The sequence below is a fragment of the Ramlibacter sp. genome (assembly GCF_035655895.1).
Classification (GTDB): Bacteria; Pseudomonadota; Gammaproteobacteria; order Burkholderiales; family Burkholderiaceae_C; genus Ramlibacter.
Genome location: NZ_DASRTN010000006.1, coordinates 837229 through 1061465, shown reverse-complemented (window position 1 = coordinate 1061465; position 224237 = coordinate 837229). Strand labels below are relative to the sequence as shown.

At 70.2% G+C, this 224237-nt stretch carries 205 protein-coding genes, 2 tRNA genes and 1 other RNA gene (2 of these 208 only partly in view); 97 read left to right on the top strand and 111 right to left on the bottom strand.

Annotation, left to right across the window (positions count from 1 at the left end):
• The 5 genes from cysW to VFE82_RS08045 form a co-directional block, all read right to left on the bottom strand.
• Window positions 1-536 carry the 5' portion of a sulfate ABC transporter permease subunit CysW gene (gene cysW, locus VFE82_RS08065; RefSeq protein WP_324999741.1) on the bottom strand. Its footprint begins 346 nt before the window's first position, so 536 of the gene's 882 nt are visible here — the first part of the coding sequence; its start codon is at window positions 534-536; its stop codon lies beyond the left edge, outside the window.
• Window positions 533-1414 (bottom strand): sulfate ABC transporter permease subunit CysT, encoded by an 882-nt coding sequence (gene cysT / locus VFE82_RS08060; protein ID WP_324999740.1) that lies wholly within the window; start codon window positions 1412-1414, stop codon window positions 533-535. The genes cysW and cysT overlap by 4 nt, the downstream gene beginning before the upstream one ends.
• A complete protein-coding gene (locus VFE82_RS08055; protein WP_324999739.1) occupies window positions 1414-2403 on the bottom strand; it encodes a sulfate ABC transporter substrate-binding protein in 990 nt (329 codons plus the stop codon). The genes cysT and VFE82_RS08055 overlap by 1 nt, the downstream gene beginning before the upstream one ends.
• A gap of 61 nt (window positions 2404-2464) precedes the next feature.
• A complete protein-coding gene (locus VFE82_RS08050; RefSeq protein ID WP_324999738.1) occupies window positions 2465-3106 on the bottom strand; it encodes a peroxiredoxin in 642 nt (213 codons plus the stop codon).
• A 166-nt stretch (window positions 3107-3272) separates the two neighbouring features.
• Window positions 3273-4031: an IclR family transcriptional regulator domain-containing protein gene (locus VFE82_RS08045; protein WP_324999737.1), complete on the bottom strand. Its 759-nt coding sequence runs from the start codon at window positions 4029-4031 to the stop codon at window positions 3273-3275.
• Window positions 4032-4171: 140 nt separating this feature from the next.
• Between VFE82_RS08045 and pobA the strand changes: the two genes are divergently transcribed.
• Window positions 4172-5347, top strand: a complete 1176-nt coding sequence (gene pobA, locus VFE82_RS08040; protein ID WP_324999736.1) for a 4-hydroxybenzoate 3-monooxygenase — start codon at window positions 4172-4174, stop codon at window positions 5345-5347.
• Window positions 5348-5428: 81 nt separating this feature from the next.
• On the opposite strand, the gene VFE82_RS08035 is transcribed toward pobA, so the two are convergent.
• Window positions 5429-5806, bottom strand: coding sequence for an HNH endonuclease signature motif containing protein (locus VFE82_RS08035; RefSeq protein WP_324999735.1), 378 nt, complete (start codon window positions 5804-5806; stop codon window positions 5429-5431).
• Window positions 5807-5925: 119 nt separating this feature from the next.
• Here VFE82_RS08035 and VFE82_RS08030 point away from each other — a divergent pair, with 119 nt between their 5' ends.
• Window positions 5926-6816, top strand: a complete 891-nt coding sequence (locus VFE82_RS08030; RefSeq protein ID WP_324999734.1) for a CoA transferase — start codon at window positions 5926-5928, stop codon at window positions 6814-6816.
• 67 nt (window positions 6817-6883) lie between these two features.
• Here the strand turns inward: VFE82_RS08030 and VFE82_RS08025 are convergent, their stop codons facing one another.
• Window positions 6884-7303, bottom strand: a complete 420-nt coding sequence (locus VFE82_RS08025) for a hypothetical protein (RefSeq protein WP_324999733.1) — start codon at window positions 7301-7303, stop codon at window positions 6884-6886.
• Between the two features lie 452 nt (window positions 7304-7755).
• Between VFE82_RS08025 and VFE82_RS08020 the strand changes: the two genes are divergently transcribed.
• Window positions 7756-9138, top strand: a complete 1383-nt coding sequence (locus VFE82_RS08020) for a glycosyltransferase family 87 protein (protein ID WP_324999732.1) — start codon at window positions 7756-7758, stop codon at window positions 9136-9138.
• A 66-nt stretch (window positions 9139-9204) separates the two neighbouring features.
• On the opposite strand, the gene VFE82_RS08015 is transcribed toward VFE82_RS08020, so the two are convergent.
• From VFE82_RS08015 to VFE82_RS08005, 3 genes are read right to left on the bottom strand one after another with little or no spacing between them, the layout of a single operon-like run.
• Window positions 9205-10344: a glycosyltransferase gene (locus VFE82_RS08015; RefSeq protein WP_324999731.1), complete on the bottom strand. Its 1140-nt coding sequence runs from the start codon at window positions 10342-10344 to the stop codon at window positions 9205-9207.
• 48 nt (window positions 10345-10392) lie between these two features.
• Window positions 10393-11679 (bottom strand): lipid II flippase MurJ, encoded by a 1287-nt coding sequence (locus VFE82_RS08010; RefSeq protein WP_324999730.1) that lies wholly within the window; start codon window positions 11677-11679, stop codon window positions 10393-10395.
• Window positions 11676-15143 carry a hypothetical protein gene (locus tag VFE82_RS08005; protein ID WP_324999729.1) on the bottom strand — a complete coding sequence of 1156 codons (3468 nt, stop codon included), beginning with the start codon at window positions 15141-15143 and terminating at the stop codon, window positions 11676-11678. The genes VFE82_RS08010 and VFE82_RS08005 overlap by 4 nt, the downstream gene beginning before the upstream one ends.
• Window positions 15144-15494: 351 nt before the next feature.
• Here VFE82_RS08005 and VFE82_RS08000 point away from each other — a divergent pair, with 351 nt between their 5' ends.
• The gene (locus tag VFE82_RS08000) at window positions 15495-16940 is read left to right on the top strand and encodes an Ig-like domain-containing protein (RefSeq protein WP_324999728.1); all 1446 of its coding nucleotides are present in this window, start codon (window positions 15495-15497) and stop codon (window positions 16938-16940) included.
• A gap of 39 nt (window positions 16941-16979) precedes the next feature.
• Here the strand turns inward: VFE82_RS08000 and VFE82_RS07995 are convergent, their stop codons facing one another.
• Both VFE82_RS07995 and VFE82_RS07990 read right to left on the bottom strand, forming a co-directional pair.
• Window positions 16980-17378 carry a GtrA family protein gene (locus VFE82_RS07995; RefSeq protein WP_324999727.1) on the bottom strand — a complete coding sequence of 133 codons (399 nt, stop codon included), beginning with the start codon at window positions 17376-17378 and terminating at the stop codon, window positions 16980-16982.
• A complete protein-coding gene (locus VFE82_RS07990) occupies window positions 17378-18799 on the bottom strand; it encodes a UbiA family prenyltransferase (RefSeq protein WP_324999726.1) in 1422 nt (473 codons plus the stop codon). Before VFE82_RS07990 ends, VFE82_RS07995 begins: the two co-directional genes overlap by 1 nt.
• Window positions 18800-19106: 307 nt before the next feature.
• Here VFE82_RS07990 and VFE82_RS07985 point away from each other — a divergent pair, with 307 nt between their 5' ends.
• A complete protein-coding gene (locus VFE82_RS07985; RefSeq protein ID WP_324999725.1) occupies window positions 19107-20486 on the top strand; it encodes a glycosyltransferase family 4 protein in 1380 nt (459 codons plus the stop codon).
• A gap of 1479 nt (window positions 20487-21965) precedes the next feature.
• Complete coding sequence (locus VFE82_RS07980) at window positions 21966-23333, top strand: exopolysaccharide biosynthesis polyprenyl glycosylphosphotransferase (protein WP_324999724.1); 1368 nt, start codon at window positions 21966-21968, stop codon at window positions 23331-23333.
• Here the strand turns inward: VFE82_RS07980 and VFE82_RS07975 are convergent.
• The gene (locus VFE82_RS07975) at window positions 23281-24423 is read right to left on the bottom strand and encodes a hypothetical protein (RefSeq protein ID WP_324999723.1); all 1143 of its coding nucleotides are present in this window, start codon (window positions 24421-24423) and stop codon (window positions 23281-23283) included. The genes VFE82_RS07980 and VFE82_RS07975 overlap by 53 nt on opposite strands.
• A gap of 197 nt (window positions 24424-24620) precedes the next feature.
• Between VFE82_RS07975 and VFE82_RS07970 the strand changes: the two genes are divergently transcribed.
• Together VFE82_RS07970 and VFE82_RS07965 are read left to right on the top strand one after the other, a co-directional pair.
• The gene (locus VFE82_RS07970) at window positions 24621-26003 is read left to right on the top strand and encodes a GNVR domain-containing protein (protein ID WP_324999722.1); all 1383 of its coding nucleotides are present in this window, start codon (window positions 24621-24623) and stop codon (window positions 26001-26003) included.
• A 5-nt stretch (window positions 26004-26008) separates the two neighbouring features.
• Window positions 26009-26908, top strand: a complete 900-nt coding sequence (locus tag VFE82_RS07965; protein ID WP_324999721.1) for a CpsD/CapB family tyrosine-protein kinase — start codon at window positions 26009-26011, stop codon at window positions 26906-26908.
• A 96-nt stretch (window positions 26909-27004) separates the two neighbouring features.
• Here VFE82_RS07965 and VFE82_RS07960 read toward each other — a convergent pair whose 3' ends face one another.
• Complete coding sequence (locus tag VFE82_RS07960; protein WP_324999720.1) at window positions 27005-27679, bottom strand: response regulator transcription factor; 675 nt, start codon at window positions 27677-27679, stop codon at window positions 27005-27007.
• Between the two features lie 210 nt (window positions 27680-27889).
• Between VFE82_RS07960 and VFE82_RS07955 the strand changes: the two genes are divergently transcribed.
• Complete coding sequence (locus VFE82_RS07955) at window positions 27890-28174, top strand: hypothetical protein (RefSeq protein WP_324999719.1); 285 nt, start codon at window positions 27890-27892, stop codon at window positions 28172-28174.
• Window positions 28175-28219: 45 nt separating this feature from the next.
• Here the strand turns inward: VFE82_RS07955 and VFE82_RS07950 are convergent, their stop codons facing one another.
• The 5 genes from VFE82_RS07950 to VFE82_RS07930 form a co-directional block, all read right to left on the bottom strand.
• Window positions 28220-28633, bottom strand: coding sequence for a GFA family protein (locus VFE82_RS07950; protein WP_324999718.1), 414 nt, complete (start codon window positions 28631-28633; stop codon window positions 28220-28222).
• Window positions 28634-28739: 106 nt separating this feature from the next.
• Complete coding sequence (locus tag VFE82_RS07945; RefSeq protein WP_324999717.1) at window positions 28740-29159, bottom strand: VOC family protein; 420 nt, start codon at window positions 29157-29159, stop codon at window positions 28740-28742.
• A gap of 61 nt (window positions 29160-29220) precedes the next feature.
• Window positions 29221-29862, bottom strand: a complete 642-nt coding sequence (locus VFE82_RS07940; protein ID WP_324999716.1) for a hypothetical protein — start codon at window positions 29860-29862, stop codon at window positions 29221-29223.
• A 269-nt stretch (window positions 29863-30131) separates the two neighbouring features.
• Window positions 30132-32432 carry a YgiQ family radical SAM protein gene (locus VFE82_RS07935; protein ID WP_324999715.1) on the bottom strand — a complete coding sequence of 767 codons (2301 nt, stop codon included), beginning with the start codon at window positions 32430-32432 and terminating at the stop codon, window positions 30132-30134.
• 149 nt (window positions 32433-32581) lie between these two features.
• Complete coding sequence (locus VFE82_RS07930) at window positions 32582-32872, bottom strand: hypothetical protein (protein ID WP_324999714.1); 291 nt, start codon at window positions 32870-32872, stop codon at window positions 32582-32584.
• 83 nt (window positions 32873-32955) lie between these two features.
• Here VFE82_RS07930 and VFE82_RS07925 point away from each other — a divergent pair, with 83 nt between their 5' ends.
• Both VFE82_RS07925 and VFE82_RS07920 read left to right on the top strand, forming a co-directional pair.
• Window positions 32956-33522 carry a DUF924 family protein gene (locus tag VFE82_RS07925; protein ID WP_324999713.1) on the top strand — a complete coding sequence of 189 codons (567 nt, stop codon included), beginning with the start codon at window positions 32956-32958 and terminating at the stop codon, window positions 33520-33522.
• A 216-nt stretch (window positions 33523-33738) separates the two neighbouring features.
• Window positions 33739-34629, top strand: a complete 891-nt coding sequence (locus tag VFE82_RS07920; RefSeq protein WP_324999712.1) for an MBL fold metallo-hydrolase — start codon at window positions 33739-33741, stop codon at window positions 34627-34629.
• Window positions 34630-34653: 24 nt separating this feature from the next.
• Here VFE82_RS07920 and VFE82_RS07915 read toward each other — a convergent pair whose 3' ends face one another.
• Window positions 34654-35478 (bottom strand): exodeoxyribonuclease III, encoded by an 825-nt coding sequence (locus tag VFE82_RS07915; protein WP_324999711.1) that lies wholly within the window; start codon window positions 35476-35478, stop codon window positions 34654-34656.
• 120 nt (window positions 35479-35598) lie between these two features.
• On the opposite strand from VFE82_RS07915, the gene VFE82_RS07910 reads away from it, so the two are divergent.
• Window positions 35599-35829: a hypothetical protein gene (locus VFE82_RS07910; protein ID WP_324999710.1), complete on the top strand. Its 231-nt coding sequence runs from the start codon at window positions 35599-35601 to the stop codon at window positions 35827-35829.
• Window positions 35830-35850: 21 nt separating this feature from the next.
• On the opposite strand, the gene VFE82_RS07905 is transcribed toward VFE82_RS07910, so the two are convergent.
• Window positions 35851-36063, bottom strand: coding sequence for a hypothetical protein (locus VFE82_RS07905; protein WP_324999709.1), 213 nt, complete (start codon window positions 36061-36063; stop codon window positions 35851-35853).
• Between the two features lie 129 nt (window positions 36064-36192).
• On the opposite strand from VFE82_RS07905, the gene VFE82_RS07900 reads away from it, so the two are divergent.
• From VFE82_RS07900 to VFE82_RS07885, 4 genes are all read left to right on the top strand, one after another.
• Window positions 36193-36627, top strand: coding sequence for a hypothetical protein (locus VFE82_RS07900; RefSeq protein WP_324999708.1), 435 nt, complete (start codon window positions 36193-36195; stop codon window positions 36625-36627).
• Window positions 36628-36737: 110 nt separating this feature from the next.
• A complete protein-coding gene (locus tag VFE82_RS07895; RefSeq protein ID WP_324999707.1) occupies window positions 36738-36908 on the top strand; it encodes a hypothetical protein in 171 nt (56 codons plus the stop codon).
• A 20-nt stretch (window positions 36909-36928) separates the two neighbouring features.
• A complete protein-coding gene (locus VFE82_RS07890; RefSeq protein WP_324999706.1) occupies window positions 36929-37171 on the top strand; it encodes a DUF6139 family protein in 243 nt (80 codons plus the stop codon).
• 128 nt (window positions 37172-37299) lie between these two features.
• Window positions 37300-39582: an ATP-dependent DNA helicase gene (locus VFE82_RS07885; RefSeq protein ID WP_324999705.1), complete on the top strand. Its 2283-nt coding sequence runs from the start codon at window positions 37300-37302 to the stop codon at window positions 39580-39582.
• A 98-nt stretch (window positions 39583-39680) separates the two neighbouring features.
• Here VFE82_RS07885 and VFE82_RS07880 read toward each other — a convergent pair whose 3' ends face one another.
• Window positions 39681-40004, bottom strand: coding sequence for a hypothetical protein (locus VFE82_RS07880; RefSeq protein WP_324999704.1), 324 nt, complete (start codon window positions 40002-40004; stop codon window positions 39681-39683).
• 90 nt (window positions 40005-40094) lie between these two features.
• Between VFE82_RS07880 and VFE82_RS07875 the strand changes: the two genes are divergently transcribed.
• Window positions 40095-40913 (top strand): esterase/lipase family protein, encoded by an 819-nt coding sequence (locus VFE82_RS07875; protein WP_324999703.1) that lies wholly within the window; start codon window positions 40095-40097, stop codon window positions 40911-40913.
• A gap of 109 nt (window positions 40914-41022) precedes the next feature.
• The gene (locus tag VFE82_RS07870) at window positions 41023-41208 is read left to right on the top strand and encodes a CsbD family protein (protein ID WP_324999702.1); all 186 of its coding nucleotides are present in this window, start codon (window positions 41023-41025) and stop codon (window positions 41206-41208) included.
• A 23-nt stretch (window positions 41209-41231) separates the two neighbouring features.
• On the opposite strand, the gene VFE82_RS07865 is transcribed toward VFE82_RS07870, so the two are convergent.
• From VFE82_RS07865 to VFE82_RS07825, 9 genes are all read right to left on the bottom strand, one after another.
• Window positions 41232-43550 (bottom strand): DUF3482 domain-containing protein, encoded by a 2319-nt coding sequence (locus VFE82_RS07865; protein ID WP_324999701.1) that lies wholly within the window; start codon window positions 43548-43550, stop codon window positions 41232-41234.
• A gap of 39 nt (window positions 43551-43589) precedes the next feature.
• Window positions 43590-43874 carry a hypothetical protein gene (locus tag VFE82_RS07860; protein WP_324999700.1) on the bottom strand — a complete coding sequence of 95 codons (285 nt, stop codon included), beginning with the start codon at window positions 43872-43874 and terminating at the stop codon, window positions 43590-43592.
• Window positions 43875-43975: 101 nt separating this feature from the next.
• Window positions 43976-44158 carry a DUF3606 domain-containing protein gene (locus tag VFE82_RS07855; protein WP_324999699.1) on the bottom strand — a complete coding sequence of 61 codons (183 nt, stop codon included), beginning with the start codon at window positions 44156-44158 and terminating at the stop codon, window positions 43976-43978.
• A gap of 496 nt (window positions 44159-44654) precedes the next feature.
• A complete protein-coding gene (locus VFE82_RS07850) occupies window positions 44655-46694 on the bottom strand; it encodes a hybrid sensor histidine kinase/response regulator (protein WP_324999698.1) in 2040 nt (679 codons plus the stop codon).
• 373 nt (window positions 46695-47067) lie between these two features.
• Window positions 47068-47457, bottom strand: a complete 390-nt coding sequence (locus tag VFE82_RS07845; protein ID WP_324999697.1) for a thiol-disulfide oxidoreductase DCC family protein — start codon at window positions 47455-47457, stop codon at window positions 47068-47070.
• Window positions 47454-47990: a DUF4166 domain-containing protein gene (locus VFE82_RS07840; protein WP_324999929.1), complete on the bottom strand. Its 537-nt coding sequence runs from the start codon at window positions 47988-47990 to the stop codon at window positions 47454-47456. Before VFE82_RS07840 ends, VFE82_RS07845 begins: the two co-directional genes overlap by 4 nt.
• A 5-nt stretch (window positions 47991-47995) precedes the next feature.
• A complete protein-coding gene (locus VFE82_RS07835; RefSeq protein ID WP_324999696.1) occupies window positions 47996-49105 on the bottom strand; it encodes a saccharopine dehydrogenase family protein in 1110 nt (369 codons plus the stop codon).
• A 179-nt stretch (window positions 49106-49284) separates the two neighbouring features.
• Window positions 49285-51417 carry an AAA family ATPase gene (locus VFE82_RS07830; RefSeq protein ID WP_324999695.1) on the bottom strand — a complete coding sequence of 711 codons (2133 nt, stop codon included), beginning with the start codon at window positions 51415-51417 and terminating at the stop codon, window positions 49285-49287.
• 135 nt (window positions 51418-51552) lie between these two features.
• The gene (locus VFE82_RS07825; protein WP_324999694.1) at window positions 51553-51813 is read right to left on the bottom strand and encodes a hypothetical protein; all 261 of its coding nucleotides are present in this window, start codon (window positions 51811-51813) and stop codon (window positions 51553-51555) included.
• 339 nt (window positions 51814-52152) lie between these two features.
• On the opposite strand from VFE82_RS07825, the gene VFE82_RS07820 reads away from it, so the two are divergent.
• Window positions 52153-52920, top strand: a complete 768-nt coding sequence (locus VFE82_RS07820) for a hypothetical protein (RefSeq protein WP_324999693.1) — start codon at window positions 52153-52155, stop codon at window positions 52918-52920.
• Between the two features lie 79 nt (window positions 52921-52999).
• On the opposite strand, the gene fghA is transcribed toward VFE82_RS07820, so the two are convergent.
• Window positions 53000-53851 carry an S-formylglutathione hydrolase gene (gene fghA / locus VFE82_RS07815; RefSeq protein WP_324999692.1) on the bottom strand — a complete coding sequence of 284 codons (852 nt, stop codon included), beginning with the start codon at window positions 53849-53851 and terminating at the stop codon, window positions 53000-53002.
• A gap of 6 nt (window positions 53852-53857) precedes the next feature.
• Window positions 53858-54964, bottom strand: a complete 1107-nt coding sequence (locus VFE82_RS07810; RefSeq protein WP_324999691.1) for an S-(hydroxymethyl)glutathione dehydrogenase/class III alcohol dehydrogenase — start codon at window positions 54962-54964, stop codon at window positions 53858-53860.
• 199 nt (window positions 54965-55163) lie between these two features.
• Here VFE82_RS07810 and VFE82_RS07805 point away from each other — a divergent pair, with 199 nt between their 5' ends.
• The 4 genes from VFE82_RS07805 to VFE82_RS07790 all read left to right on the top strand — a co-directional run bounded on the left by VFE82_RS07805 (window position 55164) and on the right by VFE82_RS07790 (window position 57261).
• On the top strand, window positions 55164-55688 hold the full coding sequence (locus VFE82_RS07805) for a response regulator (RefSeq protein ID WP_324999690.1): 525 nt from the start codon (window positions 55164-55166) through the stop codon (window positions 55686-55688).
• A 121-nt stretch (window positions 55689-55809) separates the two neighbouring features.
• The gene (locus VFE82_RS07800; RefSeq protein ID WP_324999689.1) at window positions 55810-56187 is read left to right on the top strand and encodes a hypothetical protein; all 378 of its coding nucleotides are present in this window, start codon (window positions 55810-55812) and stop codon (window positions 56185-56187) included.
• Between the two features lie 197 nt (window positions 56188-56384).
• Window positions 56385-56930: a GAF domain-containing protein gene (locus tag VFE82_RS07795; RefSeq protein WP_324999688.1), complete on the top strand. Its 546-nt coding sequence runs from the start codon at window positions 56385-56387 to the stop codon at window positions 56928-56930.
• 67 nt (window positions 56931-56997) lie between these two features.
• Window positions 56998-57261 (top strand): hypothetical protein, encoded by a 264-nt coding sequence (locus tag VFE82_RS07790; RefSeq protein WP_324999687.1) that lies wholly within the window; start codon window positions 56998-57000, stop codon window positions 57259-57261.
• Between the two features lie 171 nt (window positions 57262-57432).
• Here the strand turns inward: VFE82_RS07790 and VFE82_RS07785 are convergent.
• Window positions 57433-57509: transfer RNA gene (locus VFE82_RS07785), tRNA-Pro, on the bottom strand.
• A 39-nt stretch (window positions 57510-57548) separates the two neighbouring features.
• Here VFE82_RS07785 and VFE82_RS07780 point away from each other — a divergent pair.
• The gene (locus tag VFE82_RS07780; RefSeq protein WP_324999686.1) at window positions 57549-57935 is read left to right on the top strand and encodes a DUF488 domain-containing protein; all 387 of its coding nucleotides are present in this window, start codon (window positions 57549-57551) and stop codon (window positions 57933-57935) included.
• A gap of 32 nt (window positions 57936-57967) precedes the next feature.
• On the opposite strand, the gene VFE82_RS07775 is transcribed toward VFE82_RS07780, so the two are convergent.
• From VFE82_RS07775 to VFE82_RS07760, 4 genes are all read right to left on the bottom strand, one after another.
• Window positions 57968-58579, bottom strand: a complete 612-nt coding sequence (locus tag VFE82_RS07775) for a hypothetical protein (RefSeq protein WP_324999685.1) — start codon at window positions 58577-58579, stop codon at window positions 57968-57970.
• A 207-nt stretch (window positions 58580-58786) separates the two neighbouring features.
• Complete coding sequence (gene boxB / locus VFE82_RS07770) at window positions 58787-60211, bottom strand: benzoyl-CoA 2,3-epoxidase subunit BoxB (protein WP_324999684.1); 1425 nt, start codon at window positions 60209-60211, stop codon at window positions 58787-58789.
• A 52-nt stretch (window positions 60212-60263) separates the two neighbouring features.
• Entirely contained in the window at window positions 60264-61955 is a 1692-nt protein-coding gene (gene boxC / locus VFE82_RS07765) for a 2,3-epoxybenzoyl-CoA dihydrolase (protein WP_324999683.1), read from the bottom strand.
• A gap of 1 nt (window position 61956) precedes the next feature.
• Window positions 61957-62847, bottom strand: coding sequence for a helix-turn-helix transcriptional regulator (locus tag VFE82_RS07760; protein WP_324999682.1), 891 nt, complete (start codon window positions 62845-62847; stop codon window positions 61957-61959).
• Between the two features lie 122 nt (window positions 62848-62969).
• On the opposite strand from VFE82_RS07760, the gene VFE82_RS07755 reads away from it, so the two are divergent.
• The 13 genes from VFE82_RS07755 (at window position 62970) to glgA (ending at window position 84079) form a co-directional block, all read left to right on the top strand.
• Window positions 62970-63440, top strand: coding sequence for a flavodoxin domain-containing protein (locus tag VFE82_RS07755; RefSeq protein ID WP_324999681.1), 471 nt, complete (start codon window positions 62970-62972; stop codon window positions 63438-63440).
• Between the two features lie 124 nt (window positions 63441-63564).
• Window positions 63565-65139: a benzoate-CoA ligase family protein gene (locus VFE82_RS07750; protein WP_324999680.1), complete on the top strand. Its 1575-nt coding sequence runs from the start codon at window positions 63565-63567 to the stop codon at window positions 65137-65139.
• Window positions 65140-65234: 95 nt separating this feature from the next.
• The gene (locus tag VFE82_RS07745) at window positions 65235-66422 is read left to right on the top strand and encodes an ABC transporter substrate-binding protein (protein ID WP_324999679.1); all 1188 of its coding nucleotides are present in this window, start codon (window positions 65235-65237) and stop codon (window positions 66420-66422) included.
• 207 nt (window positions 66423-66629) lie between these two features.
• Window positions 66630-67493, top strand: coding sequence for a branched-chain amino acid ABC transporter permease (locus tag VFE82_RS07740; protein ID WP_324999678.1), 864 nt, complete (start codon window positions 66630-66632; stop codon window positions 67491-67493).
• A gap of 67 nt (window positions 67494-67560) precedes the next feature.
• Window positions 67561-68586, top strand: a complete 1026-nt coding sequence (locus tag VFE82_RS07735; protein ID WP_324999677.1) for a branched-chain amino acid ABC transporter permease — start codon at window positions 67561-67563, stop codon at window positions 68584-68586.
• On the top strand, window positions 68579-69331 hold the full coding sequence (locus tag VFE82_RS07730) for an ABC transporter ATP-binding protein (protein ID WP_324999676.1): 753 nt from the start codon (window positions 68579-68581) through the stop codon (window positions 69329-69331). Before VFE82_RS07735 ends, VFE82_RS07730 begins: the two co-directional genes overlap by 8 nt.
• A complete protein-coding gene (locus VFE82_RS07725; RefSeq protein WP_324999675.1) occupies window positions 69331-70047 on the top strand; it encodes an ABC transporter ATP-binding protein in 717 nt (238 codons plus the stop codon). Before VFE82_RS07730 ends, VFE82_RS07725 begins: the two co-directional genes overlap by 1 nt.
• A gap of 273 nt (window positions 70048-70320) precedes the next feature.
• A complete protein-coding gene (gene glgB, locus VFE82_RS07720) occupies window positions 70321-72210 on the top strand; it encodes a 1,4-alpha-glucan branching protein GlgB (RefSeq protein ID WP_414708732.1) in 1890 nt (629 codons plus the stop codon).
• A gap of 28 nt (window positions 72211-72238) precedes the next feature.
• Window positions 72239-73528 carry a glucose-1-phosphate adenylyltransferase gene (locus VFE82_RS07715; protein ID WP_324999673.1) on the top strand — a complete coding sequence of 430 codons (1290 nt, stop codon included), beginning with the start codon at window positions 72239-72241 and terminating at the stop codon, window positions 73526-73528.
• Window positions 73525-75687 carry a glycogen debranching protein GlgX gene (gene glgX / locus VFE82_RS07710; RefSeq protein ID WP_324999672.1) on the top strand — a complete coding sequence of 721 codons (2163 nt, stop codon included), beginning with the start codon at window positions 73525-73527 and terminating at the stop codon, window positions 75685-75687. The genes VFE82_RS07715 and glgX overlap by 4 nt, the downstream gene beginning before the upstream one ends.
• Window positions 75684-77537: a malto-oligosyltrehalose trehalohydrolase gene (treZ, locus tag VFE82_RS07705; protein ID WP_324999671.1), complete on the top strand. Its 1854-nt coding sequence runs from the start codon at window positions 75684-75686 to the stop codon at window positions 77535-77537. The genes glgX and treZ overlap by 4 nt, the downstream gene beginning before the upstream one ends.
• A gap of 36 nt (window positions 77538-77573) precedes the next feature.
• Complete coding sequence (locus VFE82_RS07700) at window positions 77574-82613, top strand: malto-oligosyltrehalose synthase (RefSeq protein WP_324999670.1); 5040 nt, start codon at window positions 77574-77576, stop codon at window positions 82611-82613.
• Window positions 82610-84079 (top strand): glycogen synthase GlgA, encoded by a 1470-nt coding sequence (gene glgA / locus VFE82_RS07695; RefSeq protein ID WP_324999669.1) that lies wholly within the window; start codon window positions 82610-82612, stop codon window positions 84077-84079. The genes VFE82_RS07700 and glgA overlap by 4 nt, the downstream gene beginning before the upstream one ends.
• Window positions 84080-84109: 30 nt before the next feature.
• Here the strand turns inward: glgA and VFE82_RS07690 are convergent, their stop codons facing one another.
• Both VFE82_RS07690 and VFE82_RS07685 read right to left on the bottom strand, forming a co-directional pair.
• Window positions 84110-84667 carry an NAD(P)H-dependent oxidoreductase gene (locus tag VFE82_RS07690; protein WP_324999668.1) on the bottom strand — a complete coding sequence of 186 codons (558 nt, stop codon included), beginning with the start codon at window positions 84665-84667 and terminating at the stop codon, window positions 84110-84112.
• Window positions 84668-84981: 314 nt separating this feature from the next.
• Window positions 84982-86010: a sulfate ABC transporter substrate-binding protein gene (locus VFE82_RS07685; protein ID WP_324999667.1), complete on the bottom strand. Its 1029-nt coding sequence runs from the start codon at window positions 86008-86010 to the stop codon at window positions 84982-84984.
• 108 nt (window positions 86011-86118) lie between these two features.
• Here VFE82_RS07685 and VFE82_RS07680 point away from each other — a divergent pair, with 108 nt between their 5' ends.
• The 12 genes from VFE82_RS07680 to VFE82_RS07625 all read left to right on the top strand — a co-directional run bounded on the left by VFE82_RS07680 (window position 86119) and on the right by VFE82_RS07625 (window position 97164).
• On the top strand, window positions 86119-86391 hold the full coding sequence (locus VFE82_RS07680; RefSeq protein ID WP_324999666.1) for an oxidative damage protection protein: 273 nt from the start codon (window positions 86119-86121) through the stop codon (window positions 86389-86391).
• Window positions 86392-86415: 24 nt separating this feature from the next.
• Entirely contained in the window at window positions 86416-88227 is a 1812-nt protein-coding gene (gene mnmC, locus VFE82_RS07675) for an FAD-dependent 5-carboxymethylaminomethyl-2-thiouridine(34) oxidoreductase MnmC (protein ID WP_324999665.1), read from the top strand.
• A 113-nt stretch (window positions 88228-88340) separates the two neighbouring features.
• On the top strand, window positions 88341-90152 hold the full coding sequence (locus VFE82_RS07670; RefSeq protein WP_324999664.1) for a nitrite/sulfite reductase: 1812 nt from the start codon (window positions 88341-88343) through the stop codon (window positions 90150-90152).
• Window positions 90153-90207: 55 nt separating this feature from the next.
• On the top strand, window positions 90208-90600 hold the full coding sequence (locus VFE82_RS07665) for a DUF934 domain-containing protein (RefSeq protein ID WP_324999663.1): 393 nt from the start codon (window positions 90208-90210) through the stop codon (window positions 90598-90600).
• A gap of 2 nt (window positions 90601-90602) precedes the next feature.
• Window positions 90603-91397 (top strand): phosphoadenylyl-sulfate reductase, encoded by a 795-nt coding sequence (locus VFE82_RS07660; protein WP_324999662.1) that lies wholly within the window; start codon window positions 90603-90605, stop codon window positions 91395-91397.
• The gene (gene cysD, locus VFE82_RS07655; protein WP_324999661.1) at window positions 91394-92326 is read left to right on the top strand and encodes a sulfate adenylyltransferase subunit CysD; all 933 of its coding nucleotides are present in this window, start codon (window positions 91394-91396) and stop codon (window positions 92324-92326) included. Before VFE82_RS07660 ends, cysD begins: the two co-directional genes overlap by 4 nt.
• Window positions 92326-93633 carry a sulfate adenylyltransferase subunit 1 gene (locus tag VFE82_RS07650; RefSeq protein WP_324999660.1) on the top strand — a complete coding sequence of 436 codons (1308 nt, stop codon included), beginning with the start codon at window positions 92326-92328 and terminating at the stop codon, window positions 93631-93633. The genes cysD and VFE82_RS07650 overlap by 1 nt, the downstream gene beginning before the upstream one ends.
• Window positions 93634-93753: 120 nt before the next feature.
• Window positions 93754-94083 (top strand): ferredoxin FdxA, encoded by a 330-nt coding sequence (gene fdxA, locus VFE82_RS07645; protein ID WP_324999659.1) that lies wholly within the window; start codon window positions 93754-93756, stop codon window positions 94081-94083.
• Window positions 94084-94092: 9 nt separating this feature from the next.
• On the top strand, window positions 94093-95196 hold the full coding sequence (locus tag VFE82_RS07640; RefSeq protein WP_324999658.1) for an NAD(P)/FAD-dependent oxidoreductase: 1104 nt from the start codon (window positions 94093-94095) through the stop codon (window positions 95194-95196).
• A 233-nt stretch (window positions 95197-95429) separates the two neighbouring features.
• Window positions 95430-96113 (top strand): CsgG/HfaB family protein, encoded by a 684-nt coding sequence (locus VFE82_RS07635; protein WP_414708731.1) that lies wholly within the window; start codon window positions 95430-95432, stop codon window positions 96111-96113.
• Window positions 96110-96499 (top strand): DUF4810 domain-containing protein, encoded by a 390-nt coding sequence (locus VFE82_RS07630; RefSeq protein ID WP_324999656.1) that lies wholly within the window; start codon window positions 96110-96112, stop codon window positions 96497-96499. Before VFE82_RS07635 ends, VFE82_RS07630 begins: the two co-directional genes overlap by 4 nt.
• Entirely contained in the window at window positions 96496-97164 is a 669-nt protein-coding gene (locus VFE82_RS07625; RefSeq protein ID WP_324999655.1) for a DUF799 domain-containing protein, read from the top strand. The genes VFE82_RS07630 and VFE82_RS07625 overlap by 4 nt, the downstream gene beginning before the upstream one ends.
• 67 nt (window positions 97165-97231) lie before the next feature.
• On the opposite strand, the gene VFE82_RS07620 is transcribed toward VFE82_RS07625, so the two are convergent.
• The 17 genes from VFE82_RS07620 to VFE82_RS07540 all read right to left on the bottom strand — a co-directional run bounded on the left by VFE82_RS07620 (window position 97232) and on the right by VFE82_RS07540 (window position 113171).
• Window positions 97232-98011, bottom strand: coding sequence for a thiazole synthase (locus VFE82_RS07620; protein ID WP_324999654.1), 780 nt, complete (start codon window positions 98009-98011; stop codon window positions 97232-97234).
• A gap of 4 nt (window positions 98012-98015) precedes the next feature.
• The gene (gene thiS / locus VFE82_RS07615) at window positions 98016-98219 is read right to left on the bottom strand and encodes a sulfur carrier protein ThiS (protein ID WP_324999653.1); all 204 of its coding nucleotides are present in this window, start codon (window positions 98217-98219) and stop codon (window positions 98016-98018) included.
• Window positions 98216-99244: an FAD-dependent oxidoreductase gene (locus tag VFE82_RS07610; protein ID WP_324999652.1), complete on the bottom strand. Its 1029-nt coding sequence runs from the start codon at window positions 99242-99244 to the stop codon at window positions 98216-98218. Before VFE82_RS07610 ends, thiS begins: the two co-directional genes overlap by 4 nt.
• The gene (locus VFE82_RS07605; protein ID WP_324999651.1) at window positions 99241-100365 is read right to left on the bottom strand and encodes a thiamine phosphate synthase; all 1125 of its coding nucleotides are present in this window, start codon (window positions 100363-100365) and stop codon (window positions 99241-99243) included. The genes VFE82_RS07610 and VFE82_RS07605 overlap by 4 nt, the downstream gene beginning before the upstream one ends.
• Window positions 100362-101129 carry an SDR family oxidoreductase gene (locus tag VFE82_RS07600; RefSeq protein WP_324999650.1) on the bottom strand — a complete coding sequence of 256 codons (768 nt, stop codon included), beginning with the start codon at window positions 101127-101129 and terminating at the stop codon, window positions 100362-100364. The genes VFE82_RS07605 and VFE82_RS07600 overlap by 4 nt, the downstream gene beginning before the upstream one ends.
• Window positions 101130-101138: 9 nt before the next feature.
• Window positions 101139-102131, bottom strand: coding sequence for an ABC transporter substrate-binding protein (locus VFE82_RS07595; protein WP_324999649.1), 993 nt, complete (start codon window positions 102129-102131; stop codon window positions 101139-101141).
• A gap of 8 nt (window positions 102132-102139) precedes the next feature.
• Complete coding sequence (locus VFE82_RS07590) at window positions 102140-102904, bottom strand: ABC transporter permease (protein ID WP_324999648.1); 765 nt, start codon at window positions 102902-102904, stop codon at window positions 102140-102142.
• Window positions 102905-103025: 121 nt separating this feature from the next.
• Window positions 103026-103763 (bottom strand): ABC transporter ATP-binding protein, encoded by a 738-nt coding sequence (locus VFE82_RS07585; RefSeq protein ID WP_324999647.1) that lies wholly within the window; start codon window positions 103761-103763, stop codon window positions 103026-103028.
• A 97-nt stretch (window positions 103764-103860) separates the two neighbouring features.
• Complete coding sequence (locus VFE82_RS07580; protein WP_324999646.1) at window positions 103861-105330, bottom strand: acyl-CoA reductase; 1470 nt, start codon at window positions 105328-105330, stop codon at window positions 103861-103863.
• The gene (locus VFE82_RS07575) at window positions 105327-106424 is read right to left on the bottom strand and encodes a long-chain fatty acid--CoA ligase (protein ID WP_324999645.1); all 1098 of its coding nucleotides are present in this window, start codon (window positions 106422-106424) and stop codon (window positions 105327-105329) included. The genes VFE82_RS07580 and VFE82_RS07575 overlap by 4 nt, the downstream gene beginning before the upstream one ends.
• Window positions 106421-107266, bottom strand: a complete 846-nt coding sequence (gene thiD, locus VFE82_RS07570; protein ID WP_324999644.1) for a bifunctional hydroxymethylpyrimidine kinase/phosphomethylpyrimidine kinase — start codon at window positions 107264-107266, stop codon at window positions 106421-106423. Before thiD ends, VFE82_RS07575 begins: the two co-directional genes overlap by 4 nt.
• Window positions 107267-107593: 327 nt before the next feature.
• Complete coding sequence (locus tag VFE82_RS07565) at window positions 107594-108181, bottom strand: 2OG-Fe(II) oxygenase (RefSeq protein WP_324999643.1); 588 nt, start codon at window positions 108179-108181, stop codon at window positions 107594-107596.
• A gap of 2 nt (window positions 108182-108183) precedes the next feature.
• A complete protein-coding gene (locus tag VFE82_RS07560; protein WP_324999642.1) occupies window positions 108184-108369 on the bottom strand; it encodes a hypothetical protein in 186 nt (61 codons plus the stop codon).
• 12 nt (window positions 108370-108381) lie between these two features.
• Complete coding sequence (locus VFE82_RS07555; RefSeq protein ID WP_324999641.1) at window positions 108382-110691, bottom strand: YcaO-like family protein; 2310 nt, start codon at window positions 110689-110691, stop codon at window positions 108382-108384.
• Window positions 110688-111680, bottom strand: a complete 993-nt coding sequence (locus VFE82_RS07550; RefSeq protein WP_324999640.1) for a hypothetical protein — start codon at window positions 111678-111680, stop codon at window positions 110688-110690. Before VFE82_RS07550 ends, VFE82_RS07555 begins: the two co-directional genes overlap by 4 nt.
• A 342-nt stretch (window positions 111681-112022) precedes the next feature.
• Window positions 112023-112520: a hypothetical protein gene (locus VFE82_RS07545; protein ID WP_324999639.1), complete on the bottom strand. Its 498-nt coding sequence runs from the start codon at window positions 112518-112520 to the stop codon at window positions 112023-112025.
• A 171-nt stretch (window positions 112521-112691) separates the two neighbouring features.
• Window positions 112692-113171 (bottom strand): MarR family winged helix-turn-helix transcriptional regulator, encoded by a 480-nt coding sequence (locus VFE82_RS07540; protein WP_324999638.1) that lies wholly within the window; start codon window positions 113169-113171, stop codon window positions 112692-112694.
• A gap of 36 nt (window positions 113172-113207) precedes the next feature.
• Between VFE82_RS07540 and VFE82_RS07535 the strand changes: the two genes are divergently transcribed.
• Entirely contained in the window at window positions 113208-113945 is a 738-nt protein-coding gene (locus VFE82_RS07535; RefSeq protein ID WP_324999637.1) for a siderophore-interacting protein, read from the top strand.
• Window positions 113946-114235: 290 nt separating this feature from the next.
• Here VFE82_RS07535 and VFE82_RS07530 read toward each other — a convergent pair whose 3' ends face one another.
• The 4 genes from VFE82_RS07530 to VFE82_RS07515 form a co-directional block, all read right to left on the bottom strand.
• Window positions 114236-114787, bottom strand: coding sequence for a hypothetical protein (locus VFE82_RS07530; RefSeq protein WP_324999636.1), 552 nt, complete (start codon window positions 114785-114787; stop codon window positions 114236-114238).
• Between the two features lie 474 nt (window positions 114788-115261).
• Window positions 115262-117349, bottom strand: a complete 2088-nt coding sequence (locus VFE82_RS07525) for a hypothetical protein (RefSeq protein WP_324999635.1) — start codon at window positions 117347-117349, stop codon at window positions 115262-115264.
• A 560-nt stretch (window positions 117350-117909) separates the two neighbouring features.
• Window positions 117910-117985: transfer RNA gene (locus tag VFE82_RS07520), tRNA-Asn, on the bottom strand.
• A 59-nt stretch (window positions 117986-118044) separates the two neighbouring features.
• Window positions 118045-119280 (bottom strand): ABC transporter substrate-binding protein, encoded by a 1236-nt coding sequence (locus VFE82_RS07515; protein ID WP_324999634.1) that lies wholly within the window; start codon window positions 119278-119280, stop codon window positions 118045-118047.
• A 146-nt stretch (window positions 119281-119426) separates the two neighbouring features.
• Here VFE82_RS07515 and aat point away from each other — a divergent pair, with 146 nt between their 5' ends.
• From aat to VFE82_RS07500, 3 genes are read left to right on the top strand one after another with little or no spacing between them, the layout of a single operon-like run.
• Window positions 119427-120188: a leucyl/phenylalanyl-tRNA--protein transferase gene (aat, locus tag VFE82_RS07510; RefSeq protein ID WP_324999633.1), complete on the top strand. Its 762-nt coding sequence runs from the start codon at window positions 119427-119429 to the stop codon at window positions 120186-120188.
• Window positions 120185-120934 carry an arginyltransferase gene (locus VFE82_RS07505; protein ID WP_324999632.1) on the top strand — a complete coding sequence of 250 codons (750 nt, stop codon included), beginning with the start codon at window positions 120185-120187 and terminating at the stop codon, window positions 120932-120934. Before aat ends, VFE82_RS07505 begins: the two co-directional genes overlap by 4 nt.
• A 44-nt stretch (window positions 120935-120978) precedes the next feature.
• Window positions 120979-121776: an IclR family transcriptional regulator gene (locus VFE82_RS07500; protein ID WP_324999631.1), complete on the top strand. Its 798-nt coding sequence runs from the start codon at window positions 120979-120981 to the stop codon at window positions 121774-121776.
• A gap of 76 nt (window positions 121777-121852) precedes the next feature.
• Here the strand turns inward: VFE82_RS07500 and pbpG are convergent, their stop codons facing one another.
• The 7 genes from pbpG to VFE82_RS07465 form a co-directional block, all read right to left on the bottom strand.
• Window positions 121853-122872, bottom strand: a complete 1020-nt coding sequence (gene pbpG, locus VFE82_RS07495) for a D-alanyl-D-alanine endopeptidase (protein ID WP_324999630.1) — start codon at window positions 122870-122872, stop codon at window positions 121853-121855.
• Window positions 122873-122988: 116 nt separating this feature from the next.
• Window positions 122989-124527, bottom strand: a complete 1539-nt coding sequence (locus VFE82_RS07490) for a 2-isopropylmalate synthase (protein ID WP_324999629.1) — start codon at window positions 124525-124527, stop codon at window positions 122989-122991.
• On the bottom strand, window positions 124512-126209 hold the full coding sequence (gene leuA, locus VFE82_RS07485) for a 2-isopropylmalate synthase (RefSeq protein WP_324999928.1): 1698 nt from the start codon (window positions 126207-126209) through the stop codon (window positions 124512-124514). The genes VFE82_RS07490 and leuA overlap by 16 nt, the downstream gene beginning before the upstream one ends.
• Before the next feature lie 219 nt (window positions 126210-126428).
• Window positions 126429-127247 carry a CDP-diacylglycerol--serine O-phosphatidyltransferase gene (gene pssA, locus VFE82_RS07480; protein ID WP_324999628.1) on the bottom strand — a complete coding sequence of 273 codons (819 nt, stop codon included), beginning with the start codon at window positions 127245-127247 and terminating at the stop codon, window positions 126429-126431.
• Window positions 127248-127370: 123 nt separating this feature from the next.
• On the bottom strand, window positions 127371-128387 hold the full coding sequence (gene ilvC / locus VFE82_RS07475; protein ID WP_324999627.1) for a ketol-acid reductoisomerase: 1017 nt from the start codon (window positions 128385-128387) through the stop codon (window positions 127371-127373).
• A 130-nt stretch (window positions 128388-128517) separates the two neighbouring features.
• Entirely contained in the window at window positions 128518-129009 is a 492-nt protein-coding gene (gene ilvN / locus VFE82_RS07470) for an acetolactate synthase small subunit (protein ID WP_324999626.1), read from the bottom strand.
• Between the two features lie 110 nt (window positions 129010-129119).
• Complete coding sequence (locus VFE82_RS07465) at window positions 129120-130916, bottom strand: acetolactate synthase 3 catalytic subunit (protein WP_324999625.1); 1797 nt, start codon at window positions 130914-130916, stop codon at window positions 129120-129122.
• 275 nt (window positions 130917-131191) lie between these two features.
• On the opposite strand from VFE82_RS07465, the gene VFE82_RS07460 reads away from it, so the two are divergent.
• From VFE82_RS07460 to VFE82_RS07435, 6 genes are all read left to right on the top strand, one after another.
• The gene (locus tag VFE82_RS07460; RefSeq protein WP_324999624.1) at window positions 131192-131758 is read left to right on the top strand and encodes an RNA polymerase sigma factor; all 567 of its coding nucleotides are present in this window, start codon (window positions 131192-131194) and stop codon (window positions 131756-131758) included.
• Window positions 131755-132189, top strand: a complete 435-nt coding sequence (locus VFE82_RS07455) for a DUF3619 family protein (RefSeq protein ID WP_324999623.1) — start codon at window positions 131755-131757, stop codon at window positions 132187-132189. The genes VFE82_RS07460 and VFE82_RS07455 overlap by 4 nt, the downstream gene beginning before the upstream one ends.
• Window positions 132190-132202: 13 nt before the next feature.
• Window positions 132203-132889, top strand: a complete 687-nt coding sequence (locus VFE82_RS07450; protein ID WP_324999622.1) for a DUF3106 domain-containing protein — start codon at window positions 132203-132205, stop codon at window positions 132887-132889.
• 9 nt (window positions 132890-132898) lie between these two features.
• A complete protein-coding gene (locus tag VFE82_RS07445) occupies window positions 132899-133444 on the top strand; it encodes an RDD family protein (RefSeq protein WP_324999621.1) in 546 nt (181 codons plus the stop codon).
• Between the two features lie 24 nt (window positions 133445-133468).
• A complete protein-coding gene (locus VFE82_RS07440) occupies window positions 133469-133876 on the top strand; it encodes a diacylglycerol kinase (protein WP_324999620.1) in 408 nt (135 codons plus the stop codon).
• Between the two features lie 127 nt (window positions 133877-134003).
• The gene (locus VFE82_RS07435; RefSeq protein WP_324999619.1) at window positions 134004-134591 is read left to right on the top strand and encodes a TIGR00730 family Rossman fold protein; all 588 of its coding nucleotides are present in this window, start codon (window positions 134004-134006) and stop codon (window positions 134589-134591) included.
• Between the two features lie 19 nt (window positions 134592-134610).
• Here VFE82_RS07435 and VFE82_RS07430 read toward each other — a convergent pair whose 3' ends face one another.
• Both VFE82_RS07430 and VFE82_RS07425 read right to left on the bottom strand, forming a co-directional pair.
• Window positions 134611-134949 (bottom strand): P-II family nitrogen regulator, encoded by a 339-nt coding sequence (locus tag VFE82_RS07430; RefSeq protein WP_324999618.1) that lies wholly within the window; start codon window positions 134947-134949, stop codon window positions 134611-134613.
• A 15-nt stretch (window positions 134950-134964) separates the two neighbouring features.
• The gene (locus VFE82_RS07425) at window positions 134965-136629 is read right to left on the bottom strand and encodes an NAD+ synthase (RefSeq protein ID WP_324999617.1); all 1665 of its coding nucleotides are present in this window, start codon (window positions 136627-136629) and stop codon (window positions 134965-134967) included.
• Between VFE82_RS07425 and VFE82_RS07420 the strand changes: the two genes are divergently transcribed.
• Window positions 136628-137812, top strand: coding sequence for a GNAT family N-acetyltransferase (locus VFE82_RS07420; protein ID WP_324999616.1), 1185 nt, complete (start codon window positions 136628-136630; stop codon window positions 137810-137812). The genes VFE82_RS07425 and VFE82_RS07420 overlap by 2 nt on opposite strands.
• 99 nt (window positions 137813-137911) lie before the next feature.
• Here VFE82_RS07420 and ppa read toward each other — a convergent pair whose 3' ends face one another.
• Window positions 137912-138454 carry an inorganic diphosphatase gene (gene ppa / locus VFE82_RS07415; protein WP_324999615.1) on the bottom strand — a complete coding sequence of 181 codons (543 nt, stop codon included), beginning with the start codon at window positions 138452-138454 and terminating at the stop codon, window positions 137912-137914.
• A gap of 277 nt (window positions 138455-138731) precedes the next feature.
• On the opposite strand from ppa, the gene VFE82_RS07410 reads away from it, so the two are divergent.
• Both VFE82_RS07410 and VFE82_RS07405 read left to right on the top strand, forming a co-directional pair.
• The gene (locus tag VFE82_RS07410) at window positions 138732-138944 is read left to right on the top strand and encodes a YodC family protein (RefSeq protein WP_324999614.1); all 213 of its coding nucleotides are present in this window, start codon (window positions 138732-138734) and stop codon (window positions 138942-138944) included.
• A gap of 329 nt (window positions 138945-139273) precedes the next feature.
• Entirely contained in the window at window positions 139274-141400 is a 2127-nt protein-coding gene (locus VFE82_RS07405; RefSeq protein ID WP_324999613.1) for a sodium-translocating pyrophosphatase, read from the top strand.
• A 75-nt stretch (window positions 141401-141475) separates the two neighbouring features.
• Here VFE82_RS07405 and VFE82_RS07400 read toward each other — a convergent pair whose 3' ends face one another.
• The gene (locus tag VFE82_RS07400) at window positions 141476-142090 is read right to left on the bottom strand and encodes a TetR/AcrR family transcriptional regulator (RefSeq protein ID WP_324999612.1); all 615 of its coding nucleotides are present in this window, start codon (window positions 142088-142090) and stop codon (window positions 141476-141478) included.
• Window positions 142091-142228: 138 nt separating this feature from the next.
• Here VFE82_RS07400 and VFE82_RS07395 point away from each other — a divergent pair, with 138 nt between their 5' ends.
• Both VFE82_RS07395 and VFE82_RS07390 read left to right on the top strand, forming a co-directional pair.
• Window positions 142229-143047 carry a metal-dependent hydrolase gene (locus VFE82_RS07395; RefSeq protein WP_324999611.1) on the top strand — a complete coding sequence of 273 codons (819 nt, stop codon included), beginning with the start codon at window positions 142229-142231 and terminating at the stop codon, window positions 143045-143047.
• Between the two features lie 82 nt (window positions 143048-143129).
• The gene (locus VFE82_RS07390) at window positions 143130-144563 is read left to right on the top strand and encodes an aldehyde dehydrogenase family protein (protein WP_324999610.1); all 1434 of its coding nucleotides are present in this window, start codon (window positions 143130-143132) and stop codon (window positions 144561-144563) included.
• Window positions 144564-144648: 85 nt separating this feature from the next.
• Here the strand turns inward: VFE82_RS07390 and VFE82_RS07385 are convergent, their stop codons facing one another.
• Window positions 144649-145242: a DUF2937 family protein gene (locus tag VFE82_RS07385; protein WP_324999609.1), complete on the bottom strand. Its 594-nt coding sequence runs from the start codon at window positions 145240-145242 to the stop codon at window positions 144649-144651.
• 205 nt (window positions 145243-145447) lie between these two features.
• On the opposite strand from VFE82_RS07385, the gene VFE82_RS07380 reads away from it, so the two are divergent.
• The 5 genes from VFE82_RS07380 (at window position 145448) to glp (ending at window position 149851) form a co-directional block, all read left to right on the top strand.
• Window positions 145448-146209 (top strand): SDR family oxidoreductase, encoded by a 762-nt coding sequence (locus tag VFE82_RS07380; RefSeq protein WP_324999608.1) that lies wholly within the window; start codon window positions 145448-145450, stop codon window positions 146207-146209.
• A 4-nt stretch (window positions 146210-146213) separates the two neighbouring features.
• A complete protein-coding gene (locus tag VFE82_RS07375; protein WP_324999607.1) occupies window positions 146214-146759 on the top strand; it encodes a hemerythrin domain-containing protein in 546 nt (181 codons plus the stop codon).
• Window positions 146760-146834: 75 nt separating this feature from the next.
• On the top strand, window positions 146835-147950 hold the full coding sequence (gene moaA, locus VFE82_RS07370) for a GTP 3',8-cyclase MoaA (RefSeq protein WP_324999606.1): 1116 nt from the start codon (window positions 146835-146837) through the stop codon (window positions 147948-147950).
• A gap of 3 nt (window positions 147951-147953) precedes the next feature.
• Complete coding sequence (mobA, locus tag VFE82_RS07365; protein WP_324999605.1) at window positions 147954-148562, top strand: molybdenum cofactor guanylyltransferase MobA; 609 nt, start codon at window positions 147954-147956, stop codon at window positions 148560-148562.
• Window positions 148559-149851 carry a gephyrin-like molybdotransferase Glp gene (gene glp / locus VFE82_RS07360; RefSeq protein ID WP_324999604.1) on the top strand — a complete coding sequence of 431 codons (1293 nt, stop codon included), beginning with the start codon at window positions 148559-148561 and terminating at the stop codon, window positions 149849-149851. Before mobA ends, glp begins: the two co-directional genes overlap by 4 nt.
• 78 nt (window positions 149852-149929) lie before the next feature.
• Here glp and VFE82_RS07355 read toward each other — a convergent pair whose 3' ends face one another.
• From VFE82_RS07355 to VFE82_RS07285, 15 genes are all read right to left on the bottom strand, one after another.
• Complete coding sequence (locus VFE82_RS07355; protein WP_324999603.1) at window positions 149930-150937, bottom strand: c-type cytochrome; 1008 nt, start codon at window positions 150935-150937, stop codon at window positions 149930-149932.
• Window positions 150934-152697 (bottom strand): GMC family oxidoreductase, encoded by a 1764-nt coding sequence (locus tag VFE82_RS07350; RefSeq protein ID WP_324999602.1) that lies wholly within the window; start codon window positions 152695-152697, stop codon window positions 150934-150936. The genes VFE82_RS07355 and VFE82_RS07350 overlap by 4 nt, the downstream gene beginning before the upstream one ends.
• The gene (locus VFE82_RS07345; protein WP_324999601.1) at window positions 152697-153455 is read right to left on the bottom strand and encodes a gluconate 2-dehydrogenase subunit 3 family protein; all 759 of its coding nucleotides are present in this window, start codon (window positions 153453-153455) and stop codon (window positions 152697-152699) included. The genes VFE82_RS07350 and VFE82_RS07345 overlap by 1 nt, the downstream gene beginning before the upstream one ends.
• Before the next feature lie 72 nt (window positions 153456-153527).
• Complete coding sequence (locus VFE82_RS07340; protein ID WP_324999600.1) at window positions 153528-153929, bottom strand: hypothetical protein; 402 nt, start codon at window positions 153927-153929, stop codon at window positions 153528-153530.
• The gene (locus VFE82_RS07335; protein ID WP_324999599.1) at window positions 153926-154918 is read right to left on the bottom strand and encodes a formate dehydrogenase subunit gamma; all 993 of its coding nucleotides are present in this window, start codon (window positions 154916-154918) and stop codon (window positions 153926-153928) included. The genes VFE82_RS07340 and VFE82_RS07335 overlap by 4 nt, the downstream gene beginning before the upstream one ends.
• Complete coding sequence (locus VFE82_RS07330) at window positions 154915-155148, bottom strand: hypothetical protein (RefSeq protein WP_324999598.1); 234 nt, start codon at window positions 155146-155148, stop codon at window positions 154915-154917. Before VFE82_RS07330 ends, VFE82_RS07335 begins: the two co-directional genes overlap by 4 nt.
• Complete coding sequence (gene fdh3B, locus VFE82_RS07325) at window positions 155145-155825, bottom strand: formate dehydrogenase FDH3 subunit beta (protein WP_324999597.1); 681 nt, start codon at window positions 155823-155825, stop codon at window positions 155145-155147. Before fdh3B ends, VFE82_RS07330 begins: the two co-directional genes overlap by 4 nt.
• A 13-nt stretch (window positions 155826-155838) precedes the next feature.
• Window positions 155839-158721 (bottom strand): molybdopterin-dependent oxidoreductase, encoded by a 2883-nt coding sequence (locus VFE82_RS07320; protein ID WP_414708730.1) that lies wholly within the window; start codon window positions 158719-158721, stop codon window positions 155839-155841.
• A gap of 11 nt (window positions 158722-158732) precedes the next feature.
• A complete protein-coding gene (locus VFE82_RS07315; protein WP_324999596.1) occupies window positions 158733-158945 on the bottom strand; it encodes a twin-arginine translocation signal domain-containing protein in 213 nt (70 codons plus the stop codon).
• Entirely contained in the window at window positions 158942-159550 is a 609-nt protein-coding gene (locus VFE82_RS07310) for a TorD/DmsD family molecular chaperone (RefSeq protein ID WP_324999595.1), read from the bottom strand. Before VFE82_RS07310 ends, VFE82_RS07315 begins: the two co-directional genes overlap by 4 nt.
• Window positions 159551-159753: 203 nt before the next feature.
• The gene (locus VFE82_RS07305; protein ID WP_324999594.1) at window positions 159754-159903 is read right to left on the bottom strand and encodes a hypothetical protein; all 150 of its coding nucleotides are present in this window, start codon (window positions 159901-159903) and stop codon (window positions 159754-159756) included.
• Window positions 159904-160045: 142 nt separating this feature from the next.
• A complete protein-coding gene (locus tag VFE82_RS07300) occupies window positions 160046-163189 on the bottom strand; it encodes an efflux RND transporter permease subunit (RefSeq protein WP_324999593.1) in 3144 nt (1047 codons plus the stop codon).
• Window positions 163190-163212: 23 nt separating this feature from the next.
• Window positions 163213-164592: an efflux RND transporter periplasmic adaptor subunit gene (locus VFE82_RS07295; RefSeq protein ID WP_324999592.1), complete on the bottom strand. Its 1380-nt coding sequence runs from the start codon at window positions 164590-164592 to the stop codon at window positions 163213-163215.
• Between the two features lie 143 nt (window positions 164593-164735).
• On the bottom strand, window positions 164736-165197 hold the full coding sequence (gene rnhA, locus VFE82_RS07290; RefSeq protein ID WP_324999591.1) for a ribonuclease HI: 462 nt from the start codon (window positions 165195-165197) through the stop codon (window positions 164736-164738).
• A complete protein-coding gene (locus tag VFE82_RS07285) occupies window positions 165194-165964 on the bottom strand; it encodes a class I SAM-dependent methyltransferase (RefSeq protein WP_324999590.1) in 771 nt (256 codons plus the stop codon). The genes rnhA and VFE82_RS07285 overlap by 4 nt, the downstream gene beginning before the upstream one ends.
• A 19-nt stretch (window positions 165965-165983) precedes the next feature.
• On the opposite strand from VFE82_RS07285, the gene gloB reads away from it, so the two are divergent.
• From gloB to VFE82_RS07225, 12 genes are all read left to right on the top strand, one after another.
• Window positions 165984-166784, top strand: a complete 801-nt coding sequence (gloB, locus tag VFE82_RS07280) for a hydroxyacylglutathione hydrolase (protein WP_324999589.1) — start codon at window positions 165984-165986, stop codon at window positions 166782-166784.
• On the top strand, window positions 166781-168307 hold the full coding sequence (locus VFE82_RS07275) for a transglycosylase SLT domain-containing protein (RefSeq protein WP_324999588.1): 1527 nt from the start codon (window positions 166781-166783) through the stop codon (window positions 168305-168307). Before gloB ends, VFE82_RS07275 begins: the two co-directional genes overlap by 4 nt.
• A gap of 315 nt (window positions 168308-168622) precedes the next feature.
• Window positions 168623-169210, top strand: a complete 588-nt coding sequence (locus VFE82_RS07270) for an NAD(P)H-dependent oxidoreductase (RefSeq protein WP_324999587.1) — start codon at window positions 168623-168625, stop codon at window positions 169208-169210.
• Window positions 169211-169235: 25 nt separating this feature from the next.
• Window positions 169236-170099, top strand: coding sequence for a creatininase family protein (locus tag VFE82_RS07265; RefSeq protein WP_324999586.1), 864 nt, complete (start codon window positions 169236-169238; stop codon window positions 170097-170099).
• A gap of 66 nt (window positions 170100-170165) precedes the next feature.
• On the top strand, window positions 170166-171146 hold the full coding sequence (locus VFE82_RS07260; protein WP_324999585.1) for an ABC transporter substrate-binding protein: 981 nt from the start codon (window positions 170166-170168) through the stop codon (window positions 171144-171146).
• Complete coding sequence (locus tag VFE82_RS07255; RefSeq protein WP_324999584.1) at window positions 171146-171982, top strand: ABC transporter ATP-binding protein; 837 nt, start codon at window positions 171146-171148, stop codon at window positions 171980-171982. The genes VFE82_RS07260 and VFE82_RS07255 overlap by 1 nt, the downstream gene beginning before the upstream one ends.
• Entirely contained in the window at window positions 171982-172773 is a 792-nt protein-coding gene (locus tag VFE82_RS07250) for an ABC transporter permease (RefSeq protein WP_324999583.1), read from the top strand. Before VFE82_RS07255 ends, VFE82_RS07250 begins: the two co-directional genes overlap by 1 nt.
• Before the next feature lie 23 nt (window positions 172774-172796).
• Complete coding sequence (locus VFE82_RS07245) at window positions 172797-174161, top strand: FAD-binding oxidoreductase (RefSeq protein ID WP_324999582.1); 1365 nt, start codon at window positions 172797-172799, stop codon at window positions 174159-174161.
• A 179-nt stretch (window positions 174162-174340) separates the two neighbouring features.
• Entirely contained in the window at window positions 174341-175309 is a 969-nt protein-coding gene (locus VFE82_RS07240; protein ID WP_324999581.1) for an ABC transporter substrate-binding protein, read from the top strand.
• Between the two features lie 19 nt (window positions 175310-175328).
• Window positions 175329-176381, top strand: coding sequence for an aromatic ring-hydroxylating dioxygenase subunit alpha (locus VFE82_RS07235; protein WP_324999580.1), 1053 nt, complete (start codon window positions 175329-175331; stop codon window positions 176379-176381).
• Entirely contained in the window at window positions 176375-177433 is a 1059-nt protein-coding gene (locus VFE82_RS07230; RefSeq protein ID WP_324999579.1) for an aromatic ring-hydroxylating dioxygenase subunit alpha, read from the top strand. The genes VFE82_RS07235 and VFE82_RS07230 overlap by 7 nt, the downstream gene beginning before the upstream one ends.
• Window positions 177430-178851 (top strand): amidohydrolase family protein, encoded by a 1422-nt coding sequence (locus tag VFE82_RS07225; protein WP_324999578.1) that lies wholly within the window; start codon window positions 177430-177432, stop codon window positions 178849-178851. The genes VFE82_RS07230 and VFE82_RS07225 overlap by 4 nt, the downstream gene beginning before the upstream one ends.
• Window positions 178852-178870: 19 nt before the next feature.
• Here the strand turns inward: VFE82_RS07225 and VFE82_RS07220 are convergent, their stop codons facing one another.
• The 9 genes from VFE82_RS07220 to dnaX form a co-directional block, all read right to left on the bottom strand.
• Complete coding sequence (locus VFE82_RS07220; protein WP_324999577.1) at window positions 178871-180343, bottom strand: MFS transporter; 1473 nt, start codon at window positions 180341-180343, stop codon at window positions 178871-178873.
• 74 nt (window positions 180344-180417) lie between these two features.
• Window positions 180418-182244, bottom strand: a complete 1827-nt coding sequence (locus VFE82_RS07215) for a M48 family metallopeptidase (RefSeq protein WP_324999576.1) — start codon at window positions 182242-182244, stop codon at window positions 180418-180420.
• Window positions 182245-182332: 88 nt separating this feature from the next.
• The gene (locus tag VFE82_RS07210) at window positions 182333-183172 is read right to left on the bottom strand and encodes an ABC transporter permease (RefSeq protein WP_324999575.1); all 840 of its coding nucleotides are present in this window, start codon (window positions 183170-183172) and stop codon (window positions 182333-182335) included.
• Window positions 183172-183987, bottom strand: coding sequence for an ABC transporter ATP-binding protein (locus VFE82_RS07205; protein WP_324999574.1), 816 nt, complete (start codon window positions 183985-183987; stop codon window positions 183172-183174). Before VFE82_RS07205 ends, VFE82_RS07210 begins: the two co-directional genes overlap by 1 nt.
• Window positions 183988-184003: 16 nt before the next feature.
• Entirely contained in the window at window positions 184004-185050 is a 1047-nt protein-coding gene (locus VFE82_RS07200) for an ABC transporter substrate-binding protein (protein WP_324999573.1), read from the bottom strand.
• 141 nt (window positions 185051-185191) lie between these two features.
• Window positions 185192-185605 (bottom strand): MAPEG family protein, encoded by a 414-nt coding sequence (locus VFE82_RS07195; RefSeq protein WP_324999572.1) that lies wholly within the window; start codon window positions 185603-185605, stop codon window positions 185192-185194.
• A 35-nt stretch (window positions 185606-185640) separates the two neighbouring features.
• Complete coding sequence (gene recR / locus VFE82_RS07190; RefSeq protein ID WP_324999571.1) at window positions 185641-186228, bottom strand: recombination mediator RecR; 588 nt, start codon at window positions 186226-186228, stop codon at window positions 185641-185643.
• A gap of 94 nt (window positions 186229-186322) precedes the next feature.
• The gene (locus VFE82_RS07185; RefSeq protein ID WP_324999570.1) at window positions 186323-186655 is read right to left on the bottom strand and encodes a YbaB/EbfC family nucleoid-associated protein; all 333 of its coding nucleotides are present in this window, start codon (window positions 186653-186655) and stop codon (window positions 186323-186325) included.
• 37 nt (window positions 186656-186692) lie between these two features.
• Complete coding sequence (gene dnaX, locus VFE82_RS07180) at window positions 186693-188636, bottom strand: DNA polymerase III subunit gamma/tau (protein WP_324999569.1); 1944 nt, start codon at window positions 188634-188636, stop codon at window positions 186693-186695.
• 63 nt (window positions 188637-188699) lie between these two features.
• Here dnaX and ffs point away from each other — a divergent pair.
• Together ffs and VFE82_RS07170 are read left to right on the top strand one after the other, a co-directional pair.
• Window positions 188700-188796, top strand: an RNA gene (gene ffs / locus VFE82_RS07175) — signal recognition particle sRNA small type.
• A gap of 274 nt (window positions 188797-189070) precedes the next feature.
• A complete protein-coding gene (locus VFE82_RS07170; protein ID WP_324999568.1) occupies window positions 189071-189412 on the top strand; it encodes a hypothetical protein in 342 nt (113 codons plus the stop codon).
• Here VFE82_RS07170 and VFE82_RS07165 read toward each other — a convergent pair.
• Window positions 189392-190930 (bottom strand): hypothetical protein, encoded by a 1539-nt coding sequence (locus VFE82_RS07165; protein ID WP_324999567.1) that lies wholly within the window; start codon window positions 190928-190930, stop codon window positions 189392-189394. The genes VFE82_RS07170 and VFE82_RS07165 overlap by 21 nt on opposite strands.
• 573 nt (window positions 190931-191503) lie before the next feature.
• Window positions 191504-191836 (bottom strand): hypothetical protein, encoded by a 333-nt coding sequence (locus VFE82_RS07160; protein WP_324999566.1) that lies wholly within the window; start codon window positions 191834-191836, stop codon window positions 191504-191506.
• Window positions 191837-191864: 28 nt separating this feature from the next.
• On the opposite strand from VFE82_RS07160, the gene VFE82_RS07155 reads away from it, so the two are divergent.
• From VFE82_RS07155 to VFE82_RS07140, 4 genes are all read left to right on the top strand, one after another.
• Window positions 191865-192164, top strand: a complete 300-nt coding sequence (locus VFE82_RS07155; RefSeq protein ID WP_324999937.1) for a hypothetical protein — start codon at window positions 191865-191867, stop codon at window positions 192162-192164.
• Complete coding sequence (locus tag VFE82_RS07150; protein WP_324999565.1) at window positions 192071-193225, top strand: DUF1837 domain-containing protein; 1155 nt, start codon at window positions 192071-192073, stop codon at window positions 193223-193225. Before VFE82_RS07155 ends, VFE82_RS07150 begins: the two co-directional genes overlap by 94 nt.
• The gene (locus tag VFE82_RS07145; protein WP_324999564.1) at window positions 193222-195330 is read left to right on the top strand and encodes a DEAD/DEAH box helicase; all 2109 of its coding nucleotides are present in this window, start codon (window positions 193222-193224) and stop codon (window positions 195328-195330) included. The genes VFE82_RS07150 and VFE82_RS07145 overlap by 4 nt, the downstream gene beginning before the upstream one ends.
• A gap of 1084 nt (window positions 195331-196414) precedes the next feature.
• Window positions 196415-197032, top strand: a complete 618-nt coding sequence (locus VFE82_RS07140) for a hypothetical protein (protein WP_324999563.1) — start codon at window positions 196415-196417, stop codon at window positions 197030-197032.
• A 15-nt stretch (window positions 197033-197047) separates the two neighbouring features.
• Here the strand turns inward: VFE82_RS07140 and VFE82_RS07135 are convergent, their stop codons facing one another.
• The gene (locus tag VFE82_RS07135) at window positions 197048-199360 is read right to left on the bottom strand and encodes a sensor histidine kinase (RefSeq protein WP_324999562.1); all 2313 of its coding nucleotides are present in this window, start codon (window positions 199358-199360) and stop codon (window positions 197048-197050) included.
• A 234-nt stretch (window positions 199361-199594) separates the two neighbouring features.
• On the opposite strand from VFE82_RS07135, the gene VFE82_RS07130 reads away from it, so the two are divergent.
• Window positions 199595-199966, top strand: a complete 372-nt coding sequence (locus tag VFE82_RS07130; protein WP_324999561.1) for a hypothetical protein — start codon at window positions 199595-199597, stop codon at window positions 199964-199966.
• 24 nt (window positions 199967-199990) lie between these two features.
• Here the strand turns inward: VFE82_RS07130 and VFE82_RS07125 are convergent, their stop codons facing one another.
• A complete protein-coding gene (locus VFE82_RS07125) occupies window positions 199991-203293 on the bottom strand; it encodes a UvrD-helicase domain-containing protein (RefSeq protein WP_324999560.1) in 3303 nt (1100 codons plus the stop codon).
• Entirely contained in the window at window positions 203286-205793 is a 2508-nt protein-coding gene (locus VFE82_RS07120; RefSeq protein WP_324999559.1) for a PD-(D/E)XK nuclease family protein, read from the bottom strand. The genes VFE82_RS07125 and VFE82_RS07120 overlap by 8 nt, the downstream gene beginning before the upstream one ends.
• 101 nt (window positions 205794-205894) lie before the next feature.
• Between VFE82_RS07120 and trxA the strand changes: the two genes are divergently transcribed.
• The 5 genes from trxA (at window position 205895) to VFE82_RS07095 (ending at window position 211200) form a co-directional block, all read left to right on the top strand.
• A complete protein-coding gene (trxA, locus tag VFE82_RS07115) occupies window positions 205895-206227 on the top strand; it encodes a thioredoxin TrxA (protein WP_324999558.1) in 333 nt (110 codons plus the stop codon).
• A gap of 206 nt (window positions 206228-206433) precedes the next feature.
• Complete coding sequence (gene rho / locus VFE82_RS07110; RefSeq protein WP_324999557.1) at window positions 206434-207699, top strand: transcription termination factor Rho; 1266 nt, start codon at window positions 206434-206436, stop codon at window positions 207697-207699.
• A 119-nt stretch (window positions 207700-207818) separates the two neighbouring features.
• Window positions 207819-208079, top strand: coding sequence for a type B 50S ribosomal protein L31 (locus tag VFE82_RS07105; protein WP_324999556.1), 261 nt, complete (start codon window positions 207819-207821; stop codon window positions 208077-208079).
• A gap of 80 nt (window positions 208080-208159) precedes the next feature.
• Entirely contained in the window at window positions 208160-209848 is a 1689-nt protein-coding gene (locus VFE82_RS07100) for a hypothetical protein (protein ID WP_324999555.1), read from the top strand.
• Window positions 209848-211200 carry an MATE family efflux transporter gene (locus VFE82_RS07095; RefSeq protein WP_324999554.1) on the top strand — a complete coding sequence of 451 codons (1353 nt, stop codon included), beginning with the start codon at window positions 209848-209850 and terminating at the stop codon, window positions 211198-211200. The genes VFE82_RS07100 and VFE82_RS07095 overlap by 1 nt, the downstream gene beginning before the upstream one ends.
• Here the strand turns inward: VFE82_RS07095 and phoR are convergent.
• The 7 genes from phoR to pstS form a co-directional block, all read right to left on the bottom strand.
• The gene (gene phoR / locus VFE82_RS07090; RefSeq protein WP_324999553.1) at window positions 211148-212503 is read right to left on the bottom strand and encodes a phosphate regulon sensor histidine kinase PhoR; all 1356 of its coding nucleotides are present in this window, start codon (window positions 212501-212503) and stop codon (window positions 211148-211150) included. The two genes, VFE82_RS07095 and phoR, sit on opposite strands and share 53 nt — an antisense overlap.
• Before the next feature lie 34 nt (window positions 212504-212537).
• Window positions 212538-213248, bottom strand: a complete 711-nt coding sequence (phoB, locus tag VFE82_RS07085; RefSeq protein ID WP_324999552.1) for a phosphate regulon transcriptional regulator PhoB — start codon at window positions 213246-213248, stop codon at window positions 212538-212540.
• A 4-nt stretch (window positions 213249-213252) separates the two neighbouring features.
• Entirely contained in the window at window positions 213253-213954 is a 702-nt protein-coding gene (gene phoU, locus VFE82_RS07080) for a phosphate signaling complex protein PhoU (protein WP_324999551.1), read from the bottom strand.
• A gap of 22 nt (window positions 213955-213976) precedes the next feature.
• Window positions 213977-214750, bottom strand: a complete 774-nt coding sequence (pstB, locus tag VFE82_RS07075; RefSeq protein ID WP_324999550.1) for a phosphate ABC transporter ATP-binding protein PstB — start codon at window positions 214748-214750, stop codon at window positions 213977-213979.
• A gap of 14 nt (window positions 214751-214764) precedes the next feature.
• On the bottom strand, window positions 214765-215586 hold the full coding sequence (gene pstA / locus VFE82_RS07070; protein ID WP_324999926.1) for a phosphate ABC transporter permease PstA: 822 nt from the start codon (window positions 215584-215586) through the stop codon (window positions 214765-214767).
• Between the two features lie 74 nt (window positions 215587-215660).
• Complete coding sequence (pstC, locus tag VFE82_RS07065) at window positions 215661-216626, bottom strand: phosphate ABC transporter permease subunit PstC (RefSeq protein WP_324999925.1); 966 nt, start codon at window positions 216624-216626, stop codon at window positions 215661-215663.
• 134 nt (window positions 216627-216760) lie between these two features.
• Window positions 216761-217798, bottom strand: coding sequence for a phosphate ABC transporter substrate-binding protein PstS (pstS, locus tag VFE82_RS07060; protein WP_324999549.1), 1038 nt, complete (start codon window positions 217796-217798; stop codon window positions 216761-216763).
• A 172-nt stretch (window positions 217799-217970) separates the two neighbouring features.
• Here pstS and VFE82_RS07055 point away from each other — a divergent pair, with 172 nt between their 5' ends.
• The 4 genes from VFE82_RS07055 to VFE82_RS07040 all read left to right on the top strand — a co-directional run bounded on the left by VFE82_RS07055 (window position 217971) and on the right by VFE82_RS07040 (window position 221915).
• Window positions 217971-218456: a fasciclin domain-containing protein gene (locus VFE82_RS07055; protein WP_324999548.1), complete on the top strand. Its 486-nt coding sequence runs from the start codon at window positions 217971-217973 to the stop codon at window positions 218454-218456.
• A 57-nt stretch (window positions 218457-218513) separates the two neighbouring features.
• Entirely contained in the window at window positions 218514-219653 is a 1140-nt protein-coding gene (locus tag VFE82_RS07050) for an ABC transporter substrate-binding protein (protein WP_324999547.1), read from the top strand.
• 49 nt (window positions 219654-219702) lie between these two features.
• A complete protein-coding gene (locus VFE82_RS07045) occupies window positions 219703-221190 on the top strand; it encodes a Ppx/GppA phosphatase family protein (RefSeq protein ID WP_324999546.1) in 1488 nt (495 codons plus the stop codon).
• Between the two features lie 176 nt (window positions 221191-221366).
• Complete coding sequence (locus VFE82_RS07040) at window positions 221367-221915, top strand: hypothetical protein (RefSeq protein WP_324999545.1); 549 nt, start codon at window positions 221367-221369, stop codon at window positions 221913-221915.
• 24 nt (window positions 221916-221939) lie between these two features.
• Here the strand turns inward: VFE82_RS07040 and VFE82_RS07035 are convergent, their stop codons facing one another.
• Together VFE82_RS07035 and ppk1 are read right to left on the bottom strand one after the other, a co-directional pair.
• Entirely contained in the window at window positions 221940-222401 is a 462-nt protein-coding gene (locus VFE82_RS07035) for a SixA phosphatase family protein (RefSeq protein ID WP_324999544.1), read from the bottom strand.
• Window positions 222392-224237, bottom strand: partial view of a polyphosphate kinase 1 gene (gene ppk1 / locus VFE82_RS07030; protein ID WP_324999543.1) — the 3' portion only. 260 nt of this gene lie beyond the right edge of the window; 1846 of the gene's 2106 nt are visible here — the last part of the coding sequence; its start codon lies off the right edge, out of view; its stop codon occupies window positions 222392-222394. Before ppk1 ends, VFE82_RS07035 begins: the two co-directional genes overlap by 10 nt.

Sequence of the window (224237 nt, the reverse complement as noted above, 5' to 3'; positions counted from 1 at the left end):
GCGGCCTGCTCCTCCTCGTTGCCCTGCGCCTGCATCAGCGGGATCAGCTCGCGCGCGATGAACGGGAAGGTCACGAAGATGGTGGCCAGCACGATCCCCGGCACCGCGAAGATGATCTTGACGTCGTGCGCGGCCAGCCAGGGGCCCAGCCAGCCCTGCGCGCCGAACACCAGCACGTAGATCAGGCCCGAGACCACCGGCGACACCGAGAACGGCAGGTCGACCAGCGTGGTGAGGAAGGCCTTGCCGCGGAACTCGTACTTGGCGATGCACCAGGCGGCGGCGACGCCGAACACCAGGTTCAGCGGCACCGCGAGCGCCGTCGTGATGAGCGTCAGGCGGATGGCCGACCAGGCGTCCGGCTCCCTGAGCGCCTCGAGGTAGGCGCCCGCCCCCTTGCGCAGTGCCTCGGTGAACACGGCGGCCAGCGGCAGCACCAGGAACAGGAACAGGAACACGAGCGCGATGCCGATCAGCGTGCGGCGCACCCAGCGGGCCTCGGTGGTGGCCACGCGCTTCTTGCGAAGGTCGCTCATGTGCCCGCCCTGCGCCGCTGCCACGCCTGCAGGCCGTTGATGACCATCAGCAGCACGAACGACATGAGCAGCATCACCGTCGCCACGGCGGTGGCACCGGCGTAGTCGTACTGCTCCAGCTTGCCGATGATGATCAGCGGCGTGATCTCCGAGACCATGGGCATGTTGCCGGCGATGAAGATCACCGAGCCGTACTCGCCGATGGCGCGGGCGAATGCCATCGCGAAGCCGGTCAGCAGCGCCGGCGCAATCGAGGGCAGGATCACCCGGCTGAAGGTCTGCCAGCGCGTGGCGCCCAGCGACATGGCGGCCTCCTCGAGCTCGCGCTCGGTGTCCTCCAGCACCGGCTGCACCGTGCGCACGACGAACGGCAGGCCGATGAAGATCAGCGCGATGACCACGCCATTCGGGCTGAAGGCCAGCTTGATCCCCAGCGGCTCGAGGTACTGGCCGATCCACCCGTTGCCGGCCAGCAGGGCCGTCAGCGAGATGCCGGCGACGGCGGTGGGCAGCGCGAACGGCAGGTCGACCAGGGCGTCGACGATCTTCTTGCCCGGGAAGGTGTAGCGCACCAGCACCCAGGCGACCAGCAGGCCGAACACCACGTTCACCAGCGCCGCGAGGAAGGACGCGCCGAACGTGAGCCGGTAGGAGGCCAGCACGCGCGGCGAGCTGACGGCCGCCCAGAACTGGTCCCAGCTCAGGGTGAAGGTCTTGAGGACGAGCGCCGACAGCGGGATCAGGACCACCAGGCTCAGGTACAGCAGGGTGTACCCGAGCGTGAGGTTGAACCCCGGCAGCACCTTGCGGCTGCCGCTGCGCCCGCGCGATGCGGCCGCCGGCAGCGGCGCGGCGATCGCCGCGGTGGAAGCCGCCATCACTTCACCGTGTAGATCTTGTCGAACTGCCCGCCGTCGTTGAAGTGCACCTTCTGCGCTTCCGACAGCGAACCGAACTGCTCCTGCACGGTGAACAGCTTGATCGGGCGGAAGGTCTTCTCGTACTTGGCCAGGATCTTGGGGTTGCGCGGGCGGATCGAGTGCTTGGCGGCGATCTCCTGCCCTTCGTCGGAGTACAGGAAGTTCAGGTAGGCCTTGGCCAGGTCGGCCGTGCCCTTCTTGGCCACCGTGCGCTCGACCACCGCGACCGGGTTCTCGGCCACGATGCTGGTGGACGGGTAGACCACGTCGACCTTGCCGTTGCCGAACTCGCGGTTGACCGACTCGACCTCGGATTCGAAGGTGATCAGCACGTCACCGGTGTTGCGCTGCAGGAAGGCCGTGGTCGCATCGCGGCCGCCGCGGGCCAGCACCGGCACGTTCTTGTACAGCCTGGTCAGGAACTCGCGGGCCTGGTCGTCGGTGCCGCCCTTCTTCTTCACCGCGCCCCAGGCGGCCAGGTAGGCGTAGCGGCCGTTGCCGCCGGTCTTGGGGTTGACCACCACCACCTGCACGCCGGGCTTGACCAGGTCGTCCCAGTCCTTGATCCCCTTGGGATTGCCGTCGCGCACCAGGAACAGCATGGTCGAGGTGGTCGGCGCGGCGTTGTCCGGGAAGCGCTTGGCCCAGTCCTTGGCGACCACGCCCTTGTCCGCGAGGAACTCCACGTCGGTGGTGGTGTTCATCGTCACCACGTCGGCGTCGAGGCCGTCGGCCACGGCGCGCGCCTGGGCGCTGGAGCCGGCGTGCGACTGCTCGATCTTCACGTCCTTGCCGGCGGTCTTCTTGTAGTACGGCACGAAGGCAGCGTTGATGTCCTTGTAGAACTCGCGGGCGACGTCGTACGAGACGTTCAGCAGGGTCTGCTGTGCGGAGGCCAGGCCGCTGGCGGCCAGGGCCAGGGCGGCGACGAAGAGCTTGGCATGCATGGGAAGGTCCTTCGGAGGTTGCCCGGGTCTCGAGCCCGGGTCGGGGCGGGATTGTCGCCGCTTATCGATTCGGCTGCGGCGTCAGGCGCAGGTACGGCCGAACGGCGCGGAAGCCCTTGGGGAAGCGCTGGGCCAGCTCGGCCGGATCCTGCAGGCTGGGCAGGATCACGACGTCGTCGCCGTCCTTCCAGTTGGCCGGCGTCGCGACCTTGTGGCTGTCGGTCAGCTGCAGCGAGTCGATCACGCGCAGGATCTCGTCGAAGTTGCGGCCGGTGCCCGCCGGGTAGGTCAGCGTCGCGCGGATCACCTTCTTGGGATCGATGATGAACACGCTGCGCACCGTGGCGTTGGCCAGGGCGTTGGGGTGGATCATGTCGTACAGCGTGGCCACCTGGCGGTCGGCATCGGCCAGGATCGGGAAGTCGACGGTGGTGGACTGGGTGTCGTTGATGTCGGCCACCCACTGCAGGTGCGACGCGACCGGATCGACGCTGACGGCGATCGGCTTGACGCCGCGGCGCGCGAACTCCCCCGACAGGGCCGCGGTCTTGCCCAGCTCGGTGGTGCACACCGGGGTGAAGTCGGCGGGATGCGAGAACAGCACGACCCAGGCGTCGCCCGCCCACTGGTGGAAGGAGATCAGGCCCTGGGTGGAGTCCTGCCGGAAATCGGGAGCGATGTCGCCCAGACGCAGAGTCGCCATGTCTTGTCCACGTATAAAGAGAGCAACAATTCTGCAGTTCCGGTTATAAAAAGCCAACGAAGCTTTCGTTGTTTGTTTATCCGCGGGCTCGCATATGCGGGCAGGCGGCCGAGCAGCCGAGCAGCCCTGGAGCCTTGCGGCGCGACGCCTGGCGCGCCGGCAGGCCTCACAGCAGCGGACGGGCTTCGCGGGCGGCCTCCTGCAGCACGGGCAGCAGGTCGCGCTGCAGCACCGGCGGCTGCAGCCGCTCGCGCGCGGTGACCACGTTGAGCGCCGCCAGCACCTGGCCGGCCATGTTGCGCAGCGGGACGGCCACCGCATGCACACCCACCTCGTGCTCCTCGCTGGCGGCGCACCAGTCCTGCTCGCGCACCTGCTGCACCAGCAGCTTCAGCTTCTTCGGCTCGACCGTGGTGAGCGCCGTCAGGCGGGGCAGCGCACGGCCGCGCAGCCAGGCATTGAATTCGGCACGCGGCCGCGACGCGAGCAGGACGCGCCCCGTCGAGGTGGCGTGGGCCGGCAGGCGGGCGCCCAGGTGCAGGCCGTAGGCCAGCAGGCGCGTGGGCCCGCTGCGCGCCACGATCACCACCTGGTCGCCGTCGAGCACCACGACCGAGAACGCCTCGCCGGTGCGCGCCGCCAGCCGGTCGAGCATCGGCTGCACGATGCGCGGCAGCCGCGCCGACGCGAGGTAGCTGCCGGAAAAGCGCAGCACCTTGGGCGAGAGCCAGAACCAGCTGCCATCCGTCTCCAGGTAGCCCAGGTGCGCCAGCGTCAGCAGGTGGCGCCGCGCAGCGGCGCGCGTGATGCCGGCGCGCTGCGAGGCCAGCGTGGCATTGAGCCGCTGGCGTTCGGTGTCGAAGCTCTCCAGCACGGCCATGCCCTTGGCCATGCCCTCGATGAAGTCGGCGCGTGCGATGTCCATGCGGCGGTCCGTGCAGGCGCTGCGCGATCACCGCACAGCTGCGCGATGATCGCACAACGGTTGCGGTCCCGGCCGGCTGGCGGCGGTTCTGCGCGCCTAAGCTGGGCGACACGACTTCCCAGCACTTCCCAGGAGACTCCATGCGCAAGACCCAGGTGGCGATCATCGGCGCCGGCCCCGCCGGGCTGCTGCTCGGCCAGTTGCTGCACAAGGCCGGCATCGACACCGTGATCCTCGAGCGCCAGACCGCAGATTACGTCCTCGGGCGCATCCGTGCCGGCATCCTGGAGCAGGTCACCGTCGACCTCATGGACGAAGCCGGCATCGGCGAGCGGTTGCACGCGGAAGGCACGGTGCACCACGCGATCGAGCTGGTGTTCCAGGGCGAGCGGCATCCCATCGACGTCGCCGGTCTGACCGGCGGCAAGGTTGTCACGGCGTACGGCCAGACCGAGTTGACGCGCGACCTGATGGCGGCACGGCAGGCCGCCGGGCTGCCCACGGTCTACGAGGCGCGCGACGTCAGCCTGCACGGCTTCGACGGCGAGCGGCCGCTGGTGCGCTACCTGCACGACGGCCGCACCGAGGAGCTCGCCTGCGACTTCATCGCCGGCTGCGACGGCTTCCACGGCGTCTCGCGCGCCGCCGTCAAGGACCACGTCACCGAGTACGAGAAGGTCTACCCGTTCGGCTGGCTCGGCGTGCTGGCCGACGTGCCGCCGGTGTCGCCCCACGCCATCGTCTACGGCAACAGCGAGCGGGGCTTCTCGCTGTGCTCGATGCGCAGCCTGACGCGCAGCCGGTACTACGTGCAGTGCCCGCTGGACGACAAGGTCGAGGACTGGAGCGACCAGCGCTTCTGGGACGAGCTGCGCCGCCGCCTCGACCCCGACCTGGCCGAGCGCATCGTCACCGGGCCGTCGATCGAGAAGAGCATCGCGCCGCTGCGCAGCTTCGTGGCCGAGCCGATGCGCTTCGGCCGGCTGTTCCTGGCCGGCGATGCCGCCCACATCGTGCCCCCGACCGGCGCCAAGGGCCTGAACCTGGCGGCCAGCGACGTGAAGTACCTGTCGTCGGCGCTGATCGAGCACTACCGCGAGAAGAGCGCCACCGGACTGGACCACTACTCGGCGCGCGCCCTGCAGCGCGTGTGGAAGGCCGAGCGCTTCTCCTGGTGGCTCACCTCGCTGATGCACCGCTTCCCGGACACCGGCGCCTTCGGCCAGCGCCTGCAGGATGCCGAGCTGGACTACCTGGTGCATTCGCGGGCGGCGTCCACCGCGCTGGCGGAGAACTACGTCGGGCTGCCGCTGTAAGCCGTGCCACGTGCCGGCCTGCGCGACCGGCCGCGCGGACGCCTGGGCCACGCGGACGCCCCTGCCCTGCCGCGAGGCCGCTCAGCTGCCGCGCCGCCGGCTGCTCCGGCGCGTCCGTTCCATGAAGTCCGGCGGCTTGGTTCGCACCCAGTCGACGAACTTCGCCACGTCCGGATGCGCCAGCAGCGCCTCGGCGCTGGCGTAGTCGCGCGCCAGCTCCGCCTCGCTCAGCAGCGCATGGACCTGCCGGTGGCAGATGCGGTGCAGCAGCGCCGTCTCGCGACCGCCTTGCGATTTCGGCACCAGGTGATGCGCATCGCGCTGGGAGGGTGGAATCGGCCGGCCGCACAACGGGCAGGTCGGATCACCCGCGGCAGCTGGCGGCAAGGCGTCGAGGATCTGGTCGCGCCGGCGGCGCTTGATGCGGCCCGTGGCCATCGCGCGAGTTTGCTTGACCATGGGGCGCCTCGGTGCGTCCCCATCCCCCAGTCCGCGCCGGACCGCTGCCCTCGGCGACGTCGGAGGCGCCTGCGGCAACTCCCCGGCGACGTGCCCGACCGCTCTGCTAGCCTTCTTCCATGCCCGCCGCTCTCCGCCCGCTGCACCAGGTCCGCATCCTCAGCCTGGCCCTCAACCTGCCCGGCCCGGCCGCGTTGATGCGCTGCCGGCGCATGGGCGCGACCTGCGTGAAGCTGGAGCCCCCCACCGGCGACCCGATGGCCCGCTACGAGCCGGCGGCGTATGCCGAGCTGCACGAGGGCATCAAGGTGGTCCAGGCCGACCTGAAGACGCCGGACGGCGAGGCCGTCGTGCACCGCGAGCTGGCCCGCACCGACGTGCTGCTCACCTCGTTCCGGCCGTCGGCGCTGAAGAAGCTGGGTCTGGACTGGGTGACCCTGCACACGCGGTTCCCCGCCCTGTGCCAGGTGGCGATCGTCGGTGGCTCCGGCGACCAGGCCGAGCTGCCGGGACACGATCTCACCTACCTGGCCGAGCACGACCTGGTGTCGGGAACGGCCCTGCCGGCCACGCTGTTCGCCGACATGGCCGGCTCGCTGATGGCCAGCGAGGCCGTGCTGCAGGCTGCGCTGCTGCAGGCCGAGCGGTACACCGGCACCGGCGACAACCACCCGGTCGGCCGCTACATCGAGGTGGCGCTGTCCGATGCCGCGGCGTACCTGGCTCTGCCCCGGCACTGGGGCCTGACGCGCCCCGCCGGGGCGGTTGGCGGCGCCCATGCCGGCTACCGCGTGTACCCGTGCCAGGACGGCCGGGTGGCGGTGGCCGCGCTCGAGCCGCATTTCGCCGCGGCGCTGTGCGCGGCGGCGGGTCGGCCCGGCGCCGATGCAGCGACGATGCGCGAGCCGGCCACCCACGCGGCACTCGCTGCGTTCTTTGCCGGCAAGCGTCGCGCCGAACTCGACCGGCTCGCGACCGAGCAGGACATTCCACTGCACACGCTGGATTGAGGGCCGCGCGGCGCCTTCCCCGGCTGGAGCGGTGACCGGGACGTGCGGTCGGGCCCGGGCCGACGCGTCAGGCCGGGGGCGCCGGTCGCCGACCTGCCATGAACGCCAGCGCGCAGCCGGCCGCCACGAGTGCGGCAAAGGTCACCAGATAGCACCACTCCGCGGGGCCGTGGTGGCCGTACGACTGGATCGCCGTCGCAGCTTCGAACCATTCCCAAAACGGCGCGCACAGGATGGTGGTCACCACCGCCAGCGGCGCGCAGACGACCGGCACGAGCAGCAGCGTCACGGCGACCCGTCGCAGGCTAGGCATCGCCGCCCCCCAGGGCACCGCGCCGCGCCTGTCCATCTCCATCGTTGGCGGCGCGTCCCCGTCGAGTGCTCGCGTCGAACGACAGGTCGGGGCCCATGCTTCCTCCAACCGGCCGAGGCCATGCAGCACGGCCACGCGCCAAGCCGGCCGGCCGCCATGCAGCCAGGTGGCCATGACGTTCAACCCACGGCCCCAGGCCGGTGGTCATGACACGCAGACCCCTTGCGAACGGCGTGCGTGCGGATGGCGGTGCAGTGATGTCTCCTGGCATGCGTGGACGGTGGGAGTCGACAGCGGGCAGCGAACAACGGACCCGCCACCGGAGGAACGCCACCAGCGTGTTCCGCGCTCCAGGAGGACGGCACCCTGCCTCGCCAGACCAGCTGCCACGACCCTGCCCCCCGGAGTTGTTGGCGCAAGGATAACGGCGCAGCCCCGGGGAAGGAAGACATCGAGGCCCTCTCCCGCGCCACGGCGCACAAACACGACGGACATGGTGCCGGCTGGTCGCAGCGCGGCTCGCGCGGGCCTGGCCGGTGCGCCCACCACAGCTTTGTCCCATGCGTTCTGGGAGGTGCCGGCGATTGACGCCCCGGCGACGGGCGGCTGGAATGCGAAGGACGGACATGGCCTTCCTCGCACACCTGCTCGCCACGGCACTCGGGCTGCTGGTCATCCACCGGCTGGCCTCGACACCCACCTTGGACGGATGGAAGAGGTTCGTCATGACCGGCAGCATTGCCGTGGTGGCCGTGCTGGCGGTCCGCGCCAGCGACCCACCGGACGGCTTCCTGTTCAACGATTTCCGCATTGCCTACTACCCCGCCGGCCGCGCCGTCCTGGAGGACCCGCAGCGGTTGCAGGAACTGCTGGACAAGGGCGTCAGCGGATTCGTCAACCTGCCGGCCGTGGCCTGGCTCCTCGCCCCTCTCGCGGCGCTGGCGGAAGAGCGGGCCGTTCTCGTCTTCACCGCACTCGGCGTGGCGGCGGCGGTGGGCGCCTGGTGGCTGCTGTGCCGCGTGGCCCGGCTCGGCCTGCGGGAGCGCTACGTGCTCGCCCTGCTCTTCGCCGGCAACGGCCCGCTCCTGTACAGCCTCAAGGAAGGCAACACCAGCCACATGGTGCTGTTCGGGCTGGTCGCGGGCCTGGCCCTGCTGCGCGGCGGCCGGCCCCTCGCCGCGGGCGCCGTGCTCGCCGTCTGCGCTGTCGTCAAGCCGCCGCTGGCGCTGTTCGGCCTGTTCTTCCTGCTGCGCCGCGACCTCGCGGGCCTCACCGGTTTTGCCGTGGTCGGTGCCGGGTTCGCGCTGGCGTCGGTCCTGCTGGCCGGCTGGACGCTGAACCAGCACTGGTTCGAGCTCAGCGTCCTGAAGTTCAGCAGGGAGTGGCTGGCGGCCTTCAACGTCCAGTCCCTGCCGGCCTTCGTGCTGCGCCTGGACCCCGGCGCGCAGCAGCACCTGCACGTCTGGGCGACGCTCACGGGCGTCGGCGACGGGGAGCGCATGGCAGGCGAACTGCTGCGCGCGGCGGTCTTCCTGGCCGCGGCGTTCGCCTGGCGGCGGGCGGCCACCGGTGCGGCCGACGCTCCCGCCCAGGTGGAGCAGCGGCGCGACCTGCAGTTCCTGCTGGTGCTGTGCCTGGCCCTGGTGACCAGCCCGCTCGCCTGGTCGCACTACTACGCGTGGCTGCTGGTGCCGATCGCCTTCCTTCTCGGCCCGACCGGGCTGGGCCAGGGCCGGGCCGCGCGGGTGCTGGGCTGGGTCGCCATCGTCCTGGCAATGCCGCTCGTGCGGCCGCTGTTCTTCACCGATCCGGCCCTGGCGGCGGCGTACCGGTCGATCGGCGTCTCGCACCTGCTGTTCGGCGGCCTGCTGACGTTCGGCCTGGTGGCCGCCCACCTGGCGGCTTCCGGCCCCACCATGCGGGGGCGGGCCATGGAACCAGGCAGGAGGCCACGGCCCTGGGGCGCCGCGGGCCTGCAAGGGGCAGGACGGGCGGCGTCGAAACAGTGACCCACGGCAAGCGCGCGGGGAGCAGCCGGACGTGCGCCCGCCGGGCGGCAGGTGACCGGCCGGCGGTCACGCGACCCGCACGTCGCATTCCCGGTACAGCGCCAGGTGCGATCGCAGGAAGTCGTCGTACGAGAAGGACCGCAGGAGCCGCTGGCGCCCGTTGGCCCCCAGCTGCCGGCGCAGGTCGGCGCGGGCGGCCAGGGTCTGCATGTTGGCGGCCAGCTGGACGGCGTCCTCGCTGGGCGACAGCAGGCCGCACACGCCGTCCTCCACCACCTCCGGCACGGCCTGGGTGCGCGTCGACAGGATCGGCAGCCCGTAGTTCATGGCTTCCAGGAACACCAGACCGAAGGTCTCCCACCGGCTGGGCATGACGAACACGTCGGCGGCCGCGTAGTACGGGCGCACGTCGGCCTGCCAGCCGGCCCACACCACCCGGTCGGCAATGCCCAGCGACCGCGCCTGCTGCTCCAGCCGGGCCTGGAGCTCCCCGGTGCCGCACAGCACGAGCACGAAACGGGCCGGCGGCACGAGCCGGGCGGCGGCCTGCAGCAGCACGTCGACGCCCTTCTGCCGTTCGAAGCGGCCGCAGAACAGGAACAGGGTGTCACCCTCGGCAAGCCCGAGCGAGGCCCGCAGCCGCTGCCGCTGCCCCGCGCGCGATGCCTGGGGCGGCTGCAGCGGCAGCGAGTTGTGGATCACGCGGGCCTTGGCGGCATCGATCAGGTGGATGCGCCGCCCGTACTCGCGGGTGTAGCGCGAGGGCGAGACGTAGCGGTGCGTCATGCGGTCCAGCAGCTTCTCGATGCTCCAGTAGACCCACTTCTGCGGCACGGGCGTGAACTCGTCGGCGCCGTAGGCATGCAGGGTGTGGATCACCTTCACCGGGACGCGGCACACGCGCGCGGCCAGCCGGCCGATCAGGCCACCCAGGCTGGTGTGGGTGTGCACCGCCTCGTAGCGGCCGGTGGCCAGCAGCGCCAGGACGAAGCGGATGTCGGCGGCGATCGCGGCCGGGTCGAAGCCGGGCTTGCGCGGGAAGTGGTGGACGCGCGAGAACGGCGCCTCGAGCTCGGCGTCCTGCGACACGCCCGAGGGGTAGTAGACCAGCTCGCACTGCACCCGCGGGCGGATGCCCGAGGCGAGCGCAGTGATGTACTTGCCGGAGCCTCCCAGGCTCTTGGAGGTGACGAACAGCACGCTCATGTCAGGCCTTTCCTGGTCCTTCGCACCGGTTGCCGGCGCAGGTTGTCTTCATCCCGCGTCGGCCAGCGTGCGCTTCCTGGCCAGGGTCGCCTCCAGCAGCAGGAAGAGCGCCGCGGGGTAGGACAGGAAGTACGCGCTGGTGGCGAGCGCGAGGCCCTCCACGCCGAACAGGGAGAACCCGGCCGCCTTCATCCCGATGCCGACGGTGAAGCAGCCAGCCGTCACGAGCGAGGGGGTGCGGGTGTCGCCCAAGGTGAAGAACGCCTCCGACAGGATCAGCCCGGCGCCGCCGCCGACGATCACGCCCGACATCAGCATGAACAGACCGAGGGCACCGGCCAGGTCCTGGCCCCGCAGCAGCTTCAGCTGGCCGATGCCGCCGAACGGCCATCCGAGCGCCAGGCCGGCGCCGGCTGCCAGGCAGCACAGGAGCGACGCGCCCGTCAGCAGTAGCAGCCGCCGCCGGTACAGGCGATGGAACTGCGGCCAGTCGCCCTGCCGCACCAGCACCGCCAGCCGCGGCACGGCCGGGGCCGAGATCGCCTTGCCCAGCACCGAGTTGACGGCGAGCGCGGCCTGCTGCGCGAAATAGAACAGCGACAGTGCGCCGGCCTGCCCCATGGAGGTGAAGAACCGGTCGAACAGCTGGTCCGACTTGTAGTAGGTGGCCGACAGCAGCAGCGGACGCAGCCGGGCCCAGACGCCGGCCGCCGCGCCCCACGGCGCACGCGCCGCCCCCACCAGCAGCGGCGCCAGCACCAGCATGCCGACGAGCGCGCGCGCCACGTTGACCCATGCCGCGCCTGCCACCCCGTGCGTGGGCAGCACCACCACCATGGCGGCGAAGGCGGCCAGCGTTCCGAGGAGCGGCGCCGACTCGGCCAGCGCGAAACGCCCCTGCGCATGGCAGGCTGCCAGCAGCACCGCGGACACGGCCGAGAACGCCATGCCGACCACCTGCACCCGGGCCAGCGACACGGCCAGCGTCCTGGCGGCCGCATCGAAGCCCGGCACCACCAGCGGCACCCACGCCGGCGCGGCCAGCCACAGCAGGCCGGCGACCGCGGCGAAGCTGCCGCCGACCACCAGCACCAGGGCCATCGCCTCGCCCTGCACCTGCGCCCGCGCCTTGCCGGAGAAGAACGGGATCAGCACGTGCGCGAAGCTGCTGTTGGCCACCAGCAGGACCAGCTGCGGCACGGCCAGCGATGCGAAGAAGGCGTCGGCCTGCACGCCGGCCCCCGTCGTCGCCAGCACGTAGCCCTGGAGCAGGAACCACGCCAGCATGTTCGCCGCGGTGATGGCCCCGAGCGTGAGTCCCAGTCGCGCGCTCATCGGCCCTGCCCCGCCGGCCCTGCCCTGGCGTCGGTGGGCGCGCCGGTCCCGCCCGAGACCACCTGGGCCACGACCAGGCCGCTGGACGCTTCGGACCGCACCACCATCTCGGCGCCGCCGAAGACGGGTGCGGCCCGCAGCGGCACCGCGGCATCGGCGACGTCGACCACCAGCCGGCCGGCATCCCACACCCAGCGCACCGGGCCGTGCTGGGTGCGGATGGTGCCGCTGTCGATCCGCTGCCCGAGCCAGGCCGCCGGCACGCCCGCGCCGATGACGACCGGCGCCTCGGGGTCGGCGCGGTCCACGTGCACCAGCATGGCCATCTGCAGCATCAGCGCCTCGGCCGCGCTCCAGTAATGGGGCGTGATCCGCCGCGCGTCCGTCCAGCCGCGCATGCTGGTCCAGCGGTGGCTCGCGTTCTCCTCGGCCCCCTCCTCCCACCAGGTGTAGAGGCCGGGCGAGGCCGACGCTCCCATGAAGTAGTCCAGCGTCTGCCAGGCGCGCTCGGGGCGGCCCAGCGCCAGCCACTGGTGCGCCTCGGCGAAACTGAAGTACGTCCATTTCGGCGCCTGCCGGTAGGCGCCGTCGCCGTCGCGCTGCTGCCGCCAGCGCTCGCCCAGCCGCGCCTCGAAGGCGCTGGCCAGCGCGGGGGCCTTGCCGAGAACGCCGCTGGGCCACAAGGCCGAGACATAGGTGCGGTCGTTGTCGGCCGCGCGGATCCAGTCCGTCAGGCGCCGCTTGAACCCCACCTGCTGCCGCAGGAACTCGCCGGCCAGCTGCGGCGCGCGCGGCAGCAGCCCCGTCGCCGCGTCGCGCGGCGACTGCAGGAACTTGGCACGCCAGGCCTGCGCCAGCGCCTCGGCCCTGGCCTCCAGGGCGGCCGCCTCGCCGTCCTCGCCCACCCGGCGGGCCAGGCCGGCGGCCTCGCGCAGCCCGAGGTAGTTGACGGCGTTGACGAACAGCACCGGATAGTGGTGGTCCATGTGCCCCATCGCCAGCCCGCCGATGGCCGGTTCGCAGGGGCGGCGCGTGAGCGGGTCGTCGCGGTAGGCCTGGAGCACGGGCCCGGCCGGCCGGGCGACGATGGTCGTGGTGGCGGCCAGGCAGGCGGTGACCAGGCCGGCCTTGCGCCGCACGTGGGGCCAGGCCCAGCTGTCGAAACGCGCCGATCCCACCGCGCGCGCCGCCTCGGCGATCGCCCAGATGCCCAGCCCCGGCGCGTCGGCCTCGGCCCCGAAGCCGCCGAAGTGGTCGCGTTCGGCGACCGAGGGGGCCAGCCGTTCAACCGTGGCCACCTGTCCCGCGCGGGCCAGGGCGGCGATGACATAGGCGCCATCGCGCAGCCAGTCGAAGTCGTAGCTGACCGGCTCTCCGGGACGGGTGCCCAGGTCGGTCAGTCCCATCAGCAGGTGGGCCTGCTGAGCATGCGCCATGGCCGCAAACCGTGCATCGGGCACGGCCGGCGTCCAGTAGGCCGCGCTGGCGGGCAGCGCCTCGCCGCGTGGCGCCCCGAGGTCGGTCACGCGCAGCAGCAGGCCGTCGCCCTCGACGGGCACGGCCGCGTACAGCCAGCCGCCGGCGGCCGTGCGCTCGTCGCGCGGTGGCGGTCCGGCAACTGGCTGGCGCGCCGCTGGCGCGGCGGCCGCCCGCAGGTCGATGCCGGCTGGCGCCTCGTCGCCCAGCACGGCGAGCGCGGCGGCCGGCGTGTCCACCGCCCAGCGCTCGTTGAGCAGCAGCCGGGCGCCCTCCCGCCGGATCGATCGCACCGGCGCGCCGCTCGGCCCGGCGGAGCGCAGCAGCACCCAGGTGCGCTGTCCCGCATCGGCGCGGGCGGGTCGCAGATCCATCTCGAAATGGTCGTCGCGCCACGACCAGCTCACCTGGTAGCCGGGGGTGTCGGTCACCAGGGCCGGCACCGCGCGGCCGGCCTCGGCCACCAGCGACTGCCGCACCTGGGACAGCGCGAGGGTGTCGCTCGTCGCCAGGCGCACGCCCGCGGCGTCGGTGATCCAGACCGACACCCCGAAGCTGCCGGGTGCCGGGCTGAAGCCGCCGCCGGGCTCGTGGAATCCCTTGCGGCCCAGCGGCGTGCCGGGTTCACCGAGCACCACGTGGCCCTCGTTGCGGGGCCAGGCCCCGTCCGGGCGCGCGGCGACGGCGCGCTGGAGGCGCTCGCGCTCGGTGAGCGCCCCCTCGAGGCGGGCCACCGCTTCGGTGAACCCCGCCAGGTTGTTGGCCAGCGCCAGCGCCGCCAGCACGAGCGCCGCGGGGACGACCAGCGGCCGCGCCCGCGTGAACCACGACAGCGCCGCAAGCGTCAGCAGGAACGGCAGGAAGTGGAGTCCGTAGAGGAACGTTTCCTCGCCGTACACGAGGTGCAGCCCGACCTGCCCGGCCAGGGTGCCGAACAGCACGAACAGGAAGCGCCGATGCGGCGCACCCAGCGCGCGGGCGCCCGCCAGGCCGGCGGCCAGCAGGGCGATCCAGATCGCCAGCGCGGGCGCCCCGGTGCCGCGGCTTCCGCCCGGCGCCGACTGCTGCACCGTCAGCAGGGGCCAGAGGAAGTCCTTGGCCGGCGGCAGGCGGCCCAGGTCGGGCAGCACCAGCGGATGCAGCAGCATGCCGGACAACCGGTGCCAGACCGTGCCGGCCTCCTCCCGCCCGACGTACAGGGTCTCGCCCGACGGCGCGAGGAAGAACAGGCCCGACGTCGGGAACACCAGCTTCTGCACCACGGCCAGCACCATCGTGATGGCCAGCACCAGGGCGCTGACCCGGACGGCGCGGCGCCAGGGAAGATGGGAGACCGCCAGCGCCAGGCCCGCCATCCAGTTGGTGGTGGTGATGGCCAGGCTGCCCAGGCCCAGCGCCAGCACCGCGCGCTCGCCGATGCCGCGCCGCACCGCGATGGCGGCGCCCAGCAGCACCGCCATCATCGACAGCGAGCCGAGGTGGTACAGCTCGGGCACCGAGAAGAACATCACGAACGATGCCGACGCGAGGGCCAGCAGCACGAAGGCCACCGCCGCGACCGAGGCCAGCCCCAGCGCGACGAGCAGGGCGTACAGCACGGCGACCCAGGCCCCCGCCCAGAGCGCGGACGCCACGCGCGCGGCCACCAGGTCGGGCATCGGATGGATCGCTTGCAGCAGGTGGGTGAACGGGTAGACGACCAGGGACGCGATCGGGTGGACCTTGTTCCGGTAGTGGCTGCTGTCGGCATCCGTCATGTTCTGCAGCACCCGCTGCAGGTCGGCCTGGAACCACACGTCGGTGGCGTAGGACTGGAACAGTTCGGCGTTGATCCGCCCGGACAGGTGCCACGACGCGAGGAACGCGGCGGCGGCCAGCGCCAGCGCGACCAGGGCATGCAGCCGCGAGGGCAAGGCAGCCGCGGCGGCAGCGGCATGGCCGGACGGTGCGGACGAAGCGAACGCGGGCGAGGTGGTGGTAGCAGGCATGCGTGTCGGGCCACTATCGCGGTCCGCGACGCATGCGGTCCATAGGACAAAGCTCCGGCGGGACCGGGCGTGCTCGCCCAGGCTTCCCGGGAGCCCCCTGCCCTTGCGCGCCGCATGCGCTCGCCCCGGCGCCCGGGGGGCAGGCAGCCCCTGCCCACCGGCACGGGCTTCGCCCTTGGTGTGCCCGTAACCCGTCGTAAGGTCGGCATGCGGAAGCATCGCTGGCTCAACAATTGAGCAGCCTCGGTTTCTTCTCGTGACAGCTCGTCCGGAACGAGCTCATCCGTCAAATACGATCCGCGCCCCGGCTGAGCCACCAGGACAGCCGGTTGACCCACCACCCGCGGATCCATGCACATCACACCTCGTCTCGCCCTCCTGTCGGCACTCATGGCGGCTGCGGCAGCCCCTTCCTTCGCGCTCGACCACGGCGTCAACATCCACGGCGGCGGCGGCAGCACCACGGCCAACACCCAGATCGCGTCCCTCATGAAGGACCGCAACTTCAGGACCGCGCGGCTGGACTACATCCCCGGCGCCGGCCTGACCCTGCTGCGCGACCAGATCCAGAAGATCCGCGCCAACGGCGGGCATGTCGAGCTGGTGACGCAGATCACCTACCAGTGGGATTCCTCCTGCAAGCAGAGCCTGGCGGCCGTGGAGCAGGACGCCTACAACCAGATGGCCGCCGCGGTGAACGCGATGAAGGACCTGGTCCACGACTACGAGCTGCTCAACGAAGTCCAGCTGCGCGACGAGATCGACGGCGAAGTCCCCTGGAACCAGACCGGCAACACCGCCGCCAGCTACGAAGGCAAGCCGTGCGTGGCCACCATCACCGCCGTGCTGCGGGGCATGTCGCGCGCGGTCAACGACATCCGGGCCAGCTCGGGCCTGCCGCTGCGCACCATCCTCGGCGCGGTCGGCCGCGACTTCGGCTTCCTCGAGTTCATGCAGAACAAGGGCGTGCTGTTCGACGTCGTGGGCTACCACATCTATCCGGAATTCGGCCACGCGAGCCTGAGCAGCGACACCTGGTACGGCACCGGCGGGCCGCTCGGACAGCTGGCCAGGTTCAAGCGGCCGATCCGCATCAACGAGTTCAACTGCGGCGAGGTCTATGACGGCGCCTACGAGAACCAGATGTGGGCCTCCATGACGGAGACCTGCCTGAAGTCGCTCGACAAGCACCTGACGCAGCTGCGCACGCAGACCAGCGCCAACATCGAATCGATCACCTTCTACGAGCTCGAGGACGAGCCCACGAAGGCGGCTGCGGAAGGTCGCTTCGGCCTGACCTTCGGGCTGGCGAATCCCAAGGTCCACCTCTATCTCGCGACCGCGTTCGCGGGGGGCAACCTGAGCGCCGCCGAGCGTCTGGAGATCACCCGGCGCGGGCTGCTGACCGACGCCGAGATCACCGCGATGAAGGCGAGCTCGTCGCCGGCACCTGCCCCGGCCCCGGCACCGGCACCGGCTCCCGCTCCCGCGCCGGCGCCCGCCCCGGCGCCGGTCCGCGACAGGACGGCGCCGGTGGTGGTCATCACGAGTCCGGCCAACGGCGAGTCGCTGGATCGCCGGGCGCGCTTCACCGCCGCCGCCAAGGCCACCGACAACGTGGCCGTCCGCGAGGTCCGCATGCGCTTCAACGGGACCACGTGCGTGACGAACGCGGCGCCTTACCAGTGCACGTTCACCATGCCGTCGCAGCGCAACACCCGCCTGTCGCTGACGGTGGACGCCACCGACACCTCGGGCAACGTCGGCAGCGCGTCCATCAGCCTGCGCACCCGGTAAGCCACTGCCGCCGCATTGCGCGGCGGCACCGCCCGGCCCTCACCTGAAGACGAAGCGCTTGTCGATCAGGTACTTCGCCTGGAAGCTCAGGGCCAGGCCCAGTGCCGCGCCCAGGTACTGGGCAGCAGGCGTCCTGAACAGGCGCCAGGCGCCGAACTCCACGATCCAGAAGATGGCCACGGTGAAAACGCTGGCCGTCGTGTAGTGCAGCAGCTTGTGCAGGTCGTGCAGGCCGGACACCGTCCTGTAGCCGAAGATCCAGCGCTTGTCCGCCACGTACTTGAACGGCAGCACGAGGCCGGTCGCCAGCAGCGCGGCCACCTCCACGGCGAACGGTCCGGCATCCACCGCCATCCAGGCCCGCTGCAGCGCCAGGTTGGCCAGGCTCGCGACCACCGCGATGGCGGTGTAGCGCGCGGCCACGGTGCCGCCGTTCATCAGGCCAGCTTCGCCGCCACGAAACAGGCGACGATGCCCAGGCCCACCAGCAGGCTGGTCAGGTCCTTGGCGGCGAACACCACCGGATCGTCGTCCACTTCGCCGCGGCTGGCCTTCATCCAGACCCAGCTGATCCAGAACAGCATCAGCAGCACCGCGCCCCACATCGCCTCGGGGCGGCGGTACAGGGCCCGGACCGTGTCGCCCTGCAGGTACAGCGACAGGATCACGACGGCGGCGTAGCCCGAGGCGATGCCGATCGCCTGGACGATGGCGACGTCCTGCGCGATGTAGCCGCGGCCGCGGATCGTCGCTTCCCGCCGGTCGCAGAGGGTGCGCAATTCCACGTAGCGCTTGACGAAGGCGAGCGAGAAGAACAGGAACACGGCGAACGCGAGCAGCCAGAACGACAGCTCGATCCCCGTGGCGGCGGCACCGGCGACGACGCGCAGGGTGTAGAGCAGGGCCAGCACGACGCAGTCGACCAGCAGCAGGCGCTTGAGGCGGGCCGAGTACGCCGCCGTCAGCGCCAGGTAGGCGGCCAGCCAGGCGGCGAAGTCGGCGCCCAGCCAGACCGCAAGCGAGAAGCCCGCCAGCATGAGCGCGGGCGCCAGGACCATCCCCGACGCGATCGGCAGCGCGCCGCTGGCGAACGGGCGATGGCGCTTGCGCGGATGGGCCCGGTCGCTCTCCAGGTCCATCAGGTCGTTGGCGACGTACACCCCCGAGGCGCACAGGCTGAAACTGACGAACGCGACCAGGGCGGCCGCGAGCAGCGCGGGATCGCCCAGCTGGTGCGCGGCAATGAGCGGAACGAACAGCAGGAGGTTCTTGATCCACTGGTGCACGCGCAGGGCCTTGCCGACCGTGCGCAGGCGCAGCGGCTCCCGGAACACGGCCAGCACTTCCGAGACCTGCGAGGCCCGTGCCGCGAGCGATGCGGACGGGCTGACCACCACGGCCGCATGCGCCGCGCCCCACACGTCGAGGTCGATGTCGGCGTTGCCCACGTAGTCGAACCCGCGCGGGCCGAATTCGCGCTCCAGGGCCCTGCGCTTGTTCGACCCGGCGAGGTTGATGCCATCGGCCGACACCAGCACCTGGTCGAAGATCCCGAGATGGTGCGCCACCGCGTGCGCGACCAGGCCGTCGGCTCCGGTGCAGAGCACCAGGCGGCGACCGGCGCTCTTCTGCTGCTTCAGCCACGCCAGCAGCGGCTCGTTGTAGGGGAGCGTCGCGGCATCGAAGCCGACCCGCGACGCGATCGCGTGCTTCAGGTGGGCCTTTCCCCGGGCCAGCCAGAACGGCAGCAGCAGCACGTCCAGCGGACGGGTGCGCAACAACGCGAGGGCCAGCTCGTGCAAGGTGTCGGTCCTGACGAGCGATCCGTCCAGATCGACGGCGATGGGCAACTGGGACATGGCGGGCCTGGTGGGTGGGTGGATCCGTCATCCGGCCGGCTGGCTGGAGGACGCCTGCCGGGACCGGAGCGCCGTCACGGCCGGCGTTGCAGCATTGGATGCGCGGCCCCCGTCGCCTGGAATAGCCATCTTGTCCCGCGCTCGCCTGGTCGGTCTGCACCGGCCGCAGCCAGGACCGCTCGACGCCGCGCCGGCAGGCCGCCCCCGCGCACCCCATGCCTGGCCGGTTTGTCCTAGTGACAGGACGAAAGGCTCTGGCCACCATGGCCGGCAGCGGTTCACGGGAGCCGTGACTGGAGTCGACCGCATGAAGCTGATGGTCCTGAGCACGCTCTACGCCCCCCACCAGGTGGGCGGCGCCGAGAAGATCGCGCAGATCCTGTCGGAAGAGCTGTCCACGCGCGGCCACGAGTGCGTGGTGGTCACCACCCGGCGCGATCCCGGCACCCGCAGCACCGTGCGCAACGGCGTGCGCATCCACCGCATCGGGCTGCGCAACGTGTACTGGCCGTACGGGGGCGAGCGGATCTCGCCCTGGCTCAAGCCCGCATGGCACCTGGTCAACCGGTACAACCCCGCCATGGGAGAGGAAGTGGGACGGCTGCTGGACCGGGAACGTCCGGACCTGGTGCACACGCATGCGCTCACCGGGTTCTCGCCGTCCGCGTGGGCGTCTGCCCACGCGCGCGGCATCCCGGTGGTGCACACCCTGCACGACTACTCGCTCGCCTGTCCGAAGGCCTCCATGTTCCGCGCCGGTGCCAACTGCGAGCGGCAGTGCGGGGGTTGCCGGGTCCTCACCCAGCCGGCCCGGGACCATTCGCAATCGGTGCAGGCGGTCGTCGGCGTGAGCCGCTTCACCCTGCAACGCCACCTGGACCTGGGCTACTTCACCGGCGCATCGATCCGGCAGGTCATCCACAACGGGCTCCCTGGCGAGGTCCGCCCGCCTCCGCGCGAACGGGCGCCGGGGCCCAGGCTGCGCCTCGGCTACGTGGGACGGCTGGTGCAACCCAAGGGGGTGGAAAGCCTGCTGCGCGTGATGCAGGCCCTGGATCCCCAGGCCTGCGAGCTGGTGGTCGCGGGCCGGGCAGGCCCCGGGGACGAACGCCGGCTGCGCCAGCTCGCGCCCGCGCACGTGACCTTCGCCGGCTTCATCGATCCGGACGAGCTCTACCGGCGCATCGACCTGCTGGTCGTGCCATCGCTCTGGGAGGATCCGCTGCCCACCACCGCCATCGAAGCGATGCGGCGCGGCGTGCCCGCGATCGTCTCCGACCGGGGCGGCCTGCCGGACATCGTGCTGGACGGCCAGACCGGCCGCGTGTACCGCGCCGGGGATCCGTCGGGCCTGCGCCGCGCGATCCAGGAGTTCGTCGACCGCCCCGCCCTCGCGGCCGCGATGGCGCCGCAGGCGCTGGCGCGCGCGCCCTACTTCGGGGTCGAGCGCATGGCACGCGAATACGAGGACGTCCTCGCCACGATCGCGGCGGCCGCGCCACCCAGCGCCGCCCGCAACGCCCTGCTACGCGCGCAGCCGGGGCCCTTGCAGCGCGCTGAAGGCAGCGCCGATCGCCAGCCCGAGCGCGGTGGCGAAGAAGGTCTCCTCCAGCATGGAGATGGAATGGCCGTACCCGTAGCCGATCACCAGGAGCGCGACCGACACCCGCGCCACGCCCGGCGGTGAACCGGCCACGACGGCGCGCAGCGCCAGTGCCGGCAGCGCGTAGTACACGATGCCTGCGATCCCAAAATCGACCAGGAGGAACACCGCGAGGCTGTCGCCCGGATTGAACCGGTGCGGGTGGAATCCGAACAACTGCGGCGTTCCGATACCGCCGAGCCCTGCGCCGAACACCCCCGCCATTCCCGGCGGCAGCAGCTCGAACGCCTCGGGCCACACCTGGCTGAAGCGCTCCCACGCCGAGTGGACCAGGTCCGGCCATTCCTGCGGGCGCACCCCGGCACCGACATCGAGGAGCAGGACCGTCGCGGGCAGCGCGAGGCCCAGCGCGCACAGCCCCTGGACCATCCACCGGCCCGCGCGGGCGTGGCCCGGGCCATCCGACGGGTAGGCGAGCCAGGCCGCGGCCAGCGGGAAGGCCAGCAGCATGCCCTTGCTGGTGGTGGCCAGGATGCCGGCGAAGACCAGGCACGCCAGGGCCAGGCGCAGCCACGGACGACGCAGCCACGCCATCGCGAGCAAGCCCGAGATGCCCGCGATCATCGCGGCGTTGAACGACGAACGCGCGAACCCCGGCAGCCGCTCGATGCCCCCCTCGAGCCACCATCGCCAGGTGGTGGCGACGGCGCCGAAGGCGGTGTCGTACTCCAGCCCCTCCCATGGCATGGGCCCGATGGCGAAGCACACGGCCAGGCCCGACAGCGTCACCGCGCACACCACCACCGCCCCGCGCAGCACGGAAGGCCAGCGGCGCTGCAGCAGCGGCCACATCGCCATGCCGTACAGCAGGTAGAGGAAGGTCTTGAACCCGAAGGCCACCTGGAATGGCGCCAGCCCGAGCAGGATCCCGGCCAGCGCATGGAGGACCAGCACCGAGCCGGCCACCAGGATCGGCAGGTCGAGCCACCGGTGCAGGACGAACGGCCGCAGGAGCAGCACGAGCACCGACCCGGCGGGGATCGCGTCCCGCAGGTACAGCAGGTTGGGCCAGCCCGAGAGCGCGGCCGCCCAGCGCAGCGGCCCCTCGACGACCAGCGTGGCGATGAACACGCACAGCAGCACCCGCAGGAGATGGTCGACGCCGGCGCTGGCCCCCGAGGCGCCCTGCGGCCAGGCCGGGCCGGCCGCCACCGGGTTGGCGAGCACGTCGGTGCTCAAGGTGCGCTCCATCGAGGCACCGGCCGACCCGGCGCGACGCGCCCGGTCATCGTCGGGGCCGGCCCGCGAAGGGACATCGGCATCGGGCAGGAGCAAGCCATGCCGCCAGTCTGGCGTGGCAGGAGCGGCGCAGGAACGGCCGTTTGGTCCCATGCAGGGGCAGGACAGTTGCCCGGGGTCCCGCCACCCGTGGGGTGCGTCCCGGGACAAAGCGACGATTGCGAGCGGCTGGCCCGCGACCGAAGAATCTGCACCCCGTCCACGAGCCGAGCACCGTCACCCATGCAGACGCCACTTCCCGCCCTTCCCAGCACGTCTGCCGGCATGCCCTGGCGCCTGCTGTCGACCGTCACGGCGCTGGATGCCGCGGCGGTGGTGCTGGCGTACCTGCTGGCGCTCCAGATCTGGTCGCGCCCCTCGCGGGCCGAGGATGCGATCTGCGTGGCGATCATGGTCCTGTTGTCGCTCCCGGGATCGGCCCCGTTCCGGCAGGCGTCGCCTGCACCCCTGGTGCGGCTCGTCCTGCGGTGGACGTTCCTGCTGCTCACGGCGATGGCCGTCGGGGCGGTCGCGGGCGAGCGACTGCAGGTGCCCAGGGCGCTCCTCGAGCCGCCATTCCTGCTGTCGTGGGGAGCGGTCGGGCTGTGCGCCGTCCTGCTGTCGCGCATCGCCGCGCCCCGCGTGCTGGGTTTCGTCGAGCGGCGCCGCAAGAACCGCAAGGTGGTCATCGTCGGCATCAACGAGGGCGCGGTGCAGCTGGGGCGGGCCATCCAGCTGGGCCTGGCGAGGGGACAGGAGCTGGCGGGCTACCTCGACGACCGCGTCCACGCCCGGGCGCCGCTGCCGGACGGCAGTGCCCGCGTGGGCCGGCTCTCCGAGCTGGGCGAATACGTCCGGCGGCACCACATCGACCGGATCTACGTGGCGCTGCCCATGTCCTCGTCGCCGCGGATGAAGGACCTCCTGCAGCAGACCCACGACACGACCGCGTCGGTCTACCTGATGCCGAACCTGTCGATGCTGGAGCCGATCCGCTGCGGCGTGTCGGTGCTGGCCGGGGTGCCGATGGTGGCGGTCTGCGAGTCGCCCTTCCACGGCGGGTTCGGCATCCTCAAGCGCGCCCTCGACCTGGGCCTGACCCTCGCGGCCATGCCCCTGCTCCTGCCCCTGCTGGGCGGAATCGCCCTGCTGGTGTGGGCCACGTCGGACGGCCCCGTCTTCTTCAAGCAGCGCCGCTTCGGCCTGGATGGCGAGGAGATCCTGGTGTGGAAGTTCCGCACCATGACCACCCTGGAAGACGGCTGCACGACCTACCGCCAGGCCACCACCGACGACGACCGCATCACGCCGGTGGGGCGGCTGCTGCGGCGGACGTCGCTGGACGAACTGCCGCAGTTCCTGAACGTCCTGATGGGGACGATGAGCATCGTCGGGCCGCGGCCGCACGCGCTCGCCGTGAACGACCAGTGCCGCAAGCTCATTCCGCGCTACATGCTGCGGCACAAGGTCAAGCCCGGCATCACCGGTTGGGCCCAGGTGAACGGGCTGCGCGGCGGCGACGACATCGTGGCGCTGCGGCGCCGCACCGAATGCGACCTCCAGTACCTGAACGCCTGGAGCGTGGGCCTGGACCTGCTGATCATCTGGAAGACGGCGGTGCTGCTGGTGCGGGGCGACAGCAACGCGTACTGAGACGGGGCGCAGCGGTGGCCCGCGAGCGTGCGGCGTCGATCTGCGCATCGGTGAGCAGCCCCCGCTGCGTGACCTCGGCACGCTCCTCGTGCGACAGCTCGCCACCCGCGACTGCCGCGGCAAGGTACAGGTGGGGCTTGGGCCGGCCGAGGCGGTGCACCAGGCCGAACCGGTTCTCGGGCGCGGGCTTGCGGGGTTCGTCCAGCAACTGGTAGAAGTGCACGGCCTCCACCACGGCCGCATCCTGCTGCTGCAGCTCCCCCAGGTGGCGCGAGAGGCTCTGGAGGCACGACTCCGTCCGGCTGCGCCCCGCCCGGTTCTCGTAGCGCCAGTCGTAGATCTCGCCGCAGTTGAATTCGTTGATGTGGACCGGCTTGCCGAAGGCGGCGAGCTGGGCCAGGGGGCCGCCCGGCCCGTACCAGTGGTCGTCCAGCAGGCTGCGCCCGCGCAGCCGGGGGTACACGTGGAAGCCGGTCACGTCCCACTGCACGCCCTGCCCGCGCATGAAGGAGAGGAATCCGAAGTCCCGCCCCACGGTGCCGAGGATGGTGCGCAGCGGAAGGCCCGAATCGGCGCGGATGTCGGCGACGGCGCGTGACATGCCGCGCAGGGCGGCCGCGAGCGAGGCGACACAGGCCTTGCCCTCGTAGGGCGCGGTCGCCAGGCCCGCCGAGTTCCACGGGACTTCCCGCTCGATCTCGGGGCGGCGCTGGGCTTCGTTCAGCAGCTCGAAGTCATGGACCAGGTCCTTGACCTGGTGGACGGCCGCCGCCGCCTCCCGGTAGGCGCCCTGCTCCACCCGTTCCAGGTCCGGGTCGCAGCCGTGGTCCCACTGGTGCGAGGTCTGCAGCACGACCTGGACCTCGCCGCCGTTGCCCCTCACCCGGCGCGCGAAGTCGCGAAGCCCGGCCAGGTCGTCGCCGGTGATCAGGTCGACGCGCGCGCTGCGGAAATTGCGCTGCTCCATCAGGGCCGCCACGGCTTCGTTGAGTTCCGGCTCGTGGCGGCTGTTGATGCCGAACTCGACGGCGTCGGCACCGGACGCCAGCGTGGCCAGCGTGAGCGCCAGGAAAGAGGCAGGGATCGTCATCGCGGTGTCCATGGGGAGGTCGGCGCATCATGACCGCCGCGCGCCTTGCGGTGCGCGCCGGCGCATGCGCCGGGAGGCCCGGATCGGCCTGGCCGGGCGCTCCCACGAGGGCCGGGCCATCTGTCCTAGAGACATCGGCCGGCCGCAGCCCGATGATGACCAGCAGTGGCGCCGCTGTCGGCGCGCAGGAGGTCCGGATGTCCTTCGAGCGATTCGTCGAGGTGCTGCGCGCACGGTGGAAGCTGGCGCTGGCGATCTGGCTTGCCGTGGTGAGTGCGGCGGCGCTCGTCTCCGTCGTGGCTGCGCCGCAATACACGGCCACCGCGGCGATGATGGTCGAGCCCCGCACGCCGGACCCGCTGCTCGGCGGCCCCATCCCGACCGGCATGCCCAACCATCTGCCGACCGAGATCGAGGTGGTGCGCAGCGAGCGCGTGGCGCTGTCGGTCGTCGGGATGCTGAAGCTGCAGGACGATCCCCGATGGCGCGCGCGCTGGATCGCCAGGACCGAGGGCCAGGGCTCGTTCGAGCACTGGCTGGCCGGGGAACTGGTGCGCAAGCTGGACGTGCGGCCCACGCGCGAATCGAACGTGATGACCGTCTCCTTCACCGCGCCGCGCGGCGACACCGCCGCGCAGGTCGCCAACGCGGTCACCCAGGCCTACATTCGCAACGCGGCCTCGATGCAGCAGGAGCCCGCGCGGCAATACAACGCGCGCTTCGACGAGCTGTCCACGCGCCTGCGCGGCGAGCTGGAGCAGGCGCAGGCGAAGCTGGCGGCCTACCAGCGCGCGCACGGGATCGTCAGCACGGACGACCGGCTGGACGTCGAGAACACCCGGCTGGCGGAGCTGAGCTCGCACGTGGCGATCCTCCAGGCCGCAGCCGCCGACGCGCAGGAACGCCGGCGCCAGTCGACTACCAATCCGGACGGCTTCGGCGACGTGCAGCGCAGCCCGACCGTCTTCGCCCTGACCAACGAAGTGGCCCGCCAGGAGCAATGGCTCACGGAGCAGTTGTCCCGGCGGGGTGAGCAGCATCCGGACGTGCAGGAGGCCCGGCAGGCGCTGGCCGGCCTGCGCACGCGGCTGGAGGCCGCCACCCGGCGCGCCACCGAAGGAATCGGGATCGAGAGCCGCATGGCGAGCGACCGGCTCGCCCAGGCCCGGCAGGCGCTGGAGCAGCAGCGTGCGACGCTGCTGGCGCTGCGGGCCGAGCGCAACGGCGCGCAGGTGCTGCAGCGCGAAGTCGACAACGCGCAGCGGGCGTACGACGCCGTCCTCCTGCGGGCGAGCCAGACCACGGTCGAAGCGGGGGCCGTGCGCGCGACGGTCTCGATCCTGAAATCGGCGACCGCGCCGCTCGCCCCGAGCTGGCCGCGCGCCGGGTTGAACATCGCCGCGGCCGCGGTCGCGGGTCTCCTGCTCGCGCTGTTCGCGGCGCTCTGGCGCGAATCGTGGAACCGCCGGCTGCGCGTGGCGGCCGACGTGACCCACCAGCTGGGCCAGTCCCTGCTGGTGGTCCTGCCCGACTCGGGTGCGCGGCAACACCAGCTCGCGCTGGGCTTCCAGGGAAGGTGACCGACATGAGAGCGTTCAATGCCGAACCGGCCGGCGGGCTGACCGCTGGCGGCGACAAACCCTTCGATGGAGGCGCCGACCCGCTGGACGACCCCTCGCGGCGGCGCGGCGATGGGGGCCAGGTCGACATGGAGCGCGTGCTGCGCCGGCAGCGCCGGCTCAGCCTGAGCTACGCGGACGCACCGGGCGAGCTGGCCCTCGAGAGGACCCGCGTCCCGGATGCACTGGCCCGGCATTTGCGCACACCGGTGCCGTCGCCCTGCCCGTACCAGGGCGACCCCGAGCTGGTGGTGGCGGCCGATCCCTTCGGCGAGGCAGCCGAGGTGTTCCGCGAGCTGCGCATCCAGCTGGCGGCCAAGGCGCTGGAGCGCAAGACGAAGGTGGCGCTGGCCGTGGTCGGTCCGGGCCGCCGGGACGGCAAGAGCTACCTGGCCGCCAACCTCGCGGCCAGCTTCGGCCAACTCGGAGGCCGCACGCTCCTGGTCGATGCCGACCTGCGCAGCCCGCGGCTGCACCGGCTGCTCGGCATGGAGGACCTGGAGGGTCTGAGCAGCATCCTGCGGGGCGACGGTGGCCACTCGCTGGTGCAGCCGGTGCCGCAGGTGCCCGGCCTGTTCTTCCTGCCGGCCGGAACGGTGCCGCCCAATCCGGTCGAACTGCTCCAGAGCCCGCGCCTCAGCCTGCTGGTGTTCGAGATGCTGCTCGCGTTCGACCACGTGGTGGTGGACACGCCGGCCGACGCCTGCGGTCCCGACGCCCGCCTGGTGGCGGCGACGGCCGGCGCGGCGCTGGTCGTCGGTCGCAAGGATTGCAGCACCATGGACGATCTGCGCACGCTGCTGGCCAAGCTGGGGCAGCAGCAGGTGGAAGTGGCCGGGATGGTGATGAACCAGCATCGCTCCTGAGCACCGGGCAACGGGTTGCCAGCGCGCCTCGGCCCTGCGGGTCGAGGGGGCGGTCGAGGCGGCCAGGGCCGCTTCGAACCGCCGGCACAGTCACCGTCAATGCGCCTCGGTCTGCCGGCCCAGATCGTTCCGGGCCGCGTAGGCGTACAGGTCGAGCCGGTTGTTCACCTGTAGCTTCCGGTAAATCGAGGTGAGATGGTTTCGCAAAGTGTGCGAGCTGATGGACAGCCGGCTGGCGATCACCTTGGCCGGAACCGATGTGTCGGCGACGAGGGCTGCGATCGCCTCGCGCTCGCGCCCGGTGAGCGTTGCGATCCGGATGCCTTCGGGGTTCTCGCGCTGTGCGGCCTTGTGGCGCACGATGTGCATGAACATCCGGCTCGTGGCGCCGCGGTCCAGCCACAGCTCGCCCTGGTGGACCCGCTCGATGGCCGTCAGCAGGGTCGCCGGCGGATCGCTCTTGCGGACGATGCCGTGGAGCCCTGCCAGCAGCGCCGGGTCGAGCGCGCCGGTGTCACGCAGGTTGGTGACGACCAGCACGCGCAGGATGCGGCCCGACACGAACTGCACCAGGTCCGGGACCTCGGTCCGATCCTCCAGGTCCACCACCAGGACGTCCGCCTGGTGCACCAGTTCGTCCTGGGCGTCCTTGAACCCGGCGGCGGTGCCGACCCAGCGCAGGTGCGGGGATGCGCTGACCAGCTGCTGCAAGGCCCAGCCCATCATGGTGGAAGCGATCAGGGCAACGCGGATGCTTTTCTGGTCAACCATTTCCATGGTGCAGCTCTCTGTGTGTTGATCGTCTTCTCATGTTAGGCGCCCGCTGGCCTAGCAAGGAACTCTTTCATCCGATTACGCGTTTGCACCGGAACTTGCAATGGCCGGACAGCAAGAGCAACGGGACAGCACAGGAGAAAGCACCCGGAGGAAGGCACCGCAACCGCCGATGCCCCGGGACGCGAAACGCGCGCAGACTTGCCCATGGCTTTGCATGACCGGCGCGCCAGCGTGCGCGAACCGCTGCGGCTGCCCGTGCGGTGGCAGGACGGGCGTCGGGGCTGGACGCGGGACGTGTCGCCCGACGGCCTCTACGTGTACCTCGCGGGCAGCCACATCCTCCACCGGTGGTGCGCGCTGGAGATCGGCTTCCGGCAGGCACGGCTGCGGTTCCGTGCCCTCGCGAAGGTGCTGCGCGTCGAGTACGGCCGCGGCGTCACCGGGGTCGCGTTGCAGCTGCACGCGAGGCGCTTCGACGCCGCGCGTTGACCCCGCTGGCGGCCCTCACCGACAGGATGGCCCCCGGTCGGACGCTCAGCCCGGCCCGGGCGCGCGGTCGAAGACCTGGCTCGCCGGGTTCGGCACGATCCAGTCGAGCCTGCTCTCGCAGAAGATGTCCATCGTCGGGGCGTGGGGCCGCGGATCGTCGGCGGTCCCGGCATAGACCATCGCCAGGCCCCGGTAGGTCACCGGGTTGGCGTTGTAGACGGGCGTGCCGCAGCTCCCGCAGAAGTGACGCGTCGTCCGCTCGGTGGCCTGGAAGGTGCGCAGCTGCGGCTCGCCCGTGACGATGCGCAAGTCCTTCGCGCGCGCGACGAGGTAGACCGAGAACGGCGATCCGGTCATGCGGCGACAGAGGTTGCAGTGGCAGGCGACCACCTGCAAGGGTGCCGCTGCGACCTCGTAGCGCACCTGGCCACAGGCGCAGCCGCCGTGAAATGCTCGCATCAGGCCCTGCCGCTTGCTCGATGATTCCGTCGTGGCCCTGGCGCCATCCGCATCCGCATCCAGGTCCCGGTCCCGATCCCGATCCCGATCCCGATCCCGATCCCGATCACAGGGACGAGAAGCCCGGATTGAAGACGACCTCCCACAGGTGGCCGTCCGGGTCCTGGAAATAGCCGGCGTAGCCGCCATAGAAGGTGGCCTGCCCCGGCTTCACGACGGTCGCCCCGGCACGTCCGGCCTGCCGCAGGATCTCGTCGACTTCCTGGGCCGAGGCGACGTTGTGCCCCAGCGAGCACCCCGGTGGATGCGCGGGGCCGATCGCGAGGCCGCTGTCGGCGGCCAGGCTCCTGCGCGGCCAGAGCGCCAGCTTCAGCCCCGGTTGCAGGTCGAAGAAGGCAACCGCGCCGTTCTCGAGCTCCGCGCCGACGATTCCACGGGTCGGAAAGCCGAGGCCGTCGCGGTAGAAGGCGATCGAACGTTCCAGGTCGTCGACACCCAGGGTCAGGACGCTGATGCTTGGATGCATGGATGCTCCTTGGACAAGCTGCGGCCGGCCGCTCCCGGTCGCATGGGTCGCCGGTGGGCCTTCATTCCACGACCAGCGAATAGGTCACGGCCTGCAGCATGCTGGGCAGTGCGCCGCCGAAGTTGAGCGTGTGCCGGCCGGGCGGCAGCGGCTGGAGCATCACGTAGTAGCCATTGGCCGCGGCCGGGTAGACCCGGATCCGCTCGGGCGTGCGCGCGCCGATGTCGAAGCAGCCCCGGGTCGCCAGGCGATGCCGGTGCAGGTCGCCGTGGCGCACGCCGTCGATCTCCAGGACCAGCGCCGACACGCCCTCGGTGATGCTCGCCGCGCTGCTGGCGACGGCCTCGCAACTGGTCGCCCTGTCCGGACGGCGCACGACCACGTAGTTGATCAGAGGGAAGAACAGGTACTTGCCCCGGGGCACCCGGCAGGTCCGCACCGTCCGCTGCGTCCCGTAGGTGCCGGCCAGGAACCACACGTCGCCGGACTGCCCGCTGCCGCACAGCGCGCCGGTGCGATCGGCGACCGGGCTTTCCTCCCGGTCGAAGGAGCCGGCCCATTCCCACCAGCGCTGGGACCAGTCCGCCTGCGAAACCCCGGCCACGGAGGCGTCGGGTGGCACGACGACCGGCGCGTCGGCCATGGCGTTGGTCGCGCCGACCAGCACGACGAAGAGGGACAGGAACCGGGAGAGGATGCGCATCGGGGCTGCGGCAGTCGCAAGAGGAAGCGACCTTATCCACCCGCGGCGCCAGAGGCAAGGCGGGCCGGCGGAACTGTTGCGTCGATGACGACGTGCCCGCCGCACCCGGCGCACCCGGCCAGGGCGGTCCTGGCCACCAGGGCGGATTCAGGGAAGCCAGGGGGGCAGCCGGACGACGGGATCCGCCGCGGGCATCGGTCGCCGGCCGTCCGCCTGCGGCCACTGCGACCGACCGGCGCAACCGCCGCCGGGAGGCGGCGGCCCTCGTCTCAGCGCGGCTTGCGGGGCGCCACCTTGGCGCCGCCGGCCTTCAGGCCCGGCGCCTTGGCGCTGCCCGTCACCCGGGGCGGCAATCCCGTGTGCTGGGTCAGCAGCTTGCCGCGTGGCGGCTGGCCGCCAGGCGTCGAGTTCTTGCGGCGTGCGCTCGTGTAGCCGCCGTCCGTCACCGGCTGGAAGGTCGGGATCAGGTGGTGCTTGCCGTTGCCGATCAGGTCGGCGCGGCCCATGGCCTTGAGCGCGTCGCGCAGCAGGGGCCAGTTGTTCGGGTCGTGGTAGCGCAGGAACGCCTTGTGCAGGCGCCGGCGCTTCTCGCCGCGCACGATGTCGACCACGTCTTCGGGCGTGCCCTCGCGGCGCACCTTGCGCAGCGTGTTGCGGCCCGAGTGGTACATCGCCGTGGCCGTGGCCATGGGGCTGGGGTAGAAGGTCTGCACCTGGTCGGCGCGGAACCCGTTGCGCTTGAGCCAGAGCGCCAGGTTCATCATGTCCTCGTCGCTGGTGCCGGGATGCGCCGCGATGAAGTACGGGATGAGGTACTGCTTCTTGCCCGCTTCGGCCGAGTACTTCTCGAACATCGTCTTGAAGCGGTCGTAGGTGCCGATGCCGGGCTTCATCATCTTCGACAGCGGCCCGCCCTCGGTGTGCTCGGGCGCGATCTTCAGATAGCCGCCGACGTGGTGCTGCACCAGCTCCTTCACGTACTCGGGCGACTGCACCGCCAGGTCGTAGCGCAGCCCGGAACCGATCAGGATCTTCTTGATCCCCTTGAGGGCCCGCGCCCGCCGGTACATGTTGATCAGGTGCCGGTGGTCGGTGTTCAGGTTCTGGCAGATGCCGGGGTACACGCAGCTGGGCTTGCGGCAGGCGGCCTCGATCTCGGGCGTCTTGCAGCCGATGCGGTACATGTTGGCGGTCGGTCCGCCCAGATCCGAGATGACGCCCGTGAAGCCGGGCACCTTGTCGCGGATCTCCTCGATCTCGCGGATCACCGAGTCTTCGCTGCGGCTCTGGATGATGCGGCCCTCGTGCTCGGTGATCGAGCAGAAGGTGCACCCGCCGAAGCAGCCCCGCATGATGTTCACGCTGAAGCGGATCATCTCCCAGGCCGGGATCTTGGTCGCGCCGTCATGGCTGCCGTTCTCGTCCGCGTAGGCCGGGTGCGGGCTGCGCGCATACGGCAGGCCGAACACGTGGTCCATCTCGGCGGTCGTCAGCGGAATCGGCGGCGGGTTGATCCAGACGTCGCGGTCGCCGTGCGCCTGCACCAGCGCCCGCGCGTTGCCGGGGTTGGTCTCCAGGTGCAGCACGCGGTTGGCATGCGCGTACAGCACCGGATCGGACTTGACCTGGTCGTACGAGGGCAGCCGGATCACCGTGCGGTCGCGGTTGAGGCGGATGCGCGGGTTCGGCACGAATGCCAGGGGCTGGACCGCCGGGGCGGGCTCCACGGTCCCCGTGCCCTCCTCCTTGGCGCAGGTCTCGCCCTGGGCCTTGGCCTGGTCGGACACCGTCAGGTAGGGGTTGATGTGCTCCTCGACGCGGCCGGGCTGGTCGACCTCGGTCGAGTCGATCTGCAGCCAGCCCTCGGGCGTCTCGCGGCGGATGAACGCGGTGCCGCGCACGTCGGTGATCTGCGCGACCGGCTCCTTGGCCGCCAGCCGGTGCGCGATCTCCACGATCGCCCGCTCGGCATTGCCGTAGAGCAGCAGGTCGCACTTGGCATCCACCAGGATCGAGCGGCGCACCTTGTCCGACCAGTAGTCGTAGTGCGCGATGCGGCGCAGGCTGCCCTCGATGCCGCCCATCACGATGGGGACATCGTTGAACGCCTCGCGGCAGCGCTGCGAATAGACCAGCGAAGCGCGGTCGGGGCGCTTGCCGCCGACATCGCCGGGCGTGTAGGCGTCGTCGCTGCGGATCTTCCGGTCGGCGGTGTACCGGTTGATCATCGAGTCCATGTTGCCGGCAGTGACGCCGAAGAACAGGTTGGGCTTGCCGAGTGCCTTGAACGGCTCGGCCGACTGCCAGTCGGGCTGGGCGATGATGCCCACGCGGAAGCCCTGGGCCTCCAGCACGCGGCCGATCACCGCCATGCCGAAGCTCGGGTGGTCGACGTAGGCGTCACCGGTGACGACGATGATGTCGCAGCTGTCCCAGCCGAGCTTGTCCATCTCCTCGCGCGACATCGGCAGGAACGGCGCCGTGCCGAAACGCGCAGCCCAGTGCCGCCGATAGCTGGTGATCGGCTTGGCAGCGCGCGCGAACAGGGAAACGTCGACGGGGGCGTTCACAGGGAGGGGGACTGGGGGGAACCCGGCATTCTACGGGGCAGCCCCTGGCGGCGCCTCCAGCGCATCCGGTGCCCCTGCGCGCGCAAGGGCACTGTGCGCCGCAGCAGCGGCTCTTGCGCCGAAGGCGCGCCACCTCCGGCGCGTGCCGCCTACTTGTCCTTGGGCAGCTTGCCCCGGGCGGCTTCCAGCTCCCAGGGGCTGTCCTCGACGTTGGGCCCGTCCGGGTAGCTCTGCGGCCCTTTCGCGATGCCGGGGCGTGCCTGGCCGCCCTGGACGCCGGCGGGCATGTCGGGGGCGGCCTGCTCGAGGATGTCGTTGCCGGCGGGCGGATCGTCCTGCGAGGCGTCTTCGCCCATCGTCTTGTTGGTCGGGTCGCCGTTGTGGTTCTCGTTGCTGCCGTGGGCCGGACCCCGGCCGATGCTGGTGCTGGTGCTGCTCATGCGGTGGTCTCCGATGCGGGGATGCCAGCGACTCTAGGAGCGGCGCCACGGCGTGGCTGTAGGCCCACGGCTACGATGCGCCGATGGATGCGACCTGTTCCACCCCCCTGCCCAGTGCGGCGACCGACGTGCTGGCCTTCTGGGCCGAGGCCGGGCGCGCGCGCTGGTTCCGCAAGGACGAGGCGTTCGACCGCGCCTTCCGCGAGCGCTTCCTCGCGGCACACGAGGAAGCGGCCCGCGGCGCGCTGGATGGCTGGGCCGGCACGCCGGACGGCGCGCTCGCGCTGCTGATCCTGCTCGACCAGTTCCCGCGCAATGCCTTCCGCGGCAGCGCCCGCATGTTTGCCACCGACGCGCTGGCGCGCGTGGTGGCCGAGCGCGCGATCGCCGCCGGCCACGACGCGGCGCTGCCCGACCACGACCTGCGCAACTTCGTCTACCTCCCGCTCATGCATTCCGAGTGGCTGCCCGACCAGGACCGCGCCCTGCAGCTGTGCAGCGCCCTGGCCAACGACGCGTCGCGCCATGCCGGCATCCACCGCGACATCGTGGCGCGCTTCGGCCGCTTCCCGCACCGCAACGCCCTGCTCGGGCGGCGGACGACCGCGCAGGAACAGGCCTTCCTCGACGGCGGCGGCTTCGCGGGCTGACCGTCCCGTCCGGGACCGCGGCGGAGGATCCCTTCCGCGTTGAACGCGATGCGGCGTTCGCCGGCAAGCTCGGCCACCACCCTGGAGCCACTGGCGCCACGCCCGCAGCTGCCGGTCGCGACCTCAGCGCCGGACGGGCTGCGCGCGGCGACGGGAAGCAAGCCGACAGCGGCGCACCCGCCGGCTGCGCACACTGGATCGGGAAGGACCCTCTCCATGCGCATCCACCACCTCAACTGCATTTCCACCTGCCCGGCCGGCGGCCACCTGATGGACGGCCGCACGCCCGGCGTGCTCACCCGCGGGCAACTCTGCTGCCACTGCCTGCTGCTGGAGACCGACGACGGCCTGGTGCTGGTGGACACCGGCCTCGGCCTGCGCGACGTGGCCTCGCCGCGGACCCGCCTGTCTGCCTTCTTCCTCGCGCTGGTCAAGCCGGACCTCCGCGAGGAGATGACCGCGGCCCGCCAGATCGAGCAGCTGGGCTACCGGCGCAGCGACGTGCGGCACATCGTGATGACCCATCTGGATTTCGACCATGCCGGCGGGCTCGACGATTTCCCGGACGCGTCGGTCCACATGCTCGCGGTCGAGCGTGACTACGCGGTGATGCAGAAGACGTGGATGGACCGCCAGCGCTTCCGGCCGCAGCAATGGGGCACCCGGCCGCAGTGGCGTGTCTACGGAACCGAGCGCGGCGAGCGCTGGTTCGGCTTCGACGCGGTGAGCAGCCTGGCGGGCCTGCCGCCCGACGTGCTGCTGGTGCCGCTGCCGGGCCACACGCACGGGCATGCGGGCGTGGCCGTGCGCGGGCCCGACGGCCGCTGGCTGCTGCAGGCCGGCGATGCCTACTTCCACTACCGCGAGATGGACCTGGAGCGGCCCTGGTGCACCCCGGGGCTGCGGCTGTACCAGACCATGCTGGAGAAGGACCGCAAGGCGCGGCTGGCCAACCAGCAGCGCCTGCGCGAGCTGCGGCGCGACCATGGCCACGAGGTGACGATCTGCTGCGGGCACGATCCGGTGGAGTTCGAGCTGCTCACCGGCCACGCCATGAACGCGCCGGTGGCGGCGCACCTGCCGCGCGGCTGGGCCGCGGCGCACTGAAGCGGGCGGCCAGCGCCCACCGCGTCAGCGCGATCTGCGGGCGCGCGCGGCCTTCGGCCCCGGGCTGCTGGCGCGCTGCAGCTCCAGCCGCACCCAGGTCGGGGCGTGGTCGCTCGCATGCGGCTGGCCGCGCACCCAGGCGTCCACGCCGGCGTCGGCCAGGCAGGGCGCGAGCACGCGGTTGAGCAGCAGGTGGTCGATGCGCAGCCCCGCGTTGCGGTCCCAGTGCTGGCGGAAGTAGTCCCAGAAGGTGTAGACGGCAGCGTCCGGATGCAGGTGCCGCAGCGAATCGGTCCAGCCCTGCGCGAGCAGCCGCTGGTAGCAGGCACGGCTCTCCGGCTGCAGCAGCGCGTCCTTCTTCCAGGACCGCGGGTTGTAGATGTCGGCGTCGGTGGGCACCACGTTGAAGTCGCCGGCCAGGATCACCGGGTGCCCGTTGTCCACCAGGCTGGCCGCGTGCGTGATCAGCCGTTCGAACCAGGCGAGCTTGTAGTCGAACTTGGGCCCGGGCTGCGGATTGCCGTTGGGCAGATAGAGGCAGGCGACCACCACGCCCCCGACCGCCGCCTCGAGGTAGCGGCTGTGCTCGTCCTCCGGGTCGCCAGGCAGCTCACGGCGGATCTCCAGCGGCTCGCCGTCGCGGCTGAGGATCGCCACGCCGTTCCAGGAGCGCTGCCCCTTCCAGAGCGACTGGTAACCTGCCTCGCGCAGCTCGCGCGCGGGAAAGGCGGTGTCCAGGGCCTTGAGCTCCTGCAGGCAGACGACGTCGGGCCGCTCGCGGTCAAGCCACTCCAGCAGGTTGGGCAGGCGGGTCTTGATGCCGTTGACGTTGAAGGTGGCGATCTTCATGCCCGGCCGATCTTGGCGCGCGGACCCGAGCGGGGCCGTAGGACCGCGTCCCGGGGAGGTGGCGTCCTACGGCGGTCGCGTGGGCCCGCTGCGTACAGTGGACGCTCGCCAGGAGATGCGATGAACGATCCCGAGGAACACAGCGCCCCCGCGGCGCAGCCCGACGTGCTGGGCGAGGAAGCGCGCAACACCGGCACCCTGGAGGGCCTCACCGGGGAAGGCGGCAGCGACGCCCAGTCCCGTCCCGGCACGCCGCGCCCGCGCGGCCAGTCCGACGACGAGGCCAGGCCCGGCCGGGACGAGAACCAGGCCGGCTTCCTCAAGGACGAGGACAAGCGCGAGTCGCCCTGAAGCGGGCGCGCTGCCCTGGCATCACTTCACCCGGCTGCGGCGGAAGGCTTCGGCGCCGCCGCTGCCACCGCCGTCGGGGAAATCATGCGGATCGAGCTTGCCGCGCCGCTTCTGCGGCGCCTCCACGATGGTGCTGGCGCTGTTCTCGCCATGGTCCGGCTTGGCCGGGGCCGACGTGGTCTGGTCGGGCGCGCGCCGGGCGCGCGTCGGGCTGGTGTCCTGCTTGGAAGGCATGCCGGGATGGTCGCGCCGCCGCCCGGGTCGCGGAGTAGTCCCGGCCTGCGCATCGGCGTAGGAGCGCATGGCACAACCGCGGCGCCGCGACGCCCCCCGGAACGCCTGCGCTGCAGGGTGCCGTTCGCCGTGGTTCTCGCCTTCGCCTGGTTCGTCGGCGGCGCAGCCGCGCAGCAGGACCCGCTCAAGTCCGCCGACTGCGGGCGCGCGCTCGCCGCGCTGGAGTCCGCCCGCGCCGATCCCGCGGCCGGCACTGCCGCCGTCGAGGCCCGGCGTGCCGCCGCCACCCGCGCGTGCCTCGGCGGCACCGGCGCCGCCGAGCGGCCGCCGCCCACCGCCCGCGCGCCGGTGGTGGTGCCGCCGCCCGTGATCGCCATGCCCGAAGCGGCGCGGCCCCGGCCGCCGGTGGTGCCGCGACCGCCCGCGCCGCCGCCCTTCATCACGGCCTGCGATGCCGGCGGCTGCTGGGACAGCAACGGCACCCGCCTGAACCGGGCCGGACCCCAGCTGATCGGCCCAACGGGCGCCTGCACCGTCGTCGGCCAGGCGGTGCGCTGCCCTTGAGCCAGCCGCCGGCGTGCAGGCCCTGCTGACACCGATTGCAAGAGCAGGCCTACGCCAGCCGGGCGGCGGCCGTGGCGCAATGGCCCCATCCACACAGGAGCAGTCAACGCATGGGCAACAAGATCGTCACCGAGGCGGACCGCCGCCGCAGTCCCGCACCCAAGGCCAGCGCCGGCTACACGCCCCCGCGCAGTTCGACCGGACAGAAGATCAGCCAGGAACGCGGCACGTCCACCCGCAACAAGAAGAACCCGGGCAAGCGGCCGCACCAGGGCGGCTGAACCACACCACAGGAGCCACCATGCAACTCGACATCTATCGCCGTCCCGAGCCCGAACACAAGCTGTCCTACCTGGCGGTGCCCGCCGGCCAGCCGATCCCGCAGGAAGCCGACAACGTCGACTGGCGGCTGGTCGCCACCGCGACGGAGCTGGACGTGCACCAGCCGCTGACCGAGTACGGCATCGACGATGCCAGCCACCAGATCGAGGAGAAGGGCTACGCCATCACCAGCGTGACCCACCAGGTCGAAGCGGGCGACTGAGCCCGGCCGCCGGCCCGGCGTGCACGTGCACGTGGCGCCGGTCCGCGCGCCATGTGGCGCAGGCGGCCCTGATCAGCCGCCGGCTGCGCGCCGGCGGACAAGCGCCGTGCAGCGCTACCATGGCGGCCATGCAGTACACCGTGGCCGTGCGCGCCCTGTGCGAGTTCACCGCCAAGGCCGGCGACCTCGACCTGCGGTTCACGCCCTCCCCCACCGCCCAGGAAGGCATCGCGGGCCACGCGACGGTCACGGCATCGCGCGGCGCCGGCTACGAACGTGAACTGTCGCTCGAAGGCCGCTTCGAGGACCTGCGCGTGCGCGGCCGCGCCGACGGCTACGACGCCCTGCGCAACCGGCTGGAGGAAATCAAGACCCACCGAGGCGATCTCGCCCGCCAGCCGGCCAACCACCGCCACCTGCACTGGGCGCAGGCCCGGGTCTACGGCTGGCTCCTGTGCGAAGCGCGGGACCTGCCGCAGATCACGCTGGCACTGGTGTACTTCGACATCGCGACCCAGAAGGAGACGGTGCTCGAGGAAGTCCAGGACCGCGCGTCGCTGCGCGCCTTCTTCGAGACACAGTGCGGGCTGTTCCTGGCGTGGGCGCGGCAGGAAATGGCGCACCGGCGCGACCGCGACGCCGCGCTCTCGGCGCTGGGTTTTCCACATCCGCAGTTCCGCGAGGGCCAGCGCGAACTGGCCGAGTCGGCCTACAAGGCCGCCGCCCAGGGCCGCTGCCTGCTGGCCCAGGCACCCACCGGCATCGGCAAGACGGTCGGCACGCTGTTCCCGGTGCTCAAGGCCTGCCCGGGCCGCGAGATCGACAAGCTGTTCTTCCTGGCGGCCAAGACCCCCGGGCGGCAGCTCGCGCTGGACGCGCTGGAGGTCATCGTTGCGGCCGATCCGCGGCTTCGCCTGCGCACCCTGGAGCTGACCGCGCGCGACAAAGCCTGCGAGCACCCCGACAAGGCCTGCCATGGCGAGTCGTGCCCGCTGGCGCGCGGCTTCTACGACCGGCTGCCCGCCGCCCGCGCCGAGGCCCTCGCGGCCGGCGGCATGGAGGGCACCGCACTGCGGGCGGTGGCCCTGCGGCACCAGGTCTGTCCCTACTACCTGTCGCAGGAACTGGCGCGCTGGGCCGACGTGGTGGTGGGCGACTACAACTACTTCTTCGACGGCAACGCGATGCTGCAGGCCTTCGTCGCGGACAACGGCTGGCGCGTGGCCGTGCTGGTGGACGAAGCGCACAACCTGGTGGACCGCGGGCGCCAGATGTACACCGCCGAACTCGCGCTGCCCGCGCTGCGCGCCGCGCGCACGGCCGCGCCGGCGCCGGTGCGGCGCGCGCTGGACCGGCTGCGCCGGGCCTGGGGCGAGTTGCCCACCGATGCTGGCGCCGGGTATGCCGTGCTGGAGGAGATTCCCGGCGGCTGGCTGAACGCACTGCAGAAGGCGTCCGCCGCGATGGCCGACCACCTGAACCAGTCGCCGCACGAGCCGCCCGGTGCGCTGCAGCAGTTCCACTTCGAGGTGCTGGCCATGCTGCGCCTGGCGGAGGCGTTCGGCGACCACTCGGTGTTCGACGTCACGGTGCGGCCCGGCCTGCGCGGCCCGGAGGCGGTGCCGTGCATCCGCAACCTGATCCCGGCGCCGTTCCTGCGGCCGCGCTTCGAAGCGGCGCATGCCGCAGTGCTGTTCTCCGCGACGCTCAGCCCCGCCGGCTTCTACCGCGACACGCTCGGCCTGCCGGACGACGCCGTCTGGGTGGACGTGGCCTCGCCGTTCCGCGCCGAGCAGCTCTCGGTGCAGGTCGTGCGCAACATCTCGACCCGCTGGGCCGATCGCGACCGCTCGCTCGCGCCCATCGCGCAGCTGATCGCCCGCCACTACGACCGGCAGCCGGGCAACTACCTCGCCTTCTTCAGCAGCTTCGACTACCTGCAGCGGGTGGCGGCGCTGCTGCGCGAAGGGCATCCGGCACTGCCGGTGTTCGAGCAGTCGCCGGCGATGCCGGAGGCGCAGCGGCGCGAGTTCATCGGCCGGTTCGTGCCGGGAGGCCGCGCGATCGGCTTTGCGGTGCTGGGCGGCAGCTTCGGCGAAGGCATCGACCTGCCGGGCGATCGCCTGGTGGGCGCCTTCATCGCCACGCTGGGGCTGCCCCAGGTGAATCCGGTGAACGAGGAGATGCGCCGACGGATGGGACGCGCATTCGGCGCCGGGTACGACTACACGTACCTGTATCCCGGCATCCGCAAGGTGGTGCAGGCGGCCGGTCGCGTGATCCGCACGCGCGAGGACCGGGGGACCGTGGTGCTGATCGACGACCGTTTCGACCGGCCGGAAGTCCGGGCCCTGCTGCCCGGGTGGTGGCGGGTGCAGCTGGCGCCACCCGCGCGCGCCTCGGGCGCCTGACCGCGGCCGGCGCCTGGCCCGGCCGGGCCGGGAACCCGGGGCGGCGTCCTACAGGAGGCGCCCGCGACCGGGCCAAAGATGGCCCGGCGGGAACAGCCTCACTGCGACGCGCCGCTGCTGCCCGAGGCGCCGCCGGCACTGCCCGGGCCGCTGCCGCCGGAGCCGCTGGGCGAGCCGCTCATGCTGCCGGGCGTGCTGCCCGACGTGGCGCCGCCACCCGAGGCGCTCCCCGACGTGCCGCTGGTGGACCGGTTGGCCGACGAGCCCATGGAGCTCGTCGATCCCGTCGAGCTGCTGGCGCCCGAGGAGTTGCCCATGCCGGACGACATGCGGGAATCGGCGGCGCAGCCGGCGACCATGGCGGCCGCGAGCCCCAGGCCCAGCAGCGTGGAAAGACGTGCAACTTTCGATTGGATGACCATGAGAACTCCTGGATGGATGGGAACGACAGCGCGAGGATCGGCGCTGTCCGAGCGTGGCAATCCCCGTGCCCGACCGCAGCGGGAGGCCGCATGACGCCGGTGGACCTTGGCCGCCGTGCCCTCGGCGCGGTCCTGCTGGCCGCGGGCTGGCCTCGCGCGGCGACCAGCCAGCCCGCCGGCGCCGGCGCCCGCGTGGGCATCGTGCTGATGCACGGCATCGGCGGCTCGGCCGCCGCCATGGCGTCGCTGGCCGACCGCTTGCGGCAGCCCGGCTGGTCGGTCGCGAACCTGGACATGCCGTGGTCGCAGGCCGGCGCCTTCGCCCAGCCGGTCGAGGCGGCGGAGCGGCAGGTGCTGGCGGCGCTCGACAAGCTGCGCCGCGAGGGCGCCGAGCGGCTCGTGCTCGCCGGCTTCAGCCTGGGCGGCCTGTTCGCGGCCCACATGGCCGGCCGCGCCAGGGTCGACGGCCTGGTGGCGATCGCACCCAACGGCGGCAGCGACATGAAGAAGCTGGACGACCAGCTGGCCCGCGCCCGCGAACTGATCGCGCAGGGGCGGGGGAACGAACGCACGACCCTGGACGACGCCGACGTGGTGAGCCCGGCCCGCTGGCCGATCCAGGGCACGGTGCCCGCCGCGTACGTCACCTGGTACGACCCCCAGGGCACGATGAACTGGGGGGGCATCTGGAGCCGGCTGCGGCCCGGCACGCCCGTGCTGCTGGTGGTGCCGACGCGGGACCTCGCGAACCTGCGCGAGCGCAAGCAGCAGCTCTGGCAGGGGCTCCCGCCCCATCCCGGCAACCGGCTCTACGAGCCGCGCACCGACCATCTCGGCGCGCCCCGGGCGTCGGCCGAGGAAGCCGTGGAGTGGATCCGCGACGTGGTGGCCGCCCCGGCCGCGCGCTGACAGCCGGACTGTAGGCCCTGCCCCACGGCTGCCCGCGACCTCGGCTTGCTTGCCTGGCGCGCCGCGGCGCCTACCTTGGCTGGACATGTTCACCAACCAAGGAGCAGACATGAACACCGACCAGGTCAAGGGCAAGCTGAAGGAAGCCGCCGGCGAGGCGCAGGAGCAAGTGGGCAAGGCGACCGGCAACACGGACCAGGAAGTCCGCGGTCACGCGCACGAGCAGGAAGGCAAGGTCCAGAAGAAGGTGGGCGACCTGAAGGACGGCGTCGACAAGATCGTGCGCAAGCCGTAACGGCTTGCGCCACCGCGCGCGGGTCAGCCCCGCGGGCTGCCGTGCAGCTGCGCCAGCAGGTCGAGCGCCCGCTGCCGCAGCTGCTCCGCGAGCAGCGCGCGCACCTCGCCCGCACCCGCAACCGCGCCCGGACGGGCCAGGCGCAGCAGGTCGCGCAGTGCCGCGCGATGCGGCTCCACGACGTCGTGCACGGCGCCTTCCCACCCCCCCGCCCCCAGGACATCGGAACGCCCGGCATGGGCCGCCGCGAGATAGCGCACGAGCGCCAGCTCCACCAGGGCCAGCCACTGCGCTTCGTCGACCATCACCAGCGAGCTGCCCGCTTCCGCCGCCCTGTTCTTCCATGCGGCGGCTGCCAGGGCGGCACCGCCGCCCACCAGGGCGCCCAGCGCGCTGGCCGCACCCAGCGTCAGGCCGCCGGTGAGCAGATCCACGGTCGCCCCCATGGCCGCACCGCTGGCGGCCCCGGCGAGGCCGGCCTGTGGTTCGTGGACCGCCTGGTGCACACGGAAGCGATCCGGCCACGCGTCCCCCACCAGTCCGCCACCACGGCGCACCGCTGCGTGCAGCGCCAGCAGGCGTGCATCCACGGCCTGCTGGCGCTCGCGCAGGCGCGCCAGCAGCGCCGCCATGGCTTCGCGACGGGCTTCCTGGCCGGCTTCGCGTTCCCCCCGCACCACCAGTTGGCGCACCCCCAGCGGCAGCAGCGCAAGCGGTTGCGACTCGCGGGCGGCGTCGACGAGTTCATCGGCCAGCAGCCGTGCGGCCTGCTCCAGCCGGTGGTCCGCGTGGCGCTGCCAGGCGCTCACCAGGCGCTCGACGCCGGGCGCCAGGTACGGCGGCAGCAACCGGGCCATCGCGGCACGCAGGCGCGCGTCGCCGTGCCAGGTGGCCAGGCTGGCCTGCGCCAGCACGTCGCCGCGCACGCCGTTGGCACGCAGCGCCCGCTCCAGGCCCGCCTCGCTGCCCATCGCCGGCAGGAGCAGCACCGGGCGGCCGAGCGTTTGCAGCGCGGGCAAGGCACTCTCGAGATCGGCGGCGCGGTCGCCCGACACGAGCAGCAGGTCCGCCTCTTCGCCTTGCGCCGCCTCGCTGCGCCGCCCGAACCGGGGCAGCCAGCGCGGGCCGGACGGGCCCGCCGTCCAGTCCGCCAGCAGCGCATCGAGCGTGGCTTCGCGGCACACCAGGGCATCGCCGCGCAGCGTGGTCAGCACCGTGCGGGCCAGGCCTTGCGCCGACGGCTCCCCTCCAGCTTGCCGCAGGACCTGCCGCAGCACCCGTGCATCGGCATCGCCGACGGTCACCAGGACGAGCCGCACCCGCGCCGGACTGACGCGACCGAGCACCGCGCTGAAATAGGATGAGTCGAGTGCGATGCGCACGCGCCGCGCGAGCTGGCGCTGCCGCCAGGCCGCCCACGCCGCCAAGAGCGCGCGCGGCGCGATCACCACCACGGCCAGCAGCCCGAGGTACAGGCCGACCCAGCGGCGGGCCTCGAGCCGGTCGACCGGCAGCCCAGAGCCGAAGTGCAGCCGCGCCAGTTCCTGCTGCGTGAACGGCTCCAGCGGCAGCAGGGCGACCACCGGCGCGAACAGCACGCGCAGGAAGGCGTGCACCTGCGGCAGGTCCAGCAGCGTGCTCTCCCAGCCGACCCGGTATTCGCGCACCAGGCCGCCGACCACGATCGACAGCGCGACGCCGATGGCCCAGGCGGCGGCGCTGGTGTGCAGGATCCGGCGCCAGCGCTGCCCTTCGAGCGCGCCGGCCACCTGCCACCAGCGCACGCCGAACGCGCGCACCACGTCGGCCCGGAGCGCGCCGGTGCGCCCTGCCCCGATGCGCTGCAGCCAGGGCAGCCAGGCGGGCGGCGGTGCGTCGCTCGGGCGGCGCGGACGCAGGGCGACCGCCAGCAGCCCGAGGTAGACCACCATGTTCCACAGCAGGAAAGCCAGCAGTGGCGGCGACAGCAGGTTCACCTGGCGCGGGTTGTCGATGCGGTCGATGAAGCCCCCGAGCACCAGCGCCGCCAACGGCAGCAGCCAGCCCACCCAGGGCTGCCATGCGGGCGGGGTGGCCAGCGCCGCCAGGCGGGGTTGCCGGTGCGCCAGCAGGTCCAGGAAGCGATCAGCCCGCGCGAGCAGCCACGCCTTCGGATCCAGCCGCTGGCCGACGGCAGGATCGCCGGTGACCGTCAACGCGTCCTGGTCGATCCGTTCGCGTTCGACCAGGCCCACCAGGCGGCCTTCGCGGTCGACGCTGTCGACGGCCTCCACCAGCAGCAGGCGGCGCGCTGCTGCTTCATCCAGCAGCAGGTGGTCGGGGATGGGGTCGTCGGTGGGCAAGCGGCCATTCTAGGAACGGCCGGCCGGGCCCGGGACGCGCTAGTGCTTCTCGCGCTTTTCCTCGGCGAGCCGCCGCGCCTCGCGCATGACGACCACGCTCGGCTGCTTCTCGAACGGCGTGGGCGGCAGCCCGATGAGCGCCTGCAGGTAGGCATGCGCGCGGTTCATGTCGGCGCCGATCATCGCGAGGGCGACCTCGTGGTCCGGCTCGTTCTGCGCGATCTCCAGGTAGGCGGCGCGGAAGCGCGCGTAGTCCGCTTCGGCCCGCGCCACCCGGCGCTGGACGGCCTGCATGTTCGCGTACTCTTCACGGGTGTATCGCATGGACCCATGCTAGGACGACGCCAAGGGCGAGGTGAAACAGGCGTGCAAAAGTCGCACGTGCCTGCAACAGCGTGACCGGCATCACGCGTGCAAGCCTTCGCTCAGCGCGCCTGCCGCAAAAAGCGGCGGACGTTGTCGGGGTCCGCGCCGATCGATTCGACGGCGTGCTGCAGTTCCTTTTCGCTGCAACCGAGCCAGTTCGACCAGTTGCGGCGCTCCCATTCGTGTTCGAGGCTGATCAGGATATCCTGCGAACTGCCGTGGCGGACCTTGTCTTCGGACATCTGCGACTCCTGTGCGGTGTGCAGTCAGCGTAGGCGTCCAGCGCGGCAATCCGCATCGGCGCGGCGGCCGAGGCGGGTGCGCAAACCGCAGCCATTGCTGTAGGAGCGAAAGCCGGGCCGCTGTCCCCACGCCGACCCGGCACCCGCCGATGGCACACCGCGCATCCCAACGCCGTCCTACACCCCGGGGGGCGGCGCCTGACGATGCTGACGGCAAGGAAGCATCCGAGATGCCGAGGCAGAAAGCTCCCGCCGCACAGGGCCACGCCAAGCCGGACAGCCCGGGGGGTGGCGCCGGCCCGACCAGCGGCCAGGGTTCCGGCAGCGCGCTGCGCGAGATGCTGCGCCGGCAGCGGCAGAACCCGCGTCCGGGCGCGGGCCAGCCGGTGCCGGAACAGGAGTGCGGACCACCCGACCCGAAGCCGACCGCGGGGCGCCGGACGCCTCGCTGACGGCGGCTGGCGGCCCGCTGGTGACCCCCTGGTGACCCGCAGGGTCAGGGCGTGCGCGTGCCGGCGCTGCGGGCCAGCGCCTCCTCGAGCGCATCCAGTTCGACCGGCTTGGTCAGGTGCGCATCGAACCCGGCCTCCGCCGTGCGCCGGCGGTCGGCCTCCGCGCCCCAGCCCGTGAGGGCAGCGATGAACACGTGCCGGTGCTGGGGGTCCTGCCGCAGGGCCCGCGCGACCTCGAAGCCGTCCATGATCGGCAGGCCCAGGTCGAGCAGCACCACGTCCGGGCGGAAGCGCCGCGCCTGCTCCAGCGCCTCGCGGCCGTCGCCGGCGCCCGCCACTTCATAGCCCAGCATGTCGAGCAGCGCGAGCAGCGTCTCCAGGCCGTCGCGGTTGTCCTCCACCACCAGCACGCGCCGCGTGCCGGCCGCGGATTCCGTCGCGCCGCCCGGCTGCGGCTGCCGCGCCGGCTGCGCCGCCAGCGGCAACTCGACAGTGAAACGGGTGCCTTCGTCGAGGCCGTCGCTGGCGACACGGACGGAGCCGCCGTGCATCTGGACCAGGGTGCGCACGAGCGCGAGACCGATGCCGAGGCCGCCCTTTGCCCGGGCGGAAGTGTGGTGCAACTGGGTGAACATCTGGAACAGCTTGCCCTGTTCTTCGGGGGGGATGCCAATGCCGTTGTCGGTGACTTCAAGGACCGCGTTCATGCCGGCGCGCCAGGCCGCCAGCCGCAGTTCGCCGCCGTCCGGCGTGTACTTCGCCGCGTTGTTCAGCAGGTTGCCCACGATCTGGATCACCCGCGCCGGATCGGCGTCGAGCATCAGGTCCTCTTCCGGCAACTGCAGTTCGAGGCGGTGGCGGGCCGTCTCGATCGCCGGCCGCGCGATCTCCACCGCCCGCTCGAGCAGGGTGCGCAGCCGCACCGATTCGCGCTGCAGCTGGATCATGCCGCGGTTGATGCGCGACAGGTCGAGCAGGTCGTCGATCAGCCGTGCCATCTGGCTCACCTGGCGGTCGATCACCTCCTGGGCGCGCGCCTGCGCCGAAGGCTCGGGAGCGAGCCGCATCATCGCCACCGCGTACTTCATGGGCGCGAGCGGATTGCGCAGCTCGTGCGCGAGCGTCGCCAGGAACTCGTCCTTGCGGCGGTCCTGCTCGCGCAGCATCGCGCTGTCGCGCACCCGCTCGATGTGGGCCCAGCAGCGGTCCACGACGTCGTGCACCAGTGCCACCTCGCGCCCGGTCCAGCGGCGCGGCACCGCCTGGTGCACCGCCATCATCGCGACCAGCCGGCCTTCCTTGACCAGCCCTGCGCAGATGATCGCCTTGATGCCGATCGCGTTGAACATCCGGCCGCCGCCCTCGTCGCCGAGTTCGGCATCGACGTCGTGGACGACCAGCGGTTCGCCACGGCGCAGCCGGGAGGTCGCCTGCGAGCCGAACAGGTCGAGCGAATACACGCCGGCGCTGCTGGGGACGCCCTGCAGCGACCAGTCGCTGCGGATGGTGAAACGATTACCGTCCGGCTCGACGTCCGCGTAGGCACAGCGCGTTGCGCCCAGGTACTCGCCCAGCAGCCGGGCGGTGATCTCCATCACGCGGTTGGCATCGTTGTGCACACGCGTCTGCTGGCCCAGGCGATCGAGGAAGCGGAACCGTTCCTCGCTGTCGCGCAACGATGCCGCCGCCTCTCGGCTGGCGGTCACGTCGACGCACACGCCGACCCATTCGCGCAGCTGGTCGCCATCGAGCATGGGCGCGCCATGCACGGTCACCTGGCGGTAGGCGCCGTCACGGCGGCGCAGCCGGTACCCCATCTCGACGACGCGGCGCGTCGACACGCCGTGCCGCCACAGCCGCAGGACATCGGTGCGATCGTCGGGGTGGACCGCATCCAGCCATCCTTGGCCGCGATAATGCTCCCAGGGCTGGCCTGTGAATGTTTCCCAGGAGGGCAGTGGGCGGCGGATCTCGCCGTCGGCGTCGGTGGACCAGACAATCGTGGTCCCGGTGCCGTCGAGCTCCTCGTGTGAAGGAGTTCCGGCCCGCAGCCCCCGCCCGGGCTGTGTGTCGGGTTCGAACATGGGGCGCGATGATGCCATGCGGGCTGGCTCATCAAGGGCTTCCGACACAGTAAAGCACGCACCAGTCACGGGCCTTCCATCCGCGGGCGGCCAGCGTGCAAACAAGTTCACGAGAGGGGCCGTGGTGGCATGCAGCGGATGACCAGGCTGCGGCTGCATCCGTGGAAACCCGCCGCTCGACTCAGCGGGGCCACTTCTTGCCTTCGCGGATCAGTCCTTGATGGATGCGTTGCGCCTGGGCGCGCGGGGGTCTCGGCACGCGACAGGAGAGCTGGATCGCTTTTGCGTGGTTCGACACCGCGCGGCAGCCCTTTTCTGCTGAGCGTTGGACCGGTGCGGGGGCCGGCCAAGCTCCGGGTCGAGCTGCCACGCATCAGTCCAGGAACCGTTTGGAATGGTCCGCCGGGGGCAGCAGGCACGTCTCGGACTTGCCAAACAGCGCGTAGCGGTTCCGCGCCACCAGGCGATAAGCGGCGTCCCGCAGCGGCCCTGGAACAAGCCACCCCAGCCATGCAGCACGCCACGGCCAGCCCAGCACGTGCAAGACCCGCAGGACGGCCGCCGTGTGCTGCCAACTGCGTTCGCCGTCGACGAGCAGCAGGGTCTGCAGCCCGTCGGGGCGCAGACCCGCCGCGGCAAGCAGGGCTTGGCCAGCTGCGCCCTGGATTGACGCGAAGCGAAGCACGCCGCGGCGGTCGAACCTGAGAAGGAATTTCACCCAGCGGCTGCAAAGCAGGCATCGGGCGTCGAACACGACGATCATCCCGCTTTCTCGTCAGGCAGGTCCAGGTGTCCACGATAGCTGGCGACCGTGCCGATCAGGGGCAGCGACGCCTGCACGCGGAAGTGCAGCCGGCCGGGCATCGCGGTTTCTTCCGCCACGATGGCCGGCAGCAGCCAGCGCGGGCACGCCACTCCCAGAAAGCGCAGCCGCACCAGCTTCATCTCCAGCATGTCCGGGCCGCCCTTCAGGGTGAACCAGAGTCGCGCGAAGCCAAGGCGCTCCACGACATGCCCGCCAGCATGGGTCAGCCGCGACCGCATCATCTGGCCCGGGAAACGGCGAATCCAGACTTCCTCCGCCGGGCCGGCCTCGAGTTCGAACTGAAGGGCTCCTTCCCGTGCATCCAGTGGCGCGCCCAGGCACCGTGCAAGCATCCGGGCCACCGCCGACTCAGGTGCCCCGACCACCACCCAGCCACGCAGGACGTGCGCGCCCTCGAGGGCATGGAAGCGCTGGAGCGGCGAAGGCAGCCGGGTGAAATCCGCTCCCATGATCTGCTGGTACAAGGACATCGTCTTCACGCGCACACCTCCGTGCGGATGGCCAGGCCTTCCATTTCGCGCGTGACATCCTCCAGGTCCAGCAGGCCGACACAGGGGTACGCGCCAGCGGGCAGAGCTCCCGCCTGCACCTTGCGGACGAAGGCTGCGGCCGCAAGCGTCGGAACGAACGGGCCGTGCCCTTGCGTTGCGACGAGCTGCCACGTTCGAGTCACCGACGACCCGGCGCGGTCAAGGCCCTGCACCGTGACATGCATTGCGCCGGCATCGCTTCCCCAGGTTCTGAACAGGTCCGCGGCCTGCTTCAGCAGCTTCGCGTGGCGCGACCAGTCGCGCACGAGCCCCCGCCGTGCCATCCAGGCCAGAACGTTCATGCCGCGGTGCAGAAACTCCAGTTCCAGGCCGGCACCGAAACGCACCTCCGGGGCTCCGGCGTAGCGCAGAGGAAACAGCGTGAGGTCCGGCACGTCGCAAGGCGACAGCAGCCTTGTCCCGACCGGGGAGGGATACGCATGCCGGCGAACGCCGGACCAGCCGCAAACCTTGCGAGCGCCCGTGCCGGGCAGCGGCTTGCCGCAGTAGGTCAGGATGCCGCGCACGGTGGACAGCCCGCGCTCGGTGCGGTTGCCGGGGCTGATGCCGATGTCGATGGACTCGATCCTGGACAGGCCCTTCGCCAAGGCATCGGCAGCTGCGCCCGACAACGCCGGGACGGAACTTGCGCCGCTCGCGATGGTGATGCCGGCTGCGAGCGCTGATTGGTGGAGGCGGCTGATGCCGGCGACATGGTCGCGCCCATCGGCCAGGTCGGCGTAGTGGACGCCAGCCCGGGCGCAAGCGGCCGGCACGCGGTAATCCGAGCCTTGGAACGGGCCGGAGGCGTTCACCATCACGGTCGGCGCGAGCCTGCGCAACGTGTTCTCGAGCGCAGGGTCCTGCGAGTCGAGCGCGACGGCTTCAAGCCGGGCGGGTGAACCCTTCTGCAACTCGTGAACGACCGCCTGCGCCGCAGCCAGCGACCGTCCGGCGACCTGGATGTGGCCGCCGGGACGATGCGACAGTCGCTCGACAAGCCTTCGGCCGAAAAAACCGTAGCCTCCCAGAACCAGAACGCGCAGATCGGACATGCGCCAGTCTAGCGAGCGCAGGCCTCCAACCCGCAGGGGAGCTTGGCGGCAGGCACCCCGGCGAAGCGTTCGCCGGCAGGGGACACACGGCCCTCGGGGGTCATCCGCGGCATCACGCCCCCACCAGAAAAAAGGCCGGGGATGCCCCGGCCTTTCCTTGCATGCGCTCGGCGCGGCGTTCAAGTCGCCGGCTGCAGACCCACCTTGGAGTTGAACGTGTAGCAGGCCGCCTCGAAGCTGCGGATCTCGTGCAGCGCCTCGCGCAGGCTCATCTCGCCCCGCTCCATGAGTTTGCCGGCCAGGTGCTCGGTCAGGGGCTTCAGGCGCGACAGCAGGGCCTTGGTCTCGCCGTACAGCCGCTCGCTCTGCGCTTCCATGATGCTGCGCGTTTCCTCGTCCACCGCCTTGCTGCCGCCTTCCTGCGCCAGGGCGCCGAAGTTCAGACGGGTCTTGCGGTACATGCCCATCTCGCCGACGGCATGGTGCAGCAGCTTGGTCACACGCGTGATGTCGTTGTGCGCGCCGTTGGTCGTGCCTTCCTCGCCGAAGAACAGCTCCTCGTTGGCCATGCCGCCCAGCAGCACCCGCACGTCGTGCTCGATGTCACCCTTGGTCTTGAGCAGGTTGGCCCCCTGCTTGTGGAAGACGAAGCCGAGCGCGTTGTTGCGCGGATTGGCCTTGAGCGAGATCTTGAGCGTCTTCATCTCCGAGAGGATCGCCTCCCAGTTGCCGCCCGCCTTCTTGCGCTCCTGCTCGAAGTCGACCAGGAAGTGGCCCCACTCGTGGATCGCGATGATGCGACGGTCGCGCTCGCGCTCCTTGGTGGTGTTGGTGTTGACATTGCCCACCAGCACGCGCTCGGCGGCCTGCATCAGCGTGTCGGCGCCGATCATCAACCCGGCCTGGACGGCAGTGATGCCAGCCTGGTTGACGATGGTCTCCAGGTCCGCCGGGCTGCGACCTTCGGTGATCTCCACCAGGTGGCGCAGGTCCAGGTCGGGCAGCACCTTCTCCGAGCGCTGGCTCAGGTAGTGGCGGATGATCGACTGGCGCTCTTCACGGTTGGGCAGGCGGAAATCGACCTTCATCTGGAAGCGCCGCAGCATGGCTTCGTCCATCTGCATCTGCTCGGCGTTGAAGTTGGACGCGACGATCCAGATGATCTCGGCGTCGTTCTTCGTGCGCACGCCGTCCAGCACGGCCAGCAGCATGTTCTGCGTGTCGTCGTCGAACTTGCGGTGGCCGCCGCGCTTCATGAACAGGTCCTGCGCTTCGTCCAGGAAGACGATGCAGCGCTTGCGCCGCTTGGCCATGGCCACGATGCGCGACAGGGTGTTGGCGCCGCCACCAACGTAGCCCGTTTCCAGGTTCACGGCCGAGTGGAACAGGATCGGCAGGTTCAGCTCCTTGGCCAGGTAGCTGGCCAGCTTGGTCTTGCCGGTGCCCGCCGGGCCGCTGAACATCACGTTGAACGGCTTGTTGATGCCGTACTCCGCGTACTCGGCGCGCCGCATGTACTGGTCCTTGATCTGCGCGACCTCGGCCTTGATGTCGTCCATGCCGACCAGGTCGCCCAGGGAGCCGCTCACCTGCGACGGCTCGATGAACTTGAGGGACTTGAACTGGCCCTTGAGCTGGAAGGCCAGGAAGCCCAGCAGGCCCAGGGTGAGCGCGGCCGACAGCACGCCGGACACGCCAGCCTTCCAGGCGTCCTTCTCGGACTGCGGGCGGGCGCCGGCGAAACCGGAATCGAGCTTGTCCAGCAGCTGCAGGCTGGAGGCGCTGAGGTCCGAGCGCGGCACGAAGCTGAGCTTGGCGCTCCAGGCGGCGGAGACCGCCTTGTCCGCGAAGATCTTGGTCTCCATGTCCGACGGGTAGTAGGCGTACTGCTTGCCGGCCGACTGGACCAGGATGAAGCGCTCCGAGATGTTCCACATCAGCGGACGGTAGATCACCGTGATGCGGTCGACCGGGTTGTTCTGCAGGAAGCTCAGCACCGAGCCGGTGCCGAACACGACCGGCAGCTTCTCGTCAAATGCCGAGATGCCATCGGCAACGGCCATGCTGCGCACCTGCTCGGCCACCGCCGCTTCGCGCTGCATGAGCACGACGGAGTAGATGCCGGTGGCCGGGATGAGCAGGGCCATGGTGATGACGAGCAGCTTGACGGCGGTGCTCTGGATCACGAACCAGTCCGACAGGCGGGCGGCCGCTTTCTTGATCGACAGCCACAGGCCGCCGCCGGACGGTTGCTCGTCCTTGCCGAATTCAGGGTTGGGGGTGGTGGGGGAACTGACCGATAAATCAGACATGCAAGTCCTCTCTTGTCGGTGCAATCCTACAGACCCACCCCTTCCGTGCAAGCGAAAAAGGGCGATCCGCTCAATGCGAAGCCTGCCGCGTGACGTTGTTCACGCGACCTGCCTGGAGGCAGCTCAGCCGTTGTGCTAGGCGAGTGCCGCTTCGTCCACTTCGGCGATGCGGCGCAGCTGCTCGACCGCGCAGCGCTCGGCCTCTGCCACTGCGAGCATGGGGTCGTGGTGCAGCCCTTCGCCGCACAGCTTGACCAGGCAGTTGGCGTCCCAGTAGCTCTCCGGGCGACGCCGGCAGATCTTGGCGTAGCCCAGGTAGCGCTCGCCGGCCGCTCCTGTCTCGCAGGCGTAGCTGGCGATGTAGAAGCCGAAGTGGGGACCGGAGATGCGTTCCATGGTGGGGCCTGACACAGCTGAGGCAGTGGGGTCATTCTGGGAGGCGCCGCGGCGCTCGGGTGTAGGACAACTCCTCGCGATCGATCGCGACTCAGCAACAGGAACCCCGTGCGCTGCTCGGTGTCCAAGCGATTGGCCGGGTTTTTTTTCAAGTTTCTTCCCCCGGCTGCTTGCCCCTTGGCTCCCCGTGAGCCCGGGGGCCCTTTTTTTTGGCGCCGGATTCTGTCGTAGGCACCGTCCTACCGCTTCACAGCGCGAACTCCCAGCGCTTGCACATGAGCCTGCCCCTAGCATGCCTGCTCGCCGAGCCAGCCCGCGGCGATGCACCTGGGAGGACCCATGCCAAACACCGGATTCGCCTTGCCTGGCGTCCCGACGCCCACGCCCGAGGCGTTTCGCCAGCCCCTGCGGCAACTGCTGGAACGCACCCTCGGCACGCGCCGCACCGCCCAGCGCCGCCTGCACCAGGGCCAGGGCCAGCCGGTGATCGTCTTCCCGCGCCAGCACACCGGCCCCGAGAGCACGGCCGCCCTTCGCACCGTCCTGGAGGAATCCGGCTTTCGCGCCCACGACTGGGGTCAGGGCATGGACCAGGGTCCGGGCACCATGGGCCTGAACCGCTGGCTGCGCAAGCTCGAGGAATGCGTCATCGACGTGTTCGAGGCCACGCAGGCGCCGGTCACGCTGCTGGGCTGGGGCCTGTCGGGCATCTACGCCCGTGAACTCGCCAAGCGCGCCAACCCGCTGGTGCGACAGGTCATCACGCTCGGCACCCCGTTCAACACCACGGCCGACCCGCAGCGCAGCTGCAAGGTCCTGGCGCTCCTGGACAGCGCCGCCGAGCGGCTGCCGCTCGCGGTGCGCCATCGCCTGCGGCAGACGCCGCCGGTGCCGTGCACCTCGATCTACAGCCGCGACGACGGACTGGTGCGGCCGGAGCAGTGCTGCGAGCGCGATTCGGCGGAGACCGAGAACATCGAACTGTCCGGGGTCCGCCACGAGGAGCTCGCGACCCATCCGCGCGCGCTGGAGGTCATCACGCACCGCCTTGCCCAGCCGGAGGACCGCTGGGAGCCCTTCGAACAGGCCGTCCGGCTGCACGCCTGATCACCGCCGACGGGCGGCGCGGCGCCGCCCGGGCCCAGATGCTGCGGCCGCCCGGATGGCCGCCTTTCCGCAACTCCCCTCATCCGGCGCCGAGTGCGGCGGCGTGGTGCGCGAAATGGTCGGCCACGAAGCTGGCGACGAAGAAGTAGCCGTGGTCGTAGCCCTCGTGCCGCCGCAGCGTGAGCGGCTGGCCGGTCGACTCGCAAGCCTGGATCAGCCGATCGGGCCGCAGCTGGGTCGCCAGGAACGAGTCGGCAAGCCCCTGGTCGACCAGCAGCGGCGGCGCCCGGCGCCCGCTCTCGATCAGGGCGCACGCATCGTGCTCGGCCCAGGCCTGCCGGTCGGCCCCCAGGTAGCCGGAAAAAGCCTTGTGCCCCCACGGCACCTCGGAAGGCGCGCAGATCGGCGCAAAGGCGGATGCGCTTCGGAACAGGCCGGGGTGGCGCAGGGCGAGCGTGAGCGCGCCATGTCCACCCATCGAATGGCCGAAGATGCCGGTGCGCTCGGGCAGTCCGCCGAACCCGGCCATCACCAGCTCGCGCAGCTCGCCCGTGATCCAGCTTTCCATCCGCCAGCGGGTGCTCCAGGGCGGCTGCGTCGCATCGAGGTAGAAGCCCGCGCCGGTGCCGAAATCCCAGTCGGCCTCGGCGCCTTCGACCCCGGTGGCGCGCGGACTGGTGTCGGGCGTCACCAGGAGCCAGCCGCGTTCAGCGGCCAGCCGCTGCGCGCCCGCCTTGATCGCGAAGGTCTGCTCGTTGCACGTCAGGCCGGCAAGGTAGAACAGCACGGGCACCCGGCGCCCCGCCAGGGCCTGGGCCGGCCGGTACACGCCGAAGCGCATCGGCAGGCCCACGGTGGCCGAAGGATGCTCGTGGAAGCTCTGCACGCCGCCGAAGCAGCGGTGCTCCTCCAGGGTGGTGAACGCGGCCATGTCCGTTCAGTACACGACGACGGAGCGGATCGACTCGCCCGACTTCATCAGCTCGAAGCCGCGGTTGATCTCCTCGAGCTTCAGCGTGTGGGTGATCAGGTCGTCGATGTTCAGCCGGCCGTCCATGTACCAGTCGACGATCTTCGGCACGTCGGTGCGGCCGCGCGCGCCGCCGAACGCCGACCCCTTCCACTGCCGGCCGGTGACCAGCTGGAACGGGCGGGTGGAGATCTCGGCACCGGCCTCGGCCACGCCGATGATGATGCTCTGGCCCCAGCCCTTGTGGCAGCACTCCAGGGCCTGGCGCATCGTGGTCGTGTTGCCGATGCACTCGAAGCTGTAGTCGGCGCCGCCGTCGGTCAGCTGCACGATGGCGTCCACGATGTTCGGGTGCTCCTTCGGATTCAGGAAGTGCGTCATGCCGAAGCGGCGCGCCATCGCTTCGCGCCCCGGGTTGAGGTCGATGCCGATGATCTTGTCGGCGCCCACCATCTTCGCGCCCTGGATCACGTTCAGGCCGATGCCGCCGAGCCCGAACACCACCACGTTGGCGCCGGCCTCGACGCCGGCGGTGAAGATCACCGCTCCCACGCCGGTGGTCACCCCGCAGCCGATGTAGCAGACCTTGTCGAACGGCGCGTCGGGCCGGATCTTGGCCAGCGCGATCTCGGGCACGACGATGTAGTTGCTGAACGTCGAGGTGCCCATGTAGTGCAGCACCGGCTTGCCGCCCAGCGAGAACCGGCTGGTGCCGTCGGGCATCAGCCCCCTGCCCTGCGTGCCGCGGATCTGCTGGCACAGGTTGGTCTTGCGGGAGAGGCAGAACTTGCACTGCCGGCACTCGGGCGTGTACAGCGGGATGACATGGTCGTCCCGCTGGAGCGACCGCACGCCCGGCCCGACCTCGACCACCACGCCGGCACCTTCGTGCCCCAGCACCGCCGGGAACAGCCCTTCCGGGTCCGCGCCCGACAGGGTGTACCAGTCCGTGTGGCAGATGCCGGTGGCCTTCACTTCCACCAGAACCTCGCCCTCGCGCGGGCCCTGCAGGTCCAGTTCCTCGATGGTGAGCGGCGCCTTGGCCTGCCACGCGACGGCAGCACGGGTCTTCATGGGGGAATCCTTCCTGTCGAGATGGTGAGTCCCCGGACCGCCACGTCGATCGGCGCGCGGGGAAGGCGAAGGATGCTACCGGCTCCCACGCCCGAATGGGTCGGGCGCGCGGCCGACCTGCCCGCATGGCGCGCGTTTCCGCCGGCGACCGGCCGGGCTCGTAAGATCGCCCCATGCCGAACCCACGTTCCACCGACTGATGCCAGGCACTCCCGGTCAGCGTTCAGGCCAGGGCCTCGACAGCGTGCTGGCCCACATCACGCAGGATGCGCGCAGTGCGACCGCACCGGCGCCCGTGCCGGAGCCCGCGGCCGAGCCTGCTCCGCCACCCGTCGAGCCGGACCGCTCGTCCACCACCATCCTGGTCGTGGACGACCATGAGGCCGGCCGCTACGCGATGGCGAAGCTGCTGCAACGCGCCGGGTTCCGGACGCTGGAGGCCGACAGCGGGACCGAAGCGTTCGCCCTGGCCGAATCCGCCGCCGCCGTGCTGCTCGACGTCAACCTGCCCGACGTGAACGGCGTCGAGGTGTGCCGCGTCCTGAAGTCGCGCCGGCCCACGGCCCACCTGCCCGTCCTGCTGGTGTCGGCCGTCTACATCGACGAGCTGCATCGCGGCGCCGGATTGTCCTCGGGTGCCGACGCCTACCTGGTGTCGCCGCTGGAAAGCGGCGAGCTGGTGCCGCTGCTGGACAGGCTGCTGGCGGCAAGCCGGGCCCGCTGACGCTGCCGCCCTGCGACCGCGTCGGTGCGCAGCACCGGCTGCACGGAGCATGGGCGCCGGTGGCGGGGTCGGGAACGGCGATTGCCGGCGCCGGCCATCACCACCACGAGGAAAGCCACAGTTGCGCCCATCGCATGCCGACGAGCTTCAAGCTCTCGCTGCCCGGCTGCTCACGGAGCTGGACGACTACGAAACCCGGCTGAACGCCCTGCTCGGCCAACCCCAGGACGAGGTGCTGTATGCGCGCAATGCCGCGCAGTTCGACTGCATCCGTGCCTGCGCGACCACGCTGCCCGGCCTGCAGGTCTGCTGGGTGGAGGTGCTCATCAGCCGGTTCGAGCTGCTCGACGAACTGTGGCGCAAGCCGGAGCAGAGCGCGCCCGGCACCAAGCTGCCTGCCGTGCGCACCAAGCATGGCGAGACGCTCGGCACCCTGCGCAGGCTCTGCCTCAGACGCTATCCGGACGCCTGCCCGGGCGCCGCGGCACCGGACCGGTAACGCGTCGGCACCTGGGTGCCTGAGGCGAAGGCCGCCGCTTGCTCTGACCATCACTGGACGGTGCCGTGGTCGGCCGTGTGCCAGGCCCAGCCGCGCCAGTGGGGCGACCGATCGCCGGCATGGGACCTGCTCAAGCTTTGCGCAGCGTCGCCGAAAGGCAGGGAACCGCCACTGCCAGTGCCTCTGCGGCCGCTCCCATGCATCTCGACGACAACCCCGACGCCATCGATGTCCAGATCGCCGACCTCCTGGTGGCCACCAGCGACGAAGCCGATCCGATCCTGGATCCCAACGTGCAGCAGGTGCTGGCGCTGCTGCGGGAGCGGATGCAGATGGATGTGGTGTTCGTCTCCCAGTTCACCCATGGCCAGCGCGTCTTCCGCCGTGTGGACCAGCGCACGCCGCTCCTGCAGGTCGGTGCGTCGGATCCGCTCGAGGAAAGCTGGTGCCAGCGGGTGGTCGACGGGCGCCTGCCGGAGTTCATCCGCAAGGCGCAGCCGTTCGTGGACGACGGCCGCGCGCCGCGGCCCGGCCTGGAGATCGGCACCCATCTGAGCACGCCGGTGATCCTGCCGGACGGCCAGATCTACGGCACCCTGTGCTGCTTCAGCCACGCCGTCCAGCCGTTCGCCGGCGAACGGGACCTGCGCCGCCTGAAGTCCACCGCCAACCTGCTGGCCGCCAAGCTGCAGCCTCGACGCGAGGCCCCGGTCGTCGCCCGACGCGCGCCGTTGTCGACTTGAGGTGCCTCGGCCGCACAGAGGCCGTGACGTGGTTCTGCGGATGTTAGACGCCGCAAACCATGGCCTGATGGAATCGCAACAGGAGGCCCCGATGAAGAAGGCGTTCTTGCTCATCTCGCTCTGCACCACGGCAGCGATTGCGGCGCAGGTCGGAGAGAAGCCCGGCGATCAGGCAGCGGCGGCCCAGCGCGGGACGCCCCCAACTGCAGAGGCGAAAGCGGCGTTCATCAAGAAGTGCTGGCGCACCACGAATTGCGACGCGCCACCCGAAGCGCGCAATCCGAACCCGGTCGGCGGCACCGTGAGGAACGAAGGCGCGTCCCGCAAGTAGGTCGAGGGCTCGCCGGGTTGGTCAACGGGCGCCCTGTTGACCTACATTTGCCCGATCGGTGGTCCTCTTCGGCCGGCACTTGCGCGATGCTCTTCGTCGACCGCGCTTGTCCGCCTGTCCTGTCACGGTCATCCTGTGGAGGCGTGACTTCGTTTGAAGTGACGGCTCGAATGGTCGGAGCGATAGGATTCGAACCTACGACCCTCTGGTCCCAAACCAGATGCGCTACCAGACTGCGCTACGCTCCGACTGCGCGCATTCTACGGTGCGGCGGCGAGGAGGCGGCAATGGCGGTTCACATCGTGCGGCTGGGCACCCCGCGCAGCCCGGGAGAAGGCCTGCGAATCGGCACGGTGCGCCGGCCGCCGCGCGGGGTCCCCAAGGAGCGCTTCGCGTCCGACGACTGGTATGACGTCTGGTACCCGAACCTCGCGCCGGAAGCAGACACCGTGAAGCAGGCACTCGCCGCGACGGACGACAAGGCCTTGGCCGCGTTCCGCCGCCAGTACCGCGCCGAGATGGCCCGGCCGGATCCGGCACGCACGCTGGACCTGCTGGCGGCGCTGTCGCACCAGGCCAGCTTCTCGGTGGGCTGCTATTGCGAGGACGAGGCGCGCTGCCACCGCTCGCTGCTGCGCGAGCTGCTGGCCGAACGGGGCGCACGCATCGCCTGAGCCTGGCCGTCAGCAGCGCAGGCCCTGTCCGATCACCGGGTCGGGGTCGACGACGACCCGGTGCCGGTGGTCGGGCCCGCAGCGCCTGCCCCGCCGATGGACCCCGAGGTCCCCGAGGTCCCGCCGAGGCCGCCCACGGACCCCGTGCTGCCGCCGGCGCCGCCCATGGAGCCCGTGGTTCCGCCCGAACTCCCCAGGGAGCCGGCGCTGCCGCTGCTCCCCATGGAGCCCGTCGCGCCGCTGCTTCCCATGGAGCCCGTGCTGCCCATCGAGCCGGTCATGCCGCCGGTGCCGCCGGGGCCGGTGAGCGTGGTGCCACTACCGGTCGTGCTGCCGGTGGTGCCGGTGCCGCTGACCGTGCCTGGCGAGCCGCCCGGCTGCGTCGTGCTCATGCCGGGCGTGGCAGCCCGTGTGGCCGGCGTCGAGCCCGGCTGCACGATGGCGCCGCCGCTCGCGCCCAGCGTCCCGGTGCTGGTCGCGCCCTGGCCGTTGTTGACGCCGGTGGTCGCCGAGCCGCCCGTCGTGTCGCCGGCGGACCCGCCCGACGAAGCCCCGGTCCCGGCCGAGCCGGATGCGCCGGCGGTCTGCGCGGCCGCGCCCCCGGCAAGCACCGAGGCGACGAGGACGGCGAGAAGTCTGTTCATGGAGGTCTCCTTGGATTGGAATGGCCGCGCGACTGCCCGCGCCACTGGTGCCACAGTGGGCCGGTCGGCGCCTGCTGTCGGTCGGACACCGCGGCCGATGCCGGTCGGCAGGCACCGAGCCCGCCGTAGGACCGGGCTGTCAACGACAGTCCCCATGCAAAACGCCGGCTGAGCCGGCGTTTTTGAGGTCGGTGCGTGGCGCGCCGGTCAGAGCTTCACGTACTCGTACTCCACCGGCTGCGCGTTGATGCCGCGGTCCGGCGGCGCGATCCACGCGGCCATCTTGCCCGGCTCGGTCACGCGCTGCATCAGGCTCTTGACGAAGGCCTTGTCGGCCTCGCTGGGCAGCCAGTCGTCCTTCTTCGCGTCGAATTCCGCCTGCGTGATCGGCTTGCCTTCGGGCGTGGTCGGCACGCCGGCCCACACGCCAACTTCGCGGCGGAAGCGGGTGGACGGCAGCTTCAGGTCGAAGTCGACACCGGCGCGCTTGATCGCCATGTTCCAGCGGGTCACGCCGATGTTGCAGTCCTTGACGTACTCCAGGCGGGTGATCTCGTTGATGCCGTTGCGCACGCCCACGGTTTCGCCACGCACCCCACCCTTGCCGTCCGGCACCTGGATCTGCATCTCGGTGTCGGCCTCCACGTGGTCCGGGAACTTGGCCTCGTCGGGGCGGCCCTTGATCCCGTTGGCGAAGTAGTTCGCGGCATTGGACGACGACTCGGAGCCGAACAGGTCGAGCGAACTGGTGAACCAGAAGTTGAGGTAGCGCTGGATCGTGGGCAGGTCCACCACCCCGGCCTTGCGCAGCGTGGCCGCATCGTCGGTGTCCAACTCCTTCATCACCTCCAGCGTGCGCCTGATGACGCGGCCCACGCCGGTCTCGCCCACGAACATGTGGTGCGCCTCCTCGGTGAGCATGAAGCGCGTGGTGCGGGCCAGCGGGTCGAACGCGCTCTCGGCGAAGCTCTTGAGCTGGAACTTGCCGTCGCGGTCGGTGAAGTAGGTGAACATGAAGAACGACAGCCAGTTGTCCATCGGCTCGTTGAACGTGCCCAGGATGCGCGGCTTGTTGACGTCGCCCGAATGGCGCTCGAGCAGTTCCTCGGCCTCCTCGCGGCCGTCGCGGCCGAAGTGCGCATGCAGCAGGTACACCATCGCCCACAGGTGGCGGCCCTCCTCCACGTTCACCTGGAACAGGTTGCGCAGGTCGTAGAGCGAGGGCGCGGTGTGACCCAGCAGGCGCTGCTGCTCGACCGAGGCAGGTTCGGTGTCGCCCTGGGTCACGATGAGCCGCCGGAAGGTCGAGCGGTACTCGCCGGGCACGTCCTGCCAGACGTCCTGGCCCATGTGGTCGCCGAAGCCGATCTTGCGGTTCTCGTCCTTGTCGGCCAGGAAGATGCCCCAGCGGTACTCGGGCATCGGCGTGTAGCCGTAAGTGGCCCAGCCCTGCGCGTCCACGCCGACGGCCGTGCGCAGGTAGACCTCCTTGGCCTTGAAATCGCTCGGGCCCATCTCCTCCCACCAGTTCAGGAAGGCGGGCTGCCAGTGCTCCAGGGCGCGCTGCAGCTGCCGGTTGTCCGACAGGTTCACGTTGTTGGGAATGAGGGCTTGCAGGTCGATCGTGCTCATGGCGGGTTCCTGTCTTGTGAGGCCATCCCCGCCGTCGCGGGGGCTGGCGGGATCAGATGCGTTTCCAGTCGAAGCGGGCCTTCTTGCCCGTGCCGAACAGCTTCAGCGCGCCGTCCTCGCCCACCGCGTTGGGACGGATGAAGATCCAGTTCTGCCAGGCGGAGAGGCGGCCGAAGACGCGCGTCTCCATGGTTTCGCGAACCGGGAAGCGCAGCGATGCCTCCATGCCGGTCAGCGCGTCCGGCGAGAGCGAGGCGCGCTCCTCGAGCATCAGGCGGATCTCGTCGTCCCAGTCGATGTCGTCCGGGGTCAGCGTCACCAGCCCGAGGCCCAGCGCCTGGTCGGCGCGCAGCGGGCTGCCCTGCAGCCCCTGCAGCTGCGCGATGGTGCCGCCGTCCTCGTGGAACCGGGTCTGCAGGCGCGTCAGCCCGTTGACTTCGGGGTAGCGGCCGAAGTTGGCCGGCGACAGCTGCAGCGCCGGCGCCGCATCGGGCGAGTCCGGCAGGTCCAGCATGTAGATGCGGTCGCAGGCCAGCGCCAGTTCGTAGAAGGTGCCGGCAAAGCACGCGCCCTCGTCGACCAGTGCGATCAGCGAGCGGCTGGTCACGTCCAGGCGGGCCAGCGTGCGGCGCAGCAGGCCGATCGTCTCGCGCACCAGCCAGTGGCCGGCGTGCTGCTCCAGCACCGCGTCGGCCTGCAGCACCCGTTGCGCATCGCCCCGGGTCTTGATCACCCAGGTGCCGACTTCCAGCTCGTTGGTGCGCAGGTTGAGGATCGCGTCATCCAGCTCGCGCGCCAGCTTCAGCGGCCACCAGCCGGCACCGGCGGCGACGATGGCGCCGGGCGTCGACTCGATCGCCGCGGCGGGCGCCTGCACGGTCAGCGTGGCGATGCGCGCCGCGCGATCGACCTGCACGTCCACCAGCGAGTAGTGGTAGCCCTGTTCGTCGATGGTGGCGCCCAGCGGGACCAGCTCCACGCCCTGCGACGGCCCCTGCCGCGTGGACTGCTTGCGCAGCGTCTCGACCTCCGCCGCCACCAGCTGCGGGAACTGCTGCGGCTTGGCATGGCCGTCGATCAGCTTCCAGTCCTTGGCGCGGTCGGCACGCACGCCTTCGCTGGTCGTGCAGAAGATGTCGGCCAGGTCGCGGCGCACCTTGCGCTTGTCGGTCACGCGGGTCAGGCCGCCGGTGCCGGGCAGCACGCCCAGCAGCGGCACCTCGGGCAGGCTCACGGTGGACGAGCGGTCGTCCACCATCACGATGCGGTCGCACGCCAGGGCCAGCTCGTAGCCGCCGCCAGCGCACGCGCCGGTCACCGCCGCCAGCGATTTCAGTCCGTCCTGGCGTGACGAGTCCTCCAGGCCGTTGCGGGTCTCGTTGGTGAACTTGCAGAAGTTCACCTTCCAGGCGTGGGTCGACACGCCCAGCATGTAGATGTTCGCGCCGGAGCACCAGATGCGCTCCTTGCCGGATTCGAACACCACCACCTTCACCGCGGGATGCTCGAAGCGGATGCGGTTGATGGCGTCGTGCAGCTCGATGTCGACGCCCAGGTCGTAGCTGTTCAGCTTGAGCTTGTAGCCGGGCTTGATGCCGCCGTCCTCGTTGATGTCGAGCTTCAGTCGGGCGACGTCGCCTTCCACGCTCAGGGTCCAGTGCTGGTACTTGGCGGGATGCGTCGCGAAGCTGACCAGTTCACGGTCGCCCTGCTTGAACAGCAGGGGTTCGGTCATGGCGTTCATGTCAGGCGGTCTCCTTGGGTCGGGTGGGGGCCGGAACGGCGCGCTCCAGGTCCTTGAGCGATTGCTTGACGCTGCGCGCCGCGGTATCGACCACGGCGTCGGCACGCGCGTACAGCGTTTCGCGGCTGGCCAGGATGCGGCGGATGTCCTCCATCGCCTCCCCGGTGGCACCGCGGGTGGTGTCGAAGGGCCGCATGTCGCCCTGGGCGACGACGCGGCTCATGTGCTCCTCCGGGCTGGCCTTGAGCCAGACGCAGTAGAAGCGGCTTTGCAGCAGGTCGAAGGTCTCGCGCTCGCTCACGATGCTGCCCCCGGTGGTCATGACGACGCCGTCGGCGTGGTCTTCGGCGATGCGGAACAGCGCGCGCCGCTCGTAGCGGCGGTAACCGGCCTGGCCGTGCAGCAGCAGGATCTCGTTCATGCTGGTGCCGGCCTCGCGCTCGATCTCGCGGTCGAGTTCGACGAAGGGCACGCCGCGGTCGGCGGCGAGCTGGGCGCCCAGCGTCGACTTGCCAGCCCCACGCAGCCCGATCAGCGCGATGCGCTTCTCGCGGCCCAGCGCATCGCCCAGGCCGAAGGCGCCGGACAGCAGCGCATACGCCTGGTCGAGCTGCGCCTCGTCGAGCCGGCCCAGCAGGTTGTGCAGGCGGGCCAGCGCCGGACGGGGCGCGTCCTGCAGCAGTTCCAGGATGGAGATGTTCAGGGCGCGCGCGGCCGCTTCCAGCGAGTTGATCGAGACATTGCCCTTGCCGCTTTCGACGTCGGCCAGGAAGCGCTCGGACAGCCCGGAGTCGTTTGCCAGCTGCTTGCGGGTCATGCCGCGGCGCGCGCGCCAGGCGCGCACCCGCGCACCCAGCTCGGCGAGCGTGGCCCTGGCGTCGGAATCGGTCATGAGCTGCATGGGTGGCGGGCGAGCGGTTTGGCGGGGCGTGGCGGGCGTTTGACCCGGATCAGGATTGCAGTATACTTCCGACCATCGACATGTCAAGCAGTTTACTGCATGTGAGGCAAGCCATGAAGCTCAAGATCCTCGTCGGCACCATGACCAGCACCGCCGACTACGTGGCCCAGGCAATCCAGATGGATTGCGCCGACCTGGTGGACGAGATCGAAGTCCAGCTGATGGATGGCCTGGACATCTCTGTCTTCGACGAAGATGCGCTATATCTCATCTGCAGCTCGACCTACGGCTCTGGTGACATTCCGGACAACGCCCGCACGCTCTACGACTCGCTGGACGCCACGCCCAGGTTCCTCGGCCACGTGAAGTACGGCGTCATCGCCCTGGGCGATCGCACCTACCTGCAGACGTTCTGCTTCGGTGGCAAGAAGTTCGACGAGCGCCTGCAAGGCCTGGGCGCACAGCGCATCGGCGAGGTCTGGTGCCACGACGCGAGCGCCGGCACCATGCCCGAGGAAGAAGGCACGGCCTGGTGTCGCCAGTGGCTCACGCAGGCCCTGGCGCCGGAGCGGGCTGCGGCCTGACGGCGCGGCCCTCACGCCGCCGCGCAGGTGCCGGCGGCGTGAGGGGGCGGGCCGAAGCAGCCGATTGTCGAGGCCGCTGCCGGAGCGCCGGCAGGCGAGCGAACGGAGAAGAACGAGGAGACCCATGCACCTGAGCCATGCCGACCACAGCACCAGCCCGCCCCGCGTGGACATTCCGCGCGACTACAACGCGGCCTACGACCTGCTGCAGCGCAACGCGGCCCGCACCGACAAGGCCGCCTTCATCGATGCGACCAGCGGCGCGCGACTGACGTACGGGCAGCTGCGCGAGCAGGCGCAGCGCCTGGCCAATGCGCTGCGCGCGCGCGGCATCGCGCCCGAGAGCCGCGTGCTGCTCGCCATGCTCGACACGCCGGAGTGGCCGGTGGTGTTCCTGGGCTGCATCCTGGCCGGGGTGGTACCGGTGGCGGCCAACACGCTGCTGACCACGCCCGACTTCGAGTTCATGCTGCGCGACTCGCGCGCCCAGGCCCTGTTCGTGTCCAAGCCACTGCTGCCGGCCTTCGAGACGCTGGTCGGGGAGATCGGCACGCTGCGGCACGTGTTCGTCGCCGGTGCGGACGGCGAGCGATCCGTCGCGGGCCTGGTGGCTGCGGGCAGCGACCGGCACGACGTGCACCCCACCTGCGCCGACGACGCGTGCTTCTGGCTCTATTCCAGCGGGTCGACCGGCACGCCCAAGGGCACGGTCCACCTGCACAGCCACCTGGTCCAGACCGCGGAGCTGTACGGCCGCGCCGTCCTGGGCATCCGCGAGGACGACATCGTCTACTCGGCCGCCAAGCTGTTCTTCGCCTACGGCCTGGGCAATGCCCTGACCTTCCCCATGAGCGTGGGCGCGACCACGGTGCTGCTGCCCTCGCGCCCCACGCCGGCCGACGTGTTCGGCGTGCTGCGGACCTTCCAGCCGACCATCTTCTACGGCGTGCCCACGCTCTACGCGGCGCTGCTGGCCGATGGCGGGCGGCCGCGGCGCTCCGAGCTGCGCCTGCGCGTGTGCACCAGCGCTGGCGAGGCGCTGCCGGCCGACATCGGCAGGCGCTGGACCGCCGAGTACGGCTGCGAGATCCTGGACGGGATCGGCTCGACCGAGATGCTGCACATCTTCCTGTCCAACCGCCCCGGCGCGGTGCGCTATGGCACCACCGGCCAGGCGGTGCCGGGTTACCAGCTGCGCATCGTGGGCGACGACGGGCGCGAATGTGGCGTCGGCGAGATCGGCGAGCTGCAGATCAGCGGACCGAGCGCCGCGCTGATGTACTGGAACAACCGGACCAAGACCAAGGCCACCTTCGCCGGCGAATGGACGCGCAGCGGCGACAAGTACACCCGCGACGCCGATGGCTACTACACCTACGGCGGCCGCAGCGACGACATGCTCAAGGTGGGCGGCATCTACGTCTCGCCGTTCGAGGTCGAGGCCTCGCTGATGACCCACGCGGCGGTGCTGGAAGCGGCGGTGATCGGCGTGGCCGACAGCGACCAGCTGGTCAAGCCCAAGGCCTTCGTGGTGCTCAAGGCCGGCCTGCAGGCGTCGGCCGCCGACCTGCAGCAGCACGTGAAGAACCAGCTCGCGCCGTACAAGTACCCGCGCTGGATCGAGTTCGTGCCCGAGCTGCCGAAGACGGCGACCGGCAAGATCCAGCGCTTCAAGCTGCGCGCGGCGGCAGCGCGCTGACGCGCGCAGCGCGCCCCATCCGGGTAACCCATGGTGCGCTGCAACGCGTGCTTTGGTACAACCTCGCGAGCCTCAACAGAACACGGAGAACACGCATGACCTCTCGCCGCCTCGTCCTCACCCGCAGCGCCGCCGTGGTCGGCGCCGCATCCGCAGGCCTGCTGCTGCCCCAGATCGTGCGTGCACAGTCCAACAAGGTGCGCGTGGGCTTCATGCTGCCCTACACCGGCACCTTCGCGCAGCTGGGCGTGGCCATCGAGAACGGCGTGCGCATGGCGATCGCCGAGAAGGGCGGCAAGCTGGGGGGCCGCGAGATCGAGTGGTTCAAGGTCGACGACGAGTCCGAGCCGTCCAAGGGCGTCGAGAACGCCAACCGCCTGGTGCAGCGCGACAAGGTCGACGTGCTGATCGGCACGGTGCACTCGGGCGTGCAGATGGGCATCCAGCGCGTCGCGCGCGAGTCCGGCGTCCTGAGCCTCATTCCCAACGCCGGCGTGCACGCGGCCACCCGGGCGCTGTGCGCGCCCAACGTGTTCCGCACCTCGTTCACCAACAGCCAGCCGACCCTGGCGCTGGGCAAGGCGATGGTCGACAAGGGCCTGAAGAAGGCCGTGTGGATCACCTGGAAGTACGCCGCGGGCGATGAGGCCTACGAGGGCTTCAAGGACAGCTACACCAAGGCCGGCGGCACCATCGTCAAGGAACTGGGCCTGCCGTTCCCGAACGTGGAGTTCCAGGCCCTGCTCACCGAGATCGCGTCGCTGCGCCCCGACGCGGTGGCCTGCTTCTTCGCGGGCGGCGGCGCGGCCAAGTTCATCCGCGACTACGCGGCGGCCGGCCTGAAGGACAAGATCCCGCTGTGGGGCTCGGGCTTCCTCACCGAGGGCGTGCTCGACGCCGCCGGGCCCGCCGCCGAGGGCATCATGACGACGATGCACTACAGCGACTCGCTGGACACGCCGCGCAACAACCAGTTCCGCCTGGAATACGCCAAGGCGTTCCGCATGCAGCCCGACGTCTACGCGGTGCAGGGCTACGACACCGGCCTGCTGCTCTCGCAGGGCATGGCCGCCGTCAAGGGCGACATCGGCAACAAGCAGGCGCTGTACAAGGCCCTCGAGACGCAGACCATCGACAGCCCGCGCGGCAAGTGGACCATGAGCAAGTCGCACAACCCGGTGCAGGACATCTACCTGCGCCGCGTCGAGAAGGGCGAGAACAAGGTCGTGGGCGTCGCCGCCAAGGCACTGGCCGATTCCGGCGCGGGCTGCAAGCTCGGCTGACGGCACGGATCTCGCTCTGCTGGGAGGCCCCTGCCTCCCATTTTTTTGCCCTCGCCCCGTTCGGATGACCCGTCTCCCGGCTTTCGGCGCCTCCCGCGCGCCCACCCCGCTCCGGCGGGACTCCCGCACCCTGCCCCGCGCAGCGCGTCGCGCCCGCGTCCGCTTCCTCGGCCTTGCCGCCGCGGACGCGGCCACCGGAGAGCGCTGATGGACTTCGCCAACTTCCTCATCCAGCTGCTCAACAGCGTCCAGTACGGGCTGCTGCTGTTCATGCTTGCCGCCGGCCTGACCCTCATCTTCGGGATCATGGGCGTCGTCAACCTCGCCCATGGCAGCTTCTACATGCTGGGGGCCTACCTGGCCTGGTCGCTCTCCAGCCGCTTCGGCAGCCTCACGCTGGCGATCGTGGGCGGCGCCGTGCTCGCCGTGGCATTCGGGCTGCTGCTCGAGCGGTTGCTGTTCCGGCACTTCTACCGGCGCGACCACCTCGACCAGGTGCTGCTCACCTTCGGGCTGATCTACGTGTTCGAGGAGCTGCGCTCCATCCTGTGGGGCGACGACGTGCACGGCATCGACATCCCGGCGGCCCTCGCAGCCTCGCTCCCGCTGACCGAGAACCTCTCCTATCCGGTCTACCGGCTGTTCATCTCCGGCGTCTGCATCGCGCTGGCGCTCGGGTTGTACGTGCTGATCTCCAGGACCCGCCTGGGCATGAAGATCCGCGCCGGCGCCTTCAACCACGACATGGCCGAGGCCCTGGGCATCAACATCAAGCGCATCCACGCGGTCGTGTTCGCGCTGGGCGTGGCCCTGGCGGCCATCGCCGGCATGGTGGCCGCGCCGATCTCCAGCGTGTACCCGAACATGGGGTCGCAGGTGCTGATCATGTGTTTCGTGGTGGTCGTCATCGGCGGGATCGGCTCGGTCCGCGGCGCCCTGATCGCCGCCCTGCTGGTGGGCGCCGTCGACACCTTCGGCAAGGTGCTGCTGCCCCAGCTGGCCGGCATGCTGGTCTACATGCTGATGGCGGCGGTGCTGCTGTGGAAACCCGAAGGGCTGTTCAAGCAATGAAGGCGATCGTCCTGTCCGCGGCGGCCTGCCCGCCCGCCACCGCACCGGCCCGCCGGGAGGTGACGCCATGAGCGCCGCCAAGGCCCACCTGGAAGTCCTGCCGCGCAGCCTGCAGCTGCTGCTGGCGCTGGGGCTGGTCGCGCTGCTGGCCTGTCCGTTCGTCGCGACCGAGTTCTATTCGCAGATGGTGGCGCGCATGATGATCCTGGCGATCTTCGCGATGAGCCTGGACCTGCTGCAGGGCGTCACCGGGCTGGTCTCGCTGGGCCATGCGGCCTTCTTCGGCGTCGGCGGCTACGTGCTGTCGCTGGTCTCGTCGGATGCCGGTCCGGTGAGCCTGTGGTGGACGTTGCCAGCCGCCGTGGCCGTCGCGGCGCTGTTCGCGCTGGTGATCGGCTTCTTCGTGGTCCGCACGCACGGCATCTACTTCATCATGGTGACGATGGCATTCGCGCAGATGCTGTTCTACCTGGTGTTCGACAACAAGGACCTGCAGGTCGCCGGGCTGTCCCTGCGGCTGGGCGGCTCGGACGGCCTGTACATCAACTTCAAGCCGGACGCCAGGCTGGTCGACCTGGAGGACAAGCGGGTTTTCTACTTCTTCACCCTCGCCTGCCTGGTGGGCGTGTACGCCTTCCTGCGGCGCCTGCTGTGGAGCCCGTTCGGCCGCGTGCTTGCGGGCATCCGGGTCAACGAGCACCGCATGCGCGCCCTGGGCTACGGCACCTTCGGCTACAAGCTGGCGGCGTTCACGCTGGCCGGCGGGCTGGCCGGCCTGGCAGGCTACCTGTGGGGGGCGCAGACCGGCTTCGTGAATCCCGAGCTGATGGGGTTCCACATGAGCGCGCACGCCATCATGATGGTCATCCTGGGGGGCATGGGCAATTTCGCAGGCGCCATCGTCGGCGCGTTCGCCTTCGAGTGGCTGCTGCACGAGTTCAAGGACCTGCCCTCGATCGGCAGCTTCAACGCCGGCAAGCACTGGCAGCTGTGGATGGGCCTGTTCATCGTGGCCATCGTCGCCTTCGCGCCGCGCGGACTGCTCGGCCTGGCGGCGCGTGCCGGTCGCCGCAGGGGGGACGCCGATGCCTGACGTGCTCCTGTCCGCGCAGCACCTCACCAAGCGGTTCGGCGGACTGGCCGCCGTGAATGACGTCTCGCTCGATCTCTGGCGGGGCGGCATCCACGCCGTCATCGGCCCCAACGGCGCCGGCAAGTCCACCCTCACGAACCTGCTGTCGGGCGACCTGGTGCCGACGGCGGGCACGGTGACCCTGGGCGGCGTCGACGTCACCGGCCGCAGCCCCGAGGCGATCTCGCGCGCAGGACTCGGCCGCAGCTACCAGAAGACCAACATCTTCCTGCCGTTCACCGTGCGGGAGAACGTGCGCCTGGCCGCACAGTCGCGCGCGCAGCACCCGGCGCGCTGGCTGCGCCGCGCCACCACGTTCGCGCCGACCAACGAGCAGGCCGAGCGCGCGATGGAGCTGGCCGGCCTGGTCGCCCGGCGAGATGCCATCGCCGGGACCATCAGCCATGGCGAGCAGCGCCAGCTCGAGATCGCGATGACGCTGGCGACGGCGCCGCAGGTGCTGCTGCTCGACGAGCCGCTGGCCGGCATGGGCACGGCCGAGGCGGAGCGCATGGTGGCGCTGCTGCAGCGCCTGAAGGACGGCCACGCCATCATGCTGGTCGAACACGACATGGACGCGGTGTTCGCACTGGCCGACCGCCTGACCGTGATGGTCAACGGCCAGGTGATCGCGAGCGGCACACCCGCGCAGATCCGGGCGGACGCGGGCGTGCGGGCTGCCTACCTCGGCGAGGAGCAAGCGTGATGGCCGACGAGCTCCTGATCGACGCGCGCGGGTTGCACACGTACTACGGCCAGAGCCACATCCTGCGTGGCGTCGATTTCCACGTGGCCCGCGGCGAGACCATCGGGCTGATGGGGCGCAACGGCATGGGCAAGAGCACCCTGCTCAAGACCCTGATGGGGCTGGTCAAGCCACGCGGCGGCACGGTGCGTGTGGCGGGCCGCGACATGACCGGGGCCGCACCCTATGACATCGCCCAGCGCGGCATCGCCTATGTGCCGGAAGGTCGCGGGATCTTCGGCAACCTGTCGGTGGTCGAGAACCTGAAGATGGCGGCGCGGCCCGGCGTGCGCGGCCAGCGCGACTGGACGTACGACCGCGTGCTCGACACCTTCCCTCGGCTGGCCGAGCGGCTGTCACACGGCGGCCAGCAGCTGTCCGGCGGCGAGCAGCAGATGCTCACCATCGGGCGCGCCCTGATGACTAACCCGGACGTGCTCATCCTGGACGAAGCGACCGAAGGACTCGCTCCCCTCATCGCGCGGGAGATCTGGCGCATCTGCGGCCTCATCCGCGAGACGGGCATCTCCACCGTGATCGTCGACAAGAACTGGAAGCACGTCACCCAGCTGAGCAACCGCAACCTCATCCTGGTCAAGGGCGAGGTGGTGTTCAGCGGCACGTCGGATGCGCTGCGTGCGCAACCCGACCTCCTGACCCAGCACCTGGGCGTCTGACCAGCGCGGCCTGGCCCGGGCCGCCTGTTCCTCTCCTCCACGCACCGGCGCCACGACGCGCCGGCCGGCTGCGACCGTGTCAGCCGAGGCGCCGCGCATCCCGGCGCTTCTTCTTCCTGCAGAGTGGACATGGCACCCGCGACGGCGTCGGCGGTTTCGACGCGCGACTGTAGGTGCCGGACTACGGCAACTCGCCCGGGCCTCCTTCATGCTGATGGGTCCCGCCAGGGAAGAATCTTTCTTCACGCAAGTTACGAGATGACGCCTGTTCCGTTGACCCCCGACTCCGCCGCCCAGGCCTCCCGCGGGCACGCCACCGGCACCCGGCCGAGCCACCATTTCCGGCAGTACGACGTGATGGGGGCGCATGGCGACGGCACGGGCACGCGCTTCACGGTGTGGGCACCCAACGCGCGCAGCGTGGGCGTCGCGGGGTCGTTCAACGGCTGGCACTGCGAGCCTCTGCAGCGGCTGGAGGACGGCAGCGGCCTCTGGCACGGACGCGTGGAAGGCGCCCGGGCCGGCGACACCTACAAGTACCGCATCCAGGGCGCGCACGGCGGCTGGATGGACAAGGCCGACCCTTACGCGTTCCGCTGCGAGCACCCGCCCGGCACCGCCTCGCAGATCTGGGAGCTCGACCATGAATGGGGCGACCGCGAGTGGATGGCGGCGCGCGGTCAGCGGCAGTCGCACCGCCAGCCGATGTCGATCTACGAGGTGCACCTCGGGTCCTGGCAGCGGCAGGAGGACGGCCGGGTCCTGAACTACCGCGACCTGGCCGTGCGCCTGGCCTCGCACTGCCGCACCATGGGCTTCACCCACGTGGAGCTGATGCCCGTGGCCGAGCATCCGTTCTACGGTTCCTGGGGCTACCAGACCACCGGCTACTTCGCACCGACCGCCCGCTACGGCACGCCGCAGGATCTGATGGTGCTGGTCGACACGCTGCACCAGCACGGCATCGGCGTGCTGCTCGACTGGGTGGGGTCGCACTTTCCCTCCGACCCGCACGCGCTGGCGCAGTTCGACGGCACCGAGCTGTACGAGCACGCCGATCCGCGCCTGGGGTTCCATCCCCAGTGGAACAGCCTGATCTTCAATTACGGCCGCTACGAGGTGCGCGACTTCCTGATCAGCAACGCGCTGTTCTGGCTGGAGAAGTACCACTTCGACGGCCTGCGCGTGGACGCGGTGGCCTCCATGCTGTACCTGGACTTCGCGCGCGAGCCCGGCCAGTGGGTGCCGAACCGGCACGGGGGCAACCAGAACCTGGAGGCCGTGCACTTCCTGCAGGACCTCAACAGCGCGGTCTACGCCGCCTTCCCGGACGTGCACGTGATCGCCGAGGAGTCCACCGCCTGGGCGGGCGTGTCCCGCCCCGTTCACGACGGCGGCCTGGGATTCGGGATGAAGTGGAACATGGGCTGGATGAACGACACGCTGCGCTACATGGCGCGGCCGCACTTCTACCGGCGCTGGCACGCGGACGACATCCGCTTTTCCTCCGTCTACGCCTTCAACGAGAACTTCATGCTGCCGCTCTCGCACGACGAGGTGGTCTATGGCAAGGGCAGCCTGCTGTGCAAGCAGCCGGGCGACGAGTGGCAGCGGTTCGCGGGCCTGCGCGCCCTCTACGGCTACATGTGGACGCACCCGGGCAAGAAGCTGCTGTTCATGGGCGGCGAGTTCGGCCAGCTACGCGAGTGGCACCACGAGCGCACGCTCGACTGGCACCTGTGGGCGCGGCCGGCGCACGCCGGCGTGGCACGCTGGGTGGCCGACCTGAATGCCGCGTACCGGCGCGTGCCGGCGCTGCACGCCAACGATTTCCACGCCGAAGGTTTCGGCTGGCTGCCGGTGGAGACCGGCGAGCCGCAGACCGTGCTGGCCTTCGTGCGCCGCGCCGGCCCCGACGACGCGCTGGCGGTCGCCCTGGTCAACATGACCCCGGAGCCGCGCCTGGGCCTGCGGCTCGGGCTGCCGCACGCGGGCACCTGGCACGAACTTCTCAACAGCGACGCCACCTCCTACGGTGGCAGCGGCATGGGCAACCTCGGCCGCGTGGTCGCCGACGACCAGCCGCTGGGCGGACAGCCCGCCAGCGCCGCGATCACCCTGCCACCCCTGGCCACCCTGGTGCTGGTCGACCAGCCCCTCTGACATGCACTCTCTTCAGGAGGAGAACCCCATGCCCGCACACCGCAACGTCCTGGCCTTCGTGATGGCCGGCGGCGAAGGCTCGCGCCTGCACCCGCTGACCGCCGACCGCTGCAAGCCCGCCGTGCCCTTCAACGGCAAGCACCGCATCGTCGACTTCGTGCTGTCCAACCTGGTGAACTCGGAGATCTATTCGGTCTACATGCTGGTCCAGTACAAGTCGCAGTCGCTGATCGAGCACGTGCGCCAGACCTGGACGATGGCCCGCTTCATGCCCCAGCACTTCATCACCTGCGTGCCGCCCCAGATGCGCAACGGGCCGGAGTGGTTCCAGGGCACGGCCGATGCCGTGTACCAGAACATCCACCTGATCGAGACCATGAAGCCGGACATCGTGGCCGTCTTCGGTGCCGACCACATCTACCGCATGGACGTGCGCCAGATGATCGACTTCCACGTCCAGAGCAACGCCCACGCCAGCGTCGCCACCCTGCCCGTGCGCCTGGCGCAGAGCAACCAGTTCGGCATCGTCGAGATCGACGACTCGAACCGGATCGTCGATTTCATGGAGAAGCCGGCGCGCTGCAAGCCCATGCCGGGCAGCACCACGCACGCGCTCGGCTCGATGGGCAACTACATCTTCAACGCCGACGTGCTGCTCGAGCAGCTGCGCAAGATGAAGGAGAACGGCACCAGCGACTTCGGCAAGCACATCCTGCCGTCGATGGTGAAGAGCCACAAGCTGGTGGCGTACGACTTCGACACCAACCACATTCCCGGCACCGAGCCTTACGAGGAACACGCCTACTGGCGCGACGTCGGCACCATCGACTCGTACTTCGACGCGCACTTCGACACCCTGGGCGCGGCGCCGAAGTTCCGCATGACCAACGCGAACTGGCCGATCTACGCCAGCCCCGACCAGGCCGAGTCGGCCCAGATCGAGAACGGCATGATCCACCGCTCGGTGGTGGGCTCGGGCAGCATCATCGACGGCGCCGAGCTCGACCACGCGATGCTGCGCCGCTCGGTCATCGTCGAGCGGGGCGCGCGGCTGGAGCACTGCATCGTGATGGAACGCTCGCGCATCGGCCGCGGCGCGCAGGTGCACCGCGCCATCGTCGACCAGGACAACGAGGTGCCCCCCGGCGAGCGCATCGGCCTGGACCTGGAGCACGACCGCCGCCGCTTCCACGTCACCGACAGCGGCATCGTCGTGGTGCCGGCCGGCTACTTCAAGCCGGGCGCGCGGCACCATGCCCAGCCTGCGCCGCGTGCGGCGGTGCACACCGGCAAGCCCCGCCTGGAGGTGGTTGCATGACGGCGCTGGCCGTCGCCGCCGTCCCGCCCCCGCTCCCGACCGACGCGCAGCTGCCGGACCACTGCAAGCCCGGCAAGCCCTGGCCACTCGGCGCCACCCTCGCCGAGGGCGGCGTCAATTTCGCGGTGTTCTCGAGCGTGGCGGAGAAGGTCGAGATCTGCCTGTTCGACCGCACGGGCACACGCGAGGTGCGCCGGCTCGCGCTGCCCTGCCGCACCGACGACGTCTGGCACGGCTTCGTGCCGGGCCTGCCGGCCGGCACGCGCTACGGGCTGCGGGTCCATGGCCCCTACAACCCGGCCGAGGGCCTGCGGTGCAACCCGCACAAGCTGCTGCTCGATCCGTATGCCAAGGCGCTCGACCGGCCCCTGCGCGGCGGGGCCTGGCAGTACGCCTACACGCTCGGCGGACCGGCGCGCGACCTGGCCATGGACACCGTCGACAACGCGGCCGGTGCGGCCAAGTGCATCGTGCCGGATCCGGAATTCGACTGGGGCGACGACCGCCGGCCCGAGATCCCGCTGGAGGACACGGTCTTCTACGAAGTCCACGTGCGCGGCTTCACCAAGCTGATGGACGAGGTCCCGCACGGGCTGCGCGGCACCTTCGCCGGGCTGGCCAGCGAGCCGGCCATCGCCCACTTCAAGCGGCTGGGCGTCACCTCGATCGAGCTGCTGCCGGTGCACGCCTTCAACGACGAGCGCCGCCTGATCGACCTCGGGCTGGCGAACTACTGGGGCTACAACACCGTCGCGTTCTTCGCGCCCGAGCCGCGCTACTGCGCCGGCAACGACCCGGACGACTTCAAGCGCATGGTCAAGGCGCTGCACGCTGCCGGGCTCGAAGTGATCCTGGACGTGGTCTACAACCACAGCTGCGAGGGCAACCACCTGGGCCCCACGCTGTTCCTCAAGGGCATCGACAACCCGGCGTACTACCGGCTGGCCGAGGACCGCCGCTACTACGCCGACGTCACGGGCACCGGCAACACGCTGGACATCAGCCATCCGGCCACGCTGCGGCTGATGATGGACAGCCTGCGCTACTGGGTCGAGGAGATGCACGTCGACGGTTTCCGGTTCGACCTCGCGCCGGCCGTGGCGCGCAACGGGCAGTATGAGTTCGACCACCGCTCGCCGTTCCTGGCCGCCGTCGCCCAGGACCCGGTGCTGCGGCGCGTCAAGCTGGTGGCCGAACCCTGGGACATCGGCGACAACGGCTACCAGGTCGGCGGCTTCCCGCCGGGCTGGTCGGAGTGGAATGGCCGCTACCGCGACTCGGTGCGCGACTTCTGGCGCGGCACCGACGGCGCCGTGCAGGAGTTCGCCGCCCGCCTGGCGGGCTCGGCCGACATCTTCGGCCCCTCGCGCCGCCAGCCGTCGGCCAGCGTCAACCTGGTGACGGTGCACGACGGCTTCACGCTGAACGACCTGGTCAGCTACAACGACAAGCACAACGAGGCCAACGCCGAGGACAACCGCGACGGCGAGAGCCACAACCGCAGCTGGAACTGCGGCGTCGAGGGCGAGACCGACGACCCCGACGTGCTCGCGCTGCGCGAGCGCCAGAAGCGCAACTTCCTCACCACCCTGTTCGTCTCGCGCGGCGTGCCCCTGCTGCTCGGCGGCGACGAGATGGGCCGCACCCAGGGCGGCAACAACAACGCCTACTGCCAGGACAACCCGGTCAGCTGGTACGACTGGAGCGAGGAGCGCCGCGGCGATCCGCTGATCGCGTTCACCCGCGAGCTGATCGCCCTGCGGCGCGAACTGCCGGTGCTGCGCGACAACCGCTGGCCGACCGGCCAGCCCGACGAGGACGAGCGCCGCGACCTGGCCTGGTACAGCGTCTGGGGCCTGCCGATGACCGAGGAGGAGTGGACCAATCCCTCCGTGCGCTGCATCGCGGCCCTGTTCGACGGCCGCTTCACCCCGGTCGAGGGCCAGCCCAGCCCCGGCGTGCTGCTGCTGTTCAATGCCTCCGACGAGGCGGTCGTCTTCACGCTGCCGGAGGCGGCGGGCGTCGAGGAGTGGCGGGTGCGCGTGGACACCGGCGAAGGCACGTTCAGCCACGAGGAGGCCGAGCGCGTGCAGCCACAGGCCAAGATCGAGCTCGATGCGCACGCGATGGCCGTGCTGGTGGAGGGCCGATCGACGTGAAGGCCGCCCACCCCATGCGTTTCGGCGCGACGGTCCGCGCCAGCGGCGGCGTCGACTTCCGGCTCTGGGGGCCGGCCGCCCAGCAGGCCGAACTGGCGCTGTCGGCCGGGCCGGGCCAGGCGCCCCGCTTCGTCCCGGCCAGCCGCGACGCCGAGGGCTGGTGGGAATGCCACGTGCCCGAGGCCGCCGCAGGCACGCTCTACCAGTGGCGCATCGACGGCGACCTGCTGGTGCCCGATCCGGCCTCGCGCCACAACCCGCACGGCGTCCACCAGCCCAGCTGCGTGGTGGATCCTTCGTCGTTCGAATGGGACGACGGCTGGTCCGGCCGGCCCTGGCACGAGGTGGTGCTGTACGAACTGCACGTGGGCGCGTTCACGCCCGAAGGCACCTTCGCGGCGGCCGCGGCACGCCTGCAGGAACTCCGGGACGTCGGCATCACGGCCATCGAGCTGATGCCGCTGGCCGACTTCCCCGGCCGGTTCGGCTGGGGCTACGACGGCGTGCTGCCGTTCGCCCCGCACGCGGCCTACGGCACGCCGCAGGACCTGAAGGCCTTCATCCAGCAGGCGCACCGGCTGGGGCTGATGGTGTTCCTCGACGTGGTCTACAACCACTTCGGCCCGGAAGGCAACTACCTGCACCGGTACGCGCCGCAGTTCTTCTCGGCGACGCGCAACAGCCCGTGGGGGGCCGCCATCAACTACGACGGCGAAGGCAGCCGCTGGGTGCGCGAGTTCTTCATCGAGAACGCGGTCTACTGGACCACCGAGTACCGCTTCGACGGATTGCGGCTCGACGCGGTGCACGCCATCGCGGACGACAGCCGTCCCCACGTGCTGGAGGATCTGTCGACGCGCGTGCGGCAGGCCTGCGCCGGGCGCCACGTGCACCTGGTGCTGGAGAACGAGAACAACAACCACGAACGCCTGGCGACCACGCCGCAGCCGGGCCGCTACGACGGCCAGTGGAACGACGACTTCCACCACGCGCTGCACGTCGCGCTGACCGGCGAGCGCAGCGGCTACTACCACGACTACGGCGCCGGCCCCGAATCGCCGGTCGAGCTGCTGGGCCGCTCGCTCACGCACGGCATGCTGTTCGAGGACAGCCGCCGCAAGCCCGGCGGTGCCCGCGAGACGCCGCGCGCCACCCCGCCGCAGCCGCTGCCGACGCTGGTGAACTTCGCGCACAACCACGACCAGATCGGCAACCGCGCCTTCGGCGAGCGGCTGGCCGTGCTGGCCGGCCCCGACGCCGCCCCGCTGGCCACCCTGCTGGCCCTGCTCACGCCGGCGGTGCCCATGCTGTTTCTCGGAGAGGAGTTCGGCAGCACGCATCCGTGGCTCTACTTCGCGGACTGGGAAGGCGACCTGAAGAAGGCGGTGCAGGAAGGCCGCAAACGCGAGTTCGGGCATGTGACCAAGCTGGTGGACGGCCAACCGCTGCCCCTGCCGGATCCCTGCAGCGCGGACACGTTCGATGCCAGCCGCCCCGCCGCGCACGAGCGCGAGAGCGAACATGGCCGGCACTGGCTGGCCATGGTGGGTGCCGCGCTGGCCGCGCGCCGCCAGTGGATCATCCCGCGCCAGGGGCAGCTGCTCGCCGGCCAGCACACGGCGCAACGCGTCGGCGACCGGGGCCTGAGCGTCCAGTGGCGCTATGCCGACGGCCAGGTGCTGGCCCTGGACATCAACCTGGGCGGGCAGCCGCTGCCCGCGCCCGCCGAACGGCCAGGCCCGGTGGAGGCGCAGGACGTGTTCCGGCACCGCTGGCCGGCCAGCGCCGACGCCGGCGCATGGCCCGCCTGGGCCGCGCGCTGGCGGCTCGGACCCGAAATCACCCTATGAGGCGCCACCTCCCAATACCCCGCCCGGTGGCCTGACATGAGCCTGGACATGAACGAGGACGACCTGACCCGCCAGGCCGAACGCCACGGCGTGGCATTGCGCTACCACTCCTTCTGGGGCGAGGACAAGGAGGTGCCCCCCGCGGTGCTCGACCAGGCGCTGACCAGCATGGGACTGCGGCACCGCTCGCCGGCCGAGGACGGCCTGCCGCCGGTGCAGGTGGTCTGCGAAGGCGAGCCGGTCCGCATCGCCTGGACCGGCGAGTGCCCGGCCGCCGGCTGGCAGCTCGCGCCGGAACAGGCGGCCGCCTCGGGCTACAGCGGGCGCGTCGAGCGCGATGGCCAGCACTGGCGCATCGACCTGCCCTCCTCGCTGGCCGTGGGCTACTGGCAGCTCACGCTGGACGGCGGCGCCGGCCGCTGCCTGGTCGTGGTCGCGCCGCGGCGCTGCTGGGCGCCGCCCGCGCTGCTGGACGGCCAGCGCTGGTGGGGCTGCACGATCCAGCTGTATGCGCTGCGCTCCTCGCGCAACTGGGGCATCGGCGACTTCGGCGACCTGCGCCGCCTCGTCGACACCGCCACCCGCCAGGGCGCGTCCTTCATCGGCCTGTCGCCGCTGCACGCGCTCTTTCCGCACCGGCCGGAGGTCGCCAGCCCCTACAGCCCGTCCAGCCGCCTGGCCCTGAACCCGATCTACCTGGACGTGCAGGCGCTGGCCGAGCTGTCCGGCTGCGAGGAAGCCCGGCGGCGCTTCCACTCCGAGGAGTTCCAGGACCGGCTGCGCCGCCTGCGGGAGGCCGAACTGGTCGACTACCCGGCCGTCGCCGCCATCAAGGACGAGATGCTGGGCGTGCTGTGGCGGCATTTCCAGCAGCACGAACTGGACCCGAACCGCTCGCGCGGCGCGCATTTCGCGCGCTACATGCAGGACCGCGAGGAGACGCTCGGCCTGCATGCCGTGTTCGAGGCGCTGCAGGCCCACCTGCATGCCCAGGATCCCAACGTGTGGGGCTGGCCGGCCTGGCCCGAGGCCTACAAGGACCCGAACGGCCAGGCGGTGCGCGAATTCCGCCGTACCCACGCGAGCGAGATCCAGTTCCGCTTCTGGCTGCAATGGCAGGCCGAGGTGCAGCTGGAATCGGTGCAGCGCTATGCGCGCTCGCGCGGCATGGGCCTGGGGCTGTATTGCGACCTGGCCGTCGGGGTGAACGAAGGCGGCGCCGAGACCTGGGTGCAGCCGTCGCTGTATGCGCTGGGCATGCACGTGGGTGCGCCGCCCGATCCGCTCAACGCGCTCGGCCAGGACTGGGGCCTGCCGCCGCTCAACCCGGTGCAGCTGAAGGCGGCCCGCTACCAGCCGTTCATCGAAACGCTGCGCGCCAACATGCGCCACAGCGGCGCGCTGCGCATGGACCACGTGATGGCGCTCATGCGCCTGTTCTGGACCGGCGAACACGGCGGCACCTACGTCACCTACCCGCTGCAGGACCTGCTGGGCATCCTCGCGCTGGAGAGCCACCGCCACCAGTGCATGGTGATCGGCGAGGACCTGGGCAACGTCGCGCCCGCCATGCGCGAAGCCATGCGCGAGCGTTGCCTGCTGTCGTACCGGCCGCTGCTGTTCGAGCGCAGCGAGGACGGCGGCTTCCGCCCGCCGGCGGACTGGCAGCCGCAGGCGCTGGCCGTGGTCAGCACCCACGACCTGCCGACGCTGCGCGGCTTCTGGTCGGGGGAGGACCTGGAACTGCTGGCCCAGCTGGGGCTGTACCCGGACGACGCGGCGCGCGAGCAGGCCGTGATCAACCGCTCGCAGGACCGGGCCCGGTTGCTGATCGCGTTGCAGCACCAGGGGCTGCTGCCGCCGGACGTCACCACCCACCCGACCTCGCTGCACGACGCGACGCCGGCATTCGTGGCCTCGGTCTACGGCTACCTCGCGCGCACCCCCTGCTGGCTGGTGGGCGTGCAGCTGGAGGACGTGACCGCACAGCTGCTGCAGGTGAACGTCCCCGGCACGACCGAGGAGCGCTTCCCGAACTGGCGGCGCAAGCTGTCGGTCGCGGTGGAGGATCTGGCGGCGGACGAGCGATTCGCCAACGTGGCCGCCGTGCTGCGCGCCGAGCGCAGCGGTCCGGCGCCCGAGACCGCCCCCAGCGAACTGCCCGGGCTGGAGACCGCCCGCGTGCCGGTCGCCACGTACCGCGTGCAGTTCCACGAGGGCTGCCGCTTCGCCGACATCACCCAGGCCGTTCCCTACCTGCACGCGCTCGGGATCAGCCATCTCTACAGCAGTCCCTACCTGCGGGCGCGGCCCGGCAGCACGCACGGCTACGACATCATCGACCACACCGCGCTCAACCCCGAGGTCGGCGACGACCGGGACTTCGAGCGCATGTGCGGCGCGCTGCGCCGGCACGGCATGGGCCAGATGCTGGACCTGGTGCCCAACCACATGGGCGTGCTCGAAGCCGACAACGCCTGGTGGCTCGAAGTGCTGGAGCACGGCCAGGCCTCGACCCACGCGCACACCTTCGACATCGAGTGGTCGCCGGCCGCACCCGAGATGCACGGCCGCGTGCTGCTGCCCGTGCTGGGCGACCACTACGGCCGGGTGCTCGAATCGGGCGAGCTGCAGCTGCACTTCTCGGCCGAGACCGGCGAGTTCGGCCTGCGCTACTGGGACCACCGGTTCCCCATCGACCCGGCCACCTACCCCGACATCCTGGCCGTGCTGCCGGCCCCCCCGGCCCACGACGAGAGCGAAAGCGACAGCCATGCGGTGGTGTCGTCGGTGCTCAATTCGTTCGAGCGGCTTCCCTCGCGCGACAGCCACGACGACGAGCAGCGGCGCGCACGGGTGCGCGATGCCGGCATCTACAAGCGCAGCCTGGCGCGGCTGGTGTCCCGCCACGAATGGCTGGCGCACTGGATCGACAGCTGCGTCCAGCGGTTCAACGGCACGCCGGGCGAACCGGCCAGCTTCGACCTGCTCGACCGGCTGATCGCGCGGCAGGCCTACCGTCTGGCCGACTGGCACGTGGCCAGCGACGACGTGAACTACCGGCGTTTCTTCGACGTGAACACCCTGGCCGCGCTGCGCATGGAACGCCAGGAGGTGTTCGAGGCGACGCACGCGCGCGTGCTGCAGTGGCTGCAGGACGGGCACCTGGACGCGCTGCGCATCGACCATCCGGACGGCCTGTCGGACCCCCAGCAGTATTTCCAGCGGCTGCAGGCGCGCTTCGCCCGCCAGGCCGAGGTGGCCGGGCGCGAACCGCGCGCGCTCTACCTGGTCGTCGAGAAGATCCTGGCCGAGCACGAGCCGCTGTCGCACCTGTGGCCGGTGCACGGCGACACCGGCTACCGCTTCACCAACCTGGTCAACAGCCTGTTCGTCGACACCCGCCAGGTCGGCGCGCTGGACCGCAGCTACCGGCAGTTCACCGGCGAGCACGAGGACTTCGCCGAGATCGCCTACCGCTGCAAGCGGCTGATCATCGGCAGCTCGCTGTTCTCCGAGCTGAACTGGCTGGTCGAGGCGATGCACCGCATCACCCGCGCCAACCGGCGCCGCTGCGACTTCACGCGCAACCGGCTGCGGCTCGCGCTGGCCGAGATCGCCGCCGGCTTCCCGGTCTACCGCACCTACCTGCGGGTGGGCGAGCAGCCCAGCGCCGCCGACCGCCGCCACATCGACTGGGCGGTGGCCTCGGCCAAGCGGCGCCTCGGCGGCTCGGAAGCCGGCGTGCTGGACCACATCCGCGAAGTGCTGCTCGGCGAAGGCGAAGCGGCCGACGTCCCCGACGAGCAGCGCGCGCGCCTGCTGGCGCGCTGGCAGCAGTTCACCGCGCCGGTGATGGCCAAGGCCGTGGAGGACACGGCCTTCTACCGCTACCTGCGGCTGACCTCGCTCAACGAGGTCGGCGGCGAGCCGGCCAGCTACGGGATCTCGGTCGCGGCATTCCACGGCTCCAACCAGGCGCGGGCGCGCCACCGGCCCCACTGCCTGCTGGCCACGTCGACCCACGACAGCAAGCGCGGCGAGGACACCCGTGCGCGCATCGACGTGCTGTCCGAGATGCCGCAGGCCTGGACCGAGGCGCTGCAGCGCTGGGCCGGCTGGGCCGAGCTGTACCTGGGCGAGACCGAGACCGGGCCGGCGCCCTCGCGCAACGACATCTGGCTGCTGTTCCAGACGCTGGTGGGCATCTGGCCGGCGCAGATGCCGCACGCCCAGGAACGCGAGGACCTGCGCAAGCGGGTGCAGGAGTACATGCGCAAGGCAGTGCGCGAGGCCAAGCAGAACACCAGCTGGGTCTGCCCCGAGCAGGCCTACGAGGACGCCCTCGCCCGCTACGTCGATGCGGTCCTGCGCCCCGGCCATCCCAACCCCTTCGTCGACGAGCTGCAGCGGTTCACCGCCCGCATCGCCTCCTGGGGGTTCCGCAACAGCCTGGTGCAGGTGGCGCTGAAGTTCACCGTGCCGGGCGTGCCCGACGTCTACCAGGGCTGCGAACAGTGGAACTTCAGCCTGGTCGACCCGGACAACCGCCGCCCGGTGGACTTCGGGCGCCTCGCACGCACGCTGCGCGAGATGCAGGCGCAGTGCCGCGATGGCATCCCGACACCGGCACTGTGGGACACGCTGCTGGTGCACGCGGCCGACGGCCGCATCAAGCAGCTGGTGACCTGGCGCCTGCTGCAGCTGCGCCAGCACTGGCCCGACCTGTTCCGCGACGGCGGCTACCAGCAGCTGCCGCTGGAGGGGCCGGCTGCCGACCACGCGCTCGCGTTCGTGCGCACCCACGAAGGCCGCGCGGTGCTGGTCGTCGCCGGCCGCCTGATGTGGACGCTGTGCGGCGGCGACGACAACCGCTGGACACCGGCCCTGTGGGCCGGCACCCAGGTGCGTGGGGGCGAAGCCGCGGTGCTGCGCCGCTGGCCACGCTGGCGCCACTGGCTCACGGGCCAGGAAGTCAGGTGCGCGCCGGAGGGCGAGCCACTGGGGCTGGAGGCGTTCTTCGCCGGCGCCGGCCGGCTGCCGTTCGCCGTGCTGGTCGCCGAGGAGACGCCATGAAGATCCTGTTCGCCACGCCCGAATGCACGCCCTGGGTCAAGACCGGCGGCCTGGGCGACGTGAGCGGTGCGCTGCCGCCAGCGCTGGCCGCCCTGGGCCATGACGTGCGCGTGCTGATGCCGGCGTACCGCGGGTTGAAGGTCAGCGGCGAAGTCGGGGACGTGGTCGACCTGCCGGCCTGGGGACCGTGGCCGGCCGCCCAGCTGCTGCCGGTGCGCCTGGACAGCGGGGTGACGCTGCTGCTCCTGGCTGCGCCTTCGCTGTACCAGCGGCCCGGCGGGCCCTACGTGGACAGCACCGGGCACGACTACGACGACAACGTCCTGCGCTTCGGCTTCCTCAGCCGGGTGGCCGCGATGCTGGGCACCGGCCCCAGCCCCACCGACGGCTGGCAGGCCGACGTGGTGCACGCGAACGACTGGCCCTGCGCCCTGGCGCCGCTGTACCTGGCCAGCGCGCGCGGGCTGACCCCCGCGCCGACCGTGGCCGCCAGCGTGATGACCATCCACAACCTGGCGTTCCAGGGCGTGTTCCCGATGCACCATGCCGACGTGCTCGGCATCCCGCACCACTGGCGCGGCATGGAGGGCGTCGAGTTCTGGGGCCAGCTGTCGATGCTCAAGGCGGGCCTGCAGTTCGCCGACGCGATCACCACGGTGAGCCCGACCTACGCGCGCGAGATCCAGACGCCCGAGTTCGGCGTCGGCCTGGACGGCGTGCTGCGCGCACGCGCCGACCGGCTGAGCGGCATCCTCAACGGCATCGACACGCGGGTCTGGAATCCTGCGGCCGACCCGCTGCTGCTCCATCCGTTCGGCCCCGGCGACCTCGCCGGCAAGGCCCGGAACAAGGCCGCGCTGCAGGCGCAGCTGGGGCTGGCGCAGGATCCGGCGGCGCTGCTGTTCGGGGTGGTGAGCCGCCTGACCGAGCAAAAGGGCATCGACCTGGTCCTGCAGAACCTGGAGGCGGTGCTCGCCGGCGGCGCCCAGCTGGTCGTGCTGGGCCAGGGCGACCCGGGGCTGCAGCAGGCGCTCGGCGAGGCGGCCGCGCGCGCGCCACGGCAGGTGCACGTGACCGTGGGCTTCAACGAGGCGCTGGCGCACCGCATCGAGGCCGGTAGCGACTGCTTCCTCATGCCCTCGCGCTTCGAGCCATGCGGGCTGAACCAGATGTACAGCCAGGCGTACGGGACGCCGCCACTGGTCAACGCGACCGGCGGGCTGGTGGATTCGGTGATCGACGCGGACGCCGATCCCCGCGGCGGCACCGGCTTCGTGATGCGCACGGCCGATGCCGCGGGGTTCGCCGACGCCGTCGGGCGCGTGCGCGCCGCGTTCGGCCGGCCTGCCGTGTGGAAACGGCTGCAGGCCAACGGCATGCGCCGCTCGTTCGGGTGGGAAGCCAGCGCGGGCCGCTACCTCGAGGTGTACGCGGCCGCACTCGAGGCGGCCGGCCGATCGGCCTGACGCCACGGAACGCCGCGCACGGGCGCGGCCTCACATCTTCGCGTGGTCGCGCACCCAGGCGGTGTAGCGGTCCATCCAGGTCTGCAGGAACCTGCGGCTGTCGTCGAGGCCGACGTGGCCCTTGTCGTCGAACAGCCCCTCACGGTTGGCGATGAAGGCCTCGGGCTGCCCGAGCGTCGGCATGTCCAGGTAGGCCAGGATGTTGCGCAGGTGCTGCTGCGCCATGGCGGTGCCGATCGAGCCGACCGAGACACCGATCACGCCGGCCGGCTTGCCCGCCCAGGCGCTCTGCCCGTAGGGGCGCGACGCATGGTCGATGGCGTTCTTCAGCACCCCGGGGATCGAGCGGTTGTACTCCGGCGTCACGAACAGCACGCCCTGCGCATCGGCGATCTCGGTCTTGAGCCGGCGCACAGGCTCGGGCGGCCGGCCATCGTCGTCCTGGTTGTAGGGCGGCAGGTCGTCGATGCGGCAGTGGTGGAACTTGAACTCCGGGGGCGCCATGCCGGCCAGGGCCAGGGCGAGCTTGCGGTTCAGGGAGTCCTGTCGGAGGCTGCCGATCATCACGGCGATGCGGAAGGTGTCCATGGGGGCGTTCGGGTGGTGGATGGCGCCGATTCTGGGAGGCGGCTGCCCGGCCGTGCAGGGGCGGATACGGATCGACGCAGATGTCGCACTGACGATGGGGTCGTCTGCCTCAGGCTGAAGCGCCCGCCCTGCCGCGCCCGCCGTCGATGCTGGCTACGGTGGCTGGTGGCCGGCGGCCGGACGGCTGGCGGCCCGCGCCGCCTTGCCCCGCCTTGCCCCGCCTTGCCCCGCCTTTGCCCCGATGCCGCCGGGCCGCTCGGGCGCAGGCACGCAAACAAGCCGCCCGCAGGCGGCTCGTTCCCGGCGGGATCCACTCACTTGCGCGTGTAGATCTGGTCGAAGCTGCCGCCGTCGGCGAAGTGCTCCTTGTCGGCCTTGCTCCAGCCGCCGAACGCCTGGTCGATGGTGAACAGGTTCAGCTTGGGGAACTGCTTGGCGTACTTGGCCTGCGCCTTCTGCGAGACCGCCGGCCGGTAGAAGTTCTTGCCGATGATGTCCTGGCCTTCCTCGGTGTACAGGTACTTCAGGTACTCCTCGGCCACGGCGCGCGTCCCCTTGCGGTCGACGTTCCGGTCGACCACCGCGACGGCCGGCTCGGCCAGGATCGAGATCGACGGCGCGACGATGTCGAACTTGGTGCCGAACTCCTTTTCCAGCAGGAAGGCCTCGTTCTCCCAGGCGATCAGCACGTCGCCCTGCCCGCGCTGCGCGAAGGTGATGGTCGAGCCGCGCGCCCCGGTGTCGAGCACCGGCACGTTGCCGAACAGGCGGGCGATGAACTCCCTGGCCTTGGCATCGCCGCCGTACTTGCGCTTGGCGAACTCCCAGGCGGCCAGGTAGTTCCAGCGGGCGCCGCCCGAGGTCTTGGGATTGGGCGTGATCACGCTGATGCCGGGCTTGACCAGGTCATCCCAGTCCTTGATGCCCTTCGGATTGCCCTGGCGCACCACCAGCACGATGGTCGACGTGTACGGCGACGCGTTGTGCGGCAGCCGCTTCTGCCAGTCGGCCGACAGCCAGCCGCCGTTCTTCACCAGCGCGTCGGTGTCACCGGCCAGCGCGAGCGTGGCCACGTCCGCATCGAGCCCGTCGATGATCGAGCGGGCCTGCTTGCCCGAGCCGCCATGCGACTGCTTGATCGTAACGTCCTGGCCGGTCTTGCCCTTCCAGTACTTCGCGAATGCCTGGTTGAACTCGACGTACAGCTCCCGCGTCGGGTCGTACGACACGTTCAGCAGCGTGAGCGCCGGCTGCTGCGCATGCAGCGCGGTGGCACCGAGGCCCAATGCGCCGCCGAGGACGGCGGCCAGGGGAATCTTGATAAAGTCGCGGCGAAGGCTCATGGGGGTCATCCGTTCTGTGACAGCGCGGATTCTTCAGCTCCCCGCCCGGAACTGGAACGAACAAGTTCTCAGTTGTTTATCCGAATAAGCTAATCAGGAGGCGCTGACGTGGCGCGCACCGTTCAATGCATCAAGCTCGGCCGCGAAGCCGAGGGCCTGGATTTCCCGCCGTACCCCGGCGAACTGGGCAAGCGCATCTACGAGAACGTGAGCAAGGAGGCCTGGGCCGCCTGGCTCAAGCAGCAGACGATGCTGGTCAACGAGAACCGCCTGAACCTGGCCGACCAGCGTGCCCGCGAGTACCTCAAGCGCCAGATGGAAAACCACTTCTTCGGCAGCGGCGCGGACACGGCGGCCGGCTACGTTCCGCCCAGCGCCTAGCGCCGGCGTCTGCGCTCCGCTTCCGTGCCCGAGCCGGTCGACTGGTCCGCCGATGGCGTGCCGCGAAGCCTGCGCTTCGGCGATGTCTACCGCAGCACCAGCGGCGCGCTCGCGCAGGCCCGCCACGTCTTCCTGCAGGGCAGCGGGCTGCCGGCCGCCTGGTCGGATCGACCGCGCTGGACCGTGCTGGAGACCGGTTTCGGCCTCGGGCTGAACTTCCTGGCAACCTGGCGCGCCTGGAAGGACGATCCGCACCGGCCGCGCCTGCTGCACTTCGTGTCGTGCGAGGCGTTCCCGGTGGCGGCGCAGGACCTCCTGCGCAGCGCCTCGGCGCATCCCGAACTGGCCGAACTGGCCGCCGCGCTGGCACGCGCCTGGTGGGGCCTGGTGCCGGGCCTGCACCGGCTGTCGTTCGAGCAGGGCCAGGTGCTGCTGACCATCGGCATTGGCGACGCCAGGGCGGTGCTGGCCGAGCTGGCGTTCGCCGCCGACACCGTGTTCCTCGATGGCTTCGATCCACAGCGCAATCCCCAGCTGTGGGCGCCGGCCACGCTGAGGGCGGTGGCGCGGCTGTGCCGGCGCGGCACCTGCGTCGCCACCTGGACCGTTGCCGGCCAGGTGCGCCGCGATCTGCAGCAGTGCGGCTTCCAGGTCGAGCGCGTGCCGGGGCTGCCGCCCAAGCGCGAATGCCTGCGCGGCCGCTACGACCCACCCTGGGTGCTGCGGCAGGCACCCTGGCCCGAGGGCGCGCGAGCCGGCACGGCACTCGTGGTCGGCGGCGGCCTGGCCGGCGCGTCGGCGGCCGCGAGCCTGGCGCGGCGCGGCTGGCAGGTGCAGGTGCTGGACCGCTCGACCCGACCAGCGGCAGGTGCGTCCGGCCTTCCTGCCGGACTGCTGGCGCCGCACACCTCGCCCGATGACGGCCTGCTCTCGCGCCTGTCGCGCGCCGGCGTGCGCATGACGCTGCAGCAGGTGGCGCAACGACTGCGCGAAGGCGAGGATTGGGCGCCCACCGGTGTGCTGGAGCGCCGCAGTCCGCAGGCCCGCGCAGCGGCCGACCTCGGGCCCGAGGCAGTGCCCTGGCAGGAAGCCCGGCCCGAGGGCCTGCACCACCAGGCCGGCGCCTGGATCAAGCCGGCCCGGCTGGTCGAGGCGTGGCTGCGCCAGCCGGGCGTGCAGTGGAACGGCGGGCAACAGGTGGCACGGTTGCAGCGCCTGGCCGAGGGCTGGGCCGCACTGGACGCCGACGGCGCGGCGCTCGCGCAGGCGCAGCTGGCGGTGGTGGCCGGCGCACTGGACAGCGCGCCGCTGCTGGGCGGCCGCATCGTCGTGCAGCCGGTGCGTGGCCAGGTGAGCTGGGCGCCGCTGGACCGCAACGCGCCGCTGGCGCCCTCCCCGGTCAACGGCAATGGCCATTTCCTGCCGTGCGTGCCGCTCGACGGCGAGCCTGCCTGGCTCAGCGGCTCAAGCTACGTGCGCGGAGACCGGGCCCTGGACGAACGCCCGGCCGAGCACCAGGCCAACCTGGAGCGGCTGCAGCAACTGGTGCCCGAGGTCGGCTCGGCGCTGGCGCCCGCGTTCGCGCACGGGCGGGTGCGCGCCTGGACCGGCGTGCGCTGCGCCTCGACCGATCGCCGCCCGTTGCTGGGGGAGCTCGAGCCGGGCCTCTGGGTGAGCACCGCCATGGGATCGCGCGGCCTGACCTTCGCCTGGCTGTGCGCCGAGCTGCTCACGGCGCGGCTGCACGGCGAGCCCCTGCCACTTCCGGTGCGGATGGCCGCGGCGCTGGACGTCGCCCGCCAGCAGCCGAGCCGGGAATCTCCTTATCCGGCATGAGCAAAGAACGCCGCACAGGCCCGCGCCATGTCTGGGGCATATGCTTATCCGGATAAGGCGAGAAGAAAAAGTTCGTTTGCTCCCATAAGGGCCCCCGGCACAATCGCGGCCCTATGTATCAGTACACCGAGTTCGACAAGCAGTTCGTGCGCGCGCGCGCCGCCCAGTACCGCGACCAACTCGAGCGCAACCTGGCCGGGCAGCTCACCGACGAGGATTTCCGTCCCCTGCGGCTGCAGAACGGCTGGTACCTCCAGCGCTACGCCCCGATGCTGCGGGTGGCGGTGCCCTACGGCGAGATCTCCAGCGCGCAGCTGCGGGCGCTGTCGACCATTGCCCGCGACTACGACCGCCCGGACGCCGCCCTCCTGCAGGAAGCGCAGGACAAGCAGCTGGCGCTGGGCGAGGTTCCGGTGCCCGGCGGCACCCCGGTCGTGACCCGGCTCAAGACCGGCTACGGCCACTTCACCACGCGCACCAACGTGCAGTTCAACTGGATCCCGCTGGTCAAGAGCGCGGACGTCATGGACCTGCTGGCCAGCGTCAACATGCACGGCATCCAGACCAGCGGCAACTGCATCCGCAACATCTGCACCGACGAACTGGCCGGCATCGCACCCGACGAGATCGCCGACCCGCGCCCGTTCGCCGAGATCCTGCGGCAGTGGAGCACGCTGCATCCCGAGTTCGCCTTCCTGCCGCGCAAGTTCAAGATCTCGCTCAACGGCGCCGAGGAAGACCGCGCGGCCACCGGCTGGTACGACATCGGCCTGCAGCTGCTGAAGAACGAGGCCGGCGAGCTGGGCTTCCGCGTCAACGTGGGCGGCGGCATGGGCCGCACGCCCATCATCAGCAGCGTGGTGCGCCCGTTCCTGCCCTGGAACCAGATGCTGAACTACGTCGAGGCCTGCATCCGCGTCTACAACCGCTATGGCCGCCGCGACAACCTCTGGAAGGCCCGCATCAAGATCCTGGTGAAGGCCGAGGGCCAGCGCTACATCGACCAGGTCGAGGAAGAATTCCGCGCCATCCAGGCCGCCGGCGCCCCGCACACGATCACCCAGGCCGAGTACGACCGCGTGGCCGCCAACTTCGTGGCGCCTGCCGTGCAGCCGGCCCGCAAGGACGCGCGCCTGCACGAGATCGTGCGTGCGGACGCCGAAGCCGACCCGTCCTACGACCGCTGGCTGCAGCGCAACGTGCACGCGCACCGCAACCCGCAGCTGCGGGCCGTCACGCTGTCGTTCAAGCGGCTGGGCCAGGCCCCCGGCGATGCCGATGCCGACCAGCTGGCCGCCGCGGCCGAACTGGCCGATCGGTTCTCCTCCGGCGAGGCCCGCGTGACGCACAGCCAGAACCTGCTGCTGCCCTGGGTGCACCAGGACGACCTGCCCGAGCTGTATGCCGCCGCGCGCAAGCTGGGCCTGGCCCGTCCGAACATCGGCCTGCTGACCGACATGATCTCGTGCCCGGGCGGCGACTTCTGCTCGCTGGCCAACGCGCGCTCGATCCCGATCGCCGAGGCCATCACCCAGCGCTACCAGGACCTGGACGAGCTGTACGACATCGGCGAGATCGACCTGAACATCTCCGGCTGCATCAACAGCTGCGGCCACCACCACGCCGGCCACATCGGCATCCTGGGCGTCGACAAGGACGGCAAGGAGTGGTACCAGGTCACGCTGGGCGGCGCCGACGGTTCGCACCTGTCGGGTCCCGCCACCCCCGGCAAGGTGGTCGGCCCCTCGTTCTCGGCCGCTGAGGTCCCCGAGGTGATCGAAGCCGTGCTGGACACCTACCGCCGCGAGCGCATCAGCATCGACGGCCGCTTCGAGACCTTCATCGCCACGTTGCGCCGCGTCGGGCTGGACTCCTTCAAGGCCGCCGCCAACGGCGCGCGCTTCACCGAGCGGGAGGCTGCATGACGCCGCAGGCCACGCTCCATCCGATCGACGCCCCCTGCCGGGCGGAGGCTCTCCAATGACGGTCCGCACCCTGAACATCCTCACCGCGTCCCAGTACGCCGCCCTGGGCGCACAGCCCGGCGTCGTGCGTGTCACGAACGACGCCGACGTCGACACCCTGGAGCTGGATGCGGCCCGCGTGATCGAACTGGAATTTCCCAAGTTCACCGACGGCCGCGCGTACAGCCAGGCGGTGACGCTGCGCCGGCGCGGCTTCACGGGCGAGATCCGCGCCGTCGGCGCGGTGCTGATCGACCAGCTGGTGCACATGCAGCGCACGGGGTTCTCCAGCGCGGTGCTGCGCGAGGACCAGGACATCGCCCACGCCCAGCGGCAGTTCGACCGCTTCGCCGCCTTCTACCAGGGCGACGTGCAGGTGCGCGAGCCGCATTTCGCGAGGGCCGCGTGACGATGGCCGGGACGCTCCAGGAAGCGGGGGCATCCGGTGCGGTGCAGGCGCTGCGGGGTGCACCGGCCACGGTGCGGGCCACCGAGCTGCACGCCCGTCCGTCCAGGGACTACGAGCGCAAGCTGGCCGAGACGCAGCAGCTGCTGATCCGGGCGGCCGCCGAGTTCTCGCCCCTGAAGCAGGCCAACAGCCTGGGCGCCGAGGACATCGTGATCACCCACCTGATCAACGCGCTCGAGCTGGACATCCCCGTGTTCGTGCTGGAGACCGGCATGCTGCACGGCGAGACGCTGGCGGTGCTGGAGCGCCTGAAGGCCACCTCGCGCGCGCCCGTCGAGGTGTACCGGCCGGTCCAGGAAGCCGTCGTGCAGTTCGTGCGGCGCGAGGGCGCTGAGCCGATGTACCGCAGCATCGAGCTGCGAAAGGCCTGCTGCCACCTGCGCAAGGTCGAGCCGCTGCAGCGCGCCCTGCAGGACCAGCGGGCCTGGATCACCGGCCTGCGCCGCGAACAGTCGGCCGCGCGTGCCGACGTGCCGCTGGTGGACACCAGCGAGCCACGCACCAAGTTCAACCCGCTGGCCGACTGGACCTGGGGCGACGTGTGGCACTACATCGCGCACAACGGCGTCGACTACCACCCGCTGCACGACCAGTTCTATCCCAGCATCGGCTGCGCGCCGTGCACGCGCGCCATCAGCCTGGGCGAGGATTTCCGCGCCGGCCGCTGGTGGTGGGAAGACGAGGCCGCCAAGGAATGCGGCCTGCACGTGAAGTCCAAAGAGGGAGTCGCCGCATGAACGCGCGCGTGGAACCGCAGCTGCTGACGCAGCTCTCGAACCGCCACCTCGACGCGCTCGAGGAAGAGGCCATCTTCGTGCTGCGCGAAGTGGCAGGCGCCTTCGAGCGCCCCACCCTGCTGTTCTCGGGCGGCAAGGATTCGCTGGTGCTGCTCAAGTGCGCCGAGAAGGCGTTCGGCAGCGGCCGGCTGCCGTATCCGCTGCTGATGATCGACACGGGACACAACTTCCCCGAGGTCACGGCGTTTCGCGACCACCGTGCCCGGGAGCTCGGCGCCGAGCTGATCGTGCGCAGCGTCGAGGATTCCATGAAGCGCGGGACGGTGCGGCTGGCGCATCCCGGCGAGTCGCGCAACGTGCACCAGTCGGTGACGCTGCTGGAGGCGATCGAGGAATTCCGCTTCGACGCGCTGATCGGCGGCGCCCGCCGCGACGAGGAGAAGGCCCGCGCCAAGGAGCGCATCTTCTCGCACCGCGACAGCTTCGGGCAGTGGCAGCCGAAGGCCCAGCGTCCCGAGCTGTGGACCCTGTTCAACACGCGGCTGCAGCCAGGCGAGCACTTCCGGGTGTTCCCGATCTCCAACTGGACCGAGCTGGACGTCTGGCAGTACATCGCGCGCGAACGCATCGAGCTGCCCTCGATCTACTACGCGCACCAGCGTCAGGTGGTCGAGCGCAAGGGACTGCTGGTCCCGGTGACCGAGCTCACGCCGCCACGCGAGGGCGAGACGGTGGTCACGCGCACGGTGCGCTTCCGCACCGTGGGCGACATCACCTGCACCTGTCCGGTGGCCAGCCCTGCCGCCAATGCCGCAGAGGTCGTGGCCGAGACCGTGACGGCCGAGGTGAGCGAACGGGGTGCGACGCGGATGGACGACAAGACCTCGGATGCGTCGATGGAAAAGCGCAAGAAGGACGGGTATTTCTGATGGACGCGAGCACATCCGACGAGCTGCGCCAGGCCGTGGCGCAGGCCGGCGACGACCACGCCGCGGCGCTGCGCTTCATCACCTGTGGCTCGGTCGACGACGGCAAGAGCACCCTGATCGGCCGCCTGCTGGTCGACAGCCAGGCCGTGCTGCAGGACCAGCTGGCCGGTGTCCAGCGCGCCGGCGCCACCGACCTGGCCCTGCTGACGGACGGCCTGACCGCCGAGCGCGAGCAGGGCATCACCATCGACGTGGCCTACCGCTACTTCGCCACGCCGGGACGCAAGTTCATCATCGGTGACGCGCCCGGCCACGAGCAGTACACCCGCAACATGGTGACGGCCGCTTCCAGCGCCGACGCGGCGGTCGTGCTCGTGGACGCGACCAAGCTGCGCTGGGCCGACGCCGGGCTGGCGCTGCTGTCCCAGACCCGCCGCCACTCGCTGCTGGCGCACCTGCTGCGGGTGCCGTCGATCGTGTTCGCGGTCAACAAGCTGGACGCGGTGGACGACCCGGCCCTGGCGTTCCGCCACATCGCCGGCGCGCTGGCGGCCTTCGCAGAGGCCGCGGGCATCCAGCCGCGCGCCGTCGTGCCGATCTCGGCCCTGCAGGGCTACAACGTGGTCCGCCCGGCCGCCGGCTGGGCCGGCTACGGCGGGCCCTCGCTGCTGCAGGTGCTGGAAAGCCTGCCGGTCACCGCCGCCGAGACGGACGAGGCGTTCGCCTTCCCCGTGCAGTGGGTCGAGAAGTTCTCCGGCTCGGCCGACACCTCGCAGGGCCGGCGCGTGTTCTGGGGCCGCGTGGCCACCGGCAGCGTCGCGCCGGGGCAGCAGGTGCGCGTGATGCCGTCCGGCCAGACCGCCGTCGTGGCCCAGGTGATCGATGCGGTGCGCCGTCCCCGCGCGATCGCCGCGGGGCACAGCGCCGGCATCGTGCTCGACCGGGAGGTCGACGTCTCGCGCGGCGACTGGCTGCTTGCGCCCGAAGCGCCGGAGGCCGTGCGCGAGGTGGCCGGCACCATCGCCTGGCTCGACGACGAGCCGCTGGTGGCGGGCCGCGCCTACTGGGCGCTGCACGGCCACCGCTGGGTCAAGGCCAAGGTGCGCCGGGTGGTGCACCAGCTGGACATCCACACGCTGGCCGAGCAGGAAGCCACGCAACTGGAGCCGAACGCCATCGGCCGGGTCGAACTGGTGCTGCAGGAGCCGCTGGCCACGCGCCCGTTCGCCCGGGCCCGGCTGCCGGGCTCCCTTGTCCTGGTGGACACCGCCAGCCATCGCACCTCGGGAGCACTGCTCGTCCGCTAGCCACGAGGTCCGCCGCCAGCCATGGGCGACCGCGCGCGCAGGCCGCCTTCTCCTTCCTGGCCGGCGGGCCGGTGTCCACCGCTAAAATTCGGGGTTTTCCCCAGCCGAACGTCCTTCCACATGACCCACGTCGTCACCGAACAATGTATCCGCTGCAAGTACACCGACTGCGTGGACGTCTGCCCCGTCGATTGCTTCCGGGAAGGGCCGAACATGCTGGTGATCGACCCGGACGAGTGCATCGACTGCGCGGTGTGCATCCCTGAGTGCCCCGTCAACGCGATCTACGCCGAGGAGGACGTCCCGGCCGACCAGGTCGCGTTCGTGAAGATCAACGCCGAACTCTCGCAGGCGCCCGGCTGGAAGAGCATCACCAAGCGCAAGCCCGCCCTGGACGACGCCGAAGAGTGGAAGGACAAGCCCGGCAAGCTGGCCGAGCTGGTCCGCTGAAGAAGAACCATGGAACCGCAACTCAGCCAAGAAGTGATCAAGACCGCTGCCGCGCACGACGGCCCGATCGAAACCGATGCCGTGATCGTCGGCGCAGGCCCCGTCGGCCTGTTCCAGGTGTTCGAGCTCGGCCTGCTGGAGATCAAGGCCCACGTCATTGACTCGCTCGCCTACCCCGGCGGCCAGCCGATCGAGCTGTACCCCGACAAGCCGATCTACGACATCCCGGCCATCCCGGTGTGCACCGGCAAGGAGCTGACCGACGCGCTGCTCAAGCAGATCGAGCCGTTCGGCGCCACCTTCCACCTGGGCCAGACCGTGACCGTGGTCCAGAAGCAGGAGGATGGCCGCTTCTACGTCGAGACTTCCCGCGGCACCCAGTTCATCACCAAGACCATCTTCATCGCCGCCGGCGTCGGGGCCTTCGAGCCGCGCACGCTGAAGGTCGATGGCCTGGACAAGTTCACTGGCACCCAGCTGCACTACCGGGTGAAGAACCCGGCCGACTTCGCCGGCAAGAACCTGGTGATCGTGGGCGGCGGCGATTCGGCCCTCGACTGGACGCTGAACTTCACGGCCGAGGGTCCGAACAGGGCCGAGAGCGTGATCCTGGTGCACCGCCGCGACGGCTTCAAGGCCGCGCCGGCGTCGGTGGCCAAGATGCACGAGCTGTGCGAGCAGTACGAGATGCAGTTCATCGTCGGCCAGGTCACCGGCTACGAGGAGAAGGACGGCAGGCTCACCGGGGCCAAGGTCACCGGCTCCGATGGCGTCACCCGCGTGGTGCCGCTGGACGTGCTGCTGGTCTTCTTCGGCCTGTCGCCCAAGCTGGGGCCGATCGCCGAATGGGGCCTGGACATCGAACGCAAGCAGCTCGTGGTGGACACCGAGAAGTTCTCCACCAGCGTCCCGGGCATCTTCGCCGTGGGCGACATCAACACCTACCCGGGCAAGAAGAAGCTGATCCTCTCCGGCTTCCACGAGTGCGCCCTCGCCGCCTTCGCGGCGGCGCCGATCATCTTCCCCGAGAAGGGCAAGATCCACCTGCAGTACACCACCACGTCGCCGAAGCTGCACAAGGTGCTGGGGGTGGAGACGCCGGTGTTCGACTGAGCGGCACTGCACCGTCGCGAGAAGGGGCCCCACGGGGCCCCTTTGCGTTGGGCCGCAGGGGCGGCCGGAATCGAGACCGGGCGAGGGCCGGGGTGGCGTCGCGGCAAGCCGCAAGCCACGCAGCACGGGGTTCCCCCCAGCCTGCAGCGTCCTTCGAGTGCGATACATTCGGCAACATCGAGCTCAGCGGTAGCCGGCACACGCCCGCTCGCCTGCCGATCCAACGTGGAGAGATGATGGTCCGAGCGAGTTTGCGAATGGTGGCGGCCGCCGCCGCCCTGGGCCTGAGTGCCTGTGCGATCAACGAGAGTTCCCGCACCGTGCAGGTCGAGAAGGTGCAGGCCGCCGCCGCACCGTACGCCGGTGCGAAGCTGCCCGTCTCCGTGGGCAAGTTCGACAACCGCTCCAGCTTTCTGCGCGGCGTGTTCTCGGACGGCGTCGACCGGCTGGGCAGCCAGGCCAAGACCACCCTCATCGCCCACCTGCAGCAGTCGCAGCGGTTCTCGGTCCTGGACCGGGACAACCTGAGCGAGACCAGCCAGGAGGCCCGGCTGCAGGGCGTCAACCAGACGCTGCGCGGCGCGTCCTTCGTCGTGACCGGCGACATCTCCGAATTCGGCCGCAAGGATGTCGGCGACCACCAGCTGTTCGGCATCCTGGGCCGCGGCAAGACGCAGGTTGCGTACGCCAAGATCACGCTGAACATCGTCAACGCGCTCACCTCGGAAGTGGTCTTCACGGCACGCGGCGCCGGCGAGTACGAGCTGTCGAACCGGGAGGTGTTCGGCTTCGGCAGCACGGCCGGCTACGACGCCACGCTCAACGGCAAGGTGCTCGACCTGGCGATGCGCGAGGCGGTCAACACCCTGGTCGCCGCGCGGGACGCCGGCCAGTGGGGTTCGGAGGCCCGTCGATGAGGCGCCTGGCCACGGCGCTCGGCGCCGCCATGCTCCTGGCGGGGTGCGCCACCGCACCGAAGCCCCTGTACATGTGGGAGACGTTCCCGCGCCAGCAGTACGAGACGCTGCTGGCCTCCGGCGGCAGCCCCGACAGCCAGATCCAGGCCATGGAGGCGCATGCGGTCAAGGCCCGCGGGACCGGGGCCGCCCTGCCGCCCGGGTTCCGCGCGCATCTGGGCATGCTGTACCTGAGCACGGGCAATGCCGCACAGGCCCGCCAGCTCTGGCTGGCCGAGAAGGAAGCGTTCCCCGAATCGTCCCCCTACCTCGACCAGCTGCTCAAGCGCATGGACGGCAAGGACCGGACCGACAAGACCACCGCCAAGAACGAGAACCCGGCATGACGACCCATCGCATTGCGCTCGCCCTGCTGGCGGCAAGCCTCACCTTCCTGGCAGGCTGCGCCACCCGGCCCGCCGGCTGGGACTACACCGCGTACCAGCGTGCCAAGCCGCGATCGCTGCTGGTGCTGCCCCCCGTCAGCGAAGCACCGGACATCAAGGCCACGCCCGGCGTGTGGTCGCAGGTGACCCGGCCCCTGGCCGAAGCCGGCTACTACGTGCTGCCGGTGACGCTGGTGGACGCGACGTTCCGCGAGAACGGCGTGACCACCGCACACGACGCGCAGGAGATCCCGGTGGCGAAGCTGCGCGACTTCTTCGGCGCCGACGCCGCCGTCTACATGAAGATCAAGAAGTACGGCACGACCTACCAGGTGCTGGCGAGCGAGACCCGTGTGGAGGTGGAGGCCCGCATCCTCGACCTGCGTTCGGGCGAGTTGCTGTGGCAGGGAAGCGCCTTTGCCAGTTCCGCCGAACAGCAGCAGTCGCAAGGTGGCCTCGCGGGTCTTCTCGTCGCGGCGCTGGTCAACCAGATCGTCGGGACGACCACCGACGCAGCCTACAACTACGCCGGCATCGCCAGTGCGCGCCTCATGGCCGCGCCCCGCCACAACGGCGTTCTGCCGGGACCGCGCTCGCCGCTGTACGGCCAGCCGCCCGCGCCTTGATCCCGCTCCGCCGACCCGCCTGACAAGCCCGCCCCGCGCGGGCTTGTCGCTTCGAGAGGCCTCCAGTTCACAGCACGAACGGCCGTCCCGTCACGGGCGTCGTCGCCACCGCCATTTCCTGCTTGGCCATGATCCCGGCCTCGTACGCGAGCCGGCCACCCTCGATCGCCAGCCTGAAGGCGCGGGCCATGGTCACCGGGTCGTGCGCCAGCGCCACGGCCGAATTCACCAGCACCGCGTCGAAACCCAGCTCCATCGCCTGCACCGCGTCGCGCGGCGAGCCGATGCCGGCGTCCACTACCAGCGGCACCTCGGGCAGGCGGGCGCGCAACGTGCGCAAGGCGGTGGGGTTCAGCAGGCCCTGCCCCGAGCCGATCGGCGCGCCCCAGGGCATCAGGATGCGGCAGCCTGCGTCGAGCAGGCGGTTGCAGGTGACCAGGTCGTCGGTGCAGTAGGGGAACACCTCGAAGCCGTCCTTCGCCAGCTCGCGGGCGGCTTCGACCAGCTCCCAGGGATCGGGCTGCAGCGTGTACTCGTCGCCCACGACCTCCAGCTTGATCCAGTGGGTGCCGAACATCTCGCGCGCCATGCGCGCCAGCGTGACGGCCTCGCGGGCGGTGGTGCAGCCGGCGGTGTTGGGCAGCAGGTGGGCACCGCTCTCGCGGATGTAGCGGTAGAACTCGTTGCCCTCGCCGCCGCCGCCCGAAAGCTGGCGGCGCAAGCCCACGGTGACGACCTGGGTGCCGGCCGTGCCGATGGCCTCGCGCAGCACGTCGGGCGACGGATAGCTGGCGGTGCCGAGGAAGAAGCGGCTCTCGAGTTGGACGCCGCCGATGGAAAAGGCCATGGGTTCAACCTCCCGTGATGGGTTCAAAGGTCATGACGGCATCGCCGTCCTGCAGCAGGCGCTGCGCGCGCAGGTCGCGCGGGACGAAGTCGCCGTTGACGGCGGTGGCCAGTGCCGCCGGCGGCTTGCCCAGCGAGGCGACCAGTGCGGCCAAGGTGGCGCCGTCGGGCAGTTCGACGCGTTCGTTGTTCAACTGGATGGCGATCATGCGAGGGACTCCAGGGCGGTCTCGACCAGGCCCGGCGCGATCAGCCAGCCGTGCCGGAACAGGCCGTTGATGCGGGTCAGGCCCGGCGTGGTCTCCAGCAGGGGCTGGTTGTCCGGCAGGGCCGGACGCAGGTTGGTTTCGCAATGGACGATGCGCGCCTCGGCCAGCGCGGGCACGATGCTGTGCGCCGCCGCCAGCAGCTCCACCGTCGTGCGCAGCGACACCGGTGAGCGGTCCTCGCTCTCGATCTCGCTCGCGCCCACGACCACGGTGTCGGGCGCGCGGGGCACCAGGTAGACGCGGTGCCGCGCGTGCAGCAGGCGCACCGGCCGGCGCAGGTCGACGCCGGGCGCCTGCAGCCAGAAGATCTCGCCGCGCACGCCGCGCACCGGCAACTGCGGCCGCGCCCCGAGGCCACGCACGTCGAACACCCAGTCGAAGACTTGCGTGCCGCCGGCCAGCTGCAGGCGGCCGGGCTCGACCGCCTCCACCGTCGAGCCCCAGTGCCAGGTCGCGCCGGGCGTTCCGGTCACCAGGGCCTGCATGGCCTGCACGGTGTGGATGCGTCCTTCGCCCGGCAGCAGCCAGGCCTGCGGGCCGGTGCGGATCGACGGCTCCAGCGCAGCGAGACCGGCGGCGGTCAGGGCTTCGGCCTGGTGGCCGGCCGGCGCCTTGCGGGCCAGCAGGTCCAGCACGCGGCGCGCCGCGCCCGAGTCCTCGCGGTGGGCAACCAGCAGGCTGCCTTCACGGCTGAATTCGACCGGCTGCGGCAGCCCGCGCAGGATGGCGGGCCACAGCTCGATCGAGCGCAGGCCCCAGCGGAACACGCGCTCGTCGGCGGTCTCCAGCTCGGCGAGCGGGCTGAGCATGCCGGCCGCAGTCCACCCCGTGGCGCCGCGGGCGTCGGGTCCGGGCGCCGGATCGTGCACCTCCACCCCATGGCCCGCCCGCACGAGCTGGTGCGCCAGCAGCCGGCCCAGCAGGCCGGCGCCGGCAATGCCGATGCGCAGGGACCGGGTGCTCATGCGCCGGCGTCCAGGGTCGGATGCGGCAGGGCCGGCACGATGGCATCGCCGCGTTGGCGGCGGCCCTGCTCGAACGCCTCCTGCAGGGCCGGCACCACGCGCGCCGGATCGGGGCCCAGCCCGCGCAGCACGCACACGCCCTGCGCGCCTGCCCGCGCGGTCTCGCGCACCTGCTCCGCGGTCAGGATGCCGCCGATGGCCACGACCGGGCAGTGCGCCGTCCGGCACCACCACGCCAGGTTGTCCAGGCCCTGCGGGCGCCACGGCATGTCCTTGGTCGTGGTGGGCCAGACCGGCCCGCAGGCCACATAGCCGGGAGCCAGCGCGAGTGCCCGGCACAGTTCCCATGCCGCGTGCGAGCTGATGCCCAGCGCCAGGCCGGTGGCCCGCAGCTGCGCACGGCCGGTGTCCCCCAGCGCGAGCAGGTCCTCCTGGCCCAGATGGAGCGCCGGCGCGCCCAGTTCGGCGGCCAGCCGCCAATGGTCGTTGACCACCAGCCAGGCGCCGTGGTCGCGCGCCGCCTTCACGCTGTCGCCGATGGCGGTGCGCAGCCCCCCGTGCCACGCCGCATCGGCATCGGCCGGCTGCTTGATGCGCAGTTGCACGGCGCGCACGCCGGCCGCGAGCACCTGCCGCAGCTGCTGCGCGCTGTCGACGATGGCATAGATGCCCATGTCGAGCGGCACGCCCCGCGGCGACGGCGGGGGCACGGGCGCCGGCACGTCCTCGCCCCAGGACAGCGATGGCAGCGGCCCGAAGGCCAGGAGCGCGGCGTCGGCGGGCACGTGGCCCCGGGACAGCATTTCGCTCCAGCGCGAGGCAAAGCCGTCCCCGGCGGCCTCGCCTGCTTCGGCGATCCAGCCGCGGGCATGCGCGCTGTCCAGCCAGTGCAGCCGCCGCCCGCCGAGTTCGCGTGCCCCACGCACGAGCACCGCGTCAGCGCCCGCTGCCCGCAGCCGGGCCGCCAGCCGCGGCGCCGCGGCAGCAGCTTCCGGCCCCATGGCGGCACGGGCCTGGGCCTGGGCCTGGGCCAGGGTCAGCCGCTCGACGCCCGGCGCAGCCGCGCCTCCAGGCCCGACGGCCTCGACGAGCAGAACCGGTTTCCGTTCAGGTCCATTCATCGCATCACCCTCCCGCCGTCCACGAACAGCACCTGCCCCGTCATGAAACTGCTGGCCGCCGAGGCCAGGAACACCACCGGCCCGGCGACGTCCTCCGGCCGGGCCAGGCGCCGCAGTGGCGTGGCCGCCATCAACGCCTCGCGAAACGAGGCGCGCGTGGCTGCGCTCCCTTCGGTGGGATGCACCAGACCGGGTGCGACGCAGTTCACCCGCACGCCCTGCGGACCGAGTTCGGCCGCCAGCTGGCGGCTGAAGCCCACCAGCGCCGCCTTGCCGGTGCCGTAGTCGTGGTACGGCACGACGGGGTCCTCGACCAGGTCGGTCACGATGTTCACGATGGCGCCGCGCGCGTGCGTACGCAGGTGCGGCAGCGCGGCGCGGCACATCTGGAACGCGGCGCCGACGGCCCCCTCGAACTGCCGCAGGTAGTCGGGCCAGCCGACGTCGCCGAAGGTGGCGCGTCGCTCCGGATCGAAGCTGTAGGGCGCGAACGCGTTGTTCACCAGCACGTCGAGCCGGCCGAACGCGTCGAGCGTGCGCGCCACCAGCGCCTGCGCCTGCGCCGGCACCGTGACGTCGGCCTGCAGGGCCACGCCGTCGCCGCCGGCCTGGCGGCAGGCCAGCGCCACCTGCCCTGCCGCCTCGTGGCGGCTCAGGTAGTTGACCGCGACACCGGCCCCCTGCGCGGCGAATGCCCGTGCGATGGCGGCGCCGATCCCGCGCGATGCGCCGGTGACGAGCACCACCTTGCCGTCGAATTCCATGCGTGCTCCTCAGCGTCCCGGCAGCAGGTCGGTCGCGACCACCTGTGCCATGTCGATCGGCTGGCGCACCAGCCCGAGCTGGCGGTAGACGTCGGCTGCCTTCTGGAGCGACGCCACGTCGAGCGCTCCCAATCCCTGCCGGCGCGTCAGCTCGGACACGCTGGCGGCGTTGCGCAGGCGGACCACCTCCAGGTTGAGGTCGGGATCGGTGCCGTCGATCGCGCGCCTGGCGGCCAGCGTGGCCGCCTCGGCCGGGTCGGCCATCATCCAGGCCGCCGCATCCCGGTAGGCGCGCAGGAAGCGGCGCAGCGCCTCCTTGCGGCGCTGGTAGACCTCCTCGCGCACGACGAACAGGTCGCTGGAGACATGCAGCGACTTGCCGACCTCGAGCACGTCGACGTCGCCCAGGCCGCGGCGCCGCCCGACCAGCAGGCCGGTGTCGGTGGCGGCCGTCGCGTCCACCTGCCCCTGCAGCAGCGGGGCGAAGTTCAGCAGGCCCGTCACCACCACGGTGACGTCGGCCTCCGACAGCCCGGCCCGGTGCAGCAGCACCTGCAGGTTCTGCCGGGTGCCGCTGGCCAGGCTGTACACGCCGATGCGCTTGCCCTTGAGGTCGGCCGGCGTGCGGATGCCCGTCTTGCGCAGCGACACCACGTTGAAGACGTTCTGCGGGTAGATGTCGTAGATGGCCCGCAGCTTCTCGCCCTTGTCGAGCGCCGCGAACAGCGACCCCGGATCGGTGAAGGCCACGTCGGCCTGCCCGCTGAGGATGTTGCGGATCGCGTCGCCGCCACCGGCGCCGGGTACGTACTCCAGCGCGATGCCCTGCGCGCGGTAGAACCCCTTGTCGGCATCGACCAGCAGCGGCGTCACTTCGGTGATGGGCTTGCTCCAGCCGGCGACGACGATCCGTTCGGCGGCTGGTGCGGGCTGGGCCTGCGCGAGCGCCGGGAAGGTGGCGGCGCCGGCGATGGCGAGGAGGAGACGGCGGCGTGTGGACATGGTCGGCCTCATGGAGCGGGAAGATAGGGGCGCAGCAGGCGCCGCTCGAGCAGCAGCGTGGCCTGGTACAGCAGCAGGCCGAGCGCGCAGATCAGCACCAGCACGGCGAACATCAGGGGCGTGTCCATGCTGCCTTGCGCGGCGATGATGAGCGCGCCCAGGCCCTGGCTCGCGCCGATGAATTCGCCGACGACGGCGCCCACCAGTGCCAGCACCGCGGCGATGCGCACGCCGGCCAGCACCGAGGGCAGCCCCGTCGGCAGCTTGAGCCGCCAGAACGTCTGGGCCCGGCTGGCGCCCAGCATGCGGAACAGCTCCAGCCGCTCGGGTGGCACCTGCGCCAGCCCGGTCATGGTGTTCTCCATCAGCGGGAAGAAGCAGATCAGGGCCGTGATGACGACGGTGGGCAGCCAGCCGAAGCCGAACCAGACGATGAACAGCGGCATCAGCGCCAGCTTGGGCACGACCTGGCTGACGACGACGTACGGCATGAGCAGGCGCCGCAGCGACGGGGCCTCCGCCAGCAGCACGCCCACCACGAAGCCGACGGCGCAGCCCGCGGCCAGGCCGACGAGCAGCTGCAGGCCGGTGGCGCGCAGGTGCGGCCAGAAATAGCCGCTCGCCAGGCCCTTCCACAGCGCCTGGCCCACGGCCGTGGGCGGGGGCAGCACCAGCGCGGACAGCCCGAAGGCCCTCGCACCGGTTTCCCAGGTGGCGAGCAGCACCGCCAGCAGCAGCCAGCCACCCAGGACGGGGTGCAGGCGGGCGCTCATCGGAGCACCTCCGTGCGTCGCACTGCGGTACGAGCCGCTTCGGGCGGCCGGGCGCGGCAGATCCGGAGCACCTCCGTGCTTCGCACTGCGGTGCGAGCCGCTTCGGGCGGCCGGGCGCGGCTCATGCCCACGCCTCCTCGGCCGTCAGTGCCTCGCGGAGGGTGGCGCAGGCCGCGCCGAACGCCGGGGTGTCGCGAACCGAGGCGGCCGCGTCGACGGCCAGGGTGCGGACCAGCCGCCCGGCGGCCATCACGGAGACGCGGTCGCCCAGGAACACCGCTTCGGCGATGTCGTGGGTGACGAACAGCACGGTGGTGCCCCGCTCGCGGCAGACGCGCAGCAGATCCTGCTGGACTTCCTCGCGGGTGATCGCGTCGAGCGCCGCGAACGGCTCGTCCAGCAGCAGCAGCGAGGGCTGCAACAGCAACGCCCGGGCCAGCGCGACCCGGCTCTGCTGGCCGCCGGAGAGCTGCCGCGGGTGCCTGCCCACCCAGGCGCCCAGGCCGAGCTGCGCCAGCAGGGCGTCGGCGGCGGCGGTGTCGGCGGCGGTGGGCCGGCGCTGCAGGGACACCGGCAGCAGCACGTTGTCGCGCACCCGCAGCCAGTCGAGCAGCGTCGGGGCCTGGAAGACGAACCCGAGGTCGCGCCGGTCGCGCACGGCCTCGCCGCGCAGCAGCACCTGCCCACGCGTGGGATGCAGCAGGTCGGCGGCCAGCTTCAGCAACGTGGTCTTGCCGCAGCCGCTGCGGCCCACCAGGCAATGGAACTCGCCGGCGGCGAGGTCGAGCGACACGCCGTCGACGACCGGCACCGAGTCCGGGTAGCCGAACGACACGTCTTGCAGCTGCAGGAAGGTCATGCGGGCCGCTCCGTCAGGCACGGCGCGACCGCCGGCCGCGCCGAGCTCGCCGGGCCCGGTGCGCGGCGGGCGACGCCATGGAGCCGCCCCGGCGCGCTCACGGCCGGCCCTCCTGCGCATACGGCGCGAGCCGGTCGGCAGCCAGTTCGGCGCTGGGCTCGATGTCGACCATGCGGACCAGGTCCGCCAGGTTGAAGCGGCCGTCGTGGTGCCAGCCCGCCTCGGGCTGGGTCATCGCGCCGAGGGCGGCAACGCGGGTGACACCGGCGGCACCCAGCAACCCGGCCAGCCGGTACAGCTCGGCCGGGGTGGTGGCCAAGCCCACGGTCTGCAAGAAGGGTTCGTGTCCGCGCAGCAGCGGCAGGACGTCGTCCAGCGCGTCCACCGCGCAGACCTGCACGCAGCGGTGCCCGGCCGATGGCGCGAGCGGCCGTGCCTGCCCGCTGAAGGCGACCGCCCAGGTCGACTGCCCGTCGCCCAGCAACTCGTCCCCTGCGCCGGACAGCGCCCGCCACTCCGCCGCCTGCCGCCAGGCGGCGACCGACGCCGCGTCTTCCAGCGACAGCTCGCGGCGCGGGTGGCGGTGCGCCAGGCCCGCCAGTTCGGTCGCCAGGTGCTGGGCGAAGCCGCGCGGGTCCAGTGCGCCGCCGCGCTCGACATAGAGCACGTGCGGGGAATAGCAGCCCTGCTGCTCGTAACGCACCAGGTCGAGGGCGGCAGCACGGGCGGCCGCCGGGCCGCGCAGCGGGTCGAGCGCCGCGCGGCCCACCAGGGCCAGGCCAAGCTTGTGGCCGTAGCCCAGGAAACGGGTGGTCACGGGCAACTGGTCGCGGATGCCGCGCAGCGCGGCGTTGCCGCCGTAGGCCAGCACCGTGTCCGCTTCGCGCCAGAGCCCCGCCGCTGGCTCCGGCTGCTCACCCGGCCACCAGACGATGGCCAGGCAGTCGGCCAGCGGCGGATGGATCTGCGCGAGCAGACGCGCCAGCAGGCTGGCGAAAACGGGCTCGGCACTGGGCAGCTTGCCGACGCTGCCTGCCTTCACCAGCAGGCCGCAGGCCAGGCTCCAGAGCGGCAGCCCGGGCACGTTGCCGGCCCAGCTGTGCCCGAGCAACCGCGGACCGAACGCGCGCACCGCGCCGCCCTTCACCGCCGGCTGGAAGCCATCGAGCACCTTGGGATTGGCGAAATCCTGGGCCACGAAGCGGTGCAGCTGGGGGGCCCGGAACGTCTGCAGGTAGGCGGTCAGGCCCAGCGCCACCATTTCAGCGTCGAGCCCGGTGACCACCGGCAGCAATTCGTCGGCCTCGCGCCGCAGCGGATCGGCCGGGTCGAGCAGACGGGCGACGGCGCGATCCAGCACCCCGACGATCGCATCCACCGGCATGGCTGCCAGGACGGTCTGCGCGGACCCGCGCACGTGCCGCGCCAGCGCCTGCATCTGCGGCTCCGACAGCACCGGCACCTCGATCTCGACCTCGCGTCCATGGGCCGCGAAGCGCAGCCCGTGCCAGCGCACGTCGGCGGTGTCCACACCGGGCAGGTGCCCTGCCCTCCAGCGACGGTTCATGCGCGGGCGGCCTCCAGGAACTCCTGCACGGCCAGCGAGCAGCCCTTGGCCTCGGCGCCTTCGGCGCGGCCCAGGAGCAGGAAGCCGCGCTCGACGGCGATGCCCACGTCCTCGGTGAGGATGGCGGTGGCCGAGTTGAAGTTCGCCAGATCGCAATGGGCGAGCACGCCCCGCTCGCGCGGCGGCATGTCGCGCCCGGTGAGCGGATCCAGCACGCGCGTGCGCACCCAGTGCGGGCCGGACTTGACCGAGGGGACGCGGGCGTTGCCGTCGTCGTAGAACTGCGAGCTCAGCTCGGTCATGCCGTACATGTTGATGCAGCGCTCGCGCGGCACGCCGAAGCCGCGGACCAGATCGTCGTAGAACACGTCGAGCGGCACCTCGCGGGCCTGCCGCTTGTAGCCGCCGGTGTCCAGGATGCGGCTGCCGGGCGGCAGCACGAACTCCCGCCCCTGCGCCTGCAGCGCATCGAGCAGGTGCACGAAGCTGTAGCTGGCGCCGAGCAGCGCGACCGCCTGCCCGCGCGCCACCGCCGCCTCGAGCGCTCGGCACACGCCGTCGACATCGAGCCCCCGGGCATCCACGTAGGAGCGGCTGCCCTCGCCGCCCCAGGTGCGCGCCGCCAGCGAGAGATAGCGGGCCAGGGAGGAATTGGGCAGCTCACGCTCGTCGGGAAAGAGCAGCAGCATGGGCAGCCGGGCCGCGCCGTGCATGAAGCGCCGGGCGAAGTGCTGCTGCATCGAGCGGTCCCAGACCGCGATGGTGGGGTGGTGGTTGCGCCCCTTCACGTCGCCACGGGTGGTGCCGCTGGTCATGAAGACGCGCTCGCAGTCGGCCGGTGGCACGCAGCTGAGCGTCGCGTCCTTGAAGGCGCTGATCGGCACCGGCGGGATGTCGCGCCAGCCCGTCACCCGGCGCGGCGTCATGCCGCGGCGCTGGCAGAACCGCCGGTATGGCTCGTCGTGCGTGTACTGCAGCTCGAACAACTGGCACGCGAGGGCGTCGAACTCGGCGTCCGTGCAGCCGTCCTGGGCCAGGAAGGCCAGCAGGCGCTCGACGGCCTGCTGCAGCGCCGGCGGCAGGGCCGCGGTCATGGCAGCCGGTGCAGCCGCATCGGCTGCGGCGCGTGGCCGTGGTTGAGCGGGCCGCTGCCGACGCCGGTGCGCACGGCCGCCCCGGCTTCGAGCGCGCCGCGCACGAACTCGCGCGCCCGCTGCACCGCCTGGTCGAGCGGGGCGCCGAGCGCCAGCCATGCGGCGGTCGCGCTGGACAGGGTGCAACCCGTGCCATGGGTGTTGGGAGTGGCAATGCGCGGTGCGCGCATCCACACGCGCATGCCGTCCTGCGCCAGCAGCAGGTCGCTCACGGTGTCGCCCGCCAGGTGGCCGCCCTTGAGCAGCACCGCCCGCGCGCCCATGGCGAGCATGCTGCGGGCCGCCGCTTCCATGTCGGCTTCGGTGCGCAATGGCCGCTCGACCAGCAGCGCGGCCTCGTCGAGGTTGGGGGTGACCAGCACCGCCCGCGGGAACAGCTCGCGCACCAGGGCGGCGACGGCTCCGGGATCGATCAGCCTTGCACCGCTGGTGGCGACCATGACGGGATCGAGCACCACCGGCGCCAGCGCATGCCGATCGATCGCCGCGGCCACCGCCTCCACGGTGGGCGCCGAGTGCAGCATGCCGATCTTCACCGCATCGATGCCGATGTCTTCGGCGACGGCGTCGATCTGGTCGGCCAGCATCTGCAGGGGCACCGCATGGATCGCGCGCACGCCCGTTGTGTTCTGCGCCGTCAACGCCGTGATGGCGGTCATGCCGTAGCAGCCGAGGGCGGCGATGGTCTTGAGGTCGGCCTGCACGCCGGCGCCCCCGCCGGAGTCGGATCCGGCGATGGACAGCACGCGCGGGTAGCGCGCCGCGGGCGCGGCGCCGCTCACGGACGGCTCCGGTCAGGATGGGCGGGTGGATTCATCGGACCTCTCCTTCGGCAGATGCACGGGTGCTCCGAAGGGACGGTCCACCCCGGCCGGAAGGCCGAAGGTGAGTGCTCTTCTTACGCCGGTCTGAGCCGGTTCAAGTTCACGGGTCTGGATCTCAGCACGCTGGCGCGTACACCCCGGAGCGCATTCATTGTGACACAGGGGCCGCGACCGGCCACCTGGCATGGCCGCCACGGTCACGGCCTGCCGAGGCTCAGCCGCGCGCGGGGACCGGCAGTGGCGCCGGCCTGGGCGCCACGCCGCGGCGCGCCCGCCACGACGGCCTCAGTTTCGCCAGAGCTTGAACACCAGCACGCGACGATCGGTCGGGCAGATGCGCGAGACCGACCGGCCGACGTGCGGCGGATCGCCGTCGATGATGGCCACGCGGCCGGGTCGTGGCAGCACCGCGCCGGTGATCTCGCTGCGATCGTCGAAGAAGATGGTCTCGCCGGCCCAGGAGACGTTCCATTCCCGGTTGCAGTAGACCAGGACGGTCGTGTGGTTCGCGCGGGAGCCGGCTTCGGCGATGTCCTGGTGCACCCGTCCCTCGGTGCCGAAGGTGTTGGCGCTGAGCATGCACTCGTACAGCCGGGCCGTGCCGGGCAGCGCCGTCTTCACGGCCTCCCAGCATTCGGCGATCGACTGCAGTTCGCCGTCCAGCGCCCGCAGGTCCGGCTCGACGTTGGCCTCGTAGGGTTGGTCCGAGAAAGCGATCGGGTAATACCAGTGCATGTCCAGCTCGTGCGAGCGGAACCGATCCCACCGGTTCAGGAAGTGCAGCGGCATCCAGGCGACCGCCTGGGCCAGCCGCTCCTGCAGATCGGGCGACAGCAGGCCGTCGTCGACCCGGACGTTGGGCCCGAGGAACATGGCTAGCGCTCGATCGCGTCGCCGCAACCGCTGGAGCTGAGCGGCAGGCCAGCCTTGTGCGGCAACCGCGCGCGCCGGACCGCGGTCCAGCGGATGGCCGTCTCCTTCGACTGCTGGGCCGTCGGGGCCTCGCCGCCGGGCGGCGAGGCGGGAATGGCAGGGGAAGTACGCGGGGTCTGCATGGTCATGGTGGCTCCTGGTCAGGGGAAGGGATGGGGAAAGCGGGCGGCGCGGTGGCTGCGTGCCACCAGGCCCAGCGGTTCGGTGCCGGCGCCGAAGGACACCGGCAGCAGGCCTGGCACCAGCGCCTTGACCACCACCAGCGATGTTCGGCCCTGGTCGATGGATGCTTGTGCCGGCGTGATGTCCACGGCGAGCGGCGCCAGGCCGCCAGTCGCGAAGCGTTGCAGGAGTTCGCCAAGGCCGGATGGTCCGTGCGTTCCGGCCAGGCCTGCCTCTGATGCGCGCGACGAGCGCCGGCGGGGAGGAACGGCCACGCCGGGAGAAGGAAACAGCACGGCGTCGGCACGACGGTGATAGCGCCGCAGGCCGTACAGCTCGAAGTGGTGGTCGGGCGTGGCCACCTGATCGGGGCGGGCGAGCGTCGGCTCGTGCCCGTGCACCCACGCGTAGACGCGGGACTCGAGCTCCTGCAGCGCGCCATGCAGCGCCTCCTCGAGCGTGCCGGCGGCAGCGGTGCCCATGGTGGTGAAGTGCAGTGAGCCATGCTGGGCAGAGGCCAGGGCCACGGGCGCCCAGGGTGACGGCAACTGCTGCAGGCAGACCCGGCAGCCGGCGGCTTCCAGGACCTGCACGCGCGAGCGCAGCTCCGCGGGGACGGCACGCTGCTGGACTGGCACGCCGGGCTGCTGGGCCAGCCAGTGCCGCATGAAGGCATCGCGTTCGATGACTTCGAGAAGGGCCCGCCAGCAGGCCTCCTCACGATCGCTGCCGGCAGCGCAACCGGAGGACGTGACATGCGTCACCAGCGGACCGCCACCATGGCCTGCCTGCTCCAGGCTCGCGCGCGAGAACACCAGCCCGGCCAGCACATGCACCGCGGCGCCCGTGAGCAGCTCGGTGGCGACGGTCCAGCAATGCGCGCTGGCCGGATCGAAGCGCGCAAACGGAAAGCCCGGTTGCGCGTGCTGCCGGGCGGAGTAGCGCACCAGCGTTCCCGGATCGATGGCGCCGGGGACGTCGGCCAAACGGCCGGAGCACAGGTGCCGGGGTTGCCGGAACCCTTCGCGCTCGACGGACTCCGCGGCCGCCTTGCGATAGGCGATCCACGGATCGGCGTCGCGGCCCCAGGTGAGCGGACGGTCGTCGTCGGGTGTCCTCACCCTGGCGCACGCGAGGTGGAACGGCATGGCATACCGGTCGGAAGGCCGGTCGACCCACCGGAACTCGAGGTCGGGCGCCGACTGGCCGCCGGCGACCTGGTCCGCCGTGGGACGCGGCCCGAAGATGCCGGCGCCGAGCACGAGTTCGCGCCGCAGCCCGCACAGCTGCGACACCGCGGCCTCGTAGTAGCCTCCGATCGTTGAAAAGCCCAGGTCGAGCGGCGAGGCGGCCAGCCCGGCGTTGTGCAGCGCGGCACCGGCCTCCATGAACAGGTACTGGAGCGCACGGTTGCGGTAGCGCAGCGCGGCCGCCTCCGCGTCGGCGGCCAGGAACACGGCGCCCGTCGCGAAGGACAGTTCCCAGGGCTTGCCGAACGCGCGGGGCAGCGAACGCTGGTCCTGGCCGACCGGAAGCAGCGCCACCGACTTCTCGGCCGGATAGAGCACACGGTAGATGCCCGGAGCATGGCGCCCCACCGGCCGCTGCAGGGCCACGAACACCTGCAGCAGGTGCATGCCGCCCGCGGAAGCGATGGTCCGGCGCGGCGTGACGTGACCGACGCGTTCGTGGCGCGTGCGCACCACGCCGGCAATGGCCCACAGGAACTGCAGGAGCGGCGCCTCGCCGACCGGCCTGTCGTCGAACGTGTAGGTCGAGAGACGGCCGTCGAACAGGTCCGCGAGCGGATGGGATCGCAGGCGCCGTGTGCCGGCGGGAAGCTTGCCGCTGGCTCCGACCTGGTTCCACAGGAAGCGGCGGCAGACCTGGTTGCTGACGCGCGAGGGCGCGACGACGCCGGCCGGGCTGTCCTGGAAGGCGTGGGCAGCGCTGCGCAGCGTGAGCAGGCTCGCGTCGATCAGCGCGCCCTGGGCCAGCAGGAAATCAAGGAACGCCCGGATCTCGCCGGCCGACCCGCCCCCGCAGCGCCGAACCACCTCCTCGAGGGTGCGGCTGCCATCGCACAGCACCTGCACCTGGGCGAGCAGCGCGCGGGGCGCATGCACCTCGACATCCGCCTCGGGCGTGCGCACCGTGAGCCGGCCGCGCTCGATGCAAGTGGTGCCGGCAAATGCCGGGCACAGGCGCGCGGGGTCGCGCAGGCTCGCCACCACGGCCGGCGGCATGGCGTCGTTGAGCACGACGTTGCGACGCGCCCGGACACTCATGTCGGCCGGCCTCCGAAGAGCGACTGGAACACCGGGCCGTAGCCGTCGGGCGGCAGGATGGGGTTGGAGTTCATCTCCAGCCACCAGACCTGGCCCTGTGGATCGCAGACACCGTCGACGGCGAACAGCACCGGCGCCGCGAAGCGTCGGTGCAGCTCGGCACCGAGCACCGAGGCCGCCGCATGGACCTGCTCGCGCACCGTGGCCTCCAGGGACTCCAGGACGTTGTCGGAATCGGCCGTGGGCTGCTCGGGCAGGTAGTCATGGCCATACCGGAAATCGAACCAGGCCGTGGCGTCCGCGGGCAGCACCGACGCGAGGGTGAGCCCCTGGTGCGCCAGGCAGGCATCGAGGACGCCCGTGTCCTGCAGCCTGGCTGGCGTCGCCCCGACCGGGGCGAGTCGCGGCTGCAGCAGGTCACCCACCGTGCTGCTGCCCTCCCCCGTGACGCAGGGCGAGGCACGGCAATGCGCGAAGAAGGCCTGCTCGCCCCAGCACCAGACCTTCAGGCTGCTTCCCTCGACGAACTGTTCCGCGAACAACTCGCCCTGCGCGCTGGTGGACGCCGGCTCGCGCGCCGATGTGCTGCCGGGCGGCCAAGGGCCCGTGATCTGGCTGCCGAACGAGCCCGCAGAGCGCTTGAGCAGGTACGGCTGGCTGGCCTCGCCGGGGGCCCATCTCGCGGGCACGCGCAGGCCGGCAGCCTGCGCGAAGCGCTTGAAGGCGAGCTTGTCGTCGGACAGGTCCCAGCGCAACAGCCCATAGGGCAGCCAGCCGATGAAACCGGTGGCCTCGGGCACCAGGACGTCGCTGTGGAAGAGGCCTCCTTCGCGGCGGCCGAGGAACCGGGGCTTGAGCCGGTAGTAGCGGTTGCGTGCGCGGATCTCCAGCTGGAAGCTGCGCAGGTCCAGGCTGGTTTCAGCACCCATGGCGTCGGCCCAGGCCTTGACCGAACGCATGTGGTTGAGGGTGATGGCGAGATAGGCCATGCGATGCGACGAACCGCCGTGCCGCAACGTTCAAGCCTGCTGCCGGTGCAGCGCAGGCAGGCACCGGGTGCTGTTGTCCTTCGGCGTCGGTTCCATGCGCGTCCCTCTCTTGTTGTCGCCGCCCGTGCGGCGCTGGCGTAGAGGCAGTATGGAACCGGTGGGGCCGGGCGTGACCCGGCGCTGTCCTCCATCCTCGGGAGGACACGCGCAGCTTCCTCGGACCCGCCCAAGCGGCCGTCGCGACACTGGACCGTGGAGCGGGACCCTCGTCGCCCCGGCCACGAACCGCTGGATGCAGCCTCTCGGCGCACCGACGGACCGCGCCCGGGGCCTAGGCGCGGCTCAGCGCGAAGGCGTCGCCGGCGCGGGGTTGGCGCCCATGGCCGAGGTCGGCGGCGCGCCCACGTCCGTCGGCACGGTCGGCTCGCCGCGGCGGGCGAGGCCATTGGACATGGTCTGGCCAGCCACTGCGGGATCGGCCGAGCCCGCACCGGAGGTCCCGACGGCGGCAGCACCGATGCCGACGCCGCCATCGCCGGTGCCCGACCCGCCGCTGCTTCCGCCGGCGCCGCCTGCACCTGCACCTGCACCTGCACCTGCACCTGCACCTGCACCCGAGCCTGAACCGGCGCCGCTACCGGCACCAGCGCCCGACGCGCCACCAGCACCAGCGCCCGACGCTCCCGCTCCGCCGGCGCCTCCTGCGCCAGCGGCGCCGCTGCCGGCGCCCGCGCCGGTGCCATTCGCATGGCTGGCCACGGGCCAGGTGAGACCGAGAACGCCGCTGGCGGCGAGGGAGAACAGCGCGAGGCCGAGCTTGCGGTGGAGATGGGTGGTCATGATCTGCCTTGATTGAAGATGGGCGCGAGGGCGCCGAAGCCGGCAAGCTTGTGCCCAGCGCCGGTCGCGCCCGGTAGGACCCAGGCGAAGGGGACTGTCGGCGTCTGCTTGCGAAGACCTCTGCGGCCGGAGCACGCGAGCAGCTCTGCGTTTGCCGCTGGGGTGGGCCTGTCAGTCAGAGGACGGCAGTGATGCGAGGTTGGCCTGCACGCGGGCCAGCAGAGCCACCAGCTGGGTGCGTTCGTCCACGGTGAGCCCCTTCACGGCCACCGTGGCGAGCTGGCGGCCCTGCCGCCGCACGGCCTGGAGCGCCGCGTCGCCCTGCGAGGTCAGTTGCAGCCGGAGGATGCGCCGATCCTGGGTGTCGGCACGTGCCTCGAGCAGCCCGCGCTCCCGCAGGCCCTGGATCAGCCTGGCCAGCTGGCCCTTGTCGCGACCGGAATGCGCGACCAGCTCGCTGGGCGTCGCGCCAGGATGGCGGGCAAAGAAGCCGAGGACCTTGCTTTCCATGTGGGTGACGCCGTGCTCGGCCTCGCGCAGGGCCCGGAACTGCTGGGCTCGCGACAGGTGCATGACCGAATGGACGAGGTCCAGCACGGTGCCCGCCGGGTCCGAGTCCCGTTTGTTGACATGGTCAACCGATTTGCGCATGATGGATGACATTATCAACCAATCGACTTCCCGACAATGAATGCTGAAACACCCGCCCGCCGGGTGGTGCGCGTGCGCCACGAGCTGCGCCGGCGAGACGTCGAAGTGGCCGACGTCTCGCAGCCGAGCCCCGGATTCGTCGCCGTCACCTTCGCCGGCGATGCACTTGCCGACTTCGTCTCCGAGTCCTTCGACGACCACGTCAAGTTCCTGATCGACGACGGCAGCGGCGGGGTGGTCGGCCGTGACTACACCCCCCGCCGGTTCAGCCGCGAGCAGCGCCGGCTGACGATCGAGTTCGCCATGCACGGCGACGGCCCGGCCGACCGCTGGGCCCGCCAGGCGCGCGTGGGCCAGCGCGTCACCATCGGCGGGCCGCGTGGCTCCATGATCATCCCGAGCGACTACGACTGGCACCTGCTCGTCGGCGACACGTCGGCGCTCCCGGCGATCGCCCGGCGGCTGGAGGAACTGCCCGCCGGCGCACGGGCCCACGTCCTCGTGCAGGCCGACGAGGCAGACCGCCGGATGTTCGCAAGCCGCGCGGACGTCACGCTTGGTTGGGTGAACACGGGCGACGACCTCCTGGCCGCCCTGGCGACACTGCCGCTCCCCGCCGGCGAAGGCTTCGCCTGGGCTGCCGGCGAGGCGTCGATCATGGGCCGGCTGCGCCAGCTCCTGCTCGAGGAGAAACGGCACCCGAAGCAGGCCATGCGCGTGGCCGCCTATTGGAAGCGGGGCGCGGTCGCGCACCACCAGAACCTCGACGACTGAAAGGTGCGCCGCCCTCCTCTCTTCCAAAGACCAACAAGACCCTCGCCCTCGAGGACGCGGTGGACCGCTCCGTGCTGGACCACTCGTCTCGCGAGCACCCTGAGATGGCTGCGCGTCGAATGGCCGCACGTGCGCATCCGCACGCCGGAATGCGGATCTCGCGCGAGCAGGGGAGCTGATCGCCTGCGCGCGAGACTCACCGGCGGGCGGCGGGCCATCCGATCAGCGATGGCGTGACACTGGGGCGCAAGCGGTGAAGGCATGCGGCCGCCGGCCGCGCGCTACCCGACTCACCGGCCAGGCGCCGGGCCGATCTGCCGGACACCCAGCAGGTCGTCGTCGCCAATGCCCAGCATCAACTCGAGCCGGCGCAGGTGGGACTGCCCGAGCGCCCACTCCCCGGGCATCTCGCTGCGGTAACGGCCGTCCAGCCGCGCAGCTTCGGCCTTGGTCATCACCACGATTTCGTTGGCAGCCATCACCCGCTCGGCTGCGTGCCGCGACACGGCACCCTCGGCCTGCCGGATGCGACGGAGCTCATGCACCAGCCGCCGGACGGGCACCGCGTGCTCGCGATGCAGCTGGCGGGCAGTGCCGCTGGCCAGCGCCTGCGGCGTGAGGCGGAAGTACCCCAGCAGGGGTCGGTCGTAGGGGCAGATGCCGTGCGGCGGGTGCTCGGCGGCCCAGTAGTGGTATGCCCGGACAGCCTTCTCGAACACCCGCGAGCCACCGCGCTCGAGCGCCTGGAAGGCAGGCGGCGGCAGGCTGAAGAGGGACGCGATCGCCTCCACGACACCGGATTGGTGGATCAGCGCGCGTGGCACATTCGGGACGGACTGCACGGGAAACCTCCTTGCGCGGCGGGTCGACCCTTCGCAGCCGGCAGCGCGGCGGCCGCATTCCGCCTCACAGAAGAACGGCTCCATGGCCACTGGGGCGCGAAGCGGTGGTCAGTCTCACTGGGTCACCTGCCGAACGGCAGCGTCGCAACGTAACCGCGTCCACAAACTGTGGCTGACGGCCGCCTGGAGGCAGGCAGGGCGGAAGCGGGACCGGACCCAGTCTCGATCGTGAAACGTGCGAAGGCTTGGGCGTGAACAGGCTCGCGTCCGCAAAAGACAAAGGCCCCGCACTTGCGTGCGGGGCCTTGCTGTTCTTGGCTCCCCGACCTGGGTTCGAACCAAGGATCTGGGGAATCAACAGGCAGATCGGCATATTGCCCAGCTGCCCCCTCAATCCTCAATTGAAGTGCTCATATGTCAGGATGTGAATGGATCCCACGCAGAATCAACACGATTCATCGCACCCGCCCCTGTTCAGTTCCAAGTGTACGTCGCGCTCTTGCCGCTCCAGTCAAGCATTCGATAGTTCATCTGAATGGTGCGCTGGGTGCCGGCATCGAAGGCTGGAACAGTGGTGTGCAGGTTCAACGAGGTGGCACCGCGCGCCGCGGGAGTTGCGGCACCAAAGCTGCCGGTGACGGGATCAACCACCGCCTGGACACCGGAAACCTGGGGAGCGGCAGGGTCTTGGATCCAGTCAACGAAAAGCTGTGATTGTGCTCCAGCGAAGCTTCCTCCAGGATCCATCGCTGCGAGCCAGTTTGCGCCTGGAGTATTCCAGGGCAGCTTCGCACCTGCAGTCGCGGAGATCAGATCCGTGAAAAGGCTCCTGTGCACAGTCATCCCCGGTGTCGTGGTGTTGGCGCCGTAAAAGAACTCCACCCGGTAGGACGCGCCCCGCAGGAACTTTCGTTCGTCGAAGCCTTCTCCTGGCTGTGCCCAGATGTGGGCTGTCTGCGGAGTGTCGTTCGGATTGGGTACGAGCGTGGTGGCGTCCGCACCAGTCAGTCCGCGGGTGCGTGACAGCCAGATGTTCGGACAGTTGAACGCGACACCATTGCCGCACTGACTTCCAACCGTCAAGCTACCGGTCTTGTTGAACAGGTCCATGCCGACTTGGCTTGGCTGTGAAGAGACCCTGTAGACGACCCCGCTGCCCGCGGCACCATCACCGGGCAGACCTGGTCCAGCAACGCGGACGAATGCAAGCGGCTGCCCACCCACTATGCTGCCGGGCCCCTTTGTGTTGAAGCTAAATTGAACTCCGCTCTGGAAGGTGCTGAACTTCGCAGTGTTGGCAGGATTCAGCTGCTCGATGCGACGGAGTTGAGCCTTCGGCACGACCTCTGTCGGCAGCTGGTCACCCACCAGCCACCACTCGCTCGGCCTCTCGAGCGATGCACTCCCTGGGAGACGGGCAACCATGGAGATCATGTTGCCTGGGTTCCCTCGGCTGTCGACGAACTTCATGTTCACCATTGCTCGGTCGTAGGCATCGATCGAAGGCGGAATGGCAGTCGATACGGCCGGGTAGAAGGCCAACAGCTCAGGGACGCTGTACTTCGAGCCTGTCGTGCTGTCCGACGTGAGTGATGCATAGATGAACTGGCCCGCGTCGAAACCTGCCTGCAAAAACTCGACCTGGCCGGGGTTGCTCGCCCGCGAAACCAAGTTGGCGCATGCCGAGCCAAACATGGTTACGCGGGGACCGCCCTGAGAGTACGGAACACTGGTATCGACGGCGAGCACTCGTTGTGCAGCCGGAACCGAGAAGCACGTTTCGAAGCCTCTGGCGACCAGCTGCAGTCCGCGGATGAGCGGCTGCAATTTCGCGTCAGGCACGGGCAGTGCCGCTCCTGCGCTTGAGGCCGTCGCCATCAGAACGGGTGACGTACTGTCCACGGTGACTAGGGCAGCCTTCCCGGTGACCGGGTCAAGGCCGACCTTGACAACGTCCAGCACCATGTCCGCTGCGTTACCTGTGTTGGCGGTTGTCGCTGCCACGATATTGCTCGTGAACGGATCGTAGTCCGCAGGAGCGCCGAGGGAGGTCAAGACCGGCTTGAGCTGCGCCACAACATTGCTTGTGAGAACTCGCAGCGCGTTCGAATCCAACGAGCCACCTGCGGCTAGTGTATGCGCCGGTCCGATTGGCGCGAGCTGACCCAGGATGGAAGTCGTGAGCGGGGTTGCGTTGACGATGACGCTCTGCCCAGCCGCCGGGACATCGGTCGCCACGCTCACCAGCGCAGTGCTGTTGCCTGCCGGATCAGACACGACGACGAAGTATGGGGCGAGGCGTCCTGCCTTCAGCGTGCAACTGTACTTGCCTTCGACAGTTGTGGTGACGTCGCTTTCCTCACATGCAGAGGCACCGCTTGCATCGGTGATGACGACTGATGCACGTGCCAGCGCCGCTCCGGTCGCAGCTGTGCCGATCAGCTGGCGTGACCCCGATGTGAGTGCGCCACCGCCGCCACCGCCGTCACCGCCGCCGCCGCAACCCCAAACGAGCATCGCCGCACTGGCGAGGACAACAAGCGATCTCACCTTCAATCCCATCCCGAACTCCCCGTTCAGCCACGCGACTCCCGCGCGGGCCGGATGATGTCACGGCTGAGTTTCAAGTCAACTGCTGGAACGCCCCACAGCTGCCGATCTACCCTCTGGAGGCTTGGCGACTACCACGGATGCACTGGCTGGCATCGTCCGTGATAGCTAGAACCCGAACTTTTTCATCTCGCGCTGAGCGTTCCCCTGTCAAACGCAGTCGGGGACTCGCAACGCTCCGAGGAGGAAGTGCTAGCCATGGACCGGGAAATATCAGTCCGTAATGCGAGCGGGACCGCTGCCATCGTTGCAGTTGAAGCAGACGCCGACGCCCCAGACTCCTGTGTCTTCTACGTCCCAGAGCAGCCTTTGCTGACGCTCAGGGCTCTCCCAGGGACGGGTTGCGGGCCCCAGAAGGGATACTGAGAGTCAACTGGCGCAAAGCGAGACATCGTCTGGTTCATTAATCTCGGTGCAACAGCATTGAATATAAGTCCCATACCAAGCACATGCCCAGCAAAGAAAAAAGCCACAAAGCCTTGCGACCAAGTGGCTGATTTCATTCGAGTCTTTGGCTCCCCGACCTGGGCTCGAACCAGGGACCTACGGATTAACAGTCCGGCGCTCTACCGACTGAGCTATCGGGGAACAGCCCGCGAGTATAGCGCGGTTTTTGCCGGTTCCTGATCGGGAGCGCGATTCGCGCGTTATTTCGCCGTCTGGCTCTCGGCCCTGGCCGCAGGAAGGTCCTGCTTGCGGCGGATGACGGTGGCGCGCCGCTCGTCCTCCTTGTAGTAGTAGGCGCGCTCCTGGTTGCGCCACGTGCCGAGCCAGAGCATGTTGGCCGAGATCGCATCGTGATCGTCCGGCGAGAACGCGCGTTCGTAGGTCGAGACCACGCCGCGGTACGGCGCCGACGGGTTCTCCAGCGCCTTCTTCAGGCCCGGGCCGGAGAGATCGCCCTTGGAGTCGAACATGGCGCGCAACAGGAGGTGCACGCTGTCATACGTCTGCGCGGCCGACATCATGGAGCCGATGGGCGTCTCCTTGCCGAGCTTGGTGTAGGCCCGCAGGAAGGTGCTGTTGCGCTCCAGGAACGGATTGGGCAGGACGGTCTGCACCATCAGGGCCCCCTCGACCTTGCCGCCCGACTTCTGGTAGGCGGAGGCGTGCGACAGGCCCCAGGGCCCGAACTGCGGCACGTTCCACTTGACGGCTGCGCGGGCGGCCGAGATCACGCCGGATTCCGGGCCGACCGTCCAGCCGATCAGGGCATCCGCGCCCGTCGCCTTCAGCTGCTTCATCTCCTCCTCGAGCGATTCGACGCCGACCTTGAAGCGGACCACGGCGTGCGGCTTGAGCTGAGCCCGGCCGAGCGCAGCTTCCAAGTCCTTGAGGCCCGCTTCGCCATAGCCGCTGGTGTCCACGAGCAGCGCCACCTTGCCGAGGCCGCGCTTGACGATCTCGTCGACCAGGAACTGAGTCTGCAACTGGTCGCGCGCCGAGGTGCGGAAGATGTAGCTCGTGGCCGGCGGGTACTTGGCCGTGACTGCCGTACCGGTGGCGCAGGGCACGAAGAGAATGGACTTGTGGGTCTGGAAGACCTCCAGTGCCTTCATGGCGACGCCGGTGTTGCAAAAACCGATGGTCGCGGCGACCTTCTCGGTCACGACCAGTTCCTCCGCGTGCTTCAGGCCCGTGTCGTTGTCCGCCTTGTCGTCGCGCACCACCAGCTCCAGCGGGCGGCCGAGATATCCGCCGACCTGATTGATCTCGTTGACGGCCACCTGGGCCCCAAGACGGGCGCTGTTGCCCATGTCCGAGGAGCCGCCCGTCAGCGGGAAGATCACGCCGATGCGCACCGGGGTAGCACCCTGCCCGATGGCCCCGCCTGCGGTGAGGCTGCACGCCGCCACCAGGCACCGGATTGCAAGCTTGAACATCGAGATACTTTTACTGACTTTTGGTTACATGATGATGTTCCTGCGGCTCCAGGTCCGGCAATGCGGGTTTTCCCATCCGCCGGGCCAGGATTGCGGTCAGCCGAGGAACGAGCCGCGACAATGGCGGCAGACGAATCCCCGTGCCCGTGTCGCCCTCCCTCCGACTGCCCTGGCTGGACCCGGGCGATCCATTTCCTCCCGCGTTCCAGGCCTGGGATGCTTCCCAGCCGGCTCCCGGTCTGCTGGCCGCCGGCGGTGCGCTCGACGTGCCGACGCTCGAGCGGGCCTACCAGGGCGGCATCTTTCCGTGGTTCAGCGAGGGACAGCCCATCCTCTGGTGGAGCACCGACCCGCGCATGGTGCTGTTCACCGCCGAGTTCAAGCTGCACCGTTCGCTGCGCAAGACGCTGCAGCGGTTCGTTGCCGACCCGCGTTGCGAGATCCGCTTCGACCATGACTTCGCGGGTGTGATCCGCGCCTGCGCCGGCACCCCGCGCGAGGGACAGTCGGGCACCTGGATCGTGCCCGACATGGTGCGGGCCTACGAAGCGTTCTACGCAGCCGGACGGGCCCACAGTGTCGAGACCTGGATCGACGGCCGGCTCGCGGGGGGGCTGTACTGCGTCAACCTGGGACAGGCGGTCTTCGGCGAGTCGATGTTCACCCACGCGCCCGACGCCTCCAAGATCGCACTCGCGGCACTGGTCGCCTTCTGTCGCGCGCACCGGATCGAGTGCATCGACTGCCAGCAGAACACGCGCCATCTCGCCTCGCTCGGGGCGCGCGAAATCCCGCGCCAGGCCTTCGTCGCAGCCGTCGCCGAACGGGCGCGGCGTCCGGCCCCGCGCTGGGAATTCCTGCCCGTATACTGGCGCGAACTCTCCCTGTTGCCGAAGCCTGCCGCGTGACGCACCTCAAGGACCTTCCGCTCCAGACTCTGCAGTTCTATGCGACGGCGCCCTACCCGTGCAGCTATCTGCCCGGCAAGCAGGCCCGCTCGCAGGTGGCCACGCCCAGCCACCTGATCCACAACGACGCCTACTCGGACCTGGTCACCAGCGGCTTTCGCCGCAGCGGCATGTTCACCTACCGCCCGTACTGCGACGGTTGCCGTGCCTGCGTGCCGCTGCGCGTGCTGGCGCAGCAGTTCACGCCAGACCGCAGCCAGCGTCGCGCGTGGGCCCGGCACCAGCACCTGCAGGCACGCGTGCTCAAGCTGTGCTTCGTGCCCGAGCACTACCAGCTGTACCTGCGCTACCAGAGCGGGCGCCATGCCGGCGGCGGCATGGACCACGACAGCATCGACCAGTACACGCAGTTCCTGCTGCAAAGCCGGGTGAACTCGCGCCTGGTGGAGTTCCGTGAGCCGCTGCCCGACGGGTCGCCCGGGGCACTGCGGATGGTCTCCATCCTCGACGTGCTCGGCGACGGGCTGTCGGCCGTGTACACGTTCTACGAACCGGACACGTCCGCCAGCTACGGCACCTACAGCGTGCTGTGGCAGATCGACCAGGCCAAGCGGCTCAATCTCCCGCATGTCTATCTGGGCTACTGGATCTCGCAGAGCTCGAAGATGAACTACAAGGCCAGGTTCCGGCCGCACCAGGTGTTGCTGGACGGCACGTGGACCGACAACGCCTTGCCGCCCGGCTGATTTCACAAGATAAAATCCATGGGAGCTTGCAACCACTGGTTCCCATGAAGAAGCAAGACAGCGGTCAACCCGCCACCCCCACCATCCAGGTCATCGAGCGCATGTTCGCGCTCATCGATGTGCTCGCCTCGCGCGAGGAAGCCGTGTCGCTCAAGGAGATCAGCGAGAAGACCGGCCTGCATCCGTCGACCACGCACCGCATCCTGAACGACCTGGCCGTCGGCCGGTTCGTCGACCGTCCCGAGGCCGGCAGCTACCGGCTCGGCATGCGCCTGCTGGAACTCGGCAACCTCGTGAAGGGGCGGCTCAATGTCCGCGATGCGGCACTGGCGCCGATGCGCGAGCTGCACAAGCTGATCCAGCAGCCGGTTAACCTGTCGGTGCGTCAGGGCGACGAGATCGTCTACGTCGAGCGCGCCTACAGCGAGCGCTCGGGGATGCAGGTGGTTCGTGCCATCGGCGGGCGCGCGCCGCTGCACCTCACCTCGACCGGCAAGCTGTTCCTGGCGGCGGACGACGCACCGCGGGTGCGCGCCTACGCCACCCGCACCGGCCTGCCGGGGCACACGCGCAACAGCATCACCCAGCTGCAGGTTCTGGAGCGCGAGCTTGCCAAGGCCAGGCAGTACGGCATTGCGCGCGACAACGAGGAACTCGAACTCGGCGTGCGCTGCATGGCCGCAGGCATCTACGACGACCAGGCCAAGCTGGTGGCGGGGCTGTCCATCTCCGCTCCCGCCGACCGCCTCGACGAAGGCTGGCTGACCAAGCTGCAGGCCACGGCCAACGCGATCTCCGAAGCCCTGGGGCACACCCCGGCCGCAGCCGCCAAGGTCGCCTGACGCTGGCCGCGCTGGCCGGCGCGCCCAAAAGAAAAGCGGCCCCGTGGGGCCGCTTCTCTTCTGGATGTCGACGATCTCAGCCGTTGACCTGCCGGACGGCCGCAGCCGCCGGAGTGGCTGCCGGTGCGTTGGTTTCGACCCAGCGGCGCACCCGCTCGGCATCGGCGATGCGACTGAGCTTGCCGGCGGAATCCAGGAACACCATGATCAGCTTGCGGCCGGCCACCCTGGCCTGCATCACCAGGCACTGCCCGGCCTCGGAGATGTAGCCGGTCTTCTGCAGACCGATCTCCCACTCCGGGTGCTTCACCAGGCGATTGGTGTTGTTGTATTGCAGCGTCCGCTTGCCGACGGCGACCTGGTAGCTCGGCGACGTGGAGTACTCGCGCAGCTGCGGATCCTGGTAGGCGGTGTTCACCAGCATGGCGAGGTCGTGCGCACTCGACTGGTTCCGGCTGGACAGGCCGGTCGGCTCGACATACTGCGTGTCCTTCATGCCCAGGGTCTGCGCCTTGGCGTTCATGAGGGCCACGAAGGCCTGGAGTCCGCCGGGGTAGGTCCGGCCCAGCGCGTGCGCCGCGCGGTTCTCGCTGGACATCAGCGCCAGGTGCAGGGCCTCGGCGCGGGTCAGCGTCGTGCCCACGCGCAGGCGCGAGCTGCTGCCCTTCTCGGTGTCGACATCGTCCTGGGTGATGGTGATCACCTCGTCCATCGGCAGCTTGGCTTCGCTGACGATCAGGCCCGTCATGAGCTTGGTGAGCGAGGCGATGGGCAGCACGGCCTGGTCGTTCTTGGACAGCAGGACCTCCCGGGTGTCCTGGTCGATGACCAGGGCGACGCTGGAACGCAGGTCCAGCTGGTCCTGCGTGCCGTGCAGGCCCGCGAGCTGGCCGAACGACGGCCGGGCGACGGCGGCGATGACGGGGCGGCGCTTGGTCGCAACGACCGTCTTGGAGACGCGTTGCTTCTTGACCACCGCCTTGCGGCCGGCGGCCTCAGCGGGCGCCGGTGCGAGCGTGGCGACGACTGCGATCGCCGCCACGGTATGAAGTAGTCGAGTGAGTGTCTTGTTCACGGCATTCGGCGCTGGCTGCATCAAAGACTCCCTGCTGGCCCTTGATCGACTCGACTTTACCGAGTCGGTAAAAACTACGCAACATCAACAACTTAGGTAACTTTCCTAAGCCTTCGCCGAATTATATGGACACACCCCTAACCTTGTGCGGCAAGCCGCTCAGCTTTACTTTGTAACTTGTTCAGGGCGCTCAGGTAGGCCTTGGCCGACGCGACGACGATGTCGGGATCGGCGCCCACGCCATTGACCACCCGGCCCGAGTTCTGCAAACGGACCGTCACCTCGCCCTGGCTCTCGGTGGAGCCGCTGATGGCGTTGACGGAATACAACACCATCTCCGCCCCGCTCTTCACGTGGGCTTCGATGGCCTTGAGCGAGGCGTCGACCGGACCGTTGCCCTCGGCCTCGCCGCGGACTTCCTTGCCGTCGACTGCGAACACCACCGTGGCGTGCGGCCGCTCCCCGGTCTCGCTGTGCTGGCGAAGCGAGATCAGCCGGAAGGTCTCCTGTTCCTGGGTGACGGCCTCATCGCCCACCAGGGCCAGGATGTCCTCGTCGAAGATCTCGCTTTTGCGGTCAGCCAGCTCCTTGAACTTGGCGAACGCCGCGTTGACCTCCGCTTCGCTGTCGAGCTGCACGCCGAGCTCCTGCAGCCGCTGCTTGAATGCGTTGCGCCCCGACAGCTTGCCCAGCACGATCTTGTTGGCGCTCCAGCCCACGTCCTCGGCGCGCATGATCTCGTAGGTGTCGCGGGCCTTGAGCACGCCGTCCTGGTGGATGCCGCTGGCATGGGCGAACGCGTTGGCGCCCACCACCGCCTTGTTGGGCTGGACCACGAACCCGGTGGTCTGGCTGACCATCCTGCTGGCTGCCAGGATGTGCCTGGTGTCGATGTTCAGTTCGAGCCCGAAATAGTCCTTGCGGGTCTTCACCGCCATCACGATCTCTTCCAGGGAGCAGTTGCCCGCCCGCTCACCGAGTCCGTTGATGGTGCACTCCACCTGGCGCGCGCCGCCGATCTTCACGCCGGCCAGCGAATTCGCGACGGCCATGCCCAAGTCGTTGTGGCAGTGCACGGCCCAGATGGCCTTGTCCGAGTTCGGGATCCGCTCGCGCAGCATGCGGATGAAGTTGCCGTAGAGCTCGGGCACGGCATAGCCGACCGTATCGGGCACGTTGATGGTGGTGGCGCCTTCCGCGATCACCGCCTCCAGCACGCGGCAGAGGAAGTCGGGCTCGCTGCGGTAGCCGTCTTCCGGGGAGAACTCGATGTCGGCGCACAGGTTGCGGGCGAAGCGCACCGACTGCCTGGCCTGCTCGAGCACCTGCTCGGGCGACATCCGCAGCTTCTTCTCCATGTGCAGCGGCGACGTCGCGATGAAGGTGTGGATGCGGGCGCGATTGGCGCCGCGCAACGCCTCGGCCGCGCGCGAGATGTCGCGGTCATTGGCACGCGACAGCGAACAGACCGTCGAATCCTTGATCGCGTTCGCGATGGTCTGCACCGCTTCGAAGTCGCCGTTGGAGCTGGCGGCGAAGCCGGCTTCGATGACGTCCACCCGCAGGCGCTCGAGCTGACGCGCGATGCGCAGCTTCTCGTCCTTGGTCATGGACGCGCCCGGCGATTGCTCGCCGTCACGCAGGGTGGTGTCGAAGATGATCAGTTGCTCTGCCATGCCGCTTCCTCCGCGATCGGATTGCCCTTGGCGCGCTGCAGGCCGGACACGATGGCCTTGAGCGACGCCGACACGATGTTCGCATCCATGCCCACGCCGAACAACGTGCGTTGTCCGATGCGCAGTTCCAAGTAGGCGACGGCCTGGGCGTTGGCGCCGGAGCCGATCGCATGCTCGTGGTAGTCCAGCACCCGCACCTCCTCGCCAGTGGCCGCCGCGAGCCCCTCGACGAAGGCATCGATCGGCCCGTTGCCGGCGCCCTGGATGGTGAGCTGGCGCCCCGACACGCCGACGTCGGCCACGAGCTTGACGAGCTTGCCGCTGGCCCCGGAGGCCTCGTCCAGCACCTGGTGGCGCGGCGCCGGAATGCTGCGGACGCCGTACTCGCGCTCGAAGAGCTCGAAGATCTCGCGTGCCGTCAGTTCCTTGCCGCTCGCATCCATCACGCCTTGCACCACCTGGCTGAACTCGATCTGCAGCCGCCGCGGCAGCTCCAGCCCGTACTCGCTTTCCAGCAGATAGGAGATGCCGCCCTTGCCGGACTGGCTGTTGACGCGGATCACCGCCTCGTAGCTGCGGCCCAGGTCCTTGGGGTCGACCGGCAGATAGGGCATGTCCCAGAGGTCACCTTCGCGGCGGGCACCGAACGCCTTCTTGATCGCGTCCTGGTGCGATCCCGAGAACGAGGTGTAGACCAGCTCGCCGACATACGGATGGCGGGGATGCACGGGAAGCTGGTTGCAGTGCTCGACCGTGCGGCGGATGTCGTCGATGTCGGAGAAGTCCAGGCCGGGGTGCACCCCCTGCGTGTACAGGTTCAGGGCCACGTTGACGAGGTCGAGGTTGCCGGTGCGCTCGCCATTGCCGAACAGGCAGCCTTCCAGGCGGTCTGCGCCGGCCATCACGGCGAACTCGCCGGCCGCCGTGCCCGTTCCGCGGTCGTTGTGGGGATGGACCGAGAGCACGATCGCGTCACGGCGCGCGAGGTGCCGGTGCATCCACTCGATCATGTCGGCGAAGATGTTCGGCGTGGAATGCTCCACGGTCGACGGCAGGTTGACGATGCACTTGCGCTGCGGCGTCGGCTCCCAAACCTCGGTGACGGCGTCCACCACGCGCTTGGCAAAGGCCAGCTCCGTGCCGGAGAACATCTCGGGCGAATACTGGAAGGTCCACTCGGTGCCGGGCTGCTGCGCCGCCAGCTCCTTGAACAGGCGGGCCTGGCTGGTCGCCAGCTGCACGATGCCGTCCTCGTCCAGGCCCAGCACCACCTCGCGCATCACGGGCGCAGTCGCGTTGTACAGGTGGACGATGGCGCGACGTGCACCCTGCAAGGCTTCGAACGTCCGGCGGATCAGCGGCTCACGCGCTTGCGTGAGGACCTGGATGGTGACGTCCTCGGGGATGAGGTTCTCGTCGATCAGCTTGCGCAGGAAATCGAACTCCACTTGCGACGCGGACGGGAACCCGACCTCGATCTCCTTGAATCCGATCCGGACCAGCGCCTGGAACATCCGCAGCTTGCGCGGGATGTCCATGGGCTCGATCAGCGCCTGGTTGCCGTCCCGCAGGTCCACGCTGCACCACACGGGTGGGCGGGTCAGCACCGCGTCGGGCCAGGTGCGGTCCTTCAGCCCGACGGGGGCGAAGGGGCGGTACTTGCTGGCGGGGTTCTTCAACATGGACATGAATGGCTTTCGTCGTCGTGGAAGGTGGACCAGCAGCCCCAAAGAAAGACGGCCCGCTGCTGGTGCAAACGGGCCGTCGAGATTCTGGTGGTCGCGTGCGCTACCGTCTCCGCCCGTGGGTGGATAGCAGTAGAGCCAGCGAGATCAGGTGCATGGCGGGCACTCTAGCACAAACGGCCGATGCCGCCGCGTCAGCAGGGCCGCGAAGTCGGTTCACTTGTGCAGGCCGCTCTCTTCGGGTTCGTCGGTGGACGTGCTGATCACGCTGGCGCGCTGGCCCTTAGCGCGGCGCCACCCATAGAGCACGTAACCCGAGATGCCGTACAGGCAGAACAGCACGAACAGCACCACCGGCGGATCGATGTTGATGACGGCGATGCCCAGCGCGATCAGCACGATCACGGCGAACGGCACGCTCTTTTTCATCGAGATGTCCTTGAAGCTGTAGAACGGCACGTTGGTCACCATCGTCAGCCCGGCGAACAGCGCGAACGCGAACATCACCCATGCGGCCTCATAGCCCTTGACGGCGTAATCGTTCATCAGCCAGATGAAGCCGGTGACCAGTGCGGCCGCAGCAGGTGACGGCAAGCCCTGGAAGTAGCGCTTGTCGACCACGCCGGTGTTGACGTTGAAGCGCGCCAGCCGCAACGCCGCGCAGGCGCAGTAGACGAAGGCAGCGATCCAGCCCCAGCGACCCAGTCCCTTGAGCGCCCATTCGTAGGCGATCAAGGCCGGCGCGGCGCCAAACGAGACCATGTCGGACAGCGAGTCCATCTGCTCGCCGAAGGCGCTTTGCGTGTTGGTCATGCGCGCAACGCGCCCGTCGAGGCTGTCCAGCACCATGGCCACGAAGACCCCGGCGGCGGCCATGTCGAAGCGCTGGTTCATCGCCATCACCACGGCATAGAAGCCGCCGAACAGCGCCGCCAGCGTGAACAGGTTCGGGAGGATGTAGATGCCCTTGCGGCGCTTGCGCACCACGATGCCCTCCTGGGGCGTGGTGTCGGAATGGGTGGTGCCGTCGTGCATGGGGGCAAGTGTAATTGGCCGCCACGCACGACTCTTCCGTGCGCAACAAAAAGGCCGCCTGGCGGCGGCCTGCGGCATCCCTGGCCGGGACATCCGTGCCGGCGGGCAGGCCCGCCGTGCGAATCAGTTGCGGGTCTGGTCGACCAGCTTGTTCTTCTTGATCCAGGGCATCATCGCGCGCAGCTGCTCGCCCACCACTTCGATCGAGTGCTCGGCGTTCAGGCGGCGGCGCGACTGGAGCGTCGGAGCGCCGGCGCGGTTTTCCAGGATGAAGCTCTTGGCGTACTCGCCGGTCTGGATGTCCTTGAGCACCTGCTTCATGACCTTCTTGGTCTCCTCGGTGACGACACGCGGGCCGGTCACGTACTCGCCGTACTCGGCGTTGTTGGAGATCGAGTAGTTCATGTTCGCGATGCCGCCCTCGTAGATCAGGTCGACGATCAGCTTCAGCTCGTGCAGGCACTCGAAGTACGCCATCTCGGGGGCGTAGCCGGCTTCCACCAGCGTCTCGTAGCCGGCCTTGATCAGCTCCACCGTGCCGCCACACAGCACGGCCTGTTCGCCGAACAGGTCAGTCTCGGTCTCCTCGCGGAAGTTGGTCTCGATGATGCCGGCCTTGCCGCCGCCATTGGCCATGGCGTACGACAGCGCGAGATCGCGGGCCTTGCCGCTCTTGTCGGCATGCACGGCCACCAGGTGGGGCACGCCGCCACCCTGGGTGTAGGTGCTGCGCACGGTGTGGCCCGGCGCCTTGGGGGCGACCATCCACACGTCGAGGTCGGCGCGCGGCACGACCTGGCCGTAGTGCACGTTGAAGCCGTGCGCGAAGGCGAGCGAGGCGCCCTGCTTGATGTTCGGCTCGACGTCGTTCTTGTAGACGGAGGCGATCTGCTCGTCGGGCAGCAGGATCATGACCACGTCGGCCGACTTCACCGCGTCGGCCACCTCGGCGACCTTCAGGCCGGCCTTCTCGACCTTGGGCCAGGAAGCGCCGCCCTTGCGCAGGCCGACGATCACCTTCACGCCGCTGTCGTTCAGGTTCTGGGCGTGGGCGTGGCCTTGCGAGCCGTAGCCGATGATGGCAACCGTCTTGCCCTTGATCAGGCTCAGGTCGCAGTCCTTGTCGTAGTACACCTTCATGGTCTTCTCTCTCCGGTAAGTTCAGTTTCGCCGTTCGCCCTGAGCCTGTCGAAGGGCTCAAGCACACCCCGCGGACGGGGCTTCGACAGGCTCGGCCCGAACGGACGGGCGGCCGAGCCTCGTGTTCGGTTCAGACGCGCAGCACGCGCTCGCCGCGGCCGATGCCGCTGGCGCCGGTCCGCACCGTCTCCAGGATGGCGGTGCGGTCGATCGCCTCCAGGAAGGCGTCGTTCTTGCCCTGGTCGCCGGTCAGCTCGATGGTGTAGCTCTTCTCGGTGACGTCGATGATGCGGCCGCGGAAGATGTCGGCCATGCGCTTCATCTCCTCGCGCTCCTTGCCCACCGCGCGCACCTTCACCATCATGAGCTCACGCTCGGTGTAGGCGCCCTCGGTGAGGTCGACCACCTTGACCACCTCGATCAGGCGGTTCAGATGCTTGGTGATCTGCTCGATCACGTCGTCGGAGCCGGTGGTCTGGATCGTCATGCGCGACAGCGACGGGTCCTCCGTCGGCGCCACGGTGAGCGACTCGATGTTGTAGCCGCGGGCCGAGAACAGGCCGACCACGCGGGAGAGTGCGCCGGGTTCGTTTTCCAGCAGCACGGCAATGATGTGCTTCATGCGATTCCTCTTTTCGGTGCCCTCCCCCGCAGCCGGTAAGCGGCGGGCTTGGCAGCCAATAGATTCGTCTTCGGGGATCCGGCGCCCTTGCGCGGGCGCCGGGGTTCAGCTCACAGGTCTTCCGATCCCAGCAGCATCTCGGTGATGCCCTTGCCGGCCTGCACCATCGGGAACACGTTCTCGGTGGGGTCGGTGCGGAAGTCCATGAACACGGTGCGGTCCTTGAGCTTGCGCGCCTCGCGCAGCGCGGGCTCGACGTCGCGCGGGTGCTCGATCAGCATGCCGACGTGGCCGTAGGCCTCGGCCAGCTTCACGAAGTCGGGCAGCGCATCCATGTAGCTGTGGCTGTAGCGGCCCTCGTAGTCGAGCTGCTGCCACTGGCGCACCATGCCCAGGTAGCGGTTGTTCAGCGAGATCACCTTGATCGGCGTCTTGTACTGCAGGCAGGTCGACAGCTCCTGGATGCACATCTGCACCGAACCCTCGCCGGTGATGCAGTACACCTCGCTGTCCGGCCTGGCCAGCTTGATCCCCATGGCGTACGGGATGCCCACGCCCATGGTGCCCAGGCCCCCCGAGTTGATCCAGCGGCGCGGCTCGTCGAACTTGTAGAACTGCGCGGCCCACATCTGGTGCTGGCCCACGTCGGAGGTGATGTAGGTGTCCACCCCGCGGGTCATGGCCGAGAGCGTCTCGATCACATGCTGCGGCTTGATCACTTCCTGGTTCTTGCGGTCGTAGCGCAGGCAGTCCTTCTTGCGCCAGGCCTCGATCTGGTTCCACCAGGCGGCCAGCGCGCCTGCATCGGGCCGGACGCTCGACTCCTTGATCATGGCGATGAGTTCGGTGAGCACCTCGCGCACGTCGCCCACGATCGGAATGTCGACCTTCACCCGCTTGGAGATGCTCGAGGGGTCGATGTCGACATGGATGATCTTGCGCTCGTTCTGGGCGAAGTGCTTCGGGTTGCCGATCACGCGGTCGTCGAAGCGCGCCCCCACGGCCAGCAGCACGTCGCAGTTCTGCATGGCGTTGTTGGCCTCGATGGTGCCGTGCATGCCCAGCATGCCCAGGAACTTCGGGTCGTGGCCGGAGATGGACCCCAGGCCCATCAGCGTGTTGGTGCACGGGCAGCCGAGCATGTCGACCAGCTGGCGCAGCTCCTGGGTGGCATTGCCCAGGACGACGCCGCCGCCGGTGTAGATGTACGGCCGCTTGGCCGCCAGCAGCAGCTGCAGCGCCTTGCGGATCTGCCCGCCATGGCCCTTGCGCACCGGGTTGTACGAGCGCATCTCGACCTTGTCCGGATAGCCGGTCCAGGCCGTCTTGTTGAACGAGACGTCTTTCGGGATGTCCACCACGACCGGGCCCGGGCGGCCGCTGCGGGCGATGTGGAAGGCCTTCTTCATCACGTCGGCCAGCTGGCGCACGTCCTTGACCAGGAAGTTGTGCTTGACGATGGGGCGGGTGATGCCGACCGTGTCGCATTCCTGGAAGGCATCCAGGCCGATCGCGTGCGTCGGCACCTGGCCGGTGACGATCACCATCGGAATGCTGTCCATGTAGGCGGTCGCGATGCCGGTGACCGCGTTGGTGACGCCCGGGCCCGAGGTGACCAGGGCGACGCCGATGTCGCCGGTGGCGCGGGCATAGCCGTCGGCCGCGTGCACGGCGGCCTGCTCGTGGCGCACCAGCACGTGCTGGATGGTGTCCTGCTTGTAGAACGCGTCGTAGATGTGCAGGACGGCGCCGCCGGGGTAGCCCCAGACGTACTTCACGCCTTCGGCCTGCAGCGACTTGACGAGGATCTCGGCACCTCGCAACTCGAGCGGGGCCTGGGAAGCTTGGGGGGGTGAGCCGGCCGTGACGGCCGCCGCGGAGGTGATCTCCGCCTTGCTGATTTCCATGATCAACCTTTCGGGTTTCGGGAACGAAGAACCTTGGGGTGCCCCTTCGCCGTCCCTTGTGGGGACGCGTCGGGACTTAGAGCCCCGGACCATGGGCGTGCCGATCGGGCCGCCGGATCCGGACTCGTTTGCCTTTTGACTTGCGGGGCACATTATGGCACCTCAACGGCAGCCGGCCGAACACGACCGCAGCGGTGCATAATCCCGGCCGCGAACGCCTGCCCCGACGAGACGGCGTCCCGAGCCACCAGCCCTGAAGAAGGCGTCCCGCCCCCTTGGCCACCGAACGAGAACTCTCCGACTTCCTCAAGAGCGTCGAGAAACGGGCCTTCAAGCGCTCCGTCTACCACGTCCGCGACGACGAGGCGGCACTCGACATCGTGCAGGAAAGCATGATGAAGCTGGCGGAGCACTACGGCGACAAGCCGGCATCGGAGTTCCCGATGCTGTTCCAGCGCATCCTGTCGAACTGCACGCTGGACTGGTTCCGCCGCCAGAAGACGCGCAGGGCCCTGTTCTCCAACATGAGCGACTTCGAGTCCGCGTCCGACGACGGGGATTTCGACCTGCTGGAAACTTACGAGGTCCTGGAGAACTCACAGCAGACGGAGAGCGCCGAGGACGCCACCCGCCGGGCGCAGATCTTGCGAGAGATCGAAAGCGAGATCCAGGCCCTCCCCGGCCGTCAACGTGAAGCATTCCTGATGCGTTACTGGGAGGACATGGACGTTGCCGAGACGGCGGCGGCCATGGGCTGTTCCGAGGGAAGCGTCAAAACACATTGCTCCCGGGCAGTCCAGGCCCTCAGCAAAGCACTGAAGGCAAAGGGATTACAACTATGAACGTCGCCAACCCTTCACTGGCACTCGCCCGCCAGGACCAGTTTGGCCGCCGCTTGGCGGCCCGGCTGGATGCCGGCTCCTCGGAGCTGCCCCGAGACATCACCGAGCGTCTGCGTGCCGCGCGGGCGCAAGCGGTCGCCCGCCGCAAGGTCGCGGACCTGCAGACGGCACCCACCCGCCAGGTCAACGTCGGCGCCGACGGCCAGGCCAGCCTGGGCACCGGCGGCGAGCATCTGAACCTCTGGCAGCGCATCGCTTCGGCCCTGCCCCTGATCGTGCTGGCCGCCGGCCTGGTCACCATTCACGTCGTGCAGAACGACCGTCGCGCCAAGGAAGTCGCCGAAGTCGACGCCGCGCTGCTCACCGACGACCTGCCGCCCTCGGCGTACGCCGACCCCGGCTTCGTCCAGTTCCTCCGGTCCGATCGCTGAGCACGAGGGGCGCATGCAGGCAGACCCCTCCTCCCACGCAGATCCGGATCGCCCGGCCCTGCGCTGCACGGGCGTCGGCCTGGCAGCGTTGGCGACGGCCGGGCTGCTGACCTGGTGGCCACTGCACGCCGCTGCCGCCGGCCCTGGCGGCAGCCCGGGTGCCGCCCCGGCCGCCGTGGCCCAGCGGCCCGCCGCGTCCCGGCCCGCCCCGGCGCGTAGCGACACCCGCCCCACCTGGGCAGAGCTCAACGGCGACCAGCAGCAGGCCCTGCGGCCCCTCGCCTCGACCTGGGGCAGCCTGAGCGAGGCGCAGAAGCGCAAGTGGCTGGCGCTGTCCGCCAACTTCCGGACGCTGCCGCCGGCCGAGCAGGCCAAGCTGCACAGCCGGATGAACGAATGGGCGGCGCTCAGCCCCCAGCAACGGACCCAGGCGCGTCTGAACTTCGCCGAAACCAAGAGCCTGTCGCCCGACGACAAGAAGGCCAAATGGGAGGCCTACCAGGCACTCTCGCCCGACGAGAAGCGCAAGCTGGCCGCTGACGCCACGCCACGGACGCCGCCCACCGCGGCCGCTGTCCGCCCGGTGCCACCCCAGAAGCTCGCCACCGTGCCGCCCGCCAAGACCGACGGCAAACCGCCCCGCATCGCCGCCGGACAGGGGACCCCACCGGCCGGTGCGCCGTCGCCCAACGCCAACTGATCCGGCCCCATGACTGACGCGCCGACCTCGTCCGGCAGCCTGGGAGCGTCCGTGCCGTCCGCCTCGCTGGAGGCCCCGCCGCTGTTGCGGCGCATGGCTTGCTGGATCTACGAAGGCATGCTCATGTTCGCGGTCGTGTTCGTGGCTGGCTGGCTGTTCAGCTCGCTCGGCCAGGTCCGCAGCGGCATGGATGCCCGGCGCCCCCTGCTGCAGGCTTTCCTCTTCGTCGTGTTCGGCATCTACTTCACCTGGTTCTGGAGCCGGGGACAGACACTGGCGATGAAGACCTGGAACATCCGGGTGGTCGATCGGGCCGGCCTTCCGCTCACCCAAGCGCGTGCGCTGTTGCGTTACGTGCTGTCCTGGCTGTGGTTCCTGCCCCCGCTCGTCGCCCTCTCGCCGTTCCGACTCACCGCTGGCGAGGACGCCGTGGTGATCTTCGGCTGGGTCGCGGTGTGGGCCGTGGCCAGCCGCTTCCACCCGCAGCGGCAGTTCTGGCACGACGCGTGGGCCGGCACCCGGCTGGTGACGAGCGCGACCGCGCGCAAGGGCTGAACGCCGCTCGTGGACAATGGCCGCATGTCCCGCCCCCCCGACGCCCTCCAACCCGTCAATCCGCAGAAGCTGCGCTCCGGCCTCGATCGCATCTGGCATGCCACAGGCTATTCGCTCGACGGCCTGCGGGCCGGCTGGCGCGAGACCGCGTTCCGGCAGGAGGCGACCGCCGCCATCGTGCTGCTGCCGCTCGCATTCTGGCTGGGCCAGGGATGGGTGCAGGTGGCCCTGCTCGCCGGGTCGGTGCTGCTCGTGATGATCGTCGAGCTGCTCAACACCGGCATCGAGACCGTGGTCGACCGCATCGGGCCGGAATGGCACGACCTCTCTAAGCGCGCAAAGGACATGGGCAGTGCCGCCGTCCTGCTGAGCCTCGTCCTGGCGCTGGGCATCTGGACGGCCGCCACCGTGCAGCGGCTGGGCATTTCATGACGAACGAATTCGCATCCGGATCCGCCGGCGGCCGCAGCGCGACGGCCAGGTGCCGCGCGGCGACACGACCGGGCACCGCCGGCTGTGCCCCTGGAGCCGGCTCCCCGCCGGCCGCCGAGGTGGTCCGATGACAGCACCCTTCTCGATCTGCGTCTACTGCGGCTCGCGCAGCGGCGTCGCCGAGCACTTCGTGCAGGCGGCCGTGCAAGTGGGTCGCTGGATTGGCGAGCGCGGCGGCCAGCTGGTCTATGGGGGCGGCAACAAGGGCCTGATGGGCACGGTGGCAGACGCCACGCTGGCGGCCGGCGGCACGGTCGTGGGCATCATCCCGCAGGCGCTGGTCGACAAGGAGTTCGCCAAGCGCGACTGCACCGAGCTGCACATCGTCGGCAACATGCACGACCGCAAGCGGCTGATGTCCGAGCGCGCGGGCGCCTTCCTGGCGCTGCCCGGCGGCATCGGCACATTCGAGGAATTGTTCGAGGTCTGGACCTGGCGGCAGCTGGGCTACCACGACAAGCCGGTCGGGATCCTCGACACCGCCGGCTACTACCAGCCCCTGCTGCACTTCCTGCAGACCAGCGTGCGGGCCGGCTTCATGAACGAGTGGCAGATGGACCTGGTGCGCGTGGGCACCGATCCCGGGGCCCTGCTGCAGCAGCTGGTGGCGTCGTCGCCGGGCGCCGACGCGCCGCACGACCTGTCGCAGATCTAGCGGCCGAAGCCGCTCGCGTTCAGACCGCCGATTCGTCGGTTTCCCCGGTGCGAATGCGCACGACGCGCTCGACGCTGGTGACGAAGATCTTGCCGTCGCCGATCTTGCCGGTGCGCGCCGCCTTGACGATGGCGTCGACGCAGCGGTCGACGTCGTCGTCCTTGACCACCACTTCCACCTTCACCTTGGGCAGGAAGTCCACCACGTACTCGGCACCGCGGTACAGCTCCGTGTGGCCCTTCTGGCGCCCGAAGCCCTTGACCTCGGTGACCGTCAGTCCCGTCACCCCGCATTCGGCCAGGGCCTCGCGCACTTCCTCGAGCTTGAACGGTTTGACGATGGCGGTGATCTGTTTCATGTCCTCTGTTTCCCTCTAGGCCCGGAACTTGCCGGTAATAGGATAGCGCCAATCCTTGCCGAAGCCCCGGTGCGTGACACGGATGCCCACCGGCGCCTGGCGACGCTTGTATTCGTTGATGCGGACCAGCCGCGCGACCCGTTCGACGACGGCCCGCTCGAAACCGGCGGCCACGACCTGCTCCACGCCTTCGTCGTTCTCCATGTACCGCGACAGGATGGCATCCAGCACCTCGTAGGGCGGCAGGCTGTCCTGGTCGACCTGGTCGGCGCGCAGCTCGGCACTGGGTGGCCGCGTGATGATGCGCTCGGGAATCGGCGCGGCGCCGGTGCCGTACGGGTCGTTCAGGTTGCGCCATCGCGCCAGCCGGAACACGGCCGTCTTGAGCACGTCCTTGATCACCGCGAACCCGCCGGCCATGTCGCCGTACAGGGTGCAGTAGCCGGTGGCCATCTCGCTCTTGTTGCCGGTGGTCAGCACGATGCTGCCGAACTTGTTGGACAGGGCCATCAGCAGAACGCCGCGGATGCGCGCCTGGATGTTCTCCTCGGCGGTGTCTTCGGGCAGCCCCTTGAACTCGTCCGCCAGCGCTGCCTTGAAAGCCTCGAACTGCGGAACGATCGAGATCTCGTCGTAGCGCACGCCCAGCCGCGCGGCCATGTCGCGCGCGTCGATCCAGGAGATGTCGGCCGTGTAGGGCGAGGGCATCATCACCGCACGCACCTTGTCCTTGCCCAGCGCGTCGACGGCGATGGCCAGCACCAGCGCCGAGTCGATGCCGCCCGACAGGCCGAGCAGCACGCCCGGAAAGCCGTTCTTGCCGATGTAGTCGCGCACGCCCAGCACCAGCGCGTCCCAGAGGTCGGCCTCGGGCTCGCGCACCGGAGCCATGGGCGCCGTCAGCGCAAGCCCGTCGCCCGCCACGTCTGCCGTGACCTGGAACAGGTCTTCCTGGAAGGCGGGCGCGCGGCCCACCAGCGTGCCGTCGGCCCCGACGGCGAACGATGCGCCGTCGAACACGACCTCGTCCTGCCCGCCGACCAGGTGGGCGTAGACCACGGGCAGGTTCACCGCGCGTGCACGGTCGGCCATCCGGGCGACCCGCTCGCCCCCCTTGCCCACGTGGAAGGGCGATGCGTTGATGACCGCCAGCAGTTCGGCACCCGACTCTTGGGCCAGCATCGCAGGCTCGTCGAACCAGGCGTCCTCGCAGATGAGCAGGCCGACGTTGATGCCCTCGACCTGGAAGACGCAGCTGCCACGCCCCGGCGTGAAATAGCGGCGCTCGTCGAACACCTGGTAGTTGGGCAGCTCGCGCTTGGCATAGGTCTCGAGCACCCGGCCTTCCTTGAGGACGCTGGCGGCATTCAGCCGCCGCTGCACCTGGACCGACTTGCTGCGCACGTCGCCGCCGACCGGGTGGCCGACCACCACGTGCAGGCCCTTCAACCCCGCGAGCTCGCGGGCCACCGTTTTGACGGCATCATCGCAGGCAGCAATGAAGGCGGGCCGCAGGAAGAGGTCTTCGGCGGCATAGCCGCAGATCGACAGTTCCGGCGTGAGGACCAGTCGGGCGCCCTGCTCGTAGGCCTGGCGCGCGGCATCGATGATCTTTTGAGCGTTGCCCGGCATGTCGCCCACCACGAAGTTGAGCTGGGCGATGCAGATGTGAAGGGCCATGTCAGCAGTGAAAAAAGACCCGGACGATTATGTCATCCGACTCTGTGCCGCGCCGGCCGATGTGCCCGCTTCCGATTGGAACGAGTTGCTGTCCGCGCAGGACCAGCCGACGCCCTTCATGCGCCACGAGTACCTGGAGGCGCTGCATGCCAGCGGCAGCGCGACGCCCAGGACCGGCTGGACACCCAGGTTCCTGACCCTCTGGCGCGGCGCCTCGCTGCAGGCGGCCTGCGCGCTGTACGCCAAGGACCATTCCTACGGCGAGTACGTGTTCGACTGGGCCTGGGCCAGCGCGTACGAACAGCACGGGCTTGCGTACTACCCGAAGGGGCTGGTCGCGGTGCCTTTCACGCCGGTCCCCGGCTCCCGGCTGCTCGCGCGCGACGATGCGGCCCGGCGCGCCCTCGTGCGCCACCTCGTCGGGCTCAGCCGTCAGGACGAGCTCTCGTCGCTCCACCTGCTCTTCCTGTCCGACGCGGACGTGCGCGCCTGCGAGGCGGCAGGGCTGATGGCCCGGCACACGGTCCAGTTCCACTGGCTCAGCCAGGGCTGGCCCACGTTCGACGCATTCCTGGCCAGCCTGTCGCAGGACAAGCGCAAGAAGATCCGGCAGGAACGCCGCAAGGTGGCAGACGCCGGCGTCACCTTCCGGGCCCTGCGCGGCGAGGCCATCGGCGAAGCGGACTGGGACTTCTTCTACCGCTGCTACGAGCGCACCTACCGCGAGCACGGCAACGCCCCGTACCTGCGACGCGAGTTCTTCCGGCGCATGGGCAGCCAGCTCGCGTCGAACTGGCTGCTGTTCATCGCCGAACGGGGCGGCCGCGACATCGCATCGAGCTTGATCGGGTTGTCCCATGCGGCGGATGGCTCGCCCGAGGTGGCGTACGGCCGCTACTGGGGCGCCCTCGAACGGGTGGACTGCCTGCACTTCGAGGCGTGCTACTACCAGCCGCTGCAGTGGTGCATCGAACACGGCGTCGGCCGCTTCGAAGGCGGGGCGCAGGGCGAGCACAAGATGGCCCGAGCCCTGATGCCGGTGCGCACGCACAGCGCCCACTGGCTGGCCCATCCTGCATTCGCCGACGCGGTGGAACGCTTCCTCGAACGCGAAGGGCAAGGCATCGAGCACTACATGGACCACCTCCAGGAGCGCTCGCCGTTCCGGCAGTCCGCCACCTGACGTGAGCGGGCAGTTCCACGCCCGCGGCGCGCACGGCGCCGCCCCATCAAAAAAAGGCCGGGCGAACCCGGCCTTGCTGCTGGCGCAGGCGTGCGGCGATCAGGCTTCGCCGTGCAGCTTCTTGTACGCGGCGATGCCCTGCAGCACCTCCTGGCGGGCGGACTCGGGTCCTTCCCAGCCCAGCACCTTGACCCACTTGTTGGGCTCCAGGTCCTTGTAGTGCTCGAAGAAGTGGGCGATGGTCTTGAGCCGCAGCGGGTTCAGGTCCTCGGGCTTTTGCCACTGGGTGTAGATGGCGAGCACCTTGTCGACCGGCACCGCCAGCACCTTGGCGTCGTCGCCGGCTTCATCCTGCATCTTCAGGATGCCGATCGGCCGGCAGCTCACCACGACGCCCGGGATCAGCGGCACGGGCGTGATCACCAGCACGTCGACCGGATCACCGTCGCCGCTGATGGTCTTGGGCACGTAGCCGTAGTTCGTCGGGTAGTGCATGGACGTGCTCATGAAGCGGTCCACGAAGATGGCGCCGGTCTCCTTGTCCACTTCGTACTTCACGGGGTCCGCGTTCATCGGGATCTCGATGATCACGTTGAAGGCGTCGGGAATGTTCTTGCCGGGGGTGACGTTGTCGAGGGACATGGTCTGGATGGGTTCTGGAGGAAACGAGAGAGCTCGGGAAAACCCCGCATTATTCCTCAGGCACCTCGAGCAGGGTCGTCCCGCGCATCGGCCCGCATCCGGTCGACGCACCGTCGCGCAGGCGGGCCGGCTCTTCAGCACGCTGGCGCCGCCAGCTCTCTGCGCACGCGCCACGTCCGACGTGCTGCCGCCACGAGACTCCCGCAAGAGCCGGGGCCGACGGGGGTGAGCACGCCCGCGGCGCGCGTTTTTTTCGTCGCTCGGTAAACTGGCGCGCATGGAATTCCAGCCCGGCGACGTCGTCCAGTTGCTCAGCGGAGGCGCCGCCATGAACGTCCGGTCTGTCAGCACCAGCGCGGCGTTCTGTACCTGGCTGGACAACACCGGTGCTCGGCAGGTGGACGTCTTTCCGTTCTCGCAGCTGAAGCTCCTGCACCGGCTGCCGCCTCCGCCCAACTGGAACCCGGAGACGCCGCGTCCCGAGGAATGAGGCCCGCCGGCCTTCGCACGTCGGATCCGCAAGTGGCCTGACCGTGCGGCTTGCGGGCGCCTGGAACACCCCCGGGATGGCAGTCCTTCCAGCGCCTGTCGCAGCGGATGCGCAAACGCGACGTGCGGCTCCGGACAAACCCTCGTTTGCCTTCACAGCTGCGGGCATCGGTGGAGCGCGGCCCACCACCCCGCAGTTTTCGCCCGTATAGTCCGCCCGTTGGCCAATCGGGTCTCCTGCACGCTGGAGGCGACGAGGAAGCAACGCAGCGGAGGCACCGCCTGCGTGGCGCCTCCTCCAAGCGAAAACGACGCGAAGGAGATGAAGACATGACTGGCAACTCGGCGCTGATCTTGGCGCTCATCTGCGGCCTGGCCGCGGTGGCTTACGGGTTCTGGGCCCGCGGCTGGATCCTCTCGCAGGAGGCCGGCAATCCCCGGATGCAGGAGATCGCAGCGGCCATCCAGACCGGCGCCGCCGCCTATCTGGCCAGGCAGTACAAGACCATCGGCATCGTGGGCGTCGTCCTGGCCATCCTCATCGGGGTGTTCCTGGACGGCCAGACCGCGATCGGCTTCGTCATCGGCGCGGTGCTCTCGGGAGCCTGCGGCTTCATCGGCATGAACGTGTCCGTGCGCGCGAACGTGCGCACCGCGCAGGCCGCCACCCGCGGCATCGGGCCGGCGCTGGACGTGGCGTTCCGCGGCGGGGCGATCACCGGCATGCTGGTGGTCGGCCTGGGCCTGCTGGGCGTGACCGGCTTCTACTGGTTCCTGGTCGGCAACGGGCGGCTGACGCCGGACGCCAAGCTGGCCAACCTGCTCAACCCGCTGATCGGATTCGCGTTCGGCTCCTCGCTGATCTCGATCTTCGCGCGCCTGGGTGGCGGCATCTTCACCAAGGGGGCCGACGTCGGCGCCGACCTGGTCGGCAAGGTCGAGGCCGGCATCCCCGAGGACGACCCGCGCAACCCGGCCGTGATCGCCGACAACGTGGGCGACAACGTCGGCGACTGCGCGGGCATGGCAGCCGACCTGTTCGAGACCTACGCCGTCACGCTGATCGCCACCATGGTGCTCGGTGCGCTGCTGGTCGGCAATGCCGGCACCTCGGCGGTGCTGTACCCGCTGGCGCTGGGCGCGGTGTCGATCATCGCGTCCATCATCGGCTGCTTCTTCGTCAAGGCATCGCCCGGCATGCGCAACGTGATGCCGGCGCTGTACAAGGGCCTGGCCATCGCCGGCGCGCTGTCGCTGATCGCCTTCTACGGCGTGACGGTCTGGCTCATGCCCGACAACGCGATCACGGCCACCGGCTCGCAGCTGCGGCTGTTCGGCGCCTGCGCGGTCGGCCTGGTGCTCACCGGCCTGCTGGTCTGGATCACCGAGTTCTACACCGGCACGCAGTACTCGCCGGTGCGCCACATCGCGCAGGCCTCGACCACCGGCCACGGCACCAACATCATCGCGGGCCTGGGCGTGTCGATGCGCTCCACGGCATGGCCGGTGCTGTTCGTCTGCCTGGCGATCATCGCGGCCTACCAGCTGGCCGGCCTGTATGGCATCGCCGTGGCGGCCACCTCCATGCTGAGCATGGCTGGCATCGTGGTGGCGCTGGATGCCTATGGACCGATCACCGACAACGCTGGTGGCATCGCCGAGATGAGCGACCTGCCCTCCTCGGTGCGCGACATCACCGACCCCCTCGATGCCGTGGGCAACACCACCAAGGCCGTCACCAAGGGCTACGCCATCGGCTCGGCCGGCCTGGCAGCGCTGGTGCTGTTCGCCGACTACACGCACAAGCTGGAAGGCTACGGCCGTGCGATCAGCTTCGACCTGTCGGACCCGATGGTGATCGTGGGCCTGTTCATCGGCGGCCTGATCCCCTACCTGTTCGGTGCGATGGCCATGGAAGCGGTCGGCCGCGCGGCCGGTGCCGTGGTGGTCGAGGTGCGCCGGCAGTTCAGCACCATCAAGGGCATCATGGAAGGCACCGCCAAGCCCGAGTACGGCAGGGCGGTGGACATGCTCACCACGGCGGCCATCAAGGAAATGATCATCCCGTCGCTGCTGCCCGTGGTGGTGCCGATCCTGGTCGGCCTGATCCTCGGGCCCAAGGCGCTGGGCGGCCTGCTGATGGGCACCATCGTCACCGGCCTGTTCGTCGCCATCTCCATGTGCACCGGTGGCGGCGCGTGGGACAACGCCAAGAAGTACATCGAGGACGGCAACCACGGCGGCAAGGGCTCCGACGCGCACAAGGCCGCCGTCACCGGCGACACGGTCGGCGACCCCTACAAGGACACTGCCGGTCCGGCCGTCAACCCGCTGATCAAGATCATCAACATCGTCGCGCTGCTGATCGTGCCGCTGGTGGTGCGCTTCCACGGCGGCGATGCCCCGCAGGCGCCGTCCACCCCCGCGGCCGTCACCGCGCCGGCCGCCGCGAAGTGAGCGGCGCCAGCTGAACCGTTGGCCTGCCCTGACAGGCCCTGTCGCGATCGAAGGCCCGCCTCGCGCGGGCCTTTCTCATCGGGGTTTCGCCACGGTGGGCCCCCCGGCACCACCCGTCACGGACCGCACCAGCTGTGCCGCCGGTGCGACCAGCGACGCCAGGCGGTCGACCCGGTCCTGCTCGATGCACTCGAGCACCAGTTCGTTGATCCCGCCCACCACGGCCATCGCCATCTGCGCCGAGAGCGCTCCGCTGCCCCGCGGCCGGCCGTTGACCACCTCGAGCATGAAGGCGGCCAGCTCGCCGTTCACCCGGCGCCGCGCCGCCAGCCCGTCCGGCCCGAGGCCAAGGATCTCGACGTAGAGGGTGCGCATCAGCACGGGGTTGGCGGCCAGGGCGCTGAAGTACGCGGCCAGCGCTTGCTCGACCTGCGTCTGCCACGGATGGGCCGGGTCGAGCGCCCCACGCAGCACTTTCAGGCCGTTGTGGCTGGCGGCTTCGTAGAGCGCCACCAGGCATTCGGACTTGCCGTTGAAATGCTCGTAGAAGGTGCGTCGCGAGACCTTGGCTTCGCGCACGATGTCGGCGATCGTCGTGGCCGCGTAGCCCTTTTCGGCCACGGCATGCGCCATGCCCTGCAGCAGGCGGCCGCGGTGCTCGGACATCGGGAATTCATCGGACTCGACCATGACCGGATTCTCGTCGCCCGCTTCGCCGCCCGCTCCGGCGGGCGCGCCAACCACATTGGTACTTGACAGTACCAATGGCCGCCTCCATCATCCACGCACCCGGTACCGATGCGTACCGTTGCTGCCGGAGACCCCGCCATGACCGATCTCGTCGTCCGCCGCCTGCTCGTCGACATGGAGGCGCCCATCGAGCGCCACTGGTGCGCAGGCGACCCGTTCCGCACCGCGCTGTTCAACGCCCTGTCCATGAGCTTCCCGGTGGGTGAGCAGTTCTTCATCGACTCGGTGCGCGGCGGCTTCGCCCAGCTCGCGCCGGACCAGCAGGAGCGATTCCGGGCGGAGGTGCAGGGCTTCGTTGGCCAGGAGGCCACGCATCGTCGCCTGCACGCGCTGTACAACGGCCACCTGGCCAAGCTCGGGCTGGTGAACCACTGGGAGCAGCGCGCGCGCGACCGGCTCAAGCTGATGGAAGGGGTGGACTTCCGCCACTGGCTCGCCATCACCGCGGCCAACGAGCACTTCACCGCGATCTTCGCCGACTGGATGCTCCACAACGCCGACCTGCTGGGCGACCGCGACCCGCGCCTGGCCACCCTGTGGCTGTGGCACAGCGCCGAAGAGTCGGAGCACAAGAGCACCGCGTTCGACCTGTACCAGGCGCTTGGCGGCAGCCACGCGTGGCGGATCACCTGGTTCCGCCGCGTGACGATGATCTTCCTGACCGACACCCTGCGGCAGACGGTCAGCAACCTGCGCCAGGACGGCACGCTGTGGCGCTGGCGCACCTGGAAGAGCGCAGGCTCGTACCTGTTCGGCCGCCGTGGCCTGATCCGCCAGACCTTCCGCCCGTGGAAGGAGTACCTGCGACGCGACTTCCATCCGGCGCAGCAGGACAGCTCGGCCTCCGAGCGCTGGCTGCACGAACACCAGCACCAGTTCTCGCTGGTCGGACGCTGAGCTCGCGGCCGCGGCGCGCGGCGCCGTTCCCACCGCCCGCGTACTTTCTGCCACACGGCCACGCTTGCAGCAGAATCGCTGCATGCAACTCCACTACATCGGGAACGCCGGCCAGCGCTCCGCGACCGGCCGCACCATCCCCGTCATCGATCCTTCCGACGGCCAGGCCTTCGACGACCTGCAGCGCGGCAACGCCGACGACGTCGACCTGGCGGTGCGGGCCGCACGCCAGTGCTTCGATGGCGTCTGGAGCAAGCTCAGCGGCGCAGAACGCGGCCGCCTGCTGATGCGGCTGGCCGCCAAGGTGGCCGAGCACGGCGAGGAGCTCGCGGCCATCGAGCAGCGCGATTGCGGCAAGCCCACCAAGCAGGCGCGCGCCGATGCGGTGGCCCTGGTGCGCTACTTCGAGTTCTACGCCGGCGCCTGCGACAAGCTGCACGGCGACACCATCCCCTACCTGGACGGCTACAGCGTGCTCACCTGGCGCGAGCCGCACGGCGTCACGGGCCACGTGATCCCGTGGAACTATCCGATGCAGATCTTCGGGCGCAGCGTCGGTGGCGCGCTCGCGGCCGGCAACGTGTGCGTGGTGAAACCGTCCGAAGACGCGTGCCTCTCGCTGATCCGGGTCGCGCAACTGGCGGCCGAATGCGGCTTTCCGGCCGGTGCGATCAACATCGTGACCGGGTACGGCCACGAAGTGGGCGACGCCCTGGCCCGGCATCCCGGCATCGACCACATCAGCTTCACCGGCAGCCCGCGCGTCGGCACCCTGATCCAGCAGGCCGCGGCCGAACGGCACTGTCCGGTCACGCTCGAGCTGGGCGGCAAGAGCCCGCAGATCGTGTTCGACGATGCCGACCTCGACGCCGCGCTGCCGGCGGTGATCAACGCGATCGTGCAGAACGCCGGCCAGACCTGCTCGGCAGGCTCGCGTCTGCTGGTCCAGCAATCGCTCTACGAGCCGCTGCTCGACCGCCTCGGCCAGGCCTTCAGCAACCTGCGCGTGGGGCCGGCGCCGATGGACCTCGATGTGGGTCCGCTGATCCGCGCCAGCCAGCAGCAGCGCGTCTGGGATTTCCTGTCCGATGCGCAGCACGCCGACATCCCGATGGTGGCCCAGGGGCAGATCGTCGACGAGGCGCCGGACACCGGCTTCTACCAGGCGCCCACCCTGCTGCGCGACGTGCCCGCGACGCACCGGCTGGCGCAAGAGGAGGTGTTCGGCCCGGTGCTGGCCGCCATGGCCTTCCAGGACGAGGACCACGCGGTGCAGCTGGCGAACGCCACCCAGTTCGGGCTGGTGGCGGGCATCTGGACCCGCGACGGCGCCCGCCAGTTGCGCATGGCCCGCCGGGTGCGCAGCGGCCAGGTGTTCATCAACAACTACGGCGCGGGCGGCGGCGTCGAGCTGCCATTCGGCGGGGTGAAGTCGTCCGGCTACGGACGCGAGAAGGGCTTCGAGGCGTTGTACGGCTTCACGACCGTGAAGACGGTCGCCATCCGGCACGGGTGAGCTGGCCGGGGCAACGGTCCCGGGGACATGCGCGGCCGACGCGCTCTGCGGCTTGCGGCTCGGCGGCTCGGCGCCCGGCCGGCGGCTACCGGATCCCGCGTGCCGGGCGGCTGGCCCGGCCGTATGCGCGGTCCGGCGTGGCGGCCCTGGCCGGTGGCGACGGCGAGAACTTCAGCGGCGGCAGCCTGCGTTGCGTGAGGGCCAGCACCAGGTGCATGAGCGCGACGAACACCAGCCACACCAGCGAACCGATGGCTGCGCCCGCCAGCAGCGACTGCGGCGTGAACGACACCGCCGGCGCGAACTGGTCCCAGGTCGCGCGCAGCATCCGCGGATCGCCCGCCGTCACGAGGTAGAGCAGCTGGTGGTACAGATCGCCCCGCAGGGCGTCGGACGCCCGCGTGAGCCGGTCGACCGACTCGACCAGCTGGCTGATCGCCTGCGACTCGCCGCGGAACACGGGATCGGTGCTGCGCCAGTGGTGGTCGATCAGCGCCCGCAGGTCGCCGTTGAACATGCGGTCGGCCAGCTCGCGGAAGGGCTGCAGGTCCTTGCGTGCCTGCTCCAGCGCCCCGCCCACGCGCTGGCGGTACTGCGCCACGAAACTGGGGACGGTCGCGCCCCCGACGAAGGCGGCCACCAGGACCACCCGGTCCACCAAGCCCGTCACGATGCCCATGTCAGCCCCTCCCAGGGATTCACCCGGCTCGGGGGATCATAGGCGGGGCCACCGCGATGGCGAACCTTCCGCCCGCGCGCGTGTTGCGCCGGAACCGCAGCCGCGCCGCAACAGGCCCCGTGCCGCGCGCCGGAGGCCGTCCGTCGGATCGCTCTGCCGACGGCCGGTAGACTGGCTGCTTCCCATCGAACGAAGGAGACACCCCATGCGCGTCCAGGACAAGTCCGTCATCGTCACCGGCGCCGGCCAGGGCATCGGCGAAGGCATCGCCAGGCGCCTCGCGCAGGAAGGCGCCCAGGTCATCGTCAACGACATTGATGCCACGCTCGGCGAGAAGGTCACGGCCGCGATCCGCGATGCCGGCGGCCGCGCCTCCTTCTTCCGTGCCGACGTGACCCGCTCGGCCGACATGCAGGCGCTGGTGCAGGCGGCCGTCGACCGCCACGGCCGGCTGGACGTCATGGTCAACAACGCCGGCTGGACGCACCGCAACCGCCCGGCGCTCGAGGTGAGCGAGGAGGAGTTCGATCGCGTCTACGCCATCAACGTCAAGAGCATCTACCTCGCGACCATCCACGCGGTCCCGGCGTTCCGCGCGGGTGGCGGCGGCAGCTTCATCAACATCGCGTCCACCGCCGGGGTGCGGCCGCGCCCGGGCCTGACCTGGTACAACGGCTCGAAAGGCGCGGTCATCACCACCAGCAAGTCGCTGGCGGCCGAGCTCGGGCCCGACAACATCCGGGTCAACTGCATCAACCCGGTGTTCAATCCGGCGACGGGACTGTCGGCCGAGTTCGCGGGCGGCCCGCTGGACGACGCACGCAAGGCGAAGTTCCTGGCGACCATCCCGCTGGGTCGCTTCTCGACCGCGCTCGACGTCGCCAACGCCGCCCTCTACCTGGCCAGCGACGAGGCCGCCTTCGTCTCGGGCGTGTGCATCGAGGTCGACGGCGCGCGCTGCGTCTGAGGCCATGCCCGCGTCGTCGCCGAACCAGCTCACTGCCGCGCCTGCCGCCGGCTTCGAGCAGCCGTTCGAGATGCTGGGCGCCTGCCACGAGCGCGTCGCCCGGATGCTCGACCTGCTGGCCCGGCTGCAGGCGCACGTGGCCCGGCACGGCGCGGACGAGCAGGCCCGGCAGGCGGCGCGGGACGTGATGCGGTACTTCGACCTGGCCGCCCCGCAGCACCACCTGGACGAGGAGCGCCACGTGCTCCCCGCCCTCGAAGCCGCCGGTGACCCGGCGCTGGCCCTGCTGGCGGCGCGGCTGCGGTCCGACCATCGGCGCATGGAGGACGGCTGGATGCGGGTGCGACAGGTGCTGTCCGGCCTGGCCGAGGGCACCACGGCTGCGCTGGACCCAGCGCAGCAGGCGGCGCTGGAAGCGTTCGCGGCATTGCACGCCGACCACCTGGCAGCCGAGGACGGCACGGCCTTCCCCGCCGCCGCGCGGCGCCTGGATGCCGCCGCGCACCAGGCCATGTCGGCCGACATGCGACAGCGGCGCGGCGTGCGCTGAGCCGATGGCCCTGCCGCGGCGCGGCCAAACGGCCGTCCGGATCGGGCCGCCGGCCATGCAGGCAAAATCACGTCCATGGCCGAGCGTGTCATTCCCCTCGTCGACCAGCGCCTCGCCGCGCTGTCGGCACGCCTGCCCGCGGTGCCGGTGCCTGCCACGGGCCGGCTGCAGGATGCGCTCGCCCGCCCCCTGCGCGATCTGCGCATCAGCGTCACCGATCGCTGCAACTTCCGCTGCAGCTACTGCATGCCCAAGGAAGTCTTCACCAAGGACTATCCCTACCTGCCGCACGCGGAACTGCTCTCGTTCGAGGAGATCACCCGGCTGGCGCGCCAGTTCGTGGCGCACGGCGTGCGCAAGATCCGCCTGACCGGCGGCGAGCCGCTGCTGCGCAAGAACATCGAGGTGCTGGTCGAGCAGCTCGCGCAGCTGCGCACGGTCGACGGCGACCCGGTGGAACTCGCCCTGACCACCAACGGGTCGCTGCTGGCCCGTAAGGCCCGCGCGCTGAAGGCCGCCGGGTTGCGGCGCGTGACGGTCAGCCTGGACGGGCTGGACGACGCGGTCTTCCGCCGCATGAACGACGTCGATTTCCCGGTGGCCGAGGTGCTGGCCGGCATCGACGCCGCCCGCGAAGCCGGCCTCGGGCCGGTCAAGGTCAACATGGTGGTCAAGCGCGGCACCAACGAACACGAGATCGTGCCGATGGCGCGCCACTTCCGCGGCACCGGCATCGTGCTGCGCTTCATCGAGTACATGGACGTGGGCGCCACCAACGGCTGGCGCATGGACGAAGTCGTGCCGTCGGCCGAAGTGGTGCAGCGCCTGCACGGGCAGTTCCCGCTCACCGCCCTGGAGCCGGCCGCCCCCGGCGAGACCGCGGAGCGCTGGGCCTACGACGACGGGGCTGGCGAGATCGGCGCGATCAGCAGCGTGACGCAGGCGTTCTGCGGTACCTGCAACCGCGCGCGCCTGTCCACCGAGGGCCGGCTGTACCTGTGCCTGTTCGCGAGCAATGGCCATGACCTGCGTTCGCTGCTGCGCGGTGGCGCCAGCGATGCGGACCTGGCCTCGGCCATCGGGCACATCTGGCAGGGCCGCGCCGACCGCTATTCCGAACTGCGCGGCCGGCTCGCGCCCGACCAGGGCGCCGGGCCACGCCGCGTCGAGATGAGCTACATCGGAGGCTGAGCCATGGGGCAAGACGACATCACCGGCGTGATCCTCGCCGGCGGCCGGGGCAGCCGCATGGGCGGGGTCGACAAGGGCCTGCAGAACTTCAATGGCGTGCCGCTCGCCGTCCACGCGCTGCTGCGGCTGCAGCCGCAGGTGGGTGACGTGATGGTCAATGCCAATCGCAACCTCGCCGCCTACGAGTCGTTCGGCGTGCCCGTGTGGCCCGATGCGCTGGCCGACTACGCGGGCCCGCTCGCCGGCTTCCTCACCGGGTTGGAGCGCTGCGAGACGACCTGGCTCGTCACGGTGCCGTGCGACACCCCGCTGTTCCCGACCGATCTGGTGGAACGCCTGCTCGCGGCGGCCCAGGCCCAGGACGCCGAGATCGCGATGGCCAGCGCGCCCGAACAGGACGGCCAGTTGCGCCCGCAGCCGGTGTTCTGCCTGCTGCGCCGGGACCTGCTCGAGAGCCTGGTGCGCTTCACGCATGGCGGTGGCCGCAAGATCGACGCCTGGACGGCGCAGCACCGCACGGTCGACGTCCCGTTCGACGCACCGGGCGACGATCCCCGCGCCTTCTTCAACGCCAACACGCTGGCCGAGCTGCGTGCACTGGAGCAGCGGTGAAGTCGCTCGACCAGATCGCCGCCGAGTTGCAGGGCTACGACCCGCAGGCGCTTGCGGCCACCTCAGTCCAGGCGTTCCTGGAGCGGCTGGTCGCGCCGGTCACCGGGACCGAGCAGGTGCCGGTGGCGGCCGCGCTCGGCCGGGTGCTGGCGCAGGACATCGTCTCGCCCTTCAGCGTTCCGCCGCACGACAACTCGGCCATGGACGGCTACGCCTTCGACGGCGAGCAGCTTGCCACCGGCACGCCGCTGCGCCTCGCGGTGGTCGGCACGGCTTTGGCGGGGCGGGCCTGGCAGGGCCGGGTCGGCCCCGGCGAATGCGTGAAGATCATGACCGGCGCCATCATGCCGGCCGGCCTCGACACGGTGGTGCCGCAGGAGTTCACCCGCTCGGTGGACGGCTCGGCCATCGAGGTTCCGGCGGGCCTGCTGCGGGCCGGCGACAACCGCCGGCTGGCCGGCGAGGACCTGATGGCCGGGCGCCCTGCCCTGCTGCAGGGCGAACGGCTCGGTCCCGCCGCCTGCGGCCTGCTGGCCAGCCTGGGGCTGCCCACCGTGCCGGTGCTGCGCCGCGTGCGGGTGGCCTACTTCTCCACCGGCGACGAGATCCTCAGCGTCGGCGAGCCGCCGCGCGAAGGCGCAGTCTACGACAGCAACCGCTACACCGTGGCGGGCCTGCTGGCCCGGCTCGGCTGCGAGCTGGTCGACCTCGGCGTGGTGCGCGACCAGCCCGAACTGCTGGAGCAGGCGTTCCGGTCCGCCGCAGGGCAGGCCGACGCCATCATCACCAGCGGCGGCGTGAGCGTGGGCGAGGCCGACTTCACCAAGGCCATGATGAAGCAGCTGGGCGACGTGGCCTTCTGGAAGATCGCGATGCGGCCGGGACGCCCGATGGCCGTGGGCCGCATCGCCGAAGCCGCGCCGGGCCGCGCGCCCGCGGTGCTGTTCGGATTGCCCGGCAACCCGGTCGCCGTGATGGTGACCTTCCTGGCCTTCGTGCGCCCCGCGCTGCTGCGCATGATGGGCTGCCGCGACACCGCGCCGCCCCCGCTGCTGCGCGCGCGCAGCCAGGAGGCGATGCGCAAGAAGCCTGGCCGCACCGAATACCAGCGCGGCATCGTCAGCGCCGCGCCGGACGGCGGCCTGCAGGTGCGCACCACCGGCAACCAGGGCTCGGGCGTGCTCAGCTCGATGGTGCAGGCCAACGGACTGATCGTGCTGCACCACGCGCAGGCCAACGTGGCCCCCGGCGACGAGGTGGACGTGATGATGTTCGACGGCGCGATCTGATCGCGCGGGCTCGCCGCGCCGCCGCGCGCCGGCCGCCTTCCCTCTTCCGCTCCTCGTCCTCGTTCCTCGCTTCCCACCCTAGCGCGCCGACGCAGGTGCCTGCGGGGCACCCGCGCCTTGCGGCGTCTGCTGCGGATTGGTGGCGCCGCCGCCCGCACCCTGCGCCTGGGCGCCACCCGTGAGTGCACCCTGTTCGGTGCCGACCCCCTGCGTCGGCGCGGTGGCGCCCGCCGGCCCCGACTGCACCGCCTGGCGCCCGGCGGGCAGCGGCCCGGCCGCCGCTTGCGCGTTGCGGGGCGACGGCGGCGGCAGGCTGCTGTAGTAGGCGACCAGCGTGCGCACCTCCTCGTCGGTGAGCGCCTTGGCGATCAGCGGCATCTGCCCGCTGGGATCGTTGTTGCGGTCGCCGCCCTTCCACTCCGCGAGGGCCGCGGTGAGGTAGCCGGCATGCTGGCCGGCCAGGTAGGGATTGAAGGCCGCGTCGCCGACACCCTGCGGCCCGTGGCAGTTGGCGCAGGCCTGCAGCTGCCGCCCGTCGTCGCCGCGCGCCGCGAGCACCGGCTCGCGCGGTGGCGCGGCGGGCCCCGTGGCCGCGGGCTGGGTGCTCCGGCTGGCATAGAACGCCGCCGACTGCTGGCGCTGCACGTCGCTCATGGCAGCGGCGATCGGCTGCATGACGGGATTCTTGCGGCTCCCGTTGGCATAGCTCTCCAGCTGGTGCACCAGGTACAGCTTGCCCTGCCCGGCCAGCCGCGGGAAGTTCGCCTGCGCGTTGCCTTCGCCGCTCGGCCCGTGGCAGCTGACGCAGGCGGTGACGGCACCGCCACCGCCCTGCGCGGCGATCTGTCCGCCGGCCTGCACCTCCTGCTCGGTCCAGCCCGACGCGAGGGCCACGCGCTCGGGCACCAGCGGCGGCACGGCGGCCGCGGAGGCCGCCGAAGCCGGGGCGGAGGCTGCGCTGGCCGGCGCGGCGGCGCCGGCCGGCGGTGCAGTTCCTCCCGGCGCATCGCCGCCGCGGTTGCAGCCGGTCAGCGCGAGCAACAGGCCTGCCGCTGCGGCCAGGCAGGTGGTGCCCGCGGCGCTCATGCCAGCAACCCGGGTTGCTTGAGGTAGCGCCCGACGATCGCGTCGGCAGCCCAGTAGGCCAGCGCACCCACGGTGCCCGTCGGGTTGTACGACGCGTTCTGCGGGAAGTTGGACGCGCCGATCACGAACACGTTGGGCACGTCCCAGCTTTGCAGGTAGCGGTTGACGACGCTCGTGGACGGGTCGGTCCCCATGATGGTGCCGCCCGTGTTGTGGGTGCTCTGGTACTGGGTGATCGTGTAGGGTCCCTTGCGCGGTCCGCCGGCCACCTGGCGCCCGCCCATCGCGCGCGCGATCTCGGCGGCACGGTCGGTCACGTAGGCCGACATCTTCAGGTCGTTCTCCGGGAAGTCGAACGTCATGCGCAGCAGCGGCAGTCCCCAGGCGTCCTTGTAGGTGGGATCCAGGTCAAGGTAGTTCTGCGGCACCGCCACCGAACTGCCATGCACGTTGACGCTGCTGGTGTGGTTGTAGTGCCGCGCCACCGCCTTCTTCCAGGCAGAGCCCCACGACGGTGTGCCGGGCGGGGTCGGATGGAACTCGATCGGGCGGCCGTGCGTCATCACCTCGCCGATGTAGCCGCCGCCGAGGAAGCCGAGCGGTCCGTGGTCGAAGTTGTCGCTGACGAAGTCGGCCATCACCGTGCCGCAGGCACCCGATCGCATGAAGGGATTGATGTTGACCTTCTCGTCGAAGAACACCTGCACGCCGCTGGTGGTCTGGTAGGCGTAGTTGCGCCCGACCACGCCCTTGCCGCTGGCCGGGTCGTACGGCTGCCCGATGCCCGACAGTAGCAGCAGCCGCACGTTGTTGAGGGCGAACATGCCGACGATGAACAGGCTCGCCGGTTGCTCGAACTCGCGGCCCTGGGCGTCGGCATAGGTCACGCTCACCGCGCGCTTCCTGTCCTTGTCCAGGTTCACCCGCAGCACCTGGCACTGCGTGCGCAACTGGAACCTGGGGTCCTTCAGCAGCACCGGCAGCAAGGTGGTCTGGGGCGACGACTTGGCGTAGTGCTCGCAGCCGTAGCGCTCGCAGAAGCCGCAGAACATGCAGCTGCGCAACTGCACGCCTTCGGGGTTGGTGTAGTTGCGGCTGAGGTTGGACGACGGCTGGGTGAACGGGTGGTAGCCCAGGTTGGCAGCCGCCTTGCGGAACAGCGCCGAGCCGTACGGCTCCTTCTGCGGCGGCGTGGGGTACTCGCGCGAGCGCGAATCCTCGAACGGGTTGCCGCCTTCGATCTTGCGGCCCTGCAGGTGCCCGGCCTTGCCGCTGGTGCCCAGCAGGTACTCGAAGCGGTCGAACGAGGGCTCCAGGTCCGCCGCGGTGACGCCCCAGTCCTGGATCGACAGGCCGGCCAGCATCTTCTCGCCGTAACGCTGCACGGTCTGGCTGCGCATGCGCAGGTCGCTGTCCTGGAACCGGTAGGTCTGGCCGTTCCAGTGCACCATCGCGCCGCCCAGCCCGGTGCCGGGCAGGAAGCTTTCCCAGCGGCGGATCGGCAGCGCCGTCTCGCTGCCCTTGTTGCGGAAGGTCACCGTCTCGCGCGCGGTGTCCTGCATCAGGCCCTTGCGGATCGAGTAGCGCAGCTCGTCGTGCATCTGCGGCCCCTGGAAGTCGGGCACCGTCGAGCGCGGCTGCCCGCGCTCCAGGCCGACCACCTTGAGGCCGGCCTTGGTCAGCTCGCGGCCCAGCATGCTGCCCACCAGGCCCACGCCGAGCACGACCGCGTCGACGGGAGGAAGTCGGGTCGCGGCCATCAGCGCGTCCCCTGCCGGCGCGGCGCGGCCGCGGGTGCCATCGCGGGCATCTCGTGCACGTGGCCGGCGCCGTCCTGGGCCAGGCTGCGCGGCGGCACGTCGAACGCGATGCCGTGCTGGTCGACCAGGTCGTAGTAATTGCCGTAAGCCCCGGGGAAGCCGATCATGGCCCAGGAGCGCCCGTCCCGGTTCCCGCCATACGCAGGGTCGCTGAAGTAGCCCTCGACGGTCAGGGCCAGCAGCGACTCGAAGAACGACTTGGACGGCACGCCTTCCAGGTCCTGGCCGCCGTTCTGCAGCCGCGTGAGCCAGGCGTCCTGCTGCTCGCCGGGCAGCTTCTCGAACGGCGTGGCGCCCTGCCCCTGCTGCGAGAGGGCGCGCAGCGCATTGCGGAACAGCTCGGCCGGCGTGAACGGCAGCTGGTAGCCCTGGCTCGGCGATCCCGCCTGCCAGGGCCCGCTGCGGTACAGGCGCTCGCCCGCGCCCCAGGCTCCTGCCAGCTGCCGGTCGATGTAGTTCACCACCCCGGCCTCGCGCGCACCCGGCCCGAGCTCGTCCGGCGGGATCAGCCGGTCCACCGCGGCCTCCATGAAGGCAGCCTCCGGCGCCGAGAAGAACAGGTAGGGCGCGCTGGCGGCCTGGCCACCCCCGTGCGGCTGCTGTGGCGCCTGGCCGCTGCCTGGCGTTCCGACGGCAGGCAGGGCGGCGGCGGCCGCCGTGCCGGCCTTGAGAAAGATTCGGCGCGAGAGAGGTTGCATGTGGACCCTTGGAGCGAAGGCTGCGAAGCGGCAATCCGCGTGCCGGCGCGGCCGTCCGGGCCCTGGGCCGCGCTACTGCTGCGGTGCCTTCGTCGGCGAGTCCGCGCGCACGCCGGGCGGCTGCACGTTGCGGCCGGTCTTCACGTCCTCGCTGGGCGCCGCCGTGCCGGCCTTCTCGCTGCGCACCGGCATCGGGGGCGCCGCCGGCGGGTTGTTGCCGGCTTGCGGCGGCATGCCCCCGATCGACGTGCCGCCGGTGTTGCCCTCCGCACCCTGCGGGATGCCGGGCGTGCCGGCCGGTGCCCCATCGGCGGCCTTCGGCGCGGGGCTCGCCGCCATCACCTCGCCACTGGTGCGCCCGCCCGCCGCGACATGGCCCGGCGCTCTGGTCTGCCGGACGTCGCCCAGGGCTCCGCCCTGCTGGTTGCAGCCGACCAGCAAGGCAAGCACGGTGGTGAAGGCGGCGGCCTTCATTCGCGCACCTTCTCGTACCAGAGGCTGTGGTGGGTGCGCGCCCAGTTCTCGTCCACCGTGCCGTGGCGCATCGCGTGGTAGGCGCCCGGCGTCCCCACCGTGCCGAGGTAGATGTGCCCCATCGCGGCGGCGATGTAGAGGGTGGCGCCGGCGATGTGCAGGTAGTTGGCCAGCTGCAGCAGGTAGCGCGTCTGGCCGAACACGACGAAGTCCAGCACCAGGCCGGTGGCCGACATCAGCAGTCCCAGCAGCACCACGCCGCCCCAGAACCAGGCCTTCTCGCCAGCGTTGAAGTAGCCGGCGGGCGGATGCCCCTGGCCGAACAGCCCGCCGCCCGAGCGCAGCCAGGCCCAGTCGGAGCGGTCGAAGAAGTTGTCCCGCAGGAAGGTGAGGAACATCACCACCGAGCTGGCGATGAAGAAGGGCCCGACCACGTTGTGCACGTACTTGGAGACGATGGCCAGCCACGAGAATGCGTCGTGGCCGATCAGCGGCAGCAGTGTCTTCTTGCCGAACAGGATCAGCACGCCCGTCAGGGCGAGCAGCAGGAAGCTGATGGCGGTCGTCCAGTGGACGATGCGCTGCGTGCGGTTGAACCGCAGCATCGGCCGGCCGCTGGGCGGTGGCGCCTCGGCGGGGCCCACCAGCCGCCACAGCAGCAGGATCGCCAGCATGGCGGCCAGCAGGATCGCGCCGGAGGCCAGGCCCAGCGGTCCGTTGCGGATGTTGCGCCACGTGTTCCCGCCGCGCTGCAGGATCAGGTCGGACTCCGATTCGCGGCCGATCGGCACGATCCAGTGGCGGTCGCGGTGATTGCGGCCCGACTGCATCGACGTCCAGCCCGGCTCGGGGGAGTCCTTCTCGATCTGCAGGATGGTCTGTTCCTCGGCATACGCCGGCGAGGCATCCTCGTTCGGCACGGCGGCCGTGGCGGCCAGGGTGGCGGCCCCCAGCAGCAGCAGCATCGACAGGCGGCGCAAGGCGCTCATGGCGGACCTCCCTTCTCGGGCGTGCGGCGGTATTCGTCCTGGCGGCGGTTGCGGTCGGCGATCGCCGCGTACCAGGCCAGCCGGTCGCCAGCGAACCGGGCCTGCTGGGGCAGGTTGTCGCGCTTGCCGTCGTACTGGCCCTGGTGCCAGCCCGGGTGCTGCTCGACCTCCAGGCAGCCGCCCAGCGCGAACGACGCGCACAGCAGGGACACGGCGACGGCGGCCCTCATGTCGGCAGCTTCCCCGGCTGGTTCTGCGAGGCGCCCGGCACCTGGTTGGGCCGCGGACCGTCGCCGGGCGTGGCGATCTGCCCGCGCTTGCCCGGGTTGTAGGCGATGTCCCAGCCCCAGAGCTTCGGCCCGTAGCCACGGGTCTCGACGCGGTGCCGGTAGATGTCCGCGATGATGTTGGCGTCGCCGCCCAGCAGCGCCTTGGTGCCGCACTGCTCGGCGCAGGCGGGCAGCTTGCCCTCGGCGAGCCGGTTGCGCCCGTACTTGCGGAACTCCTGCGGCGAGGTGTCCGGCTCGGGCCCGCCCGCGCAGAAGGTGCACTTGTCCATCTTGCCGCGGTGGCTGAACAGGCCAGTCTCGGGGAACTGCGGCGCGCCGAACGGGCACGCATAGAAGCAGTAGCCGCAGCCGATGCACTGGTCCTTGGAATGCAGCACCACGCCGTCGGCCGTGTGATAGAAGCAGTCGACCGGGCACACCGCCATGCAGGGCGCGTCGGTGCAGTGCATGCAGGCCACCGAGATCGACGCCTCGCCCGGCTCGCCGTCGCGCACGGTCACCACACGGCGCCGGTTCACGCCCCAGGGCGTCTCGTGCTCGTTCTTGCACGCGGTGACGCAGCCCATGCAGTCGATGCAGCGCTCGGTGTCGCAGATGAATTTCATGCGCGCGGGCATGGCGATCTCCCTTTCAACCCATTCCGGTGAAACGCACGAGCCTGCACAGGGAGACCTTGGTCTCCTGCATCATGGTCACCACGTCGTAGCCGTAGGTCCAGCCGGTGTTCACGGCCTCGCCCAGCACGATCGGCGCGGCTCCCTTGGGGTAGTTCGCGCGCAGGTCCTCGCCCATCCACCAGCCACCGAAGTGGTAGGGCATCCAGACCAGGCCCTGCGGCACGCGCGGCGTGACGAAGGCCTTGATCCGCAGCCTGGCGCCGGCTGGCGTCTCGACCCAGACCTCCTGGCCGGTCTGGACGGGCAACTGGCTCGCGTCGAACGGGTTGATCTCCACGAACATGGCCTGCTGCAGCTCGGCCAGCCATGGGTTGGAGCGGGTCTCGTCGCCGCCGCCCTCGTACTCGACCAGCCGGCCCGAGGTCATGATCAGCGGGAAGTCGCGCGAGAAATCGACCTGCTGCACCGATTTGTAGAGCGTGGGCAGGCGCCAGAAGTTCTTCTTGTCGTCGTACGTCGGGAAGCGCGCCACCAGGTCGCGCCGCGGCGACGCCAGCGGCTCCCGGTGCACCGGCACCGGGTCCGGGAAGTTCCAGACGTGGGCCCGCGCCCGGGCGTTGCCGTAGGGGGCGCAGCCGTGCGCGATCACCACGCGGATGATCCCGCCGGACAGGTCGGTCTTCCAGTTCTTGCCTTCGGCCTGCGCCTGCTCCTGCGGGGTGAGCTCGCCCCACCAGCCGAGCTTCTTGAGCAGCACGTGGTCGAACTCGGGATAGCCGATGTCCAGGTCGCTGTCCCGCGTGGTGCTGCCGTCGGCCGCCAGCAGGCTCACGCCGTCGTGCTCGACACCCCAGTTGGCGCGGAACGGCATCCCGCCGCGCGCCACCGGCTTGGACAGGTCGTACAGGATCGGGGTGCCCGGATGCTTCAGCTCGGGGGCTCCCCAGCAGGGCCAGGGCAAGCCGTAGTAGTCGCCCTTGCACGGCCCCGACTCGGCCAGCAGCGTCGTGGGATTGAACGTGCCCTTGTGCTGCATGTGCAGCTTGAGCCGCTCGGGCGAGCAGCCCGTGTAGCCGATGGTCCAGCACGACCGGTTGATCTCGCGCAGGATGTCCTCGATCACCGGCTCGTCGCGCACCACCTTGATGTTCTTGCACAGCTGCTCGGCGAAGCCGAACTTGCGCGCGAACTGGTACATGATCTCGTGGTCGGTCTTGCACTCGAACAGCGGCTGGATCACCCGCTCGCGCCACTGGATGCTGCGGTTGGACGCGGTGCAGCTGCCCTGCGTCTCGAACTGCGTGGTGGACGGCAGCAGGTAGACGCCGTCCTTGCGCCCGTGCATCGCGGCCGTCATGGTCGGATACGGGTCAATCACCACCAGCAGGTCCAGCTTCTGCATGGCCAGCTTCATGTCCGGCAGCCGCGTCTGGCTGTTCGGGGCGTGGCCCCAGTAGACCACCGCGCGCAGGTTGTTCGGCTGGTCGACATACTCGGGCCGCTCCAGCACGGCATCGAACCAGCGCGAGACCGTGGTGCCGGGCTTCTCCATCAGCTCCTTGGAGCCGAAGCGCGAGGCCAGCCAGTCGTACTCGACGCCCCACACCGCCGCGAAATGCTTCCAGGCGCCCTCGGCGATGCCGTAGTAGCCGGGCAGCGAATCGGGGTTGGGCCCGACGTCGGTGGCGCCCTGCACGTTGTCGTGTCCGCGGTAGATGTTGGCCCCGCCGCCCGCGATGCCGATGTTGCCCAGCACCAGCTGCAGGATGGACAGCGCGCGCACGTTGGCCGTGCCCACGTGGTGCTGGGTGATGCCCATGCACCAGACCACCGATGACGGCTTGTTCTTCGCCAGCATCTCGGCGGCCAGGCGCACCGACTCCTCGGGCACGCCGGTCACCTCGCTGACCACCGGTGGCGGCCACTTGGCCACTTCGGCGCGCACCTGGTCCATGCCGTAGGTGCGCGCCGCGATGAACTCGCGGTCCTCCCAGCCGTTCTCGAAGATGTGCCACAACACGCCCCAGGTGAAGGCGATGTCGGTGCCGGGGCGGATCCGCACGTAGTGGTGCGCGAAGCGGGCCGTGCGGGTGAAGCGCGGGTCGACCACGATCATCTTGGCCCCGAGCTCCTTGGCGTGCAGGAAGTGCAGCATGGAGATCGGGTGCGCCTCGGCCGGGTTGGACCCGATGAACAGCACGGCCTTGCTGAAATGCAGGTCGTTGAACGAGTTCGTCATCGCGCCGTAGCCGAACGTCTGCGCGACGCCGGCCACGGTGGTCGAGTGGCAGATGCGGGCCTGGTGGTCGCAGTTGTTCGAGCCCCACATCGAGACGAACTTGCGCAGCAGGTAAGCCTGCTCGTTGTTGTGCTTGCTCGAGCCGATCCAGAAGATCGAATCGGGCCCGGCCTTCTGCCGCAGCTCGAGCAGGCGGTCGCCCACCTCGTTGATCGCCTGCTGCCAGGTGATGCGGCGGTACTCGCCATCCACCAGCTTCATCGGATAGCGCAGACGGTGCTCGCCGTGCCCATGCTCGCGCACCGAGGCGCCCTTGGCGCAGTGCGCCCCCATGTTGATGGGCGAGTCGAAGGCGGCGTCCTGTCGCACCCACACGCCGTTCTCCACGACCGCCTCCACCGAGCAGCCGACCGAACAATGGCTGCAGACGGTGTGCCGGACCTCCCGCTCGGGGGCCGCGGCAGCGGGCTGCTGCGCCTGGGCGCGCTGGATCACGGGACCGGCGCCCGCGCCGAGCAGCGCGGCGGCGCCGGCCAGCCCGCTCTGGCGGAAGAACGCCCGCCGGCTGCTGCCCGGCTGCGCGGCCCGTCCGCGCCGCAGGCTGCTGCGCTGCGCCGGCAGGTCGGCTGCCGGGGCGATCTTGCGAAGCAAGGTCACGGCCGGTTCCTTCAGTAGCGGGCGAGCTTGTAGTAGCGGCGCACGTGGTCCGTGACGTGGTAGCCGTCCGCTGCGGCATCCCCGGCCGGCACGGGGGTGGTCGGCGCCTGGGCTTGCACCTGCGTCGGCAGGGCCGTCGAGGCGGCACCGGCGGCCGCGGCGGCGGCCAGCCGGCCCAGGGCGTCGCGGCGCGAGCGGGACGGGATCACGGGCTTGTCGGTCATTCGGGAACGGGCTCCTGGACGAAGGCGTCCTGCTCGGACGCGAGGAAGGCGGCAGCGAAGTCGGCCAGCGGGCCGTACAGGCCCGCGCTCGGATGGGCGGCGATCTCCCGCAGGCAGCGGAACGACCAGCCGGCGATGTGGCGCTCGAGGAAACGGGCCTGCGCGGCGGGCGGCGCCCCGCCCACGATCAGCTGGGCCATGGCGTCGCACAGCGCACCCAGGTGGTCCTCCAGCTCGCGCGAGCGCTCGGCGCGGTGCAGCCCCAGGGCAACGAGGTCGCGGCGGACTTGCGCCAGCGACACGTTCATCAATGAACCGTCGACGTAGTAGGAGGCGTAGGGATTGATGTCGGGCGTGCCCAGCGCGACGAACATCGCGGCATGCGCGCGCGCCAGGCCGGCGCGCTGGCTGCGGGCCGCCACGACCAGGCGGCTCCAAGCGGCCTCGACGGCACTGTCCGACCCGCCGGACAGCGGCGCCTGCGCCGCCAGCCAGTCGGCGGCCCGCTCGTCCGCGTCGAGCAGCAGGCGCGCCAGCAGGCTGTAGACGCCTGCACGCGCCTGGTCGTCCGGGTCTGGGTCAACGAGCTCCGGACATGGCTGCATCGCTCCAGAATAGCCAGCGGCCCGCGCGGCGTGGGAACACGCTCAGACTTTGTTGCAGGTGCGCGGGAGTGGTTGCGAGAAGGCCGAGCACCCCGGGGGGCGGGTGTCGGCCGTGGGTGCCGGGTGTCGAGGCATGCTGCTGGAGCACGCAATCCACAGCGCAAGAGGTGCCGGGGAACCTCGTCCGGTGCGCCTGCCGGGCCTCAGGCGAACATGCGCCGGGCTTCGTCCGCCAGCTGCTGCCGCTTCATCACGAGCTTGGGCAGGTCCGGGTGCATCGGGTCGATCTCGCGCAGGGCCCAGCCATAGAACGCCTGTGCGAACGTCAGGTGGATGAATTGGATGATCTTCATGGACGAGATCGTCGGCGGTATGGCAGAGGCACCCGGTCGGTGCCTGCCTGAACCATTTGTCGGCCTCGCAGCGCACGCCGTGTCAGACAGCGGCGACCCATCCGTCAGCCGCCGCCCACAGCGCGAGCGGCGAGCCCATCGGCTATTTGGCGATGAGCTCGCCGTGCACCGGCGGATGCAGCTCGTCCTGGGTCTGGGCCTTGTTGGCGCCAGGCACCTTCTCGCGGGCGAACAGCAGGTAGATCGTGGGAACCACGAAGATCGTCAGCAGCGTGCCGAGCGACATCCCGCCGACGATGACCCAGCCGATCTGGATGCGGCTCTCGGCGCCGGCGCCCTTGGCCAGCGCCAGCGGGATCGCGCCCAGCACCATGGCGCCGGTGGTCATCAGGATCGGGCGCAGGCGCTGCGACGCCGCCTTGACCACGGCATCCACCTGCCCCAGCCCTTCCTCGCGCAGCTGGTTGGCGAACTCCACGATCAGGATGCCATGCTTGGTGATCAGGCCCACCAGCGTGATCAGGCCGATCTGCGAGTAGACGTTGAGCGAGCCGCCCGACCACTTGAGCGCCAGCAGCGCGCCAATCATCGACAGCGGCACCGACAGCATGATCACCAGCGGGTCGACGAAGCTCTCGAACTGGGCCGCCAGGACCAGGAAGATGAACAGCAGCGCGAGCACGAACACGATCGCCAGGGCGCCTTGCGAGCTGCGGAACTCGCGCGAGGTGCCGTTCAGGTCGGTGGTGTAGCCCGGCTTGAGCACCCGCGCGGCGGTCTGCTCCATGAACTGCAGCGCCTGGCCGAGCGAATAGTCGGGCGACAGGTTGGCCGTGATCGTCGCGGAGCGCCGCTGGCCGAAGTGGTTCAGCTCGCGCGGGCTGACGCTCTCGCTCACCTTCACCAGCGCCGACAGCGGAATCATCGTGTCGTTGCGCCCGCGCACGTAGATGCTGTCGATGTCCTCCGGCGTGGTGCGGCCGCTGGCGCGGTTCTGGATGATCACGTCGTACTGCTCGGCGTCGCGCTTGTAGCGGGTGACCTGCCGGCCGCCCAGCGTGGTTTCGAGCGCGCGCGCCACCACCTCGACCGCCACGCCCATGTCGGCCGCGCGGTCGCGGTCGACCACGATGCGCAGCTCGGGCTTGTTCAGGCGCAGGTCGACGTCCACGCCCTGGATGCCGGGGTTCTTGGCGATCTCGTCCTGCATCTGCCGCACCACGCGCGCCAGGTTCTCGTAGCTGTCGGAGGTCTGGATCACGAAGTTCACCGGCCGGTCGCGAAAGCCCTGGCCAAGCGACGGCGGCGTGATGATGAAGGCGTTGATCCCGGGCAGGCCGGCCACCTTGGGCGCCAGCTCGCGGGCGATCTCGAGCGTGGTCTTCTCCCGGTTCTCCCAGTCGACGGCGCGGTACACGACGCTGCCCTGCGACACGGTCGGGTTCCCGATGTTGGCGAACAGGCGGTCGAATTCCTTGTACTGCTGGCCCATCTTCTCCAGCGCGTTGGCGTAGCGGTCGGTGTACTCGAGCGTCGCGCCGTCGGGCGCGTTGATGTTGGCCAGGATGGTGCCCCGGTCCTCCAGCGGCGACAGCTCGGACTTCATGGTGGGCCAGACGGCGGCGATGGCCAGCGCGCTGACCAGCATCACGCCGATGACGAGCCAGCGCGCCTGCAGCAGGGCCGGGAAGCGGCTGCCCGCCCGGGCCGGCACGCGCGCCGTCAACACCCAGCGCAGCAGCGCCGCGTAGCGCTGGGACAGCGCGGTGAGCCAGCGTTCCATGGTGCGGTCGAACCAGTTCGGCCGCGGATTGTGGCGCAGCAGCTTGGCGCACATCATCGGCGTGAGCGTCAGCGCCACGAAGCCGGACACCAGCACCGCGCCAGCCAGCGCCAGGGCGAATTCGACGAACAGGCGCCCGGTGCGCCCCGGCGTGAACGCCAGCGGCGCGTACACGGCCACCAGCGTGAACGTCATGGTGATGACCGCAAAGCCGATCTCGCGCGAGCCCTTGATGGCGGCGGAGAACGGATCGAGGCCCTCCTCGATGTGCCGGAAGATGTTCTCCAGCATCACGATCGCGTCGTCCACCACCAGGCCGATGGCCAGCACCAGCGCCAGCAGCGTGAGCGTGTTGATGGTGAAGCCGGCCAGCGCCATCATCGCGAACGTGCCCACCAGGCTGACCGGGATGGTGACGATCGGGATGATGGACGCCCGCAGCGTGCGCAGGAACACGAAGATCACCAGCGCCACCAGCACCACCGCCTCGACGATGGTGTGGTAGACGTTCTTGACCGAACGGTCGATGAACAGCGAGTTGTCGTTCGCGACGTCGACGTTGACGTCGGACGGCAGATCCTGCTTGAGCTGCGGGATCATGTCCCGCACGCCCTGCGACAGGGTCAGCGGGTTGGCGGTGGCCTGGCGGATCACGCCGGCCGAGATCGCGTAGCGCCCGTTCAGCCGGGCCGAGGTGCGCTCGTCGGCGGCGGCCTCCTCGACCCGTGCCACGTCGCGGATCTTCACCGGGAAGCCGTTCACGTTCTTCACTACGATCTCGGCGAACTGCGCCGGTCGCACCAGGTCGGTCTGGGAGGTGACGCTGAACTCGCGCTGCTGCGATTCGATGCGGCCCGCAGGTACCTCGAGGTTGCTGCGCCGAACGGCGTCCTCGACGTCCTGCGTGGTGAGCCGGTAGCCCGCCAGCTTGTCCGGGTCGAGCCAGACGCGCATGGCGTACTTGCGCTCGCCGTAGATGCGCACGTCGGCGACGCCGGTGACGGTCTGCAGGCGCGGCTTGACGATGCGGTTGACCAGGTCGTTGATCTGCAGCGGGTTGAGCGTGTCGCTGGTGAAGGCCAGCCAGATCACCGGGAAGGCGTCGGCCTCGACCTTGGCGATCACCGGCTCGTCGATCGACTGCGGCAGCCGGTTGCGCACCCGCGAGGTGCGGTCGCGCACCTCGGCGGCCGCGGCGTCGGCGTCCTTCTCGAGCCGGAACCGCACCGAGATCTGGCTCTGCTCGGCCCGGCTGATCGAGGTGATGACGTCGACCGCGTCGATGCCGGCGATGGAGTCCTCCAGCGGCTTGGTGACCTGCGACTCGATCACCTCGGCGGACGCCCCTGGATAGCGCACGCTCACCGTGACCACCGGCTCGTCGATCTTGGGGTACTCGCGCACGGACAGGCGGTCGAAGCTCACCAGGCCGACCAGCAGCACCAGCAGGGACAGCACGGTCGCGAAAACCGGCCGGCGGATCGAGATCTCGGGCAGTTGCATCGCTGGCTCCTCCGCGCGGGACGTCAGTTGGCGGCGGCCGCTGCCGTGGCGCGGCGGGCCGCGGGGCGGCTGGGGGCCGCACCACCGGCTTCGGCCACCAGCGGCCGGCAGGGATTCGGGCCGGCGCGCGCCGGCTCGGCGGCCGGGCGATCGGCGACGGGGATGGCGCGGGCCGGAGCCTGCGGCGCCGGCCCCGCGGCGGCCGGGGCGGCGCCCGCACCGCCGGCGGCGGGTGCACCACCATTGGCGGCCGCCGCACCGGCGCCGTTGCCGCCCCGTCCGACGTCCATCACCCGCACCGGCGTGCCGTCGCGCTGCAGGCGCTGCTGGCCGGCCGTGATGACCAGGTCGCCCGGCTGCAGGCCCTCGGTGATCTCCACCCGGCCGGGCCGGCGCAGCCCGACCTTGACTTCGACGCGCTGGGCGGTCCTGCTGTCCTGGTCGGGGCCGTCCACCACGCGGAACACGAACTGGCGCCCGCCCTGCGGCACGATGGACTCTTCGGGCACGACCAGCGCGTTGTCGCGCTCGCCGAACACCGCGGTGACCCGCGCGAACATGCCCGGACGCAGTGCCAGCTGGCGGTTGTCGATGCAGCCGCGGATGCCGATCGAGCGGCCGTTGGCGTCCACCAGCGGATCGATCGCCTGGATGACGGCCTCCCAGCGGCGGCCGGGCAGCGCATCGGTCTGCACCACCGCGACCTGGCCGGGCCTGAGCTTGGTCTGGAAACGCTCGGGCAGCCGGAAGTCGACGTACACGGCATCCAGGTCTTCCAGGTTGACGATGTCGGCCCCGTCCTTGAGGTAGTCGCCGACGTTCACGCCGCGGATGCCGGCGATGCCATCGAACGGCGCCACGATGCGCAACCGCGCCGCCGTGGCCTCGGCCAGCGCCAGCTTGGCCTCGGCCACCTGCAGGTTGGCCGCGCTTTCCTCGACGCTGCGCTGGCTGATGAAGTTCTGCGCGACCAGCTCCTGGTTGCGCTTGTGGTTGGCGCGGGCGATCGACAGCTCGGCCCGGGCCTGCTGCATCTGGGCCACCGGCAACTGGTCGTCCAGCTGCACCAGCACCTGGCCGCGCCGCACCCGGGCGCCGTCGTTGAAATTGATCCGGGTGATGCGGCCGCTGACCTCGGGCCGCACCATCACGCTCTGGCGCGAACGCAGGCTGCCGACCGCCTGGGCATCGTCGGTCAGGCGCATGGACTCGACACGGGCGACTTCCACGGCAGGAGCCCGCGAGGGCCCGCTGGCGGCGCCGGCGGGGCCGGGCGCGGTGGCGGCGGCCGGGGCGGCGTCGAGGGGAGCCTGGCGCGGCTTGTTCTGGAACCACCAGGCAGCAGCGGACGCTGCGGCGATGCCGGCAACGGCGATCACCGTGTAGAGGGGCTTGGATGCCATGAACAACTTCGAGAGGGAGGAACCAGCATGCAGCAATTTGCATGCAAACACGTCAATGTAGCAGTCGGGTTCGACCGTTCCATGCGCAAATGCCCCTAGACCTCACGCCGCGGCCCGCCGGCGGGCGCGCTTTTACCGGACCTTTACACGGGCGGCTTGCGCCGGCCGAGCGCCACCTCGACGCCCATGTTGGCGAGCGCGTCGGCCCGCTCGTTGCCCGGGTCGCCGTTGTGGCCGCGCACCCAGCGCCAGTCGATCACGTGGCCGGACTGCTGCACCAGCGCGTCCAGCTGCTGCCAGAGCTCGACGTTCTTGACCGGGGTCTTGCCGGCGGTGCGCCAACCCTTGGCCTTCCAGCCGGGCAGCCACTCCGTGATGCCCTTGAGCACGTACTGGCTGTCGAGGAACAGCTGGACCGCGCACGGCCGCTTGAGCGCCGACAGCCCCTGGATCACGGCCATCAGTTCCATCCGGTTGTTGGTCGTGCCCGGCTCGCCCCCGAACAACTCCTTCTCGGTGGCGCCGGACTTGAGCAGCACGCCCCAGCCGCCGGGGCCGGGGTTGCCCTTGCAGGCGCCATCGGTGTACATCACGACCTGGTTCAAAGGGTCTCCTGGGTCATCTCGGGTTGAGGGCGCCGGTTGGGCAGCGGCACCGGGGCGGTGGCGATGGCCTTGGGCGGCTTCCACAGCTTGCCCACCAGCTTGATGCCGCGCACGCGCTTGGTGGCGACGATGAAATACACGGCGCCGAGGATCGGCCACCAGCGGTGGCCAAGGCGGTCCATCCAGTCGAAGCGGTCCAGCCAGTGCTCAGTCGTCAGGGCCGGGCGCCAGCAGCCGAAGTTGCCGGTCTCGACCTCGAAATTGAGCAGCCGCAACCAGTCGCGCAACCGCCGGTAGCCGATGAAGTCACCGGCGTCGGGCAGGAACAATTGCCCGAAACCGAGCTTTCTGTACAGGTGCGCCCGGCGCTGCCGCAGCCCCCAGAGGCTGGCCGGATTGAGGCACGTGATCACCACCCGGCCCTCCGGCACGAGCACGCGCTCCACCTCGCGCAGCGTCGCATGCGGATCGTGACTGAGCTCCAGGGTGTGCGGCAACACCACCAGGTCGAGGCTGGCCGCGTCGAACGGCAGCGCCGAGTAGTCGGCCAGCAGCGCCGGCCGGCGGGCGCCCGGCGGTGGCGGGGGCTCCAGATCGCGCAATCCCAGCCAGCGGTGCGGCATCCGGTTGGCAGCCAGCGCGTCGACCTCGGGCAGCCCGAGCTGCAGCGCGTGGTAACCGAAGATGTCGCTCACGGCCTGGTCAAACTGGGCACGTTCCCAGGCCAGCAGGTAGCGGCCGGGAGGGGTCTGCAGCCACTCATGCATTCCTATAATCGCATCGCTCATGAAGTTGATTCCCCTGCCCGCCTTCCAGGACAACTACCTCTGGGTGTTGCACGACGGGCGTCGGGCTCTCGTGGTGGACCCGGGCGATGCACAGCCGGTGCGCGAGTTCCTCGCGCGCTCGGGCTTGCAGCTGGACGCGATTCTAGTCACGCACCACCACGCGGACCACGTCGGCGGCGTCGATGCGCTGCGCCAGGAGACCGGCGCGGCCGTCTTCGGTCCCGCGCACGAGCCGGTGCCGCGCCCGTTCAGCCCGCTGTCCGGTGGCGACACCGTGCACGTGCTGGGCATGCGGTTCCAGGTGATCGACGTGCCCGGCCACACGGCCGGCCACATCGCCTACTTCACGGCGCAGGTGCCGCAGGACGCGGGCGAGCCGGCCGCGGACGGCGGACCTCTGCTGTTCTGCGGCGACACCCTCTTCTCGGGAGGCTGCGGCCGCCTGTTCGAGGGAACCCCGGCCCAGATGCTCGCCTCGCTCGATGCGCTGGCGGCGCTGCCGGCCGACACGCGCGTGTGCTGCGCGCACGAATACACGCTCTCCAACCTGCGCTTCGCCCGCGCGGTGGAACCGGGCAACCAGGCGCTGCTGGCCTACCAGCAGCACTGCGAGCAGGTGCGGGCAGGCGGCCAACCGACGCTGCCCGCGATCCTCGGCGAAGAACGCCGCATCAATCCCTTCCTGCGCACCCGACTGCCCGCCGTGGCACAGGCTGCGCAGGCCTACAACGGCGCCGACGCCGGGGATGACGTGGCTGTCTTCGCCGCCATCCGCCAATGGAAGAACGAGTTCCGATGAGACTTGCCCTGCACGCCGCCAGCCTGGCGCTTGCGTTCTGGCTGGCCGGTTGCGCCAGCGCACCGCCCTCCGTCGACAACGTCCCCGTCGAGGCCGGCCCCGCCGCCGTCGCGACCCCCGCGCAGGCCGAACCACGCGGCCCTGCCGTCTCCCCCAGCTCCCCGCTCCAGCAGATCACGGGGGACGACGCACGCGGCGTCACCGCGCTGCAACCGCCGACCGACCTGTGGGCACGCATCCGCGGCGGCTTCGCCATGCCAAGGCTGAGCAATGACCTGGTGCGCCAGCAGGAGCAGTGGTACGCCACGCGCCCCGACTACATCCAGCGCATGACCGACCGCTCGCGCAAGTACCTGTTCCACATCGTCGAGGAACTGGAGCGGCGCGGCATGCCGAGCGAGCTGGCGCTGCTGCCGTTCATTGAGAGCGCGTTCAATCCGCAGGCGGTGTCCAGCGCGCGGGCCGCGGGCATGTGGCAGTTCATGCCCGGCACCGGCCGCGACTACGACCTGAAGCAGAACTTCTTCCGCGACGACCGCCGCGACGTGCTCGCCTCCACCCGCGCCGCGCTGGACTACCTGCAGCGCCTGTACGGCATGTTCGGTGACTGGCACCTGGCACTGGCCGCGTACAACTGGGGCGAGGGCAACGTGGGCCGCGCGATCGCGCGCAACCAGCGCGCCGGCCTGGGCACCTCGTACACCGACCTGAACATGCCCAACGAGACGCGCAACTACGTCCCGAAGCTGCAGGCCGTCAAGAACATCGTGGCCGACCCCGACCAGTTCCGCACCGACCTGCCGGTCATCGAGAACCATCCGTACTTCGACATGGTCACGGTGACGCGCGACATCGACGTCGCGCTGGCCGCCAAGCTGGCGGACGTCGAGCTCGACGACTTCAAGGCGCTGAACCCGCAGCTGAACCGCCCCGTCATCCTCGCCGCAGGCACGCCGCAGATCCTGCTGCCCTGGGACAACGCACAGGTCTTCAGCCGCAACCTGGCGGCCTACAGCCAGGGACAGTTCGCCAGCTGGACCGCCTGGACGGTGCCGGGCACCATGAGCGTGGCCGAGGCGGCGCGCCGGGTCGGCATGAGCGAGGCCGAACTGCGCAGCGTCAACACCATCCCGCCCCGCATGCTGATCAAGGCCGGCTCGGTGCTGGTCGTGCCGCGCGCCCCCGGGCGGAAGGAGGACGTGGCGGTGCACGTGGCCGACAACGGCCAGCTGAGCCTCGCACCCGAGGTGCAGCTGCGCCGCACCTTCGTCAAGGCGGGGCGGCACGACACGGTGGCGACCATCGCCCGTCGCTACAAGGTCACGCCCGCGCAGGTCGCCGACTGGAACAACGTCGGTCCCGGCGCCGCCTTCAAGGCCGGCCAGCAGGTCGTGGTGTACATGGCGGTGCGTGCCCGGCCCGCGCCCGGCGCCAAGGCCGCCGCGTCGCGCACCCACGGCCCGCGCGCCGTGCCGGACGCGCGTGCGCGTCCCAAGCCCGTGGTGCAGCGCAAGCGACGCTGAGCGCACCCGGCCGGTGCCGGGTTCCGCCTGACGGACGGCCTGCCTCAGCCGTGTAGGAGGTAACCCACAAGTCCTGTGGAAAACTCTGTGTGAAAGCCCTGGTGCTCCGGGGCGAAGCGGCGTGGACACTGGCCCGCGCCAGATTGCCTAAAGATTGAGCGCCGGCACCGCCCGGCAGCTGGCATGTGGCTTGCGTCGCCGGCGCCGATGCACCGCCCCAACGCCCACCCGAGCCCTTCCCGCGCCACCGCGCACCGACCGCACTCTTGCGGTGCACCCGGCCCGCGGCCGGTGCATGCCGCCTGAGGACGCGCCATGCACGTCCTCGTCGTCTACTGCCACCCGGTCGAGACCAGCTATGCCGCCGCGCTGCACAAGACGGTGGTCGAGAACCTGCTCGCCGCCGGCCACACGGTCGACGACTGCGACCTGTACGCCGAGCGCTTCGACCCGGTGATGTCGCGCGCGGAGCGGCTGGGCTACCACGACGTTCCGCGCAACCGCGAGCCGCTGGCCCGCTACGTGGAGCGCCTGCAGCGCGCCGAGGCGATCGTCTTCTGCTTCCCGACCTGGTGCTTCGGGCTGCCCGCCATGCTCAAGGGGTTCTTCGACCGGCTGCTGATGCCCGGCGTCGCGTTCGACATCAGCGACCCGGCCGACGTCAGGCCGATGCTGACCCACATCCGCCGCATCTCCGCCGTGGTCACCTACGGACGGCCGCGCTGGATGGCCTGGTTCATGGGGGACCCGCCGCGCAAGATGGTCACGCGGTACATGCGCCGGCTGACGGGCAACCGCGCCCGGGCCGACTTCCATGCGTACTACCACATGAACGTGGCCACCCCTTCGGGGCTGGCGCGATTCCTGCGCAAGGTGGGACAGGCCTTCGCGCGCTTCGCGTGAGGCGCGACCACCGGAGACCACTTCCATGCTGCACGGCTTCATCCCGCCCCACCGCTTCCTTCCCTACCTGAGCTGGACCGCCATCGACGCGCTGCCCGACAAGGCTGACACCGTGATCGTGCTACCCGTCGGCGCGATCGAGCAGCACGGCCCGCACCTGCCCTGCTCGGTCGACAGCGTCATCTCGGCCGGCGTGCTCGGCAAGGCACTGGAGAAGCTGCCGCCGGCGGTGCGTGCGTTCGGCCTGGCGCCGATCACCTACGGCAAGTCCGACGAGCACCTGCACTTCCCGGGCACCATGACCCTGACCGGCCCCACGCTGCTGGCGACCGTCACCGAACTGGGCGAGTCGGTGTACCGGGCGGGGTTCCGCAAGCTGCTGCTGGCCAACGGCCATGGCGGGCAGCCGCAGGTGCTGGAGATGGCCGCACGCGAACTGCGCCTGCGCCACGGCGACTTCGTGGTCGTCCCGTTCCATGTCTCGCGGCTGCCCAATGCATCGGGCAGGTTCGTCTCCGACGAGGAGAAGCGCCTGGCCATGCACGCCGGCCATTCGGAGACTGCGCTGATGCTCGCGCTCGCGCCGGAGACGGTGCACATGGAGCGCGCCGTGGCCAACGTGCCGCCGCCCTTCCCCAGCAAGCTGCTCTCGCCGGACGGCCGGCCGGCGTGCGCCTGGACCGCGCGCGACTTCGGGCCGAGCGGGATCATCGGCAACCCGCTGGGTGCCACCCGCGAGCAGGGGCTCGAGATCCTCGACACCCTGTCCGACAGCTGGGTGCAGGCGATCACCGACCTGGCGCGCATGCGCTGGATCGAGCGCGAGGCCGCCTCGTGGGGCCATGGCCACCAGCACGGCCACATCGAGCGTGCCTCCAGCCTGGCATGACGCGCGCCGCGAGCTGGCCCGCCTCTTGCTGAACGTCCGCGTCACTTCATTCCCTGGAGGAGTCCCATGACCCCGATCGCCCGCACCCTGCTTGCCACCGCCCTCGGCCTCGCCACCTGCGCGGCGGCGCAGGCGCAGGACAAGCTCACCTACATGACCAACTGGTATGCGCAGGCCGAGCATGGCGGCTTCTACCAGGCGGTGGCCACGGGCCTGTACAAGAAGCATGGCCTCGACGTCACCATCAAGATGGGCGGGCCGCAGGTCAACACGCTGCAGCTGATGGCGGCGGGGCAGGCCGACTGCATCATGGGCTCCAGCGACATGCAGATGATGGTGGCGCGCGCGGGCGGCCTGCCGGTGGTCACCGTGGCGGCGGTCTTCCAGAAGGACCCGCAAGTGCTGATCTCGCACGACAACGTCAGGAGCTTCGAGGAGATGAAGGACAAGACCATCCTCATCGCCCCGTCCGCGCAGCGCGGGTACTGGCTGTGGCTCAAGAGCCGGTACGGCCTCAAGGACGAACAGACGCGTCCGTACACCTTCAACATCCAGCCGTTCGTCGCCGACAGGAACACGGTGCAGCAGGGCTACCTCACGTCCGAGCCGTTCGCGATCCAGAAGGCCGGCGTGAAGGCCAACACGCACCTGTTCGCCGATCACGGCTGGAGCTCGTACGCCACCACCGTGTCCTGCATGGAGGAGACGGTCAAGAGCCGGCCCAAGGTCATCGAGAACTTCGTGAAGGCGACGATGGAGGGCTGGAAAAGTTTCCTGGCCGACCCGGCGCCGGGCGCCGCACTGATCCGCAAGGACAACCCGAACATGACCGACGAACAGATCGCCTACAGCGTCGGCAAGCTCAAGGAGATGGGCATCATCACCTCGGGCGACGCCAGGAGCGCGGGCATCGGCGTCATCAACGAGGCGCGCGCCAGGCAGAACCACGCGTTCCTGGTCGACAACAAGCTGATCGACGGCACCAAACTGAAGTTCGAGGACGCCTTCCGGCTCGACTGGGTCAAGACCGCGAAGGTGCTGCCTTGATGCGCGAACCGTCGCCCGAAGCCCTGCGGGCCGCAGCCTCCGGGGCCGAGCCGCCGATGCCGGCGCTGGAGGTCCTGTCGGCGCACAAGACCTACCCGAACGGCACCATCGCGCTGCAGCCGGTGGAGCTCACCGTGCAGGAAGGCGAGTTCATCACCCTGCTCGGCCCGTCCGGATGCGGCAAGAGCACGCTGCTGAAGATGGTCGCCGGCCTGCTGCCGCCCACCGACGGCCGGCTGCTGCTCTGGCGCAAGCCGGTCCAGCAGCTGGACGAGACGGGTCGCCGCATGGCGTTCGTGTTCCAGTCGCCCACGCTCATGCCCTGGGCGACGGTGGCGGCCAACGTGCGCCTGCCGCTCGACCTGGCAGGCGTGCCGCGCGCGCAGGCCGAGCAGCGGGTGCAGGACGCGCTCGCGCTGGTCGGCCTGGCCAGGTTCGCCGCCGCCCTGCCGCGCAACCTGTCCGGCGGCATGCAGATGCGCGTGTCGATCGCGCGCAGCCTGGTGGTGCAGCCGCAGCTGCTGCTGATGGACGAGCCGTTCGGCGCGCTCGACGAGATCACCCGCCACAAGCTCGATGCCGAGCTGCTGTCGCTGTGGCGCGAGAAGAAGCTCACCGTCATCTTCGTCACCCACTCCATCCACGAGGCGGTGTTCCTGTCGACCCGCGTGGTGATGATGGCGGCCCGTCCGGGCCGCATCGTCGAGGAGATCACCATCGACGAGCCCTATCCGCGCACGCCGGACTTCATGGTCACGCCGCGCTTCGCCCAGTACGCCCGCCAGCTGCAGGACAGCCTCCTGCGCGCCAGCCAGGACACCGAGGAGGCCCTGTGATGAACGGACCGACGTTGCGGGCCCAGCGCCTGCTCTACCCCGCTCTCGTCGCGGTCGTGCTGCTGGGCGGCTGGCAGGCCCTGGTGAGCGGCCTCAAGCTGCCGCCCTACCTGGTGCCCTCCCCGGTGCTGATGCTGCAGACCCTGGTGACGGACTGGGCGGCGCTGTTCGGCGCGCTGCTGGTCACCTTGAAGATCACCGTGCTGTCGTTCGCCGTCGCCACGCTGGTCGGCGTGCTGATCTCGTTCGTGTTCGTCCAGAGCCGCGCCATCGAGACGGCGCTGTTCCCCTACGCGGTGCTGCTGCAGGTCACGCCGATCGTCGCGGTGGCGCCGCTGATCATCATCTGGGTGAAGAACCCCACGGCGTCGCTGGTGCTGTGCGCCGCGCTGGTGGCGCTGTTCCCGATCATCAGCAACACGACGCTGGGCCTGCGCAGCGTCGACCCCGACCTGCAAAGCTACTTCGCGCTGAACCGCGCCGGCCGCCTGCAGACCCTGGTGCGCCTGCGGGTGCCCAGCGCCCTGCCGTACTTCTTCGGCGGCCTGCGCATCTCCAGCGGGCTGGCGCTGATCGGCGCCGTGGTTGCCGAGTTCGTCGCCGGCACCGGGGGCGCGGCCACCGGCCTGGCCTACCAGATCCTGATGGCGGGCTACCAGCTGAACATCCCCCGCATGTTCGCCGCGCTGCTCCTGATCTCCCTGACCGGCGTCGCCCTGTTCGTCCTGATGGCCTGGCTGTCCAAGCTCGCCCTGGGCTCCTGGCACGCCAGCGAACTGTCCCGCGACTGAAGCAGTCCCTGTCCCGGATCCGCATGAACGCCCCCGTCCACCCCATCGAACACCTGCACGCCGAACTGTCCGACCTGGACTGGATCACCGACGAAGGCCGCATCGCGCGGCTGTCGCAGGACTTCTCCTGGTTCAGCCCGGTCCTCAAACGCCAGCTCGAGGACAAGCGCGCGCAGGCCGTGGTGCGTCCGCGCAGCGAGGACGAGATCCGCCGCCTGCTGGCGTCGTGCGCGCGGCTGCGCGTGCCGGTGACGGTCCGCGGGAGCGGCACCGGCAACTACGGGCAGTCGACCCCGCTGCAGGGCGGCGTGGTGCTGGACATGAGCGGCTACAACGCCTTCCTGTGGGCCCGCGACGGCGTCGCGCGCGCGCAGGCAGGCATCCGGCTGTCCGACCTGGAGAAGGCCACCCGCCCGCTCGGCTGGGAACTGCGCTGCCTGCCCAGCACCTGGCGCAGCGCCACGCTCGGCGGCCTGTTCGGCGGCGGCTTCGGCGGCATCGGCTCCATCAACCACGGCCCGCTCGCCTCGCGGGGCAACGTGCTGGGCGCCAAGGCCATCACGTTCGAGGAGGAGCCCCGGCTGGTGGAGCTGCGCGGCAGCGAGGCAATGCAGCTGCACCACATGTGGGGCACCAATGGCCTGGTGCTCGAGCTGGAGATCGCGCTGGCACCGTGCCACGACTGGACCGAGCAGATCGTGGTGTTCGACACGTTCGAGGCCGCGCTCGGCTTCGGCGATGCGGTCTCACGGGCCGCCGGCATCGTCAAGCGCGAGCTGTGCGTGCTGTCCGCGCCCATCCCCGACCTGCTGCGGCAGCTGGCCGATCACCTCCCGGCCGGCTGCCACGCCGCGATCGTCGCCGTGGCACCGGCGAGCGAACCTGCCTTGCAGGAGACGGCGGCCCAGTTCGGCGGCCGCGTCAGCTACCGGCGCAGTGCCGAAGAGGTGCGCGCGGGCAACCGCACCCTGCTCGAATTCACCTGGAACCACACCACGCTGAACGCGCTGAAGGTCGACAGGACGCTGACCTACCTGCAGAGCGCCTTCACTGCCGGCCAGCACCTCGAGCAGGTGCGCCGCATCGATGCACTGCTGCGGGGCGAGGTCCTGATGCACGTGGAGTTCATCCGCAACATCGACGGCCACATGACCTGCACCGCCCTGCCCTTGGTGCGCTTCACCAGCGAGGAGCGGCTGCAGGAGATCATGCGCCTCTACCGCGACAACGGCGTGCGCATCAACGACCCGCATGTCTTCATCGTCGAGGACGGCCGTGCCCAGGGCACGCTGGTCGATGGCGCCGAGGCGATGAAGCAGCGCTTCGATCCGCACAACCTCCTCAACCCCGGCAAGGTCCGCGCCTGGGGCGGCGGCGCGCCGGTCTAGCGGCAGCGGTTGCACGCACACGCGCGGCCGCCGCCGCTGGCACGCCCTTTGCGAGACCCTTTGCAGAGTAGAAGCTGGCAGCGGCGCGATGCCGTGGGTCATTGCTCTGGTGGCGGGGACGTCGTCCCGCCGTGCACCTTGCAGGTGCAGTGTGTTCACAACATGACCGGAGAAATCTGATGCGATTCGGACCCCTCGTCACCGGCCTTGCCCTGGCCACGGCCGCCACCGTGGCCCATGCCCAGGACAAGGTCACCATCCTCACCTCCTGGTATGCCCAGGCCGAGCACGGCGGCTACTACCAGGCGATCGCCACCGGCCTCTACAAGAAGCACGGGCTGGACGTCACCGTCAAGATGGGCGGGCCGCAGGTCAATGCCGTGCAGCTGATCGCCGCCGGCCAGGCGGACTTCATCATGGGCAAGGACTTCCAGACCCTCGCCGCCATCGAGCAAGGCGTGCCACTCGTCACCGTCGCCGCGCTGTTCCAGAAGGAGCCGCAGGGCATGGTGACCCACCCCGACGTCAGCGGCCTGGGTGACCTCAAGGACAAGCCGGTGCTGATGGCCACCAGCGGCCGCAGCACCTGGTGGCCGTGGCTGAAGGCCAAGTACGGCTACAAGGACGAGCAGGCGCGTCCCTACAGCTTCAGCATGCAGCCGTTCTTCGCCGACCGGAACGTGGTGCAGCAGGGGTTCCCGACCTCCGAGACCTACCTCGCCGAGAAGGCCGGCCAGAAGGTCAAGTTCTTCCTGTTCGCCGACGACGGCTATCCGCCCTACGGCAACACCATCGTCACCACCCAGAAGATCGTGCGCGACAGGCCCGATGTCGTGCAGCGCTTCGTCAGGGCCACCATCGAGGGCTACAAGAGCTACCTGGCCGACCCGGCGCCCGGCAACGCGCTGATCAGGCAGGAGAACCCGAAGATGGAGGATGACCTGATCGCCTACGGCGTCAGGCGCATGAAGGAGATCAACTTCCTGGGCTCCGGCGATGCGGCGAAGCTGGGCGTGGGCACGATGACGGACGCCCGATGGAAGCAGACCTACGACCTGATGGTCGGCAGCGGGCAGATCAAGCCCATCGCCAACTGGCAGCAGGCCTACACGACACAGTTCGTGAAGGACCTGAGGATCATGCCCTGAGCCGGAAGGAGCACCTTCCATGCTCGTGACCAAGCAACCGGTGCTGCGGCGCTTCTGGTACGCCGTGATGCCGCTGGACCGCCTCGACGCGGGCCCGCAGCCGTTCACCCTGCTGGGCGAGGACATCGTCCTGTGGAGGCAGGCCGACGGCACGCCGGCCGCCGTGCGCGACCGCTGCTGCCACCGCACCGCCAAGCTCTCGAAGGGTTTCGTCGACGGCGACCACATCGTCTGCGGCTACCACGGCTGGACCTACGACTGCAGCGGTGCCTGCGTGCGCATTCCGCAGCAGCCGGAGCTGGCCATCCCCGCGGGCGCCCGCGTGCCCGCCTACCGCTGCCAGGCGAAGTTCGGCTATGCCTGGGTGTGCCTGGGCGAGCCGCTCGCGCCGCTGCCCGAAGCCGAGGAGGAGGCGCGGGGCGACCGCCGCATCCACCAGTTCGACGAGACCTGGTCCACCGGGGCGCTGCGGCTGATGGAGAACTCGTTCGACGCGGCGCACTTCGCCTTCGTGCACAAGGGCACGTTCGGCCAGGGCGACCAGCACAAGCCCGAGAACTTCTCGATCACCGAGACCGGCTACGGCTTCGAGGCGTCGATGGTCATCCCCATCAACAATCCTCCCGAGTCGCACCGCATCACCGGCAGCACCGAGCCCACGACCCGCAGGCAGTTCTCCAACCAGTGGCACCTGCCCTTCCTGCGCAAGCTGGGGCTGGTGTACCCGAGCGGCATCCGCCACACCATCTTCACCTGCGCCACCCCGATCGACGACCACCGGATCCGGCTGATCCAGTGGCTGTACCGCAACGACACGGAAGCCGACTGCCCGGCGGCCCTGCTGAACGAGTGGGACACCCGGGTGGTGCTGGAGGACCGCGCGATCCTGGAGTCGGTCGAGGCGGATGCGCCGGTCGACGTCGCCCGCCGCGACGAGCAGGCCATGCTCAGCGACCGGCCCGGGATGATCATGCGCCGGCGGCTGCTGGAGCTGCTGCGCGCCCACGGCGAGACCGAGGTGCACGGCTGGCCGGCCGCGTCGCCGCAACCGAAGGAACAAGCGCCATGCTGACCACCCGACAGAACGTCCTGCGCCGCTTCTGGTACGCGCTCATGCCCATCTCGATGCTGGACGACGGCCCCAGGCCGTTCCGCCTGATGGGCGAGGACATCGTGCTCTGGAAGCAGGCCGATGGCACTCCGGCCGCGGTGCGCGACCGCTGCTGCCACCGCACTGCGAAGCTCTCCAAGGGCTTCGTCGAGAACGGCAACCTGGTGTGCGGCTACCACGGCTGGACCTACGACTGCACCGGCACCTGCGTGCGCATCCCGCAGCAGCCCGACCTCGCCATCCCGGCCGGCGCGAAGGTCTCGGCCTACCGCGCGCAGGAGAAGTACGGCTACGTGTGGGTCGCGCTCGACGACCCGCTGCGGCCGATCCCGCACTTCCCGGAGGACGGCGCGCCGGGCTTCCGCCGCATCTTCCAGTTCTACGAGGAGTGGAAGACCTCGCCGCTGCGCATGATGGAGAACTCGTTCGACAACTCGCACTTCTCGTACGTGCACAAGGCCAACTTCGGGATCCTGGAGAACCCCAAGCCGGCGCCCTACACCTTCACCGAGACCGAGTACGGCTTCGAAGCCGAGACGCTGGTGCCGGTCCGCAACCCCGAGCAGAGCCACCGCATCACGGGCACCGCGGACCCGGTCACCAACCGGCACCTGGTCAACCGCTACTTCCTGCCATTCAGCCGGCGCTTCGGCTGCACCTACCCGGCGAGCGGCCGTGCGCACATCATCTACAACTGCGCGACGCCGATCGACGACGACCGCATGATGCTCGTGCAGTGGCTGTACCGGAACGACACCGAGGCCGAGTGCAGCACGCAGGAGCTGATCGACTGGGACGCGCAGATCACGGCCGAGGACCGCGACATCCTCGAAGCCACCGATCCGGACGCCTGCGTCGACACCAGCCGCCGCGCCGAGTTCCACATGGCCTCCGACAAGCCCGGCCTGGTCATCCGCAAGCAGCTGCTGGCGCTGCTGCGCGCGCACGGCGAGGAGGAAGTGCACCGCGGCTCCCACCAGGCACGCACCATCCCCATCGCACCCGCCGCATGAACCTCCTGATCCGCAACGCCGCCGCGATCCTCACCGGGCTGTCCGGTGCCGAGGCACGCCACCGCGGTCCCGACATCCGCATCCGCGACGGCCGCATCGAGGCCATGGGCACCCTCGCGCCCGAACCCGGCGAGTCGCAGCTGGATGCCACCGACTGCGTGGTCTACCCGGCCTGGGTCAACACGCACCACCACCTGTTCCAGTCGCTGCTCAAGGGCGATCCGCTGGGCCTGAACGCCACCTTGTCACCCTGGCTGGCCGCCACGCCCTGGCGGCTGCGCCCGCATCTGGACGAGGGCATGTTCCGCACCGCCGCGCGCATCGGGCTGGTGGAACTCGCGCTGTCGGGCTGCGGCACGGTGGCCGACCACAACTACCACTACTGGCCGCACATGCCGTTCGACAGCTCGGCCGTGCTGTTCGAGGAGGCGCAGGCGCTCGGCCTGCGCTTCGTGCTGTGCCGCGGCGGCGGCACGCTGTCGCGGATGGCGTCCGCCGACCTGCCGCCCCCGCTGCGCCCGGAGACGCTGGACGGCTACCTCGCCGACATCGAACGGCTGGCCGCCCGCTTCCATGACCGCGCGCCGGACGCCATGCAGCGCGTCGTGGTCGCGCCGACGACGCCCCCGCATTCGATGCGGCCCGACGAGCTGCGCGAGACGGCGGCACTCGCCCGCCAGCTCGGTCTGCGGATGCACTCGCACCTGTCGGAGACGGTGGCCTACCACGACGCGGTGCACGGGCAGCACCGACGCAAGCCGGTGCACTTCTGCCAGGACGTCGGCTGGGTGGGCAACGACGTGTGGTTCGCCCATCTGGTCAAGCTCGACGACGACGAGATCGCATTGCTGGGGGCCACCGGCACCGGCATCGCGCACTGCCCCCAGAGCAACGGGCGCCTGGGCAGCGGCATCGCCCCGGTGCGCGCGCTGGAGGCGGCGGGCGTTCCGGTGTCGATCGGCGTCGACGGCGCGGCCTCCAACGAGGCGGCCGACATGCTGTCGGAGACGCACGCGGCCTGGCTCATGCAGCGGGCCCGCGCCGGCGAGGCCGCGGTGGCCGTGCACCGGGGCGGCCAGGGCGAGGCCGAGGCCGCCGCCGCGGCGACGGTCGAGGACGTGGTGCGCTGGGGCACGGCGGGCGGCGCCCGGGTGCTGGGCCTGCCGGCGATCGGCACGCTGGCGTCCGGCCAGGCCGCCGACCTCGCCGTGTACCGGCTCGACGACGACCCGCGCTACTTCGGTCTGCACGACCCCGCGATCGGCCCCGTGGCCAGCGGCGGCCGCGCGACGCTCGAGGCACTGCTGGTCGGCGGCCGGGAGGTCGTGCGCCGCGGCCGCCTGCCCGGCGTCGACGTCCCGGCACTGGGCCGGCAGGCCCGCCAGGCCGTGCAACAGCTGCTCGCCGCCGCGGCCTGAGGCCTGCCGGGCAAGTTCGTCAGGCGGGAGCGTCGGCCGCGGGCGGCTGGCTGCGCAGGCTCATGCGCGGCGCCCGCGCCGCCGCGACGGCGGCGAGCGCCGCATACACCGCGAGCACGCCGAAGACGATGTGGAAGGCATGCGTCACGGCCGCCGGCGACAAGGTGTCCAGCGGCAGCGTGGCGCCTTCCCGGCCCACCGGCCGGACGTTCAGCAGGGCGAACGCCAGGCCGCCGAACGCCGCGGTGCCCACCGACGCCCCGGTCGAGCGGGTCAGCGACAGCAGGGCGGACGCCGCGCCCAGCCGCTCGCGTCCGGCCAGCATCTGGGTGGCGATCTGCGCGCTCGGCATGACCGTGCCGAAGCCGACACCGCACAGGGCCGAGGCGATCGAGATCAGCAGGTGCGAGGGCGGCAACAGCGCCAGCGCCGCCAGCGCGACCGCGGCCGTGCCCAGGCCCCAGGGCGGCAGCACGCCGCTGCGCTGCGTCCGGGCGCTGTAGCGCGCGTTCAGGGTCGAGCCCACCACCATGCCCACCGTCAGGGGCAGCAGCTGCAGCCCGGCGCCAGCCGCGCTGGTGTTCTGCCCGACCTGCAGCCAGATCGGCAGCAGGAAGACCAGCGCGAACATGGTGCCGGAGAACCCGAGGATGGACAGGCAGACCCAGGCGATGCCGGGCACGCGCAGCACGTCCAGCGGCAGGAACGGGAACGGATGGCGGCGCTGCTGCCAGGCCAGCACCGCGCCGGCCGCCAGCGCCAGCCCCGCGAGCGCAGCGCTCGGCTGCGACAGCAGGTCGAAGCGATGCCCGACCAGGCTGAGCCACAGCAGCGCGCTGGCGGCGCACAGCGTGAACAGCAGCACGCCCCAGGGATCGAACGGCGCATTCCGGCTGGCCGAGCGCGCCGGCGGCGGCAGGCTCATCACGCGCCAGACGGCCAGCAGGCCCAGCGGCAGGTTGGCCAGGAACAGCCAGCGCCAGTCGCCATGGTTGACCACGAAGCCGCCGACCACCGGCCCGCCCACGCTGGACACGGTGAACACGGCAGCGAAGTAGCCCTGGTAGCGCGGGCGCTCGGCCGGCGCGACCAGCTCCCCGATGAGCGCCTGCGACAGCACCATCAGCCCGCCGCCGCCCAGACCCTGCAGCAGCCGCGCGCCGATCAGGCCGAGCATGGACGAGGCCATCGCGCAGGCCAGCGACCCCGCGATGAAGATGCCCAGCGCCACCAGCAGCACGTTGCGCCGGCCGTAGCGGTCGCCCATCCGGCCGTACAGCGGGGCGGTGATGGTGGCCGCCAGCAGGTAACCCACCGCGATCCAGGAGGTGTTCGAGAGGCCGCCGAGGTCGCGCGCGATGCGCGGGGTGGCCGCGGCCAGCAGGGTCTGGTCCACCGCCGCCATGAACATCGGCAGCATCACGGCCGTGAACAGGGCCCCGAAGCTGGTCGGGTGGCCGGCGGCAGTCAGGTCCCGGGAAGTGGCAGCCATGCGGATCGCGATCCTAAGCGCCCGGGCGGCGCCCGCTTGTCAGCGGCGACCGCTCCGTGCGGCGCGCCCGGCCCTCAGTCCCGGCCGCGCGAGACCTGGTGGCGGTGCCAGTACTGCGCGACGGCGGCGTTGAAGGCGTCCTTCTGCTTGCCCAGCCCCGACAGGCCCAGCTTGCGCGTCTTGTGGCCGACCATGCCCTTGTCGTTCAGCGTCACGGTCAGGCTGTCGCCGAAGGAACTCTCCTGGTATTGCAGGTCCTTCACGTCGTCCCAGGGCAGCTCGGGTTCGCCGTCCGGCGCGATGCCACGGTGGTTCACCTCGATCCCGCCCTTCTTGAGCGCGAAGGTGACCGGCGGGAAGTACTTGAGCACGACGGCCAGCTCGTCCTCGTTGCGCGGCCAGTAGCGGTAGGCCAGCGACAGCTCGTGCTGCTGGGCGAACGCCGCCTCGTAGGCGGACCACAGCCGCTGCTCGATGGCGTCGCCGCTGGCGATGTCGTCGGCCCAGCTGCCATGGGGCGGCGCGCTCACGGTCTTGCCGTACGCGTCGGGGTCGAGGTGGAAGCCGACGTTCTGCATGCGTTGCACCAGCGGCGGATGGCTGTCGAACGGATGCGGCACGTGCGCCGCGTGCATGTCGTCCACGAAGTCGTCCGAGCTGGCGTAGCGGTGCAGGCCGCCAGCCACGCTCTCGGCCAGCCCGAGCCGCCCCTGGAGCTTCTTGCGGCTGTCGAACAGGCTGCTCTCGATCACGCCGCGGTAGTGCGAGTACGCCATCACCTTGACCAGCGCCTCCACCACCGCCTGCGGCGACACCAGCCGGGCCGCCGTGCGGTCGGCCTTGAACTCGCGCTCGCGGCTGTCGCGCGACAGCGCCACCTGCAGGATCAGCCGGTACAGCTGCATGAACGGCCACACCAGGCGGGTCAGGCCGCCCCCGGCCATCGCGTCGACGTAGTGGTCAAACTGCACCAGGCGCGGGCCCAGCTGGGCGCTGGCGCGCGTGTCGCCGCCGCGGAAGTGCGCCAGCTCGTGGCCCAGCACCGCGTCGGCCTGCGATCGGTCGAGCACCTTCAGCAGCGGGATGCTCACGTACAGGCAGCGGCCCTTGAGCTCCTTGCCCCCGACGCGAAGGCCGGCTTCGGTGACGAAGAAGTTGGCGTCGATGCCGGCGACGATGTGGTCGGGCGGCGCCGTCTTCATGCGGCGCGCGATCTCCTGCACCCGCCGCCACAGGCGCGGGGCGTCGGCCTGGCCCACGGGCTCGCCGACCACCTCGTTGTCCAGCCGCGGGCGCCGGAAGATGCCCATCACGACCATCCCGATCCCCAGCAGCACGAACACCGCGGCCAGCAGCACCAGCTTGACGAAGTACTTGTGGAAGAAGAAGGCGGTCACCCAGTAGGACAGCCAGAGGCACATCGCGCCCTGCAGCGCGACTTCGGCGGCGCTCCCGAGCATCAGCAGCCGCCAGCCGGCCACCAGGCTCCACAGCTGCGCCGACCGGCTGAGGAACGCCAGAGCGCCGAGGGCCCCGACGCCCGCCAGGATGGCCGCGCCCAGCACGAGCGTCCAGAGCGAGGCCTTGCGGGCGAGGTCGAACTGCCACACCGGCGCCCAGGTGGCGCAGGCCGCCTGGCGCAGCGTCCGGGCCTCGGGATGGCCGTCGTCGCAGATGGACGACAACGGGTGGCGACGGAACCCCTCCAGGACCTGCTGCGGCTCGTCGGACGACAGCTTGCCGGCCAGCAGCCGGTCCTCGACCGTCCGCAGGTAGTCGCGGTCCTGGACCGACTGCACATGGCGCACGAACCCGTAGGTCAGGGCTGGAATCGTGAACAGCGCCAGCACGGCATACAGCAGCACCTTGGCCAGGTCGCTGCCGATGGAACTCCCTCTCATGGACTCTTCTCCTCCTCGTCCGCGGCCGGCCTTGTCGCGACCGCTGGTCGGGTCATGGCGCGGCGGCCCCTCCGCCGCCGCGTCCGGATCAGAGTTTCTCAGTTTCTCCCTGGCGCGGCTGCCATTTCATCAGCCGCCGTTCGATCCGCCCCACCAGGCCGTCGATCACGAGGGCGAACGCGGTGAGCACTACGATGCCCGCGAACACGGTGTTCACGTCGAAGGTGCCCTCGGCCTGCAGGATCAGGTAGCCCACGCCGCGTGCCGATCCGAGGTACTCGCCGACCACCGCGCCCACGAACGCCAGGCCCACCGAGGTGTGCAGGCTGGAGAACACCCAGCTGGTCGCGCTGGGCAGGTAGACGGTGCGCAGCAGCTGCCGCTGGCTGGCGCCCAGCATGCGGGCATTGGCCAGCACCACCGGGCTGACCTCCTTGACGCCCTGGTAGACGTTGAAGAAGACGATGAAGAACACCAGCGTCACCGCCAGCGCGACCTTGCTCCAGATCCCGAGGCCGAACCACAGCGCGAAGATCGGCGCCAGGATGACCCGCGGCATGGAATTGGCCGCCTTGATGTAGGGCTCGAGGATCGCGCTGGCCGTCGGCGCCAGCGCCAGCCACAGGCCCACCGCCAGGCCCAGCACCGTGCCGGCGCCGAAGGCGAGCACGGTCTCGAGCAAGGTGACGCCCAGGTGCACGTAGATGTCGGCGCGGCCTGGCAGGCCCTCGGGGAACAGTGCACTGGGCGGCACGCCGACCGGCAGGAACCAGGACCAGATGCGGCCCAGCACCTGCACCGGCTCGCCGATGAAGAACGCCGTCTGCTGGTTGCGCGAGAGCAGGTGCCACAGCAGCAGCACCAGCACCAGCACGCCCACCTGCCAGGCGCGCAGGTTGCGCTCGGTCGGACGCAGGCGCGCCCACATCAGGCTGCCTTCTCCAGCTGCTGCGCATAGCCCTTGAGGACCTCGTCGCGCAGGACATTCCAGATGCGGGTGTGCAGTTCCACGAAGCGCGGCCGGTGGCGCACCTCGGCCACGTCGCGCGGGCGCGGCAGGTCGATCGCGAACTCGCCGATCGGCCGCGTGGCCGGCCCGGCGGAGAGCACGACGACGCGGTCGCTCATCGCGATGGCCTCGTCGAGGTCGTGCGTGATGAACAGCACCGCCTTGCGCCGGGCCGCCCAGAGCGCCAGCACTTCGTTCTCCATGAGCTGGCGCGTCTGGATGTCGAGCGCGGAGAACGGCTCGTCCATCAGGATGATGTCGGGATCCAGCGCGAGCACCTGGGCCAGCGCGGCGCGCTTGCGCATGCCGCCCGAGAGCTGGTGCGGATAGCGGTCCTCGAAGCCGGCCAGGCCGACGCGGGCCAGCCAGCCACGCGCCTGCTCCCGGGCGTCCTGCGGCGCCACGCCGCGGTACTGCAGCCCCACCAGGACGTTGTCGAGCGCGCTGCGCCAGGGCATGAGCGCGTCGCTCTGGAACATGTAGCCGGCGCGGCGGTTCAGGCCTTGCAGCGGCTGCCCGAACACCCGCACCTGCCCGGACGAGGCCGGCAGCAGCCCCGCGCCGACGTTCAGCAGGGTCGACTTGCCGCAGCCGGTGGGGCCCACCACGGAGACGAACTCGCCGGCCCCGACGCGCAGCGTGGTGCCGCCCACCGCGGTGTAGCGCTGGCCGGGATCGTCCTTGGCGCGGAAGGTGACGGTGATGTCGAGAAGCTCGAGGGCGTGGTCGCTCATGCTGCGCGACCGCGCCTCAGGCCTTGAACTTCTCTTTCGCGCGACGCGCGAACTCGTTGGTGAAGGTGCGGGCCAGGTCGATCTTCTCGGGCTTGACGCTCGGCTCGAAGCTGGCCAGCGCACGCAGCGCCGTGCGGGCGCCGTCGTCGGGGACCATGCCGTCCAGCGAGATCGCCTCGCGCACCTTGTTGAAGGACGCCAGGTAGAGCGCGCGGTCGCCCAGCAGGTAGCCGTCGGGCACGGTCTTGATGATGTCGCTCGGGCCGGCGGTCTGCAGCCACTTGAGGCCGTGGACGATGGCGTTGGCCAGCGCCTGGCAGGTGTTCGGGTTCTTCTGCACGAACTCGGTGTGCGTGTACAGGCACGCCGCGGGCATCGGGCCGCCGAACACCTCGTGGGTGCCCTTGAGCGTGCGGGTGTCGCTGATGATCTTGACGTCGCCCTTCTGCTCGAGCATGGTCATCACCGGGTCGGTGTTGCTCATCGCGTCCAGCTGGCCCGAGCGCAGCGCCGCCAGCGCGCCGGCGGCGGTGCCCACCCCCACGTAGCTGACGTCCCCGGCCTTGATGCCGGCGCGCGAGAGCACCAGGTTGGCCACCATGTTGGTCGACGAGCCCGGCGCCGACACGCCGATCTTCTTGCCCTTGAGGTCGGCCAGCGAGCGGTAGTGCGGCATCGCCCGGGTCGACACGCCCATCGCGATCTGCGGGGCGCGGCCCTGGAGCACGAACGAGCTGATGAACTGGTTCTTGCTCTGCATGTTGATCGTGTGCTCGTAGGCGCCGCTCACGATGTCGGCCGATCCGCCCACCAGCGCCTGCAGGGCACGCGCGCCGCCGGCGAAATCGGAGATCTCGACATCCAGGCCCTCGGCCTTGAAGTACCCCAGCTGCTCGGAGATGGTGAGCGGGAGGTAGTAGAACGCCGCCTTGCCACCCACGGCGATGGAGACCTTGGTCCTTTCGAGCCGTGGCTGCGCGCGCAGCGACGGCACGGCCAGCACGGCCGCCGCGGCGCCGGTCGCCAATGCGAAGCCGCGCCGGGTGAAGGAGTGCTTGTTCATTCTCGGGAAACCCTCTCTGACTTGTTTTGCCCAAGGGTAGTGAGCAAGACCCGCGCCCGCATCAGGACGATCCCGTGCGGGTTTCCACGTAAAAAGCCGAACGGCCGCGCGCGGGCCCGGAACACGCGCGCGGCGTGACGCTCAGTGCAGCGCCGACAGCAGGATCGCGACGTTGGCCAGGAAGGCCGCGGCCCAGATCGCGGAGCGCACGGTGGGCAGCCCGGCGACATACATGGCGATGTAGATGACGCGCAACGTCACGAACAGCACCGCCAGGATGTCCAGGCGCGTCTGCGGCGCGGCCAGCTGGTGGGCGATGATCACGGCGCCGATGAAGAACGGCAGCGCCTCGAAGCTGTTGGCCTGCGCCGCGTTGGCACGGCCTCGCCAATCGGTCAGCCGGCCCAGCCAGGCGCGCGGCTCGTGGTTGTCATAGCCGCCCTCCCGGCGCGGCTTGCCGAAGCCGCCGGCCTTGGCCAGGTACGCGCAGGCGTAGGGGAGCAGCGCGGCGAGCAGCACGCACCAGTAGGCGACGGTGAATCGGGTCGGTCCCATCCTCGGAGAATCCTTGTCGTTGTTGTCGTGATCGGTCAGCGCCGGTCGACCAGCGCGTGCGCGATGGTACCGAGGTCCACGTATTCGAGTTCGCTGCCGGCGGGAACGCCGCGTGCCAGGCGCGTGACCTTGAGCCCGCGCTGCTTGAGTGCCTCGCCGATCACGTGGGCCGTGGCCTCGCCCTCGGCGGTGAAGTTGGTGGCCAGGATCACCTCCTGGACCACGTCGTCGGTGGCGCGCTCGAACAGCTTGCCCAGGCCGATGTCGCGCGGGCCGATGCCGTCGAGCGGACTGAGCTTGCCCATGAGCACGAAGTAGCGCCCGCGGTACGCCGCGGTGCGCTCCAGCGCGGCCTGGTCGGCCGGCGTCTCCACCACGCACAGCTTGGTGGCGTCGCGCTGCGGATCGCGGCAGGTGCCGCACACCTCGTCCTCGGTGAAGGTGTGGCACATGCTGCAGTGCCGGGTGCGGGTGGCGGCCTGCTGCAATGCCTGGGCCAGCAGCTGGGCGCCTTCGCGATCGTGCTGCAGCAGGTGGAACGCCATCCGCGAGGCGGACTTCGCCCCGACGCCGGGCAGCCGGCGCAGCGCTTCGATCAGTGCGTTGAGGGAGGCGTCGGCCATGGCTCGGAAACGGTCGCCGGCGCCATGCGGCCGCTGGCTGCGGCAGGCACCGGTGGGTGGGGACGGCGGGCCGCAGCCGCGGCCGGGGCGGACGTCAGAAGGGGAATTTCATCCCGCCCGGCAGGCCCGGCATGCCGGCCGTGAGCTTGCCCATCTTCTCCTGGGAGGTGTCCTCGGCCTTGCGCACGGCGGCATTGAAGGCGGCGGCGACCAGGTCCTCCAGCATGTCCTTGTCATCGGCCAGCAGGCTGGGGTCGATGACCACGCGCTTGACGTCGTGCTTGCAGGTCATGGTGACCTTGACCAGGCCGGCGCCCGACTCACCCGTCACCTCGATGAGGGCGAGCTCTTCCTGGGCCTTCTTCAGGTTGTCCTGCATGGCCTGGGCCTGCTTCATCAGGCCGGCCAGCTGTCCCTTGTTGAACATGTCGAAATCCTTTTCCTTGCGCGGCGGCTGGGCCGCCTCAAACGGGCTTGATGCTTCCGGGCACGATTCTCGCGCCAAAGTCCCGCATCATCTGCTGCACGAACGGGTCGTTGTGGATCACTTCCTCGGCGGCGCGCTGCCGCTGCGCGGCGGCGGCGGCGTTGCGCCGCGCCGGGCTGTCGTTCACCGCGCCGATCTCCACCCCCAGGCTCACCTCGTGGCCGGCGGCGCGCAGCGCGTTCTGCAGGCGCTCGCGCGTGGCCGGCTGGTTGAGCGATTCGCGCTCCACCCGCAGCAGCCAGTGGCCGGTGTCGCGCGCCACCAGCTGGGATTGCAGGGCCAGCTCGCGCACCAGCGCCGTGACCGCTTCGGCCGCCACCAGCTGCTGCACGGTGGCGTGCCAGAAGTCGCCCTCCTCGCTCGGCACGAAGCTGGCGGCGGGCGATGCCGCGGCCTCGCGCGCCGACTCGGGCTGCACCCGCACCGGCACGCCCAGCACGTCGCCGGACGGCCGTTCCCGCCCCGCGGCGCCAGACGCCGGACGAACCGCGGGCGGATCGACCACCGGGAGCACCTGGCCCGGCGGCAGCGCGCCGGCCACTCCGGCCTGCTGCGGTCGCGCGGCAGCCGGGGCTTCGGCGGGCCGCTGGGGTGCCGCGGGCGCCGCGGGTGCGACGGTGCGCACCGGCTGCTGCGCCAGCGGCTGGGCCGAAGGCGCAGTGCCGCGCGGCGGCGCGGCCCCTGCAGGCGCCCCTGCAGAGGACGCCACGGTGGGCATGGTTGCCGCCGGCCCAGGCGCGGATGGCGAGGCGGCCGGACGCGGCTCAGCCGGCCGCGCCGGCGCGTTCAGAGTTTTTTTTTCCGCGGGGGCGTCAGCCCGCGGGCCCGCCTGGAAGGCGAGCAGGCGCAGCAGCACCATGGTGAGCGCCGCGTACTCGTCGGGCGCCAGGCCGAGCTCGGCACGGCCGTGCAGGCACATGGTGTAGAGCAGCTGCGTCTCGTCCATCGGCAGCAGACCTGCCAGCCGCGCGATCTCGGCCGCGTCCGGGTCGGCCGCATCGGCAGCGCCCGGGACGGCCTGCACGACCGCCATGCGCTGCAGCACCGCGGCCATCTCCTCCAGGGCGCCGCCGGCGCTCAGGCCGTGCAGGCGCAGCTGTTCGGAGACCTCGACCACCGTGCGGCCATCGCCCGCCGCCAGCGCGTCGACCAGCCGGAACACATGGCTGCGGTCGACGCTGCCGAGCATCTGGCGGACCGCCGCCTCCTGCAGGCTGCCGCCGCCGAACGCGATGGCCTGGTCGGTGAGCGACAGCGCATCGCGCATGGAGCCGCGCGCGGCGCGTGCGATCAGGCGCAGCGCCAGCGGATCGGCCTCGATCGACTCGGCCTGCAGCACGTGGGCCAGGTGCTCCTGCACCGTCTCGGGTGCCATCGGCCGCAGATTGAACTGCAGGCAGCGCGAGAGCACCGTGACCGGCACCTTCTGCGGATCGGTGGTGGCCAGCACGAACTTGAGGTACTCGGGCGGCTCCTCCAGCGTCTTAAGCATCGCGTTGAACGCATGCCCGGTGAGCATGTGCACCTCGTCGATCATGAAGACCTTGAAGCGGCCCTGCACCGGCTTGTAGACCGCCTGCTCGAGCAGCGACTGCACCTCGTCGACGCCGCGGTTGGAGGCCGCGTCGAGCTCGGTGTAGTCCACGAAGCGGCCGCCGTCGATGTCGGTGCACGCCTGGCACACCCCGCACGGCGCGGCGGTGATGCCGCCCTGCCCGTCCGGGCCCTGGCAGTTGAGGGACTTGGCCAGCACGCGCGACACCGTGGTCTTGCCCACGCCGCGGGTGCCGGTGAACAGGTAGGCGTGGTGCAGCCGCTGCTGCGTCAGCGCGTTGGACAGGGCCTGCACCACGTGCTCCTGGCCGACCATCTCGGTGAAGGTCTTCGGCCGGTACTTGCGGGCGAGCACGAGGTACGACATCGCGGCGATTCTAAAGGTGGCCCGGCTCCAGCTCGGCCACGCGAGTCGCCTACAATCGGCGGTGACGGGCCTCCCCGCATGGTGAAGCGGCCAACCGGGTCAGGTGGGGAACCAAGCAGCCCTAACTGTGGAGCCAGTGCCGGGGGTAAGGCTCGTCAACTTCTTCCCTCAGATGCCTTGTGGATCAAACACTTAGGTGCCCTTGATCGCCAACACAGGCGGATTTGTGTCAGCTGCTGTGTCACTTCGGGTGCCACGTTCATCAACGTGGAGACCTGATGACGACGCTGCCCGGCCTGTTTTCTCGTGGCCCAAGCTACTACCTGCGTGTAGTTCTTCCCTTCGGCCATCCCCGCTACGCAGCAGTACCGAAGCGGTCGCGTGGTGTTGTCTCTTGGGACAGGCAGCAAGCGTGACGCCATTGCCCGCGGATCATGCTGCGGGTCGACATCCTGCGCGGCGAGGTGAATGCCCAGCGTGCATCACCGACCGCAGCACGTCGTCCAGCGTTAGACGCCGCGCCGAACGTCTCTTCGCCCGCATGCGCCGTCCCGCCGGTCTACTTGCGTGATGTGTTTGACAAGTGGGTTGAGCCGAAGGCGCGCACCGCCGACTCCATTGCTGCCTGCGGCAGGGCGGTGGCGCATTACGAGGCGCAGACCGGCAACCCGCCGCTCGCCGCACTGAATCGGGCCGCGGGCCTTGCCTTCCGAACGTGGCTGCAGCAGCCGGAACGCGTGGCAGGTGCCGGGCAATCACGTCAGCCGGTTGTCTAGGTGAGAGGGCAGCCAGCCGACTACGACAACCTCTCCCTCATCGTCCCAGAAGAAGTACAAGCGGAAGCCGAAGCGCCTGTCTCTAGAGTTGCTGCCCTTTAAGTGACGATCCAGCGGACGGCGCGTGCCGCCGTACTGGACTGAATAAGAGTCGGCTGCGTACTTCACACCATCGCCGGTCCCGCTTTCCTCAAGCTGCAGTTCTTGCAATGCACCTTCATAAGCCAGGCGTCTTTCGGGACTGGGGTCAACCCGCATAGGTACATATAGGTCCCGCAGCAGCATCAGCACCTTGTAGACAAAGGCGGGGTCATGGAAATCAGACTTCCTGACGCCTTGAATCGCGCGCCCCGTGACTTCCACAGCGCCACGCAGATTCTCTTGGCACCACTCCTCGAAGCCGTCGAAGGTAGAGGGGATTGGCGTCTCGCGATTGCCTTCAAGTTCGGCAACGCGCAGTTCAAGTTGTCGAAGTCGATGCTGCCGCTCCAACGCTTGCGCTTTCGCCGCGTCTGCCGAATGGAGCGCATCGTCGCGCAGCTTCTCGGCAACGGCGAGAAGGCCGTCGTACACGTCCTTTTGCTCTTGAATCTCGGACCTGAGCTGGTCATTGTCCGACTCGAACAGGCGCAGCAACTCCTCGTTTGACCCCCCAGCCTCCTTAAGCGTTGTGCGCTCTTCTTTGGCCGCGAGCTGACGCACCGTGTTGAATGCGGGTAGACGGTCGTTGCGGCCTAAACCGTGTACGGTCTCCCAGAGACACCGATCCACCAGCCATGTCTCAAAACCAGCTGGGCCTTCATTTGCCCAGCTGGCGATTCTGTTCGGAAGAAACAGCGGATGACGCTCGCCCTGATCAAGCCATGCATGGAACCCGGGCCGGTATATCCGGACTGCCTGCATGAACACTGAAAGCTCACGCCCCACACGATCGGTCAAGTAGTAGCTGGCCTTGCCCGTGATCACGAAAACGTGAGCCACGCCGAACAGCTTTTCCGCTACTAGGGTGGCCGACGCTGCCGCTGTCGTCGGGTCATCTGAGTTCTCAGGTAACGAGAACACCAGGACATCCGAGGATCGCTCCTTCGCCTCCAGCAAGTGCAGAAGTTCGTCAACGTCTTGCCTGGACTCGACGATCGTGGGTCGCTGGACGACAAGCCGCTGATCCAGCTCGGCTCCTGATCGCAGCAGCCTTCGAACGAAGCTCGGCACGCTACGCGTGAACGGGGCATCCGCTCCGCGTGTAACGCAGATTAGCCGGGTTCCGAACAGGACATCGCCACTTTCATCGGCTCCGATGCCTATCTCGATAACCCATGTTCTGAGCGGAACCTCCTTGCATGCATCATCAATCCGCCCGGCCCAGTACTTGGGTTCCTTCAACGCCACGGCCGCCGCGCGCTGAGTGCCGATGTCGTGCAGCTCGAACGACTGATGTTCCCATGCAGCTGCAGGGAGCTTCCGTCCCGCCCTGGGCGTCATCCACTGCAGTGCCGTGCGGACGGTGGATGCAAACACGTCCTCCCCCGGTCTAGCTTTGAGCCTGACAGTCACTTGGCTCACGGGCCGAATGATCGAGCGGCCCTCCCGCAGTCGATCTGCTAGTGCGACCCCCTTTTCTGCTGGACGCTTATGCATGCCCCCTCTCAGACTTTATTGATCAGCTGCGATGCTGCCACAGGCAATGCTACACGGACGTATGGATTCCCCTCGATTCACTACTCGGGTGCCGAACCGCGCGGTGACGTTGCGGCCCTCGCTAAGCTCTTACCAACGCGCCTTGCGAAGCCTGCGGCCCAAGCACGCCACAGCGAACCTCGGGCTGGAGGCCCATTCAACGAAATAAAGGATCGCGTTCTCGGCCACATCTGCGTGCCGGATGCTGCCCAGAATCACGCCCGGCGTCCCGTTGGGGTCAGGTCGCCGGGGTCGGACCGCTCCTTTACGACGCGCGTGCCGCCCGGCATCGCGCCCTTGGCCGTGTCCCGCGTGACGCACCGGACCAGCCAGCTTCGCCCCGAAACGGCCCGCTTCGTCGTAAGACCATCCATCGCGGCTGCAGTAAAAGGTTGTACGCATTGATGCACTTGCTCATGGTGCGCAGCCTTCATCTACAGCACGGGCCGCCAAGTCGATGATGATCGCTAAAGCCGTCACCGGCTCTAAGAACGGGCCTGCGGACATCCAGTTCGATCTAGGCGTGCCATCCCAAACGTAGCCCGGCCTGCAGGTTGTGATCTTGGCAAAAGGGGCGATGTTCATCGCCCCCGTGACGGAAAACGCCGCGATGAATTTGCCGTTGATCGGGCCGCTGATGTGCATCAAGGCTGCGAGCCTATAGCGTCGCTGGCAAGCCGCATTCGATGGTGTGCTGATGTCGAGGCAGAGCTTGCCCTCCTCGGATTGGGAAACTAGACTGTACATACATACAGGAATCGATCAGGAGACCAGCGTGGAGCGCACCTATAGCGTGGCTTTAGAGGACGGCAGAGCCTTGCCCGCACCGGAGAGGATCGCAGCAGAGGTACGGTTCATCCGCGCCTTGCAGGTGACACTGGGCGACCCCGACCAAGTTGTCGCGACTTACAGGGCCTGGATGGAAGCGTGGGAATCGCAGGCCCAAGACGTTGACCGCGGCACGGCGGCCTTGGCCGTCCGATGGCCGGACGCATACGGGCGAGCTTCGCAAGTGGCGCTGGCCTGTGTATTCGGCCTCGAAGCGGCGGCGTTCCACATCAGATTGGATCACTAGGTATGCAACTCGCTGCGAGTGAGTTGGTGCCACAAACTGAGGCATTGCGCGACGGCCGTTGGTGTTGCCGTGGGGCACGCCCCCTTGGCTTCGCTGATGACAGGCGGTATCTTGCAGCCCACCAAGAAAGAAGGGGGGGTCATGTACACGTCTTGCGCACGGTTCTATCGCGCCTTCACCAAGTCCGACCGAACAGGCGGGCAACTGTGAAGTCGTATTCCCAAGTTCCTGCCCGACTTCTCGCCTGCCTTTACGACTCAAAGTCTGAGTCACCCAGCTTGGCAGCGTACTGTGCTGGATTCGAGTTGAAGCAATGGAGGTGTGAACCTCTCGCCGACCACATCATGGAGTGGATCGCCGACTATGCGCTCATCGAGGATGAACTGCGTGTTAGTCACGCGAACATGTACGTGCGGTTAAAAGAAGCAGCTGCGCGGGTATATAAAAGCGCAGCGTACAAAGCGCGAGGAGAAGTCGGGGAAATAATGCTGCACGCGATCTGCAGAGACTTCTTCGGCACGATCCCATTTGCACCTCGGGTGTTCTACCTCACCAGCTCGAATGATGTAGTCAAGTCCTTCGACATGGTGCATGTTCTTTACAAGGACACCGGCGAGTTCGAACTGTGGCTTGGTGAGGCGAAGTTTTACAAAGACCCCATAGAGGCAGTCACCTCTGCGATCAAGTCGGTGCAAACGCACATTGACGCTGGCTTTCTGAAGAACGAGAAGCTGCTCCTCGGGCCGCAAATATCGAAAGACATTCCGCAGTACGAAGAGATTCGAAGCCTGTTTTCCGTCCAGACAAGCCTCGACAAGCTTTTCAGCGCGGCTGTATTCCCCATCTGCATAGCGTGCGACAGCAAGGCTGTTCAAAAGCACACCAGTCAAACCAAAGCCTATGTTGAGTTATTAGAAAAGGAACTCCGGGCTCTGCAGAAGAAGATTGTCGATTCAGGGCTAACCTCCAAGACCAAGGTCATGCTGATCTACGTTCCGCTCGGGTCAAAAGACGCGCTGGCAGCCGCATTCGACAAGAAGCTCAAGGGGATCGCCGCATGAAGGTTGCACAGGGCGAGTGGGCTAAGATCGAACAACTTTCTGGGGAAGCGCTGAAGCAGCGCGTCTTCGGCCTTCTCAAGGAGGCAGCGCTGGCAATACACGCCGCCGGTCAGGACGACCCGAACATCCTTGAGATGGTGCCAAGGTTGGCCGAACTGATCCCCAAGCGGCCGGAGCTGACCTCGTTCGGAGAGGCGTTCAGCTCACTAGCCAGGGCCACCGGGCTCTGGAACTACATTGACAAAAGTAAGGCTGACATCTCTGATGTCATCTTGGCAGAGGCTGTCACCGTGCCTGAATTGGGCGGGGTCACGCTGCACCGAGAACAGATCGCCGCGCTCAATGACCTCTTAGAGGGACGAAATTTAATTCTTAGCGCCCCGACTAGCTTTGGGAAGAGCCTCCTCGTAGACGCCTTGCTCGCATCAGGCAAATACAATCGCGTGGCGATAGTCTTGCCGACCATCGCTTTACTTGATGAATTCAGAAGACGCTTGCGCCGCAGATTTGCGGAGCATTTCGAAGTCATCATGCACCCTTCGGAGACTGCCGCTACAGGCGAGCGGGTCATCTTCCTGGGAACACAAGAGAGACTGATCAATCGTGAAGATCTCGGCCGACTCGACCTGACCGTTGTGGACGAGTTCTATAAATTGGATCCAGAACGCAGGGATGACCGCAGCGTGACGTTGAACGCAGCAGTCTTCAAACTACTGAGTCGCTCGAAACAGTTCTTTTTTTTGGGACCGAATATCGACGGCGTTCACTTCTCAGCAGACGGGCGTTGGAAATTCGACTTCCTCAAGACGCGCTTCTCAACTGTGGCGGTAGACACCTATGACCTGAAAGGGGTCAAAGACAAACAGGAGCGCCTTCTCGAAGAAATCGCAGCGGACAACAACTGGCCCGCGCTGGTATTCGTCTCATCGCCGGACAAGGTTAACCGCCTCTCATCGTTTGCTGCTTCACAGATGGCTGTCTCAGATAGCGGGACCGAATTCTCTAAGTGGCTAGCCGAAAATGTAGGTTCTGGATGGGCGCTGGTAGAGACAGTGAAGTACGGGTTCGGCATCCATCACGGGCGAATACCTCGGGCGATCGCATCACACATGGTCCGCCTCTTCAATAATTCAGATCTCCCGGTCCTGTTTTGTACTTCGACGCTGATTGAGGGGGTAAATACCGCGGCGAAGACGGTCCTCATCTATGATAAGGAGATTAACCGCTCCGACTACGACTTCTTCACCTTCTCGAACATCAAGGGTCGGGCTGGCAGACTCGGTGAACACCACGTTGGGCGCGTATTTCTTTTCAACAGCCCGCCTGACGCTCAAACGAAAGACGTTTCGCCGACATTGTTCGCCGATGAAGACGACGCACCCGACGACTACGTAGTGCATTTGGATGAAGTTGATACGACCAAGAAAGTGGACTCGCGAGTCGCGGCACTTAAGATCGCGTTGAATCTCGACGCTGCTGGTCTACGTCTTGCCGCGTCCATAGGTCTGGACAATGCGCTTGCGTTGAAAGAACATGTTGCGAAAGCGCTCGCCGATGGCCAGCCGCTCGGGTGGGCGGGTTATCCGGGTTACGGGCAGATCCAAGCAGTTTTGGAAGTCATCTGCAAAATAAAACGTGCGAGCGACTTCGGGGCGTTTACACCGAAGGCGCTAACTTATTTCATCAACACATTGAGGCTGACGCGGTCGATGAAAGACTTTCTGCGCAACTACGACCAGCGATACCAAGGAAAAGCTGAAGCGCACGACAATATTTTCAAATTCCTGCGGGCGTGCGAGTATGGTCTTCCGCAGTGGTTTGCCGTCGTAGAGGTCTTCGTTAAACAGCAACTGCCGAGAGCAGACTACAGCGTGTTTTTGCAGGGCCTCAGCAGGTGGTTCAAAGCCGAAGAACTTAAGAATCTGGATGAAGAAGGCATACCGATTCAGATCTCAGAGAGGTTCCATAATGGAGAGGACCGAAAGGGACTCACGCAAAAGCTGGCGCGATTGGCTATAACAAAGTCGGGTTCCCTCACGCCATTCGAACGGAAGTGGATATTGGCCGCATTGGAAATCGATTCGCGTGGTCAGCCCGCCAGCTGAGAAGTTGTGTTGGCAGCGCTCGCCAGGAGTCCCGATCATGAGACTCTAGGCCCGGGGGGTCGTCCGCTTGGTCCACATGGGGAGTGCGCCCCACCTACTCCTGCGCAATCGTGCATCGCTACTTGATTGCTACGCTATCCCTTAGTAGCTCCCGGTCCGTCGACAACTCAAAGAAGAAGAGGATGCCGAACTTCGGCAGCATGTTGAGAATGGCCGTGGTCGGGGAGGCCGAAGGTTGCGCGCCTCGGACCGTGGTTTCAAGATAGAAAAATACCAGCCCAGAACGCAATCAGCACGCCAAAGAATATATAGATCAGCGCACGCATGTAGAGATCGCTCGATAGCTTCCGCGAGCGTGTCGCCAGAGCCAGGAAGCTTTGCTGCGTGGCGGTGCGGTGGGTGACAGAGCCCGCATTCGGCACTGGAAAATCCGTCGGCGGAGACTCGGGTTTCTCTTGTGTTTCAGCGTCAACCGTAGCAGCGACATCCACAGCCGCGTCAGCAGGAGACTCCGTCCGTGCGTCCGCTGTAGGGGAGCGCCAGCTTTCAAAGTCTTGTGGATCGTCTCGATAGTGCCCGGCCTGTATCACCTACTGTGTCACCTGCCGTGACCAGCAGGAAGAAGTTGACGGTAGGCGGAGCGCGGAGCGCAAGGCGCAGAGCGCCTTCCAACCGGGTCAGGTGGGGAACCAAGCAGCCCTAACTGTGGAGCCAGTGCCGGGGGTAAGGCTCGTCAACTTCCCCTTCAACTTCCCCTTTTCGTCGACCAGCCGGGCGCCATGGAGCGCTTCGCGCGACCTGCACCGGTCGAGGCGTCCATTGACGCCGCGCCGCGGCTGGGTTTGGTCGCCGGGCCCGGGACGTCCGCGGCGTCGAGGCTCCCGCCTCCTGCACCGGTCGATTCGTTGCGACGCGTCCACGCCGCAGCCCGAAGCACCGCATGGCCGGCCGGTTCGCTCTGCCCTTCCCGTAGCATCCGGGGATGCCGATGAGCCACCCGCGTTGTCCCACGCTTTTCTCCGCGCTCGGCGCGGCCTGCCTGCTTGCTTGTGCCTGGGCCGTCCCCGCCCACGCTGCCCGTCCCATGGTCACCGACGATGCGCGGGTGGTGGATGCCAGGTCGTGCCAGCTCGAATCCTGGGCGCGGCACAACCGCGACGGACGCGTGGAGCTGTGGGCCCAGCCCGGCTGCAACGTCGGCGGCGCCGAACTGACCGCCGGCGGCAGCTGGCAGCATGCCGACGGCCACACCGCCCACACCGACCGGGTGCTGCAGGCCAAGACGCTGTGGCGCACCCTGGAGGCGGGCACCTGGGCCTGGGGCACGGCAGTGGGCGTGGTCGATCGGCCCGAGGACCGCGTGACCGAGCCCTACTTCTACGTTCCGGCCAGCGTCAAGCTGCATGGCGAGCAGCTGTTCGGCCATCTCAACGTGGGCATGCGGCGCGAGGGCAGCCTGCGCCGGAACGTCGTCACCGGCGGACTCGCGCTCGAAGGCCAGATCAGCCAGCGCAACTGGCTGGTCGGCGAGACCTTCGCGCAGGACCGCGGCCGCCCGTTCTACCAGGCCGGCCTGCGCCACTGGATCGTGCAGGACCGCATGCAGGTCGATGCGACCGTGGGCGACCGCATCGGCGCGGGCGGGCGGGAACGCTGGTTCTCGATCGGCCTGCGGCTGCTCTCGCCGCCCTTCCTGCCCTGAGCGGCAGGCCGGCCGTCAGGCTGCGTCGAGCGACCGCGTCGCGTCGGCCTGCTCGCGGGCCAGCGGCAGCTCGAAGTAGAACTCGGTGCGCACTCCCGGCTCGCTCTCGAAGCCGATGGTGCCGCCGTGCGCCTGCACGATGCTGCGGCAGATGTTCAGTCCCAGGCCCGTCCCGCCCTTTTCGCGGCGGTCGCTCGAGTCGGCTTGCGCGAAGCGGTCGAAGATGCGCGAGCGGAACTCGGCGGGGATGCCGGGCCCATGGTCCTGCACCGCCACGCGGGCGCGCCCCTGGTGCACGTCCAGGGCGATGCGGACCTCGTCGCCGCGCGGCGAGAACTTGGCCGCGTTCGACAGCAGGTTGACCACGACCTGGATGATCCGATCGGCGTCCGCCTCCACCCAGGCTTCGGCGCGCGTGTCCAGCTGGACGCGCACGCCCAGGTTGTCGGCATAGGCCTGGGTGTCGTGCATCGCGCGTTCCACCACGGCCTGCAGGTTCAGCCGCTCGGGCCGCAGTTCGAGGCGGCCCGATTCGATGCGCTCCACGTCGAGCACGTCGTTGATCAGGCGGATCAGCCGCTCGCAGCTGCGGGTCGACATCTCCAGCAGCTGGCGGCCCTGCGCCGGCAGCGTGCCGCCGACGCCGTTGGCCAGCAGCCTGAGCGCGCCGAAGACCGCGGTGAGCGGCGTGCGCAGCTCGTGCGAGACGGTCGAGACGAACTCGCTCTTGAGGCGGTCGACGGCGCGGCGCTCGGACACGTCGTGCATGAACGCGCACAGCAGCTGCAGGTGGCCGGATTCGATCAGGCCGACGCGCATCTCGACCGGGATCTCGCGGCCGGCGCGGTCCACCACCAGCCGCTGGATGGTGCGCCCGGCCATCGGCAGCTGGCCGCTGGCCCGGAACTGCTGCAATGCCATCTCGAACGCCGGGCGGAACCGGGCCGGAATCAACGCATCGCCCAGCAGGCGGCCGACGACCTCCTCCCGGGTCCAGCCGAACAGCTCCTGCGCCGGCGTGTTCCAGTCCGTGATCCGGCCCTGGAAGTCGACGCCGATGAACGGGTCGGGTGCGGACTCCAGGATGGTGTGGATCCGCTGCTCGTTCGCGCGGACATGCTCGAACGTCTCGCGCAGGGCGGCGGTCCGCTCCTCGACGCGGCGCTCGAGCGACGCATTGAGCTCGCGCAGTGCGCCTTCCTTGTGCTGCAGGTTGCGCACCAGGGAATCCAGCGCCTCGCCCAGCTGGGCCACTTCGAGGTAGGGCTCGGCCTCCAGGACCGGGCGTGCGCCGCCGGCTTCCAGTTCGCGCGCGGCCGATGCCAGGTCCTTCAGCGGCCGCGTGACCAGCCGCGCCGCCAGCAGCCCGAGCAGCGAGAACAGCACGGCGACGGCCAGCCCCCAGCCCAGGAGGTGCAGCTGCAGGCTGCGCACCGGCGCATAGGCGGTCGCGAGCTCCTGTCGCACCAGCACCCGCCAGCCCAGGCCCGGGTAGCTCTCGAAGCCCTGGTCATGGCTATAGCCCACCAGGTAGTCCTTGCCGTCCGGCCACCGCTCGGACACGTAGCCGGTCCCCCGGGTCGCCTGCTGGAGGCTGCGCAGGTCCAGCTTGCGGCCTTCGGTGCCGGCCGGCCCCAGCAGCACCGAGCCGTCGCGCGAGACGATCAGGGCCTCGACCCGCCGCGCCCGTTCGAAGGGCATGAACACCGCGTTGTTGATGTCGCGCGCCCAGGCCCAGGACAGGTGCACGCCCAGGATGTCGGGCTCGCGCCCCTCGCGGGGGACCTTGAACGCCAGGTCGACGAAGCGCATGGGCTCGCCGCTCGGATTGGGCAGCAGCTTGGCCAGCAGCACCGCGTCATGCACGTCGCCGACGGTCACCCCGTCGCGGGCGTGGCGGAACCACGGCCGGCCGGACACGTCGGCCCCTGCGAGGACCCCGCCGGTGGCGACCTTCACCTTCCCTGCCGGGTCGGCCAGACCGATCCAGGCGTAGTGCGGGTAGGTCTGCTGCAGCGAATCGAGCTCGACGCGCACCTGGGCCGGGTCGGCCACGCGGGAGAGCCGCTGGGCCACCAGCTGGGTTTCACGGTGCCGCTCGTGCATCGACCGGTCGAGCCGGGTCGTGGTCTGGCTCGCGAGCTCGGCCAGGTTGCTGCCGATCGAGGAACGGACCTGCTGGCTGGCGATGCGCTCGCTCACGAGCACCAGGACCGCCGTCACGAGAACCGACAGCAGCGAGAACGCGAACGCCAGATAGGTGCCCAGGCCGTAGCGGGCCCGCGCCCGTGGCAAGGCCGGGCCGGGTTGCGCTGAGGATGAGATCACGGGTCCGATTCTCCGCGATGGCGGCAGCCGACATGCGACGCCGGCGCCGTCCCACAGCCGAGCCTGTGCATCTTTCCCACACTGCCGTGAAGAAGCAGGGAGATGGTCATGGGCGGTACGGCGTGCAGGGTGAGCGTCGGTTTGCGTCAGCGGCGTCGGCGGGCGGCAGCAGCAGTGCTGGCCGCCACCGGATGGCTGTCGGGGTCGGCATGGTCGCAGGAGAGCGCAACATCCATGATGGGAGCCGCGCCGGACACGATGCTGCTCGTGCAGCGGCTGGCGTTGTCTCTCTCCCCGCCGCTGCCCACGTCGGCGCCTGGCGGCGGCATGGACCTCGGCGTCACCTGGCGGCAGCCGCTGCCGGGCCCCTACCGAGTGGACATCACCGCCTGGCGGCGCACGGCGGCGCAGAACGACGCGCTGGCCCTGGTCCAGCAGCGGGAGGGCACGGTCTACGGCGCCCGGGCGGAGCTGAAGTTCTCCAGCCAGCGCCACCTGCTGGTGGACCTGAAGGGCGCCCTGGGCGTGCAGCTGGACAGCGGGGCGCGCATCGGCCTGCGCCGGGCCAACGGCGGTCCCACGCTGTACTACCGCAACCAGTTCTGACGCGGCGGCCGCCGCCGCTGCGCCTCAGGCGTCGAGACGGACCAGCCGGCCCTCGCCGGTGAGAAAGGCGCAGGTCACGGGCGCGCCCGGCGAGGCCGCGGCGACCGCCCGCGCGTAGCGGCGCAGCTGCTCGCGCAAGACGGGATCGAGCTGCGGGCGGGCGGCCGACTTGTAGTCCAGCACCCACCAGCCGCCGTCGCGGCGCTGCACCAGCCGGTCCAGGCGCAGCACCTCGCCCTCGTGCACCAGTTCGACCTCGTCGGCCGCCCAGGCCACGTGCGCCGGATCCCACGCCCAGGCGCCTTCGCCGGTGGCAATGCGGCCCGCCATCGCGCGGGCCTGGCGCTGGCCATCGGCATCCACGCCGAACGTCCGGCCGAGCGCCGCCAGCCGCAGCGGGTCGACCTGCCCGGCACCGGCGCCATGCAGCTCCAGCAGGCGGTGGAGCAGTTCACCGACACGCGAGGCCTCGGAGCCTGCCGCAGCCTCGGCCTGCCGCGTGGCGGACCCGGCCGCGGCTGCCCGCGCGGGCGCCGGCGGGACGACGCGCAGCAGGAACGTGCCCGGCGGCCCACGGCGATCCGTGGCCTGGGCGACGGCCGTGTCCGGCACCGCGATCGTGGCCGGCCCGGCGATCGCGCCCGGCTCGACCGGCTCGCAGTGCAGCGACAGGCGCTGCCACCAGCTGCCCGCCGCCGGCGTGCGCGGCTCGACGCTGGAGACGACCAGCTCGCGCCGGGCACGCGTCATTGCCACGTACAGGGCGTTGAGTTCCTCGCGCCGACGGGCGTCCTGCTCCTGCGCGAGCGCGTCGGCATTGCAGCCCGGCGGACGGGTCTCGCTGGCGATGAAGCTGAAGCGGCGGGGCGCGGCGGCTTCGCCGGGCCAGTCGACCAGCACGCCCATCGTCTCGGCGCGGGCTGCCGGGGCGTCGGTGTCGAGCAGCAGCACCAGCGGCGCCTCCAGCCCCTTGGCGCCATGCACGGTGAGCAGGCGCACCGCGCCGTCCTCGGCCAGAGCGGGCCCGGGCAGCCGGCCCGACTTCAGCGCGCGCACGAAGGCGTACGGCGTGGCATAGCGTCCGCCGTCCAGCTGCAGCGCCGCACCCAGCAGCGCGCGCAGGTTGGCGAGCGTCGATGCGCGCAGCGCCGGCGGGGTGGCCTGCGCATAGCGGGCGAGCACGTCACCGTCGTGAAAGATGGCATTGAGCGCATCGTGCGGCGGCAAGCGCCCCACCCACTGCTGCCAGCGGGCCAGCGCCACTCCCGCCGCGGCCAGTGGCTCGGGCCAGCCGGCCTCGCGCTGCAGCAGCTCCAGCCAGGGACGCGGCGCGCCTTCGGCCTGCCGCTGGCGCGCTCGCGTGGCCAGCGCCACCAGCGCCTCGTCGCCCAGGCCGAGCAGCGGCGACTTGATGGCCCGCGCCAGCGAGAGGTCGTGCGTCGGCGAGACCAGCACGTCCAGCAGCGCGGCGACGTCCTGCACCTCCGGCATCTCGCACAGATCGGTCTTCTCCGGCTGCTGCGCCGGGATGCGCAAGGTGCGCAGCTCGTCTTCCATGGCTGCCAGCCGGTCGCGCCGCCGGGCCAGCACCAGGATCTCACCCGGGCGCAGGCCCTGCGCGACGCGCGACGCCAGCCAGCGGGCGGCCTGGCGGCACTCGAGGGTGACCAGCCGCTCCTCGGGCAACTCGCGCGGGATGAGCAGGCTGTCGCGCCAGTCCACCGCATCCTGCCCGGCACCACCCTCCTGGCGGGCTTCCGACGGGCGCGGGATGCTCGGCAGGCGCAGCAGCCGGCCGTCATCCGACGAGGCCGTGCTGTGCGGACGGAAGCCCTGGTACTCGCCGGCCTGCTGCGCGGCGCCCATGACCTGATTGACCGCGTCCAGCACCTGTGGCGCGTTGCGCCGCGTGTGGTCGCAGCTCAGACGGTCGCCGCCCAGGCCTTCGACCACGAAGCGCTGGGCCGCGGCGAACACCTGCGGCTCGGCCCGTCGGAAGCGGTAGATGCTCTGCTTGGGATCGCCGACGATGAACACGCTGGGCGCGTTGCCGCCCGCGCCGGCATAACCGCTCAGCCATGCGTGCAGCGCCTGCCATTGCAGCGGATTGGTGTCCTGGAATTCGTCGACCAGCAGGTGGCGCACCCGCGCATCGAGCCGCTCCTGGACCCAGCCGGCCAGCACCTCGTCGGACAGCAGCCGGTGGGCTGCCTGTTCCACGTCGGCCATGTCGACCCAGCCCTCCTCGCGCTTGAGCGCCGCGAACTCGGCCAGCAGGAGGCGGGACAGCCTGGCCATCCGCTGGTGGTGCAGCCAGGCTTCGTGCTGGGCACAGGCGCGGCACAGCAGCTGGAGTTCGGGCTCGGCGTCCTGCGCGGCGGCAACCCTGGCGAGATGCTGCGTGAGCCGGTCCTCGCTGGCGACGAAGAACCCCTTGCGCAGCAGCGACAGCCGCTCGGCCAGGTCGTCGGCTTCGAACGCCGACACGATCGCGTCGGCCGCCTTGCGCGGCGTCTTGTTGTCCTGCGCGCCGAGTTCGCGGGCACGGGCCAGCCAGCGCGCCCTGGCCACGTCGCCCGACAAGGCCTGCTCCGGCCGCTCCAGCCCGGCGAGCGCCGGATGCAGGACGCCGAAGGGCTGCACCGAGGCCTGCACGACGCCGGCCTGCTCGGCCAGCACGAACTCCACCCGCTTGGACAGGGCCGACTCCAGAGCCTTGCGGGTGCCGGAGCGGCCGTGCACGGCGACGCTGGCCTCGAAATCGGCGCGCGCGGCGGCGTCCAGGTGCACGGCCACGTGGAAGCGCCGCCAGACCTTGCCGATCGCCTCACTGTCGTCCTCGAGCAGGGTATGGCGCGCCGGCAGCCCCAGCTGCTCAAGCGTGGCGAGCGGCGCGTTGCGCAGCAGCGCCGCGAACCAGCTGTGGAAGGTGCGGATCTGCACGCCCCGCCCGGCCTCGAGCAGGCGCGCGTGCAGCGTGCGCAAGGGCTCCCGGAGCGCCGGCACCTGCGAGGGCGGCACCCCGCGTTCGAGCAGCGCCTGCCCCAGCCGCTCGGGCGCGCAGCCGGCGAAATCGGCCAGCCAGTGCTGCAGGCGCTCGCGCATCTCGCCGGCGGCCTTCTTGGTGAAGGTGATCGCCAGGATCTCGTGCGGTTCCGCGCCGTCGAGCAGCGCGCGCAGGATGCGCGAGACCAGCATCCAGGTCTTGCCCGCACCGGCGCAGGCCTCGACGGCGACGCTGCGACGCGGATCGCAGGCGACGGCGTAGAAGCGGCCGGCGTCCGCACGCTCGCCGTTGATCTCGTAGGCCAGCGGCGCGTCAGTCATGCCAGAAGTCCCGGCGGCACAGGCCGCGCGCGGCGCAGAACTCGCAGGCGCGCCCCTCGCCCAGCGCCGGCAGCAGCACGCCTTCGGCGATGCGGCGCATGTCGTCCAGGATGCCGGCCACCAGCGCGTCGCGCGTGTCGGCCACGTCCGGATGTTCGACGGTGCGGGTGAGCCCCCGCTCGCCCACGTTGACATAGGCGGCGCAGAGGCTGTCGTCGTCCAGCAGCGCCGCGTAGAAGGCCAGCTGCGTGTCCTCCTGCGGGATCCGCACGCGCTCGCGGGTCGCGTCCAGTCCCTCGGTCTTGTAGTCGATCACCACGCGGCGGCCGTCCGCCAGCCTGTCGATGCGGTCGATGCGGCCGACCAGCTGCACGCTGCCCAGGGGCATCTCGTGCTCGGTCTCGGCCGACGAGAAGGTGCCGCCCTTGGCCTCGTGCTCGCGCAGCCAGGCGAGATAGCCGTCGCGCACCTGGGGCCAGGCCGCGGCAAAGGGCAGGAACTCGCCGCCGGCCAACGCCAGGCCGGCCGTGGCCTGCTCGGCGCAGTCGTCGAGCAGCGCGGCGCGGTCGGCCGAGGGCTCGGCCTGCAGCTGCTCGTGGAACGCGCGCAGCACCTGGTGCAGCCAGTTGCCGAAGTCTCGCTTGTCGACCTCGACGTCGATCTCGGCCGCCTCCTGGAGCCCGAGCTGGCGCAGCGCGAAGAACCGGTAGGGGCAGCGCCGCAGGTCCTCGTATGCGCTGGCCGACAGCCGGGTGACCGGCAGGCCCGGCGCCCGGATGTCCGGCCGCGGCACCGCATGGAGTGCCAGCGGGCGCGGCTCGCGCGGGTCCGCCCCGGTGGGGGGCGCCTGCTGCAGCCGCAGGGCCTCGACCAGCGGGCTGGGCAGCACGGCCTCGCCCGTCTCGTCGGTGCGGCGCCACAGGATGTCCACCCGCGGCAGCTGCAGTGCGTGGCGCCAGCCGGCCCGGCGCTCCTGCTCCAGCATCTCGCGCGAGGGCAGGCCGAGAGCCGCGCGCTGGCTGGCGGTCCAGGCACCGGGCGGCTCGGGCGAGAGCGGCAGCCGCACCTCGTCGCAGCCGGGAAGCACCAGCGCCCAGAAGTCGCGCGCCAGCAATTGGTTGAACGGAAGGATGACCACCTGCGCCTCGGCCGTGGCGGGCGGCACGAAGCTGCCGGCCTCGAGGGAATCGTCGACCCAGGAGGCGAATTCGGAGGGCGACAGCCGCCTGCCCGCCTGCGGCAACCCGCTCCACGCGAGCTGCGCCTCCTCGGACAGGCCCAGCACCTCGAGCACCTGGCGGCCGGCGTCGTCGGCCTGCAGCAGGGGCCAGTGTCCAGTGTCCTGCAGCAGGTCGCGCAGCGCCTGTTGCCACTGCGGCAGCGGACGCGGCTGGCGCAGCGCCTCGCGCCAGCGGTCGGCCTGGGAGACGAGCAGTGCCCAGCCACCCTCGCCACCGCCCAGCCGGCTCGCATCGGCCCAGTCGCGCAGGCCCTGCCGGCGGATGCGCCGCTCCAGCGCCAGCACCGTGCCGGGCGCGACGGCCGGGGCATTCTTCAGCCAGTCGAGCACCGCGTCGCTGGAGGCCTGCCAGGCGCAGGCCCGCAACGCGCCCATCACGTGCGCGGCCGCCCGCGTGGTGGACAGCTTCCAGCCGGTTTCGTCGCGCACCGCGACGCCGCGCACGCCGAGCAGCGCCCGGACCCGCCGCGTGAGCACGCGGTCGACCGCCGCGAGCGCCACTGGTGCATGCCCCGCCGCCAGCTGGCGCAGCACGCAGGCAGCGGCCAGCTCGGCTTCCTGGTCGGGATCCGGCGCCTCGTGCAGCGCGAGCTGCCCCATCTCCGAACGCCGGTCGAGCGGCAGCTGGGCGGACTTCTCGCCTGCGAGCGCGGCCAGGGCCTGCGCCAGCGGATCGGCCTGGAAGCCTTCGCAGACCACCAGCAGGTCCAGCGCACGCACCGCGTCGAAGAGGCGGTCGCTCGCATGCCGGCTGGCGGCCGCCCATTCGACGGCGATGCGGGCCACCGCGGCTTCCAGGGCGAGCACTGGCGAGTCGAGGCCTGCGGACACGGCCGCACGGGCGCCGGCCGCCCACTCGGCACGCTGCGCGGGCGGCACGGCGGCGGCGGCCGACGCCGCCTGCCACGCCGCTTCCACGAGCCGGCCGGCGAGCAGCCCGGACCGCGCGCCGAGGCCGGCGCGCTCGAGCCAGTCACGCGCGGTGAGCAGGTCGCGGCCCATGTCGAAGGACAGGTCGTCGCTGCCGACGACATGGCCGAGCCGGGCCGCCCAGTTCATGCTGGTCTCGAACCGGGGGGCGAAGCCGGCCGGATGCAGCGCGGCCCAGGCACGTCGCGCGACCGGCATGAGCTGCGCGTACGGAAGCAGGACGACGGTGCGCGAGGGGTGCGCGCCACGGGCCTGCAGCTGGGCCTCGACTTGACCCAGCAGCTCCCGCCAGAGCTGCGCCGCCCGATGGTCTGGCGCTATCACATCCATAGCATCTGCCCACCCGCCCGCTCGCGGTGAGGGCACTTGGTTTCTGTCACAATGCCCCGACTGTACCGGCATCGTTTGCCCGCGCGAAAGGAAAGGATCCCATGGCCAGCGACCTGATCAAGCACATCTCCGACGCCAGTTTCGAGTCCGACGTCCTGCAGGCCGACAAGCCGGTGCTGGTGGACTACTGGGCCGAGTGGTGCGGTCCCTGCAAGATGATCGCGCCCATCCTCGACGAAGTCTCGGCCTCGTACAAGGACAAGCTGCAGATCGCCAAGATGAACGTGGACGAGAACCGCGACATCCCCGCCAAGTTCGGCATCCGCGGCATCCCGACGCTCATGCTGTTCAAGGGCGGCCAGCTGGCCGCCACCAAGGTCGGCGCGATGAGCAAGGCGCAGCTCACCGCCTTCATCGACCAGCAGCTGGCCTGACCAGGCCCGGGGCGCGCCACGCGCCCCGCCCCGCGGCCACCCAGCCGCGATTTATTGCATAATTCCCCGCAATCGCTGAACTGCCACGCCGGCGGTCCAGTCCGATCCCCCGGTCCGCAAGGCGCCTCCCGCCTGCGCGCGAGACCTCCCCCAGCCGACCCACAAAGACAAGACCCCACCAGGGGTGCATCCACCGCAGTCGAGCCATGCACTTAAACGAACTCAAGGCGCTCCACGTCTCCGAAGTCCTCAAGCAAGCCGAAGAGCTGGAGATCGAGAACACCGGCCGCATGCGCAAGCAGGAGCTGATGTTCGCCATCATCAAGAAGCGGGCGCGGGCGGGCGAGCAGGTCTTCGCGGATGGCGTGCTGGAAATCCTGCCCGACGGCTTCGGCTTCCTGCGCAGCCCGGACACGAGCTACACGGCCAGCACTGACGACATCTACATCTCGCCTTCGCAGGTGCGCCGGTTCAACCTGCACACCGGCGACATGATCGAGGGCGAAGTCCGCACGCCCAAGGACGGCGAGCGCTACTTCGCGCTGACCAAGCTCGACCAGGTCAACGGCGGGCCGCCCGAGCAGAACAAGCACAAGGTGATGTTCGAGAACCTCACGCCGCTGTTCCCCAAGGAACAGATGAAGCTGGAGAGGGACGCGTTCAAGGGCGAGGAGAACATCACCGGCCGCGTCATCGACATCATCGCGCCGATCGGCAAGGGCCAGCGGGCACTGCTGGTGGCCCCGCCCAAGAGCGGCAAGACGGTGATGATGCAGCACATGGCGCACGCCATCTCGGCCAACTATCCCGACAGCCACATGATGGTGCTGCTGGTCGACGAGCGTCCCGAGGAAGTGACCGAGATGCAGCGCTCGGTGAAGGCCGAGGTGATTGCCTCCACCTTCGACGAGCCGGCGGCGCGCCATGTGCACGTCGCCGAGATGGTGATCGAGCGCGCCAAGCGGCTGGTCGAACTGAAGAAGGACGTGGTGATCCTGCTGGACTCGATCACCCGCCTGGCCCGCGCCTACAACAACGTCGTGCCCTCGTCCGGCAAGGTGCTGACCGGCGGCGTCGACGCCAACGCGCTGCAGCGCCCCAAGCGCTTCCTGGGCGCGGCGCGCAACGTCGAGGAAGGCGGCTCGCTGACCATCATCGCCACGGCCCTGATCGACACCGGCTCGCGCATGGACGAAGTGATTTTCGAGGAGTTCAAGGGAACCGGCAACAGCGAGATCCACCTGGATCGCCGCCTGTACGAGAAACGCGTGTTCCCCTCCATCCAGCTCAATCGCAGCGGCACCCGCCGCGAGGAGCTGCTGCTCGCGCCCGAAATCCTGCAGAAGACCCGCATCCTGCGCCAGTTCATGTACAACATGGACGAGATCGAAGCGATGGAGATGGTGCTCAAGTCGATGAAGGCCACCAAGACCAACGTCGAGTTCTTCGACATGATGCGCCGCGGCGGCTGAAGCCCGCGCTTCGCTATAATCGCCGGTTTCGCGGAAAGTAGCCCCGACATTCCCGATGCGCAGACGGCGTCTGCGCGTGTCCGGACCGGCTCCCGCACCGACTCCCAAAGGATCGCACCATGGCCAAAGAAGGCATCCACCCCAACTACCGCGACGTCCTGTTCGTCGACCTGTCGAACGGCTTCAAGTTCGTCACCCGTTCCTGCGTGAACACCAAGGAAATGGGCAAGGCCGACGACGGCCGCGAGCTGCCGCTGTTCAAGCTCGACACCTCGAGCGAGTCGCACCCGTTCTACACGGGCACCCAGAAGTCGGTCAACGACATGGGCGGCCGCGTGGACAAGTTCTTCAAGAAGTTCGGCAAGACGGCCGCCAAGTAAGGCGCCCTCCGCCGCGACGAGGCAGCCCGGGCGACCGCGCTGCCTTTTTCTTTGCCCGCCAACGTGACTCACCCGCGCGCGTGAACCAGCCGACCCCCGCCATCGTCGCCCAGAGCGCGGTGAGGCGCCTGCCGCGCGTGGCGTTGCTGCTGTTCTGCGCCGCCTACGTGCTCCCCGGCTTCGTCGCCCGCGAGCCGTGGAAGAACGCCGACGTGACCGCGTTCGGCTACATGAACGAGCTCGCCTCCGGCGCCGCGCGCTGGATGGCACCCACGCTCGTGGGCCAGCCGCCCGAATTCGACGCGCTCCTGCCTTATTGGCTCGGCGCCTGGGCGATGCGGATCGCGCCTTCGTGGCTTGCCCCGGATTTCGCGGCGCGCGTGCCCTTCATCGCCCTGCTGGTGCTGACGCTGCTGGCCACCTGGTACGGCGTCTACAACCTGGCGCGCACCCCGGGTGCGCAACCGGTGCCGTTCGCGTTCGGCGGCGAGGCGGCGCCCACCGACTACGCCCGCGCCATCGCCGACGGCGGCATGCTGGCCCTGATCGCCACGCTGGGTCTGGCCCAGCTGAGCCACGAGACGACCCCGGCGCTGGCCCAGCTCGGATTCACGGCCGTGGCCTTCTACGGCCTGGCTGCACTACCCTTTCGCACCGGCTGGCCGCTGGCCGGCATGGTCGTCGGCCTGGGCGGGTTGGCCCTGAGCGGGGCGCCGACCACGGCCGTGCTGCTGGCCGCGGGCGGGGCGGTGCTCACCGTGCTCGACCATCCCCGCGAAGGCCGCACCCGCACCGGCCGATGGCTGTGGGCGGCCGGGCTGGTGCTGGCTGCGGCGGGCGTCGCGGCCGCTGCCACGGTGCTGGACCTGTGGCGCTGGCGGCTGTGGCCGGACGGCCAGCGCGACTGGCATTCCGCCGGCCGTCTCCTGTTGTGGTTCACCTGGCCGGCCGGGCCGCTGGCGGTGTGGACCGTGTGGCGCTGGCGCCGCCAGCTGGGCAGCCGACACGTGGCCCTGCCCCTGTGGTTCGCCCTGGTCTCGGTCGCCTCGACGCTGCTCACGCCGTCCTCCGACCGTTCGCTGCTCCTGGGCCTGCCGGCACTGGCGACCCTGGCCGCGTTCGCACTGCCGACCCTCAAGCGCAGCGTCTCCGCCCTGGTCGACTGGTTCACGCTGCTGTTCTTCAGCGGCTGCGCGGTCGTCATCTGGGTGGTCTGGATCTCCCTGCAGACCGGCGTGCCGGCCAAGCCCGCCGCCAACGTGGCGCGGCTGGCGCCCGGCTTCGAGCCGACGTTCTCGCTGATCGCCTTCGTGCTGGCGCTGGCCGGGACCGTGGCCTGGGGATGGCTGGTGCGCTGGCGCGCGGGCCGGCACCGCTCGGCGCTCTGGAAAAGCATGGTGCTGCCGGCCGCCGGCGCTGCACTGTGCTGGCTGCTCCTCATGACGCTGTGGCTGCCGGTGCTGGACTATGCGCGCAGCTATGCGACCGTGGTGCGCGGCCTGACCCAGCCGATGACCACGCCCGGCTGTGTCGAGGTGTTCGGGCTCGACCGCGGACAGACCGCCGCGCTGCGCTACCACGGCGGCCGCGAGCTGACGTCCGCCGATCGCAACGGAACCTGCCCCTGGCTCGTGCTGACGTCCGAAGTCCAGCCGGTCGCGGCGATGGCGCTCGACATGCGGCGCTGGGAGCTGGCCGCCACGGTGCGGCGGCCCACCGACACCCGCGACAACTTCCTGCTCTACCGGCGACGCAGCGGAGGCGCCTGATGTCGGAGCTGCGCACCATCGCGCGGCACGCGGGCACCGTGCTGGTCGGCCAGCTCGCCACCATCGGGTTCGGCGTCGCCGACACCATGATCGCCGGCCGCTACGACGCCCGCGCCCTCGCGGCGCTCTCGGTCGGCTCGGCGGTCTATGTCAGCATCTTCGTCGGGCTGTCGGGCCTGATCCAGGCGCAACTGCCGGTCTGGTCGGAGCTGCGCGGGGCCGGCGGCGGCCCCGCGCTGGGCCGCTCGGTGCGCCAGGTGCTCTACCTCTGCCTGGCCGGCATGGTGCTCGGCATGACAGCCCTGCTCTTCCCCGGCCCGCTGCTGCGCTGGGCCGAGGTCCCGCCCGGCCTGGACATCCAGGTGCAGCAGTACCTGGGCATCCTCGCGCTCGCGCTGCCCCCCTCGCTGCTGTTCCGCGCCTACTCGACGCTGAACCAGTCGCTCGGCAAGCCGGTGCTGGTGACCTGGCTGCAGACCGCCTCGCTGGCCTTGAAGGTGCCGCTGTCGCTCTGGTTCACTTTCGGCAGCGCCGGGGTGCCGCCGATGGGCCTGGAGGGCTGCGCCTGGGCGACTGTCGTCGTGAACTACCTGCTGCTCGCCTGCGCGGTCTGGACGCTGCGCTCGCAGGACCTCTACACGCCCTACCGCATCTGGGGACGCCTGGAGGCGCCCGACTGGGGCGTGCTGCGCGGGTTCGCCCGGCTGGGCGTGCCGACCGCGCTGTCGGTCATGGTGGAAGTGACCTCCTTCACGCTGATGGCCCTGTTCATCGCCCGGCTCGGCACCGAGGCGTCGGCCAGCCACCAGGTGGCGAGCAGCCTGACTGGGGTGCTCTACATGATGCCGCTATCGCTCGGCCTGGCTACCAGCGCCCGGGTCAGCTACTGGCTGGGCGCACGCGACGAGCGCCAGGCGCGCCTGGCGCTGCGCCTGGGCTACAAGCTCGCCCTGGTGCTGGCGGGCTCGAGCGCACTGGTGCTCGCCGTCTTCCACCAGCCGATCGCGCGGCTCTATGCCGGCGACCATCCGGCCGTGGTGCAGCTGGCCGGCAGCCTGCTGCTCTGGGTGGCCGCGTACCACGTGGCCGACTCGATGCAGGCGGTGGGCGTGTTCCTGCTGCGCAGCTATGGCGTGGCCACGCGGCCGCTGGTGCTGTATTGCGTGCTGCTCTGGGGCGTGGGACTGGGCGGCGGGTACCTGCTGGCCTACCGCGGCGCCGGCACGCTCGCGCCGATGCAGACGCCGGCAGCGTTCTGGTCGGCCGCCGCCTTCGCGCTGACCCTGACCGCCGTCGCCTTCATGGTGCTGCTGTGGCGGGTCGTGCGCTCTCGCCGTCCGGCCCGCGCATGACGGCACGCAGGCGCGCGGCCGGGAACACGATGGCGAAGGTGGAGCCGGCGCCCGGCGTGCTGTCGATGCGCAGTTCCGCGCCGTGCCGCTGCAGCACGTGCTTGACGATCGCCAGCCCCAGGCCGGTGCCGCCCGTCTCGCGCGAGCGGCTGCGGTCCACGCGGTAGAAGCGCTCGGTGATGCGTGGCAGGTGCTCGGCCGCGATGCCCGGACCGGTGTCACGCACGGACAACTCGGCCCGGCCGTCGGGCAGCGCCGACCAGCGCACCTCGATGCGCCCGTTGGCGGGCGTGTAGCGGACGGCATTGCTCACGAGGTTGGACATCGCGCTGAGCAGCTCCGACGGCGCGCCGGCGATCTCCTGGCCGGCGCCGCCGGCAAACCGCAACTCCTGCGACTTGCCCAGCAGCGTGCTGAGCGAGCGGCCTTCCTGCTCGCATTCGGCCATCAGCGCCGGCACCGGGGTCCACTCGCCGATGCCGGGCAGCGGGCTGCCCTCCAGCCGTGACAGGGTGAGCAGGTCGCGCACCAGCGTCTGCATCCGGTGGCCCTGCTGCGCCATCAGCTCCAGGTAGCGCCGGCGCTCGTCCTCGGCGAGCGGCAGGTTCTGCAGCGTCTCGATGAACCCGGCCAGCACGGTGAGCGGCGTGCGGATCTCGTGCGAGACGTTGGCGATGAAGTCGCGCCGCATCGTCTCGGCCTGCTCGCGCGCCGTCACGTCGCGCGACAGCAGGAGCTTGCGTCCCTGGCCGTACGGATGCAGGTGGACCGCCAGCTTGAGCAGGCGGCCCGGCGAGCTGTCGCGTGAGAGGATGATCACGTCGCGCGAATAGTCGCCCTGGGCGGTGTACGCGGCGAAGGCCGGGTCGCGCACCAGGTTGCCGATCAGCTGCTGCACGTCCCGCTGCGGATCGATGCCCAGGTGCTCGGCTGCCGTCTGGTTGCACCATTCGATGCGCCCGTCCACGTCCAGCAGGATCACGCCGTTGGGCGACGCCTGGATCGCGGCCAGGAAGTCCTGCAGGCGCGTCTCCGCATCCTCGGCCAGCTGGTCACGGGCGCGCAGCGCGCGGCGCGTCCGTTCCGCCAGCTCGCCCCACAGGCCCGCCCCGACCGGCGCCTCGGAGCGCCCGCCGCCGCGCAGCCACTGCAGCATGCGAAGACCGCGCACGAGGTCCAGCAGGAACCACGCGACCCCTCCGGCGACCAGGCCCAGCTCGGCACCCCGGTCGGCGGCCAGCCACCAGCCGCCGATGCCGCCGGCCAGTTGGCACAGGAGAAAGCTGCTGATGCGCCAGAGCATGCAGGATGGTACGGCGACGGCCGGGCTCGGCCGCTCAGCCGGCGCGCTGGGCCGGCTGCGGCTGGGCCGTGAGGCGGTAGCCGGCGCCGCGGACCGTTTCGACCATGCTGCCGGCTTCGCCCAGCGACTCGCGCAGCCGCTTGACGTGCACGTCCACGGTCCGCTCCTCGATGAAGACATGGTCGCCCCACACCTTGTCCAGCAATTGCGACCGGCTGTGCACGCGCTCGGGCGACTTCATCAGGTGCGCGAGCAGCTTGAACTCGGTCGGGCCCAGCTTGAGCGGATGGCCGCGCCACTGCACGCGGTGGGTGGTGGTGTCCAGCGACAGCTCGCCGACCGCCACGGCCTGCACCGCTTCCTCCGGCACCCGCCGGCGCAGCACCGCACGGATGCGCGCCAGCAGTTCCTGGGTCGAGAACGGCTTGGTGATGTAGTCGTCGGCACCGGCGTCCAGGCCCGCCACCTTGTCCGGCTCGTCGCCCCGCGCCGTCAGCATGATCAGCGGGATGGACTTGGTGCGCGCGGCCGCACGCCACTTGCGGGCCAGCGACAGGCCGCTCTGGCCGGGCAGCATCCAGTCGAGCAGGATCAGGTCGGGCAGCGCGGTTTCCAGTTCGCGCTGGGCGGCGTCGCCGTCCTCGGCCCAGATCGGCTGGAAGCCGTTGTGGCGCAGGTTGACCGACACCAGCTCCGCGATCGCGGGCTCGTCCTCGACCAGCAGGACTCGGGGAACCGTCTTCATTCGCCTACTTCAGTGCGGATTCGATCTGCTCGATCGAGGAATGGCGCACGTCGGCGCCCTTGACGACGTAGATGATGAACTCGGCGATGTTCTTGGCATGGTCGCCGATGCGCTCGATCGCCTTGGCCAGGAACAGCAGGTCCAGGCTGGCCGAGATCGTGCGCGGGTCTTCCATCATGTAGGTGATCAGCTTGCGCACGAAGCCGTCGAACTCCTTGTCGATCAGGTCGTCCTCCTTGAGGATGGCCACCGCCGCGGCGGTGTCCAGGCGCGCGAACGCGTCCAGGGCCTTGCGCAGCAGCCCCGACGCCAGGTCGCACGCGACGTTCAGCTCCGACGCCGGCAGGGCCCGGGCCGAACCGCTGTCGATGATGGAGCGCACCATCCGGGCGATCTTGGCGGACTCGTCGCCCACGCGCTCCAGGTTGGCCGTGGTCTTGGAGATCGCCATCAGCAGGCGCAGGTCGCGCGCGGTCGGCTGGCGTCGCGCGATGATCGACGACAGTTCGCGATCGATTTCGACCTCCATCTGGTTGACGCGGTGCTCTGTCTCGATCACCTGCGACGCGGCGTCGGCGTTGAACTGCGCGAGCGCGTAGATGGCCTGGCGGATCTGGGATTCCACCAGGCCACCCAGTTCCATCACGCGCGAGGAAACCCCGTTGAGTTCGCTGTCGAACTGGGTCGAGAGATGCTTGTCGGGCATGGCGGAGGCTCCTTCCTGCGGGTCAGCCGAAGCGGCCGGTGATGTAGTCCTCGGTCTCCTTGCGCCGCGGCTTGAAGAAGATCTGCTCGGTCTCCCCCACCTCAACCAGGTCGCCCAGGTACATGTAGGCCGTGTAGTCGCTGCAACGCGCCGCCTGCTGCATGTTGTGCGTGACGATCACGACCGTGTAGTCGTTCTTGAGCTCGGCGATCAGCTCCTCGATCTTGGCGGTGGAGATCGGGTCCAGGGCGGAGCACGGCTCGTCCAGCAGCAGCACCTCGGGCTTGATGGCGATGCCGCGGGCGATGCACAGGCGCTGCTGCTGCCCCCCCGAGAGGCCGGCGCCGCTCTGGTCGAGCTTGTCCTTGACCTCGTTCCACAGCGCGGCCTTGCGCAGTGCCCATTCCACCCGCTCGTCCATGTCGGCCGCGCCGAGCGACTCGAACAGCCGCACGCCGAACGCGATGTTGTCGTAGATGGACATCGGGAACGGCGTCGGCTTCTGGAACACCATGCCCACGCGGGCGCGGATCAGCGCGACGTCCTGCTTGGAGGTGAGCAGGTTCTCGCCGTCCAGCACGATCTCGCCTTCGGCCCGCTGCTCGGGATAGAGCTCGTACATGCGGTTGAAGGTGCGCAGCAGCGTCGACTTTCCGCAGCCCGAGGGGCCGATGAAGGCCGTGACCTTCTTCTCGGGAACCTCGAGGTTGATGCCCTTCAGGGCATGGAACCGGCCGTAGTAGAAGTTCAGGTCGCGCACGGCGATCTTCGCGCGCGTGGGTGCAAGGGCGCTCATGGGGATTCCTCGTGTCAGGTCCGGGTGCGGGTGAGCACGCGGGCCAGGATGTTCAGGGCCAGCACGGCCATCGTGATCAGGAACACGCCGGCCCAGGCCAGCTGCTGCCAGTTCTCGTACGGGCTCATGGCGAACTTGAAGATGGTGACCGGCAGGCTGGCCATCGGTTCGGCCAGGTTGGACGTCCAGAACTGGTTGTTCAGCGCGGTGAAGAGCAGCGGCGCCGTCTCGCCGGAAATGCGGGCCACGGCCAGCAGGATCCCGGTCACGACCCCGGCGCGCGCGGCCCGCAGGGTGATGCTCAGGATCACCTTCCACTTCGGCGCACCCAGTGCATACGCCGCCTCGCGCAGCCCCGCCGGCACCAGCATCAGCATGTTCTCCGTGGTGCGGATCACCACCGGAACCACGATCAGCGCAAGCGCCAGCACCCCGGCCCAGCCGGAGAAATGGTGGAAGCGCGCCACCACCACCGCGTAGATGAACAGGCCGATCACGATCGAGGGCGCCGACAGCAGGATGTCGTTGACGAAGCGCGTGGTCGCGCCCAGCCAGCCCTTGGTGTCGTACTCGGCCAGGTAGATCCCGGCCATGATGCCCACCGGGGTGGCCACGCACGTCGAGAGCAGCACCATCAGGAAGGAGCCGTAGATCGCGTTGGCGATCCCGCCGGCCTCGTTCGGCGGCGGGGTCATCTCGGTGAGCGTGGCCCAGGCGATGCCGCCGATGCCCAGCCGGAAGGTCTCCCACAGGATCCAGACCAGCCAGAAGACGCCGAACGCCATCGCCAGCAGCGAGAGCGTCAGCGCCACCTTGTTGACCCGCTTGCGGGCCATGTAGCGCTGCTCTCGGGCATGGGCCTGGTCGGCCGCGCGCAGCAACGACTCGCCGGTGCCCGGACGCGCGGCGCTCACGATTTGGCTCCTTCGGCCTTGCGCAGCCGCGACAGCAGCAGCTTGGACAGCGCGAGCACGACGAAGGTGATGAAGAACAGCACCAGCCCGAGATAGATCAGCGCCGCCTGGTGCAGGCCGGTGGCCGCCTCCGCGAACTCGTTGGCGAGCGCCGACGTGATGCTGTTGGCGGGCGCGAACAGCGACAGGGAATCGAGCTGGTTGAAGTTGCCGATGACGAAGGTCACCGCCATGGTCTCGCCCAGCGCGCGGCCCAGACCCAGCATGATGCCGCCCACGACGCCCGCCTTGGTGTAGGGCAGCACGACGCGCGACACCACCTCCCAGGTCGTGGAGCCGAGTGCGTAGGCCGATTCCTTGAGCATCGGCGGCGTGACGTCGAACACGTCGCGCATCACGGCGGCGATGAACGGGATGATCATGATGGCCAGGATGATTCCGGCCGAGAGAATGCCGATGCCCACCGGCGGGCCGGACACCAGCGTGCCCAGCAGCGGCACGCCCGCGAACAGCGCCTGCAGCGGCTGCTGCACCCAGGTGGCCAGGATCGGGCCGAAGACCAGCAGCCCCCACATGCCGTAGACGATGGACGGCACGGCGGCGAGCAGTTCCACCGCGGTGCCCAGCGGCCGCTTCAACCAGGAAGGCGACAGCTCGGTCAGGAAGACGGCGATGCCGAAGCTCACCGGCACCGCGATGATCAGCGCGATCAGCGAGGTGGCCAGCGTGCCATAGACCATCACCAGCCCGCCGAACTCGTTGTTGACCGGGTCCCAGACACTGTTGGTGAGGAAGCCGAGCCCGTACTTCTCGATGGCGGGCCAGGCCCCGACCACGAGCGACAGCAGGATGGCCACGAGCAGTCCCAGGGTCACGAGCGCCGCGCCGCGCGCGGCCCAGCCGAACAGCCGGTCGGCCCAGGCATTGCCACGGGCAGGTCGCCGCGACGGGGGGAGACTCATCTTGCGTTCCTCGTCCAGGGCCAGGGTGCGGCCCCGGATCGGGAGGCTGGCCTCGTGGGCCGGGAGTGTAGAGGACACGTCAGCCCCTTATCGCTCGTGGTGGTCGGGTCAGCGCGGTGGTCGGCTCGTGCGGGTCACTTCCAGCTGATCGCCTTGCCGGAAGCGTCCTTGAGCTCGGCGGCCCAGAGCTTCTCGACCTGCGCCTTCACGCTGGCAGGCATCGGCACGTAGTCCAGGTCGTCTGCGGTCTTGTCGCCGGTCTTGTAGGCCCACTCGAAGAACTTCAGCGCAGCGGCGGCCTCGGCCGGCTTGTCCTGCACCTTGTGCATGATGATGTAGGTCGGGTTGGTGATCGGCCAGGCATCCTTGCCAGGCTGGTCGGTCGTGATCTGGTAGAAGGTCTTGTTCCAGTCGGCACCGGCCGCGGCGGCCTTGAACGCGCCGTCGCTCGGCTCGACGAAGTTGCCGTCCTTGTTGCGCAGCAGCGCGTACGTCATCTTGTTCTGCTTCACGTACGCGTATTCGACGTAGCCGATGGCGTTCGGCAGCCGGCCCACGAAGGCGGCGACGCCCTCGTTGCCCTTGCCGCCCGCGCCGGTCGGCCAGTTCACGGCCGTGCCTTCGCCCACCTTGGCCTTCCAGTCGGCGTTCACCTTGGACAGGTAGTTGGTGAAGATGAAGGTGGTGCCGGAGCCGTCGGCACGGCGCACCACGGCGATGGGCGCGTCCGGCAGGCTCACGCCGGCATTGAGCGCGGTGATCGCCGGGTCGTTCCACTTGGTGATCTTGCCCAGGTAGATGTCGCCCAGCACCTGGCCCGTCAGGCGCAGCTGGCCCGGCTGCACGCCGCGGATGTTCACCACCGGCACCACGCCGCCGATGACGGTCGGGAACTGCAGCTGGCCCTTCTTGGCGAGGTCCTCGTCCTTCTGCGGCATGTCGGACGCACCGAAGGTCACCGTCTTGCCGTCGATCTGGCGGATGCCCGCGCCGGAGCCGACCGACTGGTAGTTGATGCGCACGCCGGTGGCCTTGTTGTAGTCGGCAGCCCACTTGGCGTACAGCGGCGCCGGGAAGGTGGCGCCCGCGCCGGTGACTTCCTGGGCGCAGGCGAGTCCGGCGAAGGACACGGTGACGAGGCCGAGGGCGGCCGCACGGAAGTTCAGTTTCATAGCCAGTGTTCCTTGTGGATGGGGGACGCGGCGGACTGTAAGAAGCTTTCGTGACAGCTGCGTGACACCCGCGACGCCCGCTCGCGGGGATCGGGAGCGCCGGCACCGGCGTGTCACGGTTTCGTCACGAAGTGTCAATACGCTCGCGGCCGTCTCAACCATGGAGCGTCCCATGCCTCATCGCCGCATCACCCTCGTCCTGGCCGCCGCCAGCCTCGCCGGCCTGGCCGGCTGCGCCACCACCTCGGCCCCCGTGTCGGTCGCCGACACGATCGCGCGCACGCCGCAGCTCTCGACCCTGAATGGGCTGGTCCAGAAGGCCGGCCTGGCCGACACGCTGCGCGCCGCCGGCCCCTACACGGTGTTCGCGCCCACCAACGAGGCGTTCCAGGCCGTGCCGGCCAAGACGATGGACGAACTGGGCAAGGACCCGGCGCAACTGAAGGCGCTGCTCAGCTACCACGTGCTGCCCTCGCGGGTCGCCGCGGCGGATGTCAAGAACGGCAATGCCAAGACCGCTCAGGGCGGCAACCTCGCGCTGGCCCGCGCCGGCACGTTCGTGACGGTGGAGGACGCGATGGTCCAGACCGCCGACATCGCCGCGACCAACGGCGTCGTCCACACCATCGACCGCGTGCTGGTGCCGCCGCGCCGCTGACCGCCTGCGCAGGGGCCCGGCCGGGCCCGGCGACCCAGAACCAGAACCCAGCACCACATGTCCCTGCGCACTCCGCCGGCGCCGCGCCGCCGCGCGCTGCTCCTCTCGGCCGCAGCCGCTGTCGCGGCTCCCTGGGGCCTGGCCCAGCCGACGCGTCTCGCGGCCCGCCCGATCACCGTCGCCCAGGTCGTGGACACCTCCCCGTCCCAGCAGGACGTCGCCAAGGACCTGCTGGTCGGCTCGCGTGCCGCCTGGCAGGACATCAACCTGCGCGGCGGGGTGCGGGGTCGGCCGGTCAACCACCTGGCCGTCGAGGTCGACGGGACTGCCGCGGGCGTGCGCAAGGCGCTGGACGCCCTGCGCGACGACCCCGGTTGCCTGCTGCTGGCCGGCACCGCCGGCGATCCGCTGGCCACCATCCTGGTCGAGCAGCTGCGCGCCGATGGCATGGGCCTGGCGCACGTGGCCCCCTGGCTGCAGAACTCCAGCCTGGAGGTGGACGACCGCACCTTCCCGATCTTCGCGGCGCGCCAGGAGCAGATCGGCCATGCCCTGCGATCGCTGGCCACGATGGGCGTGCAGGACGTGGGCGCGGTGTACGCCTCGGATCTGGAGCAGCGGCTCTACCGCGACGATCTCGACCGGACGGCCGCAGCGCTGAAGCTGAAGATCCAGGCCTTCCGTGGCGATGGCGATCTGCACCGCCTGGCCCAGCGGCTCACCCCCGGCACGCCGACCATCCTGCTGTTCTTCGGCGGCACGCCGGAACTGGTGCAGTTCACCCAGGGGCTCGACCGGCAGCAGCGCCAGCGCTACCTCGTCGCCATGGCCGACGTGAACCTGCAGACCCTGCAGCAGATGGGCGGCGCGCGCGCCACGCCGGTGATCGTCACCCAGCCGGTGCCGCTGGTGACCTCCGGCACGCCCATCGTGCGCGCCTACCGCGAGACACTGGCACGGTTGTTCGACGAGCCGCCCGCGGCCCTGTCACTGGCCGGCTTCATCGCCGCCCGCTACACCTACGAGGTGCTGGCGGACATCGATGCGCCCCTGACCCGCCCCTCCGTGCTCGCCGCGTTCCAGCGACGCACCGCGCGCGACCTGGGCGGCTTCCGGGTCGCCTTCGACGACCGGCGCCGCAGCGGCGCCTTCGTCACCCAGAGCATGCTCACGCCGGACGGCCGCGTGGTGGGCTGACGGCCGCCGCCCCCAGCGACGAGCAGGGCTTTGCTATGCTGAATCCCGCATGGACAACGGAACGCTTCTGGCCGGTGTGGACCTCGGCTCCAACAGCTTCAGGCTGGAGATCGGTCGCCACGACCATGGCCAGGTCCACCGCGTCGAGTACCTGAAGGAAACCGTCCGGCTCGGCGGCGGGCTCGACGAGGACCGCAACCTCACGCCGGCGGCGATGCAGCGCGGCTGGGACTGCCTGGCGCGCTTCGGCGAACGGCTGGCCGGCTTCGGCCGGCACCAGGTGCGTGCGGTGGCCACCCAGACGCTGCGCGAGGCCCGCAACCGCGAGGCCTTCCTGGCGCGCGCCGGCGAGATGCTGGGCTTCCCCATCGACGTGATCTCCGGGCGCGAGGAGGCGCGGCTGATCTACCAGGGGGTCGCGCACCTGCTGCCCCAGTCCGACGAGCGCCGGCTGGTGGTCGACATCGGGGGCCGGTCCACCGAGCTGATCCTGGGCCGCCAGTTCGAGGCGCGCGTGACCGAGAGCTACCGGGTCGGCAGCGTGGCCTGGTCGATGCGCTACTTCCCTCACGGCGACTTCACCGCCGCCGCGTTTGCCGAGGCGCAGGTGGCGGCCAAGGCCGTGCTCGATGAAGCGGTGGGGCGCTACGGGTCGGGGGAATGGGACGTGGCCTACGGCTCGTCCGGGACGATCGGTGCGGTGGGCGACATCCTGGCGGCCAGCGGCCGCCCGACCGTGTCGCGCGAGGGCCTGCGCTGGCTCCAGCAGCAGCTGGTGGCGGCGCGCTCCGCCGACCGCGTCCGGCTGGATGGTCTCAAGGAGGACCGCCGGCCGGTGATCGGCGGCGGCTTGTCGGTGCTGCAGGCCCTGTTCGACCTGCTCGGCATCGACCGGATGCAGCCGGCCGCCGGCGCGCTGCGCCACGGAGCGGTCTACGACCTGATCGATCGCGAACAGGGGACGAGCGACGTGCGCGCCGCGACCGTGCAGCGCCTGGCCACCAAGTTCGGCGTCGATCCGGCGCAGGCGCGGCGGGTCGGCGAGGTCGCAACCCGGCTGCTGCGGCAGTTGCGCGGCGGGCACGACGATCCCGCCGAACTGGCCCGCACCGAACGCAAGCTGGCCTGGGCCGGGATGCTGCACGAGATCGGCAGCCACATCTCGCACAGCGACTACCACAAGCACGGCGCCTACATCCTCGACAACGCGGATGCGCCGGGCTTCGCCCAGCACGAGCTGCATCGGCTGGGGCTGCTGGTGCTCGGGCACCGCGGCAAGCTGCGCAAGCTGGAGGCCGATTTCGGCGACGAGGCCTTCGTGCACCAGCTCCTGTGCCTGCGCCTGGCCGTGCTCCTGTGCCATGCCCGGCGCGACCCCGACCTGCAGGGCCTGCAACTCCATCGCGCCTCCGCGCGCCAGCAGATGCAACTGTCGGTGCAGGCCGACTGGGCACGTGCCTGGCCGCAGTCGGCACACCTGCTGCGCGAAGAGGTCGTGGCCTGGCAGAAGACCCCCTGGACCCTGGAGCTGTCCTGAGCACGCGGGCAGTTGGCCCCGGGGCCGCAGCCCGGGGCCACGCAGCGGCGCGGGGTGCGGCCGGCCTCCGCACGCGTGGCACGGGGTCGGGCCTGCCGCCGGCCGGCTGAGCGATGGACCGACGTTTCGCCGAAACCGTATAAACTGTTTATACCGTTTCGAAGAGGAAGGATCCCATGGCGACCGCCACCACCCCCAAGACTCCCCGCGCCAGGCTCGCGGCCGCGGCCCCGCAGGTGCAGCCACTGGTCAAGCCCAGTGCCAAGCTGGCCGACAAGGGCATCGTGCCGCCGGAGGCACCGGCTTCCAAGACGCCGGTGGCCGAGGCGGCCGCTGCGGTTGGCAAGGCACTCGGGAAGGCGGCCCGACCCGCGAAGGCGGTCAAGCCGGCCAAGGCGGCCAAGACAGGCAAGCCCGCCAAGGCAGAAAAGACCGAGAAGACCCAGAAGCTCGAGAAGACGGCCAAGGCTGACCGCGCCGAGAAGGACAAGGTCGAGAAGTCGAAGAAGCCGAAGCTGGTGCGCGACAGCTTCACCATCCCGAAGGACGAATACGCCGTCCTCGAAGCCCTGAAGGCACGTGCGGTGCAAGCGGGCGCGCCGGCGAAAAAGAGCGAGCTGCTGCGGGCCGGCATCGCCGCACTGGCGGCGATGCCCGAGGCGGCGTTCGTCGCCGCGCTGGCCGCCGTTCCGGCCATCAAGACCGGCCGGCCAGCCAAGGCCTGAACGCGGGCGGAGCGGCGCCTGGCGCTAGCTGGCGTCCGGCGACTGCACTGCAACCACGACCGACTGCATGTGCCCGCCCCGCTCGCGGGTGCGCAACCACCAGGCGGTGCCCTTGCGCACCGCGCAGCCGCCTGCCGGGATGCCCATCAGGTGGGCGATGACCTCGCCGAGCCCCGGCTGGTGGCCGACGATCAGCACCGGCTGCCGTGCCACGGGCCACTGGGCCGCATCCAGCAACTGCTGCACGCTGGCCTCCGGGCCGATCTCGTCACGGGTCCTGAACTTGCGCCCCAGCGCCTGCGCGGTCTGCTGGCAGCGCTGTGCTGGGCTGGACAGCACGCGCGTGCCGTCGGGCAGCACCCGGTCCAGCCAGGCGGCCACGCGCGCCGCCTGCTTCTCGCCCCGGGCCGTCAGCACGCGTCCGAGGTCCTGCCCGTCGGGCCCCGCGTCCTCCGCCTCGGCATGCCGCCAGAGGATCAGGTCCACGCGGCGTTCTCCGCCGAGGTCGCGGCCCGCGCGCCATACCGGGCCATGAGCGCTTCTTGGGCGCTGCGATGCTTCGCCCCAGGCATGTCGCGCACCCGGACGTAGCTGCCGTTGTCCATCAGCTCCCAGGCATCGGCGTCGTCGTGCAGGTAGGCGACCAGGCATTCGTCGATGATCCGCTGGCGCAGCGCCGGGTCGGTCACCGGCCAGGCCATCTCGACCCGGCGCAGCATGTTGCGGTTCATCCAGTCCGCGCTCGAGAGGTACAGCTCCTCCTCGTGGCCGGCGCAGAAATAGAACACCCTTGAATGCTCGAGGAAGCGCCCGATGACCGAGCGCACCCGGATGTTCTCCGTCAGCCCGGGCACACGCGGCGGCAGCATGCACGCGCCGCGCACGATCAGGTCGATGCGGGCGCCGCGCCGGCCAGCCCGCACCAGGGCCTGCATCAGCTGCTCGTCGGTCAGTGCATTCATCTTCAGCACAATCCGCGCGGGCAATCCGCGGGCCGCTGCCTGCCCCAGCACGTCGATCTTCTCGATCAGCCGGCGGTGCAGGTGGAACGGTGCCATCAGCACGCGGTTGAGCCGGGGCAGCCGGGTCTGGCTGGCCAGGTGGACGAACATCGATTCCACGTCGGCCGTCAGTTGCGGATCCGCCGTGAGGTAGCTGACGTCGGTGTACAGGCGCGCCGTGCGGACGTTGTAGTTGCCGGTCGACAGGTGGGCGTACCGGGCCAGCCCCCTCCCCTCGCGCCGCGTCACCAGCAGCATCTTCGCGTGTGTCTTCAGCCCGACGACGCCGTACACCACCTGCGCACCGATGGCTTCGAGCTGCTCGGCCCAGTTGATGTTGGCCTCCTCGTCGAAGCGGGCCTTGAGCTCCACCACCGCCATCACTTCCTTGCCCTGGCGCACGGCCTCGCGCAGGACGTCCATCAGCGCCGAGTCGGCTCCGGTGCGGTAGATCGTCTGCTTGATCGCCAGGACGTCGGGGTCCTTCACCGCCTCGCGCAGGAAGGCCAGCACGCCGTCGAAGCTCTCGAACGGCTGGTGGATCACGACGTCGCCCTGGCGCAGCTGGTCGAAGATCGGCTGGGCCGGCTGCAGGCCCACCGGATAGGACGGGCGGTAGGGCGGAAACAGCAGCTGTGGCGCATCGACCAGGTCGATCAGCTGCTGCAGGCGCACCAGGTTCACCGGCCCCTGCACGCGGTACAGCGCCGACGGCGGCAGGTTGAACTGCTGCAGCAGGAAGCCCGAGAGGAACTCCGAACAGGCGAACGACACCTCCAGCCGCACCGCCTGGCCGTAGTGCCGCCGCTGCAGGCCGAGGCGCAAGGCGGTGCGCAGGTTGCGCACGTCGTCCTCGTCGACCTCCAGGTCCGAGTGGCGCGTGACCCGGAACTGCGAGAACTGGCTGACCTCGCGCCCCGGGAACAGGTCCTGCAGGTGCGCCCGGATCACGCTGGACAGCAGCACGAACAGCGACTTGCCGCCCGCGATCGGGGCCGGCATCCGGATCAGCCGGGGCAGCACGCGCGGCACCCGCACGATCGCGATCTCGTTGTCGCGGCCGAACGCATCGCGGCCGCCGAGCCGCACGATGAAGTTCAGCGACTTGTTGGCCACCTGCGGGAAGGGATGGGCCGGATCGAGCCCGACCGGCACCAGCAGCGGCCGCACCTCGCGGTCGAAGTACTCGTCGACCCAGCGCTTCTGGGCCGGCGTGCGCTGTCCGTGCGAGACCAGCCCGATGCCCTGGCGCGCGAACGCCGGCATCAGCTCGTCGTTGAAGAGCGCATCCTGCTGCTCGAGCAGCCGATGGGCCGCCGCG

What these genes read in the sequence shown, in the direction of transcription:
- VFE82_RS07265 (WP_324999586.1), top strand. Translation starts at nt 169,236, where the DNA reads ATGCTGCACGGCTTCATCCCGCCCCACCGCTTCCTTCCCTACCTGAGC.
- ilvC (WP_324999627.1), bottom strand. Translation starts at nt 128,387, where the DNA reads ATGAAGGTGTACTACGACAAGGACTGCGACCTGAGCCTGATCAAGGGC.
- VFE82_RS07945 (WP_324999717.1), bottom strand. Translation starts at nt 29,159, where the DNA reads ATGCATCCAAGCATCAGCGTCCTGACCCTGGGTGTCGACGACCTGGAA.
- VFE82_RS07410 (WP_324999614.1), top strand. Translation starts at nt 138,732, where the DNA reads ATGGAATTCCAGCCCGGCGACGTCGTCCAGTTGCTCAGCGGAGGCGCC.
- VFE82_RS08020 (WP_324999732.1), top strand. Translation starts at nt 7,756, where the DNA reads ATGGCCTTCCTCGCACACCTGCTCGCCACGGCACTCGGGCTGCTGGTC.
- VFE82_RS07130 (WP_324999561.1), top strand. Translation starts at nt 199,595, where the DNA reads ATGATGGGAGCCGCGCCGGACACGATGCTGCTCGTGCAGCGGCTGGCG.
- mobA (WP_324999605.1), top strand. Translation starts at nt 147,954, where the DNA reads ATGGGGCAAGACGACATCACCGGCGTGATCCTCGCCGGCGGCCGGGGC.
- VFE82_RS07535 (WP_324999637.1), top strand. Translation starts at nt 113,208, where the DNA reads ATGAATGCTGAAACACCCGCCCGCCGGGTGGTGCGCGTGCGCCACGAG.
- VFE82_RS07790 (WP_324999687.1), top strand. Translation starts at nt 56,998, where the DNA reads ATGGAATCGCAACAGGAGGCCCCGATGAAGAAGGCGTTCTTGCTCATC.
- VFE82_RS08050 (WP_324999738.1), bottom strand. Translation starts at nt 3,106, where the DNA reads ATGGCGACTCTGCGTCTGGGCGACATCGCTCCCGATTTCCGGCAGGAC.
- VFE82_RS07125 (WP_324999560.1), bottom strand. Translation starts at nt 203,293, where the DNA reads ATGACTGACGCGCCGCTGGCCTACGAGATCAACGGCGAGCGTGCGGAC.
- VFE82_RS07220 (WP_324999577.1), bottom strand. Translation starts at nt 180,343, where the DNA reads ATGGCTGCCACTTCCCGGGACCTGACTGCCGCCGGCCACCCGACCAGC.
- VFE82_RS07150 (WP_324999565.1), top strand. Translation starts at nt 192,071, where the DNA reads ATGGCCGGACGCATACGGGCGAGCTTCGCAAGTGGCGCTGGCCTGTGT.
- VFE82_RS07875 (WP_324999703.1), top strand. Translation starts at nt 40,095, where the DNA reads ATGACGCCGGTGGACCTTGGCCGCCGTGCCCTCGGCGCGGTCCTGCTG.
- glgX (WP_324999672.1), top strand. Translation starts at nt 73,525, where the DNA reads ATGACGGCGCTGGCCGTCGCCGCCGTCCCGCCCCCGCTCCCGACCGAC.
- VFE82_RS07640 (WP_324999658.1), top strand. Translation starts at nt 94,093, where the DNA reads ATGGAACCGCAACTCAGCCAAGAAGTGATCAAGACCGCTGCCGCGCAC.
- VFE82_RS07340 (WP_324999600.1), bottom strand. Translation starts at nt 153,929, where the DNA reads ATGAAGGCCGCCGCCTTCACCACCGTGCTTGCCTTGCTGGTCGGCTGC.
- VFE82_RS07430 (WP_324999618.1), bottom strand. Translation starts at nt 134,949, where the DNA reads ATGAAACAGATCACCGCCATCGTCAAACCGTTCAAGCTCGAGGAAGTG.
- VFE82_RS07440 (WP_324999620.1), top strand. Translation starts at nt 133,469, where the DNA reads ATGTCCCGCCCCCCCGACGCCCTCCAACCCGTCAATCCGCAGAAGCTG.
- VFE82_RS07880 (WP_324999704.1), bottom strand. Translation starts at nt 40,004, where the DNA reads ATGGTCATCCAATCGAAAGTTGCACGTCTTTCCACGCTGCTGGGCCTG.
- VFE82_RS07650 (WP_324999660.1), top strand. Translation starts at nt 92,326, where the DNA reads ATGGACGCGAGCACATCCGACGAGCTGCGCCAGGCCGTGGCGCAGGCC.
- VFE82_RS07610 (WP_324999652.1), bottom strand. Translation starts at nt 99,244, where the DNA reads ATGAGCACCCGGTCCCTGCGCATCGGCATTGCCGGCGCCGGCCTGCTG.
- pstA (WP_324999926.1), bottom strand. Translation starts at nt 215,586, where the DNA reads ATGGCCCGCAAGCGGGTCAACAAGGTGGCGCTGACGCTCTCGCTGCTG.
- VFE82_RS08045 (WP_324999737.1), bottom strand. Translation starts at nt 4,031, where the DNA reads ATGGACATCGCACGCGCCGACTTCATCGAGGGCATGGCCAAGGGCATG.
- VFE82_RS07560 (WP_324999642.1), bottom strand. Translation starts at nt 108,369, where the DNA reads ATGACCATGCAGACCCCGCGTACTTCCCCTGCCATTCCCGCCTCGCCG.
- VFE82_RS07490 (WP_324999629.1), bottom strand. Translation starts at nt 124,527, where the DNA reads ATGGCAGAGCAACTGATCATCTTCGACACCACCCTGCGTGACGGCGAG.
- boxB (WP_324999684.1), bottom strand. Translation starts at nt 60,211, where the DNA reads ATGAGCACGATCGACCTGCAAGCCCTCATTCCCAACAACGTGAACCTG.
- VFE82_RS07345 (WP_324999601.1), bottom strand. Translation starts at nt 153,455, where the DNA reads ATGCAACCTCTCTCGCGCCGAATCTTTCTCAAGGCCGGCACGGCGGCC.
- VFE82_RS07820 (WP_324999693.1), top strand. Translation starts at nt 52,153, where the DNA reads ATGCCAAACACCGGATTCGCCTTGCCTGGCGTCCCGACGCCCACGCCC.
- VFE82_RS07715 (WP_324999673.1), top strand. Translation starts at nt 72,239, where the DNA reads ATGCCCGCACACCGCAACGTCCTGGCCTTCGTGATGGCCGGCGGCGAA.
- VFE82_RS07855 (WP_324999699.1), bottom strand. Translation starts at nt 44,158, where the DNA reads ATGTCCGAAGACAAGGTCCGCCACGGCAGTTCGCAGGATATCCTGATC.
- VFE82_RS07905 (WP_324999709.1), bottom strand. Translation starts at nt 36,063, where the DNA reads ATGCCTTCCAAGCAGGACACCAGCCCGACGCGCGCCCGGCGCGCGCCC.
- VFE82_RS07095 (WP_324999554.1), top strand. Translation starts at nt 209,848, where the DNA reads ATGTCGGAGCTGCGCACCATCGCGCGGCACGCGGGCACCGTGCTGGTC.
- VFE82_RS07955 (WP_324999719.1), top strand. Translation starts at nt 27,890, where the DNA reads ATGGCTTTGCATGACCGGCGCGCCAGCGTGCGCGAACCGCTGCGGCTG.
- VFE82_RS08010 (WP_324999730.1), bottom strand. Translation starts at nt 11,679, where the DNA reads ATGAGCGCGCGACTGGGACTCACGCTCGGGGCCATCACCGCGGCGAAC.
- pstS (WP_324999549.1), bottom strand. Translation starts at nt 217,798, where the DNA reads ATGAAACTGAACTTCCGTGCGGCCGCCCTCGGCCTCGTCACCGTGTCC.
- VFE82_RS07910 (WP_324999710.1), top strand. Translation starts at nt 35,599, where the DNA reads ATGAACGATCCCGAGGAACACAGCGCCCCCGCGGCGCAGCCCGACGTG.
- VFE82_RS07915 (WP_324999711.1), bottom strand. Translation starts at nt 35,478, where the DNA reads ATGAAGATCGCCACCTTCAACGTCAACGGCATCAAGACCCGCCTGCCC.
- VFE82_RS07170 (WP_324999568.1), top strand. Translation starts at nt 189,071, where the DNA reads ATGCTGCGGGTCGACATCCTGCGCGGCGAGGTGAATGCCCAGCGTGCA.
- VFE82_RS07595 (WP_324999649.1), bottom strand. Translation starts at nt 102,131, where the DNA reads ATGTCCACACGCCGCCGTCTCCTCCTCGCCATCGCCGGCGCCGCCACC.
- VFE82_RS08015 (WP_324999731.1), bottom strand. Translation starts at nt 10,344, where the DNA reads ATGAGCGTGCTGTTCGTCACCTCCAAGAGCCTGGGAGGCTCCGGCAAG.
- VFE82_RS07895 (WP_324999707.1), top strand. Translation starts at nt 36,738, where the DNA reads ATGGGCAACAAGATCGTCACCGAGGCGGACCGCCGCCGCAGTCCCGCA.
- VFE82_RS07350 (WP_324999602.1), bottom strand. Translation starts at nt 152,697, where the DNA reads ATGGCCGCGACCCGACTTCCTCCCGTCGACGCGGTCGTGCTCGGCGTG.
- VFE82_RS07500 (WP_324999631.1), top strand. Translation starts at nt 120,979, where the DNA reads ATGAAGAAGCAAGACAGCGGTCAACCCGCCACCCCCACCATCCAGGTC.
- VFE82_RS07420 (WP_324999616.1), top strand. Translation starts at nt 136,628, where the DNA reads ATGTCAGCAGTGAAAAAAGACCCGGACGATTATGTCATCCGACTCTGT.
- ppa (WP_324999615.1), bottom strand. Translation starts at nt 138,454, where the DNA reads ATGTCCCTCGACAACGTCACCCCCGGCAAGAACATTCCCGACGCCTTC.
- VFE82_RS07050 (WP_324999547.1), top strand. Translation starts at nt 218,514, where the DNA reads ATGTCCCTGCGCACTCCGCCGGCGCCGCGCCGCCGCGCGCTGCTCCTC.
- VFE82_RS07845 (WP_324999697.1), bottom strand. Translation starts at nt 47,457, where the DNA reads ATGATCGTCGTGTTCGACGCCCGATGCCTGCTTTGCAGCCGCTGGGTG.
- VFE82_RS07275 (WP_324999588.1), top strand. Translation starts at nt 166,781, where the DNA reads ATGAGACTTGCCCTGCACGCCGCCAGCCTGGCGCTTGCGTTCTGGCTG.
- VFE82_RS07840 (WP_324999929.1), bottom strand. Translation starts at nt 47,990, where the DNA reads ATGTCCTTGTACCAGCAGATCATGGGAGCGGATTTCACCCGGCTGCCT.
- VFE82_RS08035 (WP_324999735.1), bottom strand. Translation starts at nt 5,806, where the DNA reads ATGGTCAAGCAAACTCGCGCGATGGCCACGGGCCGCATCAAGCGCCGC.
- VFE82_RS07995 (WP_324999727.1), bottom strand. Translation starts at nt 17,378, where the DNA reads ATGAACGGCGGCACCGTGGCCGCGCGCTACACCGCCATCGCGGTGGTC.
- VFE82_RS07040 (WP_324999545.1), top strand. Translation starts at nt 221,367, where the DNA reads ATGGCGACCGCCACCACCCCCAAGACTCCCCGCGCCAGGCTCGCGGCC.
- VFE82_RS07620 (WP_324999654.1), bottom strand. Translation starts at nt 98,011, where the DNA reads ATGGCCTTTTCCATCGGCGGCGTCCAACTCGAGAGCCGCTTCTTCCTC.
- VFE82_RS07755 (WP_324999681.1), top strand. Translation starts at nt 62,970, where the DNA reads ATGAAGCTCAAGATCCTCGTCGGCACCATGACCAGCACCGCCGACTAC.
- VFE82_RS07925 (WP_324999713.1), top strand. Translation starts at nt 32,956, where the DNA reads ATGGATGCGACCTGTTCCACCCCCCTGCCCAGTGCGGCGACCGACGTG.
- VFE82_RS07745 (WP_324999679.1), top strand. Translation starts at nt 65,235, where the DNA reads ATGACCTCTCGCCGCCTCGTCCTCACCCGCAGCGCCGCCGTGGTCGGC.
- VFE82_RS07810 (WP_324999691.1), bottom strand. Translation starts at nt 54,964, where the DNA reads ATGAAGACCCGTGCTGCCGTCGCGTGGCAGGCCAAGGCGCCGCTCACC.
- VFE82_RS07515 (WP_324999634.1), bottom strand. Translation starts at nt 119,280, where the DNA reads ATGTTCAAGCTTGCAATCCGGTGCCTGGTGGCGGCGTGCAGCCTCACC.
- VFE82_RS07310 (WP_324999595.1), bottom strand. Translation starts at nt 159,550, where the DNA reads ATGCAGCCATGTCCGGAGCTCGTTGACCCAGACCCGGACGACCAGGCG.
- VFE82_RS07665 (WP_324999663.1), top strand. Translation starts at nt 90,208, where the DNA reads ATGACGGTCCGCACCCTGAACATCCTCACCGCGTCCCAGTACGCCGCC.
- VFE82_RS07685 (WP_324999667.1), bottom strand. Translation starts at nt 86,010, where the DNA reads ATGAGCCTTCGCCGCGACTTTATCAAGATTCCCCTGGCCGCCGTCCTC.
- VFE82_RS07625 (WP_324999655.1), top strand. Translation starts at nt 96,496, where the DNA reads ATGACGACCCATCGCATTGCGCTCGCCCTGCTGGCGGCAAGCCTCACC.
- VFE82_RS07450 (WP_324999622.1), top strand. Translation starts at nt 132,203, where the DNA reads ATGCAGGCAGACCCCTCCTCCCACGCAGATCCGGATCGCCCGGCCCTG.
- VFE82_RS07890 (WP_324999706.1), top strand. Translation starts at nt 36,929, where the DNA reads ATGCAACTCGACATCTATCGCCGTCCCGAGCCCGAACACAAGCTGTCC.
- VFE82_RS07235 (WP_324999580.1), top strand. Translation starts at nt 175,329, where the DNA reads ATGCTCGTGACCAAGCAACCGGTGCTGCGGCGCTTCTGGTACGCCGTG.
- pstC (WP_324999925.1), bottom strand. Translation starts at nt 216,626, where the DNA reads ATGAGTCTCCCCCCGTCGCGGCGACCTGCCCGTGGCAATGCCTGGGCC.
- VFE82_RS07260 (WP_324999585.1), top strand. Translation starts at nt 170,166, where the DNA reads ATGACCCCGATCGCCCGCACCCTGCTTGCCACCGCCCTCGGCCTCGCC.
- VFE82_RS07230 (WP_324999579.1), top strand. Translation starts at nt 176,375, where the DNA reads ATGCTGACCACCCGACAGAACGTCCTGCGCCGCTTCTGGTACGCGCTC.
- VFE82_RS08005 (WP_324999729.1), bottom strand. Translation starts at nt 15,143, where the DNA reads ATGCCTGCTACCACCACCTCGCCCGCGTTCGCTTCGTCCGCACCGTCC.
- VFE82_RS07750 (WP_324999680.1), top strand. Translation starts at nt 63,565, where the DNA reads ATGCACCTGAGCCATGCCGACCACAGCACCAGCCCGCCCCGCGTGGAC.
- VFE82_RS07210 (WP_324999575.1), bottom strand. Translation starts at nt 183,172, where the DNA reads ATGTGGGCGCGCCTGCGTCCGACCGAGCGCAACCTGCGCGCCTGGCAG.
- VFE82_RS07245 (WP_324999582.1), top strand. Translation starts at nt 172,797, where the DNA reads ATGAACGCCCCCGTCCACCCCATCGAACACCTGCACGCCGAACTGTCC.
- VFE82_RS07465 (WP_324999625.1), bottom strand. Translation starts at nt 130,916, where the DNA reads ATGGAAATCAGCAAGGCGGAGATCACCTCCGCGGCGGCCGTCACGGCC.
- VFE82_RS07540 (WP_324999638.1), bottom strand. Translation starts at nt 113,171, where the DNA reads ATGCGCAAATCGGTTGACCATGTCAACAAACGGGACTCGGACCCGGCG.
- VFE82_RS07690 (WP_324999668.1), bottom strand. Translation starts at nt 84,667, where the DNA reads ATGGACACCTTCCGCATCGCCGTGATGATCGGCAGCCTCCGACAGGAC.
- VFE82_RS07775 (WP_324999685.1), bottom strand. Translation starts at nt 58,579, where the DNA reads ATGAACAGACTTCTCGCCGTCCTCGTCGCCTCGGTGCTTGCCGGGGGC.
- VFE82_RS07700 (WP_324999670.1), top strand. Translation starts at nt 77,574, where the DNA reads ATGAGCCTGGACATGAACGAGGACGACCTGACCCGCCAGGCCGAACGC.
- pstB (WP_324999550.1), bottom strand. Translation starts at nt 214,750, where the DNA reads ATGAGCGCCCTTGCACCCACGCGCGCGAAGATCGCCGTGCGCGACCTG.
- VFE82_RS07555 (WP_324999641.1), bottom strand. Translation starts at nt 110,691, where the DNA reads ATGAGTGTCCGGGCGCGTCGCAACGTCGTGCTCAACGACGCCATGCCG.
- VFE82_RS07045 (WP_324999546.1), top strand. Translation starts at nt 219,703, where the DNA reads ATGGACAACGGAACGCTTCTGGCCGGTGTGGACCTCGGCTCCAACAGC.
- VFE82_RS07850 (WP_324999698.1), bottom strand. Translation starts at nt 46,694, where the DNA reads ATGTTCGAACCCGACACACAGCCCGGGCGGGGGCTGCGGGCCGGAACT.
- VFE82_RS07735 (WP_324999677.1), top strand. Translation starts at nt 67,561, where the DNA reads ATGAGCGCCGCCAAGGCCCACCTGGAAGTCCTGCCGCGCAGCCTGCAG.
- VFE82_RS07585 (WP_324999647.1), bottom strand. Translation starts at nt 103,763, where the DNA reads ATGACCTTCCTGCAGCTGCAAGACGTGTCGTTCGGCTACCCGGACTCG.
- VFE82_RS07950 (WP_324999718.1), bottom strand. Translation starts at nt 28,633, where the DNA reads ATGCGAGCATTTCACGGCGGCTGCGCCTGTGGCCAGGTGCGCTACGAG.
- VFE82_RS07990 (WP_324999726.1), bottom strand. Translation starts at nt 18,799, where the DNA reads ATGTCCCAGTTGCCCATCGCCGTCGATCTGGACGGATCGCTCGTCAGG.
- VFE82_RS07445 (WP_324999621.1), top strand. Translation starts at nt 132,899, where the DNA reads ATGACTGACGCGCCGACCTCGTCCGGCAGCCTGGGAGCGTCCGTGCCG.
- recR (WP_324999571.1), bottom strand. Translation starts at nt 186,228, where the DNA reads ATGGCCGACGCCTCCCTCAACGCACTGATCGAAGCGCTGCGCCGGCTG.
- VFE82_RS07375 (WP_324999607.1), top strand. Translation starts at nt 146,214, where the DNA reads ATGCCCGCGTCGTCGCCGAACCAGCTCACTGCCGCGCCTGCCGCCGGC.
- VFE82_RS08000 (WP_324999728.1), top strand. Translation starts at nt 15,495, where the DNA reads ATGCACATCACACCTCGTCTCGCCCTCCTGTCGGCACTCATGGCGGCT.
- VFE82_RS07185 (WP_324999570.1), bottom strand. Translation starts at nt 186,655, where the DNA reads ATGTTCAACAAGGGACAGCTGGCCGGCCTGATGAAGCAGGCCCAGGCC.
- VFE82_RS07830 (WP_324999695.1), bottom strand. Translation starts at nt 51,417, where the DNA reads ATGTCTGATTTATCGGTCAGTTCCCCCACCACCCCCAACCCTGAATTC.
- VFE82_RS07730 (WP_324999676.1), top strand. Translation starts at nt 68,579, where the DNA reads ATGCCTGACGTGCTCCTGTCCGCGCAGCACCTCACCAAGCGGTTCGGC.
- cysD (WP_324999661.1), top strand. Translation starts at nt 91,394, where the DNA reads ATGAACGCGCGCGTGGAACCGCAGCTGCTGACGCAGCTCTCGAACCGC.
- VFE82_RS07805 (WP_324999690.1), top strand. Translation starts at nt 55,164, where the DNA reads ATGCCAGGCACTCCCGGTCAGCGTTCAGGCCAGGGCCTCGACAGCGTG.
- VFE82_RS08030 (WP_324999734.1), top strand. Translation starts at nt 5,926, where the DNA reads ATGCCCGCCGCTCTCCGCCCGCTGCACCAGGTCCGCATCCTCAGCCTG.
- VFE82_RS07250 (WP_324999583.1), top strand. Translation starts at nt 171,982, where the DNA reads ATGAACGGACCGACGTTGCGGGCCCAGCGCCTGCTCTACCCCGCTCTC.
- cysT (WP_324999740.1), bottom strand. Translation starts at nt 1,414, where the DNA reads ATGGCGGCTTCCACCGCGGCGATCGCCGCGCCGCTGCCGGCGGCCGCA.
- thiS (WP_324999653.1), bottom strand. Translation starts at nt 98,219, where the DNA reads ATGATCGCCATCCAGTTGAACAACGAACGCGTCGAACTGCCCGACGGC.
- VFE82_RS07140 (WP_324999563.1), top strand. Translation starts at nt 196,415, where the DNA reads ATGGTCACCGACGATGCGCGGGTGGTGGATGCCAGGTCGTGCCAGCTC.
- VFE82_RS07635 (WP_414708731.1), top strand. Translation starts at nt 95,430, where the DNA reads ATGATGGTCCGAGCGAGTTTGCGAATGGTGGCGGCCGCCGCCGCCCTG.
- leuA (WP_324999928.1), bottom strand. Translation starts at nt 126,209, where the DNA reads ATGTTGAAGAACCCCGCCAGCAAGTACCGCCCCTTCGCCCCCGTCGGG.
- VFE82_RS07240 (WP_324999581.1), top strand. Translation starts at nt 174,341, where the DNA reads ATGCGATTCGGACCCCTCGTCACCGGCCTTGCCCTGGCCACGGCCGCC.
- VFE82_RS07330 (WP_324999598.1), bottom strand. Translation starts at nt 155,148, where the DNA reads ATGAGGGCCGCCGTCGCCGTGTCCCTGCTGTGCGCGTCGTTCGCGCTG.
- VFE82_RS07300 (WP_324999593.1), bottom strand. Translation starts at nt 163,189, where the DNA reads ATGCAACTGCCCGAGATCTCGATCCGCCGGCCGGTTTTCGCGACCGTG.
- VFE82_RS07195 (WP_324999572.1), bottom strand. Translation starts at nt 185,605, where the DNA reads ATGGGACCGACCCGATTCACCGTCGCCTACTGGTGCGTGCTGCTCGCC.
- VFE82_RS07355 (WP_324999603.1), bottom strand. Translation starts at nt 150,937, where the DNA reads ATGAGCGCCGCGGGCACCACCTGCCTGGCCGCAGCGGCAGGCCTGTTG.
- VFE82_RS07825 (WP_324999694.1), bottom strand. Translation starts at nt 51,813, where the DNA reads ATGGAACGCATCTCCGGTCCCCACTTCGGCTTCTACATCGCCAGCTAC.
- fdxA (WP_324999659.1), top strand. Translation starts at nt 93,754, where the DNA reads ATGACCCACGTCGTCACCGAACAATGTATCCGCTGCAAGTACACCGAC.
- VFE82_RS07795 (WP_324999688.1), top strand. Translation starts at nt 56,385, where the DNA reads ATGCATCTCGACGACAACCCCGACGCCATCGATGTCCAGATCGCCGAC.
- VFE82_RS07525 (WP_324999635.1), bottom strand. Translation starts at nt 117,349, where the DNA reads ATGGGATTGAAGGTGAGATCGCTTGTTGTCCTCGCCAGTGCGGCGATG.
- pbpG (WP_324999630.1), bottom strand. Translation starts at nt 122,872, where the DNA reads ATGCAGCCAGCGCCGAATGCCGTGAACAAGACACTCACTCGACTACTT.
- VFE82_RS07315 (WP_324999596.1), bottom strand. Translation starts at nt 158,945, where the DNA reads ATGACCGACAAGCCCGTGATCCCGTCCCGCTCGCGCCGCGACGCCCTG.
- VFE82_RS07760 (WP_324999682.1), bottom strand. Translation starts at nt 62,847, where the DNA reads ATGACCGATTCCGACGCCAGGGCCACGCTCGCCGAGCTGGGTGCGCGG.
- VFE82_RS07160 (WP_324999566.1), bottom strand. Translation starts at nt 191,836, where the DNA reads ATGTACAGTCTAGTTTCCCAATCCGAGGAGGGCAAGCTCTGCCTCGAC.
- gloB (WP_324999589.1), top strand. Translation starts at nt 165,984, where the DNA reads ATGAAGTTGATTCCCCTGCCCGCCTTCCAGGACAACTACCTCTGGGTG.
- pobA (WP_324999736.1), top strand. Translation starts at nt 4,172, where the DNA reads ATGCGCAAGACCCAGGTGGCGATCATCGGCGCCGGCCCCGCCGGGCTG.
- VFE82_RS07295 (WP_324999592.1), bottom strand. Translation starts at nt 164,592, where the DNA reads ATGGCATCCAAGCCCCTCTACACGGTGATCGCCGTTGCCGGCATCGCC.
- moaA (WP_324999606.1), top strand. Translation starts at nt 146,835, where the DNA reads ATGGCCGAGCGTGTCATTCCCCTCGTCGACCAGCGCCTCGCCGCGCTG.
- VFE82_RS07335 (WP_324999599.1), bottom strand. Translation starts at nt 154,918, where the DNA reads ATGAGCGCCTTGCGCCGCCTGTCGATGCTGCTGCTGCTGGGGGCCGCC.
- dnaX (WP_324999569.1), bottom strand. Translation starts at nt 188,636, where the DNA reads ATGTCGTACCTCGTGCTCGCCCGCAAGTACCGGCCGAAGACCTTCACC.
- phoB (WP_324999552.1), bottom strand. Translation starts at nt 213,248, where the DNA reads ATGAAGACGGTTCCCCGAGTCCTGCTGGTCGAGGACGAGCCCGCGATC.
- VFE82_RS07575 (WP_324999645.1), bottom strand. Translation starts at nt 106,424, where the DNA reads ATGACCGCGGCCCTGCCGCCGGCGCTGCAGCAGGCCGTCGAGCGCCTG.
- pssA (WP_324999628.1), bottom strand. Translation starts at nt 127,247, where the DNA reads ATGCACGACGGCACCACCCATTCCGACACCACGCCCCAGGAGGGCATC.
- VFE82_RS07930 (WP_324999714.1), bottom strand. Translation starts at nt 32,872, where the DNA reads ATGAGCAGCACCAGCACCAGCATCGGCCGGGGTCCGGCCCACGGCAGC.
- VFE82_RS07660 (WP_324999662.1), top strand. Translation starts at nt 90,603, where the DNA reads ATGGCCGGGACGCTCCAGGAAGCGGGGGCATCCGGTGCGGTGCAGGCG.
- VFE82_RS07380 (WP_324999608.1), top strand. Translation starts at nt 145,448, where the DNA reads ATGCGCGTCCAGGACAAGTCCGTCATCGTCACCGGCGCCGGCCAGGGC.
- fghA (WP_324999692.1), bottom strand. Translation starts at nt 53,851, where the DNA reads ATGGCCGCGTTCACCACCCTGGAGGAGCACCGCTGCTTCGGCGGCGTG.
- VFE82_RS07395 (WP_324999611.1), top strand. Translation starts at nt 142,229, where the DNA reads ATGACCGATCTCGTCGTCCGCCGCCTGCTCGTCGACATGGAGGCGCCC.
- VFE82_RS07960 (WP_324999720.1), bottom strand. Translation starts at nt 27,679, where the DNA reads ATGGTTGACCAGAAAAGCATCCGCGTTGCCCTGATCGCTTCCACCATG.
- VFE82_RS07270 (WP_324999587.1), top strand. Translation starts at nt 168,623, where the DNA reads ATGCACGTCCTCGTCGTCTACTGCCACCCGGTCGAGACCAGCTATGCC.
- VFE82_RS07590 (WP_324999648.1), bottom strand. Translation starts at nt 102,904, where the DNA reads ATGAGCGCCCGCCTGCACCCCGTCCTGGGTGGCTGGCTGCTGCTGGCG.
- VFE82_RS08055 (WP_324999739.1), bottom strand. Translation starts at nt 2,403, where the DNA reads ATGCATGCCAAGCTCTTCGTCGCCGCCCTGGCCCTGGCCGCCAGCGGC.
- fdh3B (WP_324999597.1), bottom strand. Translation starts at nt 155,825, where the DNA reads ATGCCCGCGCGCATGAAATTCATCTGCGACACCGAGCGCTGCATCGAC.
- VFE82_RS07055 (WP_324999548.1), top strand. Translation starts at nt 217,971, where the DNA reads ATGCCTCATCGCCGCATCACCCTCGTCCTGGCCGCCGCCAGCCTCGCC.
- VFE82_RS07885 (WP_324999705.1), top strand. Translation starts at nt 37,300, where the DNA reads ATGCAGTACACCGTGGCCGTGCGCGCCCTGTGCGAGTTCACCGCCAAG.
- VFE82_RS07860 (WP_324999700.1), bottom strand. Translation starts at nt 43,874, where the DNA reads ATGCGATACACCCGTGAAGAGTACGCGAACATGCAGGCCGTCCAGCGC.
- VFE82_RS07980 (WP_324999724.1), top strand. Translation starts at nt 21,966, where the DNA reads ATGCCCTGGCGCCTGCTGTCGACCGTCACGGCGCTGGATGCCGCGGCG.
- VFE82_RS07605 (WP_324999651.1), bottom strand. Translation starts at nt 100,365, where the DNA reads ATGAATGGACCTGAACGGAAACCGGTTCTGCTCGTCGAGGCCGTCGGG.
- VFE82_RS07780 (WP_324999686.1), top strand. Translation starts at nt 57,549, where the DNA reads ATGGCGGTTCACATCGTGCGGCTGGGCACCCCGCGCAGCCCGGGAGAA.
- VFE82_RS07965 (WP_324999721.1), top strand. Translation starts at nt 26,009, where the DNA reads ATGAGAGCGTTCAATGCCGAACCGGCCGGCGGGCTGACCGCTGGCGGC.
- VFE82_RS07670 (WP_324999664.1), top strand. Translation starts at nt 88,341, where the DNA reads ATGTATCAGTACACCGAGTTCGACAAGCAGTTCGTGCGCGCGCGCGCC.
- VFE82_RS07400 (WP_324999612.1), bottom strand. Translation starts at nt 142,090, where the DNA reads ATGGTCGAGTCCGATGAATTCCCGATGTCCGAGCACCGCGGCCGCCTG.
- VFE82_RS07985 (WP_324999725.1), top strand. Translation starts at nt 19,107, where the DNA reads ATGAAGCTGATGGTCCTGAGCACGCTCTACGCCCCCCACCAGGTGGGC.
- glgA (WP_324999669.1), top strand. Translation starts at nt 82,610, where the DNA reads ATGAAGATCCTGTTCGCCACGCCCGAATGCACGCCCTGGGTCAAGACC.
- VFE82_RS07435 (WP_324999619.1), top strand. Translation starts at nt 134,004, where the DNA reads ATGACAGCACCCTTCTCGATCTGCGTCTACTGCGGCTCGCGCAGCGGC.
- VFE82_RS08025 (WP_324999733.1), bottom strand. Translation starts at nt 7,303, where the DNA reads ATGGCCACCTGGCTGCATGGCGGCCGGCCGGCTTGGCGCGTGGCCGTG.
- VFE82_RS07200 (WP_324999573.1), bottom strand. Translation starts at nt 185,050, where the DNA reads ATGAACAAGCACTCCTTCACCCGGCGCGGCTTCGCATTGGCGACCGGC.
- VFE82_RS07405 (WP_324999613.1), top strand. Translation starts at nt 139,274, where the DNA reads ATGACTGGCAACTCGGCGCTGATCTTGGCGCTCATCTGCGGCCTGGCC.
- VFE82_RS07630 (WP_324999656.1), top strand. Translation starts at nt 96,110, where the DNA reads ATGAGGCGCCTGGCCACGGCGCTCGGCGCCGCCATGCTCCTGGCGGGG.
- boxC (WP_324999683.1), bottom strand. Translation starts at nt 61,955, where the DNA reads ATGAACGCCATGACCGAACCCCTGCTGTTCAAGCAGGGCGACCGTGAA.
- VFE82_RS07740 (WP_324999678.1), top strand. Translation starts at nt 66,630, where the DNA reads ATGGACTTCGCCAACTTCCTCATCCAGCTGCTCAACAGCGTCCAGTAC.
- VFE82_RS07940 (WP_324999716.1), bottom strand. Translation starts at nt 29,862, where the DNA reads ATGCGCATCCTCTCCCGGTTCCTGTCCCTCTTCGTCGTGCTGGTCGGC.
- VFE82_RS07455 (WP_324999623.1), top strand. Translation starts at nt 131,755, where the DNA reads ATGAACGTCGCCAACCCTTCACTGGCACTCGCCCGCCAGGACCAGTTT.
- ilvN (WP_324999626.1), bottom strand. Translation starts at nt 129,009, where the DNA reads ATGAAGCACATCATTGCCGTGCTGCTGGAAAACGAACCCGGCGCACTC.
- VFE82_RS07975 (WP_324999723.1), bottom strand. Translation starts at nt 24,423, where the DNA reads ATGACGATCCCTGCCTCTTTCCTGGCGCTCACGCTGGCCACGCTGGCG.
- VFE82_RS07425 (WP_324999617.1), bottom strand. Translation starts at nt 136,629, where the DNA reads ATGGCCCTTCACATCTGCATCGCCCAGCTCAACTTCGTGGTGGGCGAC.
- VFE82_RS07255 (WP_324999584.1), top strand. Translation starts at nt 171,146, where the DNA reads ATGCGCGAACCGTCGCCCGAAGCCCTGCGGGCCGCAGCCTCCGGGGCC.
- VFE82_RS07305 (WP_324999594.1), bottom strand. Translation starts at nt 159,903, where the DNA reads ATGAAGATCATCCAATTCATCCACCTGACGTTCGCACAGGCGTTCTAT.
- VFE82_RS07105 (WP_324999556.1), top strand. Translation starts at nt 207,819, where the DNA reads ATGGCCAAAGAAGGCATCCACCCCAACTACCGCGACGTCCTGTTCGTC.
- rho (WP_324999557.1), top strand. Translation starts at nt 206,434, where the DNA reads ATGCACTTAAACGAACTCAAGGCGCTCCACGTCTCCGAAGTCCTCAAG.
- VFE82_RS07390 (WP_324999610.1), top strand. Translation starts at nt 143,130, where the DNA reads ATGCAACTCCACTACATCGGGAACGCCGGCCAGCGCTCCGCGACCGGC.
- VFE82_RS07565 (WP_324999643.1), bottom strand. Translation starts at nt 108,181, where the DNA reads ATGTTCCTCGGGCCCAACGTCCGGGTCGACGACGGCCTGCTGTCGCCC.
- VFE82_RS07835 (WP_324999696.1), bottom strand. Translation starts at nt 49,105, where the DNA reads ATGTCCGATCTGCGCGTTCTGGTTCTGGGAGGCTACGGTTTTTTCGGC.
- VFE82_RS07725 (WP_324999675.1), top strand. Translation starts at nt 69,331, where the DNA reads ATGGCCGACGAGCTCCTGATCGACGCGCGCGGGTTGCACACGTACTAC.
- phoU (WP_324999551.1), bottom strand. Translation starts at nt 213,954, where the DNA reads ATGCCCGACAAGCATCTCTCGACCCAGTTCGACAGCGAACTCAACGGG.
- VFE82_RS07870 (WP_324999702.1), top strand. Translation starts at nt 41,023, where the DNA reads ATGAACACCGACCAGGTCAAGGGCAAGCTGAAGGAAGCCGCCGGCGAG.
- VFE82_RS07145 (WP_324999564.1), top strand. Translation starts at nt 193,222, where the DNA reads ATGAAGGTTGCACAGGGCGAGTGGGCTAAGATCGAACAACTTTCTGGG.
- VFE82_RS07285 (WP_324999590.1), bottom strand. Translation starts at nt 165,964, where the DNA reads ATGCATGAGTGGCTGCAGACCCCTCCCGGCCGCTACCTGCTGGCCTGG.
- VFE82_RS07205 (WP_324999574.1), bottom strand. Translation starts at nt 183,987, where the DNA reads ATGAGCGACCACGCCCTCGAGCTTCTCGACATCACCGTCACCTTCCGC.
- VFE82_RS07225 (WP_324999578.1), top strand. Translation starts at nt 177,430, where the DNA reads ATGAACCTCCTGATCCGCAACGCCGCCGCGATCCTCACCGGGCTGTCC.
- VFE82_RS07920 (WP_324999712.1), top strand. Translation starts at nt 33,739, where the DNA reads ATGCGCATCCACCACCTCAACTGCATTTCCACCTGCCCGGCCGGCGGC.
- VFE82_RS07550 (WP_324999640.1), bottom strand. Translation starts at nt 111,680, where the DNA reads ATGGCCTATCTCGCCATCACCCTCAACCACATGCGTTCGGTCAAGGCC.
- VFE82_RS07385 (WP_324999609.1), bottom strand. Translation starts at nt 145,242, where the DNA reads ATGGGCATCGTGACGGGCTTGGTGGACCGGGTGGTCCTGGTGGCCGCC.
- VFE82_RS07600 (WP_324999650.1), bottom strand. Translation starts at nt 101,129, where the DNA reads ATGGAATTCGACGGCAAGGTGGTGCTCGTCACCGGCGCATCGCGCGGG.
- VFE82_RS07545 (WP_324999639.1), bottom strand. Translation starts at nt 112,520, where the DNA reads ATGACCACCCATCTCCACCGCAAGCTCGGCCTCGCGCTGTTCTCCCTC.
- VFE82_RS07120 (WP_324999559.1), bottom strand. Translation starts at nt 205,793, where the DNA reads ATGGATGTGATAGCGCCAGACCATCGGGCGGCGCAGCTCTGGCGGGAG.
- VFE82_RS07215 (WP_324999576.1), bottom strand. Translation starts at nt 182,244, where the DNA reads ATGAGAGGGAGTTCCATCGGCAGCGACCTGGCCAAGGTGCTGCTGTAT.
- trxA (WP_324999558.1), top strand. Translation starts at nt 205,895, where the DNA reads ATGGCCAGCGACCTGATCAAGCACATCTCCGACGCCAGTTTCGAGTCC.
- VFE82_RS07970 (WP_324999722.1), top strand. Translation starts at nt 24,621, where the DNA reads ATGTCCTTCGAGCGATTCGTCGAGGTGCTGCGCGCACGGTGGAAGCTG.
- VFE82_RS07580 (WP_324999646.1), bottom strand. Translation starts at nt 105,330, where the DNA reads ATGAACCGTCGCTGGAGGGCAGGGCACCTGCCCGGTGTGGACACCGCC.
- phoR (WP_324999553.1), bottom strand. Translation starts at nt 212,503, where the DNA reads ATGCTCTGGCGCATCAGCAGCTTTCTCCTGTGCCAACTGGCCGGCGGC.